The organism is Leisingera sp. JC11 (assembly GCF_040704725.1).
Lineage (GTDB): Bacteria > Pseudomonadota > Alphaproteobacteria > Rhodobacterales > Rhodobacteraceae > Leisingera.
On sequence record NZ_JBFCVS010000003.1, the window covers coordinates 54,811 to 277,099 of the forward strand.

A 222,289-nucleotide genomic window follows, 5' to 3' on the forward strand; every position below is an offset into this window, starting at 1 on the left:
CAGACGGCCGTCCTTGGCCTGGGCCAGGGCTTTCTCCATGATTTCCGGGGTGATGCCGGCAACCTTGATGTCCATCTGCAGCGACGTGATGCCGTTTTCGGTACCCGCCACTTTGAAGTCCATGTCGCCCAGGTGGTCTTCGTCACCCAGGATGTCGGTCAGGACCGCGTAGGAGCCGTCGTCCTCGAGGATCAGGCCCATCGCCACACCGGCAACCGGTGCTTTCAGCGGCACGCCCGCGTCCATCATCGACAACGAGCCGCCGCAGACGGATGCCATCGAAGAAGAGCCGTTCGATTCCGTGATCTCGGAAACAAGACGGATGGTGTAGGGGAAGTCGGTCGGAGCCGGCAGTACCGCCTGCAGCGCCCGCCAGGCCAGCTTGCCGTGGCCGATTTCACGGCGGCCCGGGGAGCCGACACGGCCCACTTCGCCAACCGAGTACGGCGGGAAGTTGTAGTGCAGCAGGAAGTTGGACTTGAAGTTGCCATGCAGCGCATCGATGAACTGCTCGTCGTCGCCGGTGCCCAACGTGGTCACGACCAGGCCCTGGGTCTCGCCGCGGGTGAACAGGGCGGAACCGTGGGTGCGCGGCAGCAGGCCGGTTTCGGCCACGATCGGGCGCACGGTGGTGGTGTCGCGGCCGTCGATGCGCTTGCCGCCTTTCACCACGTCGCCGCGCAGGATGCCGGCTTCCAGCTTTTTCATGGCAGAGCCGAGGTTGGCGTCTTCCAGCTGTTCCTCGCTCAGCGCTTCCTTGATCGCTTCACGGGCAGCGGCAACAGCGGCGGTGCGCTCCTGCTTGTCGGTGATCGCAAAGGCGGCGCGCATCTGCTCTTCACCGGCGGCCTTCACGGCCTCATACAGCTCGGAGTAATCCGGCGCCTGGAAGTCGAACGGTTCTTTTGCGGCTTCTTCGGCCAGCGAAATGATCAGGTCGATCACCGGCTGGATCTGCTCATGCGCGAAGTTCACCGCGCCCAGCATCTCGGCTTCGGACAGTTCGTAGGCTTCCGATTCCACCATCATCACGGCGTTCTTGGTGCCGGCCACAACCAGGTCCAGGCGCTGCTCGGGGTTGAGGCGCAGGTCCTGCATGTCGTCGACGGTCGGATTCAGCACGTATTCGCCATCGACATAACCGACGCGGGCGCCGGCAATCGGGCCCATGAAGGGCGCGCCGGAGATGGTCAGGGCCGCGGAAGCCGCGATCATTGCGACGATGTCCGGGTCGTTGACCAGGTCGTGGCTCAGCACGGTGCACATCACCAGTACTTCGTTCTTGAAGCCGGGGACGAACAGCGGGCGGATCGGACGGTCGATCAGACGCGCGGTGAGGGTTTCTTTTTCGGTCGGGCGCGCTTCGCGCTTGAAGAAGCCGCCGGGCACCTTGCCCGCAGCATAGTATTTTTCCTGGTAGTGCACGGTCAGCGGGAAGAAGTCCTGGCCGGGCTTCTGCTGACGGGCAAAGGTCACGTTGGCCATGACCGAGGTTTCGCCCAGGGTGGCAATCACGGAGCCATCAGCCTGGCGGGCAACCTTGCCGGTTTCCAGTGTGAGCGTCTCTTCGCCCCACTGCATCGATTTTTTGGTGACGTTAAACATCTAGCGTATCCTAATTGGGAGCACTCCCGGCCCTCCGGGTCTCCCGTTTGCGTGGCGGCCCCATTGCCGCCGGCCCCATCTATCTTTCTTTCGCGTGCCGGGGCCTTGGCACATCGTCTCAGACAGGCCCGCCCATACAGGAGTTTCAGGCAAAATGAAAGGGAAAGCGGCAGCGTGCTGTGCAGGGGGTGCAGGCGGGGAGCTGAGCCGCGCCTGTCCCGGGTCAGTTGGTGGTTTCCAGTCCCTCGGGGCGGCCCGCGATGGTGAAATGCAGACCGTCCGGGTCCAGGAACTCCGCCGCAAAACGTTTCACATCTTCCAGAGTGACGGCGTTGATGCGGTCATTGCGGGTTTCCACATAGCTGATCGGCAGATCATCCATCTGCATTCCCGCCAGGATCGAGGCGATACGGCTGTTGCCGTCAAACCGCAGCGGGTAGGCGCCGGTCAGGTAGGTCTGGGCATCCTTCAGCTCTTGCTCCGTCACGCCTTCCTCTGCCATCCGGCGCCATTCGCCACGGATAACCTCCACGGCCTCAGCCATCTTGCCGTTGGCCGAGGCCACGGACCCCATGTAGACCGCGGCCAGATCCCGCGGGACCAGATAGGAATAGACCCCGTAGGTCAGTCCGCGTTTTTCCCGGACTTCTGTCATCAGCCGGGTTTCGAAAGAGCCGCCGCCAAGGATCTGGTTCATCACATAAGCAGTGAAGAAATCCGGGTGCTCGCGCTCGATACCCCTTTGGCCGAACAGCGCCACCGATTGCGGGGTGTCGAAATCGACAACGGTCACCCCGCCCTCGATGCTCACCTGCGCCGGGCCGGGGATCGGTGCGCCTTTTTCCGGCAGCGCGCCCAGAAGATCGTCCAGCAACACGCCAAGCTCTTCGGCAGTTATGTCGCCAACGGCGCTTACATAGAGCCTGTCGCGGGCAAAAACGGCCTCGTAAGCATCAAAAATATCCTGGCGGCCAAGCGCGGCAACAGAGTCCAGCGTGCCTTTGCCGTCGCTGCCATAGGGGTGATCGCCATATGCCATTTCGGCAAATGCGAGGCCCGCAATATTATTCGGGTTCTTGGCATCCGACCGCAGACCGGCCAGCACCTGCGCCCGGACCCTGTCCAGCGCATCCTGGTCAAACCGCGGCTGCAGCAAGGTCTGACGCAGCAAATCCACGGCTTCTTCGCGGTTTTCTGTCAGGAAGCGGGCAGAGATGGACACCGAATCCTTGTCGGCGTCGTAGCTGAACTCCGCCGCCAGGGATTCCAAGGCCCGTGCATAGTCTTGCGCGCGGAGATCGCCGGAGCCCTCCTCCAGCAATCCTGTCATCAAATAGACCGCACCGCGCTTACCCGGCGCATCCAGCGAAGTGCCGCCGCGGAAGCTCAATTCGAGCGCAGAGAAGGGAATCGCATGATCCTCCACCAGCCACGCGGTGATGCCGCCGGGAGAGGTGACTTCCTGGATTTTGATTTCAGCCCAGGCCGGCAGCGCCAGGAACCAGGCGAGCAGCGCAGCGGTGACAAACCTCAGCAGGCTCATTGGGTCACCTCCTGGCTGCGCGTCATCCAGCCTGTAACCGATGTTTCCGGCCGCAGGACTTCACTTGCAGCAGCGATGATTTCATCTGCGGTGACCGATTGCAGGATCTTCGGCCAGTCCTGCACATCCTGCACCGTCAGCCCGATGCTCAGCGCCTGGCCATAGCGGTTGGCAATCCCGTTCACATTGTCCCGGTCATAAATCTCTGCGGCGCGCAGCTGCAGCTTGATCCGTTCCAGCTGGGCTTCGTCCACCCCTTCCTCAAGGAAACGGGCAATGGTGGCGTCCAGCGCCGCCTCCGCTTCTTCCATCCCGGTGCCCTCGGCGGGCACAATGAGCAGGGTAAAGGAGGTATCATCCATTGTGCCGCCGGAATAGAAGGCACCCGTGTAGACCGCGACCTGCTGGTCGAATTGCAGTGCATTTGCCAGATAAGAGGTGTTTCCGCCGCCCAGAAGCTTCGCCAGCAGGTAGAGCGCCGCGGCTTTCTGCTGGTCACCGCTATCCCGCTCCGGCGCCAGGTAGGAGCGCTGCACATAGGGTTGCGCGACGCGCGGGTCTTCGAAGGTAAGACGGCGGGCGGCGGTTTGCGGCGGTTCCTGGCTGCGGAAACGTTCCGGCAAATCGGGGTTGGCCGGGATCACGCCGTAATACTGTTCCGCCAGCGCCTTCACTTCGTCCGGCCGCACATCTCCGGACACCACCAGGATGGCGTTATTGGGCGCGTAATAGGTGCGGTAGAAGGACAGCGCGTCCTCCATGTCCAGGCTTTCCATCTCATGCCGCCAGCCGATTACCGGCTGGCCGTAGCGGTGATTAAGGTACTGCACCGCCTGCAGCTGCTCGCGGAACAGCGCCACGGGATCATTGTCGGTGCGCTGGTTGCGCTCTTCCAGAATGACCTCACGCTCGGTGGCGATGTCCTCCTCGCTGAGGCGGAGGTTGGTCATCCGGTCGCTTTCCATCTGCATCATCAGCTCCAGCCGGTCGGCGGCGACACGCTGGAAATAGGCGGTGTAGTCATAGCTGGTGAAGGCATTGTCCTGGCCGCCGTTGGCCCGGACCGTAGCGGACAGCTCGCCCGGCGCCAGCTTGTCGGTGCCCTTGAACAGCAGGTGTTCCAGGAAATGAGCAACCCCGGACTGGCCTGGCGGCTCATCCGCGGAGCCGGCCCGGTACCAGACCATCTGCTGCACCACAGGCGCGCGGTGGTCCTCGATCACCACCACATCCATGCCATTGTCCAGGGTAAACGCGGTCACTGCCTCATCCTCAGCCCGTACCGGGGCGGACAACGCAGCACTCAGCGCTGCGGCGGCCAATGTGATCCTTGGGATCATCTGGCATCCTCCAATTTCTGCACCGTAGCCCTTGCCCGGCAGGATGCGGTTACTGCTCTATTGTTCATTTTCTTCAATGCAGCCACAATTCGCCGCCCATTGCCAGCAGAAAGACTGCTGTCAACCTACGTCGCTGCTGGCGTCATGCAAGACCGGCTGGCAGAAAAGTGAGCGTTCAGGACTCTTCTTCAGGCGGCGAAGAAGGCGTGGCCGCGCCGGCCTTACGGAACTGTTCGCTGACGGCAAACGGGTCAATGCTCTGCTTGCGGTACAGCTGCTCGTAGCGGTCCACCGGCACGATCTTGATCCGGCCCAGATGGCGGTTGCGGTGGCGGAATTTTGCGTCCTCCGAGGCCAGCGTCTCGCGCACGCCCGGTTCGACACCATAACGGCTGGAGGCGGTGACCAGCGCCGCATCGCCCGACGGCACGCCTGCAGCGGGCACAAGCGCCCCCGGCTTACCGCCCAGTGCGGCTACCGCATCAGCCTGCGGGTTTGGATCGGTCAGGTTGCTGCCGCCAGGAGTCGGCGCCGGCAGCGAAGCATAGCTTTCAGGCGCGCTCAGCGGTTTGGAGGGCAGGATCAGAAACTCATCCGGACCGGACCCCGGCTTCTGCAGGACGCGCAGCCCTTTTTGCGCACAGCCGGACACTGCCAGCGCGCCAGCCAGAACGATCACTCCGAACGGGATCCGCATTGCCCCAAACTCCTGCCTGTTTCCCAGCGCTTGTAACGCAATTGCCTGGCGAGGTCTACGCAGGCTTTTTACGGCGCCCGTCAAAGAAGATTAGCCCGGCTGCGCCGGCAAAGATGAAGATATCGGCGACGTTGAACACAAACGGATTCTGGATTCCGCAGCAGGACGTGTTGAGGAAATCCAGTACATAGCCGTAGAGCAGCCGGTCCGCGACATTGCCAAGGGCCCCGCCGATCACCAGCCCGGCTGACAGCTGCATGCCTCTGGATTTGTCATGGCCCCGGTGGATCCAAACGGCCAGGGCAATGCAGATCACCACCGACAATCCGATCAGGATCCAGCGGGCGGCCTCGTCGCCGCCGCCGAACAGGCCGAAGTTGATGCCGGTATTCTCGCCGTAGCGGAAATTGAGGAACGGCGGCAGCACGTCGATCCGGTGGCGCTGGTCCAGCCCCATCCAGTGGATCACCAGGTATTTGCTGGCCTGATCCGCCAGGAAGGAGAGGGCCGCGGCCCAGATCATCCAACGTGCTGCCATGACTGTATCGCCCTCTTTAGTGGCGGAAGTGGCGCATGCCGGTGAAGACCATGGCGAGGCCTTTCTCGTTGGCCGCCTTGATCACCTCGTCATCGCGCATCGAGCCGCCCGGCTGGATCACGCAGGCGCCGCCTGCAGCGGCCGCTTCCAGCAGACCGTCCGCGAAGGGGAAGAAGGCGTCAGAGGCCACTGCGCAGCCCTTGGCAAGGCTTTCCTCCAAACCCAGTTCGGCGGCCATGCGGCCTGCCTTGGCAGCCGCCACGTTGGCGCTGTCCAGACGGCTCATCTGGCCGGCACCAACACCGACAGTTGCGTTGTCCTTCACATAAACGATTGCATTGGACTTGACGTGCTTGGCGACTTTCCAGGCAAACAGCAGGTCCTGCATCTGGGCATCGGACGGCGCCTTCTCGGTCACCACCTTCAGGTCGTCCATGCCGACATAGCCAACGTCCTTGTCCTGGACCAGCATACCGCCAGCCACCTGCTTGTAGGCCACGATCGGCTTGCGCGGATCCGGCAGGCCGTCGGTCAGCAGCAGGCGCAGGTTCTTCTTGGCGGCAAAGATTTCCTTGGCTTCATCAGACGCACCCGGAGCAATCACCACCTCGGTGAAGATCTCGGTGATCTTGGCGGCGGTTTCCGCGTCCAGCGGCTGGTTCAGCGCCACAATGCCGCCGAAGGCCGAAGTGCGGTCGCAGTCGAACGCCTTCTGATAGGCTTCGGCCAGGGTTGCGCCCTTGGCCACACCGCAGGGGTTGGCGTGCTTGATGATCGCAACTGCCGGGCTGTCCGCCGGGTCGAATTCCGCCACCAGCTCATAGGCAGCATCGGTGTCATTGATGTTGTTGTAGCTCAGTTCCTTGCCCTGCAGTTGAACTGCGGTGGCAACGCCAGGGCGGTTCGAACCATCGGTGTAGAAGGCTGCGGTCTGGTGGCTGTTCTCGCCATAACGCAGGGTCTGCTTCAGCTCGCCGGCAAAGGCGCGGCGCTTGGGCGCTTGCAAGTCCAGCTCGCCTGCCAGCCAGTTGGAAACTGCCGCGTCATAGGCCGCGGTGCGGGCATAGGCCTTCTGCGCCAGCTTGCGGCGGAAGCGCGGGCAGGTCGCGCCGTCGTGCTGATCCATGTCGCCCAGCAGTTTTTCATAATCCTCGACATCGACAACCACGTTGACAAAGGCGTGGTTCTTGGCCGCCGCGCGGATCATCGCCGGGCCGCCAATGTCGATGTTCTCGATGCAGGTATCGTAATCCGCGCCTTTGGCCACCGTGGCCTCGAACGGATAAAGGTTCACCACCAGCAGGTCGATGGCGCCGATGCCATGCTCGTTCATCGCGGCGACATGGGTGTCATTGTCGCGCAGTGCCAGCAGCCCGCCATGCACCATCGGATGCAGGGTCTTGACCCGGCCGTCCATCATTTCCGGAAAACCTGTCACTTCGGAGACGTCTTTGACCGTCAGGCCAGCATCACGAAGCGCCTTGGCGGAACCGCCGGTCGAAAGCAGCTCGACACCGCGCGCGGCCAGCGCCTGGCCCAGCTCGATCAGGCCGGTCTTGTCGGATACGGAAAGCAGCGCACGGCGTACGGGGTGAAGGTCGGTCATGGCAGGGCAGGTCCTTTTAAAGGCTCAGTCAAACGTCTCGGGTTCGTCCCGGTTCAGGTCTCGCACGGCAATGGCAGTCTCCTGCGCTTTGCTGAGCGTCCACCGGACGCGGGTGGCATATCCCATCGCCCGCCCGGATAAAACGATCTGCTTTGCCGCACGCGGCTTCAAGCGGGTCTTTTCCAGGAAAACGCTTGGCTCCAGCCGCAGCCGGCAGGCGCCGTCATGGCGGAACACCCAGATTTCCCCGCTCTTGAGCGCCATGGATACTGCTGCGCCGCCCAAGTCAAGGGTTGCATCCACCTCCGGGTGCAAATGCAAGCGGATATCGAAGCTGACTCCGCCATCCGGGTTGCTGCGGCTTACCTTGCCAAAGCGGGCCTTGGCCGGATCTTCAAGGGCCAGAAGCATGTCCTCTCCCGACAGGGCGCGGCCGTCAAAGGACAGATCAAGGGTGCGGGCATGGGTCAGGCCGAAATGCGCGGCATAACCGTTGTGGCCGCCCTGAAACCGGAAACCGTCTTCCAAGTCCATGATGTCCAAGGGCACGTCGTCCGGCGCCTCGATCAGCTCCTCATGACCGGTGGTCTTATGCGGCGCGGCCAGCCGGGCGCTGGAGTGGCCTTCGATGCACAGCGTGCTGTGCGACGGCGTCGCCCGCCCGGCGCGGCGCCATTCCACGCCGAAGGATTCGCCCGAACCGCAATTCACGATCAGCGGCCGGCGTCCCGAGGTCAGCTCAAACGCCAGCGTCGAGGCATGGCCGTTATAGGATGCTTTGCCCTCGGGCGGCGCCGAGGCATCCACGATCACCGAAGTGCGCCGTGCCGACAGCCGGGCAAAACCCATCGCCAGCCCGTCTGCATGACGCTCTGCCACATGGCTGGCGGCCAGCGCGTGGTCCAGGCGCCCCTCCAGTCCGCGGCCGCCGCCATGAAACCGTGCCAGCCCGCCGTCGCTGTGGCGCAGGGTGCGCAGGGTCGGCGCTATCCGTTCGATCGCGGCAATATGGGCAGCAGGCACCGTGCGGCCGGCCTCATGCAGGGCCGCGGCAGCCCAGGTCAGCAGGGTGAATACCTCCAGCAGCTCTTCCGGATTGCGGGTCGGCAGGCCGCCCTGATCGTCGATCTGAGACTCGCATTCCGCTGCCAGCGCCCTGACCGCCGGATCCGCCAGTTCCTCCCGCCCCTGCAAGGCAAGACCCGCATAGATCAGGCCGCACAGCGCCTCGAACCGCGGCAGGCCGGGCGCCGCCCCCTGCCAACGCTGCGACAGATACCAGGTCTGCTGCGCCAGAGAGCCATAGAACGCCTCGGTGTCTTCCTTTTCCTTGCCGCTCAGCAGGAACAGCGCGTGGTTAATCCAGCGGATCACCCGCCGCCCGGTCAAGTCCGGCAGCCAGGCCAAACCGCTGCCGCGTCCATGCTGCGCAATCCAGCCCCAAACCCATTTCTGCGCTTTCAAGCGGGCTTTAAAGTCGCCAACTGCCGCCAGATCGTCGAGCCAGGCAAACCCGTGCCTCTCCGCGTCAAAGGCCGTGTCCGGCGCGGCAACCTCCCACAGCCCGGTGTCAGGCGATTCGACCAGATAGCCGGCGAACAGCAGATTTCCCGCCACCAGCTGCCGCCCGCGGGCAAAACTGCCGATGGTGCGCGGCTCGGGCTGCGAAACAAAGCCGGTTGCCGCTGGCTGGCTGCGCGCCCGCCAGGCGTAATACCGGTTCAGCAGCCGGGTGCCGCGGCCTGCCATTCTGTCATAAGTGGACATGCTCTTTTGCCTCACGCCAAGTTTGCCAGGGCGTTTTGGCAAGAGCATAGCGCGGGGTTTGTATCAAGTCACCGGCGAATGCCAGTGACGTCCCAGGGTCACGCGGATTTGCGCAAAAGGGCCATGTAGAATCCGTCCATGCCACCGCGGTCCGGCCAGTAATCCGGGCGCAGGCGCACGCCGCCTTCCTCGGTGATCCACTGCGGATCAACACCAGGCAGTGCCAGCGCATCGCGGTCTGCCGCCATGTCCGGGAACATGTCCAGCGCATCCTCGACCTGGCATTCACCCTCGTCCGGCAGCAGCGAGCAGGTGCAGAACATCAGCCTTCCGCCGGGTTTCACCAGGCTCCAGGCGTGGGCCAGCATATGCGCCTGCAATTCGATCAGCGCCCCGAACTCGCTGCCGTCCTTGGCCTGCGGCAGGTCCGGGTGGCGGCGGATGGTGCCGGTGGCGGAACATGGCGCGTCCAGCAGCACCGCGTCATACTGGCCGGTCTGCTCCAGCGCATCGCCCACGATCAGCTCCGCCTGCAGCCCGGTGCGCTCTAGGTTTTCCCTGAGCCGCGCAACGCGGCCTTCCGAGACGTCCACGGCCGTCACCGTGGCACCCGCAGCAGCCATCTGCATGGTCTTGCCGCCCGGCGCGGCGCACAGCTCCAGCACCTGTTCACCGGGCTGGACATTCAGAATGCGGGCCGGAAGCGCGGCGGCGGCATCCTGCACCCACCAATCGCCGGCGGCATAACCCGGAAGCGCAGAAACCTGGCCGGCATTGGAAATCCGCACCGATCCGGTGGGCAGCATCTCACCGCCAAGCGCGCTCAGATCCGCATCCGGCTTGCCGGTGATATCCAGCGGCGCGCCGGCAAGATGCGCAGCCTCCATGCCCAGCATCGCCTCAGCCCCCCAAGCCTGCACCAGCGGCTTGCGCAGCCAGTTCGGCAAACGGGGCGTACGCAGCTTGGCCCATTCCGCCGGGCCTTCGTCAGCCACCTTGCGCAGAACGGCATTGACCAGCCCCTTGAGCTGACCATGACGGCGGTGCTTGGAGACAATCGCCACCATGGCATTGACCACCCCATGCGCGGCACCGCCCGAGCACAGCTCAACCGTCCCCAGCCGCAGCGCATTCATCACCAGCAGCGGCGGTAACTTTTTAAGGTGCTTTTTCAGCACCCTGTCGGCGCGTTCCAGGCTGCGCAGGGTTTCCGCGGCCAGCCGCTGCGCCCGGGCGCGGTCCTCCGGTGCCAGCTTATCCAGCGCGCCCGCGGCATAGCATTCCGCCAGCAGCCGCCCCTCTCCCAGCACCTGATCCAGCAGGTATACCGCAGTGCGGCGGGCGTGATTGGCATCGGACATCTGGCAACTCCTCAGGGCGCGGCTTGTTTGCGCGGGACAGGGGCGTATATCATGGGCGGAGCATAAAGGAACCCGCGATGAGCGACGATACCGCGACTGAACTGAAAGACCTGCCCCCCGCCGCCCTGCGCGCCCTGGCCGAGGCAGAAGAGCGCCGCAAGGCAGCCGAGGCGCAGGAGCCGCGCCCCAAGGAGCTGGGCGGCCGCGACGGCCCCGACCCCGCCCGCTATGGCGACTGGGAGAAAAAGGGCATCGCCATCGACTTCTAAGCAGCGGGAGCCTGAAACGTCATGATCCTGGAAATCCGCAGGTACACGCTGCATCCCGGAAAACGCGAAGAGTTCATCCGGTTTTTTGAAGCGGTGAACCGTCCTGCGCTGAAAGCGGCCGGCATGCTGGTCTTCGGCCCGATGCGCGATACCGAAGATCCGGACAAGGTTCACTGGATACGCGCTTTCCAGAACATGGAAGAACGCGAACGGATCAAGGAAGCTTTCTATGGCAGCCCGGTTTGGGCTGAAGAGGTTGAGCCAACCGTCATGCCCCTGATTGCGCATTTCGAGGCTTCGGTTGTCTCAACCACTGAAGGTTTTGAGGGGTTCAAGGGAACCCCGGAGCTGTAATCAAAGCCCCAGCACATCCACCATGTCATACTGGCCCGGCCCCTTGTCCTGGCCCCACAGCGCGGCTTTCAGCGCGCCGCGGGCAAAGATCGCCCGGTCGGTGGCCAGGTGGCGCAGCACGATCCGCTCTCCCGCTGCAGCAAACAGCACGTCATGCTCGCCCACGATATCGCCGCCGCGGATGGCGGTGAAGCCGATGTCGCCGCGTTTGCGGGCGCCGGTGATGCCGTCGCGGCCGGAGTCGCGCACATCCGCCAGTTTCACACCGCGGCCCTCGGCAGCGGCCTCGCCCAGCATCAGCGCCGTGCCGGAAGGTGCATCCACCTTGTGATGGTGATGCGCCTCGATCACCTCGATATCGAAATCCTCGTCCAGCGCGGCGGCAACCTTCTTGGTCAGCTGCACCAGCAGGTTCACACCCAGGCTCATATTGCCTGCACGCACAATAACCGCATGGCGCGAGGCTGGCTCCAGCTGAGCGATCTGCTCATCGGTCATGCCGGTGGTGCCGATCACATGCACCGCGCGGGCCTGCGCCGCAAGCTTGGAAAAGGCCAGCGTTGCCTCGGGCGCGGTGAAGTCGATCACCGCCTGGGCCTTGGAAAATGCCTCCAGCGCGTCGGCGGTCACGGTGACGCCAACCGGCTGGCCGCCCATCATCTCGCCAACGTCGCGGCCGACCCACGCGTGGCCCTCGCGCTCCACCGCGCCAACCAGTGTGGCCTTGTCGCTTTCCAGCACCGTCTTGATCAGCATCTGCCCCATACGGCCCGATGCGCCGGTAATCACTATCCCTGGTTTGTGAGTCATTGGCCCATTTCCTTGTTCAAGCTGGTTTTCTCCTACATCGCCGGGCAGCGCTTGGCAAAGCCTGCGATCCGGCATAGATCGGAACTATGGCAAAGAACAAATTCCACGATGGCCCCGGGCCCTCCCAGCGCCAGCTTCGCGTCGGCGAACTGATCCGCCGCTCGCTCTCCGAAGTGCTGGCACGCGGCGATGTGCATGACCCGGACCTGAACCGCATGTCGATCACCGTGGGCGAGGTACGCACCTCACCCGATCTGAAAATCGCCACGGCCTTTGTGCTGCCCCTGGGCGGCAAGGGGCAGGAGGACGTGCTGAAGCTCCTGGCCCGCAACAAGAGCGAACTGCGCCGGATGGTCGGCAAGAAGCTGGGTCTGAAGTTCACCCCTGATCTGCGCTTCCGCCTGGATGAGACCTTCGACCAGATGGACGAAACCCGCCGGATGCTGAGCCAGGACGCGGTGCGCCGCGACGTGGAAGAGTGATCCGCAGGGCCGCATTGCTGCTGACTGCGCTTTGGACCGGCCAGGCCGCCGGCGCGGTCGAATGCAGCGATGTCGCCTATGAGGGCAGCCGATACACGATCTGCGAGACCGACGCGGCCAAGGAGCAGCTGCAGCTGTTCCTGCGCGATGGTGACGGCCAGGTCTACGGCCATTTCTCAACCTTGGAAGAGGCGCTGGCAAAGGACGGCAAGACGCTGGCCTTTGCCACCAACGCCGGCATGTATCACAGCGACCGCTCGCCCGTCGGCCTCTACGCCGATGAAAACGGCGAGGAAATGCGCCTTGTGACCAACGCAGGCCCCGGCAACTTCGGATTGCTGCCGAACGGTGTGCTTTGCATCCGCGACGGCCGGGCGGATGTGTTTGAAACCCTGGCATTTGAACAGGATGCCCCTGCCTGCACCTATGCTACCCAGTCCGGTCCGATGCTGGTGATCGGCGGAGAGCTGCATCCGCGGTTCCTGCCGGATTCGGACAGCTACTACATCCGCAACGGAGTCGGCACCTCGGCGGATGGCAGCCGCGCGGTCTTTGCTATCTCGCGCAATGCGGTGACCTTCCATCAGTTCGGCAGCCTGTTCCGGGACTACCTGAAACTCCCCAATGCGCTGTATTTCGACGGCAATATCTCGCGCCTGCACGCGCCGCAGCTGGGACGCAGCGATGCCGGCTTCATGATGGGGCCGATCGTGGGTGTGGTCGAGAAGGTGCCGGCAGGCGGGTAAGACCCGCCTCAACCAGGACGTTTGCGCATCTGGCGCACCATAGGCACAGTATAAATCACCAGCGCAGCCCAGATCATCGGGAAGGCTATCATCCGGGCGCGGCCGAATTCTTCCCCGAACAGCAGCACCGCTGCCAGCATGATCATCGTCGGCGCGATGTACTGCAGGATTCCCATGGTCGACAGCCGCACCAGCTTGGCGCCATTGGCATAGACAATCAGCGGCACGGCGGTGACGACGCCGCAGCCCAAGAGCAGCGCGGTGTCCGGGAGAGAGGCGCCAATATTGCTGCTTCCTGTGAAGGTAAGGTAACCGAAGTACCCAAGCGCCGGCGGCAGAAGGATCAGCACTTCCAGCAGGAAGCCTTGGTTGGGGCCGATAGGAAGCGACTTCTTGAAGAAGGCATAGAAGCCCCAGGTCAGGGTGAGCCCGACCGCCACCCAAGGCACCCGGCCCGCTTCCAGCGTCAGCACCACCACCGCAGCAGCAGCCAGCGCAACGGCGGCCAATTGCGTCTTGCTGAGCGGTTCGCGAAGCAGGATCGCTCCGATCGCAATACTGAACAGCGGATTGATGTAATAGCCAAGCGCGGCGTCCAGCGCCCGGCCGGCCGCAATCGACCAGACATAGATGCCCCAGTTTACCGAAATCAGCGCCGCGGTGATGCAGGCCATGCCGAGCATCCGCGGGTTCTTCAGCGCCGCCCGCAATTCCTTGGTGCGGCGCAGCACGATCAGCAGCGCGCCCGCCACCGGCACCGACCAGATCACCCGGTGAGTGACGATCTCAGCCGCTGGAACATGCGACAGCGCCTTCATGTACAGCGGCAGGAACCCCCACAGCAGATAGGCGGTGACGGCAAAGGCCAGACCGCGGGGCGTATCCAGGTTTTCAGCGGGTTGCGGTGTCATGCGGCGCTCCTGTTCAGAGCGCACTTATGGCTGATTTTGAACCGGATGGAACTTTGTTTTCCGTGATACCGGGTATTCAGCTGCGTTATGGGCCGCAGCCCCCCTGCCCCAACAGAAAAAACGGCCCCGGAAACCGGAGCCGCAAGTCATTCGTATTGGGGGGGCGGTTACGCGTCAGGCTTCCAGCGAACGCCGCAGCATCTCCACGTCCTCGGCGATCTGGCCGTCGGTCAGCTTCAGCTCCTCGATGCGCTTCACACCGTGCATCACGGTGGTGTGGTCGCGCCCGCCGAAGCGGCGGCCGATCTCTGGCAGGGAGCGGCTGGTCAGCTGCTTGCACAGGTACATCGCCACCTGGCGCGGACGCGCGTAGGAGCGCAGCCGCTTGGGGCCGATGATGTCGGACATGCGGATGTTGTAGTACTCGGACACCTTGCGCTGGATTTCCTCGACGGTGATCTTGCGCTCCGAGGCGCGCAGCACGTCTGCCAGGCAGTCCTGGGTCAGGTCCATGTCGATCTCGCGGCCCACCAGCGAGGCAAAGGCGAACAGCCGGGTCAGGGCGCCTTCGAGCACGCGGACGTTGGTCGAGATCCGGTGCGCCAGGAACTCCAGCACGCCGTCTGCGATACGAAGGTCCGGGTAGGTCTCGCGCTGCTGCTGCACCTTGGTCTGCAGGATGCCCAGACGCAGTTCGTAGTCGGTCGGATGCAGGTCCACGACCAGGCCGCACTGCAGGCGGGATTTCACCCGGTCCTCCAGATCCTTGATCTCGCCCGGGGCGCGGTCGGCGGAGATGATGATTTGCTTGTTCTGGTCCACCAGCGCATTGAAGGTATGGAAGAATTCCTCCTGGGTGGAGTCCTTGCCGGCGATGAACTGAACGTCATCCACCATCAGCACGTCGACCGAGCGGAACAGGTGCTTGAAGTCCATCATCTTGCGCTCGCGCAGGGCCTGCACAAAGCGGTACATGAACTGTTCCGCCGACAGGTAAAGCACGTTCAGGGACGGGTTCTTTTCCTTCAGCTCCCAGGCGATGGCGTGCATCAGGTGGGTTTTACCCAGGCCCACGCCGCCATAAAGAACCAGCGGGTTGAAGGTGACAGGGCCGCCCTCGCCAACCCGGCGCGCAGCAGCGTGGGCCAGTTCATTCGGTTTGCCGACGACAAAGCTGTCAAAGGTAAAGCGCGGATCCAGCGGCGCCGCCTGCAGCGCTTCCAGAGTGTCCTTGCCAGAGGCGGAAGCAGCAGAAGCCGTAGGCGCGGTCATGACAGCCACATCGCCTTCAGCGCTGCCATAAGCCTCTGCAGCAGCTGCAGGCTCTGCCGGGCGGGCCGAACTGTTGGCGGCAACCCGGAATGCCAGGCGCTGCACTTGTTCCCCGGACATCGTCAGCTCATGCAGAATGAGATCTGCAAAGTTCTGGCTGACATAGTTGCCCATGAAATTGGTCGGCACCTTAAAGACAGCAACACCGCCATCCACCGCATCAAATTCCAAAGGTTCGATCCAGGTCGTGAAATTGTTCTGGCCGACCGTCTTCAACAGCCGGTTTCTGAGCTGTCCCCATTTTTCTTCTGTCATGCTGCGCCTCACGCATCCCCAAAAAGCAGCGGCCCATTTGCCGGGCCAATTCTATTCTTTCCCCCAACCACCCGGGGGGCACTCACGCACAGGTTTACCGCGTGCGGGCCAGCAGTGGCCGCATTACCCGAAGGCTAGACGTTCGACAGCACGGCAAAAACAGCCGCAAAAAGCGGCAGATTCGCCGTTACGAACATTATCGCACACAATTGAGACAAGGCTGCTGACCATAACCGATACAGCAGTGGATCCCGGCCAGATAAGCGCATCAAATGCGCCCCGTGCCGAGCAACCTGGCAATCTTGATGCCCGTCAAGATTGCCGCGAGCAGCCTGTCCCCCCAGCGAGTGAATCGCTGTAACAGTGGTAGCAATTTGAGGGGGGCAGCGGCAACGAAACTATGATGTTGACTCTGTCTTTGGCGGCAAAGAATCTCCGGCGCCCAGCGAGTCCGCACAAGGGTTTTCCAAAAAAACAAGGCGCTGCAATCTGCAGCGCCCTGACAACTTTTCAACGGCCCGTGAGCCTGCTCAGCAGAGCGAATCTCAGGCCAGCGCCTTCACGCGTGCGGACAGGCGCGAGATTTTCCGGGAAGCGGTGTTTTTGTGATACACACCCTTGGTGACGCCGCGCATCAGCTCAGGCTGAGCGGCGCGCAGAGCGGCAGTTGCTGCTTCTTTGTCGCCGGAAGCGATGGCTTCTTCAACTTTACGCAGGAAGGTACGGATGCGCGAACGACGGGCTTTGTTGACGGCAAAGCGCTTTTCGTTCTGACGTGCGCGCTTCTTGGCCTGGGGCGAATTTGCCATGGTGTCTGACCTTATCTTCGGGTTCTGTTTCTATCGGACGCAATGCCAGCCAAACCCGGGTCGGACCACCGGTGTGATTCTAGCCTGAGCGGGCTGCACGCGCATGTATGAGGGCGGCGTTTAGCTAACTCTGCACGGAAATGCAAGGGTGCCGGCCCGGAATGCGAAACGGCGGGCTGTGCGGCCCGCCGTTCCTTTGTCTTCTTAGGCAGCTCACTTGTCGCGGAACTGCGCCTCGCGCTTTTCCAGGAAGGCGGCCATGCCTTCTTTCTGGTCTTCGGTCGCAAACATCGAATGGAACACGCGGCGCTCGAACAGAATGCCCTCGCTCAGCGGCAGCTCATAAGAGCGGTTCACGGCTTCCTTGACCGCCATCGCGGTCAGCAGCGATTTCTCGGCGATCTTCTGGGCCGCTGCGGTGGCTTCCTCGATCAGCTTCTTGGCCGGCACCACGCGCGACACCAGGCCCGCGCGCTCAGCTTCCTCAGCGTTCATGAAACGGCCGGTCAGGTTCATGTCCATCGACTTGGACTTGCCCACATATCGGGTCAGCCGCTGGGTGCCGCCGATACCGGCCACAACGCCCAGGTTGATCTCCGGCTGGCCGAACTTGGCGGTTTCCGCGGCGATGATGAAATCGCACAGCATCGCCAGCTCGCAGCCGCCGCCCAGCGCATAGCCGGCAACCGCGGCAATAACCGGCTTGCGGATCGCCGAGATACGGTCGTTGGCATCGGCAAACAAATTGGTGGAAAACACCTCGGTAAAGCTCATCTCCGACATCTCCTTGATGTCGGCACCGGCGGCAAAGGCCTTTTCCGAGCCGGTCAGCACGATGCAGCGCACCTTGTCGCTGGCATCGGCCTCTTCCAGAGCATCGCAGAGCTCGCCAATGAGCTCCTTGTTGAGAGCGTTCATCGCCTCAGGGCGGTTCAGTTTTATGAGGCAAACGTGGTCCTGCACATCGACGTTGATCGTCTCGTAGGCCATGATTTCTCTTTCGGTTGTTCCGTTCAGATCCGAGTCCTTACCAAAAGGGTCCCTCTGATCAAGCTATCTTTGGCACTTTACACAGTAGAAGGTGGAGCGCCCCGACTGGGTGATTCTGGCAATTGACCCCGCGCAACCTTCCCGCCGGCAGGGTTCTCCCTCGCGTCCGTATGCATCAAAACTGTGCTGAAAATATCCAAGTTCACCAGAGGCTTGCCTGAAATCCTTGAGCGACGAGCCGCCCGCGCGGATGGCATCCTGCAGCACCTCGCGGATGATCGGCACCAGCGCCGCCACCCGATGCGCGGCAATCTGCCCGGCCTTGCGGCGTGGCGAAATTCCCGCACGGAACAGCGCTTCGCAGACGTAGATGTTACCAAGGCCCGCGATGATTCCCTGATCCAGTAATGCCGATTTCACCGGCGTGTTACGCCCCTTGAAGGCAGCCACCAGGTGATCTTCGTGGAAATCATTGCCCAGGGGCTCCGGCCCCAGCACTGCCAGCAGCTTGTGGGATTCGGCGGTGGCAGTCGCAAACAGATCCATCGCCCCGAACCGGCGCGGATCGTTGAATGTGATGCGGGCGCCATTGTCCATGTCCAAGACCACATGGTCATGCTTCTCCGCCTTTGGGTGCTCATGCACGAACTGCCCCAGCGGATCGCCCGACACCGTCATCCGCCCGGACATGCCGAGGTGAATGAGCAGAGTCTCATCTGTATCGAGATCGGCCAGAATGTATTTCGACCGCCGCCTGAGGGCATTGACCCGCGCGCCTCTCAGCCGCTCGGCCATCCGCTCCGGAAACGGCCAGCGCAGATCCGGGCGGTTCACTGCCGCCTTTGTGATCACCGCCCCCTCCATCGCAGGCGCCAAACCGCGTTTCACCGTCTCGACCTCGGGCAATTCTGGCATTACACCCCTCCTGAACCAACGGGCCGCATTGTGCCTGCCCCACAGCGCCTTATAACAAGGGCCAAACTCAGCAAACGGCAAGTGGCATGAGCAACACCAGCGACAACACCACCCATTTCGGGTTCGAAACCGTCCGCGAAGAGGAAAAGGCCGGCCGTGTGCAGGGGGTCTTCAACTCGGTCGCCTCGAAATACGACATCATGAACGATGTGATGAGCGTCGGCATCCACCGGGTCTGGAAGGACGCGATGATGGACTGGCTGGCTCCGCGCCCGGGCCAGCGGCTGCTGGATGTGGCCGGCGGCACCGGCGACATCTCTTTCCGCTTCCTGAAACGCGCAGGCCATGGCCACTCCACCGTGCTGGACCTCACCCGCCCGATGCTGGAGGAAGGCCGCAAGCGCGCCGAGGCCGAGCAGATGGCCGATAGCCTCGACTGGGTCACCGGCGACGCGATGAAGCTGCCGTTCAAGGACAACACCTTCGACGTCTACACCATCTCCTTCGGCATCCGGAACGTGACCCGCCCGCAAGAAGCGCTGAACGAGGCCTACCGGGTGCTGCGCCCCGGCGGGCGGCTGATGGTGCTGGAATTCTCGCAGCTGCCGAATGACGGGCTGCAGAAGCTGTATGACCTTTATTCCTTCAACGTGATCCCGCGGATGGGGCAGATGATTGCCGGCGATTACGACAGCTACCAGTATCTGGTGGAATCGATCCGCAACTTCCCCGATCAGGAGACCTTCCTGGGCATGGTCAAGCAGGCAGGGTTCGAGAATGCGAAATACCGCAACCTGTCGATGGGCATCGCCTGCCTGCATTCCGGCTGGAAGATCTGATCCATGCGCGGCCCCCATAATATCCTGCGCCTGATCCGAACAGGCGCCACTTTCGAGCGCACCGGCGCCATGCATTCTGTGCTGGAGGCGTTCGAGGCGCCCAAGCCCCTGCGCATGCTGGCCCGCACCCTGGGCTGGCCGTTCAAATGGCTGGGCTACAAGGGCGACCCCGCAATGCCGCCGGAAACCCGCGCGCTGAACGCGCTGGGGCCGGCCTATATCAAATTCGGCCAGGTGCTTTCGACCCGGCCGGACGTGGTGGGCAAGGATCTGGCCAACCAGCTGCGTGTGCTGCAGGACAAGCTGCCGCCGTTCTCCCGCGCCGCAGCGCTGGCCGAAGTGGAAAAGGAACTGGGCCGCCCGGTCTCCGAGATCTTCTCGGACTTCAGCGACCCGATCGCTGCCGCCTCTATTGCCCAGGTGCACCGGGCGACGCTGGCGGAAACCGGCGAAGAAGTGGCCGTCAAGGTGCTGCGCCCCGGCATCGAGCGCGCCTTCAACAAGGACGTCGACGCCTTCTATTTCGCGGCCCGCATCGTCGACCTGTTCGCCCCCGGCGCCCGCCGCCTGAAGCCGATGGATGTGATCGAGCATTTCGACGGCGTGGTGCAGGGGGAGCTGGACCTGCGGCTGGAAAGTGCTGCTGCCTCGGAGTTTGCCGCCAACACGGCCAAGGACGAAGGCTTCCAGCTGCCGGAAATCCGCTGGGCCTATTCCGCCCGCCGGGTGATGACAATGGGCTGGGCCGACGGCATCCCGCTCGGTGACAACGACGCGCTGGATGCAGCCGGGCACGACCGAAAGCTGCTGGCCAACCGGGTGCTGTCGCTGTTCCTGCGCCACGCGCTGCGCGACGGTTTCTTCCATGCCGACATGCACCAAGGCAACCTCAAGGTCGCCGCCAGCGGCGATATCATTGCCTATGATTTCGGCATCATGGGCCATATCGACGAATACACCCGCCGGGTCTATGCCGAGATCCTCTACGGCTTCATCAAACGCGACTACAAACGCGTGGCCGAGGTGCATTTCGAGGCCGGTTACGTGCCCGCCAACCGCGACGTAGATGAATTTGCCCGGGCCCTGCGTGCGGTGGGTGAGCCGATTTTCGGCATGGATGCCTCGCAGATTTCGATGGGCCGCCTGCTGAATTACCTGTTCGAGGTGACAGAACGCTTCGGGATGGAAACCCGTACTGAGCTGATCCTGCTGCAGCGCACCATGGTGGTGGTCGAGGGCGTTGCCCGCTCGCTGGATCCGCGGATCAATATCTGGGAAGCCGCCCGCCCGGTGGTCGAGGATTACATCAAGAAGTCCATCGGCCCTCGCGCTGTTGTCACTGACCTGCTGGACACCGCCAAGGTGATGGCGCGCTTTGGCCCGCGCCTGCCCGCGCTGGTCGAACAGGCGCTGATCGCCCAGGCCGCGCAAAACGGCGCGCGGCCGCGCGGCAACAGGGGCTGGCTGGCCCCTGCGGTTCTGGGTGCGGCCGGCGCCACCGGTGTCTTTGCTGTCATCGCCTTGCTGGCCTGAGAAAACACAAGCGTTTTCGAGTAATGCCCCGCATCCGAAGGAAGTGAGCTGGATCTGACACACCGCATCCTGCAGTGCCGGCCAGCCCGCGCAGGTCGCGGTGCTTTCTGCAAAAATCGCGCCCAAGATGTGTTATGCGCACGTTAGACACGTTGACCGAAAGTGGAAACACCAGCATGATGGCAGCGGAACCTCTAACAGGAAACCCGCTGAAATATCTGATTTTGCTGGATCATTGCGGGGCATTCCGGCAACCGCCAACACCGTGCCGTGACCGGGTACCTGTCGTAGGCCACCGCCGCAACAACGGAACCTGCTGATGAACAACCCGCGGAAAGTCCTGCTTGTCGAAAATGACGAATTCACCCGGTATATGATGCGTGAGATCATCGTGGCGCTTGGCGTTGAGGTTGGTATCGCCGAAGACGGTCAAGCCGGGATCGACATGCTCAGCAGCGCGCCAAACGAATACGGGCTGGTCTTGATGGATCTGCACATGCCGCGGATTTCAGGAATGGAAGCGGCGCGGCAAATCCGCGAAGCTCCGATGGATCCCCCCAGCAGCGTGCCGATTATCGCGGTAACGGCGGATGTCGCCTATCACAATGACGCAGTCGTCAAGGAACTGGGCATGAACGGCTTTGCCCCCAAACCGGTAACGCCGGGCCGGCTGCTGCAGCTGATCGACAGATTTTGCGCTGCCGCATAGACTGCACACACCCGGTGAAGGCAATGCCTTGTTCCTGCAGCATATTTCATGAGCACATTGCAATACGGTTGAAGACGAATGGAAGACATGGACCAGAAAATGAGCGCCACCCGACCCTCTGCTTCAGCCGAAAAAGATGGCATGCAGGCCGGCGCTGAAGGAAACGGTCTTCATGTCGTCGGCATCGCCGCCTCCGCCGGCGGCCTGGAGGCGCTCTCGAATCTGGCGCAGAACCTCCCGCCCTCGGCCAACGCAATTTATGTGATTGCGCAGCATATGTCGCCCACCCACAAGAGCGTGCTGACATCGCTGATCGCCCGCGAAACAAAGCTGCCGGTTCTGGAACTCGGGCGCGAGACCCGGCCGGAGGCCGGCACTATCTATGTAACGCCGCCGGATACCGACGTGGTGCTGGAAAGCGGCGTTTTGCGCCTGCGCAACCCTGCCGGCCACCCTGCTTCCCCCAAACCGTCAGCCGACCGCCTGTTCAAAAGCATTGCCGAAGAATGCGGCGAACGCTGCGTGGGCATCGTTCTGTCCGGAACCGGCAGCGATGGCAGCTATGGCGTGCAGGCCATCCGCGAATGCGGCGGTATCACCATTGCCCAGGACCCGGCCTCAGCAAAATACGACGGCATGCCGGCTTCCGCAATTGAAACCGGCTGCGTCGACCTCACGATGACCCCGGAGCAGATCGGCCAGCACTTCGAAAAGATCCTGACCCGCCCGCGCGATCTGGCACTGCTGAAGCCCGACACAGATGAGCCCAGCAAGCTGAGCGAGCTGTTTGCCATCCTGATGGCCCGAACCCAGGTGGATTTTGCCAATTACAAGGAAAACACCATCAACCGCCGGGTTGCCCGCCGGATGAACGCGCTGGGCATCGAGAGCTACGAGAACTATGTCGACTACTGCCGTTCGAACCTGAACGAGGTCGATGCGCTGCACCGGGATCTGCTGATATCCGTTACCCGTTTCTTCCGCGACCCGGAGCAATTCCGCAAACTGAACGACCAGCTCGAAAAGCAACTCGCGAACCGCGGCCCCGGCCCGATCCGAGTTTGGGTGGCCGGCTGCGCCACCGGCGAGGAAGCCTATTCCATTGCCATCCTGATCGCAGAATTGCTTGGCGGTCTCCACGCGCTGACCAAGAGCAACGTGCAGATTTTCGCCACGGACATCGACCAGAACGCCATCGAGGTCGCGCGCAAGGGCATTTACCCGGCCTCTGCGGTCCAGGATATTCCAGCCAGTTACCTGAATGAATATTTCATCCTCAGTGAAAACGACATTTCGGTCCGCCAGGAGCTGCGCAATGTAACGCTGTTCTCGCGGCATAATGTTTTCCAGGACCCGCCCTTCATCAACATCGATCTCATCACAATCCGCAACGTGCTGATCTACTTCAATCTGGCACTGCAGGAACGCGTGCTGACCCGGCTGCACTACTCCCTGTCCGCAGGCGGGCTGCTGTTTTTGGGAACTTCGGAAACCGTTGGCGAAATGGGCATCTATTTCGAGGCCCGCCAGGGCACAGACAAGATCTTCGGAAAACGCCGCGGAATTTCCAGGGAACTGACGATTTCCCCCACGTCAACAGGCGGTGCTTACATGCGGTCACTGGAAATGCGCAAGTCAGCAACCCAGTCCGCAGCAGAACAGTCGGATCAGGTCAGCCTGTCTCTGGCCCGGGCAGTAGCGCCTAATGGGCTGATCTGCACCCGCAATGGCGATATCATCGAAGTGCTGGGCGATATCAGCGTCTACAGCGAGATTCGGGCCGGTATGTCGACATCGCTGAACGTCAAAATGCTGATTGACCCGCTGCGCAGTGAAGCCTCAAGCCTGATCGCCGTCGCCATACGCAAGGAAGAGCGCCGCGACGGGCGATGGCACAACCTGTCTCTGCCCACCGGCAATCGCGTTCAGCTGCAAGCCTTCCCGTTCTTCAGCCACAAAGGCGGCGAACTGCATTGCCTGCTTGCTATCAATTCCAAGTTCGAGGAGCACAAAGAGCTCAACTTCGAAGATATCTCGGATCGCGATCAGCGCGAATATGTAGAACGCATGGAACTGGAGGTCCGAACCACCCAAGAGACGCTGCAGCAAACCATCGAGGAATTGCAGACGGCCAACGAGGAACTGCAGTCCACAAATGAGGAATTGCAGTCAAACAACGAAGAATTCCAGGCCACCAATGAGGAACTGGAAACCTCTCATGAAGAACTGCAATCCACCAACGAAGAGCTGCTGACCGTCAACGAGGAATTGCAGATCAGCTCAGCCGAGCGCCAGGCGCTGGCTTCCGAGCTGGAAGCGATGCTGGCGTCCTCCCCCTATGCGGTGGCGCTGGCCGACCAGGCGCTCATCATCCGGCGGCTGTCGCGCGTCGCGCAGGAGGTGTTCGGCACCGGCGAGCTGCCCCCGACCGGCCTTCACCTCAGCCAGTGCCATCTGCCTCCCGGTTTCCCGGCCCTGGCCCCAATCGCCAATACCGTGCTGCGGCTGCAGGAAACCCGGCGCATCCCGGTCCTGTCCGGAAGCGATTACTATACCCTGATCCTGTCGCCGGTTCTGGACCAGCATCAGAAACTGATCGGCATCTCCATCACCGTAACCCGGTTCGACAACGAGCCTTTCAGTGATGTCCTGAGGCTTGTCAGCAAAGTCACCAATGTCGGGTTCTGGACCCAGAACCTGCAAACAGATCAGGCTTATCTCTCTCCTGAAACCCATGCCATTCTCGGCATCGAGGACAGCGAAACCGGCCTCGACCTGGATCAGCTGCTGGCACGCGCCCACCCGGAGGACCGCTCGGTCCTGCGATCCCGGCTGGACGGCCTCTTCGAAGCCGGCGGTTCCTTTGAATTCGAAGCCCGTTTTTTCAGCGACGCCGGCAACACGCTCAACATCGCCGGGAGCCTGATGGTATTTCAGGATTCCCATGGCGAGAACATGCAGCTGATCGGTGTGTGCTGGGACAAGGCCAAATTCGACGAACGGGACCTGATGCTGGGGTGCAGCGCAGCGGTTCAGAACCATCTTTCCGTCGGCACTTTCTCTTTCGATGTGATGAACAATGTGCCGATCTGGAACAAACCAATGTTTGAGCTGCTGGGGTATGCCCAGGGCGTCGACGTGCCGTCGGTGGAAATGCTGCTGGAGCGTGTCCATCCCGAGGACCGGGATTTTGCCAAGGAAGGTCTGCAGGATGTGCTGACGATAGGCCAGCCCTTCCACTACCCGCTGCGGCTGCAGGGCAAAGATGGCAGGTACAACCGGGGCGAGCTGTTTGCCCAGGCCCGGCAGGACAAGGCAGGCCGCACAACCCATGTCTTCGGCGGCCTGCAACTCTACCGGAGCGGTCCGGAGTAGGGTACGCATGTTTGCCAGCGACAGCGTTTTCGGGTTCTGCGCGCGGATCAAGCTCTGCCTGCTGCCTCGCACACCCGGCAGCCTGTCCGCTGGCTCCAAGCAGGTGCACTCTGGTGGTCCCTTTGAAGCCTGAAGGAAACGGCCTGGACACAGAGCTCCTTGGGCGCACCTATCTGGCAGCTCCCTATGCGTCCTTCATCCTCGACTGGAACGGCCGCATTCAGGTCTGCAATCGCAGAGCTGAACGCAGCTTTGCACCAGGCAGCGGCCCGCTGCACGGAACCTGCATCAGCGGCCTGACCTTGCTGGAGCCTGAACGTGTGATCGCGCGGCTCCGGCAAGGGACGGCACAGGACACCACGGCCTTGCCCATGAGCGCCAGCATGCGATCATCGGCGGCACCGGAAACCGAATTCCGCGTCTCGCTGCTGAAATCTGATACCAAGGGCGAACGGCTGATCCTGCTGACACATGACCAGTTGCGGGTCACAGCGGATGCACTCCGGCACATGAACGAGCTGCGCAGCAGGCTGCGCGGCGAATTGCGCGACGCCAAGGATGCCAATCTGAAGCTGCAGGAAACTCTGCTTACGATGGAGGCCTTTGCCCAGGCAGCCTCTCATGACCTGCGCACGCCGCTCAGCACTCTTACCGGCGCCCTGCATTATTTTCTGAACACTACGCTGCCGGGTTGCCGGATACGGCCCGGCGATTCCTGCAGCACATGTCCCGGGCCACCAGCCAGATGGACCGGCTGACAACGGATTGCTGGAGCATTCGGTATCGACGTCCGCGAAGATCAATATTCAGGAAATATCTGCTCAGGACGCGGTATCAGAGGCCTGCGAAAGCCAGGCCCAGGACCTGCAGGCCTGCGGCGGCAAGGTTAATATCAGCGGCGCAGGTTTCAGATTGCATGCGGACCCGACCCTGCTGCACCTCGTCCTGAGCAATCTCCTGTCGAACGCGATCAAATACCGGCACCCCGCGCGGCCGCTGAAAATTGCCATCAGATTGGCGGGCGCAGGGCAGGACCAATGGGAGCTTTCAGTGTCTGACAATGGGACCGGGTTCGACCCGGAAGACCGGCTTCAGATACTTCAGCCCTTTCACCGTGCACACCGTGAAATCGAGGGCAATGGCATCGGGCTATCGACCTGCGCCGAGATTTGCCGCCGCCATAACTGGCAGCTCACAGCTGATGCGGAGCCTGGGAAAGGGGCTGTGTTTACCATTTCCTTCGGCTAAAGAGCTGCCTGGCTTAGCTTGCTGCCGCAGCGATACTCTGTCCGCTCACATAATCGACCATGCTCACAAGGTCAGGCAGGTTGACCGGCTTGTGCAGTACCCAGCGGATATTGCGGCTCAGGCCAAAAAGCTCCCCGCCTGTAAACAGGCGGCTGCCGGTGATATAGACCACCGGGATATCCGGGCGCATAAGGGCGGCATAATCGGCCACTGGCAAGGACATTTCCTCTCCGATTTTCAGATCAAGGATCAGAATGGCGGTTTCAATTTCGGAGAGCGCAGAAATCGCCTCGGAACAGCTGGCTACCGCGGTGACATCATAACCAGCGTCCTGCAAGGCCATTTGGAAGGTGAAACGGACACCCTGGTCATCTTCCAGAAGCAGGATTTTCGCTGACATTGCCCCCCCTTACAAACCCCGAAGACGTCCACTTCAGCGCCATTCCGGCACGAAACAGTTAATCACTGGCGATTCTTGCCATTTGAAAATTTCTACTTTAAATTGAATGATCTGTATATGAACGAAGCATAAAACGCCCGCAAAAGCCGGTTAATCCAAAGGTTCCGGCGGGACACGGGGCTCCGCATTTCGGGGCCCCGCGCCGCTTTCCGTCACATGCGTTCTATCGCCAGCGCGATGCCCTGGCCGCCGCCGATGCACATGGTGATCAGCCCCTTGGACCCTCCGGTGCGCTCCAGCTCATATAGCGTTTTCAAGGTGATAATGGCACCGGTTGCCCCCACCGGATGGCCCAGCGCAATTGCACCGCCATTGGGGTTCACCTTGGCGGGGTCAAGCCCGAGCTCCTTGTTCACCGCCAGCGCCTGCGAGGCAAAAGCCTCGTTCGACTCGATCACATCGAAATCCCCGGCAGACAGGCCGGTCTTCTCCAAAAGGTTGCGCACCGCAGGCACCGGGCCGATGCCCATCACCTCAGGCCGCACCCCGGCATGGGCATAGCCCAGAATCCGTGCCTTGGGCTTCAGCCCGGCCTTCTCTGCCGCAGCCGCCGTGGCCAGCACCATAGCCGCCGCACCGTCGTTGATTCCGCTGGCATTTCCAGCAGTTACCCGGCCGTCCTTCTGGAACACCGCCCTCAGCCCGGCCAGCGCCTCCGGGGTGGTGGGCTTGGGGTGCTCATCGACTTCAAAGGGCACCATGTCGCGTTTCACCTTCACCTCAACCGGGGTGATCTGGGACTTGAAATGGCCCGCCTCGATCGCCGCCGCGGCGCGGGTCTGGCTGGTGAGGGCAAACTCGTCCATCTGCTCGCGGGTGATGCCATGCTCATCAGCGACATTCTCGGCCGTCACCCCCATATGGCCGGTGCCGAACGGGCAGTTCAGCGCGCCCAGCATCATGTCGAGCGATTTCACATCACCCATCTTGGCGCCCCAGCGGCTCTGCTGGAGGATGTAGGGGCTTCGCGACATGTTCTCGGCGCCGCCGGCCAGCGCAAATTCCGCATCGCCCAGGGCAAGCGATTGATAAGCGGAGACAATCGCCTGCACGCCGGAGCCGCACAGCCGGTTCACGTTCATCGCCGGCACCACGTCCGGGACGCCTGCCTGCATCGCCGCAACCCGGCTCAGGTACATGTCACGGGGTTCGGTGTTGATGATGTGGCCGAACACCACATGGCCGATCTGGCCGCCCTCCACCCCGGAGCGTTCCAGCGCCGCCTTGGACACGGTGGCGGCCAGGTCGATCGGCGCGGTATTTGCCAGCGCGCCGCCAAAGGTGCCGATGGCGGTGCGGGCGCCGTCCAGGATCACGATGTCTGTCATTGGTCTTTCTCCTCAACTCCTGCGTTGGCGCCATTATGCGCCCCCAGCATGGACCTGTCTGCCGGGACGTGCCGTCATGGAAACGCGGCGTCACTCCCCGTGCACCCCTTGTACACCCCCTGTGCACCGCCGCGGCGCAGCATCCGCATTTTGCCGGATCAATTGACAAATGCCGCCCATCGGCGCAGAGAATCCGTCATGACGGAAAACACAGACGATATCCTGACCCTGCTGCCCGCCCGCCTGAAGGAGGCCCGCCGCGCCCAGGGCCTGAGCCTGGAGGCTGTTGCCAACCTGTCGGGCGTCAGCCGCTCGATGGTGAGCCAGATCGAACGCGGCGAAAGCTCCCCCACCATTGCGACGCTGTGGAACCTCACGCGCGCCTTGCAGGTGGATTTTGCGGGCCTGCTGGAAGCAGGCGATATGCAGGACCGGATCGCGGTACTGCGCGCCGCCGATGTGCCCAAGATCGAGAACATGGGTCAGGGCTGCCGCATCCGCATCCTGTCTCCGCCGGAGGAGGCCGGCGGGCACGAGGTCTATGACATCCGGTTCGACCAGGGCGGCGCGCTGATCAGCCAGCCCCACACCCGCGGTGCGATGGAGCAGCTGACGGTGCTGGAGGGTGAGATCGCTGTGGCGTCCGGCAACGCCAAGGACCAGCTGCAGGCCGGCGACACCGCGCGCTATGCCGCTGATGTCGCCCACTCGATCACCGCGCCGGAGGGGCCTGCACGGGTGTTTCTGATTGTGAAGAACGCGTAGTCCAAACCCGTCCCATCCCCGCTGGCAGGGCCCACCTGCCTTTTTCGGCAGGAAATCCACTCCTTGGGCCTTTTATGCACATTCCCCTTGAACGACTCGGGGGTCCGGCCCATATGTGGTCCGCTAACGTTATTCTTGTCGATCCACTGTCTCCCGTTCCGCGGCGTTATCAGTCTCTCGATCCAGACCGACTACGCCAGGCTGCCGCACTTCCGCGGGCAGCAAAAACTCTAGGAGACTACGGATATGGCCACCGGCACCGTAAAATGGTTCAACACCACCAAAGGCTACGGCTTCATCGCGCCCGAGGGCGGCAGCAAAGATGTGTTCGTGCACATTTCCGCTGTTGAGCGTTCCGGCCTGACCGGCCTCGCCGACAACCAGAAAGTCACCTTCGACATCGAGCCCGGCCGTGACGGCCGCGAGTCGGCGGTGAACCTGGAACTGGCATAAGCCAGACAGCTTTGCTGATTGGAAGCGCGGTCCCTGGAAGGGGGCCGCGTTTTCTTTTGGGCCGTCAGCCCTTGTTCTTCTCATCCCAGAGCTTCGGCTCCCACAGCTCCACCTTGTTGCCGTCGGGATCCATGACCCAGGCGAAGCGGCCGTTTTCATGGGACTCTGGCCCTTGCAGGATCGGGACGCCTGCCCCTGTCAGCCGGGCAATCATGCCGTCCATGTCATCGACCCGGTAGTTGATCATGAAGCCGGAGGTGCTGGGCGCGAACCAGGTGCCGTCCGGATCCGCAATGCCCCAGACGGTGAGGCCGCCATCCTCTGCCGTGTCCTCCTGCCAGTTCAGAACGGCGCCGCCGAAGTCCGTGAGCTCCAGCCCGAGGTGGTCGCGGTACCAGGCGGCCAGCGCCTTGGCGTCGCCGCGCGCCTTGATGAATACACCGCCGATTCCTGTGACCCTGGCCATCCCGTGCCCTCCCGGTTTCAGGGGCAGATAGCCCGGTTTGGCGGGATATCATCGGTCGCGTCCAGTTTCACGGATTTTTTTCCGCAATCCTGAAATCCTGTATTCCGGAAACGCATCCGCTATGATAGACACGCGACTCGAGACACCAAAGGAGCTTGCGCATGTCCACTGCTTTTCTGACCGACATCTCCAACACGCTGGCCCAGATCGAGGCCGAGGGGCTGTACAAGCGCGAGCGAATGATCACCTCCCCGCAGGGGGGCGAGATCACGGTTGGCGGCCGGGAGGTGATCAACCTGTGCGCCAACAACTATCTGGGTCTGGCCGACCACCCCGCCCTGATCAAAGCCGCCAAGGACGCGATGGAACCGAAAGGGTTCGGCATGGCCTCTGTCCGGTTCATCTGCGGCACCCAGGACATTCACCGGGAGCTGGAGCAGCGGCTGGCGAAGTTCCTCGGCAAGGATGACGCGATCCTGTTCGCAGCCTGTTTCGACGCCAACGGCGGGCTGTTCGAGCCGCTCTTGGGGCCGGAGGATGCGATCATCTCCGACAGTCTGAACCATGCATCGATCATCGACGGCATCCGGCTGTGCAAGGCCAAGCGCTACCGCTACCTGAACAGCGACATGAACGACCTGGAGGCCTGGCTGAAACAGGCCCGCGAGGATGGTGCGCGGCATATCATGATCGCCACTGACGGCGTGTTCTCGATGGACGGCTACCTGGCGAAGCTGCCGGAGATCCGGGCGCTGGCGGACAAATACGATGCCATCGTGATGGTGGATGACTGCCACGCCACCGGTTTCATGGGGGCGACGGGCGCCGGCACGCCGGAGCATTTCGGGGTGGACGTGGATATCGTCACCGGGACATTGGGCAAAGCACTGGGGGGGGCCATCGGCGGTTATATCGCCGGGCCGCAGCCAGTGATCGACCTGCTGCGGCAGCGGGCGCGGCCCTATCTGTTCTCCAATTCGCTGCCGCCATCGATTGTTGCTGCCGGGCTGGAGGCGATCCGGCTGGTTGAGGAAGGGGACGGCCTGCGGGCGCAGCTGTTCGAGAATGCGAAATACTGGCGCGCGGGGCTGGAAAAGCTAGGTTTTGACCTGCTGCCGGGTGAGCATCCGATCATCCCGGTGATGCTGGGCGAGGCGCAGCTGGCGCAGGATATGGCGGCGCGGCTGTTCGACGAGGGCGTTTATGTCTCCGGCTTCTTCTTCCCCGTCGTGCCGCGCGGCCAGGCGCGGATCCGCACCCAGATGAATGCGGCGCTGACGCGGGAGGAGCTGGACCGGGCGCTGGCGGCGTTCGGCAAGGTGGGCAAGGAACTGGGGGTGATCTGATGAGCCGTCCGAACACGATGAAGGCGCTGGAGAAGAGCCATCCGCAGGAAGGCCTGTGGATGGTGCAGGCACCGGTGCCGGAGATCGGCCCCGACGAGGTGCTGATCAAGGTCAGGAAGACCGGCATCTGCGGCACCGACATCCACATCTGGAACTGGGACGAATGGGCGTCGCATACCGTTCCGGTGCCGATGATCACCGGCCATGAGTTTGCGGGCGAGATCGTCGAGATTGGCCGCAATGTCACCGATCTGTCGGTGGGGCAGCGCTGCTCCGGCGAGGGGCATCTGATCCGGACCGACTCGCGCCAGTCCCGGGCCGGCAAGTTCCACCTGGACCCCGGCACCCGCGGCATCGGGGTGAATGAGCAGGGCGCATTCGCCCAGTACCTGAAGCTGCCGGCCTTCAACGTTGTGCCGCTGCCGGATGATATCCCGGATGAAATCGGCGCCATTCTGGATCCGCTGGGCAACGCGGTGCATACGGCGCTGAGCTTTGACCTCTTGGGGGAGGATGTTCTGATCACCGGCGCGGGCCCCATCGGCATCATGGCGGCGGCGGTGGCGAAACATGCCGGCGCCCGGCATGTGGTGATCACCGACATCAATGCGGACCGCCTGAAGCTGGCGGCGCATGTGGTGCCGGCGGTGCGCGCGGTGAACGTGGCCCAGGAGGACCTGCAGGATGTGGTGCGGGAGCTGGGCCTGAAACAGGGGTTTGACGTCGGGCTGGAGATGTCCGGCAGCCAGGCGGCCCTCGATCAGATGGTGGAGGCGCTGGTGATGGGCGGCAAGATTGCCCTGTTGGGCATTCCGCCGGGCAAATCGCCGGTCGACTGGTCGCGCATCGTGTTCAAGGCGATCACCATCAAGGGCGTCTACGGGCGCGAGATGTTCGAGACCTGGTACAAGATGATCGCGATGCTGCAGAACGGGCTGGATGTGAGCAGGGTGATCACCCACCGGTTCGGCGTCGATGACTTTGCCGAAGGGTTTGCGGCGATGAAATCAGGCTCCAGCGGAAAGGTGGTGCTGGACTGGACGTGATGACGGGTTGAGGGGGCTTTGCCCCCTCGCGCCTGCCGGCTGGGCTTCGCCCGTTCGGGTCTGAAATGATCCCCCGGATCATTTCCGGGACGACCCTCACCCCCAGAGTTTTTCCGGAAAGATGAATAGGCGGATCAGGGTTTCAGCGGCACCCTGCCCGCTTCCGTCAGCACCCAGCAGTCGCAGCCTTCGAACACCGCGGCAGTGAGCGGGCGGCCGTAGCCGGCGCCGCTGTCGAGGTTGATGCGGTTGACCCGGTGCTCGGGCCGTTTGCCCGGCGTGTGGCCATGCACCACCAGCCAGGGATGGGCGCGTTCGTCGTCGAGAAATTCGTGGCGGATCCAGATCAGGTCGTCCTCGCTTTGGCTCTCCAGTGGCAGGCCGGGGCGGATGCCTGCGTGGGCAAAGAGCAGATCGCCCTCCTGATGATAGGGTTTGAGGCCTGCCAGGAAATCGAGATGCGCCTGCGGGACTGCGGCGCGGGCGCGGGCGTGGGTCTGGTAGATGCGGTCGCCGTCCGCCATCTCCACCCCGTAGGACTGCAAGGTCTCGATGCCGCCGATCCGCTCGTGCAGCCAGTGGTAGCCGACCAGCAGCCGGGAATCGTTGCGCGGGTAGTCCTCGAGGAACATTGAGAACATGCGGTCGTGGTTGCCCTTGAGGCAGATCCAGTCGCGCCCTTCCGCCTGCCCCCGGGTGAGCCGCTCGATCACGCCGCGGCTGTCAGGGCCGCGGTCGGTGTAGTCGCCGAGAAAGACGATGCGGGCGCCCTCGCCGCCGTCAGCCTCGATCCGGGCCAGCGCCTCCTCCAGCATCTCCAGCTGGCCGTGAATGTCGCCGATGGCGTAGAGGGGGGCGGTCATGGCGGCTCCTTGCTGCGGGCTGTGGCGGATTGATGGCGCATTGCGGCGGCAGGCTCAACCCCGGGAAAACGCGGCAGATGGCTGGCAATCCGGCACCGGCGCCGCATTTTACTGGGCATGCCTCATGCAGGCAGTCAGAGCCGGGAGGGTTGGTCATGGAAGGAATTGCGCGGTGGTTCATGCTGGTGGCGGTGGTTTCGGCGCTTGGCGGCATGGTCTGGGGCATTCAGATGTCGGCAAGCCAGGACCACCTGCTGTCGCCGGCGCACGGGCATCTGAACCTGCTCGGCTGGGTCAGCTGTTCGATCTTTGCGTTTTACTACCACCTGACGCCCGCCGCAGCCGCCGGAGCGCTGCCGCGGCTGCATCTGGGCACGGCGCTGCTGTCCCTTCTGCTGCTGGTGCCGGGTATTCCGCTGGCCATTCAGGATCGCGGTGAGGTGCTGGCGCAGGCGGGGTCGGCGGCCGCCTTGCTGTCGATGCTGATTTTTGCCGCGATCGTTTTGCGGCACCGGCCGGAAAAGGCGCAATTCAAGGCCGTGTTCAAACCGGAAAAACGCCCCCGCACTGGACTGCAGGGGCGTTCGCTGGGAACTTTCAGATCCCTTAGGCGACGTCGAACTCCAGTGGCTTGATCTGGTTGAACAGGCCGGTTTCCGCCAGCTTGGCGCGGACCTCTGCCGGGACTTCGTCGTCCACATAGAGCAGCGCGATGGCTTCGCCGCCGGCCTCGGACCGGCCCAGGGTAAAGTTGGCGATGTTGACGCCATTGTCGCCCAGGGTGTGGCCCAGGGTGCCGATGATGCCGGGCACGTCCTCGTTGGTGGTGTAGAGCATATGCGCGCCCACATCCGCCTCGATGTTGATGCCCTTGATCTGGATGAACCGCGGCTTGCCGTCGGAGAACACGGTGCCCGCCACCGAGCGTTCGCGCTTGGAGGTCACCGCGGTCACCTTGATGTAGCCGTCAAAGGAGCCGGATTTGTCCTGGTTGGTGGTGGAGATCTGGACGCCGCGCTCCTTGGCGACAACCGGGGCGGAGACCAGGTTCACCTCCGGGTTGGAGCGCTTCATGATGCCGGCGATCACCGCGCAGTTGAGCGCGTCCAGGTTCATGCCTGCCGCGACACCGTCGTAGAGGATGTTGATCGCCCGCAGCGGCTCGTCGGTCATCTGGCCGACAAAAGAACCCAGGTGATCGGCCAGTTTGATCCAGGGGCCCATGACCTTGGCTTCCTCGGCGGTGACCGAAGGCATGTTGAGCGCGTTTTCGACAGCGCCGGTCAGCAGGTAGTTGGACATCTGCTCGGCCACCTGCAGGGCGACGTTTTCCTGCGCCTCGGTGGTGGCGGCGCCCAGGTGCGGGGTGCAGACCACATTGGGCAGGCCGAACAGGGCGTTTTCCTTGGCCGGTTCCACCGAGAACACGTCGAAGGCGGCGCCTGCCACATGGCCGGAGGTCAGCAGCTCCGCCAGTGCGGCCTCATCCACCAGGCCGCCGCGGGCGCAGTTGATGATGCGCACGCCCTTCTTGGTCTTCTCCAGGTTTTCCTTGGACAGGATATTGCGGGTCTGCTCGGTCAGCGGCACATGCAGGGTGATGAAGTCGGCGCGCGCCAGCAGCTCGTCCAGCTCCACCTTTTCGACGCCCATTTTGTCAGCCTTATCGGTGCTGAGGAAGGGATCGTAGGCGATCACTTTCATCTTCAGCCCGCGGGCGCGGTCGCAGACGATGCCGCCGATGTTGCCGGCCCCGATCACGCCCAGGGTCTTGGCAGTCAGCTCGGTGCCCATGAACTTGGATTTTTCCCACTTGCCGGCATGGGTGGAGGCAGAGGCCTCCGGCAGCTGGCGGGCGACCGCGAACATCATTGCGATGGCGTGTTCGGCAGTGGTGATCATATTGCCGAACGGGGTGTTCATCACAATGACGCCGCGCTTGGAGGCAGCTTCCTTGTCGATGTTGTCGGTGCCGATGCCGGCGCGGCCGATCACCTTGAGGTTTTCGGCGTTCTCCAGGATCTTTTCCGTCACCTTGGTGGCGGAGCGGATGGCGAGGCCATCATACTGGCCGATGATTTCCGCCAGTTTTTCCTTGTCCTTGCCCACGTCGGGCAGGAAGTCGACGTCAATGCCGCGGTCGCGGAAGATCTGGACGGCGGCCTCGGACAGCTTGTCGGAGATGAGAACTTTGGGAGCCATGTTTACGGTCCTTAGAATGTCTGTGCTGGGACGGCGGGCGTTGTCGCCCGCCCGAAAGGTTGCTCAGGCGGCTTCGGTCTGGGCCGCGATCTCGGCCTCGAAGGCCCATTTGATCCAGGGCATCAGCGCGGCCACGTCGGTGGTCTCGACAGTGCCGCCGCACCAGATGCGCAGGCCCGGAGGTGCGTCGCGGTAAGCGCCGATGTCATAGGCAACGCCTTCGTTTTCCAGCCGTTTGGCCACGGCCTTGGCAAAGGCGGCGCCGTCCTGGATGCGCTCGTCGGTGAACTTGAGGCAGACCGAGGTGTTGGAGCGGTATTCCGGCTGCTCGGCCAGGAAGGCGATCCAGGGGTTGTCCTGCACAAAGCTTTGCACTGCGGCCAGGTTGGCGTAGGCGCGTTCGCGCAGGCCTTCCATGCCGCCCACCGAACGCGCCCAGTCGAGCGCCAGCAGGTAGTCCTCTACCGCCAGCATCGAGGGCGTGTTGATGGTGGCGCCCTGGAAGATGCCGTCGATCAGCTTGCCGCCCTTGGTCAGGCGGAAGATCTTGGGCAGCGGCCAGGCGGGGGTGTAGCTTTCCAGCCGTTCCACCGCGCGGGGGCTGAGAATGATCATGCCGTGCGCCGCTTCGCCGCCCAGCACCTTCTGCCAAGAGAAGGTGGTCACATCCAGCTTGTCCCAGGGCAGGCGCTGCGCAAAGGCCGCCGAGGTGGCGTCGCAGATGGTCAGCCCCTCGCGGTCCGCCGGGATCCAGTCGCCGTTGGGGACGCGCACGCCGGAGGTGGTGCCGTTCCAGGTGAAGACGACGTCATTGGTGAAATCGACGGTGGAGAGGTCCACGATCCGGCCGTAGTCGGCTGTCTTGACGGTGGCATCCAGCTTCAGCTGCTTCACCGCGTCGGTGACCCAGCCGGAACCGAAGCTTTCCCAGGCCAGCATCTCGGTGCCGCGGGCGCCCAAGAGGTTCCACATCGCCATTTCCACCGCGCCGGTGTCGGAGGCAGGCACGATGCCGATCTTGTAATCGGCGGGGATGTTCAGGATTTCGCGGGTGCCTTCGATCGCTGCCTTCAGCTTCTCCTTGCCCACCGCAGCGCGGTGAGAGCGGCCCAGCGGCGCGCCTGCAAGTTTGCTCAGATCGAAGACGGGGGGTTTGGCGCAAGGCCCAGACGAAAAACGCGGATTGGCCGGCCGCGCGGCAGGTTGTTCAATAGCCATAAATGCTACCCTTCCAGATAAGCGCCCCTCGTTGGGGAGGGGTGTCCCGCCATCAGAGCTAGTGTGCTGCAGCGCGGCACGCAACTGGTATTTTGAGAAAATGCGGCTGTTCATCCATTTTTTGCGACACGTATTTCCACCATCGGAAACTTCATGCGAACACGTTTAAATTGTGTTACCCAGGAAATAATCGCCGCTGCATAGTTTGGAGGAAATTGGAATGATCCGTGCACTTATTTTACTGCTGGCCGTAGCCGGCATGTTTCTGTCCAGCCGGACGGCCCATGCGCAGAATTACCCCGCCTGTTTCAATGCCCAGAACTTACCGGTGACGTATCTGCCCGATATGTCGGTGCCGGACATCGCCATTGCCCGAACAGCACCGAACGGCATGCCCGTTGTTCTTTGGAATCCGCAGATAACCGGGTCCATGCACCCGTTCACGGTCGAATTCTTCTACTACCACGAATGCGCACACCATGCCCTCGCCCACCCGCTGGGCACCTACGGACCCGGCAGCGAGAAGGCTGCAGACTGCTGGGCCAAGCAAACGATGATCCAGACCGGAGCATTGACACCGCAGAAGTACCACGTGATCCGCCAGCAGCTTATTCAAGGGTCCAAACCCGGGATGGACTGGCCGAACGGAGCGGTGCGGGTCAGTTTCCTCGATAGCTGCTGATTGCCGCAGCCGGCTGGTTATCGGATTCCGGTCCTGCTAGGAGCAGCGTCAACCAAGGAGACGCCCCATGTATACTGCGACGCTGCTTTGCAACCCCGCCAACCCGGTACTGGAGCCTGCGCTGATCGAATCGCTGCGCAATGCCTGGGGCGGTGATGAGGCGGTCTGGCTGGCGCTGGGGGCAGCGGCCGAGTTTCCACTGAAGCAGATGCCGGATAACCGATGGGACGTCTGGGCGGATCTGCAGGGCATGGGCGTGGATCTGGTCATTCAGCCCAGCGCCGGGCGCAAGAAGAAGATGCTGCTGGCGGATATGGATTCGACCATGATCCAGCAGGAATGCATTGATGAGCTGGCCGAAGAGGCGGGCGTCGGCGCGCGGGTCAAGGACATCACCGCGCGGGCGATGAACGGCGAACTGGATTTCGAGGGCGCGCTGACCGAGCGAGTCTGGCTGCTGAAGGGGCTGCCGGAAACCGTGATCGGCAAGGTGCTGGAGGAGCGCATCACCCTGATGCCCGGCGGCAAGCAGCTGCTGGCGACGATGAAGGCGGAGGGCGCCTATGCGGCGCTGGTTTCGGGCGGGTTCACGGCCTTTACTGCGCGGGTGGCGGAAGAGCTGGGTTTCGACGAAAACCGCGCCAACACGCTGCTGGCGGAAGACGGCAGGCTGACCGGCGAGGCCGCCCGCCCGATCCTGGGGCGCGAAGCCAAGGTGGAGGCGCTGGAGCAGATCAGCGCCCGCTTGGGCATCGCAGAGGCGGATGTGATCGCGGTGGGCGACGGCGCCAATGACCTGGGTATGCTGAAGCGCGCAGGCGCGGGGGTCGCGCTGCATGCCAAGCCCTCGGTCGCGGCGGAATGCGATATCCGCATCAACCACGGTGACCTGACGGCACTGCTGTACATCCAGGGCTACGCCCAGGACGACTTCAAAGGCTGATCAACCGCATGCTGGAAGTGGGTTTTGAAACCCTGCTGCTGTTGCTGGCAGCGGGGTTTGCCGCCGGGTTCATCGACGCGATTGCCGGCGGCGGCGGGCTGATCACGGTTCCGGTTCTGCTGCTGGCCGGGGCCAATCCGGTCACTGCGCTGTCGACAAACAAGATACAAGGTTTGTTCGGCGCCGCCACGGCGGCGGCCACATATGCACGCGCCGGGCATGTTGACCTGAAGGCCCAGGTCGGGCCTGCGCTGATTGCCTTTGCGGCGGCAGTTGCGGGCGCGTTCCTGGTCGCCTACCTGCCCACTGAATGGATCCGGATGATCCTGCCGGTGCTGCTGATCGGGATCGCCATTTTCTTTGCGCTGAAGAAGGGGCTGGACGATCTGGACCGGCACCGCCGCCTGTCCCCGGCCCTGTTCACCGCCGCCATAATCCCCTTGTGCGGCGCCTATGACGGTTTGCTGGGGCCGGGGGCGGGCAGCTTCTACATGCTCGCCTTTGTGTCGCTGGCGGGCTACGGCATCCTGCGGGCCACCGCCCATACCAAACTGTTGAATTTCGCCTCTAATGCAGGGGGTCTGCTGGCGTTTTCCTTCTTTGCCACGCCCTGGTGGATCACTGGCTTGCTGATGGGCTGCGCCCAGATCGCAGGGGCGCGGGCAGGTGCGGGACTGGCCAAGGAGCAGGGGGCAAAGGTGATCAAGCCGCTGTTGGTGGTGACGTCTGTCTCGCTGGCGGCCAAGCTGCTGTGGGATATGCTGTGAGGGCCGGCGCCGGCCCCGCCCATACTTAACATTTTACTTAATTAACAATCATGCTAAAAATAGGCATGACACCGATTCTGAAATCCTTTGCCGCCCTGTCGGATGAGACCCGCCTGTCGATTGTGGATCAATTGATTGCACAAGGCGAACTGCCTGCCGGGGATCTGGCACCTGGCGCTGGCATTTCTGCCCCTGCCATTTCCCGCCATCTGAAAGTGCTGCGCGAGGCCGGTCTGGTGACGCAGCGGGCCGACGGCACCCGGCGGCTGTATTCCGCACGTCCCGAAGGGCTGCGGATGATTGCCGAATGGACCCAGTCCCGCCGCGCCTTCTGGGATGGCAGCCTGAAACGGCTGGAAGCGGCCCTGATGGAGGACGGCGCATGAGCGACCTGCAGCTGAAACGGATTTTCCCGGTCACCCCTGAAAAGCTGTTCGCGTGGGTGACCACACCGGACAAGCTGCTGAAATGGTGGGGGCCGGAAGGTGTCACCATCCCTGAGCATGACCTGAACCTGAGCCGCACCGGCCCCTGGTATTCGGTCATGCAGAACAGCGACGGTCAGCGGTTCCATGTTTCCGGCCAGGTGACTCATGTGGATGTGCCGAAATCCGTTGGCTTCACCTGGGCCTGGCACGAGGAGGACGGCAGCCGCGGCGCCGAGAGCCATGTGACCTTTACCATCGCAGCGGCCGGGGACGGCGCCCTGCTGCTGGTCGATCACCGCGACCTTGGCGACGACGGCATTGCTGCGCGCCATGAAGAAGGCTGGACCTCGACCCTGCGCAAGCTGGAGGCACAGCTGGGCGCAGCTTCCTGAACCGTATTTCACTGCAACCAAGGGAGAAGACCAATGCCACAGTTCATTTTTGCCTATCACGGCGGCAAGACTCCGGAGAGCGAGGAAGAGGGCGCCAAGGTCATGCAGGCCTGGAAGGACTGGATGGGGGCAATGGGGGACGCGCTGAAAGTGCCGGGCGCCCCGGTGGGCCTGTCCAAGACCGTCAGCGCCGGCGGGGTGGCGGACAATGGCGGCGCTAATCCGCTGTCGGGCTATTCGGTGGTGGAAGCGTCTGATCAGGACTCCGCCTGCGAGATGGCCAAGGGCTGCCCGATGGTGGCGGATGGCAGCGGTTCGGTTGAAGTGGCCGAGATCATCGATATGGAGATGTAACGCAAATGCCCCGGGATTGAGCCCGGGGCATTTTGTTTTCAGAACAGCAGCTCGGCAGCGGGGCGGATTGACCCGCACTCCAGCCCGCGGCGGCTGTAGAGCATCTTGTTCATGTATTTGCGGGTCTCCGGATGATCCGCTTCCAGCACGCCCAGGCTGACCATCAGCGCCGCAATCGCGCATTCGCTGGCGCGGGTGGTGCCATCGACAATCTTCAGCGCGACCCCCAGTTTCTGTTCCGGCAGGATGGCGATGAACACCGCCTCGGCCCCGGTCTTGATCGCTACCTTGCCGCCCATGGCGCGCATCAGGTTGGTGCAGCAGCGGGTTTCGCCCGCGACCAGCTCCGGATGCGCGGTCATGGCGGCAACCAGCTGCTGCGCCGCCTCGGAGGCGCGGTCGGAACGGTCCGCGGCGCTGGCAAACCAGGCCATCGACCGCGCCAGCCCGGTGACGGTGGTGGCAAAGTTCGGCGCCGAGCAGCCGTCGATGCCATAGCCGGGGCTGTCCTGGCCGGTGGTTTCCTCAAACGCCGCCAGGCAGGCCTGCTGCACCGGGTGGTCCATCTCGATGTACTCTGCGCCGCCCCCCAGGTACTGGTTCAGGGTCAGGAAGCCTGCGTGCTTGCCGGAGCAGTTGTTGTGCACCTGGCAGGGGCTGCTGTCGGTCTTGATCAGCTCGTTGCGGGCGGGAATATCGTCCGGCAGCTGCGGACCGCAGCGGAAATCATCATCATCCATGCCCAGCTGACCCAGCCAGGCGTTTACCCGGTCGGTATGGATATGCGCGCCGTTGTGGGAGGCGCAGGCCAGCGCCAGCTGTTCGGACGTGAGCCCGTAGCGTGCGGCGGCGCCTGAGGTGATCAGCGGCAGCGCCTGGATCATCTTGGCAGAGCTGCGCGGATAGATCACCGCGTCCGGATCGCCCCAGCTGCGCACCACCTGGCCGGAGGCGTCGCAAATGACGGCATGGCCCAGGTGCAGGCTTTCCAGCAGCGGGCCGCGCCAGACTTCGGCCATGGGCACTGGTTTCGGCATGATATCTCCCCTCATGTTTGCGTGCGGATTTCTGGGCGAAATCCCGCCAAAACGCACTTTCGCCCGTGGTGCTAGTTACGTTAGTGTGCTTGTGTAGCGCAAGCGAGGGGATCGGGACCAGACAGCGGATGAACGCTGCGGGCCCTTTGCTTGGTTTTGAGGTATGAAAGAACAGTCTTGGAGTCGGGACAAATGGCATTGAAACTCGCCCGCGTGGCTGCGGGCCTGTGTCTGGCAGCATTGGCAACAACCGCAACTGCTCAGGAAACGTCGAACAACCGGGTTGCGGCCAAGGTGGATTGGAGCGTTTTCGAAGGCAACGATCCGAACGAATGCTGGGGGGTTTCCGCGCCGAAGGAGACCGTGAACACCCGCGACGGCCGCGTCGTGGCGGTGCGCCGCAGCGAGATCCAGCTGTTTGTCACCTTCCGCAGCGGCGATGCGCCCAAGGGCGAGGTGAGCTTTACCGGCGGCTATCCGTTTGCGCCGGGCTCGACCGTGAACATGGCGATCGGCGATTCCGAGTTCGAGCTGTTCACCGAGGGCGAATGGGCCTGGCCGGCAACGCCTGCGGATGATGCCAAGATCGTCACCGCCATGAAGCGCGGTGCCGATGCGGTGCTGACCGCGCGTTCGGCCCGCGGCACCCAGACCAAGGACACCTTCTCGCTCCTGGGCTTCACCGCTGCGGTGGAAGACGCAGAGAAGCGCTGCAGCAAGTAACCCTCTGCATGTATGCGGAGCGACAAGACCCCGGCCCGCGCCGGGGTTTTCTTGTTTGAAAGCCGCGGGGCGCGTAGCATGGGAACAGGAGGTGCCTGCCATGCTGAACTCAGCCTTTCTCCCGATCCCCTGCCTTGCGGTTGTGCTGTTTGCTTTGCCCGCCCAAGCCAATCCGGCGCTGGAATGCGGCGAGGGCAGCCAAGAGGAGGTCGGCAGCTGCGTGGCCGAGGACGAGGAGGGAGTGGAAGCGGCGCTGTTCAACGCGCTGGAAGCAGCAATGGTCACGGCTGCCGAGCGCGACAACAACAGAGGCGGGACAGAGACAGAGGCTGCGCTGATGGCGAGCCAAACCGCCTGGGAAGCGTTTCGCGCCGCTCACTGCAGTTATATCGGGGCTGCGCATCCGGTGCCGGAAGACGCCGGCATTGCCACCCGGGCCTGCTGGACAACCCTGGGGCGGGAGCGGGTCGACGAGCTGGTGCGGATGAGCCAGTGACCGCCCGGCCGCCAATGCGAAACCTGATTTCCGCGGATTCCTTTTGATCTTCGGCTGAAATCCTATATAGAGCCGCATCCGCCCACCAGCACCGAGGCTTTTGCCATGACCGCCAGCGCGCCGATCACTCAGGATGTAATGACCCTGCCCCGCAAGGAGCCCGAGGGCGGCAAGATCAATCTTGTCGGCCTGACCCGCGAGCGGATGCGCGAACTGCTGATCGAGCACGGCACGCCGGAAAAGCAGGCCAAGATGCGGGTCGGTCAGATCTGGCAGTGGATCTACCAGTGGGGCAAGCGCGACTTTGCCGACATGACCAACCTGGCAAAAGCCTACCGCGCGCAGCTGGCGGAGACCTTTGAGATCCGCATCCCCGAGGTGGTGAGCAAGCAGGTGTCGACCGACGGCACCCGCAAGTATCTGGTGCGGATCAACGGCGGCCACGAGGTCGAGGTGGTCTATATCCCCGAGGATGACCGCGGCACCCTGTGCATCTCCTCCCAGGTGGGCTGCACCCTGACCTGCTCCTTCTGCCATACCGGCACCCAGAAACTGGTGCGCAATCTGACCCCGGCAGAGATTGTCGGCCAGGTGATGATGGCGCGCGACGATCTGGAGGAATGGCCGGTACCGGGTGCACCCAAGGAGGAAACCCGGCTGCTGTCCAACATCGTGCTGATGGGCATGGGCGAGCCGCTCTACAACTTCGACAACGTGCGCGACGCGATGAAGATCGCGATGGACCCGGAGGGCATCTCGCTCAGCCGCCGCCGGATCACGCTCTCCACTTCCGGCGTGGTGCCGGAGATTGCGCGGACAGCCGAGGAAATCGGCTGCCTGCTGGCAATTTCCTTCCATGCCACCACCAACGAGACCCGCGACGTGCTGGTGCCGATCAACAAGCGCTGGAACATCGACGAGCTGCTGCAAGCGCTGGCGGACTATCCCAAGGCGTCGAACTCGGAACGGATCACGTTTGAATACGTGATGCTGGACGGGGTGAACGACTCGGATGAGGACGCGCACCGGCTGATCGACCACATCAAGCGCTACAACATCCCGGCCAAGATCAACCTGATCCCGTTCAACGAATGGCCGGGCGCGCCCTATAAGCGCAGCTCCAACAATCGCATCCATGCCTTTGCCAATATCATCTACCAGGCCGGCTATGCCTCGCCGATCCGCAAGACACGCGGCGAGGACATCATGGCAGCCTGCGGCCAGCTGAAATCGGCCACCGAACGCGCCCGCAAGAGCCGCAAGCAGATTGAGGCCGAAGCCGGGATGAAATAACCCGGCTCCGGCCCCGCTGCGGCAGGGTCCCCGGCTGCCTTAACTGAAAATGAAATCGTCCGCGGTCAGCCCGCCGGTGTAGCCGGTGAGCTCAATATTGTAGTTGCCGTAGTAGCTGATCAGCGTGTTCCCATCCTGCTGGGAGATCGTGAGATCGCTGAAACTGTCCGCACCAGTCCCTTCGAATTTGATTCGATCGTTGCCGCGGCCGAAATCCCGGATGACGTCATTATCGTTGTAGTCGGCGGCCTTGAAGATGAAGATATCCGCGTGCCTGCCGCCATAGAGGATATCGGAACCGTCGCCGCCGACGAGGCGGTCGTGCCCGTCGCCGCCCTGAAGCACGTCATTGCCGCGCCCGCCGAACAGCCGGTCGTTGCCCGAACCGCCGCGAAGCACATCCCGTTCGCCATTCGCGCCGGAAAAGTCTGACCCGTTGATGCCGCCGACCAAGGTATCCGCGCCTGCACCGCCGCTCAGCGTGTCTCTGCCATTACTGCCGGTGACCCGGTCACTGCCGTTTCCGCCGGAAAGAAAGTCATCGGCCTCGCGCCCCTTGACCGTGTCATTGCCGCCATAGGCAAAGACTCTGGTATCCTGGCCTGTCGCCAAAACAAACTCGGACCGGCTGCTGGCCTTAATCACGACATCGCCTCCGGCATTGACGAAGGCGTTCCAATCCTCTGTCCCTGCTGCCCCGCCATATAGGTGCTGCAGCGCCTGGACATCCAAGGTGCCCAGTTCCGTGGCGTTGTAGCCGCCATAATTGTACGTCATGACGGTGTGGGCCTGATCGTCCAAATGGTCCGCCAGCGTATTTTCTCCGTCATGGGAATGTTCCAGCCCCACGGCGTGGCCGATTTCGTGCAGGATGGTTTCATACCCGTAGGTGCCCGGGGCCATGCTGCTGCCCTGGATTGCCAGGCTGCCTTGGCCGGTGGAATAGGCGCTGGCCCAAGCATAATTCGCCCAGCCGGCTGCTGTGCCGCCGTTGTAGCCGAATACATCAATCATCGCCGGGCCATCGGTTTCGACGAAAATCAGGCCTGAGACTTCTTCGAATTCCGCCAGCGCCTGGCGGAAGTAACTGCGCTGAGTGCTGTTGAAGGACCAGTAGCTGGTTGCGCCGTAAGGGTCATCAGCTGCATTGCCCAGATCCCCGTTGCTGACGAAGCTGTAGGTGACCACAGACTGGGTGCCGAGTCTTGCCTGGCTGTTCCAACGGTAATTGCTGCCCGAGGTATAGGCCAGCAGCGCCGTGTAGTCTGTAACTTCGGTCATGGGTAATCTCCACTGCTCCACCGCCGATAAGTTTTTGTTTGCAAATGTGGCCAAGTTTGGCCGGTTTCCGGGCGCAGGAGGCGCGAACACCAGAGAGTTTTCGGAAAATGGCAAATACCAGCGGGTGCACGGGCTGGCGGAACGCGGTTTTCTGCCGGAAATGCCGGGCCGTCTGCTATCAGATCACTTGGCTGCCCGCCTGTTGCTTGACGGGCACAGTAAGCGCCGTTGCTCAGGCTGCCGCATTCTTTCCCCAATCCGGCTCAAATTCCGCCGCTTGCGGCAAACAGTTTCCAGATTACGGACAATCAAAATTTCAGAAGGGAACGCAGATGGCTCCGATGGAACGAAAGACCGCCCCGATTGACCCCAGTGTTCTGGACCTGATCCGCAGTGAACGCCAAAAGGCGCTGAGCCCGCGGGAATGGCAATTCCGCCTGCGCGGCTACGGTTATGCAGTGAAAACCGTGGAAGGCACCCAGATCCTCACCCGGCTGACAACCGGAGATGAAGTGGGCAGACTGCCGCCGGAATTCGCCTGATCCCGGCAGCAGCAGTTCACGCTGCGTTCAGCGCTCGCGGCCTGGCAGGCTGTCGCGTGGCGGCGCGGGCTCCCAATTGTCAATGATCTGCACAGCTTCCTGCGCGGTATCGACCACGCGGAACAGGTCAAGATCCTGATCCGAGATGGTGCCCGCATCGGCCAGTGCCTCCCAGTTGATGATCCGGTCCCAGAACTCCTTGCCGAACAGAAGGAACGGCACCCGCTCCATCCGCCCGGTCTGAATAAGCGTCAGGCTTTCGAACAGCTCATCCAGGGTGCCGAAACCGCCCGGGAACACGGTGATCGCCCGCGCCCGCATCAGGAAATGCATCTTGCGGATCGCGAAGTAGTGGAAATTGAAGCTGAGGTCCGGGGTCACATAGCCGTTTGGCGCTTGCTCATGCGGCAGCACGATTGACAGGCCGATGGAATGGCCGCCGGCATCCTGCGCGCCGCGGTTGCCTGCCTCCATCACGCCGGGTCCGCCGCCGGTGACCACAACATTTTGACGGCCGCCGCTTTGCTTCGACTTTTCAGTCATCAGCCGGGCAAATTCGCGCGCTTCGTCATAGAAATGCGAAAGATCCGCCAGAGTCTGGGTGCGCGCCCTGTCCTTGTGCTTCGGATCCGGGATGCGGGCGCCGCCGAACATGACGATCGTGCTTTCGATGCCATGCTCGTTCAGCATCAGCTCCGGTTTCAGGAGTTCCAGCTGCAGCCGCACCGGGCGCAGCTCTTCCCGGTACATGAAATCCTGGTCGGCAAAGGCCAGACGATAGGCAGGTGACCGTGTTTGCGGCGTGGCGGGCACATGCTCTGCCCGGTTCCGGTCGGTATGGGCATCGCTGAAACGGCTGTGGCGGTCTTCGGTCATGGGCAATCCAGGTAAAAAATAACAGGACTTCCTTTGTAACCGTCCTTGGCTGTTAGCGCCAATCAAGAATGCATCAGAACGCGCCGTTCCGCTTGCCCCCGGACCCGGTGCGGCTAAGGTTCCGGCGCAGCAGGCAGGAGGGCAGCGCATGGACTGGCAGAGTGAAATCACCGCGGCGGCAGAGCGCATCCGCCCCCATGTGCAGCGCACTCCGGTGATGCAGACGCAGGGCTTCGGACTGGAGTTCCCTGTGGAGCTGAAGCTGGAGCACATGCAGCACACCGGAAGCTTCAAGGCCCGCGGCGCCTTCAACACGCTGCTGAGCCAGGAGGTGCCCGCAGCCGGTCTGGTCGCGGCCTCCGGCGGCAACCACGGTGCCGCGGCGGCCTATGCCGCGCATCAGCTGGGCCACAGGGCGAGGATCTATGTGCCGGAGATGGCCGGCCCCGCCAAGATTTCGCTGATCGAGCGCACCGGCGCCGATCTGCAGGTGGTGCCCGGCGCCTATGCCAACGCGCTGGAGCAGGCGCAGGCCTATGAGCAGGAAACCGGGGCCATGCAGGTTCACGCCTATGACGCCCCCGCCACCGTCGCCGGTCAGGGCACCTGCTTTGCCGAATGGCAGGCCCAGGGGCTGGAGGCTGATACCCTGCTGATTGCGGTGGGCGGCGGCGGGCTGATCGGCGGCGCACTGGCCTGGTTCCAAGGGGTTAGGAAAATCGTCGCGGTGGAGCCGGAAACCTCCTGCGCGCTGAATGCGGCGCTGGCGGCCAGGCAGCCGGTCGATGTTGAAGTCTCCGGCGTGGCAGCCAACGCTTTGGGCGCCAGACGCATCGGCAGCATCTGCTTTGAGCTGGCTGCGGCACAGGGCATCACCTCCCTGACCGTGCCGGACAGTGCCATCACGCGGGCCCAGACTGCACTCTGGCGTGAGCGGCGGATCCTGGTGGAGCCTGCAGGCGCCACCGCGCTGGCGGCGCTGATGTGCGGCGCCTACCGGCCGGAGCCGGGCGAACGCGTTGCGGTCCTGGTCTGCGGCGGCAACATCGCCCCGGATCCGCTGGGATAACCCTTGCGGGAAAGCGCAGGCGGCCCTATCGGAATAGCATGTCCGCAACTATCGCCGATACGATCTATCTGAGCTTGAGCGAGCGCATCATCACCGGCAGCCTGCCTGCCGGCGAGAAGCTGCGCCAGGACCATATCGCCCGCGAGTTCGAGGCCAGCCACGTGCCGGTGCGCGAAGCCCTGCTGCGGCTGGAGGCGCACGGTCTGGCAGTCTCTGAACCCCGCCGCGGCACCCGTGTCAGCGCCCTGAACCCAGCCGAGATCCGCGAGGTGATCGAAATGCGGGTTGCGCTGGAGGTACTGGCGCTGACCCACGCTTTCCCCCGGTTGACGCCAGAGGATGTCGAAGCTGCAGACGCCGCCCGCCTGGCCTGCGACGCGGCAGAGGACATGGCGGGCTGGGAACGGCTCAACCGCGCCTTTCACCACGTGATCCTGGCACCCTGCGCAATGCCCCGGCTGCTTGCGTCCATCGACGACCTACATATTGCCGCTGCACGCCACCTGTTTGCCAACTGGCAGCACCAATGGAACCGCCGCGTGGATGCGGACCATGCCGCCATCGTTCAGGCAATGGCCCGGCGCGATGCCGCCGGAGCCTGCGAGATTCTGCGCCGCCACCTGCGCCGGGTGCGCTGACGGCCTCAGGCAACGGGCAAAACGCCGTCAGGCGCGGCATTTTGGACGCAATCCGGACATGACCTGCGGGCGGTTTGCCGGTATGAAGCTGCGAATCTAACCGATGCCGGAGGAACACCCATGTCCAACGCCCAGCTGGAAGCAGCGATCGAAGCCGCCTGGGAGGCGCGCGACACCATCACCCCCGCCACCACCGGCGAGCAGCGTGAAGCCATCGAAGACACCCTGAACGCGCTCGACTCGGGCAAGCTGCGGGTGGCCGAGAAGCTGGAGAACGGCGACTGGCATGTGAACCAGTGGGCCAAGAAAGCGGTGCTGCTGGGCTTCCGCATCAAGGACATGGAAATCCACGAAGGCGGCCCGCAGGCCGGCGGCTGGTGGGACAAGGTCGACAGCAAGTTTGCCGGCTGGGGCGAAGCTGACTGGAAATCCGCAGGCTTCCGCGCAGTGCCGAACTGCGTCGTCCGCAAGTCCGCCTATATCGCGCCGGGCGCGGTGCTGATGCCCTCCTTCGTGAACCTCGGCGCTTATGTCGACGAAGGCACCATGGTCGACACCTGGGCCACCGTCGGCTCCTGCGCCCAGATCGGCAAAAACGTGCACCTGTCGGGCGGCGTCGGCATCGGCGGCGTGCTGGAACCGATGCAGGCCGGCCCCACCATCATCGAGGACAACTGCTTCATCGGCGCCCGTTCCGAGGTGGTCGAGGGCTGCATCGTGCGCGAAGGCTCGGTTCTGGGCATGGGCGTGTTCATCGGCAAGTCCACCAAGATCGTCGACCGCGAGACCGGCGAAGTGATGTACGGCGAAGTGCCGCCCTACTCGGTTGTTGTGGCAGGCTCGATGCCGTCGAAGAACAACATCAGCCTCTACTGCGCGGTGATCGTGAAGCGGGTGGACGAAAAGACCCGCTCCAAGACCGGCATCAACGAGCTGCTGCGCGACTGATCCGCACGGCAACACCAGCCCATTGAACGCGCCCTGCACGGGCGCGTTTTTTGTTGGGCTGCTGCCTCTCCTGAGTAAAACCCTTGCCGCAAAATAAACATGGCGCTAATGGTATTACATCTACACATAAGAGAGTCAGATGCAGACCATATTTGCCCAGCGCGCCCGCCTGCCCCAGGGTTGGGTTGAGAACCTCCGGCTGACGGTTGTTAACGGCCGGATTTCTTCCATCGAAACCGGGACCGGACCAAAGCCTGAGGACGCACGGGTGGACGTGCTGCTGCCGTCGCTGGGCAACCTGCACTCCCACAGCTTCCAGCGCGCCATGGCCGGGATGACCGAATACCGCGCGGCCGGCAAGGACAGCTTCTGGACCTGGCGCGAGCTGATGTACCGCTTCATGGATCGCATCACGCCTGAGCAGTACGAGGCCATCGCCGCGCTGGTGTTCATGGAGATGCTGGAAGCCGGTTATGCCTCGGTGGGAGAGTTCCACTATGTCCACCACCAGCCGGGCGGCGCGCACTTTGTCTCTGTGACGGAGCTCAGCGAACGGGTGTTTGCCGCTGCCAGCCAGACCGGCATCGGTCTCACTCATCTGCCGGTGCTGTATACTTATGGCGGGGCTGGAAAACAGGCTCTGAATGGGGGGCAACAGCGGTTTGGCAATTCGGTTGCGGAATTCTCAGAGCTCGTCACCCGCGCCCGGGACATTGCCGCACGGGACGTGCCCGAGGATGCAAGCGTCGGCATCGCGCCGCATTCGCTGCGCGCCACCTGCCCCGAGGATCTGGCGGAAGTGCTGCGGATCCAAGACGGGCTGCCGGTGCATATCCATATCGCCGAACAGCCCAAGGAAGTGGCGGATATCAGCGATTGGCTGGGTGCGCGGCCTGTTGAATGGCTGCTGCATAACATGCCTGTGGATAGCAACTGGTGCCTGATCCACGCCACCCATATGACCAGCTCCGAAACCGTCGGCATGGCCCGCTCCGGCGCAGTCGCCGGCCTCTGCCCGATCACCGAAGCCAACCTGGGCGACGGGCCGTTCAACGGGGTGGAATACCTGACGCATGACGGTGCTTTCGGGGTCGGATCCGACTCTAACGTGCGGATTTCGCTGCCGGAGGAGTTGCGCACGCTGGAGTATTCTCAGCGCCTGCGCGACCTGGCCCGCAACGTGCTAGTGCCCGGCGAGGGCTCGGTCGGCGAGACACTGTACCTGGGCGCGGCCAAAGGCGGGGCGCAGGCCCTGGGCCGCGATGCCGGGCGGATCGAGGATGGCGCGCTGGCGGACCTGGTGGCGATTGACAGCGGCGTGCCAGCCCTGTGTGCACTGAAGCCGGAGCAGATGCTGGACGGCCTCTGCTTTGCCGCAGGCGATGACACTGTGACCGACGTTTGGAGCGCTGGCCGCCATGTGGTGCAGCAGGGCCGGCATATCGCACGGGACAGCGTGGTTGCAGGCTACAAGACCGCGGTCAAAGAGCTGCTGAACAGCCTCTAAACAGGCAAAAACCGCACTTGGATAGCAGCGCCGCCGCCGGTGATCACCGCGCCGACGGCGCTTTCTGTCACGATCCCTTCTCCTGGGCCGAGACGAATTGAGCCTGCCATGTCCAGGCCGCCGGAGACGACGAACAGCAATTGCCGGCCCTCAGCATCCGGAACCGTGCCGTCTGCCAGTATCCTGGGTTCTGCCGTCACCCGTGCCGGGTCATAAATCACGTTGAACGCCCTGCAGGGCCCGTCTCGCAAGCGGCAGTTCAATTCCACTCCGCCATCAAAGCTTAACGGCTCCAGCGGCCGGGCCTCCAGCCGCATGCTTTCATTTGACAGGGTGTGGCCTGCGCCTTCGACCACGCAATGGATGCGGGCGAGGCCGGGAAAGGCGGAAAACGGGCCGCTCCGGGCAATATCCGCCAGACTGAGGCGCCAGACCATCCGGCCGTCTGCTTCGTGCACGGCCAGCTCGCGGGTCACGCCGCCGCCGTTTCTCCAGGGCACTGCCTGGGCGGTGAGAGCAGAGATGCGCATCGTGGTATCCTTAAGATCAATCATTAAGCCTGGACATAAAGCCCGATAGTAAAAGACCGCAAGGCTTCCGTTTCCCGCTCATCCGGCCCGCGCCGCCCGCGCTATTTGATTGACCATCCCCCTGCCCCGGCGCTATGGCGGCGGCATGGAAAAGAAGAAACCCTCCCGTCAGCAAGTCTATACCCTGCTTGTCCAGATCGGCCGCAAGGACGGCGACGGCCTGCCCGACGGCGCCACGGGCGCGGCGCTGATGATCTATGCCTCGGGCATTGACGAAGCAGAGGCGGTGCGGGAAACCGTGGCGATCCTCAAACAGGCCGACACCGCGCCGCTGGATGTCACTGGATACGGCACGCTGGAAGAGCGCGAGGCCGAAGGCCATGAAATCGGTGACGAGGAGCGCGATCTGATGCAGCGGGCGCTGGAAGAGAATGCGGTGATTGTCGCGCAGATGACACCGTTCTTCGACGGCGAAGAACCGGTATTTCACTGAGGGCCGGCGTCATTTCTGGCTGCCGAACCACTTGCGGTAGAGGGCGTCATAGCTGCCGTCCTCCTGCATCGTCAGCAGCGCCTGGTTGACCTCTTCCACCAGCGGTGAACCAGCCGGAAACACCAGCCCGTAGTTTTCCCGCAGAAACGGCTGGCCGATGGTCTGGCCGAATTTGTGCCCGCCCTGCTGCTCGTAGAAGTTCAGCACCGGCGCGTCGAAGACCACCGCCTTGATTTCAGACGCCTCGAACGCAGCAAGCATCTCCTCCAGCCCGGAGAAGGCTGCGTAGTCGATCTCGCGACGGTCCAGGAAACCGGCTGCGGTTGAGCCGCCGATGGTGCCGACCGATCTGCCATAAAGATCATTCACCGAATTCACGGAACCGCTGATCGCCTCCACCGTCATCACCGCAGTGATCTTGGCGACGAAGATCGATACGATAAACAGCGACGAGACAACCAGCACCACGCCGAACATCCGGCCGATGGGCGTGCGCGGCACCCGTTCCTCGAAACCGCCGTTCACAACCAGGTTCAGCGCCCACCAGAATGAGGGAAACCAGGCCTCGTTAAGGGGGCGGTCGAAATAGGGCTGGGCGCGGCGTTCAAAGGTCCACATCATCATGCCGCCGCCGAACAGCAGCAGAAAGGCGATGCCGATGGCCGCGGCCAGGTCCCAGGACAGCAGCGCCCGCAGAAGCGACGGCTCGCGAATGTCATCGGCCTGCACCATGATCTGCAGCCCGCTTTCAAAGATCGGATGGCTGAAGTCCATCTGAATCTCGCGCGAGGCGGTGATCGAGATATTGGCGGCGGCCAGGTCTGCCTCGCCGCTGCGGACACCTTCCAGCATGTCCGCAAAACTGCCGGTGCGGTTGATGCGGTATTCCCAATCCAGACGCTCTGCCAGGATCTTGAACAGTTCCAGTGAGAACCCGGTGTCGCGCCCTTCTTCCAGCATTGAGAACGGCGGCCGGGTGACAGTATTGACCGTCAGCACCTGCGCCGGCAGCATTTGCCCCCAAAGCAGAAAGAGGACAGCAGGAATCAGGCGGAGATACGACACGGAAACGCTCGGGTTGGCCTCTGAAAGGGTTTCAACGTCCTTAGGCGGATCGCGGTTTTCACGCAAGCGCCTTGGCTGTGGAAGCCGAAAATGCGGTTGCATCTGTGTCAGGCCGCCCGCCGTGCAGCCGGCTCGGCAGCACTGGCGGACCTGCTGCGGCGGGTGTGCGGCCCGTGAGCCTAATGTTAGCGCCCCGCAGCTGCGGCGCTTCTCCTCCCGGGGTTTTCTGCCTGGGGTGTGATGAAATCAAAACTCCGCGCTTCTCGTCAGGCACTTCTCAGCTCCATCCAAAACCGCTGCTTTAAAGCCGCATTTGCGGCAGCCCCAGTGAATTGCGCCGCGTCCTAATCCGCGCTAGGCCTGTGCCAACCGGAACCTGAGGAGCCCGCCGATGCCGCATACCGATCCCGCCCGCCTGACCGCCGATCTGATCCGCTGCCCGTCGGTCACGCCGGAAGAAGGCGGCGCGCTGGTGCTGCTGGAAAAACTGCTGAGCGAGGCTGGTTTCACCTGCACCCGAACCGACCGCGGCGAAGTCTCCAACCTGTTTGCCCGCTGGGGCGCCAAGGGCCACGCCAGAACCTTCGGCTTCAACGGCCACACCGATGTTGTGCCGCTGGGGGATGAGGCCGCCTGGACCATGCCGCCCTTTGGTGCGGAGGAGCAGGACGGCTTCATGTACGGGCGCGGCGCCACCGATATGAAATCGGGGGTTGCGGCCTTTGCCGCGGCTGCCGTGGACTTCGTGCGGGACACACCGCCGGACGGGGCCATCATTCTGACCATCACCGGCGACGAGGAAGGCGACGCAGTGGACGGCACCACAGCGCTGCTGGACTATATGGACCGGGAGGGTGAGCAGATGTCGGTTTGCCTGGTGGGCGAGCCGACCTGCCCCAATGAGATGGGCGAAATGATCAAGATCGGCCGCCGCGGCTCAATGACGGCATGGTTCACGGTGACCGGCGTGCAGGGACATTCAGCATATCCCCACCGCGCCAATAATCCGCTGAACGCAATGGCGCGGCTGATGGACCGGCTGGCGAGCCATGAGCTGGACCAGGGGACCGAGCATTTCGATGCATCCACCCTGGCCGTTGTCACCATCGATACCGGAAACGCAGCAACCAACGTGATCCCGGCTCAGGCCACCTCTGCCGTCAACATCCGCTTCAACGACACCCATTCCGGCGCCAGCCTGACGGATTGGCTGCAGGGCGAGGCGGACAAAGTGGCCGCGGAATTTGACGTGAAGATCGGTATGAAGGTGAAAATCTCCGGCGAGAGTTTCATCACCCCGCCGGGGCCGCTGTCTGATCTGGTGTCAGCAGCAGTTGAAGCAGAGACCGGCCGCAAGCCGGAGCTGTCGACAACGGGCGGTACATCGGATGCGCGTTTCGTGAAAAACCACTGCCCGGTGGTGGAGTTCGGCCTGGTGGGCAAGACGATGCATCAGGTGGACGAACGGGTCGAGGTCGCTCAGATCCACCAGCTGAAAGCCATCTATTCCCGCATTCTGCAGGACTATTTCGCATGAGCCTGAACATTTCGCTCACCAAGGATTTGGAGACCTGCTTAGCCTTGCGCCACCGGGTGTTTGTCGAGGAACAAGGCGTGCCGCTGGAGGAGGAACAGGATGCGCTGGACGCCACTGCCACCCATCTTCTGGCGTTACAGGACGGTGTCCCTGTGGGCACGGCACGGATTGTGTTCAAAGGTGATACCGCCAAGATCGGCCGGGTTTGCGTGCTGCCCTCCACCCGCGGCACCGGGCTGGGTGCCAAGCTGATCGAGGCGGCCGTGGGAACAGCGCAGGCCATCCCCGGCATTGCCAGGGCGAAATTGGGCGCACAGCTGCACGCCGTCGGGTTTTACGAGAAGCTCGGCTTCACCGCCTTTGGCCCGGTCTATGACGATGCGGGTATCGACCACCGGGACATGGTACGCGATTTCACGTGAAACGCACCCTGATCATCATGGTCAAGGAACCGCGCCCGGGCCGGGTCAAAACCCGGCTGGGACGGGATATCGGTGTGATCCCCGCCACCTGGTGGTTCCGGCATCAGTCCGCCCGGCTAATCCGGTCCCTGCGGGACCCGCGCTGGCAGATTGTGCTGGCTGTCGCGCCGGACAATGCGATGAGTTCCAAATACTGGCCAGCGGACCTGGCACGCCTGCCTCAGGGCAATGGCGATCTTGGAGAGCGGATGAAACGGATGCTTCAATCCGTGACCGGTCCAGCCTGCCTCATCGGCGCCGACATCCCCGGTATCACCCGGGCCCATATCGCCCGCGCCTTTGCAGCTCTTGGCGATCACGATGCGGTGTTCGGGCCGGCAGAGGACGGCGGCTATTGGCTGGTCGGCGCCAAACATCCCTCCCGCCTGCCGCTGGACATGTTCGAGAACGTCCGCTGGTCAACTGAACACGCCCTTGCCGACACGCTGCAAACCCTGCCCGGCTGGCGCATAGCGCTGACCGATACCCTGCGGGATGTCGACACTGCCGCGGATCTGCCGCGGCGCTAGCGCTTCGCTTTTCATCATGACGCCGCTCTCGCGCCATGCTACGCGGGAAGTATGAGCCGTATTCCCTCCAAGGCCGAAATCCTCGACTGGATCTCCGCCAACCCGACCCATACCTCCAAGCGCGACATCGCCAAGGCCTTTGGCATCAAGGGCGCCGACCGCATCGACCTCAAGCGCATCCTCAAGGAGCTGGAGGCCGAAGGGCATTTGCAGAAGCGCAAGAAGACCTACCGCGACCCGGACCAGCTGCCGCCGGTGACAGTGCTGCAGGTCAAGGCGCCGAACGAGGATGGCGACCTGTACGGGCGGCCGCTCGAGTGGCATGGCGAGGGCGTGGAACCCATCATCCTGATCCTGACCAAGTCTTCGGACCCGGCACTGGGAGAGGGCGACAAGATCCTGGTGAAGCTGCAGATGGTCCCGGATCAGGATCACAATTACGAGGCGCGCCTGATCCGCCGGATCGGAACAAACCCCAAGCGGGTGCTGGGCATCTTCCGCAAAGGATCCGAGGGCGGGCGGATCGTGCCGATCGACAAGGCCGCGTCGAATGAGTGGACGGTGGCGCCGGACGCGGTGAACGGCGCCCGCGATGGCGAACTGGTCGAAGCCGAACAGGCCGGCCCCAAGGGCCGCATGGGCCTGCCGCGCGCCCGTATCGTGGAGCGGCTGGGCGACCCGACGGCGCCCAAAGCGGTGTCGCTGATCGCCATTCACCAGCACGGCATTCCCGACCATTTCCCCGATCCTGTGATGGCAGAGGCCGATGCCGCCAAGCCGGTGGGCCTGAAGGGCCGCGAGGACCTGCGCGAACTGCCGCTGGTCACCATTGATCCGGCAGACGCGCGCGACCATGACGACGCCTGTTATGCCCACGCCGACGATGATCCCAAAAACCCGGGCGGTCATGTGATCTGGGTGGCAATTGCCGATGTCGCCGCCTATGTGCGCCCCGGCTCGGCGCTGGACCGCGAGGCGAAGAAGCGCGGCAACTCCAGCTATTTCCCCGACCGCGTGGTGCCGATGCTGCCGGACCGGCTGTCGGGTGACCTGTGCAGCCTGCACGAGGGTGTGCCGCGGGCCTGTATCGCGGTGCGGATGCAGGTGGATGCAGAAGGCAACAAGATTGCCCACACATTCGTGCGCGGCCTGATGCAGTCCGTGGCATCGCTCAATTACGCCGAGGTCCAGGAGGCGCAGGACGGCAATCCGAACGACAAGACCGCGCCGCTGCTGGATGATGTGATCAAGCCGCTTTTTGCCGCATATAAGGCTCTAACAAGGGCGAGAGCCGCGCGGGAGCCGCTGGATCTGGACCTGCCCGAGCGCAAGATCGTGCTGGATGACGACGGCCATGTCACTTCGGTCGCCTTCCGCGACCGGCTGGACGCGCATAAGCTGATCGAGGAGTTCATGATCCTCGCCAATGTCTCTGCGGCTGAAACGCTGATCAAGAAGCGTTCGCCCTTGCTGTTCCGGGTGCATGAAGAGCCGGCGCAGGAGAAGCTGGAAGCGCTGCGGGAAACCGCGCAGGCAGCGGGCCTCAGCCTTGCCAAGGGGCAGGTGCTGCAGACCCGGCATCTGAATGCGCTCTTGAACCAGGCCGCTGGGACAGACGATGCAGAACTGATCAACATCTCCACCCTGCGCTCAATGCAGCAGGCCTATTACAACCCGGAGAACTTCGGGCATTTCGGACTGGCGCTCAGGAACTACGCGCATTTCACCTCGCCGATCCGCCGTTATGCCGACCTGATCGTGCACCGGTCGCTGATCTCCTCGCACGGCTGGGGGGATGACGGGCTGGATGAGGCCCAGATCGAGCGGCTGGAAGATACAGCCACCCATATCTCGGATACCGAGCGGCGCTCGATGATTGCGGAGCGGGACACAACGGACCGTTACCTGGCCTCCTATCTCAGCGAACGGGTCGGTAATGAGTTCGAAGGCCGGATCAGCGGCATTGCCCGCTTCGGCGCCTTTGTGAAGCTGGACGAAACCGGCGCCGACGGGCTGGTTCCCGTGAGGTCCATCGGGCGGGAGTTCTTCCATTTCGATGCCCAGGCCGGGACGCTGACCGGGGCGGACACCGGCATGACCCTGACCATCGGACAGCGGGTGACGGTGCGGCTGACCCAAGCCGCACCTGTCACCGGCGGGCTGGAGCTGGAGCTGCTGGCGCTGGACGAAGTGCCGATGCCCGCTGGCGGAGGCCCGCGCGGCCGCCGCAGCCCGGCTGGCCGGACAGTGAAACGCAAGGCAGCTAAATCCAAGCACAAGGCCGCCAAAGTGAAGCGCAAAGTGGAGCGCAAGCGGCGCAAATAGAGTCTGTCGCGATAGGGCAGACCTGATCGAGCCTACGCCGGGATATCCAGCGGTGCGCGGATCTTGTAAGTAAGCGCCCGTTTGATAAGCCAGCCATGGCGGAGCGGCTCCACATCCTGCGGGTCGTTGAACAGCACCGCACGGGTGCCTTCGAACCGGTCCCAGGCCGGGAAGGCCGCGGCAAACTCCGGGATCAGGCGGCTTTGGCACTGCACAAAGAGCGCAAAGCGCGCGCCCTTCGGCACCCCCAGCCGGATGGTGGAACCCGTCTTGGTCTCAGGCGTGACGTAGGCAGGCTGACCCCAGCGCAGAACTTCCTCCACCCGCCCGGCTTCCGGTGTTTCAGCGGCGGTATCAAAAATCAGCTGCCGGAACCGCAGCAGCCCTTCCCGCGCCAGCGGGTCAGAGACCGCAAAGGCGGCCTCGACCTCCGGGGTGGCAAAGGCAGGTTTCATGGCAGGGGCACCGTTTCGAAGACACGGCTCAGATAAGCACACAGAATCTTGTCATCACGCAAGCGTTTGCTGACCACCGAACCATCAGAGGTGTGCAGCATGGAGATCAGAAACGGCGCAACGCTCAAATCCGCTGATGTGATCCGTTCCCCCATCAGGAACGCGCGTTCACTGGCAAGCGCGGCGATGGGTTCCAGGTCCTGCTCCAGCCGGTGCATCCGCTCCGCTTCGGTAAAACGGGCGACGCCCTGCCAGTGGAGCCCGGCCTGGATTTCCCTCCTGACCGGGGCGCTGATCTCATCGCGCATGGGTTCGGGAACCGGCTGAAAGATCTGATCCCGAACTTCGGGCCAGACCGCATCGTCATTCCAGCGCATCTGCAGCAAGTGCAGGCCAAGGTGGTATTCCGCCAGCCGGACCCAGGCGCGGGCGTGGGCGCGAGCTGCAGAATCCTGATCTGCGTCAAAATCGGCACCCTGCCCTTCCAGCCAGTCGCGGATGCAGTCGCTGTCGGCGATCCGGCCGTCCGGGGTTTCCAGGACCGGCAGCTTCCGGTGCGGCATTTCGGTGGGATCCAGCATGTCGCTGCGCTGCCAGGGCTGGCCGGACAGCTCCAGCATCATTGCGGATTTGATGCAGAAGGGACTCATGCTGAACAAACCAAAACCGGTGGGGTATGTGAGGAGGGAAAGCATGCCTGAAATCCTGTTCGTTGCGTTTACAGGCCTTTCTCTAAACCTCTCTGATGACAATTAGTGTCACTAGAGCATAGGATGATCAGGCATGTCCCGAACCCACCGCCTCTTTCAGCTGATGCAGGCCCTGCGCCTGGGGCCCGGCCCGCATACTGCGGCACGGCTGGGGGAGGAACTGGGCGTGTCGGCCCGCAGTATCCACCGCGATATCGCCACCCTGCGCGAGATGGGGGCGGTGATCGACGGCGAGGCGGGATACGGCTTTACCCTGATCGAGGATAATGCGCTGCCGCCGATGGGCTTCCGCGACACCGAGCTGGAGGCGCTGGTGCTGGGCCTGCGCGAGGTGGAACTGATCGGCGACCCGGAGCTGGCCACTGCAGCCTCTGAAGCCCTGCGCAAGCTGCAGGCGCGGCTGCCGCCGAGGCAGGCGCACCGGCTGCGCCATGCGGTGCTGGCGCCCTACCGGTTCGAACACCCGATACCGCCCGCGATTTCCGCACAGGACCTGCGGCAGGCGACCTGGGACGAGGTCGAGGTACGCTTCGGCTACACTGACGGGTACGGCGCAATGACCGAGCGACAGGTGAAACCACTGAGCGTGGTTTATTTTGACCGCTCGACCGTGCTGATCGCCTGGTGCTGCCTGCGCAACGCCGTGCGGGTGTTCCGGCTGGACCGGATGCGCGGGCTGGAGGTGACGGAGCAGAGCTTCCGGCCGCACCGGGTGCCCATGCTGCGGGACGCCCTGGAACAGATGCGCCAGGAGCACCGGCAAGAGCACCGGCAGGCGGCCCCCCGCACATGATCTGACTGGCCTCTTTACCCGGACCGCACTGCCGTTAGACTGGAACTGAGCAGTGAATAACGAGGTGCATCATGCGCAAATGGGTTGCGGTATCGCTGGTGGCAGGCAGTGCGATGGCGGCAGAGGCCGCACCGGACAACTCCCAGAGGCCCGCTGGACGGCCCGAGTCCACCAGTCAAGAGGGGCAAGGCGAAAGCTATCAGCTGGCTTCGGCGACATCCTTGAGGCCAGTAGCAAGGCCGGTTTCGATTCAGGGGGCCGCGGTGGAACAGGCAGCGGCTGAGGTGAATTTCAGCGGCTGGATCTCAGCGTTCAAGGATCGCGCAATGGCGCAGGGGATCAGCGCCTCTGTGCTGGACAGTGCATTTCACGGGGTGAGCTACGATCCCGAAGTGATCCGGCGCGACCGCAACCAATCGGAGTTTACCAAGACGATCTGGGATTACCTGGACAGCGCCGCCTCGGAGCTGCGTGTGAAGAACGGCAAGGCGGCGCTGCGCAACCAGCAGGCACGTCTGGATCAGATCGAAGCCGAATACGGTGTCGAGAAAGAGATCGTGGTCGCGATCTGGGGGCTGGAAAGCAGCTTTGGCACCTTCCGCGGCAAGATGGATGTGATCCGCTCCCTGGCGACGCTGGCTTTTGACGGGCGGCGCGGCGCATTCTTTGAGGGGCAGCTGGTTGCCGCGCTGAAGATCCTGCAGGCGGGTGATGTCGCCGCCCGCAAGATGACCGGCAGCTGGGCCGGGGCAATGGGGCATACGCAGTTCATTCCGACATCATACCTGGACTACGCGGTGGATTTCACAGGCGACGGCAAGCGGGATATCTGGTCGGACAACCCGGCTGATGCGCTGGCGTCTACTGCCGCGTATCTGAAGCAGTTCGGCTGGGTGAAAGGTCAGCCTTGGGGGGTGGAAGTGGCCCTGCCCAAGGGGTTTGATTACACCCTGGCTGATCGCGACATCGAGAAATCGCCGGCAGAATGGGCAGCGCTCGGCATCAAGGGGCTGGATGGACGTGCGGTGAAGGATCATGGGCCTGCCTCAATCCTGCTGCCTGCGGGCAGCGAGGGCGCGGCCTTCATGATATTCAAAAACTTCGCTGTGCTGGAACGCTACAACACAGCGGATGCCTATGTGATCGGGGTCGGGCATCTGGCGGACCGGATCAAGGGCGGTTCGCCGATCAAGGCGAATTGGCCGCGCGGTGACCGGGCGCTGACGTTGTCCGAACGGGAGGAGATGCAAGAGCGGTTGACCAGCGCCGGGTTCGACACCGACGGTATCGACGGCAAGATCGGGCCCAAAACTATCGGGGCGGTGCGCGCCTATCAGGTGGCAAACGGACTGACACCGGATGGCTATGCTTCCTTACGGCTGCTGCAGCGGCTGCGGTAACACGAGCTGGAAGAGGCCAGCCCCCTCTTGGCCCGATGAACAAGAAAAAGGCCCCACAGCGCGGGGCCTTTCTGTTTCCGGCAGTGGTGGCGCGGATTAACTGGGAGACATCCCGCGCAGGCGCTCGGAGCGGCGGCGCAGCATTTCGACCGTGGCCAGCAGCATGATGGAGATTGCAACCAGGATCGTCGCCACCGCCAGGATGGTCGGCGAGATCTGCTCGCGCAGGCCGATGAACATCTGCCAGGGCAGCGTTTTCTGCCCGGCCGAGCCGACAAACAGCACCACAACCACTTCGTCGAAGGACGTGATGAAGGCAAACAGACCACCCGAGATCACCCCCGGCAGGATCAGCGGCATCTGCACCCGGAAGAAGGTGGTCACCGGATCAGCGCCCATGTTGGCCGCGGCGCGGGTCAGCGAGCGGTCAAAGCCCACCAGCGTCGCCGTCACCGTGATGATCACGAAGGGGATGCCGAGAGCGGCATGCGCCAGAACCACGCCGATGTAGGTCCCCTGCAGGCCGATGCGGCTGTAGAAGAAGTACATGCCGGCCGCGGAGATGATCAGGGGCACGATCATCGGCGAGATCAGGATCGCCATGATCGCCCGGCGGAACGGCACATGCGGCTGGCTGAGGCCGATGGCGGCCAGCGTGCCGAAGGTGACCGAGACGATAGTAGCCATCGGCGCGATCTTGAGCGAGTTCCACATCGCAGACTGCCAGGAGTCATTGTTGAAGAAATCGCGGTAGTGCTTCAGCGAATAGCCTTCCGGATCCAGCCGCAGCATTTCCGGCGTGAAGGTGAAGAAGTCCTGCGCATTGAAGCTGAGCGGGATAATCACCACGATCGGTGCGATCAGGAAGAAGAAGACCAGACCGCAGATCACCCGGAAAGTGTAGTGCCAGGTGCGCTGGCCAACGGTCGCATAAGGAGGAAGTGCGCTCATATCGGTTATCCCAGCTTAACGTTGTCGATGCCGACGACCTTGTCGTAGACCCAGTAGAGGAGCAGGACGACCGCCAGAAGGATTGCACCCAGCGCCGCACCCAGGCCCCAGTTGCCGGAGGTCGAGATGTGGTAGGCAATCAGGTTGGAGATGAAGGTGCCTTTGGTGCCGCCGACCAGGGCCGGGGTGATGTAGTAGCCCACAGCCAGGATGAAGACGAGGATCGAGCCTGCGCCGATGCCCGGCACGGTTTGCGGGAAATAGACCCGCCAGAACGCCGTCCAGTCGGTTGCCCCCAGCGATTTGGCAGCGCGCAGGTAGGACGGGTTGATGGTCTGCATGACCGAGTACATCGGCAGGATCATGAACGGCAGCAGAATGTGAGTCATTGCGATAATGGTGCCGAGCTCATTGTTGATAAGCACCAGCCGGTTGGCATCATCCACAATGCCGATCCAGACCAGCGTATCGTTGATCACGCCCTGCTGCTGCAGCAGAATTTTCCAGGCGGAGGTCCGCACCAGGAGAGAGGTCCAGAATGGCAGCAGCACCAGGATCAGCAGCAGATTCGCCTTCCGAGCCGGCAGGTTGGCCAGAATCCACGCCACAGGGTAGCCCAGCAGGATGCAGCTGAAGGTGATGATCAGGGACATCCGCATGGTGCGGATCAGCATGGTGTTGTAGATCCGCTCGTTCTCGGGCCGGATTTCCGGGCCTTCCGCGCCCAGCTGCATATCGACGGCGTTCAGGAAGTAGCCGGAAGTTACGGAGCCGGAATAGGTCTTGATGGTGCGCCACAGCTCAATGTCGCCCCAGCCGTCGTCGATGTCGATCAGCTTTTCACGGAACGGCCCGTCTGCAGCGAGATCCCATTTGCTCACCTTGCGGCCCGACTTGCGGAACACAGACGACAGGCCTGGGTTTTCATAGTTCAGGCGCTTGGCGACCTTGGTGTGGGTTTTCTCCCTGGCTGCGATCTGGAGATCAGCGGCCATGGCGGCAAACACTGCCTCCTCAGGCAGCTGCCCCGACGCAGGATCCCAGTCCGCCAGCGCTTCGACCGTTTGGGGCAGTGTGTCCTGGACGATCCGGTTCTCCACCGAGCGGAACAGCATGTCAGCCACCGGCAGGATGAAGGTCACAAGGATGAACAGCAGGAGCGGTGCAATCAGCATCAGGGCGCGCAGTTTCTGCATGCGCAGCGCCCGCGCCAGGCTCCGCTTCAGCGGTGTGCCGTCCGCAGCCAGCACTGGGCCGGATTGGCTTATGTCAGTCATGGGGTTCCCCGTCGGGTCTTTTATCTTGTGGGGCGGGGGCCTGCACTCAGGCGGCCCCCGCCAGGCCTTTCGCGTCAAGGAAAGGTCAGATTACTTGGCCAGCCATGCCTGGAACTTGGCGTCCAGATCATCGCGGTTGTCTGCCCACCATTCGTAGTCATAGACATGCACGTTGCCGGCGTTGGCCGGATCGGTCGGCATGTGCGGTGCCATCTCGATGCCCAGTTCGGCATGCTTGCCAACCAGCGGCGCCGAGGAGGCACGTGCCGGGCCGTAGGAAATATAGGCGGCCTGGTCTGCCAGACGCTGGGTGTCGGTGGCGAACTTCAGGAAGTCCATCACACGGGCCTTGCGGTCCGCAGGCAGGCCTGCCGGAACAACCCAGCCGTCGAGGTCAAAGGACTGCATGTCCCAGAGCATGCCGATCGGCTGGCCCTGTTCGGCGATTGCGGAGAACAGGCGGCCGTTGAAGGTCGAGCCCATCACCACTTCGCCGTCTGCCAGCAGCTGCGGTGTTTCCGCGCCTGCGGTCCACCAGACCACCTGGTCCTTGATGGTGTCGAGCTTGGCCAGAGCTTGCGCCACACCTTCGTCGGTGCCCAGCACGTCGTAGATCTCATCCTTGGCCACGCCGTCGCAGTAGAGTGCCCACTCCATGTTGTCGATCGGACGCTTCTGCAGCGAGCGCTTGCCCGGGTATTTCTCGGTGTCGAAGATCGCGCAAACCGAGTCCGGCTGGTCGATCAGGTCGGTGCGGTAGCCGAAGGTGGTCGAGTAAACGATCTGCGGCACAAAACAGTCGCTGACGATCAGGTCGCCGAAATCTTCGGAGGCCGAAGTTCCATCGGGTGCGGCAGCCAGATCTTCATCATGGTTGATTTCTTCCGCCAGGCCTTCGTCGCAAAGACGCATGGAGTCGGACGCCACAACGTCGACCAGATCCCAGGTCACGTTGCCGGCTTCGTTCATGGCACGGATCTTGGCCACGGCCTCAGCCGAGCTTTCGTCCCAAACAACTTTCACGTCGGGGTTGGCGGCCAGATAGGGCTCAACATAGGCCTTGTGCTGGCTGGTCTGATAGGCACCGCCCCAGGACACCAGAGTCAGCTCATTGGCCATTTCCTCGGCAAAGGCCGAAGGGGCGCAAAGGGCGGTGGTCATCGCCAGTGCAGACAGTTTGCTGAGTTTCATAGAGAGTCTCTCCTTGTTGAAATTCACAGATGTGAGATTCCCCCCGGTCGTTCTTCTGCCGGGGGTTCGACGCGCGCGGATCAGGCGTCCAGCGCGCGGCAGTCTTCCGGCAGCCAGCCGATTTCGATCTGCTGACCGGGCTGAAGACGGACCTGGTCCGGGGCGTTCCGGGTCTTGATGATGAACTCATCGTTGCCGGCCACCCGCAGACGGGTGCGGAAGATGTCGCCCATGTAGATGAACTCCAGCACTTCCGCCTTGAGCGTATGAACCCCTGCCTGCAGGCGGTCCTTGTTGTATTCCACCCGTTCGGGGCGGATCGACACGCGGGTGCGCTCGCCGGGCTTCGAGACGTTGACCGGTTTACAGTCGATCAGCTCGCCATCGTCCAGCTGCACCAGCGCGATACCGTTGTTGATTTCCTTGACAGTGCCTTCCAGCGTGTTGTTTTCGCCGATGAATTGAGCCACAAAGCTGTTTTCCGGGCTTTCATAGAGCTGGTCCGGCGGCGCGATCTGCTGGATGCGGCCGTCGTCAAACACCGCAACGCGGTCCGACATAGTCAGCGCCTCGGTCTGGTCGTGGGTCACATAAACCACGGTGATCCCCAGACGGTGGGCCAGATGGGTGATCTCGAACTGCATCTTCTCGCGCAGCTGCTTGTCGAGCGCGCCGAGCGGTTCGTCCATCAGAACCAGCTCGGGTTCGAACACCAGCGCGCGGGCCAAGGCGATCCGCTGCTGCTGGCCGCCCGAAAGCTGCGCCGGGCGGCGGCCGCCGAAGGCGCCCATTTCCACCATGTCCAGCGCCCGCTTCACCTTTTCCTCGCGCTCGGATTTGCCCATCTTGCGGACTTCCAGCGGGAAGGAGAGGTTTTCCGCAATCGTCATGTGCGGAAACAGCGCGTAGTTCTGGAACACCATGCCGATGCCGCGCTTGTGCGGCGGAATGTTGTTGATCGATGTCCCGTCCAGGCGGATATCGCCGTGGGTCGCGGTTTCGAAACCAGCCAGCATCATCAGACAGGTGGTTTTCCCGGACCCTGACGGGCCAAGCATGGTCAGAAATTCACCTTTGGGCATGGTGAGGTTGAGATCTTTGACAACGAGATTTTCGCCATCATAGCTCTTTTGGACACGTTCGAATTCAACGAACGCATCGACGTTTGACGCATCAGCCAAAGCAGGCTCCCCGTAGTTTGTCATTCCGGCAGATTTGCTCTGCACTTATTTGAAGTTAATCACACCAACGCTATCAAGCGCTAGATATGAAAAAAATATTCTTTCACCGTTGAGCTTACGAAATTCATACTTCGGACTTCATCCAGCGGAATAGAATACCCTAGCGGAACCCTAGTCCCGTTCCGCACCCTTTGATCGGACTTTTTGCGACGCCCTTATGACACTTTGCGCCCCGAAATGAGAATTTCCGGTCAAAAACCGACTCTTTCACCCCCAGAACCGAAGAAAAAAGCCCGGCAATATTATTGCCGGGCCTTACTGAGTCGCCCTATTGCAGGACAGGGAAATGGCATCAAGCGCTGTGCAGCAGGTCCTGTTTTTTCAGTTCCGCGTAGCACTCATCCAGCGACTTCACGGCACGTTCGATCAGCACGTCGATCTGCTCCGGCGTGATCACCAGCGGCGGCGAGATGATCATCCGGTCGCCGACATGACGCATCACCAGATTGTTGGCAAAACAGCGCTCGCGGCAAATGTAGCCGACGGTGCCTGCATCAGATGCAAACGCGGCGCGGGTTTCCTTGTTCGGAGTCAGCGCAATCGAGCCCATCATGCCGACGATCTTGGCCTCGCCCACCAGCGGGTGATCGGTCAGCGCCTCCCATTTCTTTTTCAGATACGGGGCCGCCACATCGCGCACATGACCCAGGATGTTCTCCTCCTCCAGGATGCGCAGGTTCTCCAGCGCCACAGCCGCCGCCACCGGGTGGCCGGAGTAGGTGTAACCGTGGTTAAACTCGTCGCTCGCAATCACCGAAGCAATCTCATCGCTGACAATCGAGCCGCCGATCGGCGCGTAGCCGGAGCTGAGGCCCTTGGCAATGGTCATGATGTCGGGGCGGATATTCAGTGTTTCGCTGCCGAACCAGTTGCCGGTGCGCCCGAAGCCGCAGATCACCTCGTCCGCGATCAGCAGGATTTCATACTTGTCGCAGATGCGCTGGATTTCCGGCCAGTAGCTGTCCGGCGCCACGATCACGCCGCCGGCACCCTGCACCGGCTCGGCGATGAAGGCCGCCACGCGGTCCTCGCCCAGCTCCAGGATCGCCTCTTCCAGCTCGCGCGCGCACTGCAGGCCGAAGTCCTCCGGCGGCATGTCGCCGCCTTCGGCCCACCAGTTGGGCTGATTGATATGGTGGATATCCGGGATCGGCATGCCGCCCTGGGCGTGCATGCCGCTCATGCCCCCCAGGGAGCCGCTGCCGACAGAAGAGCCGTGATAGGCATTCTTGCGGCTGATGATGACGGATTTCGACGGCTTGCCCTTCAGCGCCCAGTAATGGCGCACCATTCGGATGTTGGTGTCATTGGCCTCGGAACCGGAGCCGGCAAAGAACACATTGTTCAGGTCGCCCGGCGCCAGCTCGGCGATCTTGGCAGCCAGCGCGATGGCCGGCACATGTGTGGTCTGGAAGAAGGTATTGTAATAGGGCAGCTCGCGCATCTGGCGGGCGGCCACTTCGGCCAATTCCTCGCGGCCATAGCCGATATTCACGCACCACAGGCCCGCCATTGCATCAAGGATCTGATGGCCTTCGCTGTCGGTCAGATGCACGCCGTCGGCGCGGGTGATGATACGCGCGCCCTTCTGCGACAGCTCGCCATTGGCGGTGAACGGATGCATGTGGTGGGCGGCGTCCAGCGCCTGCAGCTCGGCCGTCGGCATGTGGTTGGTGATCACGGTCATGAGACTCGCTCCTGAGAATAACTGATTGGCACCAGAATATGATCAAATTCCCAGGTGTCAATCGAATCAGTTAGCGGCCCGCAGACCCTGAACCACATGCTCCATGCCCTCAAAGACGTCCCGCTCCATCGCCAAAGCGGCCATTTCCGGATCCTGCCGCCGCAGCGCATCGAGGATGTCCTTGTGCCGGTCCGGAAAGCTCTGGGTGCCAAGCCGACCGCTGACCACCCGCAGCGAGGGCCCAAAGCGCAGCCACAGACGGTCGGCAATGTCGCTCAGAATCGGCGCATTGGCGTGGGAGTAAAGCGCAGTGTGGAAGCTGTAGTTCTGCACCAGATAGCCTGCGACATCACCGGTGGCGATCGCCTTGTCCAGCGCGTTGTCAATGGCCACCAGCTCCTCTATATCCGCCGCGCCAATCTGTAGCGTGGCCCGGCGAGCAAGCTCACACTCTATTGTTTTTCTTGCGAAAATCAACTCTTCCAGATCCTGGGGGCCCAGCAAGGGAACCGATACCCTGCGGTTGCCCTGGAACATCAGCGCCCCATCGGAAATCAGCCGCCGGATCGCCTCGCGCACCGGCGTCATGCCGGCCTCCAGCGTCTCGACCAGACCTTGGATTGTCACCGCCTGCCCGGGCACCAGTTCGCCGAACAAAATCTGCGCTCTCAGCTTCTGGTAAACGATCTCATGCGCGGGCAGTTTCGCCGGGCTTTCCTGCGCCGCTGCGGGGGGCGAAGTGGTCTCTGTCACCTGGGGGTTTCCTCCTCGATTTTGGCCAGCTTGCACCATCCTGAGCCAAGTGAAAACATAAAGAGTATTGCCGAACGCGGCAAAACTTGATCAAATCTATTTACAGCCGGACCCCGAAGCCGGCACGCACAGGGAGAAATTCATGACACTTAAAACGATGACCATGACCGCCGTCGTTGCCCTTGGCACGGCAGCCGCCGCCTCGGCGGAAGAGGTGCGCGTCTACAACTGGTCGGACTATATCGACGAAGGCCTGCTGGAGAAGTTCGAAAAGGAAACCGGCATCGACCTGATCTATGACGTCTTCGACAGCAACGAGGTTCTGGAGACCAAGATGCTGGCAGGCGGCTCGGGCTATGATGTGGTGGTGCCGACCGGCTCCTTCATGGCGCGCCAGATCCAGGCCGGCGCCTTCCAGAAGCTGGACCCGTCGAAGCTGCCGAACAAAGGGAATATGTGGGACGCGATCGAGGAGCGCACCGCGAAGTATGACCCCGGCAATGAATACTCCATCAACTACATGTGGGGCACCACCGGCATCGGCGTGAACGTTGCCAAGGTGAAAGAAGTTCTGGGCGAGGATGCCCCGATCGACTCGCTGGAGCTGGTGTTCAACCCGGCCAATATGGAAAAGCTTGCGAGCTGCGGCGTGCACTTCCTCGACGCCCCCGATGAGATGATTCCCGCCGCGCTCAAATACATCGGCGAAGACCCCAACAGCATGGATGCCGATGTTGTTCAAAAGGCTGAACCGGTGCTGATGGGCGTGCGCCCCTACATCACCAAGTTCCACAGCTCCGAGTATATCAACGCCTTGGCCAATGGCGATATTTGCGTGGCCTTCGGCTGGTCCGGTGACATTCTGCAGGCGCGCGACCGTGCGGCCGAAGCGGGCAACGACGTCGAGATCGAATACAACGCGCCCAAGGAAGGCGCGCTGATGTGGTTCGACCAGATGACCATTCCTGTCGATGCCCCGAACCCGGAAGGTGCCCATAAATTCCTGAATTTCATCATGGATCCGGAAAACATGGCGGCCGCGTCCAACTATGTCTACTACGCCAACGGCAACAAGGCCTCGCAGGAATTCCTGGAAGAGGATGTGATCGGCGATCCCGCGATCTATCCCAACGAAGAGACCGTCAAGAACCTGTACATCAAGGAAGGCTACCCGCCGAAAGTACAGCGCACCGCCACCCGCATGTGGACTAAGATCAAGTCCGGCACCTGATCAGCCGTGCCTGACTTGCGGGGCGCAATGCCGCCCCGCTCCTCCCAACGCGCCTGGGTGCTCCACGCGCGGCCATCCCAAACATCCCCGCGACACTTCGCAGAAGAGGCCCGGCTTGACTGCTTCCGTATTCGAACCCTGGAACGATCCTGAGGCTAAGCCCCTGATCCACTTTCAGAACGTCACCAAGCGCTATGGCGAATTCACTGCCATCGACAACCTGACCATCGACATCTACGAGCGGGAGTTTTACGCGCTTCTGGGCCCGTCAGGCTGCGGAAAGACCACGCTTATGCGGATGCTGGCCGGGTTCGAGACCCCGACAGAAGGCAAGATATTCCTGGCCGGGCAGGACATTGCCCCCGTACCTCCGAACAAACGCGCCGTGAACATGATGTTCCAGTCCTACGCGTTGTTCCCGCATCTTTCGATCTGGGAAAATATCGCCTTTGGCCTGAAGCGCGAAAAAATGCCCAAGCACGACATCAACGACCGCGTTGAGGAGATGCTGCGTCTGACCCGGTTGGAGAAGTTCGCCCGCCGCAAGCCGCACCAGATTTCCGGCGGCCAGCGCCAGCGCGTTGCCCTGGCCCGTTCGCTCGCGAAACACCCGAAGCTGCTGCTGCTCGACGAACCGCTGGGTGCGCTGGACAAGAAACTGCGCCAGGACACTCAGTTCGAACTGATGGACATTCAGGAGAAGACCGGCACCACCTTTGTGATTGTGACCCACGATCAGGAAGAGGCGATGACCGTGGCTTCACGGGTCGCGGTGATGGATCACGGCAAAATCATCCAGGTGGCGACGCCAGACCGGATCTATGAAAACCCGAATTCCGTCTATGTGGCGGATTTCATCGGCGACGTGAACCTGATCGAAGGCACTGCCAAGCTCAATGGCAGCGAAGCTTACGCCATGTCCTGGCACGAAGGCCACGCGCCCCTGACGGTGAAGTCGCCAGTTGCATTCTCCGAAGGGCAAAAATGCCATTTGGCAATCCGGCCCGAGAAGGTCTCGATCAGCGCCGAAAAACCGGCAGACGCGGACAATGCCGTTCAGGGCCGCATTTTGGATATCGCCTACCTCGGCAATATTTCCACCTACCACGTAGAGTTGCCCACCGGCGCGGTGATCAAGGCACAGACCGCCAACACCCGCCGCATCGCCCGCCGGGCCTTCACTTGGGAAGACACTGTCTGGCTGTCCTGGACCGCCACGGCAGGCGTTCTGCTGGCAGACTGATGCGCCGTTTTGTCCTGATTGCCATCCCCTATGTCTGGCTTCTGGCACTGTTCCTAGTGCCCTTTGCCATTGTTTTGAAGATCTCCTTGTCGGACGCGGCGATTGCCCGCCCGCCCTATTTCCCGCAATTCGACTGGGCCGAAGGGATCGCTGCCTTCGTTGCGGAATTGGACTTCGAGAACTTCGTCTGGCTGACCGAAGATGACCTTTACTGGAAGGCCTATCTCAGCTCAGTGAAAATCGCGGTCATCTCGACCTTCTTCACCCTGCTGGTCGGCTATCCGATCGCCTATGGCATGGCGCGCGCGCCGGAAGAATGGCGCCCGACCCTGATGATGCTGGTGATCCTGCCGTTCTGGACCTCTTTCCTGATCCGCGTTTATGCGTGGATGGGGATCCTGTCGAACGAGGGCTTTCTCAACCAGTTCCTGATGTGGATCGGGGTGATCTCCGAGCCGCTGACCATCCTCAACACCAATTCCGCGGTTTATATCGGCATCGTCTACACCTACCTGCCGTTCATGATCCTGCCGGTCTATTCGGCACTGGAACGGCTGGACGGCTCGCTGATCGAGGCTGCCGAGGACCTTGGGTGCTCGCGCCTGACGGCCTTTTGGCTGGTAACCGTGCCGCTCTCCAAGACCGGCATCATCGCCGGCAGCTTCCTGGTCTTCATCCCGGTACTGGGCGAATTCGTGATCCCGTCGCTGCTGGGCGGATCCGACACGCTGATGATCGGCAAGGTGCTGTGGGAGGAGTTCTTCTCCAACCGCGACTGGCCGGTGGCATCCGCGGTGGCGGTGGTTCTGCTGCTGCTCCTGGTGATCCCGATCGTGCTGTTCCAGCGCAACCAGCAGAAACAGCAGGAGGCAGAGCAATGAACCGTATGAGCTGGTTTAACGCCGTATCGCTGACCCTCGGGTTCGCCTTCCTTTACATTCCGATGGTGATCCTGGTGATCTTCAGCTTCAACGAAAGCAAGCTGGTCACCGTCTGGGCCGGGTTCTCGACCAAGTGGTACGGCGAGCTGCTGCAGAACGAGGCGTTCCTGAATGCCGCCTGGGTGACCATCAAGGTGGCCGTGTTCTCCTCCACCATGGCGACCGTGCTGGGCACTATTGCCGCCTATGTGCTGGTGCGCGGCGGGCGGTTCATGGGGCGGACGCTGTTTTCCGGCATGATCTATGCGCCGCTGGTGATGCCCGAGGTGATCACTGGCTTGTCGCTGCTCCTGTTGTTCATCGGCATCGGCCTGGATCGCGGCGTGTTCACCATCGTGCTGGCGCATACCACCTTCTCCATGTGCTATGTCTCGGTGGTGGTGTCCTCCCGGCTGGTGACATTCGACCGCTCGCTGGAGGAAGCTGCGCTGGATCTGGGCTGTTCCGCGTCTGAGGCGTTCCGGCTGGTGACCCTGCCGATCATTGCGCCCGCGGTGATTTCCGGCTGGCTCCTGGCCTTTACCCTGTCGCTCGATGACCTGGTGATTGCATCCTTCACCTCCGGCCCCTCAGCCACCACCCTGCCGATCAAGATCTTCTCGGCCGTGCGCCTGGGCGTCAGCCCGGAAATCAACGCGCTGTCGACGATCATGATCTCGATCGTCACCGTGGGTGTCATCACCGCCTCGCTGGTGACCAAGCATCAGGTGGCCCGCCAGAAGCGCGAGGAGCAGGCTGCGGTGCGCACCTGATGCGCCGGATCTTCTCCGGCTATGCCTATGGTCCCAGCCCGCGCAACAATTGCTGGTGGGACGAGACCGTCCCCGCGCCTGATTGGCCCGTTCTTGAAGGGGAAGCCGTTTCCGATGTTGCGATCATCGGCGGCGGCTTCACCGGCGTTTCCGCAGCCCTGCACCTGGCCGAAAGCGGTGTTTCCGTTGCATTGCTGGAGGCGGAAACACCCGGCTGGGGCGCTTCGGGGCGAAACGGCGGGTTTTGCTGCCTGGGCGGCTCTAAACTCTCGGGCAGCGCAATGCGCAGGTTTTTCGGCAAACCCGCCGCTGATGCCTACGCCGCCAGCGAAGAAGCGGCGGTGGACCTTGTGCGGGAACTGCTGGGGACGCATGGCATCGAGGCCGACACCCACTCGCGTGGAGAAACGCAGTTGGCGCACAGCAAAAATGCTGCGCGCCGACTGTCCGCACAGGCGGCGGAAATGCAAAAGGCTGGCGAAGCGCCGGAGTTCCTATCACGCGGCCAGCTTGCGGAACATGGGCTGAACGGCGATTTCCATGCCGCATTGACCACACCTTCGGGCTTTGCGCTGAACCCGCGCAAATACTTGTTTGGCCTGGCTTCGGCGGCACGGAATGCAGGAGCCGCACTGTTCCAGAACAGCCCGGCGCTTTCTATAACGCGGACGGGCGCCGGCTATGAAATAGAGACGAACAAAGGGATCTTGCGGGCATCCAAGGTTGTCATTGCCACTAATGGCTATTCCTCGGAAGACCTGCCGGGATGGCTGGCGGGACGCTACATGCCCGCGCAATCCACCGTCATGGTGACCCGCCCCCTGACGGAAAACGACCTGCAGGCGCAGGGCTGGTTTTCGCATCAGATGGCCTATGATACCCGCAATCTGCTGCACTATTTCCGTCTGATGCCGGACCGGCGCTTCCTGTTTGGCATGCGCGGCGGGCTGCTGGCCTCGCCCCGGGCCGAGGCCGGCATCCGGCGCAAGCTGCGGCAGGATTTCGAAGCCATGTTCCCGGAATGGCGGAATGTGGAAACCACCCATTGCTGGTCCGGCATGGTCTGCCTGTCGCGCAACTTGGTGCCCTTTATAGGGGCAGTACCGGATCACCCCGGAATGTACGCCGGACTGTGCTATCATGGCAACGGCGTCGCAATGGGCAGCTTTGCCGGGCGGATCCTCAGCGATCTGGTGCAAGGACGAAAACCAGAGCTGCCTTATTCCCCCGTCGTGCAAAAAATGCCGCGCTTTCCCTTTGGCAGCGCCCGCAGGGTGCTGATGCCGCCGGCCTATGCGGTTTTGGGCCTGATGGACTGAAGCGCTTCACACTCCAATTCATAGGCTTGCAGGTCCTTTTCCCCGCCCCGTTCGGCCCGCCACAGGCAATAAGCCGCCATGCGCCAGTGGAACCAGGGCTTCAGCGCCAGGGTCCGGCCTGCAATCCGCGGGTCAGGATAGGCCTGTAGAAAACTGTCTTCTTCCGCCTTAGTCAGCGGCGCGCCCCGGTACATCAGTTGCATCGCTGGCGAGAGGAACAGCGACAGGTCCTCTGCAGGGTCGCCAATCTGCGGGCATTGCCAATCGATCAGTGTCAGGGTGCCATCATGCGCCAGAAGGTTGCCAGGCACCGGATCGCCATGGATGAGCAGCGGCTGGGGCAATGGGGGAACCCGGCCCAAAGGGCGCAGGGCAGCCAAATGCCCGCTGCCCTTGCAATTCCGCAGAATCTCCAAGGTCTGCTCCTCAAGTGCCGCACTGCCGTTCACACCACCCGGAAGCCCGGGTGGTGGCGCGACATCATGCAGACGCCCCAGAAGCCGCGCCACATGACCGGTGTCTTCCTGCCAGGGGCTGCCGTTGACATGGGCATAGCCCAGCCACTTCCGGCCCTCGAAAGTTCCAGTCTGCACCAGCGGCGGCACCATGCCGGTACCAGACAATGCCGCCAGGATCGCGCCTTCCCGCGCCGGGTCATTGGCAAACAGCGGGTTGGCCCCATCTTCGGCGTAGAGCTTGATCACCAGCCCGCCCGCCCGCCAAACGTGATTTGACCGCCCGCCGGCCAGACGCCGGGGGGCGGGCACATGCAGCCCGGTAGCGGACAAATGCGCAAAGAAGCGGACTTCGAAATGGTCAGGCAGCTGTTGCAGGGCGGTCTCCGGTGTCATGCCGCCCTGTTCTTAGACAGTTTTTGAGCCTGCGGATACAGCCGGATTAGCCCGCAGGGTCGCGCAGCGCGCTGACCGACGAGGCCAGAACCACCGAGCCACCCTCGGTAATCAGCCCCACGTCACCACCCTGCATCCGGGTCTCGTTCACCTTGAAATAGACTTCTGCGTACTCCTGCAGCAGCAGGTCGTCGCCTTTCCGGCTCTCTACGGCAAAGGTGTATTCGCCCGCCTCCAGCGGATTGCCGTCATCGTCCAGCCCGTTCCACTCATAGGGCTCAGCCGAGACCGGCAAAGAAACGCGCTGCACTTCGGTGCCGTTTGCGTTCTTCACAACCAATGTCACCGAATCCGCGGCAGCAGCCGGGTTAGGTGCAATGGTGACCGTATTGCTGCCGTCGAAATAACCCGGTGCAACAGCCCGCGCCTCCATCCCGACCCAGCCCGACAGAGCTGCCATATTGGCCAGACCCAGCTGCGATTGCAGTCCTTCCAGCAGCGTGTTGCTTTTAGTCTGCTGCTCCACCATCGAGAACTGCGCAAGTTGCGCCGCATATTCGGTCGAATCAAGGGGCTCCAGAGGATCCTGATTTGTCGCCTGCGCCGTCAGCATTTTCACGAAGGTCTCAAAATCCGACGACAGCCCGGAAGTTTGCTGAGAGGCCGCCGGCAGCGGGTTGGATTGTGCCGCTGGGCTGGCCGCGGAGGTAACTGCTGTTGTCATGTAATCAGACCCTCATATCCACGCCGGCGGTTCCGAGCCGGAGATTTTGTGTTGCTTGTTCCCCGGCAGTCTCAGGGCCGGGCTGCGATTTCGCCATGCCGCCAACCTGTCCGGATCCGTCCTCAGCTCCATCCTCAGAGCCGCTGCCGGTCTGGCCGCCGCTGAACTCGAACGAGATGTCCTCATAGCCCATGCGGCGGAATTCCTCGGCCAGTTCATTGATATGACGACGCATCAGGTCTCCGGTTTCAGGGCGCTCTGTCTGAATGATCATCGTGATGCCGGTTTCGCTGGTCACCACGCGCATTTTGACATGCCCCAGCTCCTGCGGGTTCAGGCTCACCTCGACTTTCTGTTCACCCTTGGCTGCAAAAGCTTCTGCAATCTGGGCCGCGATCAGCCGCGGCATTTCCGGCCGGTGCGCCGTCTGCGTGCCGAAAGAAGCTTCGGTTAAAAGCTGGCTCAGCCCCGGGGCTTCGCCGGACAGGCCAAACATCTGGAACGGCAGTTCAGCCTCTCCGGCTGCTTCTGTCAGACCACCCGCCAGCAGAGGCTGAAACATCGCCGCGGCCTGCTGTGCTGTCTTGGCCGCTGCTGCGGTTCGAATATCCCCGGCCTGGAACACACCTGAACCAGATTTTTCCGCAGCAGGGGCTTCGGCCGGAGCATCCTCCGAAATCTTTAGGCTAACGGGACTGAGTTCCGCGTTGCGCGTCGAATCCCGCGACCCCGGCAGTCCGGTTGCAAGCGCCTGTACTGTGCCTTGTGCGCCAGCCGCAACGGCGCGAGCGACGCCTTCAGGCTGCCGGGCGGCCACTTGCTCGACCGCCTCGTCATTTGGGAAACCGGAAACAGCTTTGCCCGCTTCAGAGCTCTTCATGCTCTGATTTTCTGACACACTATCTTTGGCACCTGGGGCCGCTTGCCCTGCGTTCGCCATCCGGGGACGGCCGCCAGCATCTGCGACCTGCCTGATGGCATCTGCGGTTTCCCGCGTTGCTGCCGTCTTGCCTGAAACAGTGTCCTCTTCAATTCGCGCTGGACTCCCTGCCGGGTGTTGATCGTTGCTGCCCGCGGGTTCGGCAGCCTGACCGACGGCAGCTCCGGAGGCTAAGGTTTCTTTCGGCGCGCTACTAAGCAGGCTGCCCCTGGAGGAGCCGCCTTCCGCCGCCAGGTTGCCGCCGTCCAAAGCTGCATTTTGTGCTGCGGTCCGCCCCTCGCTGCCAGGCAGTGCCGCAGCCTGGGAAGCTCTCTCCTGCTCTCTGGCACCTGCTGAACTTTTGCTGCGCCCGTCATTAATTGCATCAACGCCGTCAGGCGTTTGCCCGGCGCGGCCGCTTGCACCATCACCTCGTGTTTCCGTCCGTGCTTCGCCCCCGGCCTCCACATGTGCTTCGGCTTCTGATCCGGTATCGCCGGAATCCCTGATTTCAGCCGCAAGCTGAACCAGCGCAGACGTGTCGGCTTCTGTCTCAGCTTCACCTTCAGGCAATGCGGTCTCTTCAGTAGTGCCGCCCTCACCGGATGCGTTTCCGCTCTCGCCTGCACTCTTTGAAGGACGTCCCGAATCCCCTGCTTCTGCTTCAGATGCTGCGGATTCGCCGGTCGCCGAGGCAGCATTCCGGGGCACTGCCCCACGCCCTTCTTCGGCGGTCACGTAATCCGAAAACTCATTGGAATTGTTTGATTTATTTGACACCGACGCAGGAGCAGCCGGTGCTTTTCCGCCAGCGGCAGGCTCAATACCAAGGATCGGATTCATCATCATGTTCTGTTCCAGACATTCTATCTCGACCCGGACAGGCTTAGCCCAAAGCGGTTACGGCAATTTTAACCGGTTGCAGCGCAATCTCTGAAAATCGATGGAATTCGAGAACCAACCGGAGAACCGGACATGTCAGATATTTTGCCAATCCCGCTTCAGACCGCGTCTGCAGCCACCCCGGTGCGGCCCGCAAGCAGCGACCCGTTGCGAGAGGCCGCGATTGAGCTGGAAGCCTCTTTTCTTGCAGAAATGCTGAAATCGGCCGGCCTCGGCGAATCCAGTGAGGTTTTCGGCGGCGGTGCCGGCGAAGAGCAATTCTCCAGTTTTCTCATCCGAGAACAAGCCAACCAGATCGCCCGCTCCGGCGGCATCGGCCTGGCCGAATCACTTTACCACGCATTGAAGGAGACCCAAGGTGAGTAACCCGGAACCGCAGCTGCTCATAGATGAGCTGGACCATATCCTTGACCAAGAACGCTCTGCCCTGATGGCAGGCGACCTCGGCAAGCTGGAAGATCTTCTGGCCAAAAAAGAGAAAACCATCGGCAAGCTGAACTCCGTATCCGAACTGGAACGCGAGTCACTGGAACAGGTGCAGACCAAGCTGTCCCGCAACCAGGATCTTCTGGACAGCGCCATGGAAGGAATCCGGTCAGTGGCTGCAAGGATGGCCGAATTGCGCCGAATCCGCAAAGGGTTGGACGTCTATGACCAGTCCGGGCGCAGAACCCGCTACGGCACCCGCAGCGGCGCCAAGCTGGAAAAGCGGGCGTGAAAGCAATTTGGGAAAAATTCTAAGAATCCAAATCCGGTCATTAGCACTCCCTTAGCAACTCCTGCGCCAAAGTCGCCTTGCACCTGATGAAGGGTGGCGCGGAAGCCGGACGGCGGAACGCACAGTCAGAAAGACGTCACACAGCGCCCCGGAGGGGCAAGTAATTCAGGGGCCAAAGCGCCCCGCAGCTAAAGGAAAAAGCTATGACCAGCATTCTGACCAACAACGGCGCAATGGTTGCTCTGCAGACCCTCAAGTCCGTGAACAACAATCTGGAAGAAACCCAGAACCAGATCTCGACCGGCAAAGAGGTCGGCATGGCGAAGGACAACTCCGCTGTCTGGGCCATCTCCAAGACCATGGAATCCGACATCCAGGCTTACGAAGCGGTGGGCGACGCCCTGAACTTCGGCGAAGCAACCGTGGCTGTTGCCTCCTCCGGTATGGAGCAGATCGTTGAAACCCTGAAGGAAATGCGTGAACTGGCGGTTGCCGGCGTTTCGCAGAACGTTGACCACGCCAAGATCGAGGCTGACCTGGCCAAGAAGAAAGAGCAGATCGAATCGATCATCGACTCGGCCAGCTTCAACGGCGCCAACCTGCTGGATACCGCCGTGACGTCGCAGCTGGACGTTCTTGGCGGCCTCAGCGCATCGAGCGATGTGATCACCGTTTCGGCAATCGACACCGGCGCGTCGCTGGACACCACCAGCATCACCGCGCTGGACTCGACCAACGCGGCCACCGTTCTGGGCGAAGTCGAAGCTATGCTGACCTTCGCAGTCGACAGCGCCGCGCAGCTGGGTGCCGACAGCAACCGCCTGTCCGACCAGAACGACTTTGTGTCGAAACTGACCGACTCGCTGAAATCCGGTGTCAGCACCATGACCGACACCAACATGGAAGAAGCGTCGGCCCGGCTGAAGGCATTGCAGACCCAGCAGCAGCTGGCCGTGCAATCGCTCTCGATCGCAAACCAGGCGCCGCAGACCCTGCAGCAGCTGTTCCGTTAACAGCCTGATCCGGGGCGCTGATGGCGCCCCGGTCTTCCCTTCTCAGAGAACCTGAAGAACAATACGTTAGGAAAACACGTGAATGCCCTTCTGAAGGCGAAGAGTGCCTATTCGGCGGCAAAGACCCCGACCCGGACAGCAAAGAATTTCGAGTATGAAGTGATTGCCCGCATCACCCGCAGGATGATCACGGCAACGCAAAAAGGCCGCGACGGGTTCAATGAACTTGCAGCAGCGCTGAATGACAACCGGAAGCTCTGGTCCATTTTCACTGTCGACATCGCTTCGAAAGGCAATCCCCTGCCGGATGATCTCAAGCAGAACCTGTTCGAACTGGGAGAATTCACGAGACAACACACCACCAAAGTGCTTCAGCGCAAGGCCGATGTCCGGCCGCTGGTGGAAATCAACACGGCCATCATGCGTGGCCTCCGCAGCGGAGCATCCTGATATGAGCGGACTTGTCCTGAAACTTGCCCCCAAGGAGCGTGTCCTTGTGAATGGCGCGGTGATTGAAAACGGCGACCGCCGCAGCCGCCTGTCCATTGTCACACCGGACGCCAACATCCTGCGTTTGCGCGACGCAATTCATCCGGAGGAAGCCAATACGCCGGTGCGCCGCGTGTGCTATGCAGCACAGCTGATCCTGTCGGGTGACGCAGATCCCGAAGAAGAACGCCTGCCGATGCTGCGCCGGATTGAGGAACTGAGCCAGGTATTCACCGACCCGGACAGCCGGTCATCCATTGCTGAGGCAACCGATGCCCTGATCAGCAACAACCATTACCGTTGCCTGAAAGCGCTGCGCACATTGCTGCCGCGCGAAGACCGGCTGTTTGCCGTACGGCCGTCCTGATCATTTGCCCGCCTGGCCTGCCGAGGCCAGAGCGGGCTGAAAATACCGTACGCTTCCTGAAAACAGCGATCGTACTGCCCTTCCCGAATGGGGCGCCGCCAGAATACCTTTTTGTACTCAGCCGGCATCCAAACGCCACTATTGGTTAGCCTCGCATTCGCACGCCGCCCTCCGTGCAAGGATGCCTTCCTGGAAAAACATTCAGGAAAGTGTCAGTCCAGCCGATCCGCTGTTTGTAGCCGGGGTGCCAGCTGCTCTGCTCGGAGCGCTAAGGCCTCTGAAACAAAGCCGGCGGGGCGTGTCTTCCCCCGGGATTCAGCAACAGGCTGTCAGCTCGTGATCGCATATCAGCTGCAGCTTCCCGGCAGTTTCCACCATCAGGCAAGCGCGGCTGATTTTGCCAAAGATAGCCGGAGCAAATTTCAGTTCCTGGCCGGGAGCGCATTTTCGGATTCGAACTTCATCTCAGCAACTGCCAGACATGCGCTGCTCGATTTTCTGCACAGCAAAAAATTCACTCAAGGAAGAGCTGAGGCCTGCCAGTTGCTGATGGCACCGCAGCTGGTGCAACTCCCCGAGCGATAGAACGGCGATCAGAATTGACCGGTTAGGTGCAGGCCACTTTGACCGGCTAGTCCGTTCGGATCGGCAGTTTTCACCCGGATAACAATCCAGGCAATCAGCCCCTGCGGCTGGACATCAGAAACTTGCAATTTCGCCAGCCCCCGTGGCCAGTGGCCACGGGGACTGATCTGCATCCGGCCGGCTAATTCTCAGCGGCCAGCCTTTGCGCGGCGCAGCAGCAGCAATAGACGGTTGAAACTGCTGGTGATTCCTTCCGGATCCTCGCGGCCAAAGAAAGCATCCAATTCCGGCCACAGTTTAACAGCCTGATCCAGCACCGCATCATTGCCTTCTGCATATAGCCCGGCCCGGATCATCACCTCCGACTGTTCGTAGGCGCCGAGATACTTTCGAACATCCTTAATCGCCTCGTTTTCGTCAGCGGTGGCAGCGGCGGGCAGGCTGCGCGACACCGAACGTGAGACGTCGATCGCCGGAAACCGCCCGCGCTCGGCAATTTCGCGGTTCAGCACAATATGCCCATCCAGAACACCGCGCAGAATATCCGCAATCGGTTCATCCATATCCGACCCGGCGACAAGAACGCTGAATACGGCTGTAATGTCGCCCTGCCCTTTGCCACCAGGCCCTGCCCGTTCACAAAGGCCGGTAATCAGCGGAGTGACTGAAGGCGGGTAGCCGCGCAGTGCAGGCGCCTCGCCGGAGGCTGCGGAAATTTCCCGGTGCGCCTCGGCAAAACGGGTGACCGAGTCGGCCAGAAAGAGCACGTTTTTGCCTTGGTCGCGGAAGTGCTCCGCCACCGTCATAGCCGCCCAGGCACAGCGGCGGCGCACCAGTGCGGACTGGTCGGACGTCGCGGCCACCACAACAGCACGGCGCATGCCTTCAGGGCCCAGAACTTGTTCGACAAAGTGATTCACCTCGCGCCCGCGCTCGCCGATCAGGGCCATCACCACCACATCCGCTTCCATGCTTTTGGCCAGTTTCGCCAGAAGCGAGGATTTCCCGACCCCGGAACCTGCAAAAAGGCCAACCCGCTGCCCCTGAACAATCGGGAGAATCGTATTCAGAACCGCTTGGCCCGTGGCCAGGCGTTCCCCCATGGAGCGGCGGCCTGCAGCCTTGGGCGGCGGTGCCATCAGGTCGCGCGGTGAATTGCCCGGAAGCAGCGGACGGCCATCCAGCGGTTCTCCGAAGGGGTCTATAAGCCGGCCGATCCAATGGTCGCTTGGGGAGAACTCAGGTGACGGGTGCAGCAGAACCGGATCCCCGATCGCAGCCCCATCCGGCGCCCGATCAGGCAGCATACTGATATTGCTTCCATTTATCTTCAGAACTTCGCCATGCAACGTATCCTGCGGACCGCGGCGCAACACCAGCCTGTCGCCGATCCGCGCCGCCGCTGCCAGACCGCTGATTTCGATTTCCCCGCCCGAGATCCCTGTCACCCTGCCTACCTGGGTTATCAGGCGCTTGCCGGCAATTTGACGGGTCAGTGCTTGCATCTCTGCTTTCATCGCAGCGGCCTCCCTTGGTGTCCTGAAAACAATTTCTAAAGGAATCGGGGTTAAGCCTTGATTGAAATCGATCAAGGGAGAAGCCCTGGTGTTCACAGAATTGAACGTATTCAGAATCGCCTATTCTATGGCGACCCATGCCGGCAAACGCCAGGCACTGGTTTCCCAGAATATCGCCAATGCCGATACGCCCGGGTACCACGCCAAAGACATCAAACCCTTCAAAGAAGTCTTTGCCGCCGGCGCCCGCCCGGCCAGCATGATCGCGTCCCGCGGCAGCCATTTGAACGGCACTGCAGGCAGCGGCATGGACTGGGCGGTCACCTCCACAGACGCAGGCAGCGACCCCAATGACAATTCAGTTTCTGTCGAGACGGAACTGCTGAAAGGGGTGGAAGTCGCAAGGCAGCACAAACGCGCCATGGCGATCTACAAATCCTCCATGAACATCCTGCGCACCAGCCTGGGCAAGAACTGAGGAGGATGAGCGATGAGTGAATTTTCCAGAGCCCTTTCGGTCACTGCCAGCGGCCTCAAGGCCCAGGCCTCGCGGCTGCGGCACGTGTCCGAGAACATTTCCAACGCCGACACCCCGGGCTACCGCCGCAAAACCGTGCCATTTGAAGCCGTGCGCGAGCTGCAAACGGACGTGGAGCATGTGCGCACCGGCAAGGTCACCCTGGACCGGCGGGACCTGGAGGAGGTCTATGACCCCTCCCATCCGCTGGCGGATGAAAGCGGGCATTATGAGGGTTCGAATGTCGATCTGATGATCGAGATCGCCGATGCCCGCGAAGCACAGCGCAGCTACGAGGCCAACCTGAAAATGTTCGAGCAGACCCGCTCGATGTCGGCCTCCTTGATGGACCTTTTGAGACGATAACTGAAATTTTTGGAGATCCAGAATGGATATTCGCAGTCTTTCCGCCGCCAGCGGCTATGCCGCCGCCCGGCCCGCCACCAAAGTCGACCCCAATCATGACGCCGTTGGCGCTGGGGCAGGCGCACGTCTGAAAGAAAGCTTCGAGAGCTTCGCAGCAACCCTTCAGGGCAGCGAGCAGGTGTCGGTGCAGGCGATGACCTCACAAGCGGACCCGCATGCCCTGGTGCAGGCGCTCGCGCAGACAGAACTTGCGGTCGAGACCGCTGTCACCGTACGCAACAAGGTGGTCGAGGCCTACCAGGAAATCCTGAGGATGCCGGTCTGAGCCATGATGAGCGAAAGCCTCTTCTATGACACCCTGCGCCAGGCCATGTGGGCCGCGGTCACCATGTCGACCCCGATCCTGATTGTCGCCTTGGTCGTCGGCCTCTCCATCGGCCTGTTCCAGGCGCTGACCTCGGTGCAGGAAATGACCCTGACCTTCGTGCCCAAGCTGGCAGCGATCATAGTCGTGTTCTGGATGACCATGGGCTTCATGACACAAACGCTGGTGGCCTTTTTCAATGGCCACGTCGTTCCGATGATTGCTGGAGGCGCATAATGGAAACAGCAGGCTACGCCACGCTTTCCCGCCAGTCGGGGCTGATGCGCGAAATGCGTGTCATTGCAAACAACATCGCTAACTCCGCTACCACCGGCTACCGCCAGGAGGGGCTGATTTTCTCGGAGTTCGTGCAATCCTCCCCGGGGCAGCAATCGCTGTCGATGTCGCGTGCGAACATCTTCAACACCTCCATGGAGCAGGGCCAGCTCACCAATACCGGCGGATCCTTCGATTTCGCCGTAGAGGGCGACGGTTTTTTCATGGTTGAAACGCCTCAGGGCGAGCGCCTGACCCGCTCTGGTGCTTTCTCCCCCAACGCGGCCGGCGATCTTGTCACAATGGATGGCTACCGGGTGCTGGACGCTGGCCGCGCACCGGTCTTCGTGCCGCCGGATGCCGGCAAGATCGAAGTAGGTGCAGACGGCTCCATCAGCGCTAACGGGCGGCTGCTGGGGCAGCTGGGACTGTTCAAGCCGATGGAAAGCCACACACTGGTCCGCGAAGACGGTGTGATGTTCCGCGTCAACGGGGAAATCGAAGAGTCTCTCGACTCGAAGGTCCTGCAAGGCTTCCTCGAAGGCTCCAACGTGAACGCGATATCCGAGGTGACCCGGATGATCGAAGTGCAGCGCGCCTATGAAATGGGCCAGAGCTTCCTGCAATCGGAAGACGAGCGCATCCGCAATGCCATCAAGAACTTGATCAAGACCTAGGAGAATCCAGATGCGTGCCCTGAAGATCGCCGCGACCGGCATGAGCGCCCAGCAGCTGCGGGTGGAGACCATCTCCAACAACCTCGCGAACATGAACACCACCGCCTACAACGCGCGGCGCGCCGAATTTGCCGACCTGCACTATCAGCAGATTTCCCGGGCCGGATCGGTGAACGCCTCGGATGGCACGGTGCTGCCCACTGGCGTGCAAGTGGGCCTTGGCGTCCGCCCGGCTGCGGTATCGGTTCACCTTGCGCAAGGCGCGCTGCAGCAGACCAACAACGACCTGGATGTCGCGATCGACGGCAAGGGTTACCTGGAAGTGACCCTGCCCTCCGGTCAGAGCGCTTATACCCGCGACGGTGCGCTGAAACGCACGGCAGAGGGGTTGATCGTGACCTCCGACGGGTTTGCGGTTTCTCCCGAAATCACCATCCCTGACGATGCCACCAGCATCTCGATCAATGCCGAAGGTGAAGTCTACGGCTATTTCAGCGAGACCACCGAAGGCCAGCTCCTGGGTCAGCTTTCCCTGGCAAGCTTCACCAACCCCAAAGGGCTTGAGGCAATTGGAAGCAACCTGTTCACCGAAACCGAAGCCTCCGGCACCGCTGCCGTTTCCACAGCGGGCGAGGATGGGCTGGGCACTTTCCGCCAGGGCTATCTGGAGGCCAGCTCAGTTGATGCAGTGCGTGAAGTCACCGAACTTATCGAAGCCCAGCGCGGCTATGAAATGAATGCCAAGGTCATCTCAGCTGTCGACCAGATGATGAGCGCAACCACACAGGTGCGCTGATGAAAACCGCTCTTGCCATCCTGACAGCCGCCACTCTCTGTGCCCCGCCTTCCTGGGCAGATTATCTGGTTCCGACTCGAACGCTCCGTGCCAAGGCGATAGTAAATGCCGAAGACCTAGCGATGAAAAAGGGGGAAATCCTAGGCGCGCTGTCGGAACCTTCGGAGGTTATCGGCATGGAAGCTCGGGTTGCTCTTTATGCTGGCAGGCCCCTGCGCCCAGGCGATATCGGCCCGCCCGCCATCGTTGAACGCAACGACTTGGTGACACTTATTTTCCGCCAAGGCGGACTGTCCATCGCTGCCGAAGGCCGTGCTTTGGGCCGCGGTGCCGCCGGCGAGCCTGTCAGGGTCATGAACCTTTCTTCCCGCACAACCGTCACTGGCCGGATCACCAACGACGGCTCCGTAGAGGTAAACTGATGTCTAAGAAATTTTCACCCGTCAAACCGCTGCTGTTCGGATTTGCCCTGCTGGGGGCCTGCGGCCGGATGGATCACCTGGGCAAGGCGCCTTCCTTCACCCCGGCCAATGAAACGCCTGAGCATGTTGCCATGCTCTACCAAGGCCTGCCGGCACAGACCCAGACCCGGCGCACCGTCGATGGTTCCTCTCTGTGGAGCGGCTCTCAGCAGTCTTTGCTCGGCGACCGCCGTGCTATCAAGCGCGGCGACATCCTGACAGTTGTGATCGAAATCGACGAGGAAGCGGAAATTTCGAATGACACCCAGCGGTCGCGCTCGGGCTCCGAAAGCCTGAACATGCCGCAACTGCTGGGCCTGCCGCAACGGCTGGACCGGAAGCTTCCGGAAGGCGCCTCGTCAGCGGATGCCGTTGAAATTGGCAGCTCCAGCGCTTCCGGCGGCAAGGGTTCTGTCAAGCGCAGTGAAAAACTGGAGCTGCGGGTCGCGGCAACGGTTGTCGACGTGCTGCCAAACGGGGTGCTGGCGATCAGCGGCACCCAGGAGCTGCGTGTGAATTTCGAACTGCGCGAGCTTCTGGTCACCGGCTATGTCCGGCCTCAGGATATCAGCCGCCAGAACGAAATCACCTATGACAAGATCGCCTCTGCCCGGGTGTCCTATGGCGGCCGCGGTCAGATTACCGATGTGCAGCAGCCCCGCTACGGCCAGCAGCTGCTTGATGTTGTCCTGCCGTTCTGAGGATTGCCATGCTGTCGAAACTCCTGCCAGTCTTACTGCTGATCCTGGGAACCGGAGGCGGCATCGGCGCCGGCATTTTGCTGGCGCCCGCGCCCGAGGAAAACCACGCCGCTGCGGAAGCATCCCATGCCCCCGCAGCGGCCATTGAGGAACCCGCTGAAGAAAGCGAAGAAGACCTGCGCGAATACATCAAGATCAACAACCAGTTTGTGGTGCCGGTTGTCGATCGTGACCAGCTGACGTCCCTAGTAGTCATTTCTCTCAGCCTGGAAACCGCAAAAGGCATCAGCGACAAGGTACACGCCTATGAGCCCAAGCTGCGCGATGTCTTCCTGCAAGTGCTGTTCGATCATGCGAACATGGGCGGCTTCCGCGGGGCCTTCACCCGTTCGGATGTTCTGGAGCCGCTGCGCACTGCCTTGCGGGAAGCAGCGCAGAAGCATGTTGGGAAAGGCATCTATGACGTGCTGATTATGGAGATTTCCCGGCAGGACGTCTGACTTGCCAGGAGTATTGCCAACGCAAAAGCCGGTCCCGCGGGACCGGCTTTGTTTTGCCTGAGGTGATAGGCCCTAGCCGTCCAGAAGCCTGTCCATCAGCGCCTTGGCCTGCGCGGCCTTATGCCGTTTGCGCTCAGCAGCAGCCATAGTTTCAACTGCGTGCTTGCGCCCGAATGCCTTGCGCAGCTGGTCCATCATCCGCAGTTTTTGCGCCGTAGCCTTAGCCAGATCCATGTTCAGCTGGCGCCGCGTGCGGGTATGCCAGCCCTGCCAAAGGAGATCCGCCCCCAAGGCTTTCATCGCGTGATCGCCATTTGCCTGTTCCCGGGTCGCCTGGACCTGCTCATTGAGCCTGGCGAGCTGGCCGCGCAGTTCCGCTTCACGCGCAAGTGCCGGCTGAACCTTAGCGTGCTCCTGCATGTACTGCGCGGCGGTCACTGCCGCCATTTGGTCGAGCATCTTTTGCTTCATGTGATTTTCCCTTTGGCGCGTTTGCGCATTTCCTCGGCAAAGCGAATTGCCGCCGCTACCGGCGCATAATGTTCTTCCAGAATCTCGTCGCCGATTTCGATCGTGGCGTGCAAAGCACGGGCGGTGGGCGGGTCGCTGTGGATCGGAACGGCGTTTTCGTTGGCCACGCGCCGGATTGCTGCTGCCACTTCATCAACCCCCTTGGCGACACAAACCGGCGCAGCGCCCTTCTCGCGGCTCCATTTCAAGGCAACCGCGTAGTGGGTCGGGTTGACGATCACCACATCTGCATTGGGCACTTCGGCCATCATCTGGCCCATTGCAATTTCCTGGCCGCGCTGGCGCCGTTTGCCCTTCATGTGCGGATCGCCTTCGGCATCCTTCATTTCGTCCTGGATTTCCTTGCGCGACATCATGTTCTTGCGGCGGTGTTCAGCATGCTGGAACACCGCATCCACAATGCCGATGGCCAAGGCTATGACCAGCGCCAGAAACAGAAACTCCAGCGCCAGTTGCGACAGCATCAGCACAACCGATTGCGGCCCGGTGCCGGAGGATGAAATCATGTCCGGCAGCCGGTGGCTCAGGTAGACACCCAGGCAGACGGAGTAGAGGGTCAGCTTCAGGAAGCTTTTCAGGAACTCGAACAGGCCGGACCGGCCAAATTTGTTTTTGGCGTTGGAAATGATCGAAATGCGCGACAGTTTCGGCTCCAGCTTGCTGGGCGCAAAAACCAGGGCGCGCTGACCGACAATTGACAGCAGAACAAGGGCAAAAGGCACCATGAACCACGGCAGAATGGGCCTCAGCACGCTGCCGGCAAATCCTCCAACAGGGGCAGCAGCGGATCCGCTATCAAAGAACAGCTGAGCCAGCCGGTCCGGCTGATCCAGAAACGCCATCAGAGCAGTGCCGGTCCCCTCAACGCTGCTGCTGCCGGCCGCATAGAATGCTACAATCAGACCCAGGTAGGCTGCCGCCACGGACAGGTCCGTGGACTTGGCAACTTCACCCTTCTCACGGGCCTTGCGGAGCTTCTGCTCCGTTGGCTCAAATGACTTGTCGGAGTCGTCATCCTGGCCGCTCATGGCATTCCGCCTCCGGGATTGGACAGAAAGGCCATCAGCGCACGGGACCAGACGTCCAGAATCATCGGGCTGCCAACCATCAGGATGAACAACCCGAAGAAAGTAATGACCGGCGCACCGACCATGGCGACCATCAGCTGCGGCATTGCCCGGTTAATCACCCCGAGCGCCAGATTGTAAATTACCGCCGTGAGAACAAAAGGGGCTGCCAGAGTGAAGGCCAGGGAGAAGCTCTCCGATACCCGGAACACTCCCCATTCCGTCAGCCCGGCCGCAGCTGGAAACTGTCCGGCAGGAAACATCTGATAGGATCCGATCAGAAGCTCAGCGACCCGCACATGCAACCCCAGCATAACCGCCAGGGTCACGCCGGAGATCATCAGAACGGCCCCAAGCGCGGGCATCGGCTCGGCCCCGATACCACCCAGAACCTGCGACAAGGATGTGCTTTGCGCCGCCATCGCCCCGGCGGTTTGCAGCGCCAGAACAAATATCCGTGCGCCAATGCCCAGCGCCAGACCGATGATGGCTTCGGTTACCGCAAACCGGGCATACCCCATGACCCCGTTTGGTTCGGGAAAGGGCGGCAGCGCGGGGGCCACCACAAAGGTAAAAGCAACTGCGATCGCCAGCTTGACACGGGTCGGCACGTACAGCTCGCCCATTGCGGGCAGCACCGAAACCATCGCCGAAACCCGCAGGAAAACGATAGCTGCGTGCCAGAATCCTGCCCCCAGCAGCAGTACCAGCTCTGGTGGCAGAAAGTTCAGGTTCATGCCTGGACCATCCCGACCAAGGCCGGCCGCGCCTCAAGGCCGATTTCCTCGAACGACAGGACCGGATTGGTGATGCCGCGCGATTTCAGAATCGTTTTCAAATACCGGCGGCGGCGGGTGGACGTCACCACAGCGGCAAAAACCCCCTGATCGGTGACCGTGCCCAGCTTGTCGCTCAACCCGTCGGCAAGCCGGTTGAACAGATCAGGCGGCAGGGCGATATCCAAACCTGCGCCTTGCGCATCTACCTGGTAGGTGGAGAACTTGTCCTCCCATTCCGGTGCCAGCTGGATCAGCGGGATAGTACCGTCCTCGCGCTTCATTTCCGCCACCAGCTGGAAGCCCAGACGCTGGCGCACGTGCTCGCAGATCAGTTCCGGCTGGGTGGTGTGCATCCGCGCCTCGGCAATCGACTCGAGAATTAGCGGCATATTCCGGATCGACACCCGCTCCTCCAGCAGCAGCCGCAAAACGGCGTGCAGGGTGTCCATCGGCACCTTGTCCGGCACCAGCGCGTCCAGCAGTTTGCGGTTTGCTTCAGCCCTGAAGCCATCGGACAGCTGGGTCATCTCGTCCAGCAAGCGGCGCAAAGACTTGAGGGTCAGCAGGCGGGAGAAGTTTTGCTTGATGATCTCCAACAGATGGGTCGCCAGGATTTCCGGCGGAGAGACCACAGTCGCGCCGGCGAGCGCGGCCTGTTCCTGCGACTTGGCAGAGATCCAGCGCGCCGGGGCCCCGTAAACCGGCTCAGTCACGTCGGTGCCGGGCGGAAGTGCATCATGATTGTCAGGCATAAGAGCCAGAACCATGTCCGGATGCAGCGTGCCGCGGACCTGTTCAACGCCCTGCACCTTGATCACATAGGTGCCCCTGTCCAGTTCATGCTGATCGGTCAGCCGGATTTCCGGCAGGATCAGGCCGAATGTGGTGGCGATATGCGACCGCATGTTGGCAATCCGGGCGTCCAGCCCGGTGCCTGCGTCCAGAACCATGCTCACCAGGTCCGGCGAGAATTCCAAGTGCAGATCATCCAGGTCCAGAATATCGCCCAGCGGCCGCGATGCAGAGGGATCAGAGGCTTCTTCGATCTTTTCCTCTATCTCAGCTTCCGCATCATCCTTCTTTTTCTTGGCCATCCGGAAGGCAATAAAACCCAGCACGCCGCCGCCTGTCACAAAGGGCAGGAACGGCAGGCCCGGAACCAGTGCAAACATGACCATCAGGACCGCAACGGTAATAAGCGCGGCCGGATGGCGGCCGAACTGATCGAACAGGGCGATATCCGTGGAACCGGTGGTGCCGCCCCGGGCCAGAAGCAGCGCCGCCGCAATGGAAATGATCACAGACGGGATCTGCGACACCAGACCGTCACCGACGGTCAGGATGGCATAGGTCTCAAACGCGTTGCCAACCGGCATGCCGTGGACCAGAACGCCCATGATCAGCCCCATCACCAGATTCAGCAGGGTGATCAGCAGACCGGCAACAGCATCGCCCTTGACGAACTTCGAGGCACCGTCCAGCGAGCCGAAGAACGTGGTTTCCTGCTGGTCGCGTTCCCGGCGCTCCTTGGCGGTCTGGTGATCGATTGCGCCCGCAGACATGTCGGCGTCGATCGCCAGCTGTTTGCCAGGCATCCCATCCAGGGCAAAGCGGGCACCGACTTCCGCCATCCGCGCCGCGCCCTTGGTGATCACCATGAAGTTGACGATCAGCAGAACGCCGAACACCACAAGGCCAAGGAAAACGCTTCCGCCCATGACAAACTGGGCGAAACCTTCGATCACGTTGCCCGCCGCATCGGTCCCGGTATGCCCCTGACCAATGATCAGCTTGGTTGAGGACACGTTGAGCGACAATCGCAGCATCAGCGAAGCCAGCAGGATCGTCGGAAAGGACGAGAAATCCAAAGGCCGTTCGATGAATAGCGTGATGGTGAAAATCAGGATGGCCAGCGCAAAGGAGGCGGCCAGGCCGACATCCAGCACCCAGGCCGGCATCGGCAGGATCATCATCACGATGATCGCCATCAACGCCAGCGCCAGGAGAACCGTCGGGCTGAAGAGTTGTTCTGTCGTCAGCTTAGGCACAAGTCACACCCCGAAATTTGTTCAAAATAGACCGGATGAGAGCAAGGTTTCGCGCTTTGGCAGGCAGTTTGAACGGCATTGTCGAAACCACCGATATGCTGTCTCTGCGCACGCAGAATACGGTCCCGGCAGGCTGCCAGCCGCAATTGACGCGCGGCAAATTCAGCCCCGGCGGCAAGCCGGCCGTGACGCAAAATTGCTGTAAGAGAGATTTCGTCCGCGTGCGCACCAAAGCGGCGGCTCCGCACCCTGAGCCTTCTGCGCGCAGAATCAGCCCATGCGGGCTATTTTTTTTGTCGTTGTCCGGCATTCTGCCCGTTCCAATTCAGGATTCACCCGCTTGTCACGTTACTGGCGGCTGGTTGACAAAGTGTTATCAGAATGGGCAACGGCCGCCTCTGGAGGAGGCGGCCTGCAAGGCACCTGAATTCTCTCAGGTCACTGATCTTCTTCAGAGTTCTGCAGACCGGTTCCGATCTGGTTCAGCAGGTCCGCAATACTGCCGCGCGTGCCCTCGCTGCTTTCGACCAGGGCTCTTGCGTGGGCCAGCGGCGCCAGGCCCTCGGGGTCTTCGGCTGTCTTCCCAATGTGCGTAGTAACTGAAGCAACATGCCCAAAGCGCACATCGGCATCTATCCCATTGGCTTCGATTGCACCGAGGTTTTCGGAATGCCAGAAGCCGCGGGCGGCTGCGCCGGTTTCCTCTTCGGCCAGCAAATACTCGCTGGCCCGTCCGTATTCACCGTTATGCCACAACGCTTGCGCCCGCATCCGGTTAGCGTCTGAACCTTCCAAACCCATCAATTCAACAAGCGCCCGGTGCGGTTTATCCAGCCCCAATGCGGCTTCTGCCATCAACAGTCGGCGGGTCTCATTTTCCGGCTCCAGCGCAAGCTTGGTCAGGAGATCCTGCGCCTGCTGGGCAAAGCCCAATTCCAGCAGCCGGCGTGCCACCTGTACAGCCACCGGTGCCGCCTCAGCCGGAGTGGCCTGCTTGGAAAAAACAAGGGAGTACTGCAGAAACGTCACATCGTCGGCACGTTCCGTCATAAGCAGCATCAGCGGCTCCAACGCTGCCGCCCGCGCATTCGGCCCGTCCCTTTCAGTCACGTTCTCCAGCTCTTTGAACGCATCATGGAACTGCCCCATCAGCGCCAGCGAGGAAACCAGAGAATGGCGCAGCTCCGCGCCGAGCGCCGTTTCGCGGTTTTCCAGCTCATACGACGCGATCAAGTCCGGCACGTCAGGCGAAAGCGCTTTCCGCTCCTTCACACTCAGCGCAACCAGGTCGATCAGCGCTGCAGGCGCATTGCCCGTCCTTTCAGCCACTTCGCTGGTCAGTTCCTCCGCCATCGCCTCAGTGTCGCCTTCCAGCTCAGCAATTGCTGCTTCGGCCAAGTTGATCTCGGGAACCTCCTCAACTCCGGTCCTGTCCACGGCCCGCAGCACGGCCTCGGCGACGTGATGGTTGCCTGTTTCAGCAAACATCTTGCTTACCCGCGGCCCCAGATGCACCCGAAGATGGACCGGCAACTTGGAAAATGCCTGCTGAATGGCATCGCTGTTGGCGCTTTTCTTGATCGCGCCATCCGCCAAGGCGCCCCACAAGGCGCTGTCGCTGTCACAGCCCTGCTGGCCCGCAAGCACATGATTGACCGGCAAGCCCGTGCCATCCATCAGCATCGCCATAGTTTCCAGCAAGGCCGCTTCAGGACTTTGCTGCTGCTCAGGCGGCAGCATGGTCATGATCGAGCGCGCCTCAGCCCCGAAGCTGAAGTACAGGTAAAGCTTGGCAAGCGCATGGACGCTTGCCGGGTTCACATCGTCAAATTCCCGGACCAGGGCGCTGCGCAGCGGCGCCAGCTGGTCGGCAAAGGGGCTTTCATTACCCCAAGTCTGGATGGCGACCTCCCCGCTCCGGAGGCAATGGGACGCCTCGCTGCTGTCATCGGCCAGGGCAGCAATCAGCCCGGTTTCACGGTCAATCGCCGAGGTCACAGAAATATGGTCGAGCGGATTGAGCGGCCGGTCGGCCCCGCTAAGCGGATCCAGTCCAACAGATGTGTCTGCAGCCGGAAGCCCGTCTGCCACTTTGTTCAGCAGGCCTTGATTGGCCGCCCGGCCGATCTGCTGCAGCAGCCGCTGTTCAGATTCGCTAACCGCGGCGGCACGTTCGGATTCCTCCAAGTCGAGCAGCACGGCGGTCTCAAGTTTCCCGACGGGTGCCTCTTCAGTCACGGCCTCTGCGCCGGCTTCACCTGCTGTTTCAGCAGGATGATGGCTGCCGTCAATCGGCAGTGTTAGCTCTTTCAGCTGTGCCGCAGATTCTTCCGCAACAGCAGCAGGTTCTGTGCCAGCCGGTACGGCTGGTTTCTGCGGCAGAACTGCTTGCGCGTTGTCACTTTGTCCGGCAACAGCCGCCGCCAATTCAAGCGCCAGACGCGCATCTGCTGCAGCCGGCTGGGAAAACCCGAACCTGTAGCCGGACTGCGGTGCCGGCGTGGTAAGCGGCAGAACGCTTGCGGCAAATTTCAGCTGCGGTTTTTGCTCCGGCTTTCCGCCGTCGCGGATGTCGATCACCAGGTAACCGTCCTTCTGGACGTACGATGTAACGTTGCAATCGCAACCCAGTTGCAGCCGCAAGGGCTGGCCCGGGGCGGTCTGCCCCAATGATTGCAGCCTTGTGCGGGGGATCAGTCGGAACACCCGGGAGGTGTCGAAAACAGCTTCAGGCGCATCAATATTCACCGTTGCCGTCATGCCGCTTTGGGTCAGCGACCAGTCCGCTCCGTTGGGCAGCCGCATCACCAGGCGCGTGAACCCCTTGTGCTCGCCAGAGCGGGTCACGATCGTCTGCGCCTGTGCAGTGCCTGCCGTCAGAAGAACGGCTGCGGTGGCAAATACTCGCCAGATCATGCTGCGTCCTGTTTCACCGATTTGAGAGCTTCTTCCAGTTCCGAGAAGCCGGGGCGGAAATGCGAGGGCGTATTCTGGCGTCCGACTTCAATGCAGATCGCTGCGGCGTGGTTGTGCAGATTGGCCACGAGCACCTCGCGGATCAGCTGGTAAAAGTGGGAATCTTCTTCCACCACAGCCTTTACCTTGCCCGCGAAGGGCGCAACCAGGCCGTAGGACAGGAACACCCCAAGGAACGTGCCCACCAGAGCGCCGCCGATCAGTTTGCCCAGAACTTCAGGCGGCTGATCGATGGAGCCCATAGTCTTGATCACCCCGAGAACCGCAGCAACAATCCCCAGCGCGGGCAGGCCGTCGGCCATCGTTTGCAACGCGTGGCTGGAGTGCAGCGCGTGATGCAAATTGGCCTCCATCCGCTTCTCCAGGACCTCTTCGACCTGATGCGGATCGTCATAATTCATCGAGGCTGAGCGCATGGTGTCGCAGATCAGGTTCACCGCTTCCTTGTCGCCCAGGATCTTGGGGTATTTGTTGAAGACTGAGGAGTTTTCCGGATCCTCTATATGCTGTTCCACCTCCACCGGATTGGCCCGGGCAATGCGAATCAGCGCAAACAGCAGACAAAGAAGGTCGCGGTAATCATCAGGCTTCCACTTGGGGCCTTTGAACACCTTGCCGATGTCCTTGAGCGTGTGTTTGACACCGCCCATATCGTTGGCAATCAGGAAGGCCCCGACAGCAGCGCCGCCGATCATCATCATCTCAAACGGCAGCGACTTCAGGATGATCGCCATCTTGCCGCCGGCCAGAAGGTATCCGCCGAACACCATGGCAAAGATCACCACAATGCCTACAATCCCGATCATAGGTCCACTCCGAATTCCGTTGGTTTTTATAAGATTAGGCGAGTCTTCCTAAGGAAAGACTAAGGGGGGCGCCCAAGTTACTCCTTGGGCACGGATCCGTTGCGGCCGGCCAGAACTACGCTGATGGTATAAGCTGCCTCGGGGCTGAGACCCGCCATTATACCTGCTGCGGCCTCAGGCTGCATCCGGGCCAGGAAACCCGCTGCAAAGCCGGGATCCATTTCCTCGAACAGCGCGGCAGCCTCCTTGGGCTTCATCTGCTCGTAAACTGTTGTAAGGCGGGTAACATCCGCTTCCGTGGCGCCGTCCGCCAGCGCGAGGGTCGCGCGCAGATTCGCTTCAGCCTGCTCCAATGCGGCCAATTTCTTGTCGATCGCCTGATCTGCGATCTCCAGCGCCTTCATCCGGTCTTCGATTTCCGCCTCACGGGAGGCCAAGACCTGTTCCCGTTCCTGGAACGCGGCCAGCATTGTTTGCAGCTCCGCAGAAGTCGGCATTGCGTCACGCTGCGGCTCTCCGTTGTGCGCAGGTTCTTCCTGGCCGGTTTCCTGCAGGCTTGCCACCTCGCGGGCGATTGCCGGGCCGGCCTCAAGCCCTAGCCGCACCGCTCCCGATCCCATCAGCAGCAGCGCCAGCATTGTCAGGGCACCGCTGCGCCGGAAACGCCTGGCTTTCTTTGCCTTCTTTGCCGTCTTCGCCATCATGCCACCCGGTTCTGGCTGCGATTGTGGCGCACAAACATCAAACCCGAAGACTTGGGCTCTTCCTGAGTCTCCGCTGCAGGCTGCGGCGCTGCCTCATATGCGGCGGCCATCGCCTCGTCCTCGGCCGCAGGGGCGGCCGGTGCCGGCGTTGCGGCAGCCTCGGGAATGTCATGCATGGAAGCCATCATCAGCTCCAACCGCTGGGCCACCGTTTCGGCCCGGCCCGTCAGCTGCTGCAGCGCCTTGCTGGAGCCATCGGACACCTGCTGTGCCGATTTCAGCGACTTGTTCAAGTCATCCACCTGTGCAGACAGAACGGCAACCGCACCGCCCACCCCTTTTTCCAGGTCATTGAACCGCTTCAGCCGGCGCGACAGCACCAGACAATAGAATCCGGCGCCCAGCGCTCCGGCTGCAAGCAGGATATCAGCAATAATGTCCATCCTGTCCTCCTAGTTCAGTACGAAATCCATGATCAGCAGATCACGCACCCGGCCCTGGCCGGTGGCGATATTGATCCGCCGCAGCATTTGCGCCCTCAGTTTCGGCAGCGCCATCGGATCAGACAGATCCTCTAGCTCCAGTGCTCTCAGGTAGCTGTTCAGGACATCGACAACCCGCGGGAGGACTTTTTCGACCTCAGCCTGATGTGCCAGGCCGACCTCAAGTTGCGCACGGAACCGCAAATGCTTCAAACCGCTGGCTTTGCGCAGGGTAATCACAATCGGGTCCATTTCGATAAAGGCAAGATTGGCGATATCCTCCGCCGTCTCACCCGTGTCCACGCCTTCTGGCGCCACTTCGGCCGCGTGCACCGGTTCTGGTGCCGCTTTCTGACCAAAGGGAAGAAGGCCTGACTGAACGGCAAAGAATCCGCCGCCTGCGCCCGCCAGTGCCAGCACTGCCCCAATAATGAGGGGCAGTTTGCCTTTCTTGGCCAGGGCTTGTGCTTCGATATCTACTGCAGCGTCTGTCATGGCTATCCCTAAAACGTCGTGCAGCATCTTCATAACCTGCGAGGGACTAACCGAATGTTAAGGCCGATCCCTCAAAACGGTTGCATGCCGGAGAGAACGCCGGTGCGACGGAGGTTAATGTGCAGCAGATCAAGAATGTCTGGGCAGAAATGGACATGCGGAAGCGTCTGATTGCCGTGGGGGCCACGGTGATCATGATTCTCAGCGTCATCGCGATGTCCCATGTGGCAAGCAAGCCAACAATGACACTGCTCTATGCCGGGCTGGAAAGCGGTTCGGCCGGAGATGTGGTACGGGCGCTGGAGCAGCGCGGCACCCAGTTCGAGGTGCGCGGCGGCTCTATTTATGTGCCCTCCACCCAGCGAGACGAATTGCGGATGACGCTGGCCAGCGAAGGCCTGCCCGCAAATGGCGGCAAAGGTTATGAACTGCTCGATTCGCTCAGCGGGTTCGGGACCACCTCGCAGATGTTCGATGCCGCCTATTGGCGCGCCAAGGAAGGCGAACTGGCCCGCACAATCGTCGCCAGCCCGCATGTGAGCCAGGCACGGGTGCATATCGCCAACACCGGATCGAATCCCTTCCAGCGAACTGTTGAGCCGACTGCGTCCGTATCAATTGTGCCGATGGGTTCGCCGATCACCCCCGCCCAGGCCAACGCCATCCGTTTCCTGGTTTCTTCTGCCGTTACCGGCCTGGCCGTGGACAACGTGGCCGTGATCGACGCCAATGGCGCCCTGATCGGTTCGACAGACGCGACCGCAGCTGCGGGCGCTGGCACAGATGACCGCTCGCAGACGATTCGCGAGCGGGTTCTGCGGCTGGTTGAGGCCCGCGTCGGCCAGGGCAATGCCGTTGTCGAAGTAAGCGTGGAAACCGTCACCGATACCGAATCGATCCGTGAGAAACTGGTGGACCCGAAGAGCCGTGTCGCGGTCAGCACCGATGTCGAAGAACGCGCAGATTCCTCCACCAACCAGTCCGGCGAAGTCACAGTTGCCTCAAATATTCCCGATGGCGACGCCGCTTCAGGCCAGGGGTCGAAAGCCAACACCAGCGCGACCCGGGAGCGGATCAACTACGAGATCTCGGAGACCGAAAAAGAAATTCTGCGCGGACCCGGTGCGATCAAACGCCTGACTGTCGCAGTTCTGATTAACGGCACCGCCGTGACCAATGACGCGGGCGAGACCATTTTCCAGCCCCGGCCGGATGAAGAACTGGCCGCAATGCGGGAGCTGATCTCCGCAGCAGTCGGGTTCGATGCAGACCGCGGCGACGTAATCACGCTCAAGTCGATGGAACTGCCGGCCGTGGAACCCCAAGGCGTTGTGGCCACCTCATCCTTCATGGACAATCTGAACTTCGACGCAATGTCGCTGGTTCAGATCGCGGCACTCGCCATTGTCAGCCTGATCCTGGGCCTGTTTGTGGTGCGCCCGATCCTGTCGAACCAAGCCGCCCCTGCCAATGCCTTGGCCGCACCGGGCCCGTCTCCGGATGCGCTGCCTGGTCTGCCCGGGATGGGCGGCGACGGCTTCATGACGGCCCCGGACCTGGGAGCAGGCCTGGCCCTGGATGGTGAAATTGAAAACAGCGAAACCGGCCAGTTCGAGCCGTTGGGCGGCCTGCCGGAGATGGGCACCGGCGACATGATGGGGGCCATCGGACTGCCGGCTATGGGCGGCGGCATGGATGATCCCGTCGACCGCCTGCGCAGCCTCATCGGCGAACGGCAGGAGGAAACGGTCCAGATTCTGCGCGGCTGGCTGGAAGAGAATAAGGAGCAGGCCTGATGACAATTGCACATTTGCTTGAAGACTTCGGAATGAAGACGCCGGTGGAACCTACTCTGCCCGCAATTCCCGAGGAGCTCATTGAAGAGCAGCGGCTGGCTTCCTTCGAAAACGGCTACAGCGCAGGCTGGGACGACGCGGTGGCCGCCAAGGATCAGGAAAACACCCGGATTTCCGCTGAGCTTGCCAGCTCGCTGGAAGACCTCAGTTTTACTTATCAAGAAGCCCAGAGCCAGCTGCTTGATTCGCTGGATCCGATGTTCAAGGTGCTGACCAGTGCGGTGCTGCCGGATGCAATGGCTGCTTCCTTCGGGCATCACATTGTCGACCAGCTTGCGGGCATGGCCAAGGGGCAGGCCGATCAGCCGATGCAGATCGTGGTCTCCCCCGGCGAAGGTGCTGCCGTGCGCAGTCTGCTGCCGGAGAAATTCTCTGTGCCGGTAACGGTGCGGGAAGACAGCATGCTGTCGCCCGGTCAAGCCTACCTGAGCGTCGGCAGCGCCGAGTGCGAAATCAACTGTGATGCCCTGCTCGAATCGATCCAGGACTCGATTGAGGCCTTTACCTATCACGCCAATGAGGACAGCCATTATGGATGACGCGGCCGATCTGAACATGAAACCCGCCGACGCAAGCAACCCTTTCGTTTCGGTTCCCGTCGAGGTGGTGGTCTCGGTCGGCAAGGCCAGGCCGCTGATCCGCGACCTGGTCAGCCTCGGTGAAAACGCCATCCTGACATTGGACAAGCGGGTGGAAGACCCGGTTGACCTCTATGTCGGCGACCGGCTGGTTGCCCGCGGCCAATTGGAAGAGCTGGAAGGCGATCAGGCAGGCCAGCTGGCCGTGCGCCTGACGGAAATTGCCGATCTGCAAAGCGGTTTGGGATGACACAGAAGACATTTGTGCGGGCGGCTCTGGTCGCAGTGCTCCTGCTGGCCTTGCCGCACACCGCCCTGGCTCAAGAACTGAGCCTCTCACTGGCAGACGGGCAGTCTATATCCGCCCGCTCGATCCAGCTGATCCTGCTGATTACCGTGCTCAGCCTGGCCCCCGGCCTGCTGATCATGATCACCTGTTTTCCGTTCCTGGTGACCGTTCTGTCGATCCTGCGCCAGGGCATCGGCCTGCAGCAGGCACCGCCAAACATGCTGATCATCAGCCTGGCACTGTTTCTGACCTATTTCGTGATGGAACCGGTCTTCACAGAGGCCTGGGCGACCGGGATCAATCCGCTGCTGGAAGAGCAGCTGGAGCCGGGTGAGGCCATTACCCGCAGCCTGGAGCCGTTCCGGGCCTTCATGGCCAACCGGCTGGACCCGGACACATTCTATGCAATTGCAGATCTCAGGCCGGAAACACAGGGCCTGGACCCGGTGCCCGAGGCGCCCCTGTCAGCGCTGGTGCCCAGCTTCCTGCTGTCGGAAATTGCCCGTGCCTTTCAGATCGGCTTTCTGGTGTTTCTGCCCTTCCTGGTGATTGACCTCGTCGTGGCCGCAATCCTGATGTCGATGGGGATGATGATGGTCCCCCCAGCCATCGTTTCCCTGCCGTTCAAGCTGGCGTTCTTTGTTGTCGCCGACGGCTGGAGCCTGATCGCAACCGCACTGGTGCGCAGCTACTACCCCTGACGCTCCCAAACCAAGCGGACCACGCCGGGCACATGCAGTGCCCGGTTTTTTTCGTGAGGCGAAGTTTCTGAATAAGAAATCTTGCCTAACACCCGTCAGCAATCCGCCTGCCGGTCGTCCCGATTTCCACTTGCCGCCTGGGCCTGCAAGCAAGAGCGCCGCAGTAGCTCCGGCGTATTGCCGAGAGCCTCAAGCAAATTCGTAGTTCAGGCTCTCCGCTCCGTTGCCATGTGCCCCGCTCAATTCCCTGCCGGAAGTGCCCGGGATCGGCGTCGGCAAACACCATTTCCGGCCCGGCCGGCCGGCCAGCCAAGGCTGCATGCCGCATCATTTGACAGAGAAAACCCGGCCATTGGATGCAATGGCCGGGCAGTTTTCAGGATTTTGCCTTGGTTCAGCGCACTACAAACTCCGCGTGCAGTGCTCCGGCCGCCTTCAGGCTCTTGAGGATGTCGATCATGTCCCGCGGCGACACACCCAGGGCGTTCAATCCCGCCACAACTTCGGACAATGAGGTTGTCTCCGGAACTTCCGCCAGCTGAATGCCTTCCTCTTCCTCGATGGCAGCGCCGGTGCGCGGCACAACAACCGTCTCGCCGTCGGAGAAGGGATTCGGCTGCACCACCAGCGGGGTCTCTTCGATCCGCAAGGTCAGGTTGCCCTGGGCCACGGCCACGCGGGAGATCCGCACATCGCTGCCCATCACAATCGTGCCGGAACGCTGATCCACCACCACGCGCGCCTTGCGCTGAGGCTCAACCAGGATGTTTTCGATCCGCCCCACCGCATGGGCGGTTGAGCGGGTATTGGTGCGGCGGATATCCACTTCAACCGTGCCGGAATCCCGCATCAGGGCAACGTTGCCGCCGAACTCGGCGTTGATTGCCCGTTCGATCCGCCCGGCCGTGGTGAAATCCGGCTCCCGCAGCGCCAGCCGCATGGAATTTAGCGAAGCCAGATCGAAGTCGATCTCCCGTTCAACCCGGGCTCCCGACGGGATCACCCCGGCAGTCGGCACCCCTTGGGTAACGACCGCGGCTTCGCCTTCGGCCACAGCACCGCCGGCCAGGATCGTGCCTTGGGCAACCGCATAGATTTGTCCGTCAGCTGCATTCAGCGGCGTCATGATCAGGGTGCCGCCCAGCAGGCTCTTGGAATCGCCGATGGCGGAAACTGTAACGTCAATGGTGCTGCCAACCCGCGCAAACGGCGGCAGCGTCGCGGTCACAAAGACCGCGGCGACATTCTTCGGCCGGAATTGCTCGCCGGTCACGTTGACGCCGAGACGCTCAAGGATGTTGGACATGATCTCTTCGGTAAAGGGCGAATTGCGCAGCCCGTCACCGGTGCCATCGAGACCGACAACCAGGCCGTAGCCGACCAGGTCATTGCCGCGTACGCCATCAAACTCGACCAGATCCTTGAGGCGGATAGCATTGGCCTGCGCCACTGCAGGCAACAGAAACAGGCACGCGATAAGGAGACGAAGAATTCTGATCATGAGATGTACTTCAGCAGGGAAAGCTGCGAGCTGCGCGCGGTAACGGTGTAGAGGCCTTCAAGCTGTGTCTGCGCTTCCTGCAGCCGGGTGTAGGTTTCATACGGGTCAGCGGACACAAGGTTGTTCTTGACGACGCTCAGGCTGGTTTTCGAGGCTTCGTTACGGGTGTTGATTGCATCCAGACGCCCTTCGATAAAGCCGACATCGGCCTGCACCTTGATCAGCCGGTCTTCGCTTTCGGTCAGCTCGCTGCTGGCCTCGATGACCAGGTCGATCTTCACGTCTTCGCTCAGGCCAAGGCTGGGCTCGTCCGCCAGCGCCGTGATGACGTAGCTTTGCAGCGCGTGCTTGAGGCTGGGATCATTGGCCTGGATACCCAGGGAGACTTGCTCGCCCTCACCCACCGTTACCGGCTGCAGAGCTGTGGCAGAGCCCTGGTACATAACCGCATCAAAGCCGGCCGGGTCGTCAAACCAGTCCTTGACCGCCTGAATGATGTCATTGCTTGTCGTCAGCCCTGACACTTCCGTCAAAACGGCACTCATCAGCGCGCCGGCGTTATTGAGCGGCTTTGTATCCGTTGCGGTTCCGGCAAATATTGTGCGGCCGCCAACGGACGTGTTCATCAGATTGATGGCACTGGAAATCCGCTGCTTAGCCTGGCTGCCGAACTGCTCTGCGTTGTATTCATCCATCGCCGGCGACAGCGTCAGAATATCATTGCGCATCGCCTGCACCTGGCTTTGCACCTTATCAAGGCTGCCCTGAATGGTGGTGGCAAACAGCTTAACTTCGCTATTGGTGACCATATAGCTGTCAAGCCGGTTCAGATTGCTCTCCAGATCCGCCAGGTAGGTAAAATCTCCACCCAGCCGTTCGGATAGATTGGCGGTTTTGCCAGTGGCGAATTCCTCGGAAAGCGTGGTGACGTTTTCCTTCAGATCCGCATTGCGGCTGCGGAGGAAGAGGTGCTGCGCCATATCGCCGTAAGAATTAATAATCATGCGTCAGATCCTCAAAAGTGTTTCCATAAGCTCGTCGACAACAGAGATGACCCGAGCGTTGGCAGCGTAGTATTTCTCTACCAGCATCAGGTTCTGCAGCTCGGCGTCGGTATCGACCCCGAGTGCCAGCTCGGCCTGGCTCAGCTCATTGAAGCTGGTGGCAGCAAAGGTGGAACCGCGTGCAGCGGTTTCGTTGTCCTGCGCAAAGCGCGACAACAGATTTGCGCTTAGGGTGCTCGCGGTCAGATCCGACGTCCCCAGCCCGACCGAAGACACCGTGCGTGTGGCGTTCAAGGCATCCGAATAGCCCTGCAGCAGGCTCGAGTCGCCTGGGTCGCCAGGTGCCGCGGCATACAGCCCGTCGCGGAACCGCCACGTCTCCGCGCTGCCGGTCAGGGACACCAGGCCGTTCAATTCGATCCGGTTGGAAATGCCCACGGTGTTCGCGGCATCAAAGAAACCGCCGCCGTCGGTGAAGATACCGGCGTCGGTCACCCCGATGGTGCCATCCAGCGCCGGGTCCTGAAACCGCTCGATCAGATCCCTGGCCATCGCGTCCAGGTCTTCCTGGGCTTCCACAGCGGTCACGTCGCGGATCTCGAATTGCGCAGTCAGCGTGCCGCCCCGCAACGGCCCGTTCGGGCCGGTGTCGATCACCCTGCCGTTGACCTCAAGCCCGGACAGCATGCCATTGCCAAGCGTCATGTGCGGCATGATATCCCGCGAGGGGTTGAAACTCAGCTCGGACGCCTTGCCGTCGAGCAGCATCACCCCGCCGGTGGAATACAGCGTCACCTGTCCGTTGTCGCGCCGGACCACATTGACCGGAATGATTTCGTTCACCTGGTCGATCAGCTGATCGCGCTGGTCATGCATGGAAACGGCATCCATGCCGCCAGCTTCCACCACCATGATGCGGGCATTCAGCTTTTCGATTTCCTTCAAGGCCTGGTTCACGGTGTCGACCTGGCTGTTGATCGCGCTGTCAGCGTTAATCCTCAGATCGCGCAGCCCTTCAGCCGTACGGGAAATTGAATCCGCCAGGGTTTCCGCCTTTACCGAAAGATCATTGAGGCGGGGCTGCGAATCCGGGCGCGAGACAACCTCGATCAAGGAGGATTCGAACTCCGACAGCTGCGAAGCCAGCGACATCTCGTCATCCACGGTGCCAACCAGGTCCGACATCCGGCTAAAGAAGTCAGCCTGAACCTTGGCCGCACCGAAATCAGCTTCGGCAACTCTGCGATTGGAAATCACCACCGGATCGTTCAGGCGCTGAACATTACCTACCCGGACGCCGGGAGCACCAGTACCCGGGCTGTTCAGGTCCAGAACCCGGCGCGTATACCCTGGCGTCAGGGCATTGGCGAGGTTCTCGGAAACGATCTGCGAGGACCGGCTGGCCGCAGACAGGCCGCTCATCGCGCTGTTAAGGGCGGAGTAGATAGACATTTATCAGCCTGCTTTCATGAAGCCTGTGTCAGGTGGCCATCAAGCGCGTTAGCGCTTGATGTTCGTGGTTTCCTGCAGCATCTCGTCGACTGTCTGGATGACCTTGGCGTTGGACGAATAGGCACGCTGGGTTTTGATCATGTCGGTCAATTCAGTCGCCACGTCGACGGCTGATTCCTCTTGGGCATAACCCAGGATCTCACCGGTTGGGCCACTGCCTGCGTCCCACAAGTAGAACGCACCGGAGTCATCCGTCGGCTTGTAAGTTTGCGAGTCCAGAGACTGCATGCCGTTCAGGTTGGACACATCCGCCAGCGGGACTTTGTAGATGACCTTGGTGTCGCCGGAGTCATACTTGGCAATGACTTCCCCGGATTCGTTGATTTCAACCGACACGAAGGAGCCGACCGCGGTGCCGTCCTTCACGGTCGTGCCCGGAACGAACTCATCGCCCAGCTGGCTCATCCCGTTCTGCTCGCCGATGACGCCGATGTTGATCTCGACCGGGCCGCTGGCAGTGGTGATGGTGACCGAGCCGGCCGTGGCGTCATAGGCGCCGCCGGTCACGGTGGCCACGCTTTGCAGCGTGCCGGCAGTGGAGGCACTGTCGTCAAAGGTCAGGGTGTACTCGCCGATCACCGTTGCACCGGTTGCCGAATCGACGATCTGCATCGTCCATTCATTGGTGCCGGTTGTTGCAGGCGCCACTGCGACCGTCGGCGTGTAGGTGATCGCCAGCTCCTCCGACCGGCCCATATTGTCAAAATACTGGACAACATGCTCCACCGGGTCGCCGCTTGCGCCCGGATCAGTTTCGGAGGCAGGCAGGTTTGCGGTCAGACTGATCTCGGTTGTTGGCTCCGCCGACAGGCGGTTCAGGTCGATGCGGACCGGCTCAAGGGAAGCGCTGGTGTCACGCGCAACATCAGGCACGGTGCCATCCGCCAGCGCTGGGAAACCCATCAGAACCAGACCGGATTCCGTTGAGAGATAGCCATTCGAATCGGTGCGGAAAGACCCGGTTGAGGACAAAAGCATCGTCGGGCTGCCGCCTGCTTCCACCTCGGTGATCGAGGCTACAGGCAGCATACCGCGGCCGCGCACCGCGAGGTCGGTTGCGTTGTTGGTCGAGACCAGCGGCCCGCGCTCGTCAATCAGGCGGACATTGGTGGTGCGCACGCCGCCCGCCGAATAGGTGCCGCCGGAGCCGGACAAGACCATGGAATGGAAGTCGGTCTGCACCCGCTTGTAGCCGCGGGTCGCGGAGTTGGCGATGTTGTCGGAAATGGAAGCCAACCGGCTGGCGTTGGCGCTCAATCCTGAAACGCCCGCGTTCAGCGACGAAGAAATGGTCATAGCACGCCTTTCTGCTGCATCTAATCATTCTGGATGCAACAGTTAGCGCAGCAGCGATTAACGGGCGGCTAACGAGCCGCTTACGGAAGGAAACAGGGCCTCCGCAAGCGGCAGAATCTCTTCTTTACAGCGATTTATTCCCGCAAAAGGATGATTTCGATCCGGTCGTTACGGGCCGCCATCGGGTTGCTGACGGCCAGTTTGCGGTCGGCATGTCCCGTCACCCGGTCAATTCGGGCCGCCGCCAGCCCGCCCGATTCGAGCAGCTTGCGGGTTTCATCGGCCCGGTCATGGGAGAGCTCCCATACCGGATTCTTCGCCAGCACAACAGGATGCGACCGGATGTGGCCGCCGACAGCGATGTTGTTGGTCACACTTTCGGACACACGGGCAATCATCCTGACCAGGTCCCGGAACAAGGCCGTCGGATTTGCCTGCCCCTCTTTGAACAGCGGTGTGTTCTCAGTGGCGAACAGCTCGATGATAAGCCCTTCGTCGGTGACACGGGTCACGATGTGGCGGGCCATCGCGGTAGAGACCATGCTTTCGCCGCCGCGCCCGGAAAGCTGCTCCTCAATGGCGCGGAACTTATCGTCGTCCTGTTCCCGCTTGTAGTCGGACTCAACTCCGGTATCACCCTGCGCTTTTTGGGCGTCTGCCGGATTGATGTCCGTCGCCCCGGTTCCGGATTGCGGCTTGATTTCCTCGGTGAACATGCTGTCCCCCTGAAAGGCACCATTGCCGCCGCCGGAAATCCGGCTGAGGGGAATCGACGGCGAGAAATAATCCGCCAGCCCCTTACGTTGTTTTTCCGTCGTCGCGTTCAGCAGCCACATCAGCATAAAGAAGGCCATCATCGCGGTCACGAAGTCGGCATATGCCACCTTCCATGCGCCGCCGTGGTGACCCTCGCCACCACTGACTTTTTTCTTCTTGATGATAATGGGCGCCACATTGCTCTGTGCGCTCATGTCCACCACCACTATTTTCACCCATCTCCGGGATAGCAGGCGGCCCGTTAAACTGACCTTAACAGTTAAATTTGCCGGCAGTTCGCTTCCGTTGCCGGAAGCTCGGCTCTTGGCGGCACCAATCTAAAACCTGCATCTTAAAGGTCCCTTATCTCGACTTCGAGAAAACTTATCGAAGGTTGATCAAGAGCAACATGGAGCGGCGGTGCCCCGGCTAGTTTCTGGCCAACACGGCAAATGGGACACTGAAAGGAGAACATCATGCTGACCCGCAGAGCCGCACTGATGGGAGCAGCCGGCGTAGCAGCGCTGCCTGTACTTGCCAAAGCCGCCAAGGCCGAAAGCACCACAGTTCACGAGGCCGCCGCACCGGTGGACCTGTCCAGCCTGCAGCGCATCAAGCGCGAGCTGGTCGCCCCGCCTTTCGTGCATGAGCACGAGCAAGTGGCGCCCGGCGAACCCCGTATCGTCGAATTCGAGATGAAGATCGTCGAGAAAGAGATCGAGGTCGACCAAGGCGCTTACCTGCAGGGCATGACCTTTGACGGCTCCATCCCGGGCCCGATGATGGTGGTGCATGAGGGCGACTATGTCGAACTCACGCTGATCAACCCGCCGGAAAACATGCTGCAGCACAATATCGACTTCCACGCGGCAACCGGTGCCTTGGGCGGCGGCGCACTGACCCTGGTGAATCCGGGCGAAAAAACGGTGCTGCGCTTCAAGGCCACCCGCCCCGGCACCTTTGTCTACCACTGCGCCCCGGGCGGCCCCATGATTCCGTGGCACGTCGCCTCGGGCATGGCCGGCACCATCATGGTGCTGCCGCGCGAAGGGCTGTCGGACCACAACGGCAATCCGGTGAAATACGACCGCGTCTACTATATTGGCGAGAACGAATTCTACATTCCGAAGGACGAAAACGGCGACTACATCCGCTATGAGGACGTCGGCGAAAGCTACCCCGATACGCTGGAAGTCATGAACGGGCTGATCCCCAGCCACGTGGTCTTCAACGGCGCGGTCGGCGCGCTGACCGGTGAAAACGCCATGAAAGCGAAACAGGGCGAGAAAGTGCTGTTTGTTCACAGCCAGGCCAATCGCGACAGCCGCCCGCACCTGATCGGCGGCCACGGCGACCTGGTCTGGGAAGCCGGCAAGTTCAACAACGTGCCGGACCGCGATCTGGAAACCTGGTTCATCCGCGGCGGCTCCGCCGGGGCGGCGCTCTATGAGTTCCTGCAGCCGGGTGTCTATGCCTACGTGAACCACAACCTGATCGAGGCGGTGAACCTCGGCGCAACTGCCCACGTGGTGGTCGAAGGCGAGTGGAACAACGACCTGATGGAACAGGTGGTCGCCCCGACCGAATACTCCGGCTCCTGATCTTCGGCCGGATGCGAAACTGGACAGGGCGGCCGCAGCACGCAGCCGCCCGTTTTTGCCTTGAAGGGACGCTGACATGAAAGCTGAGCTGATCGCCGCCGGGCTTGCCGCCGCAATTGGTGTTCCGGGCCTTTGGTTTTCGACGGTCAAGGACCCGGCCCCGCTGACCGAAACCGTTGTCATCGCCGCAGATACAATCGCCTACCGCCCGATCGGAAACTTTCACCGCAACGGCAAAAGCGTGGTGCCTCCGGAACAGCAGCGGCCTGTTGCGGCATTTGAAATCATGAAACATCAGGTCTCAGGCGCGGAATATGCGGCCTGCGTAGCAGCGGGCGCCTGCAAGGAAGCGGGCAGCACCACGGCAGAGGGCAGTCAGCCGCAAACCCATGTCAGCTGGCACGACGCAACCGCTTATGCCCAATGGTACTCCAAGCAGACAGGCCATAGCTGGCGGTTGCCGGACGAAGCCGAATGGCAGCTCGCTGCGGCCGAAATCTTTGGCGACGAGGCGGTCGAAACCGATAGCGGCGACCCGGCCCAGCGCTGGCTGCGCCAATATGCACGCGGCGTCACGCTGCGCGGCTTGCCGGGACCGGCACAGGACCCGAAAAGCGAGCCGGGCGCCAACAGCAACGGCCTCACAGGCCTTGGCGGCAATATCTGGGAATGGACCGGCGGCTGCATGCAAAACGGTGAGGTCAGTAAGGACGGCAGCCTCAAACTTGGCGATCCCTACTGCAGCGCCCGCATCACAGGCGGCCGCCACCGGGCAGTGGTGATCGACTTCATCCGAGATGCCAGCGTCGGCGGCTGCGCCGTCGGGCTGCCGCCGGATTACCTGGGATTCCGGCTGGTGAGGGACGGCTGAAAGATCCAGGGCCGGGGTACTCCCGCGCCCGCAGATGCCCCGGCTGCGCCGGCGCCCCTTGGCGGCCCTGGGCCCGGCAGCTGCGCTGCCTGTTCTGCCGAAAACCCGTTGAAAGGCAGGCCGCGCCGTGACTCGCCGGCAAACGCAGCCCTTGACCCCGCACCGGCAAGCGGCGTGCTCATTGAGGAAAGCCGCGCTGTGCGTCAGCACAGCGCCACGCACAACTGTGAAGGGCCTCCGGCAGGAGGCCCCGGAACAGGCGGGAGCGCCCCACCGCCAAGTTAGGAGGCCCGGCTGTAGCGCACCCCCTCAGGCACATGGGCGTCAAAGCAACTGGCAATGATCCGTGTCAGCGGGCGGCCTTCGGGCAGGATCTCCAGAGCTTCATCATCCAAGTGCACCAGGTCACCAAAGCGTGCCGCGATCTGAGCCAGTTCTGCATCCAGGCTTGCCGCCAGATCTCCAAAGCGCTGCAACAGCTCCGCCCGGTCCAGCCGGAATTCGCACATCAGCATCTCGATAGCACGGCCGCGCAGCAGGTCGTCCTGGCTCATCACATGGCCGCGCGCACCGGTCAGCTGCCCCGCCTCGACCCGCTGCACATAGGCAGGCGTTGCCGCCGCGTTCTGAATGTAGCCGCCGGAAAAGCGGGAGATCGAGGACGCACCGAACCCGATCAGCGTCGGGCAGGTATCGTCCGTATAGCCCTGGAAGTTCCGGCGCAGGTGGCCGGTGCGGGCCGCAACCTCCAGCCCGTCGCCGGGTTTGGCGAAATGGTCGATGCCGATTGCCGCAAACCCGGCCTCAGCAAATTTCTCCGCCGCCAGCCCGGCCAGATGATAGCGCGCCAGATCGTCGGGCAGCGTCTCCTCCTTGATCAGCTTCTGCCGTTTGGCCACCCAAGGCACGTGCGCGTAACCGAACAGCGCCAGCCGGTCGGGGTTAAGGCTCAGCACCTTCTCCACCGTATCCGCCATCCGCGCCTGCGTCTGATGCGGCAGCCCATAGACCAGATCGGCATTCAACGAATTGATCCCCGCCGCGCGCAGGTCCTCGACACAGGCCTTGGTCACCTCGAACGGCTGCGCCCGGCCGATTGCCTGCTGCACCAGCGGATCGAAGTCCTGGATGCCGATGCTGGCGCGGTTCATGCCTTCCGCGGCCAGCGCAGCGATCTTGTCCCGGTCAACCATGGTCGGGTCGATCTCCACCGAGAACTCCCAGTCCTCCGTATGCGGGAACACCGCCTTCACCGCCTGCGCCAGCCGGTGGATCAGATGCGGCGGCAGGATGGTCGGGGTGCCGCCGCCCCAATGCATCCGCCCCATCCGCAAGCCCTTGGGCAAGAGCGGCGCCACCAGTTTGAGCTCCTGCTCCAGCGTGCCGATGTAACTCTCCACCGGGCTCAGCGTCTGGGTGCCTTGCGTGCGGCAGGCGCAGAACCAGCACAGCCGCTCGCAGAACGGGATGTGCAAGTACACGGAGACCGGCACATCCGGATCCAGCGCCTGCAGCTCGCGGGCCTGCTCCGCAGCACCAACAGCTGCAGAAAACACCGGCGCGGTCGGATAAGAGGTGTAGCGGGGCACCCGGCTGTCGAACAGCCCAAGGGCTTGGAGGCGGTCAATCTGTTTCATGACTTTCCTATGCCCCTTTTACGAATCCGCCACTTTGCGCAGGATCAAACCGAAACCCGGAATTCCGCATAGGCAAATTCCTGGATTCTGCCGTCAACGCACTGGTTTCACTTGGGAAAACGATCGGCAGGCAAAATTTCCGGAAATCTGGCAAAGTCGCACATTTTCCGTTTGACGCTGCCTGCGACTCCGCTTATACGCCCGTCTCACGACACCTGCCCAGGTGGCGGAATTGGTAGACGCGCTAGCTTCAGGTGCTAGTGTCCGTATGGACGTGGAGGTTCGAGTCCTCTCCTGGGCACCATTTCCCAATCAAAGACAAACTATTTCCCATTCCGAACTGATATGCGGAAGCGTTTGTTTTTCTTTGCTTACCGCACCCGTCACAACCGGTACACGTAACGTTATTACCGCACTCCAGGCGAAGCAGTAAGATCCGGGCTTTCAGCAATTCGGCAATAGTGGTTTAAGCACACAGAGTTTCTGCCCAAGGTTGTTTTGATAGTTTGGCGTTTTCCCGCACTCCTAAAGAGCCAAAAGGAAAATTTTTCATGTGTTTAGATTGCATTGAACGTGCTGCAGCCGAAGGCCAAGACAACTTTAACTCCGCCAGTATTGTCGAAATTTCGGACGCTGGGCATGGAACCTGGACATCCTACCGCATGTCTCCTGGCGACACGTTCCAAGGAAATCTCACTTATGCTGGCGACCGGGATTGGGTCGCTGTTACCTTTAATGCCGGAGAAACATATTCCATCGACCTGAACGGCAACGCCAGCGGCGGCGGAACACTCAGCGACCCTTACCTGCGGCTGCACTCCTCGAACGGAACCCAGATCCGTTTTAATGACGACAGCGGACCAGGCCTGGACTCCTCGATGAAGTTTACCGCAACCAGTTCCGGTACTTATTACATCAATGCCGGCGCATACGCCGACGATGGAACCGGCAGCTACACGCTGTCAGTTGACAAAGTTGAACCGGCTTCGCCCTGGGAAATGGCCCGCTACCTCACGCACGGTTTCTGGGAAGACCGGGGGCAGACCGCCAGAAGCTTCGACACCTCCGAAGACAACACGATCACCGTCAATCTTGACGGCTTGACAGCGGACGGCAAAAGACTGGCCCGCTGGGCTTTCGACGCCTGGGAGATGGTTGCCGGCATCGAGTTCTCCGAAACCAGCGGTAGCGCAGACATCACGTTCACCGACGACGGGTCGAGTGCAACTGCATATGCGGACTCCGAAGTGACAAATGGCGTGATCACCTCGTCAACGGTGAATGTCTCGCTCCCCTGGCTGAACACATTCGGCACCAGCATCGATAGCTATTCGTTCCAGACATATGTCCACGAAATCGGCCATGCCCTGGGTCTGGGCCATCAGGGGAACTACAACGGCAGCGCAACCTATGGCACCGACGAGGAGTTCACCAACGACAGCTGGCAGATGTCGGTGATGTCCTACTTCAGCCAGACCGAGAACGGCAGCACCAACGCAAGCGGGGCTTATCTGCTCACGCCGATGATGGCTGACATCATCGCTATTCAGAACCTCTACGGCACACCGGACGGCAGCGGTGCAACCGCCGGAAACACGGTTTGGGGTCCGGGCAGCAGCCTGACCGGTGTGCTGGACGACTATTTCGGACCGCAGAACAGCTTCGAGGGCAACGCCGTCGCCTTCACAATCTACGACCAGGGCGGCATTGATACCCTGGATATCAGGAGCCATGAGGGAAACAGCCGGGTGGATCTGCGCCCGGGCCAGTTCTCCAGCAGTGACGGGCTGACCGGCAATATCGGCATAGCGCGCGGCACCGTTGTAGAGAACGTTTTCTCCGGATCTGGAAACGACAGAATAACCGGCAATGGGGTATCCAATGAAATCCGCACAAGTGGCGGCAATGATACTGCCGACGGCGGCAACGGAAACGACACCATTTTTGGCGGCGGTGGTCACGACAACCTGATCGGTTCAAATGGCAACGACAGGCTGGTTGGCGGCATTGGAAATGACCGGTTGTCCGGTGACAATGGCAACGACAGGCTCGAAGGCCAGGACGGCAATGACAGGCTCATGGGCGGCGGTGGCGCCGACAGGCTCTTTGGCGGAGGCGGCGTTGACCAGCTGATTGGCAGCGGCGGGCAGGACCGGCTGTTCGGCGGTGGCGGGCGGGACCAGTTGGTCGGCGGCGCCGGTAATGATGTGATGACCGGCGGCAACAGCCATGACGTGTTCATCTTCACTGACGGCCACGGTCATGACCGGATCCGCGATTTTTCAACCAGCCTGTACTCCGAGCGCATCGACCTCAGCGGAGTTTCCGCAGTCAACAACTTCAGCGATGTCGAAGACCAGGCTGTTCAAACCAGACAGGGTGTAAGAATCACAACGGATGACGACAGCTCAATCCTGCTATTGAACGTTGAGCTGAACAGCCTTGGAGCAGATGACTTTATTTTTTGATGGCCGTTAGCTGACAACCCTGCGCAGAACCAGCGCGCAGGGTACTTGGTTTCAGGAATTTTTAGCACCCGGTCCCTTCTTATGGCGCGGTTGAGTTTGGCGGGCAAAGCGCCTATCTCCTCACCAGACCCTGCCGCCGCGATCATAATCAAAAGGGACTTTCAGTGGCCAATCACCTGTACAAGAACGACCTGCCGGACGGGCTGGACCTCGGACCCGTTGTCGCCATCGATTGCGAAACCATGGGGCTCAATCCGCACCGCGACCGGCTCTGCGTGATCCAGATGTCGGGCGGCGACGGCAATGCCCATATCGTGCAGGTAGAGAAGGGCCAGACCGAGGCCCCCAACTTGTGCCGGATGCTGGAAGATCCCAACGTGCTGAAACTCTTCCATTTCGGCCGCTTCGACATCGCGGCAATGCACCACGCCTTTGGCGCCCTGGCCGCGCCGGTTTACTGCACCAAGATCGCCAGCCGCCTGGTGCGCACCTATACCGACCGCCACGGCCTCAAGAACCTGACCCAGGAGCTGATTGGCATCGACATCTCCAAGCAGCAGCAGATGAGCGACTGGGGAGCAGAAGAACTGACCGAGGCGCAGCTCGACTACGCGGCCTCGGACGTTCTGCACCTGCACAAGCTGCGCGAAGCGCTGGACAAACGGCTGGCCCGCGAAGGCCGCACTGAAATGGCCCAGGCCTGTTTCGATTTCCTCCCCACGCGCGCCAAGCTGGACCTTGCCGGCTGGCCCGAAACGGACATCTTTGCCCACTCATGACCGATACAGAAAAATTCCTCGTCACCGCACGGCAGGTGATTACCGATGAGGCCAAGGCGCTGAACTCCCTGGCCGAAAGCCTGGACGAGCGCTTTGCCGAAGCGGTGCAGCTGATCCTTGGTGCCAAGGGCCGCATCATCGTCAGCGGCATCGGCAAGTCCGGCCACATCGGGCACAAGATTGCGGCGACTCTGGCCTCCACCGGCACGCCTGCCTATTTCGTGCACCCGGCCGAGGCCAGCCACGGGGACCTGGGGATGCTGTCAGACGGCGACGTGGTGCTGGCGATCTCCAACTCTGGCGAGGCGCCGGAACTGGCCAACCTGCTGGCCTTCACCCGCCGGTTCGGAATTCCGCTGATCGGGCTGTCCAGCAAGATGGACAGCACCCTGATGAAGCAAGCGGATGTCCATCTGCAGATCCCCTCGATGGGCGAGGCCTGCGGCTTTGGCATGGTGCCTTCCATTTCCACCACGCTGACCCTGGCGATGGGCGACGCGCTGGCCATTGCGCTGATGAAGCACCGCGATTTCCGCCCGGAAAACTTCCGCGACTTCCACCCGGGCGGCAAGCTCGGCGCCCAGCTCAGCAAGGTGCGCGACCTGATGCACGCAGATGACGCGCTGCCGCTGGTGTCCGAGACCACCCCGATGGCAGACGCCCTGATCGAAATCAGCCAGAAAGGATTTGGCGTGGCCGGCGTTGCTGCCGCCGATGGTTCGCTGGCAGGCATCATCACCGACGGCGACCTGCGGCGCCACATGGACGGACTGCTGGACAAGACCGCGGCCGAGGTGATGACCACCGGCCCCGCCACCATCGCCCCCGGCGCCATGGCGCAGGAGGCCGTCGCGGTGATGAACCAGCGCAAGATCACCTGCCTGTTCGTGGTCGATCCGGACAACGGCCAAAAGGCCGAAGGCCTTCTCCACATCCACGACTGCCTGCGCGCAGGACTGGGCTGACACGGGGACCTGGGAGCATAGCATGGACAGCCATTCCAGAGCCGTCGCCTACCTCAAGGTGCTGCTGCCACTGGCAGCCCTGGTCTTGCTGTCGACCCTGTTTCTGATCTCCCGCGGCGTGAACACCGATGCGGTGATCCCCTTTGCGCAAAGGGATATCGAGGACCGGATGAAAGGCCAGCAGGTCACCGCGCCGTTCTTTTCCGGCACCACCGCACAGGGCGACGAGATCATGGTCACCGCGGCACTGGCCCGCCCCGGCGGCGAAGGCGCTCCGGCGGTTGCCAGCGACCTCTCGGCAGAGTTCCGGCTGGCTGAGGGCGGCAGGATTACCCTTGCCTCCGAAACCGGTGCCATCCACCCCGGCCAGGACATGGCGCGCTTTACCGGCCATGTGACCATCACCTCCGCGGATGGACTTGTTGTCGAGACCGAAGAGCTGAACACCGCTCTCAGCGGGCTTGAGGCCAGCAGCCCCGGCCCGGTGCGCGCAACCGGCGCAATCGGCAAGCTGACCGCAGGTAACATGCAGATCAGTGCAAAAACCGAAGGCGGTCCGGTCCATATGCTGTTCAAAAACGGGGTGAAGCTGCTATATGAACCTCAGCAACCGGAAAGATAACCTGTGTCCTATTTGCGCGCATTGATTTTCTGCCTGCCGCTCGCGGTGTTTCCTGGCCTCGCAATGGCACAAACGGCCTCCGTTGCCTTTGGCGCGGTCAAGGCCGACCCCAGCCAGCCGGTTGAGGTGACTGCCGACAATCTGGCCGTCAACCAGACCGATGGCTCCGCTGAATTCACCGGCAATGTCCTGATCGTGCAAGGCATCATGCGGCTCTCTGCCGACAAGGTTCTGGTGATCTACAAGACGGCAGGCGAAAGCGGCGGCAAGGCCGGCATCGAACGGCTGGAAGCGACCGGCAACGTGCTGCTGGTCAGCGGCCCGGATGCCGCCGAGGCTCAGCGCGCCGAATACACCATCGACCGCGGCACCATCGTGATGACCGGCAATGTGCTGCTGAACCAGGAGAACGGCACCCTGGCTTCGAACCGGCTGGAGGTGAATCTCACCTCGGGCACCGCCCGCATGGCCGGCCGGGTGAAAACCATCCTCAATGCGAACGGCGGCAGCAACTGATGGCGAAACCGGATCTGACTGTCACCGAGGGCTCCTCCGGGCTGCGCATCGAACGGCTGCGCAAATCCTACCGCAAGAAGGTGGTGATCCGGGACGTTTCCATGTCCCTGAACCGCGGCGAGGTGGTGGCGCTGCTCGGCCCCAACGGCTCTGGCAAGACCACCAGTTTCTATGCCATTGCCGGGCTGGTGTTCCCCGAAGCGGGCACCGTCAGCATTGACGGCCAGAACGTCACCGGCCTGCCGATGTACCGCCGCGCGCGGCTCGGCATCGGCTATCTGCCGCAGGAGATGTCGATTTTCCGCGGGCTGTCGGTGGAGGACAACATCTCCGCCGTGCTGGATATCTCGCAAAAGCACGAGCACAAGCGCCGCGAACGGCTGGAGGAACTGCTGTCGGATTTCTCGATCGAGCACCTGCGCCGCGCCCCTGCGCTGGCGCTCTCGGGCGGTGAACGCCGCCGGGTGGAAATCGCCCGCTGCCTGGCTGCCGACCCCAAATACCTGCTGCTCGACGAACCCTTTGCCGGGGTTGACCCGATCTCAGTCGGCGACATCCGCCATCTGGTTGCCGACCTCAAGAAACGCGGCATCGGGGTGCTGATCACCGACCACAACGTGCGCGAAACGCTGGAGATCGTCGACCGTGCCTATATCCTGCATGACGGTCAGGTTCTGATGTCCGGCAGCCCCGGGGAAGTGGTGGAAAACGAGAACGTCCGCCGCGTCTACCTGGGTGATAACTTCCGCATTTCCTGACCCCCTGCGCGCCTTCCGCCGGCTGCAACAAACCGCCGGAGACCCCAGTTTCTTTTTCCGGTTATCCATTGACTCTCCCGCTGTCTTGCCGTCGAATTGACCTATGGCATACGCGCAGTCCGATGCAGTCCGAACAAAAGCCTTGGCGACAAGGCCCGGACGGATGCAACCGGACCGCTGGCCTGCCCCCCGGTTCCGGACCTGACGTGACACTGCCAAGGATTTGCCTTGGCGGCGGGCCCGGCCGCAATAATTTGTGAAGGAGATCACATGCGTTACAAAATCAGCGGCAAACAGATCGACATCGGCGAAGCTCTGCAGGTTCATGTGCAGAACGAGCTCGGTTCGGCCGTTCAGAAATACGCCGAACGGCCCACCGACGCGACTGTGGTCTTTTCCCGTTCGGCGCATGAATATGTGTGTGAAGCCACTGTCCATCTGTCGACCGGGCTGAGTGCCCAGGCCAAGGCGCACGAAACCGAGATCTACGCCGCCTTCGACGCCTGCTGCGAAAAGATGGAAAAGCAGCTGCGCCGTTACAAGCGCCGCCTGAAGGATCACCACAAGGACCGCAGCGAGCCGGTTGAACATCTTGGCGCCAACTCGTATATCCTCGCCTCTGAGGAAGCGGATTCCGAGCCGGACTCGCTGCAGCCGATCATCGTCGCCGAAATGGAGACCCGTATCCCCTCCCTGTCTGTCGGGGAAGCGGTGATGCAGATGGAGCTGGCGGGCGCCCCGGTGCTGGTTTTCCGCAACGAAGGCAAAGACGGATTGAATGTGGTCTACCGCCGCGACGACGGCAATATCGGCTGGATCGATCCGTAAACACACCTAAGGCATCGGCGCCCCCCAAGGGGCGCCGGAACGGAGCAGACACATGCAGATTTCCAGCATCCTCAAGCCAGAGGCCGTCCGGGTAATCGGAGCGGTCTCGAGCAAGAAGCGCTTGTTCCAGGAGATTGCAGAGGTCGCTCAGGCCGCATACGGCCTGGATGCCCAGCCCACACTCGAAGCGCTGCTGGACCGTGAAAGCCTCGGTCCCACTGGTGTCGGCCACGGCGTGGCTCTTCCGCATGCCCGGCTCGACACCATCAGCGAGGTCTGCGGCACATTCCTGATCCTGGAAAAACCACTGGATTTCGGCGCGGTTGACCGTCAGCCGGTGGACATCGCATTTGCCCTGTTTGCCCCCGAAGACGCCGGTGTCGAACACCTGAAGGCGCTGGCGCTGGTGTCGCGCACTCTGCGGGAGCAGAGCTTCTGCACCAAGCTGCGTGCCAATCACGATCCGGCCACGCTCTACACCATCCTGACCGAAGGCCAGTCCGTCCAGGCGGCCTGAGGCACGGGCATCGGCGATGCTGCGGCCCCGGCACGCAACAGCGGCCGCAGGGCATGTGTTCTGGAAAACCGGCACCGCCGCTGTTCCAAGCCCGCGCCGCACCCCGTGCGGCGCCCGGCCCAAGGCGTTCAGACCGCTGAACATCCAGCGGGCGCGGGAGCGCTGAGTTTGCAGCGGGAACGGAAGGGTCAGCCCTGCCGCCAGGGCCCGAATCCAAAGGCCAGGTAGTCACGCTGGTAGACTGAGGCGATCAGCGCCCCCAGCTCCGCATCATAGATATCCGCCAGCGCAAAGGGTGTCTCGGGATCCGCTTCCGGCACTGCGCCCGGCTCCATCCGGCCCAGCTTGCGGGCCAGCGCGGGCAAGTCCTCGCCCATTTCATCCTCGCGGATCAGCAGATCCGGCGGGCCAAGCTCGGCAAACCCGGCCAGCGCCTGGCTCTGCGTGGCCCATTCCGCATCCAGCCGGACCGAGGTCTGCCCCGCCAGGCTGGCCCGGACAAACTCCAGAAATCCCGCAAACGCCTCCCGGTGCTGCGCCCGGGAATAGCCCGCATCCGGTCCCTCCTCCGGCAGCGGCAGGCCGAACTGGCGCCGCAGCGTGTTGCGGATCTGACGGTAGCTGCCCTCGCCCGCATTCAGGATCCGGCGGCAGAACACTGCGTGCGCCCGCGCCGCCGGGTGGCGCAGGACGCTAAAGCTGCGGAACCCCTTGTTGCCGCGCTTCCACTGGCGCAGCTGCTTCTGGTTCATCCCCTGGATCAACCCTTCCGGCGCCACACGGTCCAGTCCGGCCATCCATTGCACCACCTCCAACTCCGGCCCGCCCTTCAGCGGCAGATACAGCAGCGGCGTTGCCACCCCGGCCACATAACCCGGCACCGCCGGGCCGCGCCGCGGCTCGAAGTTCGGCGTCCGGGTCAGGTTGAACCGGTCCAGGCCCGCCAGCGCCTCCTGCATCTCGTCCGGGTTGGCCACCTTGGCCAGCACCGGCGCCGGGTTCTGCCGCTTGAGGCTTCCGTCCAGCGCCTCCAGCTGCTGGGAGACGCCCAGCCAGCGGGCCAGCCCGTTCATCACCTCAACGCTCTGCAGATCCTCGTAAGCCACATAAAACGCGGTCTGCCCCAGCGCCTGCAGCCGGTTCAGCAGGGTGATCTGGAAGTCCTGCAAAGCCCCGACATGGGCGGCGAACTCCGCCGCATCAAACCGCGCCTTGGCATCCTTGCGCCGCTTCACATTGGTCAGTTTCCACTGGCCGGTTTCCTTGGCGATTTTCCAGGACACATAGCTGTCGAGCGGATTGCGGGTCAGGATGATCTTGGCGCAGCGCGGATCCTCCAGCATCAGGTCCAGCACCCGCGGGTCATGGTCGTGGAAATAGCGGAAGCCGCCAAGCATGTTCGGTTCCGCCTTGATCTTCTGAATCAGCCGCTCAGGATCCGCTTCCCGCATCGACCTGGTCACCCCCAGGATATCCGTGCTGTTCGGATAGCCGATGAAATGCGGGTTGAAGGCCTCGCCATGGCAGGTCAGCCCGTCAAAGGCATTCAGGTTGGTCTCCAGGAAATTGGAGCCGGTCCGCATTTCTGCAAAGACGGCAAAGTAATCAAAGGAAGAGGAAGACATCAGGGATTATCGCACCAGATAGGGTTTACGCAGCGGCTTGGACGGGCTGGCAGGGCTTTGCCCGGCCGGGAAATCCCCCATCAGATAGGGATGCATGCCCTGGTTCTTCAGATTCTGCAGGAACTGCCCGAAGCCTTCAAGATCCGTCATCCTGGGTGCTTCGCCCAGGTGCCGCGCAGCCAGCGGGCCGATCTCGTCGATGATGGTCTGCAAGGGCTCCATCGGCGCTTCCACAAATTCCGCCATGGTCCAGATCCGCACCCGTGCCTTGGTCCATTGCGAACGCAGGATCTGCAACTGCTCGGCCTCGCGCTGCTGCAGCCTGGCAGCTTCCTGGCGCAGCTCCGCAAAACCGCGGCTGGACTTGAACAGCGGGATCGCCCAGGCGCCGCTGATCACTGAAACCTGGGCATTGTTGTCCCGCGCCACCAGCCAGTTCACGGCCTGATTGTCCCGCGGCCCGAACTGAAAACACTGGCGCTCACCGCGGGTGTTCCAGATCAGGCTGGTCAGAAAGCTCTCCGGGTTATAGTCGCGCACCTTGGCGCTGCCATTCAGGCAGCCGTTCACCTGGCTCTGATTTTCGCAGAACTCAGCCCCCTCCGGCGCAAAGATATGGCCGTGCACCCGGGCGCCGGTTGTGCGGGCCAGCCAGGGTTCGAAATCCTCAAACAGCTCGGTGAAACCCTGCAGCACCGAATAGGGGCTGGCAGTGACCCCGTTCCCGGCCCCATGGCCGGGAAACCGGCTTTGCATGTAGAGGCCCGGCCGCCCGCGGGTGCGCCGCTCCACCGCCTTGGCAAAAATCCTGTCGATCTTGCCGGGGTTCGGCTCGGTCCGTTTCATTGCGCCGGCCGGATCAGCCAGGAAGGCCTGATAGAGCCGCTCCGCATGCGGCCAGATCTTGCGGGCGACAAAGCAGTCGGACCGGCGCAGGAGCTGCAGATGGTCGTCGTAGAAAATATGCGGCTTGCCCTGAAAATCGAACTTGCTCAGCGTCAGGGAGCGGCTCTCGATATTGCTGGAATACAGCCGCACCAAGGTTTGGAAGTAGCTTTCATCCGGGATCCACACTTTGCGGAAATAGGCATCGTAAACCGGACGCTCCGGATCCTGCAGGATCGCCGACAGGGTCTTGCGGGTCAGGCACCACCACTGGCTGCCCATATGCGGCACCAGCCCGGCAGGGATCCGCCGCTTGATGCGCAGCTTGCGCTGCAGGTCCACGTAGCGGTCGAACAGGTAACGGTGCCGCTTCCACGAAAACGGAAAGCGCAGCGTGAAACGCTCGTGGCTGAGGCCGCCGACAATCCAGGGCACATCCGCGGTGGTGGCGCTTTCGATGAAATCGGTATTCGGGCGCACGGCCAGGTAGCCGGCCAGTTCCTGCACCGGCCTCAGCGGCAGGCAGGAGCCCGAGGCCAGATAGACATGGCGCACGTCCGGAAACTCCGCCAGCATCACCTCCGACGCCGATTGCGAGGCGGCGACAATGCCCCAGGTGCCCCATTCGCAGCGGTGGCGGGCGGAAAACCGCACCAGCGGGTTGCCCTCCAGCGACTGGCGGAAGCGGGTGAACCTCTCGCGGCTGACATTGCGGTCCACATGCAGCACCACCGGGCAGCCGCTGGCGGTCCAGTGGCGCACCACCTGGGCCGCCCGCTCCAGCGCCGTATGCACCAGCATGACAACCCCGACCGTGCTCATGCCCAGTTCCCCTTGGACATCAGACCCAGGATCTCAAGCTGGCGCCAGTTGATGTATTTCTCGCTCCACTTGCACCACAGCTCCGGCTGCTCCGCCAGCTTGGCGGCATAGGCCTTGTACTCCGCAGACCCGCCGTAGTGCTGGCCGCGCACCAGCTCCTCCTCGGCCTTGGCGGTGAAGGTATCCAGGAACTTGGTGTGCAGCAGCGCGCCGCTGGCCTTTTCGCCGCCATCGGTTTCATAGACCTGGTTCAGCCCGCGCGGCAGCAGCGCATGGGTGGAGCTGGCAAAGGCGTAGCGGCGGTGCCATTTGACCAGCGGGATCTTGTTCAGCGCCGGCGCTTTCTTGGGCTGATCGGCAAAAAACACCCGCGCCCGCGGGCCGCCCTGGATCCACAGGTTGCCGTACTCGGGGTTGCGGCTGATGGTGTAATTGCCGCTGTCGAACCAATGGGCGATCTCCAGCGGGTTCTGCCCGGCCTGATACGGCACTTCGCTGATCCGGCCCTTGGGATAGACATCCAGCAGCATCGCCGAGAAGCTGCGGATCGCCGAATTGTCCAGCCAGTCGGTCAGCGCCCGGATCGGCCGCGTGTCGCAGAACGGGTAGATAAAGAACTCATCCGGATCGACCACCAGCACCCAGTGGTCATGCGCGTATTTTCGCTTCAGGTAGTTCATCCAGTCGATGCCAAAGCCCGCGCGCTTGTAGCTCGCCGTGGTGTGCCACAACGAGACATCCGCCATCCCGCGCAGATAATCCGCGGTGCCGTCGGTGGAGCCATTGTCCACGAACAGGAAATGGTTGATGCCCATGCCGCGGTAGTACTGCAGGAAATACGGCAGCCGGATCTGCTCGTTGCGCATGGTGCAGACCAGAAGGATATCCCCGGGGCGGATGGCGCGGGTGTTGTCCTGAACGGGCGACAGCTCACCGGATTTGCGCACCGCGCGCACAAGCCGCCGCTTGCGCCGCAACCGCATCCGGTAAGAATCCCAAAGCCCCACGATTACTCCAAACCACTGTCCCAGGAGCGCCCCGCCCGGCCAGTCCGCCAAGGACCTGTTCCGGGCTTCCGCGCAATATGTCACGCGCACAGTCTATTAACAATGGATTTAGAAACAGTTACGCGGGCGTACGGCGCCCCTGCAACAGTCAGCAGGACCTCGCCCCGGCGTCACCAGCCCAGCGGCGTCATCAGCCCCAGTGCCGCCAGCTGCTCCGGGCCGCGGTACCGCACAGACCCGGCATGCCACAAATCCGGTGCTTCGATGATCCGGTCGTAGTAGCCCCCGAACAGCTGCGGCGTGTGAAAATGCTGCTGCCGCTGCTTTTCGGTTGCCGATTTGGAAACAATTTCGGGCAAAAACTTCGTGTGCAGCAGCACCCCGGACGGCGCCGCACCGCCCGGCCCGTCATACAGCCCGTTCAGCCGCCGCGGCAGCAGCGAATGGGTTGAATTGACGTAGGCATAGCGCCGGCTCCAGCGGACCAGCGGCAGCTTGTTCAGCGTCGGCGACCGCTCCGGCTCCTGCGGGAAAAACACGCGCGCACGCACGCCGCCCTGCACCCAAAGATTGCCCATCGGCTGCTGCCGCACCGAGCGGTATGGCCCGGCATCGAACCACTCCAGCACTTCGCACGGATCCTGTCCCGGCACATAGCTCTGCGCCCCCAGCGGTCCCTTGGGATACAGATCCAGCATCAGCGCGCCAAAGCCGTCGCGCCCCTCCTGCTCCAGCCGCTGCGTCAGGGCGCCAAGCCCGTGATCCTCCATGCCGGAATATACCAGCAGCTCATCCGCATCCACGGTCAGGCACCAGCGCCCGTGGCCGTACCGGATCAGCAGCCAGCCCAGCCAATCGAGGCCAAACCGCGTGTCCCGGTAGCTGCCTTCAGTGCGCCACACGGAGACGTCCGGCTGCTCCGCCAGCAGCTCTGCACTGCCGTCATCGCTAGAGTTGTCCACCACCAGGAAATGCGCGGCCCCCAGCCGCCGGTAGTGCTCCAGGAAATAGGGCAGCCGGGTGATCTCGTTGCGCAGAACGGTAAACACCAGAACGCCGTCCCCGGGGATCTGCCGGGTACGATCCGCCAGTTTCTGCATCTGGCGGCGCGCGCGCAGGGCCCGCCACAGCATCCGCCGCCGCTTCCACCGCATCCGGTAGGCCCCAGTGAGGCCTAGCGGCGGCAGATCTGGGGCGGCGGGCCTGGTCATTGTCAGCGCTCGTAGTGGCCTGTCTTGTGCCATTTCCAGGCGTCAGCGATCATGGTTTCCAGGCTGGACCGGCGCGGCTCCCAGCCCAGATCGGTGACCGCGCGGGTGGAGCCCGACACCAGCTTGGTGCAGTCGCCGGCCCTGCGCGGGCCCGTGGTGCAGGGCACTTTCTGCCCGGTCACGGCTTCCGCCTTGTCCATTACCTCGCGCACCGAGAAGCCCGAGCCGGTGCCCAGGTTGAACACTTGGCTGCCGTTGCCGTCTTCCAGCCACTTCAGGCCCAGAACATGCGCATCCACCAGGTCGCAGACATGCACATAATCGCGGATGCAGGTGCCGTCCGGGGTGTCGTAGTCGGTGCCGAAAATGGTCAGCGCATCCCGCTTTCCCGCAACCGCATCCAGCACCAGCGGCACCAGATGGGTCTCAGGGCGGTGAAACTCACCGACTTCTGCCTCAGGGTCGGCACCCGCCACATTGAAGTAGCGGAAGATCACCGAACGCAGACCGTGCGCGGCGCCGAAATCCTTGAGGATATCCTCCACCGCCCGCTTGGACGCGCCATAGGCATTCAGCGGCAGCTGCGGGGTGTTTTCGTCCAGTACCACATTGTCGTGCTCGCCGTAGGTGGCACAGGTCGACGAAAACACGAAGTTCAGGCAACCCGCCGCCACCGCGGCCTCGATCAGGTTCAGCGACCCGCCGGTGTTGTTGGCCCAGTAGCGGCCCGGCTCGCTCATCGCCTCGCCCACCTGGCTGAGGGCAGCGAAGTGCATCACCGCGGCCGGCTGGTATTTGGCAAACACCTCATCCAGCCGCGCGCGGTCGTTCAGGTCGCCCTGCTCAAAGGGGCCGAATTTCACCGCGTCCTGCCAGCCGGTCACCAGGTTGTCATAGGTTATTGGAGTATAACCCGCTGCCTTCAGCGCTTTGCAGGCGTGCGAGCCGATGTATCCGGCACCGCCGGTCACAAGGATATTGGTCACTGTCTCTGCCCCATGCTGGGCCGCCCCCGGGAAGGGCGGCCAGTTGGTCACTGCGCGGCCTTGCCGACCTGCGCAATCTCGGTGATGTAGCTCATAAGGTCATCCCGCAGCTCATCCCGCGCCAGCGCAAAGGCCACGGTGGCCTGCAGGAAACCCGCCTTGGAGCCGCAATCGAACCGCTGCCCGTTGAAACGGTAGCCGTAAACCGGCACGTCCTGGGCAATATCCTCGGCAATCGCATCGGTCAGCTGGATCTCGCCGCCTGCGCCCTGCTTCATTTTGTTGAGGTTCTTCAGAACCGACGGCGCCAGGATATAACGGCCGATCACCGCCAGATTCGACGGCGCCTCTTCGGCTTTCGGCTTTTCCACCATGCCGTTGGCGGAAACCACCTGGCCCATGTCGTCCTTCACGTCGAGCACACCGTAAGACGAGGTCTTTTCCCGCGGGACCTCCATCGCGGCAACCATGTTGCCGCCGGTTTCCTCATAGGCCTCGACCATCTGCTGCAGGCAGGGTTTTTCCGCCGCGATCACGTCATCCGGCAGGATCACCGCAAAGGGCTCATTGGCGATCAGGCGCCGAGCGCACCAGACAGCATGGCCCAGGCCAAGCGCCTTGTGCTGCCGGATATAGGCAATGGCGCCGGATTCCATGTCGGTGCTCTTGAGGATCTCCAGCAGATCATCCTTGCCCTTCTTGCGCAGCTCCTGCTCCAGAACCGGCGAATGATCAAAATAGTCCTCCAGCGCGCCCTTGCCGCGCGAGGTGACGAAGATGAACTCCTTGATCCCGGCGGCACGCGCCTCGTCGATCGCATATTGCACCAGCGGCCGGTCGACCAGGGTCATGATCTCCTTCGGGACGGATTTAGTTGCCGGCAGGAACCGTGTCCCCAATCCGGCTACGGGAAAAATCGCCTTGGTTACTTTTTTACGCATGTTGTTCTCTCTGCACTCAAATTCCGGGCTGGACGCTGACACTGCGCAAAGCGCAGCAAAACTGGCCTGCACTATACCCGGCTATCTCCAAAAAAATGTAAAGCAACTGCCCGCTGCCCCCTGCTGCCGGACTTCGGCAGCACCGCTTTTCTTCTATCACTCATTACCATAATCAACTCACTCGTGACCCATCTTCTTCATCATGGCTTCCAGCCGCGGCACGTCTTCCGGGTTGTTCAGCTCCCAGAATTCGCGCCCGCGCGCCTCCACCTCAACACACAGTACCTTGCGGCCGTTCTCCAGGAAGCGCAGCTGCTCCAGCCCTTCAAGCTGTTCCAGCGGCCCTGTATCCCAATCAGGATACGCTGCCAAGGCGTCAGGGCGGTAGGCATAGACGCCGACATGGTGAAAGACCGGCGTGTTTTCGCCATCCCCATAGGTATGCCCGCAATAGGGCACCACCTCCTTGGAGAAATAGAGCGCACTATGGTCGGCGGCAAATACCGCCGTGGTGCCGCCGACGCGGCCCGCCTTGCGGTCCGCCAGCAGGCTGTTCAGCGTCTCGCCATTGCAGCGCAGCACCGGCGTTGCCAACCCCATGCCGGGCGCCGCCCGGAGCCCCGCCACCAGATCCTCGACGAACCAGTGCGGGGTCAGCGGCGCATCCCCCTGCAAATTCACCACGATCTCATAGCCGCCGCCCAGCGCCGCATGCGCCTCGGCGCAGCGCTCGGTGCCATTGGCGCAGGTCTCCGAGGTCATAACCACCTCGGCCCCGAACGCCTCCGCTGCCTGTTTGATGCGATCGTCATCCGTCGCCACAACCACCCGGTCCACGCCCTGAACCGAGCAGGCCGCCCGCCAGGAGCGCTCCACCAGCGAGCGTTTTTCACCGGTGGCCCCGGTCAGCGGCACCAGCGGCTTGCCAGGGTAACGGGTCGAGGCATAGCGGGCGGGAATGACGATCAGGACAGACATCAGGCTTCCTTCAGCTCCACGGCCGGAGCATAGGCGATAAAGAACGGGTTCGCGTAGCCTTCCTTACCGTATTTCAGCGGGGAATGATCGTCAAAACGCACGACCTTGCCGCCAGCGCCCGCGAGCACCGCATGACCCGCGGCGGTGTCCCACTCCATGGTGCGGCCGACACGCGGGTAGATATCCGCTTCGCCGGTCGCCACCAGGCAGAACTTCAGCGAGGAACCCGCGCTCTTGCTGTCTTTCACGCTGTATTTGTTGATGTAGTCATCAGTGGCCTGATCGCGGTGCGATTTCGATGCCACCACCATCAGCGCGGAATTGTCGCTGTCGGCCACCCGGATCGGGCGGGTCTCGCCGATGGTTTCGGGATCGAAGGCGCCGGTTTCCTCAACCGCGCTGCCATCGGCCAGGGTAAAGAACATCCGCTGCCGCGCCGGCGCATAAACCACGCCGCGGGTCGGCACGCCCTTTTCCACCAGCGCGATGTTGACGGTGAAATCGCCGCGGCGGTGGATGAACTCCTTGGTGCCGTCCAGCGGATCGACGATCAGGAAGGTGTCGCCGCGCTCCTTGTGCGAGGCTGCCTGCTCCTCGGTGACCAGCATCATATCCGGGAAGGCCGCCCGCAGGCCGGCAGAGATCAGCGCATCCGCGGCTTCATCCGCTGCGGTCACCGGGCTGTCATCGGATTTCACCTTCACGTCGAAATCGTCGGAATTGTAGATCTCCATGATCTTCGCACCGGCTTGGATGGCCAGGCGGCGGATCACGGGCACCAGGTCGTCATAGGTCACTTGGATCTCCCCAACACGGGTTTAATTGAAAATTTGCCTCCCGCCCCTTATGATGCGCGGACAGCAGAACGGCAAGCAGCCGCATCAGATAAGGGCAGAGAACACAGGTCTCATGTTTCAGCAGCGCACGCAGCAATCCTGGTTGTCCGGATTTCTCTCCCTGAGCGAAGTGGTGTTCCATTCCGCCGTGCGCAGCGTCCGTTCCAAGCACAACAACGCCTTCATCGCTCTCGGCCTGAACCTGATGCAGACAATTCTGTTCGTGGCTGCCTTCTATGTGATGTTTGCGGTTCTGGGGCTGCGCGGTTCGGCCATCCGCGGCGATTTCCTGCTTTATGTGATGTCCGGCGTTTACCTGTTCATGGTGCACACCAAGACCGTCAGTGCCGTTGCCGGCGCCGAAGGCCCCAGCAGCCCGATGATGCAGCATGCCCCGATGAACACGATGGTGGCCCTGCTGTCTGCCGCCATCGGCGCGCTCTATATACAGGTTCTGTCGCTGATCATCATCCTGTTTGCTTACCACGTTGCCTACACGCCCGTGCATATCGAGGAACCCATTCCCGCCTTCGGCATGGTGCTGCTGGCCTGGATCACCGGGTTCGGCGTGGGGCTTGTCTTCCTGGTGCTGAAGCCCTGGGCGCCCAGTTTTGTCAGCATCCTGATGATGATCTACCAGCGGGCCAACATGATTGCCTCGGGCAAGATGTTCCTGGCCAACACGCTGCCCAGCTTCATGCTGGCGATGTTCGACTGGAACCCACTGTTTCATTGTATAGACCAGGCCCGGGGCTTCGTGTTCATCAACTACAACCCGCATTTCAGCTCCTGGCAATACGCCGCCTGGATTGCGCTGGTGCTGATCGTGATTGGCCTGATGGGTGAGTTTTACACCCGCCGCCATGTCTCCCTCAGCTGGAATGCGCGGCGGTGAGAACGTGCCTTGCAACTGCACTGCTCTGGCTGGCCTCCTTGACCCTGCCGGCCGCGGCACAGGAGTTTCCTGCGCTTCACAGCGTCACCGGTGTTGCGGCGGATGACGTGCTGAACATCCGCAGCGCCCCTGCCGCCAGCGCTGAAATTATCGCCGCTCTGGCGCCGGATCAGACCGGAGTGGAGGTGGTGCAGGCCGACGCCAGCGGCAAATGGGGCCTGGTGAACACCGGCGAGCGCTCAGGCTGGGCCGCCCTGCGGTATCTCGCCCGCGAACCCCGGGACGACTGGCGCAGCCATCAGAGTCAGGCTTTGGAGTGCTTCGGCACCGAACCCTTCTGGGCCCTCACCCTGGATCAGGCGCCAAACCTGAAAACGCTGGACGGGCCGGACATCCCCTTCACGCTGCTGGCGCGCAAGCCGGCAACCGGCCACATCGGCAAATCCGGCTTTCACGCAGTCAGCTGGGCTGACAGCACATTGTCCAGCCCCGAGCCGATGAGCCTCTCCGGAACCCTCACCGCGCAGCACTGCTCCGACGGCATGTCGGACAGAACCTACGGCATATCGATCGACCTGCTGCGGCTGCGCGGCGCAGGCGGGCTGGACGTCCTGACCGGCTGCTGCTCACTTATTCCCTAAGCGTCCGGCCCAAGACTTTTACTCAAAAGTCTTGGCAAAAGTTTTCCGTAAAACTTTTGCGCCCCGCCAGCGTCACGTCACCACCCTGAGCGTCAGGTTGATCCGCCCGCCCTTGGGCAGCAGCCGCGAGGACTTGAACCGGATCCGGTCCACCCCGTGATAGGTCAGCCGCGCCTCGCCGCCCATCACCACCGCATCGCCCGAGCTCAGCCAGACCGATTCCGTCTTGCCGCCGCGGGTCCGGTTGCCGATCCGGAACAACCCGTCATCCCCCAGGGAGATCGACACCACGGGATAGGAGAAATCCGCTTCGTCCTTGTCCTGATGCAGCCCCATCCGCGCACCCTCGCCGTAGTAGTTCAGCAGGCAGCATTCCGGCTGCCGCTCCAGACCGGTCAGCTCCGCCCAGACCGCCAGCACCTCCGCCGGGATCGCAGGCCACGCGCGCCCCGCGGGGTGCGCCTCCGCATAGCGGTAGCCCTTGGCATCCGAATACCAGCCGAACTGCCCGGCCGAGGTCATCCGCACCGACATCTGCCCGCCGCCGGGCACCTTGGGCGAAAACAAGGGCGCCGCCTTCAGCACCGGCCGCAACGCCTCGATCAGCGCCGCCTGCCGGGCCGCATCCAGATACCCCTTATGAACCTCGAATCCGCGCACCCGCAGCAGGGTCATTGCCGTTCATCCATCCTTAACCAAGCCCCTTGCAAAAAAGCGCATTGATTCACGCCTCCGGGCGTGCCTGAGCGCTTGCAGGGCCGTTTTCACGTCCCTATATACGCCGGGACGCGGCAAGGTGCAGACCAAACCGCAAAACAATCGGGGCCGGGATGCCGCAACGGGTTCAGGCCTCGGGTAATCGCCTTGAGTAGTAATAAGGGATCGAAAAATGAGCAAAGTTATCGGCATCGACCTGGGTACCACCAACTCCTGCGTGGCCATCATGGACGGCTCCCAGCCCCGCGTGATCGAAAACGCCGAGGGCGCGCGCACCACCCCGTCGATCGTTGCCTTCACCGACGACGAGCGCCTGGTCGGCCAGCCGGCCAAACGCCAGGCCGTCACCAACCCCGACAACACCGTGTTCGGCGTCAAGCGCCTGATCGGCCGCCGGTTCGACGACCCGGCCGTCGCCAAAGACAAGAAGATGGTGCCGTTCTCCATCGTCAACGGCGGCAACGGCGACGCATGGGTCGAAGCCAAGGGTGAGAAATACTCCCCGTCGCAGATATCCGCCTTCACCCTGGGCAAGATGAAGGAAACCGCGGAATCCTACCTGGGCGAGGAAGTCACCCAGGCGGTGATCACCGTGCCCGCCTACTTCAACGACGCCCAGCGTCAGGCCACCAAAGACGCCGGCAAGATCGCCGGCCTCGAAGTGCTGCGCATCATCAACGAGCCGACCGCGGCTGCGCTGGCCTACGGCCTCGACAAGGAAGACACCCAGACCATCGCCGTCTATGACCTCGGCGGCGGCACCTTCGACGTCACCATCCTGGAAATCGACGACGGCCTGTTCGAAGTGAAGTCGACCAACGGCGACACCTTCCTGGGCGGCGAAGACTTCGACATGCGCATCGTCAACTACCTGGCGGATGAGTTCAAAAAGGAAAACGGCGTCGACCTGTCCAAGGACAAGATGGCCCTGCAGCGCCTGAAAGAGGCCGCTGAAAAAGCCAAGATCGAGCTGTCCTCCACCTCGCAGACCGAGATCAACCAGCCGTTCATCTCGATGGACCCGTCCTCGGGCCAGCCTCTGCACATGGTGATGAAGCTGACCCGCGCCAAGCTGGAAAGCCTGGTCTCCGACCTGATCAAACGTTCGATGGACCCCTGCAAAGCGGCCCTCAAGGACGCAGGCCTGTCCGCTTCCGACGTGGACGAGGTGGTTCTGGTCGGCGGCATGACCCGGATGCCGAAAGTCATCGAAGAGGTCTCCAAGTTCTTTGGCAAGGAGCCGCACAAGGGCGTGAACCCGGATGAAGTGGTTGCCATGGGCGCCGCCATCCAGGCCGGCGTTCTGCAGGGCGACGTCAAGGACGTGGTGCTGCTCGACGTGACCCCGCTGTCGCTGGGCATCGAGACCCTGGGCGGCGTGTTCACCCGCCTGATCGACCGCAACACCACCATCCCGACCAAGAAGTCCCAGGTGTTCTCGACCGCGGAAGACAACCAGAACGCCGTGACCATCCGCGTGTTCCAGGGCGAGCGTGAAATGGCCGCCGACAACAAGATGCTGGGCCAGTTCAACCTCGAGGAAATCCCGCCGGCGCCGCGCGGCATGCCGCAGATCGAAGTGACCTTCGACATCGACGCCAACGGCATCGTGTCGGTCGGCGCCAAGGACAAGGCGACCGGCAAGGAACAGCAGATCACCATCCAGGCCTCCGGCGGCCTGTCCGACGACGACATCGAAAAGATGGTCAAGGACGCCGAAGCCAACGCCGAGGCGGACAAGGAACGCCGCGAGCTGGTGGAAGCCAAGAACCAGGCAGAATCGCTGATCCACTCGACCGAGAAATCGGTGGAAGAGCATGGCGACAAGGTCGACCCGTCCACCATCGAGGTGATCGAGCTGGCCGTGGCCGCGCTGAAGGACGATCTGGAAAACGAGAAATCGACCGCCGAGAAGATCAAATCCGGCATCCAGAACGTGACCGAAGCCGCCATGAAGCTGGGCGAGGCGATCTACAAGGCGCAAGCTGAAGAAGGCGGCGACGACGAACCGGCAGCCGCTGACGAATCCGCAGGCCCCGGCGACGACGACATCGTTGACGCTGAATTCGAAGACCTGGACGACGACAAGCGCTAACGCCTGACCACTCAGGCCAAGGCGGGCCGGTCCGACCCCGGACCGGCCCATTTTCGTTGAGGCAGATGGGGTAACCGATGTCAAAACGTGACTATTACGACGTTCTGGGCGTGGCCAAAGGCGCCAGCGCAGACGAAATCAAAAAAGGCTTCCGCAAGAAAGCCAAGGAACTGCACCCCGACCGGAACAAGGACAATCCGGACGCCGAGGCGCAGTTCAAGGAAGCCAACGAGGCTTATGACGTCCTGAAGGACGCCGACAAGAAGGCGGCCTACGACCGCTTTGGCCATGCCGCCTTTGAAAACGGCATGGGCGGCGGTGGCCCGCGCAGCGGCGGCCAGGGCTTCGGCGGCGGCGATTTCTCCTCCGCCTTCTCCGATGTGTTCGACGACCTGTTCGGCGATTTCATGGGCGGCCAGCGCGGCGGCGCCGGCGGCCGCCAGCGGGCATCGCGCGGCGCCGACCTGCGCTACAACCTGCGCGTCTCGCTCGAGGACGCCTTTGGCGGGTTGCACAAGACCATCAAGGTCCCGGCCTCGGTCTCCTGCACCGCCTGCGAGGGCACCGGCGCCGAAGGCGGCGTCGAGCCCACCACCTGCCCGACCTGCTCCGGCATGGGCAAGGTCCGCGCGCAGCAGGGTTTCTTCACCGTTGAACGCACCTGCCCGACCTGCTCGGGCCTGGGCCAGATCATCAAGAACCCGTGCAAGTCCTGCCACGGCCACGGCCGGGTGGAAAAGGACCGCTCGCTGTCGGTGAACATCCCGGCAGGCGTGGAAACCGGCACCCGCATCCGCCTGGCAGGCGAAGGCGAAGCCGGCCTGCGCGGCGGCCCGCCGGGCGATCTCTACATCTTTGTCGAGGTCTCGCCGCACAAGCTGTTTGAGCGCGACGGCAACAACCTCTACTGCCGGGTGCCGGTCAGCATGGCCAAGGCGGCGCTTGGCGGCTCCATCGAGGTGCCGACCATCGACGGCGGCCGCGGCCGCGTGCAGATCCCCGAGGGCAGCCAGTCCGGCCGCCAGATGCGCCTGCGCGGCAAAGGCATGCCGGCGCTGCGCGGCGGCGCCACCGGCGACATGTTCATCGAACTGGCGGTGGAAACCCCGATGAACCTCACCGCCCGCCAGAAGGAGCTTCTGCGCGAGTTCGAGGACATCTCCGAGGAAAACACCAACCCCGAATCCCGCAGCTTCTTCTCTTCGGTGAAAAGCTTCTGGGATGGCATGAAGGGGTGAACAAGCTCGCCGGAACGCTCCGGGGGAGCGTTTCGCTTGCGAACGGACGGAGCCCCGGCCACCAGCCGCAAACGACACCACAGAAAGCGCCCCCAATCCGGGGCGCTTTTCTTTTGCGCATCCTTTACGCAACCGCCAGCCCATACGCCCCACGCCGCACCGCAGCGGTGCACAGGGGGTGCACGCCTGTCACCCCCCAGCTGCCGCCCTGCCGCCGCCCTCGCACGGCACGCATTAACACTTCCTCAACCATGATGGCGGCACCATGGCGCCATGGCACAGGATCCCGCCTTCGAGGACGTCTCCCTGCCGCTGTTCCCCGGCAGCGAGGAGGCCCCTGCGGCCCCGCTCTCCCCTGGCCGCCTGCCCTCCTACATCAAGGACCACCGCGCCCGCCTGCGCGAGCGTTTCATGGCCGGCGGCGCCGCGGCGATGCCGGATTACGAACTGCTGGAACTGGTCCTGTTCCGCTCCATCCCGCGCCGGGACGTGAAACCGCTGGCGCGCCAACTGCTTGATACCTTTGGGGACTTCAACCGCGTGGTGACCGCTCCCCCGGAACGGCTGGCGCAAGTGAAGGGTATCGGCGACGCGGTCATCACCGACCTCAAGGTGCTGGAGGCCGCCGCCCACCGCATGGCCCGCGCCCGGGTGATGCGGCGCCAGGTGATCTCCGGCTGGGACGCGCTGCTGGACTATTGCCACACCACCATGGCCCACCGCGAAGCCGAACAGTTCCGCATCCTCTTCCTGGACCGCAAGAACGTCCTGATCGCCGACGAGGAACAGGCCCGCGGCACCGTCGACCACGTCCCGGTCTACCCCCGCGAGGTCGCCAAACGCGCCCTGGAACTCAACGCCAGCGCCTTGATTATAGTGCATAATCACCCGTCCGGAGACCCCACCCCGTCGGACAGCGATATCGGCATGACGGACCAGATCCGGGCCGCCCTCAGCGCCTTGGGAATCACCCTGCACGACCATCTGATTATCGGAAAATCCGCCGAACTCAGCTTCCGCGCCCAGGGCTACCTGTAGCGGTTTCGCGTCTCATCATCAGCGGTTTTGGGAGGAAGTGGTGAGCCGTGCAGGATTCGAACCTGCGACCCACTGATTAAAAGTCAGTTGCTCTACCAACTGAGCTAACGGCCCACTTCTTCGTCGCGGTCTAAGTGTTTTTCCCAGAAGGTTCAAGCACTTATTTCGCTTTGGTCCGGCGCGGCGGTGTGTGTCACGCTGTCCCGATAGGCGGCGTATCTAGGGCCAGTGCGGCGGGGGGTCAACCCCTTTTTTCAACTTTTCTCACCGAAGGCTGGATTCATCTCCGCGCCGGGTCTATATGCCCGCCATGAGCACCTCGGCAGACATAAAAATCCCCTTCATGAAGATGCACGGGCTGGGCAACGACTTTGTTGTTGTCGACGCGCGCGCGCAGGACATTGCCATCACCCCGGCGATGGCCAAGGGAATCGCCCACCGCCAGTTCGGCGTCGGCTTTGATCAGCTGACGGTGATCTCGAACGGCAAGGGCGACGCGCATCTGACCTTCTACAATGCCGACGGCTCCACCTCTGCAGCTTGCGGCAATGCCACCCGCTGCATTGCCCGCCACCTGATCTTGGAAACCGGAAAATCCGAACTGCACCTGACCACCGACCGCGGCGACCTCTATGCCCGCGACGCCGGCAACGGGCTCACCTCCGTCAACATGGGCGCGCCGCAGCTGGACTGGCAGGACATTCCCTTGGCCGAGGAAACGGACACGCTGGAGCTGCCGATCGAGGGCGGCCCCACTGCCACCGGAATGGGCAACCCTCACTGCACCTTCTTTGTCGAGGACGCAGAGGTCATTCCGCTGGAAGAATTCGGCCAGCGTTATGAGCACCACCCGCTGTACCCGCAGCGAACCAACGTGCAGGTTGCCCAGGTGACCGGGCCCGACCGCATCCGCATGCGCGTGTGGGAGCGCGGTGTGGGCGTGACACTGGCCTCCGGCTCCTCCTCCTGCGCTACGGCCGTTGCAGCCGCACGGCGCGGGCTGACGGGCCGCAAGGTGCAGATCGATCTGGACGGCGGCACCCTGTGGATCGACTGGGCCGAGGACGGCGTCTGGATGACCGGCCCGACCATGCATGTGTTCGACGGCACCTTCACCCGCGAATTCCTGGAGAGCCTGGCATGAGCGTGCCCAAGTTCACCACCCTGGGCTGCCGCCTGAACGCCTATGAGACCGAGGCGATGAAGGAGCTGAGTCAGCAGGCGGGCCTGGAGAACGCCGTGGTGGTCAACACCTGCGCGGTGACAGCCGAGGCCGTGCGCAAGGCGCGCCAAGAGATCCGCAAGCTGCGCCGCGAAAACCCGGAGGCACCGATCATCGTCACCGGCTGCGCGGCCCAGACGGAGCCGGAAACCTTCGCCGCGATGGAAGAGGTCACCCGCGTCATCGGCAACACTGAAAAGATGCAGCCGGAGACCTGGCAGCAGATCGCCAAGGGGCCGGATTTCATCGGCACCACGGAAAAGGTCCAGGTCGACGACATCATGTCGGTGACGGAGACCGCAGGCCACCTGATCGACGGTTTCGGCACCCGCAGCCGCGCCTATGTGCAGGTCCAGAACGGCTGCGACCACCGCTGCACCTTCTGCATCATTCCTTACGGCCGCGGCAACTCCCGCTCGGTCCCTGCCGGCGTGGTGATCGACCAGATCAAGCGGCTGGTGGACAGGGGCTACAACGAGGTGGTTCTGACCGGTGTGGACCTGACCTCCTGGGGCGCCGATCTGCCCGCACAGCCCCGCCTGGGCGACCTGGTGATGCGGATCCTGAAACTGGTGCCGGACCTGCCGCGGCTGCGCATCTCCTCCATAGATTCGATCGAGGCGGACGAGAACCTGATGCAGGCGATCGCCACCGAGCCGCGGCTGATGCCGCATCTGCACTTGTCGCTGCAGCACGGCGACGACCTGATTCTGAAACGCATGGCCCGGCGCCACCTGCGCGACGACGCAATCGCGTTTTGCGAGGAGGCCCGCCGCCTGCGCCCCGAAATGACCTTCGGCGCCGACATCATCGCGGGCTTCCCGACCGAATCCGACGCCCATTTCGAGAACTCGCTGAAGCTGGTCACCGACTGCGATCTGACCTGGCTGCATGTCTTCCCTTATTCCAAGCGCGAGGGCACCCCGGCTGCAAAGATCCCGAACCAGGTGAACGGCAACGTGATCAAGGAGCGCGCCGCCCGCCTGCGCGCGGCCGGCGATGCCCAGGTTGAACGCCACCTGGCAGAGCAGATCGGCAAGACCCACCGCATCCTGATGGAAAACCCGCATATGGGCCGCACCGAGCAGTTCACAGAGGTGACCTTTGCTGCGCCACAGGACGAAGGCCGGATCGTAACTGCTGCTATCACCGGTGTGGCAGGCAGCCAGCTGGTGGCTTGAGCCTGCGAGGAATTGCTTTCCTCGCCTTTAGCCGCTAATTCTCACAGCAAGGTCCCGGATACCTGCCGCTCGCGGCCTCAGGCCATGGTGAAATCCGGACAAGGTATATCCTGACGCCTGGGTGCACGCCCGGACAGCAATGCGAGCCCTGTCTGCAACGGCATTTGCACCCTTTTCGCGAAAGGTACATCCATGCAGACAAACTCTGTCCTTCCAAGCGTGCCGCAGCTCAAGGCCGAGGCGCGGCTGCTGCGCAAGCATTCCAAGGCTCAGGGCCTGCCCATCAGCCACAGCACGGCCCTGGAGCGTATCGCCCAGTATTACGGTTTCCGCGACTGGAACACGCTGCACGCCCGTGCCTCCAACGCGCCGGAATTGCAGGTGGGGATGCGGGTCGAGGGGCGCTATCTGGGCCAGCCCTTCACAGGCTATGTGCACGGGCTGGCCGCCTGCGGCAGCAATGGCCACCGGCGGATCACGTTGCAGTTCGATACGCCGGTGGACGTGGTCCAGTTCGACAGCTTCTCGTCCTGGCGCCACCGGGTGTCCGCGGTCATCAACGCGGACGACCGCTCGCCGCAGAAGACCTCCAACGGCCTGCCGCATCTGACCGTCAGCCCGCTGGCGTAGGTTGCCGGGCCGCGCCCTCATGCAACGAAAAACCCCCGCAAGAAGCTCTTGCGGGGGTTTCTTGTTTCAGCGCTGTGTCAGCCGCCAGGGATCAGTGCTTGCCCTTGTGCGGCGCCCACAGGCGCTTGTTGGTCAGGTACAGCATCACCGACAGCAGGGTCAGGAACAGCACGCCGACAAAACCGGCCTGCTTGCGGGCCATCATCTTGGGCTCCGCGGTCCACATCAGGAAGGCCGCGACGTCCTGCGACATGGCTTCCACGTCGTTGGCGTGACCGTCGGCAAATTCCACCTGCTCATCCGACAGCGGCGGCGCCATCGAGATCCAGCCGCCCGGGAAGGCGGTGTTCTCATAGAAGGTGGTGCCTGCTTCTTCCTTGGTCTCACCGGTGTAGCCGGCCAGCAGCGAGGCGATGTATTCGGCACCGCCCATGCCTTTGAACAGCTGGTTCAGACCCAGGCCGTAGGGGCCGTGGAAGCCCGCGCGCGCCTTGGCCATCATGCTGAGGTCCGGGGCGCCGGCGTTGTTGTTCTCCGGGAAGTGGTCGACCGGCTTGGCCGGGCGGTCCTCATCCAGTTCCGGATCGTAGACGCTGAAGTTGTCAGCCGCGTAGGCGCGCACCTGATCTTCCGGCATCTGCGGGCCGCCCTCGTCGGACAGGGTGCGGATCGGCACCAGCTTCAGCCCGTGGCAGGCTGCGCAGACTTCGGTGTAGATCTGCAGGCCGCGCTGCAGCTGGTTGCGGTCGTAGGTGCCGAAGGGACCCTCAAAGGAGAAGTCGTAATCTTCGACATGGCCCGCCCCGCCTGCTGCGTAAGACGCAGCAGGGATCATGGCCAGAGCGAAGGCGGCACCGGTTGCCAGTTTCTTGAACATTGCTAGGTGTTCCTTCTTCTTACTCGGCAGGAGTGGCGTCTGCAGAAGACTTCTTGCCGTAGTGGGCGTCGAAATCCTCTTCGATGGTGGCAGGCTGAGCCAGCGGCTTCTCGATCACGCCCAGCAGCGGCAGGATCACGAAGAAGTAGCCGAACCAGTAGGCCGATGCGATCAGCGAGAACGATGCATAGGGCTCTTCCGCCGGCATCGCACCCAGCCACATCAGGGCAAAGAAGTCGACGATCAGCAGCGCGAACCACCATTTGAACATCGGACGGTAACGGCCCGAACGCACGTTGGAGGTGTCCAGCCAGGGCGCCAGCGCCATGGCCAGGATCGCGCCGAACATGGCGATCACGCCGAAGAACTTCGCGTCGATGATGCCGCCGGTGATGAAGGAGGCGAACTGCACCACCCAGACCTCGGAGGTGAAGGCGCGCAGGATCGCGTAGAACGGCAGGAAGTACCATTCCGGAACGATGTGCGCGGGCGTCACCAGCGGGTTAGCTTCGATGTAGTTGTCCGGGTGGCCCAGGTAGTTCGGCATGAAGCCGACGATGGCCCAGAAGATCACCAGCACAACGGCCAGGCCCAGGAAGTCCTTGATCACGAAGTACGGCCAGAACGGCAGGGTGTCTTTCTTGGCTTCTTCCTTGGAGCCGCGGCGCACGTCAACACCGGTGGGGTTGTTGTTGCCGGTGGTGTGGAAGGCCCAGATGTGCACGATCACCAGCGCTGCGATCACGAAAGGCAGCAGGTAGTGCAGCGAGAAGAAGCGGTTCAGGGTGGCGTTGTCCACCGCCGGTCCGCCCAGCAGCCAGGTCTGGATCGCTTCGCCGATGAACGGGATCGCGCCGAACAGGCCGGTGATCACGGTTGCACCCCAGAAGGACATCTGGCCCCAGGGCAGCACGTAGCCCATGAAAGCGGTGCCCATCATCAGCAGGTAGATCAGCATGCCGACGATCCAGGTGATCTCGCGGGGCGCCTTGTAGGAGCCGTAGTACAGGCCGCGGAAGATGTGGATGTAGACGGCAACAAAGAACAGCGAGGCGCCGTTCATGTGCAGGTAGCGCAGCATGTGGCCGCCGTTCACGTTGCGCATGATATGCTCAACGGATGCAAAGGCCATGTCGACATGCGGGGTGTAGTGCATCACCAGGACGATGCCGGTGACGATTTGCAGCGCCAGGCAGAAGGCCAGGACAATGCCCCAGATCCACCACCAGTTCAGGTTCTTGGGGGTGGGGATCATGATGGTGTCATAGATCAGGCCGACGATGGGCAGGCGGCTGTGCAGCCACTTCTCTGCGCCTGTCTTCGGCTCGTAATGGTCGTGCGGAATACCGGACATGAGCGCGTTTCCTTATCCCAGCTTGATGGTGTTGGCGTCGGTGAACTCAGCCACCGGCACGTGCAGGTTCTCCGGCGCCGGGCCTTTGCGGATGCGGCCTGCGGTGTCGTAGTGCGAGCCGTGGCAGGGGCAGAACCAGCCGTTGAACTCGCCGGCGCCGTCGCCCAGCGGCACACAGCCCAGGTGGGTGCAGACACCCATCATCACCAGCCATTCGCCGGCGTCGTCCATGGTGCGGTTGGCGTCCGCTGCGTCGGTGCCCGGCTTGTTCGGGTTTTCCGACCGCGGGTCGATCAGCTCGGACAGCTCCACGGCACGGGCCTCGTCGATCTCTTCCTGGGTGCGGCGGCGGATGAACACCGGCTTGCCCAGGAACATGACCGAGATCTGCGTGCCAACTTCCACGCCGCTGACATCGACCAGGATCGAGGACAGCGCTTTCACGTCGGCGGAGGGGTTCATCTGGTTGACCAGGGGCCATACGGCGGCACCCGCGGTCACTGCCCCGGCGCCGGCAGTGGCGTAGTAGAGGAAATCTCTCCGGGTTCCTTCGTGGTCTTCTGCGTGGGACACGAGGTTTTCTCCAATTCCAGCGCCCGTTTAGGGCAAACATGCGCATGCACCGCGATTGCTCGCAGTGACTCAGGCGCGTGTCTAGCGGGGAGAGAGCCGTTCGTCCAGCGGTCATGGGCGCGCAGAAAGCCGCAGACGGCAATTCTGTCACGCCTGTGTGACAGTGCCGCACCCATATCGGCGCGGCACATGCAGGTTTCAAGGGGCCGCGCTCAGGCCGCGGGCGGTTTTGTCGCCTGCATCGCGGGGCGCGATTCGAATTCGGCAAACCAGTCTGCCAGCGCCTCGTTGCCCTGGCGCCAGTTTGTTTCCGGGTGCCGGAAGTCCACATAGGCCAGCGCACAGGCCACTGCGATCTGGCCGATGTCCAGCGGCCCCTGCAGATGGCTCATCCAGCGGGCATTGAGCGCCGCGCAGCCGCCCAGCACCTTGCTGCGCTGTGCGTCCAGCCAGCTGTCCCACTGTTTTTCCTCGGGACGCAGCCGTTTTTCGTAGGACATCAGCACCGCCGCATCCATGATCCCGTCGGCGGTGGCCTCCAGCACCATGCTGTCCCAGCCGCCATACAGCCTGCCGCCCGCGCGCTCATCCAAATAAGCGCAGATCACCCGGCTGTCATAGAGCGTTGGCCCGTCGTTGCGCTCCAGCGCCGGGATCTTGGCCAGCGGGTTGCTGGATTTCACATCCGGGCTGGGGTTCAGGGGGGTGGTGGTTACGTCCAGAATCTCGACATCGTCCACCTGCCCGGTTTCATGCAGCAGCACCACAACCTTGCGGGCAAAGGGGGACGCTTGGGAATAAGTGAGCCTCATGGGAAATCCTCTCCTGTTTGGCCGCAGCCTACTGCAAGCCGGGCTGAGGGGAAGGGGCAATCATCGCATGTGGTATGCTGACCGCCTGTAAACAGTGTCAGGAGGGACGCCAATGATCATGCGGATATTCCAGGTTGTGATCCGGCCCGGCAAGGAAGCCGAGTTCAGCAGGTTCTTTCATGAAACCGCGATTCCGCTGATGAAGGGCACAGACGGCATCGTTTCGGTGCTGCCCGGCGCACCGCGAGCCGAAACCCCGCGGGAGTTCAGCTTTGTGATGGTGTGGAAGGATCTGGCCTCGCTCAAGGCGTTTGTAGGCGAGGATTACACCAGCCCGCATATCGACCCGGCCGAGGCCGAACTGGTCGAGTCGCGCACCATCAAGCACTACGACCTGGTTGAGTCCTGACGCATCAGCGCCGCCAGTTCCCCCAGCTCCGCGCCTATACCGCCGGCAATCATCTCTGCGGCTCCGGCGCGCGCGGAATCCGTTTTGTTCTGGCTCAGCTTCCAGGTGCCATCGACGCCCGTGATCCGCATCCGGGCGGGCACGATCATCCGCATCATCCGGGCCAGCGCCCCGGCATCCATCTTGCCGGTGGTCCAGGGCGGCTTCGGGGCCAGCCGCGCCTCGTAAAACGCCGCCTGCCGGTCCAGCAGATCGCGCAGTTCCTCATCCGGGCGCAGCTCCAGTTCCCCGGTCAGATGCACCGCGACATAATTCCAGGTCGGCACCTGGTCCGGCACCCCGTACCAGTCCGGCGAGACATAGCCGTCGGGGCCGGTCACCGCGAGCTTCGCCTGCCGCATCGCCCTCAGCGCCCGCACGATGGGATTGGAGCGCACCAGATGCAGGTCCGCCCATTTCCCGTCCTGCGATATCAGGAACGGCACATGGCTGATCAGCGGTGCCTCCTCCGCGGACACAGCCAGCACGCCAAAGGCGCGTTCCCGTGCAAACGCGAGGTTCTGCGCGGTATCAGCGTCGTGAAAAACCGGATTGGGGTGCATGGCAGTCTCCTTCATCGACACTCTTGAAAATCTGCCCGCCTGTTGGCAAGGTCCGTTTCGTTCTCAGGGCGGGGCGGAATTCCCCACCGGCGGTAAGCGGGCCCATCCCGTAAGCCCGCGAGCGGCTTCCGGATTTCGGAAGTGTCAGCAGATCTGGTGCGACTCCAGAGCCGACGGTCACAGTCCGGATGGAAGAGAACGTGCAGAAGGGCGGCGCCAGGCGTGCGCCCGTCTGCTCGTGATCGCCTTGGGTGACGTGTCAGAAGCACAAGGAGATTACGAAATGACACACACCCGCTATGCCTTCATCAAGGCGCAATGGCATGCAGATATTGTCGACCAGGCGCTGGAGGGTTTTCTGCAGCTGATCCCCGCCGAACAGGTTGACGTGTTCGACGTGCCCGGCGCCTTTGAAATGCCCCTGCTGGCGCAGGAGCTGGCCAAGACCGGAAAATACGCCGCCGTGGCCTGCGCCGCGCTGGTCGTGGATGGCGGCATCTACCGGCATGATTTCGTGGCCCAGGCGGTGGTCGACGGTCTGATGCGCGCCGGCATGGACACCGGGGTGCCGGTACTGTCGGTCTCGCTGACCCCGCACCATTTTCAGGAAACCGATCATCACGTGGCCATCTACCGCGAGCATTTCGTCAAGAAAGGCTACGAAGCTGCCAGCGCGGCCCTGATGATTACAAAAACGCGGGAAACGGCACTGGCCGCCTAACCTAAATACGCCTTCAAGGCAGGCGGCGGGTTGTCCAGCAGCTCCGCCGTCTGCTGCGGCGGGTGCGCCTTGCCCTCCGCCACCAGCACCACCTGGTCCGCAATCCGGCGGGCATCATTCGGGTCATGGCTGACCATCAGAACCGTTGCCCCGTTTTCACGGGCAAGCTCCGCCACCAGGTCCAGCATCTCAGCCTTCAGCGCCGGGCCAAGCGCGGCAAAGGGTTCATCCAGCAGCAGGATATCGCGCCCCTGCACCAGCACCCGCGCCAGCGCCACCCGGCTCTGCTGGCCGCCAGACAGCGCCGCGGGCTTGCGCCCGCCCATGCCGCCAAGACCGACCCGCTCCAGCGCCGCCTCTACCTGGCGCCACTCCGTCTGGCTCAGCCGCAGATTTGCGTGCAGCCCCAAGCCGACATTCTGCGCCACGGTCAGATGCGGAAACAGGTTGCCGTCCTGAAACAGCATTGCCACCGGCCGCTTACCCGGCGGCCTGTGCGTCAGGTCCGACCCGTTCCACGATATCCGCCCGCGGGTGACCGGCAGAAAACCGGCAACCGCCTCCACCAGCGTGGATTTCCCGGCACCGGACGGGCCGATCACCGCCACGCAGGCGCCGGGGCTGATCTCCAGATCCGCCTCCACCGCGTAATCGCCGTTCATGATCCGGCAGGTCTCAAGCCTCAGCATGCCAGCGCCCTCCGCGGTCCAATATCCAGAATGCCCCCATCGACAACATCAGCAAGAGCAGCGCTGCACCTGCCGCCGCCTCCATCCGGTAAGCCCCCATCAAACGGTAGATCTGCAGCGGCAAGGTTGCGAAATCCGGATCGGCAAACAGCGCCACCACACCCAGATCGCCCATTGACAAGGCCGCCGCCAAACCCGCGGCAAATCCCGTCTGCGCCCGCATCCGCGGCAGGTAAACCCGGCGGACAAAAGCCCAGCCCTGCATGTCCAGTGACAGCGACAACCGGCCATAGCGCCCAAGCACCTCCCGCGCCCGCGGCACCAGAATACGCATGGCAAAAGGCAGCGCCATCACCGCATTGACCAGCGCCGTCACCGGCAGCGCCAGCGCAAAGGGATCTGCGACGGGATAGATTAGGATGAACAGCCCGGTGCCGATCACCAGCGGCGAGGCCGCAAGCCCCAGAATACCGGACAGTTCGGTCAAGCCGTTCCGCCCCGCCGCCCCGGCGGCGGCCATCGGCAAGGCCAGCAGCAGCAGGATCGCGGTGCTGAGCGCCGCCACCAGAATGGAATTGCCAGCGGCCTGCCAGACACTGCCTTTCAGGGCTGTCAGCCCCGGCAGACCGGCCAGCACAATCGCCGTCAGCGGCAGCAGCAGAAAGACAGCGGACAGGATAATCCAGAACCCGTCCAGGCCGCGCGCCAAGGCGCTTTGCCCGTCCCAGCGACGCACCGCACGGTCAAGGCCGGCGCCAAATCCCTCTCCCGCCGACACCCGCAGAGCCACCAGCGCGGCAGCGCCGGTCAGCAGCAGTTGCATGCCCGACAGCAGCGCCGCTCGGCCCAGGTCGAAATCGAACCGGAACGCCTGATAGATCGCGAGTTCTATGGTCGTCGCCCGGGGACCGCCGCCCAGGGTCAGCGCCACCGCAAAGCTCGACAGGCAAATGGCAAAAACAACCGCCAGCGCGCCCGGCGCCACCCGCCGCAGCATCGGCCCTTCCAGCAGCCGCCACATCGCCAGCGGCCCGGCGTCCAGCTGCGCCGCCACGCGGAAGCGCTCGGCGGGGATCTCCTGCCAGCCCTGCAGGATCAGCCGGGTTGCCAGCGGCAGGTTGAAGAAGACATGCGCCAGCACTACCCCGTGCAGCCCGTAGACCTGAACAGGCTCTAACCCGAGGAAAATCAGCCCCTGGCTCAGCCATCCAGCCCGGCCGAAGACGGCCAGAAGACCCAGAATGGCAACAATGACAGGCAGGATGAAGGGCGCGCCCAAGAGCGCAATCATCAGGCTCCGCCCCGGAAACCGCCGCCGCGCCAGCGCGCGGGCGACGGGGATGGCAAGGCCAACGCTCAAGAGCGCCGACAGGCTCGCCTGGGTCAGCGTGAACCGCAGCGCGGCCCAGTCGCTGGCGGCAAACCCGCTGCCCGCCTTAGCCCTGAGGGCAACAGCCCCAAGGGTTCCCAATATCAGCGCAGCCACCAGAAGGGCCGCGCTGATACCGGGAAAGGCGCTTACTGGCTGAGCGCGTCCAGCCATTCGCCCAGCGCCGCATCGCGCACCTCTGCCGCCTCCGTCTCGCTCAGCAGCAGCGATTTCTCCGGTGCGATCAGGGTGTCAAACCCTTCGGGCAGACCGCCCTCGGGTGTCACCGCCGGATACATCCAGTTGGTGGTCGGGATAATCGACTGGAACGCATCCGACACCATGAAGGCCAGGAACTGGTCCGCCAGCTCCGGCTGGTCGGTATTTGCCAGTTTGCCGGCAACCTCCACCTGCATGTAATGCCCCTCGTCAAACGCCGCCGCCGCCTTGGAACCGTCTTCCTCGGCAATCAGATGGTAGGCGGGCGAGGTGGTGTAGGAGAGCACCATGTCGGCCTCGCCTTCCAGGAACATGCCATAGGCCTCGGACCAGCCCTTGGTCACGGTGACGACATTGTCAGAGAGGCCCTTCCAGATTTCCGGCGCCTCATCGCCATAGGCGGCCTTGACCCACAGCAGCAGGCCCAGCCCGGGGGTCGAGGAGCGCGGGTCCTGAATCACGATCTTCTTGTCGCTGGCGGCCAGCGCCTTGAAATCCGCAGGCGCCGCGGCATCGGCGTTATGAACAAAGGCAAAGTAGCCCCAGTCATAGGGCACAAAGGTCGCGTCGTTCCACTCCACCGGCAGCGCATAGTCGGCGCTGACCGAATGCTCCGCAAACAGGCCGGTTTCCTTGGCCGCCGCGGTCAGGTTGGTGTCGAGGCCCAGAACGACGTCGGCGTCCGAGCGTTCGCCCTCCAGCTTGACCCGCGCCAGCAGCGCCGCGCCATCGCCCGCGCCGACCAGTTTCAGGTCGCAGCCGCAGACCTCCTCAAACGCCTTTTCCACCGCCGGGCCGGGGCCCCAGTCGGAAACAAAGCTGTCATAGGTGTAAACGGTGAGTTCGGGCGTATCGGCAAAGGCTGCCGAGGCGCCAAGCAGTCCCGCTGCAAATGCAAGATGTTTCATGCCATCCTCCTTTGCGGCTTTGGGCAAGGGTGGAGGCTGTCCAGTACCTTCCCTCCGCCGGTGTGATCCGGTTCAGGTTCAACGGGTGTCATCTCAGCGCTGCCGCGCACCCCGAGGTGGCGCGGACATTAGGCCCGGGGCGCGGCAATGACAAGCCAAAGCCCCGCCAGGACCTACGGTTCAAGCAAACTGGACCGCCCGCAACCAGGATCTCCTGTTCTTCTGGCTGAAGATATCCCGGGGGAGCCACCCCAGGCGGCGGGGGCAGCGCCCCCCGTGCCCTTTGCCGCAGAGGAATCCGCTTGAGGCACAGGCCCCTGCCCGCTAAGCACAGCGCAAAGGAGACCGCGCGCATGTCGATGAACAGCTTTGGACACCTCTTCCGCGTCACCACCTGGGGCGAAAGCCACGGGCCTGCGCTTGGCGCCACCGTCGACGGCTGCCCGCCGAACGTGCCGCTGGAGCCGGAAATGCTGCAGCAATGGCTCGACAAGCGCCGTCCCGGCCAGAACAAGAACACCACCCAGCGCAACGAGCCGGATGCGGTGAAAATCCTGTCCGGGGTGTTCGACGGCATGTCCACCGGCACCCCAATCCAGCTGATGATCGAGAACACCGACCAGCGGTCCAAGGATTACGGCGAGATCTCCCAGACCTTCCGTCCGGGCCACGCCGACATCACCTATTTCCAGAAATACGGCAACCGCGACTACCGCGGCGGCGGCCGCTCTTCGGCGCGCGAAACCGCGGCGCGGGTGGCCGCGGGCGGTGTTGCACGTGAAGCAATCAAGGCGCTGGTGCCGGGGCTGGAGATCAAGGGCTACATGACCCAAATGGGCGAGCTGGAGATCGACCGCAGCCGGTTCGACTGGGATGCGATCGAACAGAATGATTTCTGGATCCCCGATGCCGGCGCGGTGCAGGAGTGGGAAGACTATCTGCAAGGCCTGCGCAAGGCGCATGACTCGGTCGGCGCCGTGGTTGAGGTAGTTGCCCGCAATGTCCCCGCAGGCATCGGCGCACCGGTCTATGGTAAGCTCGACACCGATCTGGCCGCTGCGATGATGTCGATCAACGCCGTGAAAGGCGTCGAGATCGGCGAAGGCATGAACGCCGCGCGCCTCAAGGGCTCGGAAAACGCCGATGAGATTTTCATGGGCGAAAACGGGCCGGAGTATTCCTCCAACCACGCCGGCGGCATCCTCGGCGGCATCTCTACTGGTCAGGATGTGGTGGTGCGTTTTGCGGTCAAGCCGACCTCCTCGATCCTCACCCCGCGCAAGTCGATCCGCAAGGATGGCTCTGCCACCGAGGTGATCACCAAGGGCCGCCACGACCCCTGCGTCGGCATCCGCGCGGTGCCGGTGGCGGAGGCGATGATGGCCTGCGTCATTCTGGACCACCTGTTGCTGCACCGCGGCCAGATCGGAGAAAATCAGGGCCAGATCGGCTGAGGATCAGGCTCTAACAAAGGAGTTTGCCCGGAAATGGTTCGGGCAGATCCTTTCAGTCGGCGCCCTCAATCATGCTCACTTGCGCATTGACTGTGGTCGCCCAGCGCGGTCAGCACCTTGCAGCAGCCGCCGTTGCCGCCGTCACACAAGTGGCTGATCCGCTCCAGCTCGTCGGCCAGGCGCTCCAGCCGGGCGATCCGCGCGCGCACGTTTTGCAGCTGGCTGCGGGCAATCCGGTCGGCTTCGGCGCAGTCATCGCCCAAGTGGCCGTCGAGGCCCATCAGTGATTTGATGTCCTCCAGCGGAAAGCCGAGATCCCGGGCGTGTTTGATGAAGCCCAGCGCGTCCATGCCGTCCTGCCCGTAGCGGCGTTGGTTGCCGGCATTGCGGCCCGGCTGCGGCAGCAGGCCGATTTCCTCGTAATAGCGGATGGTCGGCACCTTCACGCCGGTGGCCTTGGACAGCTGGCCGATGGAAAACATGCGCAAACCCTCTTGATGCTCTAGTGACTAGAGGCCCTACATTGATCCCGAATCAGGAATGAGGACAAGAGCAATGGCAGGCTGCTGCAATCAGGAAGCCCGGTTTGACGGGGTATCGGCGGACTACAAACGCAGGCTTTGGCTGGTGATCGCCATCAACGCCGGCATGTTCGCGGTGGAAATGGGTGCGGGCCAGCTGTCCGGCAGCCAGGCGCTGAAGGCCGATGCCTTGGATTTTCTGGGCGACGCTCTGACCTATGGCATCTCGCTGGCGGTGATCGGCGCCACCCTGCGCACCCGGGCGCTGGCGGCGCTCGGCAAGGGCATCAGCCTGTTGCTCATGGGGCTCTGGGTATTCGGCTCCACGGTTTACCAAGTGTTTTACGTCGGCGTGCCGCAGGCCCATATCATGGGGGTGATCGGTTTCATGGCGCTGGCGGCCAACCTGATCTCGGTGCTGCTGCTGGCGCGCTACAAGGACGGCGACGCCAATGTCCGCTCGGTCTGGCTGTGTTCGCGTAATGACGCCATCGGCAATGTGGCGGTGATGATTGCGGCTCTTGGCGTCTGGGGCACGGCGACCGGCTGGCCCGACCTGATCGTGGCCGGGATCATGGCTGGGCTGTTTCTGAACTCCGCCTTCCAGATCCTGGTGCAGGCCGTGCGGGAATGGCGCGAGGAAGAGGCGCACGCGGCGGTGCATTGATCCTAATCGCCTGTGCCGCTTACGGCACAGGCAGCGCCCTTTATCTCTTACGAAAACAGCTTTGCGTATTCCTCGCGCAGGGCTTTTTTCTGCACCTTGCCCATTGTGTTGCGCGGCAAGGCCTCCAGCAGGATGATCTCCTTGGGCTGCTTGAACTTGGCAAGCTGGCCGGAGAGCGCCGTCTTGATCGCCTCAGCACTGGTGCCCTCGCCCTCCGGCACCACCACGGCCACCACGCCCTCGCCAAAATCCGGGTGCGGCACGCCGATCACCGCGCTTTCCAGCACGCCGGGCAGGTCGTCGATCAGGCTCTCGACCTCCTTGGGGTAGACATTGAAACCGCCGGTGATGATCAGGTCCTTCTCGCGCCCGACGATGGTGACATAGCCATCGGCGTCGATCTTCGCCATGTCGCCGGTGATGAACCAGCCGTCCGGCCGCAGCTCCTCGGCCGTCTTCTCCGGCATCTGCCAGTAACCCTGGAACACATTGGCCCCGCGCACCTCCAGCACGCCGATCTCTCCGGCCGGCATCTCCGCCCCGTCCAGCATCACCCGCGCCTCAACGCCCGGCAGCGGGAAGCCGACGGTGCCGGCCCGGCGCTCGCCGTCATAGGGGTTCGACGTGCTCATATTGGTCTCGGTCATCCCGTAGCGCTCCAGAATGCGGTGACCGGTGCGGGCCTCCCACTGCTCGTGGGTATCCACCAGCAAGGGCGCGGAGCCGGAAATGAACAGGCGCATGTTTGCAGCACGCTCCGGCGTCAGCCGCGCATCCGCCAGCAGGCGGGTGTAGAACGTCGGCACCCCCATCAGCGCTGTGGCCGACGGCATCGCCTCCAGGATCGCATCCGCATCGAACCCCGGCAGGAGCACCACCTGGGCGCCTGCAAACAACGCCACATTGGTCGCCACAAACAGCCCGTGGGTGTGGAAGATCGGCAGCGCGTGGATCAGCACGTCGTCCTTGGTGAACCGCCAGTAGTCCCGCAGGGTCAGCGAGTTGGAGGCCAGATTGTCATGGCTCAGCATCGCGCCCTTGGAGCGGCCGGTGGTGCCGGAGGTGTAAAGGATCGCTGCCAGATCCTCTGCCTGCCGCGACACGGGTTCAAACCCGTCCTGAGCCTCCGCCAGATCGCGCAAGGACCCCTGTCCGGCAGCATCCAGCGTCAGCACCTGCGCCGCGCCCGCAATCGCGGTGATCTCTTCCAGCCGCGCCGGGTCGCAGACCACCACCCGCGGAGAGGCGTCGCCCACGAAATAGGCGACCTCCGGCCCGGTGTAGGCAGTGTTCAAGGGCAGGAAAATGCCGCCGGCCATGACGGTGCCAAGGTACAGCTCAATCGCCTGAATGGTTTTCTGGACCTGCACCGCCACCCGGTCACCCGGCTGCACGCCCTGGGCGGCCAACGCCGCCGCCATCCGCTCCGCGCCGGCAAACAGCGCGCCGAATGTGATGCTGCTGCCGCCCGGAAGCCTGGCAAAAACATCCTCCTCGCGCCCCAGCGAGGACTCACGCAGCTGGCGGATCAGGTGGTTGGCGTCATACATCGGCGGCTCCTTCTTCTGGCGGCGCCATTTGCGCGCCTTGACCCGCCGAAATCAAGCCATTGATCTTTGCGGCGCTTGGGCGCAGGGTCGCGCCATGGCAGAATCCTTAACATCGCATCGGCCTGTGCTGGCGGTCCTGCTGAAAGTGACCGCGATTGCGCTGTTCACCGCGCTGTCCGGGATCATCAAGGCCACCTCAGAGACCGTGCCGGCAGGCGAGGCGGTGTTCTTCCGCTCCTTCTTTGCGATTCCGGTGATCGTCGCCTGGCTGGCGGCGCGCGGCCAGCTGCGCCAGGGGCTGATCACCAGGAAACCGATGTTTCACGTGTGGCGCGGCCTGGTCGGCACATCGGCGATGGGGATGACCTTCATGGGGCTGGCGCTGCTGCCGCTGCCGGAGGTCACCGCCATCGGCTATGCCACCCCGATCTTCACCCTGATCCTGGCGGCGCTGTTCCTGGGCGAGACCATCCGGCTGGTACGCATCAGCGCCGTCGCCATCGGCCTCCTGGGCGTGCTGATCATGATCTGGCCCCGCCTGGGCGGCGATTTGGGCGATGGCGCCCTGCTGGGGGTGCTGCTGGTGGTCGGCGCCACGGTGGCCCGCGGCTTTGTGCAGATCCACATCCGCCGCATGGTGCAATCGGAGCATACCGCGGCCATCGTGTTCTATTTCTCGCTGACTGCCTCGGGACTCGCACTGCTGACCGCGCCTTTCGGCTGGGTGATGCCGGATGCGCAAACCGCGGCGCTGCTGGTCAGCGCCGGGCTGGTCGGCGGGGTGGCGCAGATCCTGGTCACCTCCTCCTACCGGTTTGCGCCGGCCTCAATGCTGGCGCCTTATGACTACGCCTCGATGATCTTTGCCATCGTGATCGGCTATGTCTGGTTCGATGAATGGCCGACGCTGGTGATGCTGGCCGGTGCGGCACTGGTGATTGCCGGCAATGTGCTGGTGATCTGGCGCGAGCACCGGCTGGGCCTGCGGCGCGGCAAGGCCAAGCCGCTGATCGACCCGAAGGGCGGATAGCAGGCTCTAACAAGGGCTAGTAGCAAGAATTGAGCCTGCACCCCGCACCGGCCGGTTCAGATCGCGCGGGTCAGCCCCCCGTCGACACGGATGTTCTGCCCGGTGGTATAACCCGCATCATCCGAGGCCAGATAGGCCACCAGCGCTGAGATCTCGCGAGCTGTGCCATAACGGCCCATCGGGATCCGCGCCTTGCGGTCTTCAGTCTCCGGCAGGCTGTCGATGAAACCCGGCAGCACGTTGTTCATCCGCACGCCCCGGGCCGCGAATTTGTCGGCAAACAGCTTGGTGAAGCTCGCCAGCCCGGCCCGGAACACGCCGGAGGTCGGGAACAGCGGATCCGGTTCAAACACCGCAAAGGTGGAGATGTTGATGATCGACCCCTTGCCCTGCGCCGCCATAATCGGCGCCACCAGCCGCGACGGGCGGATGACGTTCATCAGGTAGTATTCCATCCCCAGATGCCAGTCATCGTCGCTGATCTCCATGATATCACCCTTGGGCCCGTGGCCCGCGGAATTGACCAGCACATCGATGCGGCCCCAGCGGTCCATCGCCTTGTCCACCAAAGCCCGAAGATCGCTTTGCTCCAGGTTGGAACCCGTGTGGCCCACCCCTCCCAGCTCCTGCGCCAGGGCCTCGCCCTTGCCGGAGGAGGAGAGGATCGCGACCTCATAGCCCTGCGAATGAAGATGGCGGGCGGCATCTGCGCCCATGCCGCTGCCGGCGGCGGTGAAGAGAGCAACTTTGGTCATATCCATACTCCTTTGCCTGCCCCCAAGATGGCTGCTCAGGCCGCGCTTGACCAATCATGTCTCATCGCGCCAGACTGTAGAAAAACTATTGGCTGAAACTTGATGCGCCTGCCCAACCTCAACGCCCTGCGGATGTTCGATGCCGCTGCCCGCCACCTGAATTTCGGCCGCGCGGCGGAGGAGCTGCACCTGACTCAAGGAGCCGTGGCGCAGCAGGTACGGCGGCTGGAGGCGGATCTGGGCCACAAGTTGTTCCACCGCCATGCCCGCGGGCTGACGCTGACCGACACCGGGCGCAGCTATCACGCGCCGGTGCAACAGGCCCTGGCGCTGATCCGCGAAGCGACCGACAAGCTGGCCCCTGCGGTTCAGCGGGTGACTCTGTCGGTACCGCCCTCCTTTGCCTCAAAATGGCTGGTGCCCCGGCTGCCGGAGTTCGAGGCGCGGCACCCCGGCATCGACCTGCGAGTGGTCGCAGAGGAAAACCTGACGGATTTCAAGCGCGACGGCATCGACATCGCCATCCGCCAGGGCACCAAACCGCAGGAAAGCAGCCTGAACTCCGCGCTCCTGTCGCTGGTGGATCTGGTGGCGGTGGCACGTCAGGATTCGGCTCTAACCAAGGAAGATTCTCCGGAACTGGCGGATCTTGCCCGTCACACGCTGATCCAGGACGGGCACCGGCACTGGGACCTGCTGCTGCGGCAGGAGGGGATCAGCGCCGCGGGCCGGGTCCTGCAATTCAACCAGACCGCGCTGGCGATGGATGCGGCGCTGAACGGCCAGGGCATTGCCCTGGTGCCGCGCATTTTCCTGGGCAGCCAGCCGCTGAAGGTGCTGTGGCAGGCGCCGCGGCTTGGCGACCAGGGGTTCTACGTGCTGTGGCCCAGCGCACAGGGCCGGGCCAAGACAGTGGTGGACTGGCTGCTGCGCCAGTAGGGTTCAGGCAGAGGCGGCCTCGGACTGTTCCGGCGCGCTGAGAGAGATCACCGCAACCACAGCGGCCCCGTTCAGCCAGTAGAAGGCCGCATCCAGCCCGGCGAAACCCAACAGGAAAGGCGCCGCCAGAAAGGCGAGGCCGACAATCAGATCGACGGCCAGATGCAGCTTGTAGGGCAGCACCCGGATCAGGCCGAGGTGGTGGTCGGTCAGCACCGTCAGCACAAAGGCGGCGATGCCGGTGGCCACCGACAGCCACAGCGCCAGCGGGGTGCTTTCGCCGAGGCCCAGCAGGAACGGAAGCCCCATCAGGGCGATGGCCACCGGGTAGTCGAGATAGGCGTGGATGGTGCGGGTCACAAAGCGGAGGGGCATGGGTCAGGTCCTTGTTACTGAGGTCTCTAAGCCGCAATTGCGGCTCTGACCCCAAGCTGCCCCATCAAGGCCGGACGATGAACTTCAGGAACGCCCGAATGTTTTGCAGATCGTACAGATGGCTGGAAGTCTAGCAAGTCAGGCAGCGCTGTGCTGCTGCCGGTAGGCCGCCGGGGACATGCCAACCTGCTTGCGGAACACACGCGAAAACGCCGCCTCGGAGGCATAGCCGGCAATCTCAGCCGCATCCGCAACGTTCAGGCCCTGCTCCGCCAGCCCCTGGCAGGCGATCTGCATCCGCCAGCTGGTCAGGTACTGCATCGGCGTCACTGCCATCTTGGCGGTGAACTCCTGCGCAAAGGCGGTGCGCGACATGCCGGCCTCCCGCGCCAGGCCCTCCACACTCCACTCCTGCGCCGGCGCCTGGTGAAACGCGCTCAGCGCGCGGGAAAGACGCGGGTCGGCAAACCCCGCCAGCGCCGACCCGCTAGGGCTCTGATGCTCCAGATAGGCGCGGATCGCCTGGGCAAACAGCACCTCGGACAGTTTCAGCGCAATCAGGTCGCCGCCGATACGGGCGCCCTGCACCTCTGAGCCGATCATCCGCAGCGTGGCCTCGATCCAGGCGCCGGCTTCCTCGCCGTAATTCTCGATCACGATATAGGGCGGCAGCCGGTCGATCAGCATATGCCCGGCGCCGCGCCGCCCCGGCATGGCGGCAAAGGAGAAATGGCCGCAGATCAGCTGGGTGTCCCGGTCCTCTTCGGCGCCGCCGTAAACCAGCACCCCGCCGCCGTCATAGCCGGCATCCTGCAGCACCTGCTCCAGCGGCAGCGCCTCCAGCGGCTGCACCTCGTTGCACAGCAGCATATGCGCCGCGCCATGCGGGATCAGCACCAGGTCGCCCTGCTTCAGCCGCAGGGTCTCTCCACTTGCGGGCACATGCACCTTCAGTTCGCCGCGCTGCACGAAGTGGAACCGCGCCACATTCTCAAACGGCGGCACCTGGATTCCGAACGGCGGGGTGAATGAGGTGCGGAAATAGAGTGTTCCCTTCAGGGACAGCCGGGTGAGAATATCGCTGAGCAGATCCAACATATCCTGAATGTTAGACGGCAGGCATCCCGCGTCCATGGCGCCGGACGATCTGCAAGGAAATGTGAACGCTCAGGCAGCTGGACCCGGAGACCTCAGGACACCCTGACCGGGTGGCGTCAATCGCTGATATCCGGCCGGTCCTTGCTGCCGCGGCTGCTCATCAGGCGGCTCATCGAGAGGATTGCCGCAGCCCCCGCGGCCAGCAGTACCGCATGAACATAATAGCCCAGCCCGGACGCCATGCCGACTCCGCCGGCCACCCACAGGCTGGCCGCGGTTGCCATGCCGCCGACCCGCTCGTCGCCCTGAATAATCGCACCGGCGCCCAGAAAACCGATCGCGCCGACAAGCCCCTGCATGATGCGGGTCGGGTCGGCCCCCATTTCAAGGCTCAGCGCCTCCATCGACATCTCCATGGTGACCAGCGTAAAGCCCGCCGCCCCAAGCGAGACAATCATGTAAGTCCGCATGCCCACCTTGCGGTGCCGCAGCTCCCTATCCAGACCCAGCAGCGCCCCGGCAGCCACGGCGCAGATCAGCCGCAGCCCCAGTTCCAGATAACTCACATAGGAAATGCTCAGGTCCATCGTGTTCCTGCTCCTCCTTGGCGGGCAGCAGCACGCAGCATGCCCCGGAATGACTTTTCAGCAATATGCCCGACTATGGCACACTGCTGAAAAAATTGCAGGAAATCGGCATCGGCGGCCAGATGCTGCCGCAATCAGGCCGCCGAGAATACAGCCGCAAAGCAAAACCCCCGCACGATGGCGGGGGTTTTCATCTGGTGGCGGCCGGGCGCTTATGCGCGGACCAGCTTCTCGTAGTCTTCGGCGATCTCGCGGGTCAGGGCGCCGACTTCAAACTTGTAGGGGCCGATCTCGCCCACCGGGGTGACCTCGGCAGCGGTGCCGGTCAGCCAGCACTGCTCGAAGCCTTCCATCTCTTCCGGCTTGATGTGGCGCTCATGCACGGTGATGCCCTTGTCCTTCAGCATCTGGATCACGGTCTGCCGGGTCAGCCCGTTGAGGAAGCAGTCCGGCAGCGGCGTGTGCACTTCGCCGTCCTTCACGAAGAAGACGTTGGCGCCGGTCGCCTCGGCCACATAGCCGCGGTAATCCATGAACAGCGCATCCGAGCAGCCCTTGGCCTCCGCCTTGTGCTTGGAAATGGTGCAGATCATGTAGAGGCCCGCCGCCTTGGCGTGGACCGGAATGGTTTCCGGGCTCGGGCGCTTCCATTCGGCGATGTCGAGCTTGGCGCCCTTCATCTTGGCGTCGCCGTAATAGGCGCCCCAGCCCCAGACGGCGACGGCCATCCGCACCGGGTTGCGGGCCGAGGCAACACCCATGTCCTCGCCTGCTCCGCGCCACACCAGCGCCCGCACATAGGCGTCCTGCAGGCCGGAGGCTTTCAGCGCCTCTTCCTTGGCCGCCTCGATCTGGTCGACGGTGTAGGGCATCGGCATGTCCAGCGCCTCGGCCGAGGCGATCAGCCGCTCGGAATGCTCGCGGCTCTTGAAGATCTTGCCGTTATAGGCGCGCTCGCCCTCGAAGACGGAGGAGGCATAATGCATCGCATGGGTCAGGATATGCACCTTGGCATCCCGCCAGTCGACCAGCTCCCCATCCATCCAGATCACACCGTCGCGATCGTCGTAACCAGCCATGCCGCACCCTCCTGAATTCTGCGGTGATTTTCATTTGTTGCGCAAGTTAAGGCCGGAGCGGACATAATCTTGCGCCAAAGCTGCGATTCGATACATCTTCACCCTTGGAATGTCAACAACACTGACATAAACTGACCGCAAGACAGACGAGGGGGCACCACATGCCTGAGGGCCGGACAGGGCAGGGATATGGCAGCGAAAGCCTGCTGTTTCTGACAGATGAGCAGCTGCGCCAGGGGATCGAGGCAATGTTCTTTGCCTACCGCGGCTTTACCGCCGATCCGGACCGGATCCTGGCCGAAATGTCCTATGGCCGGGCGCATCACCGGGCGATCCACTTCATCAACCGCTCGCCGGGCACCACGGTGAACAATCTGCTCAGCATCCTCGGCGTCACCAAGCAATCGCTGAACCGGGTGCTGCGCACGCTCATTGGCGACGGGCTGGTGATCTCCAAGGTGGGGGAACTCGATAAACGCGAACGCCACCTCTACCTGACCGACCAGGGCGCAGCGCTGGAGGCGACGCTGTCGGACGCCCAGCGCGCCCGGATGCGCGCCGCCTATAAGGACGCAGGCCCCGAGGCCGTGCAGGGCTTCAAGACGGTGCTTGAGGCGATGATGGACGCGGACATGCGCCGCGCCTACGCCAAGCTGCGGGACTGATAAGGCATGAGCATGCACGACGCCCATCTGCTGATCGTCGATGACGACGAGCGCATCCGCGGCCTCTTGAAGAAATTCCTGATGCGCTCAGGTTTTCTGGTGACCGCTGCGCGCGATGCCGCCCATGCGCGCCGGGTGCTGGCGGGGCTGGATTTCGACCTTATAGTCATGGATGTGATGATGCCGGGCGAGGACGGCATTTCGCTGACCCGCTCTTTGCGCGAAACCATGGCCACCCCGATCCTGCTGCTGACCGCCAAGGGCGAGACCGAGGACCGGATCGCGGGGTTCGAGGCCGGGGCGGATGACTACCTGCCCAAACCCTTCGAGCCCAAGGAGCTGCTGCTGCGCGTCAACGCGATCCTGCGGCGGATGCCGGACACAGTGGCGCAGGAGGCCGCGCCCAAGGTGCTGCACCTGGGCGCCATCCGCTATGACATCGAGCGCGGCGAGATGTGGCAGGGCGACGAGCTGATCCGCCTCACCGGCACCGAGAGCCAGCTGATGAAGATCTTCTCGGCCCAGCCCGGCGAGCCGGTCTCCCGCACCAAGCTGGTCGAGGATCTGGGCCGCGACCGCGGCCAAGCGCAGGAGCGCGCGGTGGACGTGCAGATCACCCGGCTGCGCCGCAAGATCGAGCCGAACCCGAAACAGCCGCAATACCTGCAAACGGTGCGCGGCGCGGGCTATATGCTGGCGCCGGACTAAGTTCGTCCCGCTATCTTCCTGCCCGAAGTCTCCGCGGCAGTGCCCTCATCCGTTCCGGCCGCGCCGGTGCACAGGGGGTGCACACGTGGTGCACGCATGGCACCCCCGGTTTTCCCTTGCAGCCAGACACCGCCCGCTCCTAGTGTCGCGCCAAGTCCCGCAGCCGGAGGAACGCGCCCATGACCACCGCCCTGCTCACCCACGCGGATTGCCTGAACCACGTCACCCCCGAAGGCCACCCCGAACGGGTCGCCCGGCTGGAGCACATCCTGCACGCGCTGGAGTCCTTGGATCTGAAGCGGGTGACGGCCCCGATGGCGGCTGAAGACGACATCCTGCGCATCCACCCCGTCTCCTACCTGTCGGACCTGCGCAAAGCCTCCCCGGCAGAGGGCTGGGCGCAGATCGACGGCGACACCTTCCTGTCCCCCGGCTCGCTGGACGCCGCCTTCCGGGCGGCCGGTGCGGTGGTGCGCGGTGTCGACATGGTGCTGGGCGGCGAGGTGCAGAACGCCTTTGCGGCGGTGCGCCCGCCGGGGCATCACGCGGAAACGGATACCGCCATGGGTTTCTGCCTGTTCGGCAATGCCGCGCTGGCCGCAAAACATGCGCTGGACCACCACGGGCTCAGCCGCGTCGCGGTGGTGGATTTCGACGTGCACCACGGCAACGGCACCCAGGATCTGCTGTGGGACGAACCGCGCGCGCTGGTAGTGACCAGCCAGCAGATGCCGCTCTGGCCCGGCTCCGGCCGCCCGGATGAAGACGGCGCTCACGGCCAGATCCTCAACATGCCGCTGCCGCCGGGATCGGGCCGGGCAGAGATGCAGGCGGCCTATGAAACCCAGGCATTCCCGCGCCTCAGAGACTTCAAGCCGGAGCTGATCATCGTCTCCGCGGGTTTCGACGCCCATCAGGACGACCCGCTGGCCAGCCTCAACTGGGCCACCGCGGATTTCGCCTGGATCACCGCCGAACTGTGCAAACTTGCCAGCGAACTTTGCGGGGGCCGTATCGTCTCGACTTTGGAAGGCGGATATGATCTGAACGCGCTGGCCGCGGCAACCCGCGCGCATGTGGAAGAATTGATGAAGGCACCGGCATGACTGAGACCCCCGTAGACCAGATGAGCTTTGAACAGGCGATGCGCGAGCTGGAAGGCGTGGTGGACCAGCTGGAGCGCGGCGACGTGGCGCTGGATGCTTCCATCGCTCTGTACGAACGCGGCGCCGCTCTGAAGAAACGCTGCGAGGATGAGCTGAAACGCGCGGAGGAAAAGGTCGCCGCGATCACCCTGGACGCCAACGGCACCCCCAAGGGCACCCAGCCGCTGGACGCCGGCTGAACCATGACCGTGGCAGACACCCGGACGCGCCCCTTTGCGGAGGCGCTGAAAGACGCGCAAGGCCAAATCACCGCGCATATGGAGATGCGGCTGGCGGGCAGCGACGAGCTGCACGCCGCGATGCGTTACGCCATCACCGGCGGCAAGATGCTGCGCGGCTTCCTGGTGCTGGAGAGCGCCCGCCTGCACGGCGTCCCGCAAGACGCCGCAATCGAGGCGGCGCTGGCGATTGAATGCATCCACGCCTACTCATTGGTGCATGACGACCTGCCCTGCATGGACGACGACGACCTGCGCCGAGGCCAGCCCACCGTGCACCGGAAATGGGACGAGGCGATGGCGGTTCTGGCGGGCGACAGCCTGCAGACCTTTGCCTTTGAACTTCTGGCAAGCCCGAAGGTTGGCGCCCACGCGCTGGAGCTGATCCGCGGGCTGGCGCAGTCCTCCGGCAAGGACGGCATGGTGTCGGGCCAGATGCTGGATATTGCGGCAGAAACCGCAGACGCGCCGTTGACGCTGGAGCAGATCACCAAACTGCAAGGCCGCAAGACCGGCTGCCTGATCGAATGGTCCGCCACCGCCGGCGCGGTGCTGGCAGGCGGTGACCCGGCGCCGCTGCTGCAATACGCACGGGCCCTTGGCCTTGCCTTCCAGATCGCCGACGACATCTTGGATGTGGAAGGCGATGCCGCCAAGGTCGGCAAAGCGGTGCGCAAGGACGCCGATGCCGGCAAGGCGACCTTTGTCTCGCTCTTGGGGCTGGCAGAGGCAAAAGCCCGCGCACAGTCGCTTTGCGAAGAAGCTTGCGCCGCGCTGTCACCCTATGGTGACGACGCCGCAACCTTGAAGGAAGCCGCGCGTTTCGTTATTGCGCGCGACAGCTAACCCCGCGCCACGCCGCTAAAAGGCGCAGCCCAAGGAGACACCATGTCCGACCGGCCCAAGACCCCGCTTCTGGACCAGATCACGCGCCCTGCGGATCTGAAGGGGCTGACGGATGCGCAGCTGGTGCAGGTGGCCCATGAGCTGCGGCAGGAAACCATTTCCGCGGTTTCCGTCACCGGCGGCCATCTGGGCGCAGGCCTCGGCGTGGTGGAGCTGACCACCGCCCTGCACGCAGTCTTTGACACGCCGCGCGACAAGGTGATCTGGGACGTCTCCCACCAGTGCTACCCGCACAAGATCCTGACCGGCCGCCGCGACCGTATCCGCACCCTGCGGATGAAGGACGGCCTCAGCGGTTTCACCAAACGCTCCGAGTCGCCCTATGACCCCTTCGGCGCCGCCCACAGCTCCACCTCGATCAGCGCCGCGCTTGGCTTTGCCGTGGCGCGTGACCTGGGCGGCGTGATCCCCGAGGGCAACGGCGACGCCATCGCGGTGATCGGCGACGGCTCGATGTCGGCAGGCATGGCCTTTGAGGCGATGAACAACGCAGGCCACCTGGGCAAGCGCCTGTTCGTGATCCTGAACGACAATGAAATGTCGATCGCCCCGCCCGTGGGGGCGCTGTCCTCCTACCTGTCCCGCCTTTACGCAGGCGAGCCGTTCCAGGAGCTGAAGGCCGCCGCCAAGGGCGCCGTCTCGCTGCTGCCTGAACCCTTCCGCGAGGGCGCCAAACGCGCCAAGGACATGCTCAAGGGCATGGCGGTCGGCGGCACCATGTTCGAAGCACTCGGCTTCTCCTACCTCGGCCCGATTGACGGCCACGACATGGACCAGCTGCTGCCCGTCCTGCGCACGGTCAAGGCCCGCGCCACCGGCCCGATCCTGATCCACGTGCTGACCAAAAAGGGCAAGGGCTACGGCCCCGCCGAGCGCGCCCGCGACAAGGGCCACGCCACTGCCAAGTTCGACATGGTGACCGGCGAGCAGAAAAAGGCGCCCTCCAACGCGCCCTCCTACACCTCGGTCTTCGGCAATGAGCTGGTGAAGCACGCAGCCAAGGACGACAAGATCTGCGCCGTCACTGCGGCGATGCCCGATGGCACCGGCCTCAGCCTGATGGCCGAGCGCTACCCCTCGCGCTGCTTCGACGTCGGGATTGCCGAACAGCATGGCGTCACCTTTGCCGCGGCTCTGGCGGCCGGCGGCATGAAGCCGTTTTGCGCGATGTATTCCACCTTCCTGCAGCGCGGCTATGACCAGGTGGTGCACGACGTGGCGATCCAGCGCCTGCCCGTGCGCTTTGCCATCGACCGCGCCGGGCTGGTCGGTGCCGACGGCGCAACCCACGCCGGCAGCTTCGACATCGGCTTCATGTCCAACCTGCCCGGCATGGTGGTGATGGCCGCGGCGGACGAGGCGGAGCTGGTTCACATGGTCGCCACCGCGGCCGCCCATAACGACGGCCCCATCGCCTTCCGCTATCCCCGCGGAGAGGGCGAAGGCGTCGAGATGCCGGAAACTCCAGAAGTTCTGGAAATCGGCAAGGGCCGGATGATCCAACAGGGCAAGCGCGTGGCGCTCCTGTCCTTCGGCACCCGCCTGGGCGAGGTCCGCAAAGCTGCCGAGGCACTCTCCGCCAAGGGCATCACGCCGACCATCGCCGACGCCCGTTTTGCCAAGCCGCTGGACCGCGATCTGATCCTTCAGCTGGCCGCGGATCACGAGGCGCTGATCACCATCGAGGAAGGCGCGGTGGGCGGCTTCGGCTCCCATGTGGCGCAGCTGCTGGCAGAGGAAGGCGTGTTCGACAGCGGCCTCAAGTACCGCTCGATGGTGCTGCCCGACACTTTCATTGACCAGGCCAGCCCGGCAGATATGTACGAGACCGCAGCCATGAACGCGCCGCAGATCGAAGCCAAAGTTCTGGAGGTGCTGGGTGTGGCGACGATTGGCGAGAAGCGGGCCTGACTTGGTCCAACACAAGGCCGAAGCCTGCCTGGGTAGGCGCTAATGCGCCTGCCGGGGGGCAGGCAGGCGCAGGCCGGGCCGCAAGCGTCCCGGCCATTTTTTTCACACCCCCGGCGGTTCCGCCGGCGGCACAAAGCTCTCCATATCCTCGGCCTCCAGCACCGCCCGCAACCCTTCGCGGTAGGTCGGGTAGAGCAGCTCCACTCCCAGCTCATCCTTGATGCGGCGGTTCCGCACCCTCTTGTTCTCGCCGTAAAAGCTGCGCGCCATCGGTGTCATGCCGGCCTCGTCAAAGGGCACCTCGGCCGGCATTGGCAGGCCCAGAAGTTCCGCGGCGTGGCCCAGCACATCCTGCGGCGGCGCCGGATCGTCATCGCAGACGTTGTAAATGGCGCCCGGACGCGGCTGCGCGATGGAGGCGGCCAGCACCTGGGCGATGTCGTCCACATGGATGCGGGAAAACACCTGCCCCGGCTTGATGATCCGCCGCGCCTTGCCCGCCATCAGCTTGGCAAAGGGGCCGCGGCCGGGCCCGTAAATGCCGGCCAGCCGGAAGATATGCAGCGGCAGGCCGGGGACGGCCTGCCATTGCGCCTCGGCCAGGGCGCGCCAGTCGCCGCGCTGGCTGGAAGGGGTGACCGGCGTGTCCTCATCCACCCAGGCGCCGTCGTGGTGGCCGTAAACGGCTGTGGTCGACAGGTAGCCCACCCACTCCAGATCAGGGGCAGCGGCGATCTTATCGCCCATCGCTGCCAGAACAGGGTCGCCTTCTGCATCAGGCCCGATCGAGTTCAGCACATGCGTCACCCCGTCCAGCGGCACCTCCTGCCCGGGCCAGGTGAACATCTCCACACCGTCGGCTTCAACCGGTTCCCGCGAGGTGCCGATGACCCGCCAGCCCTGCGCCAGCAGGCGCGGTGCAAGTGCCCGGGCGGTATAGCCAAATCCAAGACAAAGCAGCGTTTTTCTCATGGCACCTAGATGCGTTGGCGGCAGCCCGGGCGCAAGGGTTGATTCGAATCTCCCGCGCGGCTTTGATGGCCCGATGAAAAAGCATGCACCCGGATTGTCCGCTGCCTATGCGCTGAGCACGCCTGAGGAGTCACGGCAGCTTTATGCGGACTGGGCCGGCACATACGATCAGGATTTCGCCGCCGGGCAGGATTACCTGCTGCCCGGATCGACGGCCAGGGCTTTTGCAGCTGCCGGAGGAACAGGCCCGGTGCTGGATGCAGGCGCAGGAACCGGGCTGTGCGGCCAGGCCCTGCGGGCGCTTGGGGTTGAGCCTGTGGACGCCACCGACATCAGTGCCGCCATGCTGGCCGAGGCGCTGCGCAAGGACGCCTACCGCGACGTGATCGAGGCCGACCTGCTGGAGGGCATCCCGGTGCCGCGCAACTCTTACCGCGGGGTGGTGTCTTCGGGCACTTTTACCCACGGCCACCTCGGCCCCGAAGTCCTGCCCGCCCTGCTGCGGGTGGCGGCGCCCGGCGCCTGGTTTTCCCTGTCGGTGAATGCCAGGTTCTATGAAAAAGCAGGCTTTGCCGGGGCCTTCGACCGGCTGCTGCGCGGGCAATGGATCAGGAGCCTGACCCTGCCCGAGGTGCGGATCTACGGTCCGCGCGCCACAGGGGCGCACAAGGACGACACCGCGCTGGTTGCTCTATTCCGGAAGGTCTAGGCCCGTTTGTTCTTTCCGGGTCAAGGAGTGAGCAAGCTGCCTGGAAACGCTCCGGGGGAGCGTTTCGCTTGTGAACGGGCGGAGCCCTGCAGGCCGCCATGCGCCAGCATGGGCGCAGCTCCTTGAGGCGGAAAGAACGGGGAACACACTCGGACAGGCTGCTTGAGGAGCAGACCCGCTCCTCAAGAGCTTCTCAGCGATGAGAACCGGAAACAGAATGATCCGGGGGATCATTCGAGGTTCGAACGGGCGGCGCCCAAAACGCCGCGCAAAGCGCGGCGCCGGGCCCAACTGTGCAGGGGCATCTTCAGATGTCCCGCAGCAGGCGGGAGCTTTGCGTCAGCGCCCTTTCCAGACCGGATCGCGTTTCTCGGCAAAGGCGCGGGCGCCTTCCAGGTTGTCCTCGGAGCCGTAGAGCACATCCACCGTCTTGAGCTGGCGCTGGGTGATGCGGTTCATCGCATCCTGGAACTTGCTGTCCTCGGCGTCGCGCACGATCTCCTTGATCGCCGCATAAACCAGCGGCGGGCCGGAGGCGAGCAGCCTTGCCAGCTCCCAAGCGCGGTCCATCAGCTGATCCGCAGGAACGATCTCATTGACCAGGCCCCAGCGGTTGGCCTCTTCCGCATCAAACCAGCGCCCGGTCAGCAGCAGTTCCATGGCGATGTGATAGGGGATGCGTTTGGGCAGCTTCACACTGGCCGCGTCCGCCACGGTGCCGGAGCGGATCTCCGGCAGCGCAAAGGAGGCATGGTCTGCAGCAATGATCATGTCCGCCGACAGCGCCAGCTCCAGACCGCCGCCGCAGGCGATGCCGTTCACGGCGGCGATCACCGGCTTGTTCATATCGCGCAGCTCCTGCAGCCCGCCGAAGCCGCCGACGCCATAATCGCCGTCCACCGCGTCGCCGTCAGCCGCGGCCTTCAGGTCCCAGCCGGGGCAAAAGAACTTCTCGCCGCCGCCGGTCAGGATCGCCACCCGCAGTTCCGGATCATCGCGGAAGCCGCGGAACACTTCGCCCATCACCCGGCTGGTGGCCAGATCGATTGCGTTGGCCTTGGGCCGGTCCAGCGTCACTTCCAGAATGGCGCCGTCACGGCGGGTTTTCACAGGGCTGTTCTCAGGGCTGTCGCTCATCTCATCTCCTCCTGGCATCTGGCATGCCGTTCTGTTCCCGGGCCGCAGCCCTAGTATTTCCGGCGCATCAGCGCATCCGCTGCAACCGCATCCGAAGGCGTGCAGAGCAGCGGGTTGATCTCGATCTCTTCCAGCCCCAGCGCGTTTTCCATCACATAGGCCTCCACCGCGCGGATCGCGCGCAGGATCGCCTCGCGGTCCGCAGCCGGGGCGCCGCGATAGCCATCCAGCAGCTTCGCCATGCGCAGAGACTTCAGTGCGGCTTCGATTTCCGCGTCCGAAGCAGGCAGCAGGAAGGAGGCGCTGTCCTCCATCAGTTCGGTCAGGGTGCCGCCCGCCGCCAGCGTCATGACAAAGCCATGCGCCGGGTCCTTGACCACGCCGATCAGCAGCTCTGCGACCGCGCCGGTGACCATTTCCTCAACCAGAAAGCGTGAGGCCGGCATGTTGAAGGCGGCGTCGCTCACCTCCTGCCCGGAGTTCAGGTTCAGCGCCACGGCGCCGGCTTCGGTCTTGTGCGCGACGCCCTCGCCCTTCAGCACCACCGGGAAGCCGACATCCACCGCCACCGCCCGGGCATTGGTGGCCGAGGCCGCCCGTTTCGACCGCGGAACACGCAGACCGTAACTTGCCAATTGCCACTTAGCCTCGGCCTCCGGCACCAGGTCAGGGTCCACAACCGGGGTCGGCAGCAACAGCGGCGCAGGGGCTTCCGGCAGCGGCAGGCTGGCAGCCTCGCAAGCGGCAATCGCTTCGCTGAGGCCGCAGAAAGGCACGACGCCGGCCTCCATCAGCCGCGCGGCAACATCTTCTGGTAGGAGCTCCGGCAGGGTTGCCACCAAGCCCACATTCGAATTGGTTCTATGTGACGAACCAATTGCTGCGAGGATCGCGCACTCCCAGTCCGACGCGTCGCAGCGCTCCTCGCGCGGGAAATCCACGATCAGCATGGTCATCGCCAGCTGCGGATCCATCATTGCGGCAAAGGCCGTGGTCATCGCCTCGGCGTCGCGCCAGATATAGGTGTGGTAGTCGAGCGGATTCGCCAGCGCCACCATCGGGCCCAGCGCCGCGCGCAGATCCGTCTTCTGACGCTCGTTCAGGGGCGGGAACTCCACGTTCCGCGCGTGCCCGGTGTCTGCGGCCAGGCTTGCCTCCCCGCCGGAGCAGCTGATGGTTGCGATGCGGTTCGAAGGCAGGCGCCCCGTCACATGCAGCAGCTTCAGCGTCTCCAGGAAGGACGGCAGGTCATCCAGACGCGGAATGCCAAGGCGTGAGAGCAAAGCCCCGGCCCCCGCGTCGCCGCCTGCAAGCGAGGCGGTATGAGAAACAGTTGCGGCCTGGGCTTCGGCCGATCTGCCAACCTTCAAGGCGATGATCGGTTTGCCCAGCGCGCGGGCCCGGGCGGCCAGCGCCTCAAACGCGCGCAGATCGCCAAAGCCCTCGATGTGCAGGCCCAGCGCGGTGACGCGGTCGTCCTCCAGCAGCGCCTCGCCGATGGCGGCAATGCCGGATTGCGCCTGGTTGCCCGCGGTGACCACATAGGCCACCGGCAACCCGCGCTTCTGCATGGTCAGGTTGATCGCGATGTTGGAGCTTTGGGTGACCAGCGCCACACCCTTCTCTGCCCGCTGACCGCCATGCTGGTCCGGCCACAGCAGTGCGCCGTCCAGATAGTTGATGAAGCCATAGCAGTTGGGGCCGAGGAAGGGCATGTCGCCCGCCGCGTCCAGCAGCTGCGCCTGCAGGCCCGCGCCTTCGGCATCCTCAGCGGCAGCCTCCAGGAACCCTGAGGCAAAGCACACCGCCCCGCCGGCGCCGCGCGCTGACAGCGCCCGCACCACCTCGATGGTGATGAAACGGTTCACCCCGATGAAGGCCGCATCCGGCGCGTCCGGCAGGCTGTCCACGTCCTTGAAGGCAGGCAGGCCCGCGACCTCGTCTGCCTTGGGATGGACGGGCCAGATTGTGCCCTCGAACCCCATCTTCTGGCATTGCTCGATCACCAGGCGGCACCATGCGCCGCCGCCGATCACAGCAATGGTTTTCGGGCGGAAAAGCCTGTTTAGAGACTGCATTTGATCTTATTCACCGGTCTTGCCGCGGTCCAGATGGCCGAGGTCTTGTTCAGGGTTGATCCGGTCGCGCACGCGGGTTTTCAGCTCTTTCACATCAGGAAAGCCGCCGTCCCGTTTGCGTTCCCAGACCAGCTCCTTATCAACATGGATCTCAAAGATCCCGCCCGAATCTCCGGGAACCAGTGTCACCCCGCCCAATTGGTCCTGGAAGGTCTGCAGCAGCTCCTGCGCCATCCAGCCCGCCCGCAGCAGCCAGTTGCAGCCGGTGCAGTAGGTAATGGTAACAACGGGTTTCCCGGTTTGGGTCATGGATCAGCCTCCGACGGCGCGCAGCATCTCGCGGCTGATGATGTGCCGCTGGATTTCACTGGTGCCTTCCCAGATACGCTCGACCCGCGCGTCGCGCCAGATGCGTTCCAGCGGCAGCTCGTCCATCAGGCCCATGCCGCCGTGGATCTGGATCGCCTCATCGGCGACAAAGGCCAGCATCTCGGTTGCCTTCAGCTTGGCCATCGACATGTCGCTCTCGGTGACGGTGCCCTGGTCGAACTTCCAGCCGGCTTCCCAGGTCAGCAGGTTCGCCGCCTTCAGCTCCAGCGCCATGTCGGCCAGCTTGAAGGAGATGCCCTGGAACTTGCCGATTTGCTGGCCGAACTGCTTGCGCTCGGCGGCATATTCGATCGAGTGCTGCAGCGCCCGTTCGGCGCGGCCCAGGCAGGTGGCGGCCACCTGCAGGCGGGTGGCGCCCAGCCAGGTGTTGGCAACCTCGAACCCCTTGTCGACCTCGCCCAGGATGGCCGAGGACGGCAGGCGGCAGTCGTCGAATTCCAGCACCGCATTGGTGTAGCCGCGGTGGCTGACGTTGCCGTAGCCGTCGCGCACCTCGAAACCCGGCGTGCCCTTGTCGACAAAGAAGGCGGTGATCTTCTTCTTCGGCCCGCGCGGGGTGTCCTCCACCCCGGTTGCCATGAAGCAGATCGCGAAATCGGCGATGTCGGCATGGCTGATGAAATGCTTGGTGCCGTTCAGGATCCAGTCATCGCCGTCCTGGCGCGCAGTCGCCTTCATGCCGCGCAGGTCCGATCCCGCATCCGGCTCGGTCATCGCCAGGCAGTCCCATTTCTCGCCCTTCATGCAAGGGAACAGATACTTTTCCTTCTGCTCCTCAGTACCCGCCAGCAGGATGTTCGACGGGCGCGCAACACCGGTCCAGTGCAGCGCATAATTGGCGCGGCCCAGCTCCTTTTCATACATCAGCCAGGTCAGGGTATCGAGGCCGGCGCCGCCCACTTCCTCGGGCATGTTGGCGGCATAAAGCCCTGCTTCCATCGCCTTTTTCTGCACATCGCGGATCACATCCATATCCAGATGGCCGGTGCGCTCGATCTCCGCTTCATGCGGATACAGCTCCTTTTCCACAAAGGCGCGGGTGGTTTCGACAATCATCGACTGTTCTTCGGTCATCCCGAACTGCATGGCGGTCTTCCTCTGCAAATCTGTTGCTCACCAGATTACGCCGCTTGCGGGCACCTATCGTGCAAGGATAGACAGAATCATGCGAAGTTGGACAAAAGATACCGCTGCAGTGCAGCAATTTGATGTGCTGCTGTTTGATGCGTTTTCCGCCCATTGCCTGGCCAACACGGTGGAGCCGCTGCGCGCTGCCAATACTTTTGCCGGGCGGCAGGTCTATGCCTGGCGGTTCCTGACCTTGGACGGCGGCCCAGCTGTATCGTCATCGGGCATGGAAGTGCGGGCGCATGGGAAGCTGGGTGATTGCAGCGGCGATCTGCTGATTGCGATGCCGTCCTATGACTTCCTGCGCCATGCCACCGTGACCACCGCCCGGGCGCTGAAGTCCGCCGCGCGGCGCTACAAGGTGCTGGCGGGATTCGACACAGGCGCCTGGCTGCTGGCGCAGGCCGGTCTGCTGGACGGGCGGCGGGCAACGATCCACTGGGAGGAGCTCAGCCGCTTTGCCGAGGCCTTCCCTGATGTGCAGGCGGAACGCGCCCGCCAGGTGTGGGACGGCGACCGCATCACCTGCACCGGTGCGCTCGCGGCCTTTGACACCATGATGGAGCTGATCGGTGAGCAGCACGGGGCAGCGCTGCGGCTGGAGGTGGCGACGCTGTTCATGGCGCCGGAAGCAACCGAGACACAGGACCCGATCCTGGTGCGCGGCAAATCGGTGGCCCGCGCGGTGGCGGTGATGCAGGCCAATCTGGAGGCGCCCTTGCCGATCGCCGCAGTAGCCAGAAAGGCAGGCCGCAGCCAGAAGGATCTGGAGGCGCGGATGAAGAACGAGCTCGGCGCGACACCGCAGGCTGTTTACCGGCGGCTGCGGCTGATACAGGCCAGAAAGCTCGTGTTGGAGACTGTTTTGAGCGTCTCCGAGATTGCCCTGCGCTGCGGCTATGACGACCCGAGCGCGCTGACCCGGGCTTTCAAGGCGGAGTTTGGTGTAACGCCCAGAACTTTGCGCAGCGGTGGGCAAATTGCCCACCCTACGTAGGGTGGGCGGTTCCGCCCACCGCCACTGAAGCTCAGACCTGCTTGGCCGCCATCCACTGGTTCAGCCGCCACAGGCCCCAAGCCAGCGGGATCGCCGCCAGACCGCCGATCACATAGGCCAGCGGCTCATCGGCAAAAGACTCGAACATCTGCGTGTAGGCGTGGATCGCGGCAAAGGTCAGCGCCGCGTTGAACAGCCCGCGCTGGTGACGCTGCGCCGCCCAGAAGATCACCGCCGCCAGCACAGCTGCCCACAATACAGAATAGACGTTCTCAGAGATGAACAGCGCACTGTCGCGGAAGGCATCGCGCGCGGCGGAGTAGCTCTCCCAGTCCTCATAACCGTCGCTGTAACGTCCCGGCCCCCAGACGGTCTCGCCGACAACATCGCCCCACAGCGAGCCAACCAAAGCGCAGAGGTTTGCCACCACGAATCCGAGGATCGCCAGAATGCGCAGGTGCCGGGCGTCGCGCTCTGCCAGCCGGGCCGCACCCCAGACGCACAGCACGATCAGCAGCACCATTTGCAGGATCGTCAGCGTCGATTCCGGCGAATAGAACACATAGGCCGCATGGAAATAGCTGGTGCCGGTCTCCAGCATCTGCGCAAAGGGCGCAATCGCCAAAGCGGTGACAAAACGCACGTCCACTTGCCAGCCGGCCAGGGCCAGCGCTGCCGCATAGTAAAGCAGCGCTAGATTCCGCAGCGGCGAGCCGATGCCGTATTGCTGCAGCAGCAGCTCGATTCCTGCCAGATGCATCGCCAGCCCCATCAGCAGGATTGCCCCCAGCACAAAGCCCGCGGACCAGGCCCCGTGCCGCCAGCGCCAGGTGCAGATCAGCGCCACCAGCGCACCGGCGGGCAGCATCACCCAGCCGGCGATGTCCTCGTATTTGTCGACCAGCTCGATCCCGGCGCCGCCCATCAGCATGCCCGCACCGATCAGGGTGGCGGAATTGCCGAACATCCGCAGCATCTCGCCGCCGCGGGCCAGCACCGCCAGCCCGCCGCCCAGCATCAGGACGCCGGTGACCGCCACCGCGAGCGGATCCGCCAGCCAGAAAATGAAGCCGGCGGTGGCCGCGATGATCCCGAAGCACAGGATCGCATTCACCGCCAGCGACACCATCACCTCGCGCGATCGCGCCTCGATGGTGCGGGCCTGATCCGGGGTCAGCACCCCCTCGTCGACCAGGGCGGTTGTATCGGCAATGGCGTGCATCAGCGGTCCCTCACGGCATCCAAAAGGTTCCGCCCAGCATGGACCGGCCTTCGCCAGGGCGAAAGGGGAGGAATTCCCGCAGGTTACCCCTTGGGCCTGCTCGGCACCCAGGCATAGCCGTTTTCACACAGGATATAGGCCTCGCGCAGGCCATGCGGCTTGTCCGTCGGCGCTTGCAGAACGGTGACCCCCGCCGTTTCTGCCCGTTCGACGGCAGCATCCGGGTCAGTATCATACAGGCGGATTTCGATCCCGGCCCCGCGCGGCGAATTTTCCGGCAGCAGCCCCAGCAGCGGATTTTCCGCATAGGTGCCGTCGCTGTGCAGCTGGAACACCTGACCGCCATAGGTGACGATGGCAAAATCCTGCGTCACCTGATGGCCCTTCATGGCAAAAACAGTCTCTAAAAAGGCAATCTCTGCCGGAACATCCCGCACCAGCAGATTGAGACCGATGCCGCGCAGGGAGCGGCCGAAACTGTCCGCATCTGTTGTGTTATAATCCATACCCGCAGTCTTGCCCGGACGCCTCCTCGCGGCAATGCCAAATGCGTCAGCCTTCGGCGCCTTTCCTCCGCTACCGTGAAGCTTTGATGGCAATGCAAGCAATCCGCTTGCCTTCCCGCCCGCAATCGGAACAATTGGATTATGTCAGATAACATTTTCCCGAGCTGGCCCGACACCGCCCCGCAATTGATCGACGTAGCAGCCGGCCGCGCGCCGGCCGATACGGTGATCCGCCAGGGCATCTGGGTCAACGTCCACACCCGCGAGCAGCTGCCGGATCATGATATTGCGATCAAGGCGGGCCGCATCGCCTATGTCGGGCCGGATGCCTCCTATTGCACCGGGCCGGAGACGCAGATCATCGAGGCGAACGGCCGCTACATGATCCCCGGCCTGTGCGACGCGCATATGCATGTCGAAAGCGGCATGCTGACGCCCGCGGAATTTGCCCGTGCGGTCATCCCGCATGGCACCACCTCGATGTTCACCGACCCGCATGAGATCGCCAATGTGCTGGGTCTGGACGGCGTGCGCTATATGCATGACGAGGCGCTGATGCAGCCGGTCAACATCTTCACCCAGATGCCCAGCTGCGCGCCCTCGGCGCCGGGGCTGGAGACCACCGGCTATGAAATCTCTGCCGAAGACGTCGCTGAGGCGATGAACTGGCCCGGCATCATCGGCCTGGGGGAAATGATGAACTTCCCCGGCGTCGCCAACGCCGACCCCAAGATGCTGGCCGAAATCGCCGCCACCCAGCGCGCAGGAAAAACCGTGGGCGGCCATTACGCCTCCCCCGACCTTGGCCCGGATTTCGCCGCCTATGTGGCCGGCGGCCCGGCGGATGACCACGAAGGCACCTGCGAGGCCGACGCCATCGCACGCGTGCGGCAGGGGATGCGGTCGATGATGCGGCTGGGCTCCGCCTGGTATGACGTCGAAAGCCAGATCACCGCGGTGACGGAGAAGGGCCTGGATCCGCGCAACTTCATCCTGTGCACCGATGACTGCCACTCCGGCACGCTGGTCAATGACGGCCACATGAACCGGGTGGTGCGCCACGCGATTGCCTGCGGCTGCGATCCGGTGATCGCGCTGCAGATGGCGACGATAAACACCGCCGCCCATTTCGGGCTGGAGCGGGAGATCGGCTCCATCACCCCCGGCCGCCGCGCTGATGTGATCCTCACTTCCAGCCTGACGGAGCTGCCGATCGAGGTGGTGGTTGCCCGCGGCCGGATCGTGGCGGAATCAGGCTCTATCAAGGTCGACTGCCCGCATTACGACTGGCCCGCCAGCGCCCGCGGCACCGTGCACCTGGGCCATGAGCTGACGGCGCAGGATTTCGAACTCACCGCCCCGGAAGGCGCCAACGCCGTCACTGCCAATGTGATCGGCGTGGTCGAAAACCAGGCCCCGACCAAGGCGCTGCGCGCGGAGCTGCCGGTGGCCGACGGGCTGGTCGAAGGCAGCGGCGATGTCTGCCAGATCGCCCTGGTCGAGCGCCACCGTGCCACCGGCGGCGTTACCAATGCCTTTGTCTCCGGCTTCGGCTACACCGGCAAGATGGCGATGGCCTCCACCGTGGCGCATGACAGCCACCACATGATCGTGGTCGGCACCGACCGCGAACAAATGGCGCTGGCGGCCAACCGGCTGGCGCAGGTGGGCGGCGGCATCACGATTTACCGGGACGGGCAGGAACTGGCGCTGATCGAGCTGCCGATTGCCGGCCTGATGTCCGACAGCCCCGCCACCGAGGTCGCCGCCAAGGCGCAGGTGATGGTGGAGGCCATGCAGGCCTGCGGCTGCAGCCTCAACAACGCCTACATGCAGCACTCGCTGCTGGCCTTGGTGGTGATCCCGGAACTGAGGATCTCCGATCTTGGCCTTGTCGACGTGCGCACATTCCAGAAAATCCCGGTAATCGAGCCCATCCAATGATAACAACAAAACACCCCGGCCATCCGCCTGACGAAAGCTTCAACGACGCAACCGAGGCCGTGGACCGGCTGGAACTGCTCTACAATCAGGCCACCGGTTTCCTGTGCGACGAGTTCATCCGCGCGATGGCGGACGGCGCGCCGGACAACCAGCGCATCCGCGCCTATTACCCGGAGATCCGCTTCTCCACCCTGACCTTTGCCCAGGTGGACAGCCGCCTCAGCTTCGGCCATGTTTCCGCGCCCGGCACCTATGCCACCACGGTGACGCGGCCGGACCTGTTCCGCAACTACCTGATCCAGCAGATCACCCTGCTGATCCGCAATCACGGCCAGCCGGTGACCATCGGCGTCTCCGGCACCCCGATCCCGGTGCATTTCGCGGTCGCCTCGCGCCCGGATCTGACCGTGCCGCAGGACGGCGCCGCGGGTTTCACCCTGCGTGACGTGTTCGACGTGCCGGATCTGTCGACCACCAACGACGACATCGTCAACGGCACCTATCAGCCCGCCAATGGCATCGGCCCGCTGTCGCTGTTCACCGCCCAGCGCATCGACTACTCGCTGGCACGGCTCAGCCATTACACCGCCACCAGCGCCGAGCACTTCCAGAACCACGTTCTGTTCACCAACTACCAGTTCTATGTAGCGGAGTTCGAGGCCTACGCCCGCGCCCAGCTGGCCGACCCGGACAGCGGCTACACCAGCTTTGTCAGCACCGGCGATCACGAAATCACCGATCCCGCCGCTGTGATCCCGGCGGCCGGAAAGCTGCCGCAGATGCCCACCTACCACCTGAAACGGGAAGACGGGAACGGCGTCACTCTGGTCAACATCGGGGTTGGGCCTTCCAACGCCAAGACCGCCACCGACCACATCGCGGTGCTGCGCCCGCATGCCTGGCTGATGGTCGGCCACTGCGCGGGGCTGCGGAACACCCAGGCGCTGGGGGACTTTGTGCTGGCGCATGGCTACCTGCGCGAGGACCATGTGCTGGACGACGACCTGCCGATCTGGACTCCGATCCCCGCGCTGGCGGAAATCCAGGTCGCTCTGGAGGAGGCGGTCGCCGAGGTCACCGAATACGAAGGCTTCGACCTCAAGCGGATCATGCGCACCGGCACTGTCGCCACCATCGACAACCGCAACTGGGAACTGCGCGACCAATCCGGCCCGGTGCAGCGCCTGTCGCAGTCCCGCGCCATTGCGCTGGATATGGAAAGCGCCACCATCGCCGCCAACGGCTACCGCTTCAGGGTGCCCTACGGCACGCTGCTGTGTGTTTCCGATAAGCCGCTGCATGGTGAGCTGAAGCTGCCGGGCATGGCGTCGGACTTTTACCGGACCCAGGTTGCGCGCCATCTGCAAATCGGCATAAGAGCTATGGAACGCCTGCGCGGCATGCCCTTGGAGCGCCTGCACAGCCGGAAATTGCGCTCGTTCGACGAAACAGCCTTCCTGTAGGGCGGTTTTTTGCAGTTTTCCTAGAAAAAATGCCCATTTTTGCCTGCGCTAAGCACACAAGAAGTTGTGTTATCATACAACATAACGATAATGTCACGCGATGAGGCCCCACAGTTCGGGCAGTTTAAGGAGACGAAGAATGTCCAAACCGATGACCAAAACCCAGCTTGTTGCCGCTCTGGCAGAGGAAATGGGCAGCGACAAAAAAGTCGCAGGTTCCGCACTGGAAGCGGTCTGCTCGCTGATCACCCGCGAAGTGTCGGGCGGCGGTGCCGTGACCCTGCCGGGCGTCGGCAAAATCTACTGCCGCGAGCGCCCCGAGCGCGAAGTGCGCAACCCGGCCACCGGTGAGAAGTTCACCAAAGAAGCCGACAAGGTCGTGAAAATGACCATCGCCAAAGCGCTGAAAGACAGCGTGAACGGCTGATACCGGATCCGATCCGGACGGTTACAGGGCTGCCCCTCGCGGGCGGCCCTTTTCATTTGCCGGCGCTGCGCGGGTCAACAGTTCGCCCGCCGCCGCAGCGATGCTGCTTGCCAATGCACCGCATCAGGCGCACCCTGCCTGCAAGCCGGGAGGAGGGCCGCCGCATGAGTGATGTGAACCTGATACTGATCCTGGGGGCTGCGCTGCTGGCCGGCGCCAGCCCCGGCCCTGCCACCCTGACCATCGCCGGCACCGCCATGCAGCGCGGCCGCGCCGCCGGGCTGGCACTGGCGGCCGGAGTCAGCAGCGGCTCGCTGATCTGGTCGGTCTCTGCCGCATTTGGCTTGGGCGCGGTGATGCTCGCAAATGCCTGGATGTTCGAGGCGGTCCGCTATTCCGGCGCCGCCTACCTGATGTTTCTGGCGGTTCGCTCCGCCCTCTCTGCCCTGCGCTCCGGCGCGCCGGAACTGCGCCCCTCTGCAGCGCCCTCGCTGCGCGCCGCCTATACCAAGGGGCTGGCGCTGCATCTGACCAACCCCAAGGCGATCCTGTTCTTCGGCTCGCTCTACGCCATCGGCATCCCGCCTGGCACCGAGCCCTCGGCCCTGCTGGTGGTGATCGCCGCCATCGCGGTGCAAAGCACGCTGATCTTCCACGGCTACGCCATCCTGTTCTCCAGCGCCGCCGCCAGCCGCATCTACATCCGCCTGCGCCGCGGGTTCGAGGCGGTGTTTGCCGCCGCCTTTGGCGCCGCCAGCTGGCAGATCTTTGCAGCCCGCCTCAGCTGACAGGGCTTGAATAACGGGGCTTGATCCCGCCGCCCGCTTCCCCGACAGTCCGCCGCAGCAGAAAGGGTTGGGACAATGGACGCACGCGCAATTGCCATGGGGCTTGCCTTTGCCCTGATGTGGTCCTCGGCCTTCACCTCGGCCCGGATCATCGTGCAGGACGCCTCGCCGCTGTTTTCCCTCGCTGTGCGGTTCCTGATCTCCGGTCTGATCGGCGTCGCCATCGCCCGCGCCATGGGCCAGACCTGGCGGCTGACGCCCGGCCAGTGGCGCGCCACGGTGATCTTCGGCCTCTGCCAGAACGCGCTCTATCTCGGCCTCAACTTCGTCGCCATGCAATGGATCGAGGCCTCCTTGGCCGCCATCATCGCCTCCACCATGCCGCTGCTGGTGGCGCTGGCCGGCTGGATGCTGTTCGGCGAGCGGCTGCGCCCCCTCGGCTACGCCGGGCTGCTGGCGGGCATCCTGGGCGTCGCCCTGATCATGGGCACCCGCCTCAGCGCCGGAGTGGACCTGATGGGGGTTTTTCTCTGCGTGATCGGCGTGCTGGCGCTCACCGCCGCCACCCTCGCCCTGCGCGGCGCCACATCCGGCGGCAATTTCATGATGGTGGTGGGGCTGCAGATGCTGATCGGCTCCGCCATCCTGTTTGCGGCCGCGCCAATCACAGAAGACATCTTTGTGAACCCCACCTGGCGGCTGGCGGCGGCCTTCACCTACACCACCATCGTGCCGGGCCTGATGGCCACCTTCATCTGGGTGCTGCTGCTGAACCGCATCGGTGCGGTGCGCGCCGCCACGTTCCACTTCCTGAACCCGGTGTTCGGCGTCGCCGTTGCCAGCGTGCTGCTGGGCGAGAAACTCGGGCCCCTCGACGTGCTGGGCGTTGCCATCGTCACCGGCGGCATTCTCGCCGTTCAGCTTTCCCGCCAGCCCGCGCATCCGAAACCGGGGTTCTCCCGCGCGGCAAAGCCGGGCTGACACCCGTCCCTGCCCCGTGGGCCCGGCGCCGCGGGCGCGGCGCAGGCCCGTTGCAAGTGCTTGCGTTTCCGCCGTAACCTGATCCGCAATGACACAAGCAGGAGGACGCGGCATGAGCGCGCAACTATCCCAGGTGCTGGACGCCATCGACGCCGCCAACGCCAAGGACCCCAACTTGGAGGACGGCCAGCCTGCCGCGCTGCTCTACGGCCAGCGGATGAGCGCGGAGCAGGAACGCCTGTTCCCGGATGCCGCCGAGGTCCTGCAGATCGCCGCCCGCGGCCAGCATGTGGAGCGCTGGAAACTCGCCCGCGAGTCTTTCCCCGAAGGCCGCGCCGGCTACCTCGCCTGGCGCAAGGCCGAGGCAGAGCACCACGCCGAGGTGGTCACCGCCCTGATGCAGGAGGCAGGCTACGGCGCAGAGGATGTGGACGCCGCCGCAAAGATGCTCCGCAAGGAGGGCATCAAGCGCGACGACCAGGTGCAGGCGCTGGAGGACATCATCTGCTTTGTCTTCCTGAAATGGTACTTTGAGCCCTTCGCCGCCAAACACCCGGCGGACAAGGTCCAGCGCATCGTCGAGAAAACCGCCCGCAAGATGTCGGCCGAGGCCCGCGCCCGGGTGCTGAGCGAGTTCACCCTGCCCGCGGAGCTGGCCGGGGCCTTCGCCGCCTAGGGCAGGTAAGCCTCGACAGCGTCCACGATCCGGCCGGAACCCGGTTTCACCGCTGATCCCCAGGTGCCCGCGACAGAGCCGTCCGGCGCAACCAGCACCTTGTTGAAATTCCAGCCCGGCTCGAAACCGGTTTCCGCCCGCACCGCCTGGTAAAACGGATGCGCGCCGGGGCCGGTGACCCGGGTGATATCCGTCATCGGCAGGGTCAGCCCGTAGTTCACGGCGCAGAATTCCTTCACCTCTTCCGCACTTGCCAGCTCCTGATTGAAATCATCCGAGGGCACCGCCAGCACCACCAGTCCCCGCGCCTGGTATGTGTCATGGAGCTTCTGCAGCCCGGCATACTGGCCTGTAAAGCCGCACATTGACGCCGTGTTCACCACCAGCACAGGCCGGCCGCGGAAATCCTCCAGCCGGATCTCGCCGCCGTCGATGGACGCAAAGCTGCCGCCCACCGGTGCGGCACTTGCAGCGGCGCCTGCCAGCAAAGCCGCCGCCAGGGAAAGGAGAAACCGCATAACCAAATCCTTATTCCAGTTCCCGCCACCGCAATCATACCCGGAATACCGCCATCACGCAGGCCATTCTGCCGGACAGCACACGGCTTTGCGAGCCGCTTGTAACAGGGCTTTGCATTTGCGCCTCCAGACCCCATCTTCTGCAGCAACGCGAACAGGCGGGAGGACACCATGACCAAATACTTCAAGAACCCGGACGCCGTTGCCGCCCTCTCCGAGGAAGAGTTCTATGTGACCCAGAATGCGGGCACCGAACGCCCCGGCACCGGCAAGCTGCTTTATAACAAGGAGCCGGGCATCTATGTCGACATCGTCTCGGGCGAGCCGCTGTTTGCCTCCTCCGACAAGTACGAATCCGGCTGCGGCTGGCCCAGCTTCACCAAGCCGATCGAATCCGCGCACATCCAGGAGCTGGAGGACCGCTCCCTCGGCATGATCCGCACCGAGGTCCGCTCCACCCATGGCGACAGCCACCTGGGCCATGTGTTCCCGGACGGGCCGCTGGACCGCGGCGGCCTGCGCTATTGCATCAACTCCGCCTCCCTGCGGTTTGTGCATCTGGACGACATGGAGGCCGAGGGCTATGGCGCCTACATCAACCAAGTGGAGGTCGTGAAATGAGCACCACCGAACGCGCCGTCCTGGCAGGCGGCTGTTTCTGGGGCATGCAGGAACTGATCCGCAAGCGCCCCGGCGTCATCAGCACCCGCGTCGGCTATACCGGCGGCGACGTGCCCAACGCCACCTACCGGAACCACGGCACCCATGCCGAAGGGATCGAGATCATTTTCGACCCCGCAGTGACGTCTTACCGCGAGATGCTGGAGTTCTTCTTCCAGATCCACGACCCGACCACCCTGAACCGCCAGGGCAATGATCTGGGGATGAGCTACCGCTCGGCAATCTACTACACGGACGAGACCCAGAAGGCCGTGGCCGAGGACACCATCGCCGATGTCAACGCTTCCGGCCTCTGGCCCGGCCAGGTGGTGACGGAAGTCGAACCCGCGGGTGACTTCTGGGAGGCAGAGCCCGAGCATCAGGACTACCTTCAGCGGCTGCCAACTGGCTACACTTGCCATTTCGCACGCCCCGACTGGGTGCTGCCGAAACGCGGCGCTGCTGCAGAATAGGCTCTAACACAGCGCTTTCAGCCCCGCCGCACTCCGGCGGGGCTTTTTGCTGCGGTGTCCCTCGCGCTGATGCCTAGGCGTGCGCCACCCGCGGCCGCCCGCTGGCTTCCACCGTCAGCGTGCCTTCGACAAACACCTCCCGCGACTCTACCTGCGCGGTGCGGATATCCCGCTCCACATGCACGTGGATGTCCTCGGCGCCGGCCTCTTCCGCCGCGCCGCGGGCCTCACCCGCCAGCGCCGCCTCCAGCGCAGCCAGCGCCTCGTCTGAAGCCTGGTAATCCACCGGCCCGCTCTCCAGATGCACCCGGTATTTGCCTTCGGACGGAGAGGTCACGGTGCCGCTGCGCCGCATGGTGACCCGGCCCACCACAGCACCGATGGCGTTGGCCACGCCGGCGTGCTCCGGCAGGATCATGTTGCAATGCAGCCGCTCCCCCACCGCGGGGTAATAGCCGGGGGCAGAGGCGCCAAGCCCCACCACATCCACATTCATCGACGCATCCAGCGCCAGCAGCCCGCGGTGTTTCGCCAGCCCCTTTTGCAGCAGCACGTGCCGTGCCAGCTGATCCGCAGGCAGGCCGAAATCCTCAGCCTCTTCGGCAAAGGCAGACTCCAGCAAGGTCAAAGCGGTCTGTTCGGTCAGCTGATCGATGATCATCTGCGCCAGTGTCTCTGCATCCTTGGCCACCATGTCGCCGCTGCCGACCCTGCGGCGGGCAAACAGCGTCAGCGCCTTTTCCGCCGCCTCCCGGTCCCAGGCCTCGACCCGGCCCAGCACATGGCTGGCATCCGAGGGCGTCACGCCGCTGACCTGCACCAGCCCGCGGTCCACCAGCCGGCCCAGCGAGCCATGCTCCATCCGGGTGCGCAGGATCTGGCCCAAGGGGTGGACCTGCATCCCGATCCGCGCCAGCAGCCCGGCCTCACGCTCGCTCAGGCCCGCCACCGGTACCCCCGGCACCGCCCGCACAAAGCGTCCGTCAAACTCGCCCACCGTGGAATTGCGCAGCTGTTCGTCCAGCGCCGCATGCACCACCTCCGGCGCGTCGGTGGCAATCAGCGAGACCGGCACCACCCGCCGCGGCCCCAGGGTCAGCCCGCCGGCTAGCCCGCTGGTGTTCAAATGCACCTGGCTGTCGCCGCCCAGGCCGGTGGTGCGCATCGCAACCGCCTCCACCATGGTCCGGAACGCCCCGACCCGGGCGCCGGCGGGATCAATCGCCGGCTTGCCGTCCTTAATCAGCGCCACATCCGTTGTTGTGCCGCCAATGTCGCTGACCAGCGCATGCTCCACACCGGTCATCCAGCGCGCGCCGACGATGGAGGCCGCCGGACCGGACAGGATGGTCTCAATCGGCCGCTCCCGCGCCTGCTCGCCGCTCATCAGCGCACCGTCGCCGCGCACCACCATCATCGGCGCCTCGATCCCCAGATCGCGCAGCGTGTCCTGCGCCCGCCCGATCAGCCGGTCGATCATCCCGATGAGGCGGGCATTCAGCACCGCCGTCACCGCGCGCTTGGGTCCGTTCAGCTTGGCCGACAGCTGGTGCGAGCAGGTGGCCGGCGCACCGGTCATCTCGTGAATGATCCGCGCCGCATCCATCTCATGCGCCGGGTTGCGGGTGGCAAAGACACTGGCAACCGCAAAACCCGTCACCCCCTGGCCTTCGGTGCGCAGGAACATCTCCAGCGCTTCCGTGTCCAGGGGCGCCGCCTCGCTGCCCGCGTGGGTGTGGCCGCCGGCAATCACCAGCGCTGGATCGCCTTTCAAAGCATCCCGCAGCCCGTGCCGGTCCAGATCATCCTCTTTAAAGCCGATATAGATCAGCGCCACCCGTCCGCCCTGCCCCTCAACCAGCGCATTGGTGGCCAGCGTGGTCGACAGCGCGGCCAGCGACACGTCCTGCGGCTGCACCCCGGACTGCTCCAGCACCGCCCGGATCGCGCCGCCAACACCAATCGCCAGATCCTGGCGCGTGGTCAGCGACTTGGCCGAGGCGATCACCTCCTTCTCGTCGCGGATCAGCACCGCATCGGTATAGGTTCCGCCCGTGTCCACTCCCAGCAGCAACGCCATGCCCAGCCCTCTCAAACTCTGTTCGCCGGACCGGGTGTAACGCCTATTTGCGGCCCGTCCATCCTGTTTGCGTCATGAAAGCCGTTGAACCGCCCAGCGCGCCGCATCCGCCACCGCCGGATCCGGATCCTCCGCCAGCCCGCGCGCCACTTCCCGCAGGTCCGGCAGGCCGGAATTGCCAATCGCATAGAGCACATTGCGCACAAAACGGTCGCGCCCGATGCGCTTGATCGGCGAGCCGGAGAACTTCTCCCGGAACGCAGCGTCATCCAGCACCGCAAGCTCCGCCAGCTTCGGCGCCTTCAGCTCCTCGCGCGCAGCATAGCGCATGTCGCTGGCCGCCACCGCGAACTTGTTCCACGGGCAGGCCGCCAGGCAGTCGTCGCAGCCGTAGATCCGGTTGCCCAGCTTCCCGCGCAGCTCTTCGTCTACCGGCCCCTTGTGCTCAATAGTCAGGTAAGAAATGCAGCGCCGCGCATCGACCTGATAGGGCGCGGGGAAGGCATCGGTCGGGCAGCTGTCCAGACAGGCCCGGCAGGACCCGCAGCGGTCCGGCTCAGCCCTGTCCGCAGGCAGATCCAAAGTGGTGAAAACAGAGCCTAAAAAGGCCCAATTGCCCCAATCCCGGCTCACCAGGTTGCTGTGCTTACCTTGCCAGCCCAGTCCGGCTGCCTGTCCCAGCGCCTTCTCCGGCACCGGCGCAGTGTCGACAAAAACCTTGACCTCGCAGTCCTCCCCGGCCTCCGCGATCAGCCAGCGCGCCAGCCGCTTCAGCCGCTTCTTGACCAGGTCGTGGTAGTCCTTGTTGCGGGCATATACCGACACCGCGCCGCGGTCCGCCTGCCCCACCACCGCCATCGGGTCCTCCTCAGGCGTATAGCTTTCGGCCAGCATGATCACCGACCGTGCCTCCGGCCACAACTGCGCCGGATCACCGCGCCAATGGGTGCGCTCAGCCATCCAGCCCATCTGACCGTGGTAACCCGCATCCAGGAACGCCTGCAGCCGCCCCGGCACCTGCGGCACATCCCAGGGCCGGCAGATCCGGCAGGAGACGAATCCCTCCGCCAGCGCCTGCGCCACCAGTCTGTCCTTGATGCCGGATCCGTCTTTCATCTTTGCCCAAATACTCCGGGGGAGCGGCCCAGCGGGCCGCGGGGGCAGCGCCCCTCACCCCGGTTGATATCAGAAATCCAGGTCGGTGTAATGCGGCGGCGGCCGGAACCCCGGCACCTGATCCGCCAGGATCGACCGGAACGCGGGCCGCGACTTGATCTTGGCGTACCAGTCCTTGACCACCGCCGAGCGGTTCCAGTCCACGTCCGAGATGTAGTCCAGAGACGACAGATGCGCCGCCGCGGCAAAATCCGCCAGCGTCATCATGTCCCCCGCCAGCCAGCGCCGGTGGTCCAGCAGCCAGGCCATGTAGTCCAGATGGTACTTGATCGCCTTGGCGCCGGCCTTGACGTTGCGGCTGTCGGGATAGCCCTCTCCGGTGATCTTCTTGTTCACCCGCTCATACAGCAGTTTCGACGTCACCTCGTGGTGGAACTTGTCATCGAACCAGCTCACCAGGCGGCGCACCTCATAGCGGCCTTCGGCATCCTTCGGCATCAGCGCCGGCTCGGGGCGGGTTTCCTCCAGGTATTCGCAGATCGCCGCGCTTTCGGCCATCATCTGGCCGTCCAGCCGGATCACCGGCACCTTGGCGGCCGGGTTGCGGCGCAGGAAATCCGGATCCTGCTCCCAATAGCGCTCCTCGACCAGCTCAACCTCGATCTTCTTTTCCGCCAGCGACAACCGCACCTTGCGGCAATAGGGGGACAGGGGAACGTGGTACAGGCGCGCCATGGCTACAGGGGGTCTCCAGAAAACTTACAACGGTTGTTTCAGCAATGCCTTGGGCAGCAGAAAGATTCAATCCTCGAAACAATCCGCCCGCCCGTCTGCGCGAATGGTGGCCGCCCCGTCCTGAATCTGCCGTGCCCGGCGCTGCACAAAGTTTGACGGCTTGCGGGCCGACCGCTCCTTGGGATTGGGCAGCACCGCGGCAATCAGTGCGGCCTGCCGGGCGCTCAGCTCATCCGGCCCCACCCCGAAATACTTGCGCGCCGCAGCTTCGGCGCCAAACACGCCCTCATCCATTTCGGCCACGTTCAGATAGACTTCCAGGATGCGCCGCTTGCTCCAGACGATCTCCACCGCCGGGGTCAGCAGCGTCTCCAGCACCTTGCGCGGCCAGCTGCGGCCCTGCCACAGGAACACGTTCTTCACCACCTGCTGCGAAATGGTCGAGCCGCCGCGGCTGCCGCCTGCCTCGATGGCGGCCTGGATGGCGCGGGCGTCAAATCCCCAATGGCGGCAGAACTGCGCATCCTCGGCGGCTACGACAGATCGCGCCAGCTCGGGCGAGATCTCTTCCAGCGGCACCCACATCCGGTCCACCTCGCCCAGACGGCGCTGCTCGGCCCAGATAGTGTGGGTGATCGGCGGATTCACCACGGAATAGAGCAGGACAAGCAGCAGGAACACTGCCGCAACTGCCAGCACCGCACGCAATGCCCAGCGCCGCAGCCAGCGAACGGGCTGGACCTTCAGCCTTGCCGCCTTCTTGCCGCCTTTTGATTTCTTCTTTTTTGCAACTGCCTTCGCCATGACTCTCTATAGGCCAGCATGCCCCCGGTAACCAACCGCCAAAAAGAAAACCCCGCAAGCTATTGCCTGCGGGGTTCCGCTTTCCGTCTCTAACCCGTTTTATTCCGCCGGAACAGCTGCCTGCTCCTGCATCACCGGATGCGGCAGCTTGTCCAGCATCTCCTTCGGGCAGACCTGCAGGAAGTTCGCCTTCTCGACGTCCCAGTGCTGCAGGATCTCCGCGGCCTTGCGGCTGCCGGTTTCATCCAGGTGGCGGGCAATCAGGCCCTTCAGCTCGGCTTCCCAATGGGCCACGGTGACCTGGCAGGTGACCAGGGATTCCATGTTCATCAGGCTCTCGGCCTTGCCCTCAGGATCATAGAGATAGGCCATGCCGCCGGTCATGCCCGCGCCGAAGTTGGCACCGATCGAACCCAGGATCACCGCAACGCCGCCGGTCATGTATTCGCAGCCATTGGAGCCGCAGCCCTCGATCACCACCTTGGCGCCGGAGTTGCGGACTGCGAAACGCTCGCCCGCGCGGCCGGCCGCAAACAGGTGGCCGTCGGTGGCGCCGTACAGCACGGTGTTGCCGATGATGGTGTTTTCGCTCGCCACCAGCGGGCTCACCTGCGGCGGGCGCACCACGATGATGCCGCCCGACAGGCCCTTGCCGACATAGTCGTTGGCATCGCCCGACACTTCCAGCTTCAGCCCCGGCGCCGCAAAGGCGCCCAGCGCCTGGCCGGCAGAGCCCTGCAGCTTCACCGTCAGGTGATCCGGCTGGAAGGAGTTCCGCATGCCGAAGTTGCGCACGATGTGGCTGGAGGTGCGGGTGCCCACGGTGCGGTGGGTGTTCTGCACCGCATAGGACAGCTGCATCTTCTCGCCGTCCTGCAGGAAGCGGGCGGCATCGCGCACGATTTCCGCGTCCAGCGTGTCCGGCACCGCGTTGCGCTCGCGCTCACGGTCATAGACGATATTGGCAGAGCCATCGACGGTGATCAGCAGCGGGTTCAGGTCCAGGTCGTCCAGATGCGCAGAGCCGCGCGACACCTGCGCCAGCAGGTCGGCCCGGCCGATCACCTCATCCAGGCTGCGGGCGCCGATGGAGGCCAGGATCTCTCGCACTTCCTGAGCGTAGAAGGTGATCAGGTTCACCACCTTGTCCGCACTGCCGGTGAATTTGGCGCGCAGGGATTCGTCCTGGGTGCAGACGCCCACCGGGCAGGTGTTCGACTGGCACTGGCGCACCATGATGCAGCCCATCGCGATCAGCGCGGCGGTGCCGATGCCGTATTCCTCGGCGCCCAGCATCGCTGCCATCACGATGTCACGCCCGGTGCGCAGGCCGCCGTCGGTGCGCAGCGTCACCCGGTCGCGCAGGTTGTTCATCGCCAGCACCTGATGCGCTTCGGTCAGGCCCATCTCCCACGGCAGGCCCGCGTATTTGATCGAGGTCGCAGGCGACGCCCCGGTGCCGCCGTTGTGGCCCGAGATCAGGATGATGTCGGCCTTCGCCTTGGCCACGCCGGCCGCGATGGTGCCGACGCCGGAGGACGCCACCAGTTTCACCGTCACCTTGCAGCGCGGGTTGATCTGCTTCAGGTCGTAGATCAGCTGCGCCAGATCCTCGATCGAATAGATGTCGTGGTGCGGCGGCGGCGAGATCAGGGTCACGCCCTTGGTCGAGTGGCGCAGGCGGGCAATCAGGTCGGTGACCTTCATCCCCGGCAACTGGCCGCCCTCGCCGGGCTTGGCGCCCTGGGCCACCTTGATCTCCAGCTCTTCGCACTGGTTCAGGTATTCCGCGGTCACGCCAAAGCGGCCCGACGCTACCTGCTTGATCTTCGCAGACGGGTTGTCGCCGTTCGGCTCCGGCACGAAGTGTGCCGGATCCTCGCCGCCCTCGCCGGAATCCGACTTGGCGCCGATCCGGTTCATCGCCACGTTCAGCGTCTTGTGCGCCTCGGGCGACAGTGCGCCCAGCGACATGCCCGGGGTCACGAACCGCTTGCGGATCGAGGTGATCGATTCCACTTCCTCGATCGGCACCGCCTTGCCCAGCGGCTTGATCTGCAAGAGGTCGCGCAGGTGGATCGGCGGGTTCGATTGCATCTTCGCCGAATACTGCTTCCACAGCTCATACGACGCGCGGTTGCAGGCCATCTGCATCATATGCATGGAGGTCGCTTCCCACGCATGGGTCTCGCCCGACTTGCGCGCCTTGTAGAAACCGCCGATCGGCAGGATGCCTTCCGGCGCCTTCCAGGCCTTGGCGTGGATTTCCTCCGCCTTGGTCTGGATGCCGGTCACACCGATGCCGGAGATGCGCGAGGTCATGCCCGGGAAATACTCGGCGCACATGGCGCGGGACAGACCAACGGCCTCGAAGTTCAGACCGCCGCGGTAGGAGGACACAACCGAGATCCCCATCTTGGCCATGATCTTCAACAGACCCTGGTCGATGGCTTCGCGGTAACGCGCGACGTTTTCGGTCAGGCTGCCGTCCAGCAGCCCGCGCTCGATACGGTCGGCCAGCGAATCCTCAGCCAGATAGGCGTTCACAACGGTGGCGCCGCAGCCGATCAGCACTGCAAAATAATGCGGGTCGATACATTCCGCGGACCGCACGTTCAGCGAGCAGAAGGTGCGCAGCCCCTTGCGGGTCAGATGCGAATGCACGGCAGAGGTGGCCAGGATCATCGGCACCGCCACCTTGTCGGCATTCGAATACTGGTCGGTCAGCACGATATGGCCGGCGCCGGAACGCACCGCCTCCTCGGCCTCGGCCCGGATCCGCGCCAGCGCCGCATTGAGCGAGCCGCGGCCCGGTTCGAAGGTACAGTCGATCTCTGCCAGCGGCGCGTTGAACTGCTCCACCAGCTTGTCCCACTGGGCGTTGCCGACAAACGGGCTCTCCAGCACGATGATCTCGGTCTGGCTGCTGTCCTCGTCCAGCACGTTCTTCAGGTTGCCGAAGCGGGTCTTCAGCGACATCACCCGGAATTCGCGCAAGCTGTCGATCGGCGGGTTGGTCACCTGGGAGAAGTTCTGGCGGAAGAAGTGGCTCAGCGGGCGGTACATCTTGGACAGAACCGCAGACGGGGTGTCATCGCCCATCGAGGCCAGCGATTCCTTGCCGTCCTCGGCCATCGGCGCCAGGATCTGCTCCAGCTCCTCGATGGAATAGCCGGCAGCAACCTGGCGGCGGCGCAGTTCTTCACCGCTGAACAGCGGCTGTTCGGTCACCTGGGCCAGAGTCGCGTCCAGATCGTTGATCCGCTTGACCCAGTCGCCGAACGGCAGCGCGCGCGCCAGCTTGTCCTTGATCTCGGTGTCGCGGAACAGCTTGCCCTTCTCCATGTCCACGGCCAGCATCTGGCCCGGGCCCAGCGCGCCCTTCTCGACCACGGTGGCCTCATCAACCGGCACCATGCCCGCCTCGGAACCGGCAATCACCAGCCCGTCGCCGGTCACCACATAGCGCATCGGGCGCAGGCCGTTGCGGTCCAGGCCCGCGCAGACCCAGCGGCCGTCGGTCATCGCCAGCGCCGCCGGGCCGTCCCAGGGCTCCATCACCGAGTTGCAGTAGGAATACATGTCGCGCCAGGCCTGCGGCAGCTCCACCGCCTGCTTGGACCAGCTTTCCGGCACCAGCATGGTTTTCGCCATCGGCGCCGAACGGCCTGCGCGCACCAGAACCTCGAACACCCCGTCCAGCGCGGCGGAGTCGGAGGCACCGCCCGGCACGATCGGCTTGATGTCCTCGGCATAGTCGCCAAAGGTCGCGCTAGCCATGCGGATCTCATGGCTCTTCATCCAGTTCAGGTTGCCCTTCAGCGTGTTGATCTCGCCGTTGTGCGCCAGCATGCGGAACGGCTGCGCCAGCCACCACTGCGGGAAGGTGTTGGTGGAATAGCGCTGGTGATAGATCGCAAAGGCGGACTCAAAGCGCTCATCCATCAGGTCCGGGTAGAACACCGCCACCTGCTCAGCCAGCATCATCCCCTTGTAGATGATCGAACGGCAGGACAGCGACGCGATGTACAGGCCCGAGATCGCCGCGGCATTGGCGGCCTTCTCGACGCGGCGGCGGATCACATAAAGCTCGCGCTCAAAGGTTTCCTCGTCCACGCCCTTGGCGTTGGAAATCAGGATCTGCTCGATCTCGGGGCGGGTCGCATTGGCCTTTTCACCCAGGCAGGTCACATCCACCGGCACATGGCGCCAGCCGTAGATGGAATAGCCCATGCGCAGAACTTCGGTCTCGACGATGGTCCGGCAGCGCTCCTGGGCGCCGAAATCGGTGCGCGGCAGGAACACCTGGCCCACCGCCATCAGCTCATCCTGGCGCGGCTCGTGGCCGGTGCGGCGGATCTGGTCATAGAAGAACGGAACCGGGATCTGCACATGGATGCCCGCGCCGTCGCCGGTCTTGCCGTCGGCATCCACCGCGCCGCGGTGCCAGATCGCCTTCAGCGCGTCGATGCCGGCCTCAACCACCTTGCGGCTTTTCTTGCCGTCAACCGAAACCACCAGGCCCACGCCGCAGGAGGAATGCTCTTCCTCCTCGGAATAGAGACCATTTTCGGCCATCCACTTGCGCTTGGCTTCCTCGGCCTTGACCCATGCGGCATCAAATTTGGTCATGACGTTCTCCGATTAACTGATGGCGCAGCGTGCAGCTGCGGCCGGTTGACTGTGCAGATCCAGGGCGCGTTCGCCCCAGGCGCGGGGCACCGCGCGGATCCGTTGCATAAGGGTTTTCACCCGGTCCTGATCGTCCTGCCAGACGGCGCCGATCACAGGGTAAAGAACGCCCGCTTCGCGCAGCGGGTCGATGACATCGTGGCTGTCGCGGTCAGCCAGGTAATGATGAATGCCGGGCCCCTTCGGGAAGGCCTGCCAATGCAGCGCATCCTCAGGATTGCTGCGGCCGTGCAGCAGCGTGTATTGCACCTGCCCGCCCATCGCCTGCTCCAGCGCAGGGCGGCTGAAATCCGTGATCCGGCTGCGCGCCTCGATCCAGCGGCGGTCGGCCGGGAATGTCTCCGGGCGAGGGCAGTACTGCGGCGCCAGCGCCAGGGCGCGGCCGGCGCCCAGCTCCGCGGCAAAGGACAGCGCCCCGTAGCCGCCCATCGACACCCCGACCGTCATCAGGCGGCGCAGGCCGTGCTGCCGGACATAGCCGGAAACAGCCCGCAGGATTGCAGCCGCAATCCCCCCGCCCTGAAACCAGCCCTGGCGGCGGTCCGTGACAAAGATGCAATGCCGCGCGCCGCCGTCCGAGGCGCTGGCGGCAAACTCCAGCAGCCCGCGCTTGGCGGCGTTGGCGTGATAGCTGGTGAACACGATCATGCCGCCGTCCCCGCGCCCTTCCAGCGCACGGATCTCCAGCGCCGCATCCGCGTGGAGGCGGCGCGATCTCAGGTGGAACATCGCCTGGCGGAGGGATTTGCGGATCATCAGCGGCATGGCGGTCAAGTCAGCAGCGGGCCGGGCGGGCCTCAGGCCTCTCCTTCAGCGGTTTCGGCAAACATGGCGCGGCACTCGTCGCCGGTCATCCGCCGGTGGGCGCCGGCAAAGGCATAGCCCGCAGGCTTCTCGTCGATGAAGAATTCCAGCTTCAGCTCGGTGCCGCCTGCGTTCTCAAACAGGCCCGCCGACATCTGCGTCTGGCCGTGCATCTTGCCCGGCGCGGTCATCCGGTACCACAGCACCGATCCGCACTCGCCGCAAAAGGCGCGCTCGGCCCACTGCGAGGACTGATAGGTCCGCACCGGACCCAGCGCGGCGTAACCGGTGTCGGCCTGAAAGCTCAGGAACGGGCCGCTGGCCCAGCGCTGGCACATGTCGCAATGGCAGGCAGTCACGGACGCCTGAACCGGCGTCGCGGTGACGCTAACCGCGCCGCACATGCACTGTCCCTGCAATTCGCTCATGTCCATTGTCCTTTTGCTGGCTGGGTCAGCAATGCTGACCTTGGCGCTGCTCTGTTGCGGCCCGCCGGTGCACAGGGGGTGCACAGGCGGTGTACGGGGGGTGCCGGGTTATTCCGCGGCCACCGCGGCCTTGCTGTTGAACTTTTCGATGATCGCTTCGGCGCAGTCGCGGCCGTCCTTGATCGCCCAGACCACCAGCGAGGCGCCGCGCACGATGTCGCCCACCGCATAGACGCCGTCCAGCTCGGTGGCGCCGGATTTGAACGCCGCCTTGACGGTGCCCCAGCGGGTCACCGGCAGCTCCGGCTGGTTCCACAGGGTGGGCAGTTCCTCCGGCTCAAAGCCCAGGGCCTTAATGACCAGATCGGCCTCTTCCACGTAGTCCGCGCCTTCGATCACCTCCGGTGCCTGACGGCCCGAGGAGTCCGGCTGGCCCAGGCGCATCTTCTGCACCATCACGCCAGCGACCTTGCCGCCCTCGTCGGTGAAGCCCTTGGGCGCCGACAGCCACTCGAAGATCACGCCTTCTTCCTCGGCGTTCTGGGTCTCGCGCTGGGAGCCCGGCATGTTGGCGCGGTCGCGGCGGTACAGGCATTTGACGCTGGTCGCGCCCTGGCGGATCGAGGTGCGCACGCAGTCCATCGCGGTGTCGCCGCCGCCGATCACCACAACCTTCTTGCCCTCAGCGTTCAGGTCGCCGTTGTCGAACTCCGCAACCGCGTCGCCAAAGCTCTTCTTGTTCGAAGCGCACAGGAAGTCGATCGCCTTGACGATGCCTTCGGAGCCGCTGCCCGGCATCGCCAGATCACGGGATTTATAAACGCCGGTGGCAATGATCACCGCGTCATGCTTGCCGCGGATCTCCTCGAAGGAGATGTCCTCGCCCACGTTGCAGTTCAGCACGAAGGTCACGCCGCCGTCAGCCAGCAGCTTGTTGCGGCGCTCGACCACGTCCTTTTCCAGCTTGAAGCTGGGGATGCCGTACATCAGCAGACCGCCGGCCCGGTCATAGCGGTCATAGACGGTGACCTGGATACCGGCCTTGCGCAGCATGTCCGCCGCCGCCAGGCCGCCGGGGCCTGCGCCGATGATGCCGACGCTCTCGCTGCGCTCGGCCAGTGGTGCCGCCGGTTTGACCCAGCCGTTTTCCCAGGCGGTGTCGGTGATGTATTTTTCGACCGAGCCGATGGTCACGGTGCCATGGCCCGACTGCTCGATCACGCAGTTGCCTTCGCACAGGCGGTCCTGCGGGCAGATGCGGCCGCAGATCTCCGGGAAGGTGTTGGTGGCCTGCGAGGTGGCATAAGCCTCTTCCAGGCGGCCGGTTGCGGTCAGGCGCAGCCAGTCGGGGATGTTGTTGTGCAGCGGGCAGTGGCTCTGGCAGTACGGCACACCGCACTGGCTGCAGCGGCTGGCCTGCTCCTCTGCCTTGGCAGCAGCGTACTCCGCGTAAATCTCATTGAAGTCTTCCTTGCGTACACTCGCGTCACGCTTTTGAGGCATGTCGCGTTCGATCTGCACAAATTTCAGCATCGGTTGCTTGGCCACGGGCTGGACTCCATCGTTTGTCTGGCTGCGCAGGCACCCTTGCAGGTACTGATACGCTTTTATGTCAACTATGCTGACCTATTTTGCCAGCGCTTTATTCCTGATACCGTGTTTCGGGAAAATGTACAGAATTTTTAGGTCCATATCGGACCTTAATATCCGCTTTCCAAACCAGAGGCGGGATTTATACAGAGTCGCGATAGTTTACGGCCCATCCACGGCCAGCGAAGGACGATTTCAGCATGCCGCTTTTCCAGCTGATCCTAGTTGCGTTGATCCAAGGCATCACCGAATTCCTGCCTGTTTCCTCCTCCGGCCACCTGATTCTGCTGCCGGGCCTCACGGGTCTTGAGGACCAGGGGCAGGTGATCGACGTCGCCGTGCATGTCGGCACCCTGGCTGCGGTGATGATCTACTTCTGGAGCGACGTGCGTGACGGGCTGATCGGCCTGCCCCGCGCCTTGACAGGACGTGTGGACACACCCGGCGCGCGGCTCGCCATGGGGCTGATCGTGGCCACCATTCCCACCGTCCTGTTCGGCGCAGCACTGCATTTCACCGGTCTCAGCGATGCGCTGCGGTCGATCACCGTGATCGGCTGGACCATGCTTGGCTTCGGGCTGGTGCTGTATTGGGCCGACCAGAAGGGCGCCGCTGTGAAACAAGCCGGCGACTGGGGCCTGCGGGATGCGCTGATCATGGGGATGTGGCAAATGCTGGCCCTGATCCCGGGCACTTCGCGCTCCGGCATCACCATCACCGGCGCGCGGCAGTTGGGATATACCCGCGAGGACGGCGCCCGCATTGCCATGCTGATGTCGATCCCGACCATTATCGCCTCGGGCGTGCTGCTGGGAACCGAAGTGGCGCTGGAAGCCAACACGGCGCTGATGCGCGATGCCGGCATTGCCGCCGTTCTGGCCCTGGTCTCGGCACTGGCGGCGCTCAGCCTGATGATGCGGCTGCTGCGCTCCGTCAGCTTCACGCCCTATGTGATCTACCGGGTGATCCTGGGCATCGTGCTGCTGACCATCGCCTACGGCAGCTGATCCGCAAACGAAAAGCGCGGGGCAATCCCCGCGCTCCTAAATCCCTAAATCCGGAAAAGTGTTCCGCAGATCAGGTGCCGTTGCGCAGATTGCGGGCAGAGCCGGTCATCTCGTCATACTGGCCGGAGGGGCGGAACTTCCACAGGTAGTCCGGCAGCACCGAGCCGACGGTCACCGGGTCGATGCCCAGATCCGCAAACCCCTTGGCGCCATCCGCAACCACGTTGTCCGACCGCAGGCTTTTCAGCTGATCGCGGGTCAGCATCTTGTTCTCGATCAGCTGGAAGCTGACGAACTGCAGCACATCAAAGCCGAAGGCCACCAGTTTCGCCGCAAAACCCGGCAGCGAGATGATGACGCGGCGGCGGTGGATCACCTTCAGCATCTGCTCCATCAGCGCGCGGAAGGTTTTCACCTCCGGGCCGCCCAGCTCGTAAACGCCGCCTTCAGCCTCGCCCTGCGCGCCCTTGACCGCAGCCTTGGCCACATCATCCACGAACACCGGCTGGAACTGGGTGCCGCCCGCAGCAATCGGCAGGAAGGGCGACAGGCGGGTCATGCCTGCGAAACGGTTGAAGAAGCCGTCTTCAGCCCCGAAGATCACCGAGGGGCGCAGGATCACTGCACCCGGGAAATGCTGCTGCACGGCAGCTTCGCCGGCAGCCTTGGTGCGGGAATATTCGCTGGCGGCATCCGCATCGGCGCCAATGGCCGAGATATGCACAAGATTGGCGACGCCCTGCTGCGACGCGATGCGCGCGATCCGGCCTGCGCCCTCTGCATGGATGGCACCAAAGGTGTTCTTGCCCAGCTCGTTCAGCACGCCGACACAGTTCACCACTGCATCTGCCCCCTGCATCACAGATGCGACCGACATGTCATCACGGACGTTGCAGAACACCGGCTCCACCTGGCCCGGAACGCCGTAAGGCTTCACATGCATGGCTTCATTGGGACGGCGCACGGCGACCCGCACCCGCCAGCCATCCTTGGCCATGCGCCGCGCGATGTAGCGGCCCACGAAACCGGATCCGCCATAGATCGTGACCAGTTTGGACATCTTTTGGCTCCTGAACTTAGCTGCCCCTATGCCTTAGCGCCGCAAGAGGCGCCGAACAAGGCGCAAATGGCCGCTGCAACGGCTCAACCGGCCTGCCTGCATCAGTTTTTTGGCCCCTGCGGCCACGACCTGGAAGTCCAGGGCGGAAAATCCTGAAGAATCCGTTTGACGCCCCCCGGCAAGCTGCTTATACGCCCGTCTCACGACACCTGCCCAGGTGGCGGAATTGGTAGACGCGCTAGCTTCAGGTGCTAGTGTCCGTATGGACGTGGAGGTTCGAGTCCTCTCCTGGGCACCATTCCCCAAAAAATAATTGAACACTGCCAGCGCGGGACATCTGTGCTTGCGGGGAGCGTGCTGCTTCAGCCGTTCAAAAAGAAAAACGGCAGGACGCGCCTGCCGTTCTCAAAAAACCTTCTGCTGATCTGCAGCCGGTGTCAGTTCACCTCTTTGACCGTGTCCTGCACGTCCCCGCCGGCTTCCTCCGCGGGGTCCACAATCTCCGCATCCTCCACCGGCTCCGCGGACTTGTCCTCAAGCGCGCCGGTGATCAGCGGCAGCATGTGGGCCGCTGCCTGGCTGGCCACCTCCGGCGTTTCCGGGCGCTTCCAGGACAGGGTGTCGAAGCTGGTGCAATGCTCGCAGACCGGTGCCCATTCCGCATGGATGTGGTTGCAGCTGTCGCAGACCCACTGGGGTCCGCGCGGCGCGGTCAGCGCCCTAGCCAGCCAGCCCTGCACCACCTTGTCGCTGGCGCCTTCGCCGCGCTCGATTGCGGCCATCAGCGTCAGCGCGCGGGCATCCGGCGCCCGTTTTGCCAGGTCATTCAGCCAGCGGCGGGCTTCGGGGAAGTCTTCGGCAACGATGTTGAGCTCCGCCATCACCAGCCGGGTTTCGTCATTCAGCGGCTTGATACGCGCCAGCTGGTCGAACCGTTTGACGCGCTCGGCGGCGGTTTCCTCCGGTTCGATTTCGGCAAAGGCATGGGCCAGATCCGGATGCGGCTGGCTTTCCCAGGTCTTTTTCAGCAGCCGGACCGCCGGACGCTTCTTGCCCTTGGCGATATAGGCGCGGGCCGCCATTGCGGCGGCGGGAACCAGGTCCGGCGACAGGCGGTTCGCCTCGATCGCCTGCTCCTGCTGCTCGACCGTCGCGCCTTCCTCCAGAATGCCCTTGGAGGCCGACAGCGCCAGCACCGCATCGCGGCGTTTGTACACATCGCGCGGCAGGGTGCCGGTCTTGAGCTTGGTCGACAGCGTCTTGCGCGCGCCGGCCCAATCTTCGGCCTGGGCCTGCAGGCGCAACAGGGTGTCCTGCACTTCCTCATGCTTGGGCCGCAGCGCCAGCGCCTTCTCGGCCAGCTGGCGGGCGGTGTCGGTGTCGCCTTCGGAAAGCTTCTGTTTCATGATGCCGCGCACCCCGACAAAACGGGTCGGCTGGTTCGACAGCAGGCGTTTGTAGGCCTCGGCGGCCTTGTGGGTATCGCCGCTCATTTCTGCCGCCTGCGCCACCAGCAGATCTGTCAGCTCCTTCTTCTGCAGGTATTTCTCTGCCCGCGCCGCCTTTGCCAGCGCCAGCCGCCCCTCGCCGGAGGCCAGCGCCATCAGCCCGTCGGACAGCGCCTGATAGCCTTTGCGCTCGCGGCCCTTGTCCCAATAGCGCGACAGGGCGGTTTCATCGCCGTTCAGGAAATGCAGGGTGGCAACCAGCAGCGACAGCAGCTTGAGGAACAGCCAGACACCCACAACCAGCACGCCCAGGGCAATGACCGATTGCAGCGCGCTCAGCGTGTATTCGGTGCCGGCAACGGTGATCTGCATCCCGCCGGCGGTTTCCATCAGCAGGCGGCCCCCGAAAGCCAGAAGCGCGACGATTGCGACAAATACGAGGATCTTCAACAACGACCAGAGCATGGCGGCTTCCTTATTTGGCTTGCAGGCTTTGGGCCAGTTCAGCGGCCGCCGTCACGGCAGCCACCCGCGCATTTGCCGCGGCTTCCCAATTGGACAGGGCAGCACGGGCCGTTTCGGGCAATGCGGTCACTTCATTCAGCGCATCCTGCAGCTTGCCTGCGGCCACTGCGGCCTCGGCACGGGACAGAACCGCATCCGGGCCGTCCCCTTCCTGCGGAGTCACGGAACGGGCACCCAAATGCCGGTTCACGTAGTCCAGCAGGCCGCCGCTGCCCTTGGTTTCTTCGCGGGCTGCGGCCAGCGCCTCCCGCGCCGCCGGGGCAAAGCTGTCGCGCAAGGAGGAGATGGTGGCAACACCGCTGTCTGCCGGGCCGGACAGGGCCGCGGGCACGTCCACACCAAGGTTCGAAAGCTCCTGCACATTGGCGGCATAGCTGTTGCCGCTGTCCAGGGCCGACCGCAGCTGCGCCAGCTGGGTCTGGGCGCTGGCCACCCTTGCGGCCTCTGCGCTGGCGGCATCCATCGCCTGGGCCTCGGCCAGCATCTGCTCGACTTCAGCGCGCTGCGCGGCAAGGCTGTCCTGCAGCTTGGCCAGTTCGGTTTCAAACGCGGCCACAGCCTCGGGCGAGGCGCCTTCCGGCGGCCGGGTTTCCAGCGCGGAGATTCGGGCGGCCAGTGCGTCCAGATCCGCCCGCAAAGCCGCATCCGGAGCAGGTGCGTTCTTCAGCGGCTCAATTTCTGCCGTCAGGGTGTCAATGCGCGAGGCCAGCGGTGCAAGGTCGGGCGCCTGAGTGGCCTCAACCTGCTGTTTCAGTTCGGCAAGGGCCGCCTCCAGTTCTGTCTGGCCGGTCTCAAGCGCGGTCAGATCAACGCCGCCGCGCATGGACGCAGGCAGGACACTGTCGAGCCAGCCGCCCTGGCCGGCCACAAAGCCGATCACCGCAGCCACGGCACCGCCCAGAACCGCAGCGCCGAAACCGCCGCGCTTTTCGACCACGCGTTCAATTTCGTGGGGCGCTTCCGCTGCGGCAAGCGGCTCAACCGAAGCCTCTTCCCGCTCCGCAGCGGTGTCCTGGCCGAAGGGCGAAATCTCGGTCTCGGTCTCGGTCTCGGTCTCGGTCTCGGTCTCGGTCTCGGTCTCGGTCTCGGTCTCGGTCTCGGTCTCGGCCTCGGTCTCGGTCTCGGTCTCGGTCTCGGTCTCGGTCTCGGTCGCGGTCTCGGTCTCGGTCTCGGTCTCGGTCTCGGTCTCGGTCTCGGTCTCGGTCTCGGTCTCGGTCTCGGTCTCGGTCTCGGTCTCGGTCTCGGAAACCGGCGACCTTACATCCTCAGAGGAGTCAACAGTTTCGGCACTGGTTTCATCCGCCGCATCCCGTTCAGAGGTCTCTGCAGCATCCTCAACCGGCTTGGTTTCACCGGGGCCGGGCTCAATCACGTCTTCCGGATTTTTCTTGTCAGCCACGCCGGCCTCCCCCTCGATTCCTAAAAATTCATTCCTGCGAACCTGCTGGACCCTACTCCGCGCGTTCCTCGCCCTCAAGCCGGGACAGCTGCGCTGCGGCATCAAGGACAGCCGCGGCCATGGCCGGTGCATCCGGCGCCTTACTTACGCGCAACTCCTTGCAATTCAAGCCATTCAGCGGTTCTGCAACTGCCTCGCTAAGCGCAATCAGATGCAAATGCGAGGCATCCCCGCAGAGATTGGCAAAATGGCGCGCAGTCCTGGGTGAAAATAGCGGCACGATCACGTCATTTTGCGCAGCAAGCACGGCTTGCGCCTCCTCCGTCAGCGGCAGAAGCACCTGATCATACACGATTTGCTCTTCACAGGGGAGGCCGCCATCTGTCAGCCGCTGCGCGATCGCCCCCCGCGCATGGGCACCGCGCAGATGCAAGAGCGGCGCGTCCGGGCGCTTTTGCAGCAGCGCTGCCGTCAGCTCATCGGCACATTGCCCCAGAAACTCAGCCTGCCATCCCATTTCTGCCGCAGCCTGTGCCGTGCGCTCCCCGACGCAGTAGGCAGGCAGCCGCACTAGGGTTTCACGTGAAGCGGCTTCGGCGCCGTTGGCTGAGGTGAAAATCACTCCCTTGACGCCGCGCATTTCAATCTGTGCCTGCACCTGCTGAATTTCCATCAGCGGGGTATAAATCACCCGAATTCCGGCCAGCGCCGCCGCAGGCAGCCCAGCAACGAAACGCTCTGCCGCTTTCAGCGGTCGTGTGATCAGCAACGGCACCATCACAGGGCTCCCGGGATTGTTTGCAACCCGCTTCGGTGGTAGCCCCGGCAGCAGTTTGATGCAACGGTAAGGCTATGACGAAGACCCTGACAATTCTGGGGCTGGAGAGCAGCTGCGACGACACCGCCGCCGCCGTGGTGCGGCAGGCTGCGGATGCGCGGCCCGAGGTTCTGTCCTCGGTTGTCTTCGGCCAGACCGAGCTGCACAGCGCCTTTGGCGGCGTGGTGCCGGAAATTGCGGCGCGCGCCCATGCCGAAAAGCTGGACATCTGCGTGCGCGATGCGCTGGCAGAGGCCGGGCTGAGCCTGAAGGACATGGATGCGGTTGCGGTGACTGCCGGCCCGGGGCTGATCGGCGGGGTGATGTCCGGCGTGATGTGCGCCAAGGGGATTGCTGCGGCGACCGGCCTGCCGCTGATCGGGGTAAACCATCTGGCAGGCCACGCGCTGACCCCGCGGCTGACGGACGGGACGGCCTATCCCTATCTGATGCTGCTGGTTTCCGGCGGCCACTGCCAGTACTTGCTGGTACGCGGGCCGGAGGATTTCACCCGTCTGGGCGGCACCATCGACGACGCGCCGGGCGAGGCCTTTGACAAGACCGCCCGCTTGCTGGGGCTGCCGCAACCGGGCGGGCCGTCGGTGCAGGCTGAGGCGGAACAGGGTGATCCCAAGCGGTTCCGCTTCCCGCGGCCCTTGCTGGACCGGCCGGACTGCAACCTGTCATTCTCGGGGCTGAAGACTGCGCTGATGCGGATGCGGGATCAGATCGCAGCAGAGAAGGGCGGCCTTACCCGTCAGGACCGCGCCGACCTGTGTGCGGGGTTTCAGGCTGCTGTGGTCGATACCCTGGCGGAAAAAACCCGCCGTGCGATCCGCCTGTACCTGGAGGAACGACCGGAGCAGCCGGCCATCGCCGTGGCCGGCGGTGTGGCGGCAAATACAGCCATCCGGGCCGCGCTGGAGACGGTCTGCGCAGAAGCAGGCGCTGCCTTTACCGCCCCGCCGCTGCGGCTGTGCACGGACAATGCGGCGATGATCGCCTATGCCGGGCTGGAGCGGTTCAAGGCGGGTGCGCGTGACGGGCTGGATCTCACCGCCCGCCCCCGCTGGCCGCTGGACAAGAGCAGCCCTGCATTGATCGGATCCGGCCGCAAGGGAGCCAAAGCATGAGCATTTCGGTACTGGGATCCGGCGCCTTTGGCACCGCCTTGGCGATCTCGCTGGCTGGAAAGGGCCCGGTGACCCTGTGGGCCCGCAATCCGATGAAGGCCCAGGCGATGCAGGACAGCCGCCGCAACGGCACCCGTCTGCCCGGTGTGGCGCTGCCAGAGAACCTCACCGTTACTGCGGATATTGCCCAGGCCAGCCAGTCCGAAGTTCAGCTTCTGGCGGTGCCGATGCAGACGCTCCGCAGTGTTCTGGAGGAGTACAAGGAACACGTGGCAGGAAAAACACTTGTTGCCTGCTGCAAGGGGATTGAGCTGGAGAGCGGGCTTGGCCCGGTGGCCGTCATCCGCGAAGTTCTGCCGGAAGCGCAGGCCGCACTGCTGACCGGGCCGAGCTTTGCCGCTGACATTGCCCGCGGGTTGCCAACCGCGCTGACGCTGGCTTGCGGTGATGCGGATTTGGGCAAGAAGCTGCAGGAAGAGCTGACAACGACCAATCTGCGCCTGTACCGCACAACCGACACCATCGGGGCGGAAATCGGCGGCGCCTTGAAGAACGTGATGGCAATTGCCTGCGGAGCCGTGATTGGCGCCGGGCTCGGCGACAGCGCCCGAGCGGCGCTGATGACCCGGGGCTACGCGGAGATGCAGCGCATGGCTCTGGCTTGCGGTGCCAAGGCTGAAACGCTGGCTGGTCTTTCCGGCTTTGGCGACCTGGCTCTGACCTGCACCTCGGACCTGTCCCGCAACTACCGGCTGGGGCTTGCCATCGGCCGGGAAGAGGAATTCGACCCCAGCATCACTGTTGAGGGCGCTGCCACGGCACGGGCGGTTGCGGAGCAGGCGCAGCGGATGGGTCTGGATATGCCGGTCACGCTCACGGTAACCAATTTGGTAGATCAGCGCTTGACGATCGGCGAGGCAGCGGCACATTTGCTTAAAAGACCGTTAAAAGAGGAATAAAATGCTCATCGCATTGATCGCCCGCGACAAACCCGGCCATTTGCAGACCCGGCTGGACAACCGTGACGCCCATCTGGCCTATATCAACGACACCGGCGCCGTGGCCCAAGCCGGCCCGCTCCTGGATCAGGATGGCAATATGGCCGGCTCTCTGGTTATTCTGGACGTCGAAGACATGGCAGCGGGTGAAGCCTGGGCAGCAAATGACCCCTACAACAAGGCCGGCCTGTTTGAAGCTGTCGAATTGATCACCTGGAAAAAGGTCATCGGCTGATGCGTTACTGGCTGTTCAAATCCGAACCCTCCACCTGGAGCTGGGATGACCAGGTTGCCAAAGGGGATGCGGGGGAGGAATGGGACGGCGTGCGCAACTACCAGGCGCGCAACTTCATGCGCGAGATGAAGATTGGCGACCGCGGCTTTTTCTATCATTCGCAGAAAGAGAAATCCGTGGTCGGCGTCGTTGAGGTCTGCGCCGAGTCGCATCCCGACAGCACCACCGAAGACGACCGCTGGGAGTGCGTCGACATCAAGGCGGTGCGCCCCTTCGCCAAGCCGGTGAGCCTGGATCAGATCAAGGCCGACCCGCGGCTCGAGGAGATGGTTCTGGTGAAGAATTCCCGCCTGTCCGTCCAGCCGGTGAGCGAGGCAGAATGGGCCGCTATTTGCGCCTTGGGGGAGACAGATCCCAGCTGATCTGCCAATCTGCTCTCAAGTGGTTGAAACCATTGAGGAGAGCATCATGGAATTCTTAAGTGTGCTGGCAGCGGCCGCGGCAGCATTTGCGCTTGGGGCCGGGTACTACGGCGCCCTGGCCAAGCCCTGGGTCGAGGCATCTGGCGTCGAGTGCGACGAGACCGGAAAACCGAAGGGCGGACAAAATCCGATGATCTTTGCAATGGCCTTTGTGCTGCAGCTGATCGTCGTTGGCATGATGCGCCATGTGTTCAGCCTGTCAGGCATCGATTCCCCAGGCGCAGGTCTGGTCGGCGGCGTCGGCATCGGCCTGTTCTTCATCAGCCCCTGGATCGCACTGAACAACATGTACGGAATGCGGCCGGTGAAACTGACGCTGATTGATGGCGGCTATGCGACGCTGGCCTGCGCGGCGGCCGGACTGGTGCTGACGCTGTTTTGAACTGACACGGATCTGAAATGAAAAAGGGAAGGACCTGAGGACAATCAGGACCTTCCCTTCCACCCCGCGTGCTCCACTATCCACCACACGCGTATGAAAATCTGGTTCCTGGCCGTCCTGGCCGGTTTCTTAGGTATAGGCCGCCCAGCGCCGATTCCGCAAAGCAATTACCCGGACAATGCGAGCTAAATCGGAACAGATGGATCGGCGGCTTTCTCCTTAGCTAAGGACCAAAATGCCGGCAGCTGCTTGCCTCTTGACAGTCCATCCTAATATTTAACAATATTGTTAAATATCATCTACCAGCCAGGAGGACCGTTCCATGCCTGTTAGTTTTCCCAATGAAAGCGTGGCCTACCGCACGGCCCGTAATGAACTGCTCAAGGCCGAGCTCGCGCTGCGGGCACAAACTGAAGACGTTGCGGCCCGGCGCCGGGCCCTGCCGCCGGGCGGACTGATAGGAGACGATTATGTATTCCGCAGCACCTGCGGCACCTCGGTGTCCCTGCAAGACCTGTTTTGCGGTCACAGCACCCTTGCCATCTATTCACTGATGTACGGGCCGGACGCCAAGGCGGCCTGCCCGATGTGTTCGGCATTTCTGGACGGCTGGCGCGGGCAGATCGCCCATACGCAGGCGCGCATGGGATTTGCAGTGGTCGCGCAATCCTCACCTGAACGGCTGGCAGCACTGCAGGAAGCAAAAGGCTGGCAGGACCTGCCGCTCTATTCGGCTGAAGGCACCACCTACCAGCGGGATTATCTTGCTGAAAACGGCAGCGGCGCCCAGTTGCCAATGCTGCACGTCTTCAGAAGAACCGCAGACACAATCCGGCATTTTTGGGGTTCGGAGATGTTTTTTGAGCCCAGCCCATGGCAACCGCGCCATATCGATGCGCTATGGCCCATGTGGAACCTGTTCGACCTGACGCCCGAGGGCAGAGGAGACCACATGCCGAACCAAGACTGACCCGCTGCCCGCAACAAAAAGCGCCGCCGGATTGCTCCGGCGGCGCTTCATTAGTTTGAAACGCATCCGCTTAGTAGCGGTAGTGCTCCGGCTTGAACGGGCCTTCCGGCTTGACGCCGATGTAGGCGGCCTGTTCGGCGCTCAGCTGGGTCAGCTTGACGCCGATACGGCCCAGGTGCAGCCGGGCGACTTTCTCGTCCAGGTGCTTGGGCAGGATGTAGACGTCGTTTTCGTAGTGATCGCCGCGGGTCCACAGTTCGATCTGGGCCAGCACCTGGTTGGTGAAGGAAGCCGACATCACAAAGGACGGGTGGCCGGTGGCGTTGCCAAGGTTCAGCAGGCGGCCTTCGGACAGCAGGATGATGCGGTTGCCCGAGGGCATCTCGATCATGTCCACCTGTTCCTTGATGTTGGTCCATTTGTGGTTGCGCAGGCTGGCGACCTGGATCTCGTTGTCGAAGTGGCCGATGTTGCCGACAATCGCCATGTCCTTCATCTCGCGCATGTGCTCGATACGGATCACGTCCTTGTTGCCGGTGGTGGTGATGAAGATATCGGCGGAGGACACGACGTCCTCCAGCAGCACCACTTCAAAACCGTCCATCGCAGCCTGCAGGGCGCAGATCGGGTCGGCCTCGGTGATTTTCACGCGCGCGCCGGCACCGCGCAGCGACGCAGCGGAGCCCTTGCCCACGTCGCCATAACCGCAGACCACGGCGACCTTGCCGGCCATCATGGTGTCGGTGGCGCGGCGGATACCGTCGACCAGCGATTCCTTGCAGCCGTACTTGTTGTCAAACTTCGACTTGGTGACCGAGTCGTTCACGTTGATCGCCGGGAACGGCAGCTGGCCGTTCTTCTGCAGGTCATACAGACGGTGGACACCGGTGGTGGTTTCCTCGGATACGCCCAGGATCGCATCGCGGGTCTTGGTGAACCAGCCCGGGGAGGCTTCCATGCGCTTCATGATCTGCGCCTTGATGACCGCTTCCTCTTCGGACTGCAGCACCGGGATGATGTCCTCGCCCGCTTCGGCGCGGGCGCCCAGAAGCACATAAAGGGTGGCGTCGCCGCCATCATCCAGGATCAGGTTCGCGCCCTCGGGGAACATGAAGGATTTGTCGAGGTAATCCCAATGCTCTTCCAGGGTCTGGCCCTTGATCGCAAAGACCGGGATCCCGGCTTCCGCAATTGCCGCGGCGGCGTGGTCCTGGGTCGAGAAGATGTTGCAGGAGGCCCAGCGTACATCCGCGCCCAGTGCCACCAGCGTTTCAATCAGAACCGCGGTCTGGATGGTCATGTGCAGCGAGCCGACGATGCGCGCGCCCTTCAGCGGTTTGCTTTCGCCATATTCCTCGCGCAGCGCCATCAGGCCCGGCATTTCGGTTTCGGCGATGTCCAGCTCTTTGCGGCCAAAGCCTGCCAGCGCGATGTCCTTGACGATATAATCCCCGGCCATAGTCTGCTCCATTCCGGTTACGAGTACACTTGCAGCAGGGCCTAGCACTGCATTTGTTGATATTCAACGAAGATACCCGCAACCGGAGCCGGATGGCTCAGGCTTTTCATCAAGTGTCAGGCTGTAGGGGAAGCCCGTCAGGCAGCCAGTATCAGCTTGGCGTGCCCGGGTCCGGCGCTTTTTCCGCAATGTGGAAGAAGGAGGATCCGGTTGCGACAACGCAGCTGATCCCGTTTGCATGTGTAACGAGAACCGTAAAGGTGCCGGTTTCATCCGACGACCAGACCTCTATCACTGTCGCTTCGGGGCGGCTTTTCTGCAATCCGCCGGCCGTCAGCCGTTCGGAATATCCGCTTTCCAGCTTCTGCGTCATGACCTCGCGGTCGCCGCAGCTGGCGGCCAGGGCTGGTGGCGCTGTCGCTGCCATGCCGAACAACAGGGAAAGACCAAGTAAACGCTTGAACATGACAAACTCCTTTCTGTTGCGTGTCACGTCGCAAAGGGGTTTGCCGCGGGGAGGGGGCGGTGCCCCTTGTGTACTTATAATATTGGTTCGGGACGCACCTTTTTCAAACTCACAGGGCGTAAACTGCCCGTTTTCATCCGTGTTCGCGCAAACACTCAAACGATGGCAAGCATTGCCCGGGCAACGCGCAGAAGGTAGTCAGAGGGTGAATAGAGCGACAGGAATCCCCATGCCCGCCAAACCCGCCCGCGCCTGGCAGCGAATGCTGTCCGGCCGCCGCCTGGATCTGCTGGATCCGACTCCCGTGGATATCGAGATCGAGGATATTGCCCACGGACTGGCCTTTGTGGCGCGCTGGAACGGACAGACGATGGGGGATTTTGCCTATTCGGTGGCAGAGCATTCGCTGCTGGTCGAGGACATCTTTACCCGGATGCAGCCCAAGGCGCCGGTCAAATGGCGGCTGGCGGCGCTGCTGCACGATGCGCCGGAATATGTGATCGGCGACATGATATCCCCTGTGAAGGCCGCGGTGGGTCCGGGCTACGGCGATCTGGATCAGCGGCTGACAGCGGCCATCCACTTGCGTTTCGGGCTGCCGGCGGCGCTGCCCAAAACGGTCAAGGCGCAGATCAAGCGGGCGGACAAGGTCAGCGCCTGGATGGAAGCGGTGCAGATCGCGGGGTTTTCAGAGAAAGAGGCAAGCAGGTTCTTTGGCCGTCCGAATGCAGAGATTGCCGATGGCCTGCACATCCGTCTGCGCCCGCCGGTCGAAGTGCGGCAGGATTTCATTGCCCGGCACCAGGCGCTTTTGCAGCAGATGTGACGCTGGGCAGACCTTGCGACGAGTTCTGCCCGGCCAGGACCGCTGCCCTGCCGTTGGTTCCAATCGTTATCCTGCTGCCTGTCCTGCGTATAAAGGATAACAAGGTAAGGATGGCGGCGCCGCCAAGGGGCGGAGGCGGGACGAGAGGGTCACTCCCGCACGCGAAACGTCGTCTGTGCGTGCCCGTGCCAATGGGCCCTGTTCCTGGATGCCGGGGGTGTCAGGCCCGGCGGTGACCGCGATCAGTTGGGACTATGCCGCACGCTGCTTAAGATCCCGTGAGACCAGCGTACGCAGGGTGCGCAACACCCTGTAGGGTGGGTGATTTCGCCCACCGCTTACGGCAATTTGCAACCTTGGGATGGTGGGCAGATTGCCCACCCTACGGGTGCGGCCAGACTTGAAACGCTCAGCGCGGGCTGCGCTTGGCCAGGATCCGCTGAAGGGTGCGGCGGTGCATGTTCAGCCGGCGGGCGGTTTCCGAGACATTGCGGTCGCAAAGCTCATAGATCCGCTGGATATGCTCCCAGCGCACCCGGTCGGCGCTCATCGGGTTTTCCGGCGGCGGCGGCAGCTCATCACCGCTGGACAGCAGCGCATTCATGATGTCGGTGGCATCTGCCGGCTTGGACAGGTAATCGGTTGCGCCGATCTTCACCGCTGCAACGGCGGTGGCGATGGCGCCATAGCCGGTCAGCACCACGACCCGGCTGTCCGGGCGTTTTTCGCGCAGCACTTCCACCACGTCCAGGCCGTTGCCATCCTCCAGCCGCAGATCAACCACTGCATAGGCAGGCGGGCGGGCGGTTGCGATGGCGCTGCCAGCGGCGACGGATCCCGCGGTCTCCACCTCAAAGCCGCGTTTCTCCATTGCCTTCGCCAGACGCCGCAGAAACGGCTCGTCATCATCGACCAGCAGCAGTGTCTTGTCGGGTCCAATATCCTGCAGAGCAGTTTCGGCCATGCCCGGTCCTCCGCGCAGTTTTATCTATTGACGCAAGAATATGTCCGGGCAGGGGAAAAGGTCAAACAGCTATCCTGCTTCAGATTTTCCCGACGAAACAGGCGGTCTTGTCGGCCATCTGCTCTGCCGATTCATCGCGGCGGAAGAACTCCACAAACCCTTCTTCCGGCAGCACCAGGTAAGAGAAGGTGGAATGGTCGACCAGGTAGTAGTCCTCGTCGCCCTCGTTCTTCTTGAAATAGGTCTTGTAGGCCATGCTGGCGGCCTTCACCTGCTCCAGCGAGCCGGTCAGCCCGATCATCTTCTCATGCAGGTTGGCGGCGAAATCACCAACGGCTTCAGGGGTATCGCGGTCCGGGTCGATGGAAATGAACACAGGCGTCACGCTGATGCCGCGCTCTGCCAGAACGTCGATGGCATCCGCATTGCGGGCTGCATCCATCGGGCAGACATCCGGGCAGAAGGTGTAGCCGAAATAGACAATCGAAGGTTCGGTGATCACGTCCTTGTCGGTGACCGTTTCCCCCTTGGCATTGACCAGTTCGAACGGCCCGCCGATGGTGTCCGCCCCGCCTGCGATCTGGCTGCTCCGGCACTGCGCGAATTTGTCACCCCCGTTGCCCCCGCGGGTCAGGAACCAGGCACCGCCCACCAGGGCGGCGACAAAAGCAGCAGCTAAAAGAGCATAGACGCGGGTCATGGGATCACACTTTTCGTCAAGGAAGGGTTGTTGATCGTTTGCGGCGCCAGACCTATCAAGAATTGCAGCCGATGCAACTGGTGCACGGCGTCACATCTGCGGGAGCACCGGATCCGAATGAGCGATCGCCTTTTCAAGCTGCCGAGCAGCCACGATCACAGCCATTGGGTCCGGTTGCGGACGCTGATCCTGCTGCGCTGGGTCGCCATTGCCGGCCAGATCACGGCCATTGCGGTGGCGCAGCACCGGTTTAACCTGCAGCTGGAATTGGGCCTTTGCTACCTGGCCATCGGTATTTCCGCGGCTGGCAACCTGATTGCCATCTTCGCCTTTCCGGAAAACAAGCGCCTCAGCGAGTTCGAAAACTTCCTGATGGTGCTGTTCGACCTGCTGCAGCTTGCCTTTCTCGTCTATCTGACCGGCGGGTTGAACAATCCTTTTGCCCTGCTCGTGTTGGGACCTGTAACGATTTCCGCTGCGGTGATGGGCCTGCGCTCCACCCTGATCATCGGCGCGACAGCCATCATCTTGGTCACCCTGATGGCAGAGTTCCACCTGCCGCTGCGGACCGAGCAGGGGTTCATCCTGCGGATCCCGGATGTGTTCATCTTCGGCAACTGGATTGCCATCGTCATCGCCATCCTGTTCATCGGCGCCTATTCCTTCCGGGTCAGCAACGAAATGCGGCTGATGTCCGATGCGCTGAGCGCAACCCAGCTGGCGTTGTCCCGTGAACAGAAGCTGACCGATCTGGGCGGCGTGGTGGCAGCGGCAGCGCATGAGCTTGGCACACCGCTGGCCACCATCAAGCTGACCAGCGCCGAGCTGATCGAGGAACTGGACGACCGCCCCGACCTGCGCGAGGATGCCGCGCTGATCCGCGAACAGGCCGACCGCTGCCGGGACATCCTGCGCAGCATGGGCCGGGCCGGTAAAGACGACCTGCACCTGCGCCAGGCGCCGTTTTCCACGCTGGTAACAGAAGCTGCAGAGCCGCATATGCACCGGGGCAAGGCGGTTCTTTATCACGAGGAACCGTTGGAAGGCGGCGATTACCAGCAGCCCACAGTGCTGCGCAAGCCGGAGATCATCCACGGGCTGCGCAACCTGGTCCAGAATGCGGTCGATTTTTCCCAATCCACGGTCTGGATCGATGCTGCCTGGGACAATGAGCGGATCGTCCTGCGGATCAGCGACGACGGACAGGGGTTTCCGCCGCATCTTCTGGGCCGTATCGGCGACCCGTTTGTGCGCCGCCGCCGGGGCGAAAAGGAAATGAAGCAGCGCCCGGAGTATGAAGGCATGGGTCTGGGCCTGTTCATCGCAAAGACCCTGCTGCAGCGCACCGGCGCGCAGCTGAGGTTTGCCAACGGCTCAGACCCCCACCAGACCCTGATTCCCGGCATTGAGCGGCAAGGCGCCATCGTCGAGGTTGCCTGGCCGCGCAGGGAAATCGACGCCATGGCCGCAGGAGGCCCTGTTACCGGTAAAAATTTACCTTTAGAAATTTAACTATTCACTTTTGGGAAACCAATTAAACTTCATTTAACCATTTTTGGGGAACCATGCGGCTAAACGAGAGCTGAACTAGGCAGGAAGACATGCAGGATTTCGCATCGATCGAATGGTTTGTACTGGCCGCACTTTGCGCTGCCACAGCTGCCGCCGCAGTCTGGTGGCTGTCGCCTTCGCCCCGCCGCAACGGCATGGAGCATGACCTGCTGGCCGCCGACGGCCGCACCGACGCCGTGTTTCTGTTTGACGACAGCAGCCTGATCGGCTGGTCCTCCGGCGCCCGCAAGTTCATCGGCGACCAGGCGGAGAACTTCGACTGGAGCATGCTGCGCGACCAGCTGGCCCGCAGCTACCCCGGCCTGCCGCAATCGCCGGGCTTTCTCAAGGATGTGGGGCCGCTGGTGCTGTCCGGCACCGCCGCTGCCGAAAGCCGTGAGGCGCATTGCGAATGGATCGATGGTGTGACCCGCGTTCAGCTGCGCCGCAGCACCTTGGAAGAACAGAACAAATCCCTGGATCAGGAGCTGACCACCCTGCGCGCTGCCGTGCACCAGGCGCCTTATCCCGTCTGGCTGCAGTCGGAGGAAGGCAATGTCACATGGTCCAACCTCGCCTATGATAACCTGAGCCAGAAGATCCGCGGCCGCAGCGCAGATTTTGCTGACCCCCTGTTCACCGATCTCCACGACCCGATGACCAGCGGCAAACCGGAGCGGATCCATATTCCGCTGCCGGACAGCGGCAAGAAGCTGTGGTACAACGTCTCGACCACCGAAACCGAGGCCGGCTGGCTGTGCCATGCGGTGGACGTGAATGCGGTGGTGGACGCCGAGGTCGCCCAGCGCAACTTTGTGCAGACGCTGGCCAAGACCTTTGCCCAGCTGTCGATCGGCCTTGCAATCTTTGACCGCAACCGACAACTGGTGCTGTTTAACCCGGTCCTGATCGACCTGACCGCGCTGCCTGCGAATTTCCTCAGCTCGCGGCCCAACCTGCTGACCTTCTTCGACCGGCTGCGCGACCAGCGGATGATGCCGGAACCCAAGAGCTATTCCAGCTGGCGCCACCAGATGGCCGACCTTCTGGAAGCTGCTGCCGAGGGCCGGTACCAGGAAACCTGGTCGCTGCCGTCGGGCTCTGTCTACAAGGTGTCGGGCCGGCCGCATCCGGATGGCGCCATCGCCTTCCTGTTCGAGGATATCACCGCCGAGGTCACCCTTACCCGCCAATTCCGCTCTGAGCTGGAGATGGGCCAGTCGATCCTGGACCAGATGGACGAGGCCATTGCGGTTTTCGCAAATGACGGCAGCATGAGCTTTTCCAACAGCGCGTATGACACGCTTTGGCAGATGGATCCGGACTCCAGCTTTGCCAAAGTGTCGATCATGGACGCCAGCCGGATCTGGCAGGACACTTGCGCTCCGACCCCGGTCTGGGGTGAGATCCGCGACTTCGTGGCAGGCTGCGAAGGGCGCGAGGCCTGGTGGTCCAGCGTCAAGCTGCGCGACGGCACAGGAATGATCTGCAAGGTTTCCGCGATCCAGAACGGCGCCACAATGGTCAGCTTCCGGAAACCGGAAACCGCCGCCCTGCCGGCAAGCCAGGAACGCTTCGCCGCCAACACGCAAGGCTGACCCTGGAAACCGGCTTGCAGCAGCACCGCGGCGGCGCCATTGTACCGCCATGACCACGACCTCCGCGGCGTTCACGCTGAATTCACCTGAGGAAACGGCCGAGCTGGCCGCCCGTATCGCCGGAGCCCTGCGCCCCGGCGATTGCCTGTTGCTGGAAGGCGTCATTGGTGCCGGGAAAACCCATTTCGCCCGCCATCTGATCCAATCTTTGATGGATGAGCCCGAAGATGTGCCCTCGCCCACGTTCACATTGGTGCAGACCTATGATGTGCCGGCAGGTGAACTGTGGCACACAGACCTCTACCGCCTGTCCTCCCTGGATGAGCTGGAGGAACTGGGCCTGACAGAGGCCTTTGACAGTGCGATCTGCCTGGTCGAGTGGCCCGACCGGCTGGCCGAACTGACACCGGCACATGCCTTGCACCTGGCACTGGCGCTGGACCCCGAACATGAAGACCGCCGCCATCTGGCGCTCCGCTGGAGCGACCCGAAATGGCAGCCCCTGATGGAGCGCATCTGCGCATGACCGACCGCAAGACCCTTTGCGAAACCTTCCTGTCCGCAACACCTTATGCCGGCTGGCAGCGCGGCCCGCTGGCCGGGGATGCCTCCAACCGCCGTTATGAGCGGCTGACCGGTGACAGCGGCGAAACCGTGGTGCTGATGGACGCCCCGCCGGAGAAGGGCGAGGACGTCCGTCCGTTCATCCGAGTCGCCGGCTATCTGCGGGACCAGGGCCTTAGCGCCCCGGAAATCCTGGCCCACGACGTGGAGCAAGGCTTCCTGCTGCTGGAGGATCTGGGCGACGACCTTTATGCCCGGGTCATCCTGCGCGAACCTGCGCTGGAAAAAGAGCTCTATGAAGCGGCGACCGATGCGCTGGTGGCGTTGCACCAGGCGCCGATGCCGGATCTGGAGCCCTATGGCCCGCGGATGATGGCGGAAATGTCCGGGCTAGCGCTGTCGAAATACCGCGCCGGCGTCCTCGGCAGTCACGATTCCAATTTGCAGGCGCGCTTCGAGGATCAGTTCGAAGACATTCTGCGCGAAACCGTCAAAGGCGACCCGGTTCTGGTCCAGCGCGACTACCACGCCGAGAACCTGTTGTGGCTGCCTGACCGCGAGGGCGTCGCCCGCGTTGGCCTGCTGGATTTCCAGGACGCCCGCGCCGGCCACCCGGCCTATGATCTCGTGTCACTGCTGCAGGACGCCCGCCGCGACGTGCCCGCCGGCATCGAAATGCAGATGATAGACCGCTATATCGCAGCAGCCGGCATTGATGAGTCCGGCTTCCGCACCGCCTATACCGTCCTGGGTGTGCAGCGGAACCTGCGTATTCTCGGCGTCTTTGCCCGGCTCAGCATGGATTACGGCAAACCCCATTACGTGGATCTTATCCCGCGGGTCTGGGACCATTTCATCCGCGGGCTGGAGCACCCGGCGCTGGCCCGGGTGGCAGCTCTGCTGCGCGAGAGCCTGCCGGCCCCCACCCCGGAAAATCTGGACAAGCTGAGGCCCTGATGCAGCGCTCCCCCGATGCCGTCATGCTGTTTGCCGCCGGTTTTGGCACCCGGATGCGGGAGCTGACCCGCGACAAGCCGAAACCGATGATCGAAGTGGCGGGCCGCCCGCTGATCGCACACGCGCTGGAGCTCGTGCGCGAAGCAGGACCGGCACGCATTGCGGCCAACCTGCACTACAAGCCGGAGCCTCTGAAGACCTTCTTAGAGCCTGAAAACGTGCTTCTCAGCCTTGAGACGCCGGACATTCTCGACACCGGCGGCGGGCTGCGCCATGCCCTGCCGCTGCTGGGGGACGGCCCGGTCTTCACCGTGAACACCGACGCCATCTGGAAAGGCCCGAACCCGCTGCAACTGGCGCAGGAGGCCTGGGATCCGGAGCGCATGGATGCGCTGCTGGTCTGCGTGCCGCTGGACCGGGCTGTCGGCCGCACCGGCGGCGGAGATTTCTCGGCGGACGCCGAAGGGCGCATCAGCCGCGGCGGCGATCTGGTCTACGGCGGGGTTCAGATTCTGAAAACGGAGGGGCTGCACCAGGTTGAGGACAAGGTTTTCTCCCTGAACGTGCTCTGGAACCAGATGGCCGCAGCGAACCGGCTGTTTGCGCTGGAATATCCCGGCCGCTGGTGCGATGTGGGCCATCCCGAGGGGATCACATTGGCCGAGGATCTGATAGCCGCAGATGATGTTTAACCCATCCGCCAAGCCGCGCCTGTTTGCCGTGCCCTGCGGCGTCGATTTCCCCCGTGCGCTGGTCGAGGGCTTGCGCAGCCGCAGCCAGGGCCTGCCGCCGGAGGCGCTGGCCCGGGCGGAGCTGATCGTCAACACCTCCCGCATGGCCCGCCGGGTGCGCAGCCTGTTTGATGCCGGCCCAGCCATGCTGCTGCCGCGGATGCTGCTGCTGACCGACCTGGCCCAGCGCGCCACGCTGGACGGCCTGCCGCCCGCCCTGCCCCCTTTGCGGCGCCGGCTGGAGCTGTCACAGCTGATTGCGAAACTGCTGGACGCCCAGCCCGATCTCGCCTCCCGCGCCTCGCTCTATGACCTGTCCGACAGCCTGGCGGCGCTGATCGACGAGATGCAGGGCGAAGGTGTCAGCACAGATACAATCCGCGCGCTTGATGTCTCCGACATGTCCGGCCACTGGGCCCGGGCGCAGGCCTTCATCGGTATCGCGGACGAGTTCACCGGCCTGCATGAGGGCGCGATGGATGCCCAGGCGCGGCAGCGCCAAGTGGTGCTGAACCTGATTGACCAATGGCAGGAAAGCCCGCCGCAGCATCCGGTGATCCTGGCCGGCTCCACCGGCTCGCGCGGGACCACGCTGATGCTGATGCAGGCCATCGCGCGGCTGCCGCAAGGGGCTGTGGTGCTGCCCGGCTTCGACTTTGACCAGCCGGAGCAGGTCTGGTCCGGGCTGGATGATCCGCTGATTTCGGAGGATCACCCGCAGTACCGGTTTCACAAGTTGATGAAGGATCTGGAGCTGTCGCCGGGCGACGTGCAGCCCTGGACAGAGACCCCGCCGGTCTCTCCAGAACGCAACCGGCTGGTCTCGCTGGCCTTGCGCCCTGCCCCGGTCACCGACGCCTGGATGAGCGAAGGCCCGCTGCTGACCGGTTTGGACACCGCCACCGATAACGTCACCCTGATTGAGGCCCCGAGTCCTCGCGCCGAGGCGCTGGCCATCGCGCTGCGCCTGCGGCAGGCGGCAGAGGACGGGCAGACCGCGGCGCTGATCACCCCGGACCGGATGCTGACCCGCCAGGTCTCTGCCGCGCTGGACCGCTGGGACATCCTGCCCGATGACTCGGCCGGCCAGCCGCTGCAGCTGTCGCCCCCAGGCCGCTTCCTGCGCCATGTGGCGGGGCTGTTCTGCAAACCGCTGGCCTGTGACAGTCTGCTGACCCTGCTGAAGCACCCGCTGACCCATGACGGTGCCGATCGCGGCAATCACCTGCGCCAGACCCGCGAGCTGGAATTGTCGCTCCGCCGAAATGGCCCGCCCTTCCCGGATGCCGCGGCCTTTGCCGGGTTTGAAAGAGGCCGTGAGCTGACACCTGGCTGGACGGAGTGGCTGGCAGCCTGTTTCGCGGATCAGGAGATTGCCGGCACCCTGCCCCTGACCGGCTGGGTCCAGCGTTTGCGCGACCTGGCCGAACGCATTGCTGCGGGCAGCCAAGCCGATGGCGCAGGTACCCTTTGGGACAAGAAGGCCGGCCAGGCCGCACTCGCCTGCATCGAAAACCTGGAGGCCGAAGCGCCTTATGGCGGCGACATGACCGCCCGTGACTTCTCCGACCTGCTGGGCGCTCTGCTGAGCCAGGGCGAGGTCCGAGACCGCGATGCGCCTTATGGCTCGATCATGATCTGGGGCACGCTGGAGGCGCGTGTGCAGGGCGCCGATCTGGTGATCCTCGGCGGCCTGAATGAAGGAAGCTGGCCCGAGGCCGCCAGCCCTGATCCCTGGCTGAACCGCCAGCTGCGCAATAAGGCGGGCCTTCTGCTGCCTGAACGCCGCATCGGTCTGTCGGCGCATGATTTCCAGCAGGCCATCGCCGCGCCCGCGGTCTGGCTGACCCGTGCCGAACGCTCGGAAGAAGCCGACACCGTGCCGTCGCGCTGGCTGAACCGGCTGACCAATCTGCTGTCGGGCCTGCCGGAACAGGGTGGCCGGGACGCGCTGGACGCTATGCGTGCTAGGGGCGGCCAATGGCTCGGCTGGGCGGAGGCGCTGGAGGAGCCGGCGCCGATTCCGCAATATCCCCGCCCGTCCCCCTGCCCGCCGGTGGCAGCCCGCCCGCGGCGGCTGACGATCACCGAAATTCCACGCCTGATCCGCGACCCCTATGCGATCTACGCCAAACATGTGCTGCGCTTGAGGCCGCTCAACCCGCTGGTGCAGGAGCCCGACGCCCTGCTGCGCGGAATCGTGGTGCATGAGGTGTTCGAGCATTTCATCAAGGAAGCCCAGACGGACCCGAGCCTGCTGAGCGCCGGCCAGCTTATCGAAAAGACCCGCGAGCTGCTGGAGACCCATGTGCCCTGGCCTGTTGCCCGCATCCTGTGGCACAGCCGCATCCGCAGGATTGCCGGCGACTTTGTGCTGGCCGAACAGGAGCGCCAATCCCGCGCCAAGCCGGTTGCCTTTGAAGCCAAGGGCAGCGCCCGGCTGGATCCGCTGGATTTCACCATCGCCTGCCGCGCCGACCGGATCGACATGGACGACCGTGGCTTCCTGCATCTCTACGACTACAAGACCGGCACGCCGCCCAGCGAGTCGCAGCAGAAGAAATTCGAAAAACAGCTGCTGATCGAGGCTGCAATGGCCGAGGAAGGCGCCTTTGACGACCTCGGCCCGGCGGAAGTGGCGCGTGCGCTGTTCATAGGATTGGGCAGTAAACTGAACGAAGTGCGCGCACCGCTGGAGGATGAGCCGCCCGCCAAGGTCTGGGATGAGTTGCGTACGCTGATCGGAGCCTATTTCGAGCCTAACCAAGGCTATTCCAGCCGGCGCATGGTGCACCGCGACGACATCGCCGGCGATTATGACCACCTCGCGCGTTACGGCGAATGGGACCGCAGCGCCGAACCGCAGCCGGAGGATCTGGCATGACCATCCGCGACGCCGCCTCCGAGGCGCAGTTCCGCGCTGCACGCCCCGATGCCTCCACATGGCTGGCCGCCAACGCGGGTTCCGGTAAGACCAAGGTGCTGACCGACAGGGTGGCACGGCTGCTTCTGAAGGGGGTTCAGCCGCAGCATATCCTGTGCCTCACCTACACCAAGGCCGCCGCCAGCGAGATGCAGAACCGGCTGTTCAAGCGGCTGGGGGAATGGGCGATGCTGGGGGATGCGGCGCTGATCGCAGCCCTGACCGAGCTGGGGGAGGTCAACACCGCAGCCGGCGATCTGGCCAAGGCGCGCACCCTGTTTGCCCGCGCCATTGAGACGCCCGGCGGATTGAAGATCCAGACCATCCACTCCTTCTGTTCCTCGCTGCTGCGCCGTTTCCCGCTGGAGGCCGGCGTCAGCCCGCAGTTTTCCGAGATGGACGACCGCGCGGGCCAGCTGCTGCGGGCGGAAATCATGGAGGATCTTGCCCAAGGCGCCGAGGCGCCGCTGGTGGATGCCCTGGCGCGCCATGTCAGCGACAGCGATTTTGAGACCCTCACGTCCGCCATCTGCCAGCGCCGCGCTGATTTCGGCGAGCCGCTGGACTGGAACGGGCTGCTGGACCTGTTCGGGCTGCCCCAAGGCTTTGACGAGACCGCGCTGGAGGCACTGGTGTTCCTGGGCGGAGAGGAAGAGCTGCTGCAGCGAACCTGCGACATGCTGGGGCAGGGCGGTACAACCGATCAGAGGGCAGCGGCCAAGCTCGCCGGCATCACCAAGCCCACGCTCGCCGATCTGAGCACGCTCGAAAGCGTGTTTCTGACCAGTGCCGGCGCCAAGGAACCGTTCACCGCCAAAATAGACAAGTTCCCGACCAAGAAACTGCGCGAATCCCACCTGTCCCTGATGGATCAGCTGGAACCGCTGATGCGGCGGGTGGAAGATGCGCGCGCCAAGCGCCTCGCCCTTACCGCCGCGCGCAAGAGCCACGACCTGCACCGCTTTGCCGCCGCCTTCCTGCCGGAATACGAGCGCCGCAAACAGCTGCGCGGCTGGCTCGACTTCGACGACCTGATCCTCAAGGCCCGGCAACTGCTGAACGATCCGGGTGTCGCGGCCTGGGTGCTCTACCGGCTGGATGGCGGCATCGACCACATCCTGGTGGACGAGGCGCAGGACACCAGCCCGGTGCAATGGGACGTGATTGAGAAGCTGGCACAGGAATTCACCGCCGGCGAGGGCGCGCGCTCGGACGTGGAGCGCACCATCTTTGTGGTCGGCGACAAGAAGCAGTCGATTTATTCGTTCCAGGGCGCGGACCCGGACGCTTTTGACCGGATGCAGCAGGAGTTTGGCAACCGGCTGGCGGAAACCGGGGCAGGGCTGCAGGATGCCTCGCTCGATTTCTCCTTCCGGTCCTCCGCCGCAATCCTGAAACTGGTCGATCTGGTGTTCAAGGACAGCCCGCGCGCCGGTTTCCGCAAGGACGCGCTGCACCGGGCCTTCAAGTCCGATCTGCCGGGCAGGGTGGACCTGTGGCCAGTGGTGGAAAAGGTGGAGGATGATGAAGATCCTGACTGGACCAGCCCCGTCGACCGCCCCAGCAGCCGCCATCACACGGTGATTCTGGCCGAAAGGATTGCCGGGTCGATCAAGCAAATGATCGACACTGGCGCCACCATCCCAGAGGACGGCCCGGAACGCGGCACATTCCAGCGCCGTCCGGTGCAGGCCGGCGATTTCCTGATCCTGGTGCAGCGCAGGTCCGATCTGTTCTCGGAGATCATCCGCGCCTGCAAAAAGGCCGAGCTGCCCATCGCCGGCGCCGACCGGCTCAAGGTGGGCGCGGAACTGGCGGTCAAGGACATTGCCGCGCTGCTGCGCTTCCTGGCGCTGCCGGAAGACTCATTGTCTTTGGCAGAGGCTCTGAAGTCGCCGCTTTTCGGCTGGAACGAGCAGATGCTATTCGATCTCGCGCACAGGCGGAAAGCGATGTACCTGTGGCCCGCGCTGCGTGACCGGGCAGGGGAGTTCCCGGACACCATGGCAGTGCTGGATGACCTGCGCGCCAATGCCGATTTCCTGCGCCCCTATGACCTGATCGAACGGATTTTGACCCGCCACGGCGGCCGTCAGAAACTGCTGGGCCGGCTGGGACCGGAAGCGGAGGACGGCATCAACGCGCTGCTCTCACAGGCGCTGGCCTATGAACGCACCGATGTGCCCAGCCTCACCGGGTTTCTGGTCTGGATGCAGACCGACGACCTGGAAATCAAACGCCAGATGGGCGCGGCCGGCAACATGATCCGGGTGATGTCTGTGCATGGGTCCAAAGGGCTGGAGGCACCGATCGTGATCCTGCCGGACACTGCCAAACGGCAAGCGCCGCGGGATGCGGAAATCATGCTGGCCGATGGCACGCCGGTCTGGAAACTGCCCAAGGACCAGATGCCGCCCGCGATGCTGGCGGCCCGTGAAGCCGCGCAGGAGAAACTGCAAAACGAACGGCTGCGGCTGTTGTATGTGGCTCTGACCCGGGCGGAAAAATGGCTGATTGTCGCTGCCGCCGGCGAGGTGGGCGAGCAGGGCGACAGCTGGTACCGGCTGGCGGAACAGGCCATGCGCGAGGGCGGTGCAACGGAATTCGTCTGCCCGGGCGGAGCAGGTTTGCGCCTGCAGCATGGGGAGTGGGACGGGCTGCCGCTGGTCGAGCCCCCTGTTTCGCAAATTGAGAAACACTGCCTGCCGGAAGTCTTTGACAGGCCTGCCAGAGCCTATGAGGCACCGGCGCCGGCGCTCAGCCCCTCTGACCTGGGCGGAGCCAAGGCTTTGGCGGGTGATCTGGGCCTGGACGAGGATGCAGCCAAAGCCCGCGGCAGCCGTCTGCATCTGCTACTGGAGCACCTGCCGGGCCGGCCCGAAGGCATGTGGCCGCAGCTTGCCGGCAACCTGCTGCAGGATGCTGAAGATGCAGCGGAACTGCTTGCCGAGGCTTCTGATGTTCTGAAAACCGCCGGCTTGTCCCACGTTTTCGCCCCGGAAACCCTGGCAGAAGTTCCCATAACCGCAGATCTGAACGGAGACCGTCTGCATGGCATCATCGACCGCCTGATTGTCACACCGGACAGGGTGCTGGCGGTCGACTTCAAATCCAATGCCACGGTGCCTGCAACACCTGAACAATGCCCCGAAGGGCTTCTTCGCCAGATGGGGGCCTATGCTCATGCGCTCGCCCAAATCTACCCCGGCCGCACCATCGAAACCGCATTGCTCTGGACCCGCAACGCCACGCTAATGCCGCTTCCGCACGAACTTGTGACAGCTGCGCTGATGCGGCGTCTGGAACCTTGACGATCCGTTAAGCCGTACCTAGGTTCCAACTCCAGTTGCCACACACTCATGGAGACATGCATATGTCCACCGTAGCCGTCACCGACGCCACTTTCGACGCCGAAGTCAAGAACTCCGAGATCCCCGTTGTGGTGGATTTCTGGGCAGAGTGGTGCGGTCCCTGTAAACAGATCGGCCCGGCTCTGGAAGAGCTGGCCGCGGAATTCGGCGGCAAGGTGAAAATCGCCAAGGTCGACGTTGACAGCAACCCGAACTCTGCCGCCGCCATGGGCGTGCGCGGTATCCCGGCGCTGTTCATCTTCAAGGACGGCCAGGTGATCTCCAACCGTGCCGGCGCCGCCCCCAAGGCCGCGCTGCAGAGCTGGATCGAAGAGTCGATCTGAGCCTGATCAAGATTGGAAAATAAAGGGCTGTCCCGCCGGGACAGCCCTTTTTCTATCAGCGCACTGGCTCATCCGACGGTCTCAAACTGGCTCTTTCCATTGTTGCCCTGGACTGCAACGGTCCAGACTGGATCACATTCAGGAGGCAGAATGACCAAGACAAGAGTTCTGGTGGAATTCGGCATGGGCACGTCGCTTAGGCGCGAAGACTACACCGAAGCCGCCTGCCGCGCGATCAAGGACGCGCTGTGGCACAATTCCGTCAATGTGGCGGAACTTTTTGATTTCCATAAGGAAGACATGATCATCGAAGCAGAAATCGGGGTCCAGAAGCCGGAAGCGGTGGACAGGGATGCGCTGCTGGAAATCTTTCCCTACGGCCAGCCCAGCGTCCGGGTTACGGAAGGCGGGCTCGACATTGCCAAGCCCCAGGGCGGGCGCACGGTGATCGCCAACGCGGCCATAACCGTGTCTTTTGACATGGAGGCAGCTGAATGACCGGCAAACGCATCATCCTGGAAATGGGCACCGGCAACGACCTCTATGGCCAGGATTACACCAAGGCCGCCCGCCGCGCGGTGCAGGACGCACTGCATCACTCCTCGATCACCCTGTTTGCCAAGCTCGGGATCGATCACAGCGAAATGCGCGTGGAGGTGACCATCGGTGTTCAGCAGCCAAAGGCAGTGGATTGCGAACTGGTGGCAAAGGATTTGCCGCGGGGCAGGGCCAGCGTGCGCGCCGTCAAGGGCGGGCTGGATGTGGAGGATGCAGAAGCCGGCACCCGCCATGTAGTGGCAACCGCTGCGATCGAGGTCTGGCTGCCGGATCAGGCAGGCAAGTATGAAATCGCCACCCCGAAATGAACAAAGCCGCCCATATCAGGGCGGCTCATTCAAAGTCTTCGATCATTTCAGATCTCAGATCTTGGCGATGTCAGCACGGCTCAGGCCGATATCGTCCAGCTGTGCGTCGGTCAGCCGGGACAGAGACTTGCGGGTCTCGCGGGATTCATACCACTCAACGATGGAGCTTTTCACGCTGGTCATAACGTCGACCACGCGGAGAACGGTGACTGCTCCGAGCGGCGCATGAATGTTTGCGGTCGTCATTTGCGCATATCCTTCTAAGAAACAGCCGACCCTGTGCCGGTTGTGAGCCCCATGTAGGATGCGCGGCTGAGTCCCGCAATTGCCGGTTCAACAGCCCCGCCTTGCGCTTTCTGCATAGCAGCAAAAAGCCCTGCAGCCGGTGCAGCACGCGGGATCCGGCCCTGTCCCTTGTGCCGGCGTGGGGATGGTTCCATATAGGGGGCAACTTAACGGAGGCATTTATGGCAGACGATCAATTCCCCGGCTGGCACGGCACCACCATCATAGGCGTCAAAAAGGGCGGGCAGGTGGTCATCGCCGGCGACGGCCAGGTGTCGCTGGGGCAGACAGTGATCAAGGGCACCGCCCGTAAGGTGCGCCGCCTGTCGCCAGGCGGGTTTGACGTGGTGGCGGGTTTTGCCGGCTCGACCGCGGATGCGTTCACCCTGCTGGAACGGCTGGAAGCCAAGCTGGAGGCCACCCCCGGCCAGCTGGCCCGCGCCAGTGTCGAACTGGCCAAGGACTGGCGCACCGACAAATATCTGCAGAAGCTGGAGGCAATGCTGATCGTCACCGACGGCACCGACATGCTCGTGATCACCGGCGCCGGCGATGTGCTGGAGCCTGAACATGACGTGGCTGCCATCGGCTCCGGCGGCAATTTCGCCCTGGCTGCCGCCCGCGGCATGATGGACAGCGATAAATCCGCGGAATCTGTGGCCCGCGACGCCATGGCCATCGCCGCCGATATCTGCGTCTACACCAACGGAAACCTGACCGTCGAAACCATCGGCGGCTAAGAATTTTCCTCAAAATTCTTAGCAAAACTTTTTTGTCAAAAGTTTTGCCCCGGAAAGGACTGACATGACCGATCTGACCCCCCGCGAAATCGTCTCGGAACTGGACCGTTTCATCATCGGCCAGAAGGAAGCCAAGCGCGCCGTGGCCGTGGCGCTGCGCAGCCGCTGGCGGCGCAAGCAGCTGGACGACGATCTGCGCGACGAGGTATACCCCAAGAACATCCTGATGATCGGCCCCACCGGCGTCGGCAAGACCGAGATCTCCCGCCGCCTGGCCAAGCTGGCCCGCGCGCCTTTTATCAAGGTGGAAGCCACCAAATTCACCGAAGTCGGCTATGTCGGCCGGGACGTTGAGCAAATCATCCGCGATCTGGTGGACAGCGCCATTGCCCAGACCCGCGAGTACATGCGCGAGGACGTGAAGGCCAACGCCCATAAGGCGGCCGAGGACCGGGTTGTGGAGGCCATCGCCGGCAGTGATGCCCGCGAAGCCACCCGCGAGATGTTCCGCAAGAAGCTGAAGGCGGGGGAGCTCGACGACACCGTAATCGAACTGGATGTTGCCGACACTTCGAACCCGATGGGCATGTTCGAAATTCCCGGCCAGCCCGGCGGCGGCAACATGGGGATGCTGAACCTTGGCGACCTGTTCGGCAAGGCGATGGGCGGCCGCACCACCCGCAAGAAAATGACCGTCGCCGAAAGCTATGAGGTGCTGATCGGCGAAGAGGCCGACAAGCTGTTGGATGACGAAACCGTCACCCGGACCGCGCTGGAATCCGTTGAGCAGAACGGCATCGTCTTCCTCGATGAGATCGACAAGGTCTGCGCGCGCCAGGAAACGCGAGGCGGCGATGTCAGCCGCGAGGGCGTGCAGCGCGACCTGCTGCCGCTGATCGAGGGCACCACTGTCAGCACCAAGCACGGGCCGGTCAAGACCGACCATGTCCTGTTCATCGCCTCCGGCGCCTTCCACATCGCCAAGCCTTCGGACCTCCTGCCGGAGCTGCAGGGCCGCCTGCCGATCCGGGTGAACCTGCGGGCGCTCACCGAAAACGACTTTGTCCGGATCCTGACCGAGACCGACAACGCGCTGACGCGGCAGTACACCGCACTGATGGGCACTGAGGAAGTTGAAGTGAGTTTCACGGAGGACGGGATTGCGGCGCTGGCCAAGATTGCCGCCGAGGTGAACCAGACGGTGGAAAACATCGGTGCGAGGCGGCTCTACACCGTGATGGAACGGGTGTTTGAGGAGCTGTCTTTCACTGCGCCTGACCGCTCGGGTGAGGCCGTCACCGTGGATGCGGCGTTTGTGAAAAAGAACCTGGGCGAGCTTGGACGCTCTGCGGATGTCAGCCGTTACGTTCTGTAATCCGCCATCACGGGGTGCAGCCTCTGGACTTTGGCGGCAGGTGCATTAGCCTGCCGCCAGTTCATTGAGGTGGGACGACATGCAAGGGCTGCGCCTGATCTGCGGTATGATGCTGATGTTTCTGGCGGCCTGTACCGACAGATCTTATTCCCCCACTGTTCCCGCAGCCCTGAACGTCGGCACTCCCAAGACTGTGTTTGCCGCCACCAACCGCGATCAGCTGCCGGATGGCACCTTTGGCGGCGAACGGGCGGATGGATTCAGCCTGCTTGAACTCACCGTTTCGATACCACCGCAACACACGCCAGGGTCCTTGAAATTCGGCTACAGGAACCCGGATCCCGTCACCGAATTCACCATGGCAGGGCGGAAGAAATTCGAAAGCGAAGCCGCCTTTGGCGCCCGGTTTCGTCAGGAGCTGGCTAAGTTCCCGCCGAAGGAACGCGATGTCACTGTTTTTGTGCATGGCTTCAACTCCACCCAGGCCGAGACCGCATTCCGGGCGGCCCAGCTGACCCATGACATTGACGTCCCCGGCGCGACCGTCATCTATTCCTGGCCCAGCAAGGGGCGGCCGCTGGGCTATGCCTATGATGGCGACAGTGTGCTGTTTGCACGTGACGGGCTGGAGCAGCTGCTGCGCAAGTTGCGTGTCTCCCATGCAGGCCGGGTGGTTGTGGTGGCACACTCCATGGGCGGACTGCTGACGATGGAGACGCTGCGCCAGATTGAGATCAAGACTCCGGGTTGGACAGCCCGGAACCTGGGCGGTGTCGTGCTGATGTCGCCGGATCTGGACATCGATGTGTTCAAAACCCAGATGCACCGGTTCAAACAGGTGCCGCAGCCCTTCCTGATCTTCGTTTCACGCAAGGACAACGTCCTGACGCTGTCGCAACGCCTGCGCGGGCTGGAAGGGCGCGAGCGGCTCGGCAATCTGGATAATATCGAAGAGCTCAGCAGCCTGCCGGTCGAAATCATCGACACCACCGCATTTGCCGACGAAGCGGAGTCACAACATTTTGTCGCAGCAAGCTCGCCGGCGCTTCTGGCCCTGCTGAACGGCGCACGGCAAACCGCGGACACATTTGCCGACGATCCGGAGCGTTTGCGGAGCATTCTCCCAGGTCAGATCGTTATTCGGGAGAATGCCATCAAGGTCGCGCTATCGGGCAGGCCTGCGGACAACCGGTAACGGGCCGGCCCTCAGCGGTTGCGCCGCAGGTAGACGTAATAGGCGCCGCCGCCGCCGTGGCTGATATGGGCCGGCGTCACCTGCAGCACCGCCTGGGCCAATGGCGGCAGCGCCAGCCACTGCGGCACCTTGTGGCGCAGCACCCCGCGCGGCACCGGCATTGGTCCTGGTTCGTCCCGGTCCTTGCCCTTGCCCGTCACTACCAGCACCAGCCGTTTGCCGGATGCCTGCGCAGACAGGATAAAGCGCGTCAGGGCAGGATGCGCGGTGTCGATCCGCATGCCATGCAGGTCCAGCTTGCCTTCCGGCCTGATCTTTCCGCGTTTCATCCGGCGGAAAGCCTTTTCGTCCATCTGCAGGGGATCGCTGGCAAGGCTGCGGGCAATTGAGGGTTTCAGATCGTGTTTCACCGGCTTGGGTTTGGCGTGACTGCCAACCTCAAACGCAGCAACACGTGGCTCAGGCTGCTTGACCGGTTTGGGTTTTGGCATCGGCGGGGCAGGCGGCGAGGAATGCGCACCCGGATGCAGCCGCTCCGTATGCTTCACGACCTTGTGCCAGAGGTCGATCTCCTCTCCTGTCAGTTTCCGCCGTGCCATTCACAGATCTTCCGGCAGCATTGCATAGGCCCGCTGGATCGGCAGCAAAACCACCATCCGGCCCGGGTCTTTCATCGTGCCGGCTGTCTCGCCGGCCTCGTCGCCTGTGCCGACAAAGATGTCAGCCCGCTGCGCGCCCTTGATGGCAGAGCCTGTGTCCTGCGCAACCATCAGCCGGCGGAGCGGCATGTGGCCGTCCTTTTCCACCCATACCGGTGCACCCAGCGGCGTGTAGGCAGGATCGGCGGCAATCGTGCGCATCGGTGTGACCGAACGGTTCATCGCGCCAAGCGGCCCCTTGGAGGCCGCCACTTTGCGCACCTCGCGGAAAAACACATAGGACGGGTTGTGAAACAGCAGTTCCTTACCGTCCGCCGGGTTGCGCCGCACCCAGGATTTGATCACCTGGGCGCTGACCTGGTGGGCATTGTAGACACCGCGGCGCACCAGTTCCTTGCCGATCGATTTATAGGGATGGCCGTTGGCCCCGCCGTAGCCGACGCGGATTGTCGAACCGTCCGGCAGCCGGATCCGGCCCGAACCCTGGATTTGCAGAAAGAACAGCTCCACCGGATCATCAACCCAGGCGATCTCCAGCCCGCGGCCCTGCATCACACCGGTGGTAAGTATGTCCCGCCTCGGCAGCCAAAGATCAGCACCGCGCGCCTCCGGCGGCATTTTGTAAACCGGATAGCGGAATCGGCCCGTGGGATAGCGTGAACCGCTCAGCTCCGGCTCGAAATAACCGGTGAACAGGGCAGGGTTGCCATCCTCGATCAGAACAGGGCGGAAAAACAGTTCAAAAAAGGCCCGCGCGCCTTCCGGCGGCTGGGACCGCGCGGCGTTGCACAGGGCCGCCCAGTCGGGGTCCTTGAGGTCCCGGCAGGTCCCCAGAAAGACCTTTAAGGCGGCCGCGTGGTCATCCTGTGCCCAGCCATCCAGCTGGGCAAAGTCCAGAATGCTGGACACGGTTTCGGATTGCGCCCCGGAGGCGGTCATCGCGGCACCTGCAATTGCAGCTGCCCCAAGTACCCCCCGAAGCGCCGCAATCATGCGTCCGTCGCAACAAGCTGCCAGTTGGGATCGTCGCTGCCCATGGTGCGGGCAAAGACCCAAGTGTCTTTCTGGCGCTTAACAGCCTTGGGGTCACCTTCCACAATGTCACCGCCGCGGTCACGCACGA

226 protein-coding genes, 3 tRNA genes, 1 pseudogene and 2 riboswitches (2 of these 232 running past the window's edge) are annotated in these 222,289 nt (G+C 63.2%); of the genes and pseudogenes, 124 read left to right on the forward strand and 106 right to left on the reverse strand.

All coding sequences use genetic code 11. The annotated features are described in order from the left end of the window. The 8 genes from pnp to AB1A62_RS04005 form a co-directional block, all read right to left on the reverse strand. A protein-coding gene (gene pnp / locus AB1A62_RS03970; protein ID WP_366660091.1) for a polyribonucleotide nucleotidyltransferase crosses the window boundary here: on the reverse strand, positions 1-1,605 show its 5' portion. Its footprint begins 540 nt before the window's first position; the window shows 1,605 of its 2,145 coding nt (coding positions 1-1,605); the start codon lies at positions 1,603-1,605; its stop codon lies off the left edge, out of view. Between the two features lie 223 nt (positions 1,606-1,828). Then, entirely contained in the window at positions 1,829-3,148 is a 1,320-nt protein-coding gene (locus AB1A62_RS03975) for a pitrilysin family protein (protein ID WP_366660093.1), read from the reverse strand. Next, entirely contained in the window at positions 3,145-4,488 is a 1,344-nt protein-coding gene (locus AB1A62_RS03980; protein ID WP_366660095.1) for a pitrilysin family protein, read from the reverse strand. The genes AB1A62_RS03975 and AB1A62_RS03980 overlap by 4 nt, the downstream gene beginning before the upstream one ends. 175 nt (positions 4,489-4,663) lie before the next feature. After that, on the reverse strand, positions 4,664-5,185 hold the full coding sequence (locus AB1A62_RS03985) for a DUF3035 domain-containing protein (RefSeq protein WP_366660097.1): 522 nt from the start codon (positions 5,183-5,185) through the stop codon (positions 4,664-4,666). A gap of 55 nt (positions 5,186-5,240) precedes the next feature. Then, positions 5,241-5,723 carry a signal peptidase II gene (gene lspA / locus AB1A62_RS03990; protein WP_366660099.1) on the reverse strand — a complete coding sequence of 161 codons (483 nt, stop codon included), beginning with the start codon at positions 5,721-5,723 and terminating at the stop codon, positions 5,241-5,243. Between the two features lie 16 nt (positions 5,724-5,739). Next, a complete protein-coding gene (gene purH, locus AB1A62_RS03995; RefSeq protein WP_366660101.1) occupies positions 5,740-7,329 on the reverse strand; it encodes a bifunctional phosphoribosylaminoimidazolecarboxamide formyltransferase/IMP cyclohydrolase in 1,590 nt (529 codons plus the stop codon). A 24-nt stretch (positions 7,330-7,353) separates the two neighbouring features. Further along, on the reverse strand, positions 7,354-9,096 hold the full coding sequence (locus AB1A62_RS04000) for a heparinase II/III family protein (protein ID WP_366660102.1): 1,743 nt from the start codon (positions 9,094-9,096) through the stop codon (positions 7,354-7,356). 98 nt (positions 9,097-9,194) lie between these two features. Next, entirely contained in the window at positions 9,195-10,457 is a 1,263-nt protein-coding gene (locus AB1A62_RS04005) for an RsmB/NOP family class I SAM-dependent RNA methyltransferase (RefSeq protein ID WP_366660103.1), read from the reverse strand. Positions 10,458-10,534: 77 nt separating this feature from the next. Here AB1A62_RS04005 and AB1A62_RS04010 point away from each other — a divergent pair, with 77 nt between their 5' ends. Continuing rightward, on the forward strand, positions 10,535-10,726 hold the full coding sequence (locus AB1A62_RS04010; RefSeq protein WP_366660104.1) for a DUF1674 domain-containing protein: 192 nt from the start codon (positions 10,535-10,537) through the stop codon (positions 10,724-10,726). A 21-nt stretch (positions 10,727-10,747) separates the two neighbouring features. Further along, entirely contained in the window at positions 10,748-11,080 is a 333-nt protein-coding gene (locus AB1A62_RS04015; protein ID WP_366660106.1) for an NIPSNAP family protein, read from the forward strand. On the opposite strand, the gene dapB is transcribed toward AB1A62_RS04015, so the two are convergent. Next, complete coding sequence (dapB, locus tag AB1A62_RS04020; protein WP_366660107.1) at positions 11,081-11,890, reverse strand: 4-hydroxy-tetrahydrodipicolinate reductase; 810 nt, start codon at positions 11,888-11,890, stop codon at positions 11,081-11,083. An 86-nt stretch (positions 11,891-11,976) separates the two neighbouring features. Between dapB and rbfA the strand changes: the two genes are divergently transcribed. Continuing rightward, positions 11,977-12,372: a 30S ribosome-binding factor RbfA gene (gene rbfA, locus AB1A62_RS04025; RefSeq protein WP_019295139.1), complete on the forward strand. Its 396-nt coding sequence runs from the start codon at positions 11,977-11,979 to the stop codon at positions 12,370-12,372. After that, on the forward strand, positions 12,369-13,118 hold the full coding sequence (locus tag AB1A62_RS04030; protein WP_366660109.1) for a phosphodiester glycosidase family protein: 750 nt from the start codon (positions 12,369-12,371) through the stop codon (positions 13,116-13,118). Before rbfA ends, AB1A62_RS04030 begins: the two co-directional genes overlap by 4 nt. 8 nt (positions 13,119-13,126) lie before the next feature. Here AB1A62_RS04030 and rarD read toward each other — a convergent pair whose 3' ends face one another. From rarD to mutM, 5 genes are all read right to left on the reverse strand, one after another. After that, the gene (rarD, locus tag AB1A62_RS04035) at positions 13,127-14,029 is read right to left on the reverse strand and encodes an EamA family transporter RarD (protein WP_366660110.1); all 903 of its coding nucleotides are present in this window, start codon (positions 14,027-14,029) and stop codon (positions 13,127-13,129) included. Positions 14,030-14,203: 174 nt separating this feature from the next. Next, positions 14,204-15,616, reverse strand: coding sequence for a chromosomal replication initiator protein DnaA (gene dnaA / locus AB1A62_RS04040; RefSeq protein ID WP_366660112.1), 1,413 nt, complete (start codon positions 15,614-15,616; stop codon positions 14,204-14,206). Positions 15,617-16,161: 545 nt separating this feature from the next. Continuing rightward, complete coding sequence (gene rpsT / locus AB1A62_RS04045; protein ID WP_019295144.1) at positions 16,162-16,425, reverse strand: 30S ribosomal protein S20; 264 nt, start codon at positions 16,423-16,425, stop codon at positions 16,162-16,164. Between the two features lie 213 nt (positions 16,426-16,638). Continuing rightward, on the reverse strand, positions 16,639-17,415 hold the full coding sequence (locus tag AB1A62_RS04050) for an enoyl-CoA hydratase (RefSeq protein ID WP_174146863.1): 777 nt from the start codon (positions 17,413-17,415) through the stop codon (positions 16,639-16,641). A gap of 63 nt (positions 17,416-17,478) precedes the next feature. Continuing rightward, positions 17,479-18,330: a bifunctional DNA-formamidopyrimidine glycosylase/DNA-(apurinic or apyrimidinic site) lyase gene (gene mutM / locus AB1A62_RS04055; protein ID WP_366660113.1), complete on the reverse strand. Its 852-nt coding sequence runs from the start codon at positions 18,328-18,330 to the stop codon at positions 17,479-17,481. 86 nt (positions 18,331-18,416) lie between these two features. Here mutM and ubiE point away from each other — a divergent pair, with 86 nt between their 5' ends. The 6 genes from ubiE (at position 18,417) to AB1A62_RS04085 (ending at position 26,034) form a co-directional block, all read left to right on the forward strand. Continuing rightward, on the forward strand, positions 18,417-19,169 hold the full coding sequence (ubiE, locus tag AB1A62_RS04060; protein WP_039184344.1) for a bifunctional demethylmenaquinone methyltransferase/2-methoxy-6-polyprenyl-1,4-benzoquinol methylase UbiE: 753 nt from the start codon (positions 18,417-18,419) through the stop codon (positions 19,167-19,169). 3 nt (positions 19,170-19,172) lie between these two features. Next, positions 19,173-20,702, forward strand: a complete 1,530-nt coding sequence (gene ubiB, locus AB1A62_RS04065) for a 2-polyprenylphenol 6-hydroxylase (RefSeq protein ID WP_366660115.1) — start codon at positions 19,173-19,175, stop codon at positions 20,700-20,702. Positions 20,703-21,021: 319 nt separating this feature from the next. After that, positions 21,022-21,411 carry a response regulator gene (locus tag AB1A62_RS04070; protein ID WP_366660117.1) on the forward strand — a complete coding sequence of 130 codons (390 nt, stop codon included), beginning with the start codon at positions 21,022-21,024 and terminating at the stop codon, positions 21,409-21,411. A gap of 78 nt (positions 21,412-21,489) precedes the next feature. Further along, positions 21,490-24,786 (forward strand): chemotaxis protein CheB, encoded by a 3,297-nt coding sequence (locus AB1A62_RS04075; RefSeq protein ID WP_366660119.1) that lies wholly within the window; start codon positions 21,490-21,492, stop codon positions 24,784-24,786. Between the two features lie 113 nt (positions 24,787-24,899). Beyond that, a complete protein-coding gene (locus AB1A62_RS04080; RefSeq protein ID WP_366660120.1) occupies positions 24,900-25,544 on the forward strand; it encodes a hypothetical protein in 645 nt (214 codons plus the stop codon). A gap of 7 nt (positions 25,545-25,551) precedes the next feature. Next, positions 25,552-26,034 (forward strand): ATP-binding protein, encoded by a 483-nt coding sequence (locus AB1A62_RS04085; protein ID WP_366660122.1) that lies wholly within the window; start codon positions 25,552-25,554, stop codon positions 26,032-26,034. A 13-nt stretch (positions 26,035-26,047) separates the two neighbouring features. Here AB1A62_RS04085 and AB1A62_RS04090 read toward each other — a convergent pair whose 3' ends face one another. After that, entirely contained in the window at positions 26,048-26,434 is a 387-nt protein-coding gene (locus tag AB1A62_RS04090; RefSeq protein WP_366660124.1) for a response regulator, read from the reverse strand. Between the two features lie 212 nt (positions 26,435-26,646). Further along, entirely contained in the window at positions 26,647-27,822 is a 1,176-nt protein-coding gene (locus tag AB1A62_RS04095; protein ID WP_366660125.1) for an acetyl-CoA C-acyltransferase family protein, read from the reverse strand. 198 nt (positions 27,823-28,020) lie between these two features. Between AB1A62_RS04095 and AB1A62_RS04100 the strand changes: the two genes are divergently transcribed. Beyond that, complete coding sequence (locus AB1A62_RS04100) at positions 28,021-28,587, forward strand: XRE family transcriptional regulator (protein WP_366660127.1); 567 nt, start codon at positions 28,021-28,023, stop codon at positions 28,585-28,587. 246 nt (positions 28,588-28,833) lie between these two features. Continuing rightward, on the forward strand, positions 28,834-29,040 hold the full coding sequence (locus AB1A62_RS04105; protein WP_039184356.1) for a cold-shock protein: 207 nt from the start codon (positions 28,834-28,836) through the stop codon (positions 29,038-29,040). A 64-nt stretch (positions 29,041-29,104) separates the two neighbouring features. Here AB1A62_RS04105 and AB1A62_RS04110 read toward each other — a convergent pair whose 3' ends face one another. Then, positions 29,105-29,506: a VOC family protein gene (locus AB1A62_RS04110; RefSeq protein WP_366660129.1), complete on the reverse strand. Its 402-nt coding sequence runs from the start codon at positions 29,504-29,506 to the stop codon at positions 29,105-29,107. 161 nt (positions 29,507-29,667) lie between these two features. On the opposite strand from AB1A62_RS04110, the gene AB1A62_RS04115 reads away from it, so the two are divergent. Beyond that, complete coding sequence (locus tag AB1A62_RS04115) at positions 29,668-30,852, forward strand: glycine C-acetyltransferase (protein ID WP_366660131.1); 1,185 nt, start codon at positions 29,668-29,670, stop codon at positions 30,850-30,852. A 17-nt stretch (positions 30,853-30,869) separates the two neighbouring features. Beyond that, entirely contained in the window at positions 30,870-31,898 is a 1,029-nt protein-coding gene (tdh, locus tag AB1A62_RS04120; RefSeq protein ID WP_366660527.1) for an L-threonine 3-dehydrogenase, read from the forward strand. A gap of 134 nt (positions 31,899-32,032) precedes the next feature. On the opposite strand, the gene AB1A62_RS04125 is transcribed toward tdh, so the two are convergent. Then, complete coding sequence (locus tag AB1A62_RS04125; RefSeq protein WP_366660132.1) at positions 32,033-32,761, reverse strand: metallophosphoesterase family protein; 729 nt, start codon at positions 32,759-32,761, stop codon at positions 32,033-32,035. Positions 32,762-32,838: 77 nt separating this feature from the next. On the opposite strand from AB1A62_RS04125, the gene AB1A62_RS04130 reads away from it, so the two are divergent. Beyond that, complete coding sequence (locus AB1A62_RS04130) at positions 32,839-33,396, forward strand: hypothetical protein (RefSeq protein WP_366660133.1); 558 nt, start codon at positions 32,839-32,841, stop codon at positions 33,394-33,396. Here AB1A62_RS04130 and serA read toward each other — a convergent pair. Next, positions 33,368-34,963 (reverse strand): phosphoglycerate dehydrogenase, encoded by a 1,596-nt coding sequence (serA, locus tag AB1A62_RS04135; RefSeq protein WP_366660135.1) that lies wholly within the window; start codon positions 34,961-34,963, stop codon positions 33,368-33,370. The two genes, AB1A62_RS04130 and serA, sit on opposite strands and share 29 nt — an antisense overlap. A 63-nt stretch (positions 34,964-35,026) precedes the next feature. After that, a complete protein-coding gene (locus AB1A62_RS04140; RefSeq protein WP_366660136.1) occupies positions 35,027-36,181 on the reverse strand; it encodes a phosphoserine transaminase in 1,155 nt (384 codons plus the stop codon). Between the two features lie 220 nt (positions 36,182-36,401). Here AB1A62_RS04140 and AB1A62_RS04145 point away from each other — a divergent pair, with 220 nt between their 5' ends. From AB1A62_RS04145 to AB1A62_RS04170, 6 genes are all read left to right on the forward strand, one after another. Further along, positions 36,402-36,863 carry a hypothetical protein gene (locus tag AB1A62_RS04145; protein WP_366660137.1) on the forward strand — a complete coding sequence of 154 codons (462 nt, stop codon included), beginning with the start codon at positions 36,402-36,404 and terminating at the stop codon, positions 36,861-36,863. 67 nt (positions 36,864-36,930) lie between these two features. Further along, complete coding sequence (gene serB / locus AB1A62_RS04150; RefSeq protein WP_366660139.1) at positions 36,931-37,806, forward strand: phosphoserine phosphatase SerB; 876 nt, start codon at positions 36,931-36,933, stop codon at positions 37,804-37,806. 8 nt (positions 37,807-37,814) lie between these two features. Then, on the forward strand, positions 37,815-38,573 hold the full coding sequence (locus AB1A62_RS04155; protein WP_366660141.1) for a TSUP family transporter: 759 nt from the start codon (positions 37,815-37,817) through the stop codon (positions 38,571-38,573). A 65-nt stretch (positions 38,574-38,638) separates the two neighbouring features. Beyond that, positions 38,639-38,959 (forward strand): metalloregulator ArsR/SmtB family transcription factor, encoded by a 321-nt coding sequence (locus AB1A62_RS04160; RefSeq protein ID WP_366660143.1) that lies wholly within the window; start codon positions 38,639-38,641, stop codon positions 38,957-38,959. Further along, on the forward strand, positions 38,956-39,393 hold the full coding sequence (locus AB1A62_RS04165; RefSeq protein WP_366660145.1) for an SRPBCC domain-containing protein: 438 nt from the start codon (positions 38,956-38,958) through the stop codon (positions 39,391-39,393). The genes AB1A62_RS04160 and AB1A62_RS04165 overlap by 4 nt, the downstream gene beginning before the upstream one ends. 33 nt (positions 39,394-39,426) lie before the next feature. Then, complete coding sequence (locus AB1A62_RS04170) at positions 39,427-39,747, forward strand: YciI family protein (RefSeq protein WP_366660146.1); 321 nt, start codon at positions 39,427-39,429, stop codon at positions 39,745-39,747. 38 nt (positions 39,748-39,785) lie between these two features. On the opposite strand, the gene AB1A62_RS04175 is transcribed toward AB1A62_RS04170, so the two are convergent. Further along, positions 39,786-40,784 (reverse strand): asparaginase, encoded by a 999-nt coding sequence (locus AB1A62_RS04175; protein ID WP_366660148.1) that lies wholly within the window; start codon positions 40,782-40,784, stop codon positions 39,786-39,788. A gap of 192 nt (positions 40,785-40,976) precedes the next feature. Between AB1A62_RS04175 and AB1A62_RS04180 the strand changes: the two genes are divergently transcribed. The 3 genes from AB1A62_RS04180 to rlmN all read left to right on the forward strand — a co-directional run bounded on the left by AB1A62_RS04180 (position 40,977) and on the right by rlmN (position 43,296). After that, a complete protein-coding gene (locus tag AB1A62_RS04180) occupies positions 40,977-41,507 on the forward strand; it encodes an invasion associated locus B family protein (RefSeq protein ID WP_366660149.1) in 531 nt (176 codons plus the stop codon). A 100-nt stretch (positions 41,508-41,607) separates the two neighbouring features. Continuing rightward, on the forward strand, positions 41,608-42,003 hold the full coding sequence (locus AB1A62_RS04185) for a lysozyme inhibitor LprI family protein (protein WP_366660150.1): 396 nt from the start codon (positions 41,608-41,610) through the stop codon (positions 42,001-42,003). A 105-nt stretch (positions 42,004-42,108) separates the two neighbouring features. After that, positions 42,109-43,296 carry a 23S rRNA (adenine(2503)-C(2))-methyltransferase RlmN gene (gene rlmN / locus AB1A62_RS04190; protein WP_366660151.1) on the forward strand — a complete coding sequence of 396 codons (1,188 nt, stop codon included), beginning with the start codon at positions 42,109-42,111 and terminating at the stop codon, positions 43,294-43,296. A gap of 39 nt (positions 43,297-43,335) precedes the next feature. Here rlmN and AB1A62_RS04195 read toward each other — a convergent pair whose 3' ends face one another. Continuing rightward, positions 43,336-44,577, reverse strand: coding sequence for a reprolysin-like metallopeptidase (locus AB1A62_RS04195; protein ID WP_366660153.1), 1,242 nt, complete (start codon positions 44,575-44,577; stop codon positions 43,336-43,338). On the opposite strand from AB1A62_RS04195, the gene AB1A62_RS04200 reads away from it, so the two are divergent. Together AB1A62_RS04200 and AB1A62_RS04205 are read left to right on the forward strand one after the other, a co-directional pair. After that, the gene (locus tag AB1A62_RS04200) at positions 44,576-44,944 is read left to right on the forward strand and encodes a hypothetical protein (protein ID WP_366660155.1); all 369 of its coding nucleotides are present in this window, start codon (positions 44,576-44,578) and stop codon (positions 44,942-44,944) included. The two genes, AB1A62_RS04195 and AB1A62_RS04200, sit on opposite strands and share 2 nt — an antisense overlap. Then, positions 44,910-45,119 carry a hypothetical protein gene (locus AB1A62_RS04205; RefSeq protein WP_222477152.1) on the forward strand — a complete coding sequence of 70 codons (210 nt, stop codon included), beginning with the start codon at positions 44,910-44,912 and terminating at the stop codon, positions 45,117-45,119. The genes AB1A62_RS04200 and AB1A62_RS04205 overlap by 35 nt, the downstream gene beginning before the upstream one ends. Positions 45,120-45,146: 27 nt before the next feature. On the opposite strand, the gene AB1A62_RS04210 is transcribed toward AB1A62_RS04205, so the two are convergent. After that, entirely contained in the window at positions 45,147-45,995 is an 849-nt protein-coding gene (locus tag AB1A62_RS04210; protein WP_366660157.1) for a TIGR00730 family Rossman fold protein, read from the reverse strand. A gap of 148 nt (positions 45,996-46,143) precedes the next feature. Here AB1A62_RS04210 and AB1A62_RS04215 point away from each other — a divergent pair, with 148 nt between their 5' ends. The 4 genes from AB1A62_RS04215 to AB1A62_RS04230 all read left to right on the forward strand — a co-directional run bounded on the left by AB1A62_RS04215 (position 46,144) and on the right by AB1A62_RS04230 (position 50,157). Next, positions 46,144-47,064: a threonine/serine dehydratase gene (locus AB1A62_RS04215; RefSeq protein ID WP_366660158.1), complete on the forward strand. Its 921-nt coding sequence runs from the start codon at positions 46,144-46,146 to the stop codon at positions 47,062-47,064. Positions 47,065-47,102: 38 nt separating this feature from the next. Further along, positions 47,103-47,702: a GntR family transcriptional regulator gene (locus tag AB1A62_RS04220; protein WP_366660159.1), complete on the forward strand. Its 600-nt coding sequence runs from the start codon at positions 47,103-47,105 to the stop codon at positions 47,700-47,702. 120 nt (positions 47,703-47,822) lie between these two features. Then, a complete protein-coding gene (dapD, locus tag AB1A62_RS04225; RefSeq protein WP_366660161.1) occupies positions 47,823-48,650 on the forward strand; it encodes a 2,3,4,5-tetrahydropyridine-2,6-dicarboxylate N-succinyltransferase in 828 nt (275 codons plus the stop codon). A gap of 139 nt (positions 48,651-48,789) precedes the next feature. Beyond that, on the forward strand, positions 48,790-50,157 hold the full coding sequence (locus tag AB1A62_RS04230) for a formimidoylglutamate deiminase (protein WP_366660162.1): 1,368 nt from the start codon (positions 48,790-48,792) through the stop codon (positions 50,155-50,157). Here AB1A62_RS04230 and AB1A62_RS04235 read toward each other — a convergent pair. Continuing rightward, a complete protein-coding gene (locus AB1A62_RS04235; RefSeq protein WP_366660163.1) occupies positions 50,154-50,687 on the reverse strand; it encodes a HutD family protein in 534 nt (177 codons plus the stop codon). The two genes, AB1A62_RS04230 and AB1A62_RS04235, sit on opposite strands and share 4 nt — an antisense overlap. Before the next feature lie 145 nt (positions 50,688-50,832). On the opposite strand from AB1A62_RS04235, the gene AB1A62_RS04240 reads away from it, so the two are divergent. Continuing rightward, positions 50,833-51,180 carry a hypothetical protein gene (locus tag AB1A62_RS04240; RefSeq protein WP_260016840.1) on the forward strand — a complete coding sequence of 116 codons (348 nt, stop codon included), beginning with the start codon at positions 50,833-50,835 and terminating at the stop codon, positions 51,178-51,180. A 9-nt stretch (positions 51,181-51,189) separates the two neighbouring features. On the opposite strand, the gene AB1A62_RS04245 is transcribed toward AB1A62_RS04240, so the two are convergent. Next, entirely contained in the window at positions 51,190-52,194 is a 1,005-nt protein-coding gene (locus AB1A62_RS04245; RefSeq protein WP_366660165.1) for a transporter substrate-binding domain-containing protein, read from the reverse strand. Positions 52,195-52,636: 442 nt separating this feature from the next. On the opposite strand from AB1A62_RS04245, the gene dapE reads away from it, so the two are divergent. From dapE to rnr, 4 genes are read left to right on the forward strand one after another with little or no spacing between them, the layout of a single operon-like run. Continuing rightward, complete coding sequence (gene dapE, locus AB1A62_RS04250; protein WP_366660167.1) at positions 52,637-53,782, forward strand: succinyl-diaminopimelate desuccinylase; 1,146 nt, start codon at positions 52,637-52,639, stop codon at positions 53,780-53,782. Next, positions 53,779-54,204, forward strand: coding sequence for a GNAT family N-acetyltransferase (locus tag AB1A62_RS04255; RefSeq protein ID WP_366660168.1), 426 nt, complete (start codon positions 53,779-53,781; stop codon positions 54,202-54,204). The genes dapE and AB1A62_RS04255 overlap by 4 nt, the downstream gene beginning before the upstream one ends. Continuing rightward, a complete protein-coding gene (locus tag AB1A62_RS04260; RefSeq protein WP_366660170.1) occupies positions 54,201-54,773 on the forward strand; it encodes a TIGR04282 family arsenosugar biosynthesis glycosyltransferase in 573 nt (190 codons plus the stop codon). Before AB1A62_RS04255 ends, AB1A62_RS04260 begins: the two co-directional genes overlap by 4 nt. 51 nt (positions 54,774-54,824) lie before the next feature. Further along, positions 54,825-57,098: a ribonuclease R gene (gene rnr, locus AB1A62_RS04265; protein ID WP_366660171.1), complete on the forward strand. Its 2,274-nt coding sequence runs from the start codon at positions 54,825-54,827 to the stop codon at positions 57,096-57,098. Between the two features lie 32 nt (positions 57,099-57,130). On the opposite strand, the gene AB1A62_RS04270 is transcribed toward rnr, so the two are convergent. Together AB1A62_RS04270 and AB1A62_RS04275 are read right to left on the reverse strand one after the other, a co-directional pair. Further along, the gene (locus tag AB1A62_RS04270) at positions 57,131-57,553 is read right to left on the reverse strand and encodes a DUF1801 domain-containing protein (protein ID WP_366660172.1); all 423 of its coding nucleotides are present in this window, start codon (positions 57,551-57,553) and stop codon (positions 57,131-57,133) included. Further along, entirely contained in the window at positions 57,550-58,203 is a 654-nt protein-coding gene (locus AB1A62_RS04275) for a glutathione S-transferase family protein (protein ID WP_366660173.1), read from the reverse strand. Before AB1A62_RS04275 ends, AB1A62_RS04270 begins: the two co-directional genes overlap by 4 nt. A gap of 133 nt (positions 58,204-58,336) precedes the next feature. On the opposite strand from AB1A62_RS04275, the gene AB1A62_RS04280 reads away from it, so the two are divergent. Both AB1A62_RS04280 and AB1A62_RS04285 read left to right on the forward strand, forming a co-directional pair. Further along, on the forward strand, positions 58,337-59,056 hold the full coding sequence (locus AB1A62_RS04280) for a YafY family protein (RefSeq protein ID WP_366660174.1): 720 nt from the start codon (positions 58,337-58,339) through the stop codon (positions 59,054-59,056). Between the two features lie 71 nt (positions 59,057-59,127). After that, positions 59,128-60,456 (forward strand): lytic murein transglycosylase, encoded by a 1,329-nt coding sequence (locus tag AB1A62_RS04285; protein ID WP_366660175.1) that lies wholly within the window; start codon positions 59,128-59,130, stop codon positions 60,454-60,456. Positions 60,457-60,552: 96 nt separating this feature from the next. Here the strand turns inward: AB1A62_RS04285 and AB1A62_RS04290 are convergent. The 6 genes and pseudogenes from AB1A62_RS04290 to AB1A62_RS04315 form a co-directional block, all read right to left on the reverse strand. Continuing rightward, positions 60,553-61,398 (reverse strand): annotated as a pseudogene (locus tag AB1A62_RS04290) (ABC transporter permease); the annotation flags it as partial. Between the two features lie 14 nt (positions 61,399-61,412). Beyond that, positions 61,413-62,684 (reverse strand): ABC transporter permease, encoded by a 1,272-nt coding sequence (locus AB1A62_RS04295; RefSeq protein WP_366660176.1) that lies wholly within the window; start codon positions 62,682-62,684, stop codon positions 61,413-61,415. 90 nt (positions 62,685-62,774) lie between these two features. After that, on the reverse strand, positions 62,775-63,875 hold the full coding sequence (locus AB1A62_RS04300; protein ID WP_366660177.1) for an extracellular solute-binding protein: 1,101 nt from the start codon (positions 63,873-63,875) through the stop codon (positions 62,775-62,777). An 80-nt stretch (positions 63,876-63,955) separates the two neighbouring features. Continuing rightward, positions 63,956-65,056 carry an ABC transporter ATP-binding protein gene (locus AB1A62_RS04305; protein WP_366660528.1) on the reverse strand — a complete coding sequence of 367 codons (1,101 nt, stop codon included), beginning with the start codon at positions 65,054-65,056 and terminating at the stop codon, positions 63,956-63,958. A gap of 352 nt (positions 65,057-65,408) precedes the next feature. Next, positions 65,409-66,803 (reverse strand): aspartate aminotransferase family protein, encoded by a 1,395-nt coding sequence (locus AB1A62_RS04310; RefSeq protein ID WP_366660178.1) that lies wholly within the window; start codon positions 66,801-66,803, stop codon positions 65,409-65,411. Between the two features lie 66 nt (positions 66,804-66,869). After that, complete coding sequence (locus AB1A62_RS04315) at positions 66,870-67,556, reverse strand: GntR family transcriptional regulator (protein ID WP_366660180.1); 687 nt, start codon at positions 67,554-67,556, stop codon at positions 66,870-66,872. 142 nt (positions 67,557-67,698) lie between these two features. On the opposite strand from AB1A62_RS04315, the gene AB1A62_RS04320 reads away from it, so the two are divergent. The 5 genes from AB1A62_RS04320 (at position 67,699) to AB1A62_RS04340 (ending at position 73,042) form a co-directional block, all read left to right on the forward strand. Beyond that, entirely contained in the window at positions 67,699-68,787 is a 1,089-nt protein-coding gene (locus tag AB1A62_RS04320; RefSeq protein ID WP_366660182.1) for a polyamine ABC transporter substrate-binding protein, read from the forward strand. Positions 68,788-68,902: 115 nt separating this feature from the next. After that, positions 68,903-70,030 carry an ABC transporter ATP-binding protein gene (locus tag AB1A62_RS04325; protein ID WP_366660184.1) on the forward strand — a complete coding sequence of 376 codons (1,128 nt, stop codon included), beginning with the start codon at positions 68,903-68,905 and terminating at the stop codon, positions 70,028-70,030. Continuing rightward, positions 70,030-70,911, forward strand: a complete 882-nt coding sequence (locus AB1A62_RS04330) for an ABC transporter permease subunit (RefSeq protein ID WP_366660185.1) — start codon at positions 70,030-70,032, stop codon at positions 70,909-70,911. Before AB1A62_RS04325 ends, AB1A62_RS04330 begins: the two co-directional genes overlap by 1 nt. Beyond that, a complete protein-coding gene (locus AB1A62_RS04335) occupies positions 70,908-71,723 on the forward strand; it encodes an ABC transporter permease (RefSeq protein WP_222477088.1) in 816 nt (271 codons plus the stop codon). Before AB1A62_RS04330 ends, AB1A62_RS04335 begins: the two co-directional genes overlap by 4 nt. After that, the gene (locus AB1A62_RS04340; RefSeq protein WP_366660187.1) at positions 71,723-73,042 is read left to right on the forward strand and encodes an FAD-dependent oxidoreductase; all 1,320 of its coding nucleotides are present in this window, start codon (positions 71,723-71,725) and stop codon (positions 73,040-73,042) included. Before AB1A62_RS04335 ends, AB1A62_RS04340 begins: the two co-directional genes overlap by 1 nt. On the opposite strand, the gene AB1A62_RS04345 is transcribed toward AB1A62_RS04340, so the two are convergent. From AB1A62_RS04345 to AB1A62_RS04355, 3 genes are read right to left on the reverse strand one after another with little or no spacing between them, the layout of a single operon-like run. Continuing rightward, complete coding sequence (locus tag AB1A62_RS04345; RefSeq protein ID WP_366660188.1) at positions 73,015-73,893, reverse strand: aminoglycoside phosphotransferase family protein; 879 nt, start codon at positions 73,891-73,893, stop codon at positions 73,015-73,017. The genes AB1A62_RS04340 and AB1A62_RS04345 overlap by 28 nt on opposite strands. 46 nt (positions 73,894-73,939) lie before the next feature. After that, positions 73,940-74,617, reverse strand: a complete 678-nt coding sequence (locus tag AB1A62_RS04350; protein WP_366660190.1) for a flagellar hook capping FlgD N-terminal domain-containing protein — start codon at positions 74,615-74,617, stop codon at positions 73,940-73,942. A gap of 4 nt (positions 74,618-74,621) precedes the next feature. Beyond that, on the reverse strand, positions 74,622-76,385 hold the full coding sequence (locus AB1A62_RS04355; RefSeq protein WP_366660191.1) for a flagellar hook-length control protein FliK: 1,764 nt from the start codon (positions 76,383-76,385) through the stop codon (positions 74,622-74,624). A 126-nt stretch (positions 76,386-76,511) separates the two neighbouring features. On the opposite strand from AB1A62_RS04355, the gene AB1A62_RS04360 reads away from it, so the two are divergent. The 6 genes from AB1A62_RS04360 to AB1A62_RS04385 all read left to right on the forward strand — a co-directional run bounded on the left by AB1A62_RS04360 (position 76,512) and on the right by AB1A62_RS04385 (position 79,611). Beyond that, entirely contained in the window at positions 76,512-76,805 is a 294-nt protein-coding gene (locus AB1A62_RS04360) for a rod-binding protein (RefSeq protein WP_366660193.1), read from the forward strand. Further along, positions 76,798-77,157, forward strand: a complete 360-nt coding sequence (locus tag AB1A62_RS04365) for a flagellar biosynthesis protein FlgN (protein WP_366660195.1) — start codon at positions 76,798-76,800, stop codon at positions 77,155-77,157. The genes AB1A62_RS04360 and AB1A62_RS04365 overlap by 8 nt, the downstream gene beginning before the upstream one ends. Before the next feature lie 203 nt (positions 77,158-77,360). Continuing rightward, entirely contained in the window at positions 77,361-78,170 is an 810-nt protein-coding gene (locus tag AB1A62_RS04370) for a flagellin (RefSeq protein ID WP_366660196.1), read from the forward strand. A 78-nt stretch (positions 78,171-78,248) separates the two neighbouring features. Beyond that, positions 78,249-78,620: a flagellar biosynthesis regulator FlaF gene (flaF, locus tag AB1A62_RS04375; protein ID WP_366660198.1), complete on the forward strand. Its 372-nt coding sequence runs from the start codon at positions 78,249-78,251 to the stop codon at positions 78,618-78,620. Between the two features lies 1 nt (position 78,621). Further along, positions 78,622-79,026, forward strand: a complete 405-nt coding sequence (flbT, locus tag AB1A62_RS04380; protein ID WP_019295212.1) for a flagellar biosynthesis repressor FlbT — start codon at positions 78,622-78,624, stop codon at positions 79,024-79,026. Positions 79,027-79,362: 336 nt separating this feature from the next. Then, positions 79,363-79,611 carry a hypothetical protein gene (locus tag AB1A62_RS04385; RefSeq protein ID WP_366660200.1) on the forward strand — a complete coding sequence of 83 codons (249 nt, stop codon included), beginning with the start codon at positions 79,363-79,365 and terminating at the stop codon, positions 79,609-79,611. A gap of 188 nt (positions 79,612-79,799) precedes the next feature. Here AB1A62_RS04385 and AB1A62_RS04390 read toward each other — a convergent pair whose 3' ends face one another. Beyond that, on the reverse strand, positions 79,800-81,128 hold the full coding sequence (locus AB1A62_RS04390) for a FliI/YscN family ATPase (protein ID WP_366660529.1): 1,329 nt from the start codon (positions 81,126-81,128) through the stop codon (positions 79,800-79,802). Positions 81,129-81,216: 88 nt separating this feature from the next. Between AB1A62_RS04390 and AB1A62_RS04395 the strand changes: the two genes are divergently transcribed. The 9 genes from AB1A62_RS04395 to AB1A62_RS04435 are packed head-to-tail and all read left to right on the forward strand — an operon-like array spanning position 81,217 to position 85,786. Continuing rightward, on the forward strand, positions 81,217-81,606 hold the full coding sequence (locus AB1A62_RS04395; RefSeq protein ID WP_366660530.1) for a FlgB family protein: 390 nt from the start codon (positions 81,217-81,219) through the stop codon (positions 81,604-81,606). Between the two features lie 12 nt (positions 81,607-81,618). After that, positions 81,619-82,011, forward strand: coding sequence for a flagellar basal body rod protein FlgC (flgC, locus tag AB1A62_RS04400; protein ID WP_019295215.1), 393 nt, complete (start codon positions 81,619-81,621; stop codon positions 82,009-82,011). 22 nt (positions 82,012-82,033) lie between these two features. Continuing rightward, positions 82,034-82,336, forward strand: a complete 303-nt coding sequence (fliE, locus tag AB1A62_RS04405; protein WP_366660202.1) for a flagellar hook-basal body complex protein FliE — start codon at positions 82,034-82,036, stop codon at positions 82,334-82,336. Positions 82,337-82,339: 3 nt separating this feature from the next. After that, a complete protein-coding gene (locus AB1A62_RS04410) occupies positions 82,340-82,612 on the forward strand; it encodes a flagellar biosynthetic protein FliQ (RefSeq protein WP_366660204.1) in 273 nt (90 codons plus the stop codon). Next, entirely contained in the window at positions 82,612-83,328 is a 717-nt protein-coding gene (locus tag AB1A62_RS04415) for a flagellar hook-basal body complex protein (RefSeq protein WP_366660205.1), read from the forward strand. The genes AB1A62_RS04410 and AB1A62_RS04415 overlap by 1 nt, the downstream gene beginning before the upstream one ends. A gap of 10 nt (positions 83,329-83,338) precedes the next feature. Then, on the forward strand, positions 83,339-84,124 hold the full coding sequence (gene flgG / locus AB1A62_RS04420; RefSeq protein WP_366660206.1) for a flagellar basal-body rod protein FlgG: 786 nt from the start codon (positions 83,339-83,341) through the stop codon (positions 84,122-84,124). Further along, the gene (flgA, locus tag AB1A62_RS04425) at positions 84,124-84,546 is read left to right on the forward strand and encodes a flagellar basal body P-ring formation chaperone FlgA (RefSeq protein ID WP_366660208.1); all 423 of its coding nucleotides are present in this window, start codon (positions 84,124-84,126) and stop codon (positions 84,544-84,546) included. Before flgG ends, flgA begins: the two co-directional genes overlap by 1 nt. Then, the gene (flgH, locus tag AB1A62_RS04430) at positions 84,546-85,286 is read left to right on the forward strand and encodes a flagellar basal body L-ring protein FlgH (RefSeq protein WP_366660210.1); all 741 of its coding nucleotides are present in this window, start codon (positions 84,546-84,548) and stop codon (positions 85,284-85,286) included. Before flgA ends, flgH begins: the two co-directional genes overlap by 1 nt. 8 nt (positions 85,287-85,294) lie before the next feature. Further along, complete coding sequence (locus tag AB1A62_RS04435; protein ID WP_366660212.1) at positions 85,295-85,786, forward strand: flagellar basal body-associated FliL family protein; 492 nt, start codon at positions 85,295-85,297, stop codon at positions 85,784-85,786. A gap of 72 nt (positions 85,787-85,858) precedes the next feature. Here the strand turns inward: AB1A62_RS04435 and AB1A62_RS04440 are convergent, their stop codons facing one another. The 10 genes from AB1A62_RS04440 to AB1A62_RS04485 all read right to left on the reverse strand — a co-directional run bounded on the left by AB1A62_RS04440 (position 85,859) and on the right by AB1A62_RS04485 (position 95,674). Next, positions 85,859-86,257 (reverse strand): hypothetical protein, encoded by a 399-nt coding sequence (locus tag AB1A62_RS04440; RefSeq protein WP_366660213.1) that lies wholly within the window; start codon positions 86,255-86,257, stop codon positions 85,859-85,861. Continuing rightward, on the reverse strand, positions 86,254-87,345 hold the full coding sequence (locus AB1A62_RS04445) for a flagellar type III secretion system protein FlhB (protein ID WP_366660215.1): 1,092 nt from the start codon (positions 87,343-87,345) through the stop codon (positions 86,254-86,256). The genes AB1A62_RS04440 and AB1A62_RS04445 overlap by 4 nt, the downstream gene beginning before the upstream one ends. Next, on the reverse strand, positions 87,342-88,121 hold the full coding sequence (locus AB1A62_RS04450) for a flagellar biosynthetic protein FliR (protein WP_366660217.1): 780 nt from the start codon (positions 88,119-88,121) through the stop codon (positions 87,342-87,344). Before AB1A62_RS04450 ends, AB1A62_RS04445 begins: the two co-directional genes overlap by 4 nt. Further along, entirely contained in the window at positions 88,118-90,211 is a 2,094-nt protein-coding gene (flhA, locus tag AB1A62_RS04455; RefSeq protein WP_366660218.1) for a flagellar biosynthesis protein FlhA, read from the reverse strand. The genes AB1A62_RS04450 and flhA overlap by 4 nt, the downstream gene beginning before the upstream one ends. Next, a complete protein-coding gene (locus tag AB1A62_RS04460; protein WP_366660220.1) occupies positions 90,204-90,521 on the reverse strand; it encodes a hypothetical protein in 318 nt (105 codons plus the stop codon). The genes flhA and AB1A62_RS04460 overlap by 8 nt, the downstream gene beginning before the upstream one ends. A gap of 128 nt (positions 90,522-90,649) precedes the next feature. Beyond that, positions 90,650-93,127: a hypothetical protein gene (locus tag AB1A62_RS04465; protein ID WP_366660222.1), complete on the reverse strand. Its 2,478-nt coding sequence runs from the start codon at positions 93,125-93,127 to the stop codon at positions 90,650-90,652. Then, entirely contained in the window at positions 93,124-93,993 is an 870-nt protein-coding gene (gene motA, locus AB1A62_RS04470; protein WP_039184425.1) for a flagellar motor stator protein MotA, read from the reverse strand. The genes AB1A62_RS04465 and motA overlap by 4 nt, the downstream gene beginning before the upstream one ends. 77 nt (positions 93,994-94,070) lie before the next feature. Further along, positions 94,071-94,694, reverse strand: a complete 624-nt coding sequence (locus tag AB1A62_RS04475) for a hypothetical protein (RefSeq protein WP_366660531.1) — start codon at positions 94,692-94,694, stop codon at positions 94,071-94,073. Further along, the gene (locus AB1A62_RS04480) at positions 94,694-95,140 is read right to left on the reverse strand and encodes a hypothetical protein (protein WP_366660224.1); all 447 of its coding nucleotides are present in this window, start codon (positions 95,138-95,140) and stop codon (positions 94,694-94,696) included. The genes AB1A62_RS04475 and AB1A62_RS04480 overlap by 1 nt, the downstream gene beginning before the upstream one ends. Positions 95,141-95,149: 9 nt before the next feature. After that, positions 95,150-95,674, reverse strand: coding sequence for a flagellar basal body-associated FliL family protein (locus tag AB1A62_RS04485; protein ID WP_366660532.1), 525 nt, complete (start codon positions 95,672-95,674; stop codon positions 95,150-95,152). Between the two features lie 119 nt (positions 95,675-95,793). On the opposite strand from AB1A62_RS04485, the gene fliF reads away from it, so the two are divergent. From fliF to fliP, 4 genes are read left to right on the forward strand one after another with little or no spacing between them, the layout of a single operon-like run. Next, positions 95,794-97,470 (forward strand): flagellar basal-body MS-ring/collar protein FliF, encoded by a 1,677-nt coding sequence (gene fliF, locus AB1A62_RS04490; RefSeq protein ID WP_366660226.1) that lies wholly within the window; start codon positions 95,794-95,796, stop codon positions 97,468-97,470. Beyond that, positions 97,470-98,069: an ABC transporter ATP-binding protein gene (locus tag AB1A62_RS04495; RefSeq protein ID WP_366660227.1), complete on the forward strand. Its 600-nt coding sequence runs from the start codon at positions 97,470-97,472 to the stop codon at positions 98,067-98,069. The genes fliF and AB1A62_RS04495 overlap by 1 nt, the downstream gene beginning before the upstream one ends. Next, the gene (locus AB1A62_RS04500; protein ID WP_366660228.1) at positions 98,062-98,358 is read left to right on the forward strand and encodes a FliM/FliN family flagellar motor C-terminal domain-containing protein; all 297 of its coding nucleotides are present in this window, start codon (positions 98,062-98,064) and stop codon (positions 98,356-98,358) included. The genes AB1A62_RS04495 and AB1A62_RS04500 overlap by 8 nt, the downstream gene beginning before the upstream one ends. After that, complete coding sequence (gene fliP / locus AB1A62_RS04505; protein ID WP_366660230.1) at positions 98,355-99,098, forward strand: flagellar type III secretion system pore protein FliP; 744 nt, start codon at positions 98,355-98,357, stop codon at positions 99,096-99,098. The genes AB1A62_RS04500 and fliP overlap by 4 nt, the downstream gene beginning before the upstream one ends. A 394-nt stretch (positions 99,099-99,492) precedes the next feature. Here fliP and AB1A62_RS04510 read toward each other — a convergent pair whose 3' ends face one another. The 5 genes from AB1A62_RS04510 to AB1A62_RS04530 form a co-directional block, all read right to left on the reverse strand. After that, positions 99,493-100,599: a flagellar basal body P-ring protein FlgI gene (locus AB1A62_RS04510; RefSeq protein WP_366660232.1), complete on the reverse strand. Its 1,107-nt coding sequence runs from the start codon at positions 100,597-100,599 to the stop codon at positions 99,493-99,495. Continuing rightward, a complete protein-coding gene (locus AB1A62_RS04515; protein WP_366660234.1) occupies positions 100,596-101,603 on the reverse strand; it encodes a flagellin in 1,008 nt (335 codons plus the stop codon). The genes AB1A62_RS04510 and AB1A62_RS04515 overlap by 4 nt, the downstream gene beginning before the upstream one ends. A gap of 3 nt (positions 101,604-101,606) precedes the next feature. Beyond that, positions 101,607-103,055: a flagellar hook-associated protein FlgK gene (gene flgK / locus AB1A62_RS04520; RefSeq protein WP_366660235.1), complete on the reverse strand. Its 1,449-nt coding sequence runs from the start codon at positions 103,053-103,055 to the stop codon at positions 101,607-101,609. 48 nt (positions 103,056-103,103) lie between these two features. After that, positions 103,104-104,411 carry a flagellar hook-basal body complex protein gene (locus AB1A62_RS04525; RefSeq protein ID WP_366660237.1) on the reverse strand — a complete coding sequence of 436 codons (1,308 nt, stop codon included), beginning with the start codon at positions 104,409-104,411 and terminating at the stop codon, positions 103,104-103,106. A 134-nt stretch (positions 104,412-104,545) separates the two neighbouring features. Further along, positions 104,546-105,382 (reverse strand): flagellar motor protein MotB, encoded by an 837-nt coding sequence (locus tag AB1A62_RS04530; RefSeq protein WP_366660239.1) that lies wholly within the window; start codon positions 105,380-105,382, stop codon positions 104,546-104,548. Between the two features lie 261 nt (positions 105,383-105,643). Here AB1A62_RS04530 and nirK point away from each other — a divergent pair, with 261 nt between their 5' ends. Both nirK and AB1A62_RS04540 read left to right on the forward strand, forming a co-directional pair. Continuing rightward, complete coding sequence (nirK, locus tag AB1A62_RS04535; protein WP_260016791.1) at positions 105,644-106,768, forward strand: copper-containing nitrite reductase; 1,125 nt, start codon at positions 105,644-105,646, stop codon at positions 106,766-106,768. A 76-nt stretch (positions 106,769-106,844) separates the two neighbouring features. After that, complete coding sequence (locus AB1A62_RS04540; protein WP_366660241.1) at positions 106,845-107,639, forward strand: SUMF1/EgtB/PvdO family nonheme iron enzyme; 795 nt, start codon at positions 106,845-106,847, stop codon at positions 107,637-107,639. Between the two features lie 281 nt (positions 107,640-107,920). Here AB1A62_RS04540 and hemN read toward each other — a convergent pair whose 3' ends face one another. Further along, the gene (gene hemN / locus AB1A62_RS04545) at positions 107,921-109,276 is read right to left on the reverse strand and encodes an oxygen-independent coproporphyrinogen III oxidase (RefSeq protein WP_366660242.1); all 1,356 of its coding nucleotides are present in this window, start codon (positions 109,274-109,276) and stop codon (positions 107,921-107,923) included. A gap of 217 nt (positions 109,277-109,493) precedes the next feature. Here hemN and AB1A62_RS04550 point away from each other — a divergent pair. From AB1A62_RS04550 to AB1A62_RS04590, 9 genes are all read left to right on the forward strand, one after another. Next, positions 109,494-109,580: transfer RNA gene (locus AB1A62_RS04550), tRNA-Leu, on the forward strand. A 202-nt stretch (positions 109,581-109,782) separates the two neighbouring features. Continuing rightward, positions 109,783-111,744 carry a M10 family metallopeptidase C-terminal domain-containing protein gene (locus tag AB1A62_RS04555; protein ID WP_366660244.1) on the forward strand — a complete coding sequence of 654 codons (1,962 nt, stop codon included), beginning with the start codon at positions 109,783-109,785 and terminating at the stop codon, positions 111,742-111,744. Positions 111,745-111,908: 164 nt separating this feature from the next. Then, entirely contained in the window at positions 111,909-112,523 is a 615-nt protein-coding gene (locus AB1A62_RS04560; RefSeq protein WP_366660245.1) for a ribonuclease D, read from the forward strand. Then, complete coding sequence (locus AB1A62_RS04565; protein WP_366660246.1) at positions 112,520-113,488, forward strand: KpsF/GutQ family sugar-phosphate isomerase; 969 nt, start codon at positions 112,520-112,522, stop codon at positions 113,486-113,488. The genes AB1A62_RS04560 and AB1A62_RS04565 overlap by 4 nt, the downstream gene beginning before the upstream one ends. Positions 113,489-113,510: 22 nt before the next feature. Beyond that, a complete protein-coding gene (gene lptC / locus AB1A62_RS04570; protein WP_366660248.1) occupies positions 113,511-114,110 on the forward strand; it encodes an LPS export ABC transporter periplasmic protein LptC in 600 nt (199 codons plus the stop codon). Positions 114,111-114,173: 63 nt separating this feature from the next. Beyond that, on the forward strand, positions 114,174-114,626 hold the full coding sequence (locus AB1A62_RS04575) for an LptA/OstA family protein (protein ID WP_366660249.1): 453 nt from the start codon (positions 114,174-114,176) through the stop codon (positions 114,624-114,626). Continuing rightward, positions 114,626-115,384 (forward strand): LPS export ABC transporter ATP-binding protein, encoded by a 759-nt coding sequence (gene lptB / locus AB1A62_RS04580; protein WP_222503767.1) that lies wholly within the window; start codon positions 114,626-114,628, stop codon positions 115,382-115,384. The genes AB1A62_RS04575 and lptB overlap by 1 nt, the downstream gene beginning before the upstream one ends. 270 nt (positions 115,385-115,654) lie before the next feature. Beyond that, positions 115,655-116,212, forward strand: a complete 558-nt coding sequence (raiA, locus tag AB1A62_RS04585; RefSeq protein ID WP_366660251.1) for a ribosome-associated translation inhibitor RaiA — start codon at positions 115,655-115,657, stop codon at positions 116,210-116,212. 52 nt (positions 116,213-116,264) lie between these two features. Then, the gene (locus tag AB1A62_RS04590; protein WP_366660253.1) at positions 116,265-116,729 is read left to right on the forward strand and encodes a PTS sugar transporter subunit IIA; all 465 of its coding nucleotides are present in this window, start codon (positions 116,265-116,267) and stop codon (positions 116,727-116,729) included. A 188-nt stretch (positions 116,730-116,917) separates the two neighbouring features. On the opposite strand, the gene AB1A62_RS04595 is transcribed toward AB1A62_RS04590, so the two are convergent. The 8 genes from AB1A62_RS04595 to cysQ all read right to left on the reverse strand — a co-directional run bounded on the left by AB1A62_RS04595 (position 116,918) and on the right by cysQ (position 125,981). Next, positions 116,918-118,312, reverse strand: coding sequence for a sulfotransferase family 2 domain-containing protein (locus tag AB1A62_RS04595; RefSeq protein ID WP_366660254.1), 1,395 nt, complete (start codon positions 118,310-118,312; stop codon positions 116,918-116,920). Between the two features lie 48 nt (positions 118,313-118,360). Continuing rightward, on the reverse strand, positions 118,361-120,061 hold the full coding sequence (locus tag AB1A62_RS04600) for a beta-1,6-N-acetylglucosaminyltransferase (RefSeq protein ID WP_366660255.1): 1,701 nt from the start codon (positions 120,059-120,061) through the stop codon (positions 118,361-118,363). After that, positions 120,058-121,044, reverse strand: coding sequence for a glycosyltransferase family 2 protein (locus tag AB1A62_RS04605; protein WP_366660533.1), 987 nt, complete (start codon positions 121,042-121,044; stop codon positions 120,058-120,060). The genes AB1A62_RS04600 and AB1A62_RS04605 overlap by 4 nt, the downstream gene beginning before the upstream one ends. 194 nt (positions 121,045-121,238) lie before the next feature. Further along, on the reverse strand, positions 121,239-122,279 hold the full coding sequence (locus AB1A62_RS04610) for a glycosyltransferase family 2 protein (RefSeq protein WP_366660257.1): 1,041 nt from the start codon (positions 122,277-122,279) through the stop codon (positions 121,239-121,241). A 2-nt stretch (positions 122,280-122,281) separates the two neighbouring features. Then, on the reverse strand, positions 122,282-123,265 hold the full coding sequence (galE, locus tag AB1A62_RS04615) for a UDP-glucose 4-epimerase GalE (RefSeq protein WP_366660258.1): 984 nt from the start codon (positions 123,263-123,265) through the stop codon (positions 122,282-122,284). 47 nt (positions 123,266-123,312) lie between these two features. Further along, entirely contained in the window at positions 123,313-124,206 is an 894-nt protein-coding gene (gene galU, locus AB1A62_RS04620; protein WP_366660260.1) for a UTP--glucose-1-phosphate uridylyltransferase GalU, read from the reverse strand. A 177-nt stretch (positions 124,207-124,383) separates the two neighbouring features. After that, positions 124,384-125,184: a manno-octulosonate cytidylyltransferase gene (locus AB1A62_RS04625; RefSeq protein WP_366660261.1), complete on the reverse strand. Its 801-nt coding sequence runs from the start codon at positions 125,182-125,184 to the stop codon at positions 124,384-124,386. Beyond that, a complete protein-coding gene (cysQ, locus tag AB1A62_RS04630) occupies positions 125,184-125,981 on the reverse strand; it encodes a 3'(2'),5'-bisphosphate nucleotidase CysQ (protein ID WP_366660263.1) in 798 nt (265 codons plus the stop codon). The genes AB1A62_RS04625 and cysQ overlap by 1 nt, the downstream gene beginning before the upstream one ends. Before the next feature lie 112 nt (positions 125,982-126,093). On the opposite strand from cysQ, the gene AB1A62_RS04635 reads away from it, so the two are divergent. Continuing rightward, positions 126,094-126,915: an ABC transporter permease gene (locus tag AB1A62_RS04635; RefSeq protein WP_366660534.1), complete on the forward strand. Its 822-nt coding sequence runs from the start codon at positions 126,094-126,096 to the stop codon at positions 126,913-126,915. A 38-nt stretch (positions 126,916-126,953) separates the two neighbouring features. Beyond that, on the forward strand, positions 126,954-127,556 hold the full coding sequence (locus AB1A62_RS04640; protein WP_366660265.1) for an SH3 domain-containing protein: 603 nt from the start codon (positions 126,954-126,956) through the stop codon (positions 127,554-127,556). Positions 127,557-127,628: 72 nt separating this feature from the next. On the opposite strand, the gene AB1A62_RS04645 is transcribed toward AB1A62_RS04640, so the two are convergent. Beyond that, positions 127,629-128,231: an alpha-ketoglutarate-dependent dioxygenase AlkB gene (locus AB1A62_RS04645; protein WP_366660266.1), complete on the reverse strand. Its 603-nt coding sequence runs from the start codon at positions 128,229-128,231 to the stop codon at positions 127,629-127,631. 214 nt (positions 128,232-128,445) lie between these two features. Here AB1A62_RS04645 and dnaK point away from each other — a divergent pair, with 214 nt between their 5' ends. From dnaK to radC, 3 genes are all read left to right on the forward strand, one after another. Continuing rightward, positions 128,446-130,368, forward strand: coding sequence for a molecular chaperone DnaK (dnaK, locus tag AB1A62_RS04650; RefSeq protein WP_366660268.1), 1,923 nt, complete (start codon positions 128,446-128,448; stop codon positions 130,366-130,368). Positions 130,369-130,445: 77 nt separating this feature from the next. Beyond that, positions 130,446-131,606 carry a molecular chaperone DnaJ gene (gene dnaJ, locus AB1A62_RS04655; protein WP_366660270.1) on the forward strand — a complete coding sequence of 387 codons (1,161 nt, stop codon included), beginning with the start codon at positions 130,446-130,448 and terminating at the stop codon, positions 131,604-131,606. Positions 131,607-131,879: 273 nt separating this feature from the next. Continuing rightward, positions 131,880-132,644 (forward strand): DNA repair protein RadC, encoded by a 765-nt coding sequence (gene radC / locus AB1A62_RS04660; RefSeq protein WP_366660271.1) that lies wholly within the window; start codon positions 131,880-131,882, stop codon positions 132,642-132,644. Between the two features lie 38 nt (positions 132,645-132,682). Here radC and AB1A62_RS04665 read toward each other — a convergent pair. Beyond that, positions 132,683-132,758, reverse strand: a tRNA-Lys gene (locus AB1A62_RS04665). Between the two features lie 187 nt (positions 132,759-132,945). On the opposite strand from AB1A62_RS04665, the gene dapF reads away from it, so the two are divergent. The 3 genes from dapF (at position 132,946) to AB1A62_RS04680 (ending at position 135,677) form a co-directional block, all read left to right on the forward strand. Then, positions 132,946-133,788 carry a diaminopimelate epimerase gene (dapF, locus tag AB1A62_RS04670; protein WP_366660273.1) on the forward strand — a complete coding sequence of 281 codons (843 nt, stop codon included), beginning with the start codon at positions 132,946-132,948 and terminating at the stop codon, positions 133,786-133,788. Next, positions 133,785-135,047, forward strand: a complete 1,263-nt coding sequence (gene mtaB / locus AB1A62_RS04675) for a tRNA (N(6)-L-threonylcarbamoyladenosine(37)-C(2))-methylthiotransferase MtaB (RefSeq protein ID WP_366660275.1) — start codon at positions 133,785-133,787, stop codon at positions 135,045-135,047. The genes dapF and mtaB overlap by 4 nt, the downstream gene beginning before the upstream one ends. 192 nt (positions 135,048-135,239) lie before the next feature. Further along, positions 135,240-135,677, forward strand: coding sequence for a glyoxalase superfamily protein (locus tag AB1A62_RS04680; RefSeq protein ID WP_366660276.1), 438 nt, complete (start codon positions 135,240-135,242; stop codon positions 135,675-135,677). 91 nt (positions 135,678-135,768) lie between these two features. Here AB1A62_RS04680 and AB1A62_RS04685 read toward each other — a convergent pair whose 3' ends face one another. The 4 genes from AB1A62_RS04685 to AB1A62_RS04700 all read right to left on the reverse strand — a co-directional run bounded on the left by AB1A62_RS04685 (position 135,769) and on the right by AB1A62_RS04700 (position 139,293). Then, positions 135,769-136,554 (reverse strand): cytochrome c1, encoded by a 786-nt coding sequence (locus AB1A62_RS04685; RefSeq protein WP_222508580.1) that lies wholly within the window; start codon positions 136,552-136,554, stop codon positions 135,769-135,771. 19 nt (positions 136,555-136,573) lie between these two features. Further along, on the reverse strand, positions 136,574-137,908 hold the full coding sequence (gene petB, locus AB1A62_RS04690; RefSeq protein WP_366660277.1) for a cytochrome b: 1,335 nt from the start codon (positions 137,906-137,908) through the stop codon (positions 136,574-136,576). A gap of 12 nt (positions 137,909-137,920) precedes the next feature. Continuing rightward, on the reverse strand, positions 137,921-138,481 hold the full coding sequence (gene petA / locus AB1A62_RS04695) for a ubiquinol-cytochrome c reductase iron-sulfur subunit (RefSeq protein ID WP_366660279.1): 561 nt from the start codon (positions 138,479-138,481) through the stop codon (positions 137,921-137,923). Positions 138,482-138,693: 212 nt separating this feature from the next. Beyond that, entirely contained in the window at positions 138,694-139,293 is a 600-nt protein-coding gene (locus AB1A62_RS04700) for a glutathione S-transferase (protein WP_366660280.1), read from the reverse strand. Between the two features lie 112 nt (positions 139,294-139,405). On the opposite strand from AB1A62_RS04700, the gene AB1A62_RS04705 reads away from it, so the two are divergent. Beyond that, on the forward strand, positions 139,406-139,702 hold the full coding sequence (locus AB1A62_RS04705) for a hypothetical protein (protein ID WP_366660281.1): 297 nt from the start codon (positions 139,406-139,408) through the stop codon (positions 139,700-139,702). Here the strand turns inward: AB1A62_RS04705 and AB1A62_RS04710 are convergent. After that, on the reverse strand, positions 139,681-140,304 hold the full coding sequence (locus tag AB1A62_RS04710; RefSeq protein ID WP_366660535.1) for an FMN-binding negative transcriptional regulator: 624 nt from the start codon (positions 140,302-140,304) through the stop codon (positions 139,681-139,683). The genes AB1A62_RS04705 and AB1A62_RS04710 overlap by 22 nt on opposite strands. Positions 140,305-140,359: 55 nt before the next feature. Further along, positions 140,360-140,508: riboswitch (FMN riboswitch) on the forward strand. 79 nt (positions 140,509-140,587) lie between these two features. Here AB1A62_RS04710 and AB1A62_RS04715 point away from each other — a divergent pair. After that, positions 140,588-141,025 (forward strand): 6,7-dimethyl-8-ribityllumazine synthase, encoded by a 438-nt coding sequence (locus tag AB1A62_RS04715; RefSeq protein WP_366660283.1) that lies wholly within the window; start codon positions 140,588-140,590, stop codon positions 141,023-141,025. On the opposite strand, the gene AB1A62_RS04720 is transcribed toward AB1A62_RS04715, so the two are convergent. Genes AB1A62_RS04720 through thiB form a run of 3 tightly spaced genes read right to left on the reverse strand, consistent with a single transcriptional unit; the run spans position 141,022 to position 144,210 of the window. Beyond that, entirely contained in the window at positions 141,022-141,714 is a 693-nt protein-coding gene (locus AB1A62_RS04720; protein WP_366660285.1) for an ATP-binding cassette domain-containing protein, read from the reverse strand. The two genes, AB1A62_RS04715 and AB1A62_RS04720, sit on opposite strands and share 4 nt — an antisense overlap. Beyond that, positions 141,701-143,257 (reverse strand): thiamine/thiamine pyrophosphate ABC transporter permease ThiP, encoded by a 1,557-nt coding sequence (locus tag AB1A62_RS04725; protein ID WP_366660286.1) that lies wholly within the window; start codon positions 143,255-143,257, stop codon positions 141,701-141,703. The genes AB1A62_RS04720 and AB1A62_RS04725 overlap by 14 nt, the downstream gene beginning before the upstream one ends. Continuing rightward, positions 143,233-144,210, reverse strand: a complete 978-nt coding sequence (gene thiB / locus AB1A62_RS04730; RefSeq protein ID WP_366660287.1) for a thiamine ABC transporter substrate binding subunit — start codon at positions 144,208-144,210, stop codon at positions 143,233-143,235. Before thiB ends, AB1A62_RS04725 begins: the two co-directional genes overlap by 25 nt. A gap of 32 nt (positions 144,211-144,242) precedes the next feature. Further along, positions 144,243-144,334, reverse strand: a riboswitch (TPP riboswitch). A 229-nt stretch (positions 144,335-144,563) separates the two neighbouring features. Here thiB and aroC point away from each other — a divergent pair. Continuing rightward, positions 144,564-145,664: a chorismate synthase gene (gene aroC, locus AB1A62_RS04735; RefSeq protein WP_366660289.1), complete on the forward strand. Its 1,101-nt coding sequence runs from the start codon at positions 144,564-144,566 to the stop codon at positions 145,662-145,664. Between the two features lie 65 nt (positions 145,665-145,729). On the opposite strand, the gene AB1A62_RS04740 is transcribed toward aroC, so the two are convergent. Beyond that, the gene (locus AB1A62_RS04740; protein ID WP_366660291.1) at positions 145,730-146,146 is read right to left on the reverse strand and encodes a helix-turn-helix domain-containing protein; all 417 of its coding nucleotides are present in this window, start codon (positions 146,144-146,146) and stop codon (positions 145,730-145,732) included. Positions 146,147-146,219: 73 nt separating this feature from the next. Here AB1A62_RS04740 and AB1A62_RS04745 point away from each other — a divergent pair, with 73 nt between their 5' ends. Continuing rightward, positions 146,220-146,852, forward strand: a complete 633-nt coding sequence (locus AB1A62_RS04745; protein WP_366660293.1) for a cation transporter — start codon at positions 146,220-146,222, stop codon at positions 146,850-146,852. Between the two features lie 47 nt (positions 146,853-146,899). On the opposite strand, the gene AB1A62_RS04750 is transcribed toward AB1A62_RS04745, so the two are convergent. Continuing rightward, complete coding sequence (locus tag AB1A62_RS04750) at positions 146,900-148,402, reverse strand: malonyl-CoA synthase (RefSeq protein WP_366660294.1); 1,503 nt, start codon at positions 148,400-148,402, stop codon at positions 146,900-146,902. Positions 148,403-148,496: 94 nt separating this feature from the next. Here AB1A62_RS04750 and AB1A62_RS04755 point away from each other — a divergent pair, with 94 nt between their 5' ends. After that, a complete protein-coding gene (locus AB1A62_RS04755; RefSeq protein ID WP_366660296.1) occupies positions 148,497-149,432 on the forward strand; it encodes a DMT family transporter in 936 nt (311 codons plus the stop codon). Positions 149,433-149,488: 56 nt separating this feature from the next. Here the strand turns inward: AB1A62_RS04755 and AB1A62_RS04760 are convergent, their stop codons facing one another. Next, positions 149,489-150,193, reverse strand: a complete 705-nt coding sequence (locus AB1A62_RS04760; RefSeq protein ID WP_366660298.1) for an SDR family oxidoreductase — start codon at positions 150,191-150,193, stop codon at positions 149,489-149,491. Positions 150,194-150,289: 96 nt separating this feature from the next. On the opposite strand from AB1A62_RS04760, the gene AB1A62_RS04765 reads away from it, so the two are divergent. Beyond that, entirely contained in the window at positions 150,290-151,126 is an 837-nt protein-coding gene (locus tag AB1A62_RS04765) for a LysR substrate-binding domain-containing protein (protein WP_366660299.1), read from the forward strand. A 3-nt stretch (positions 151,127-151,129) separates the two neighbouring features. On the opposite strand, the gene AB1A62_RS04770 is transcribed toward AB1A62_RS04765, so the two are convergent. The 4 genes from AB1A62_RS04770 to AB1A62_RS04785 form a co-directional block, all read right to left on the reverse strand. Next, on the reverse strand, positions 151,130-151,501 hold the full coding sequence (locus AB1A62_RS04770) for a hypothetical protein (protein WP_366660301.1): 372 nt from the start codon (positions 151,499-151,501) through the stop codon (positions 151,130-151,132). A 138-nt stretch (positions 151,502-151,639) separates the two neighbouring features. Beyond that, positions 151,640-152,599 carry an AraC family transcriptional regulator gene (locus tag AB1A62_RS04775; RefSeq protein WP_366660303.1) on the reverse strand — a complete coding sequence of 320 codons (960 nt, stop codon included), beginning with the start codon at positions 152,597-152,599 and terminating at the stop codon, positions 151,640-151,642. A 116-nt stretch (positions 152,600-152,715) separates the two neighbouring features. Continuing rightward, on the reverse strand, positions 152,716-153,186 hold the full coding sequence (locus AB1A62_RS04780) for an MgtC/SapB family protein (protein WP_366660304.1): 471 nt from the start codon (positions 153,184-153,186) through the stop codon (positions 152,716-152,718). Between the two features lie 212 nt (positions 153,187-153,398). After that, positions 153,399-154,265: a branched-chain amino acid aminotransferase gene (locus tag AB1A62_RS04785; protein WP_174145153.1), complete on the reverse strand. Its 867-nt coding sequence runs from the start codon at positions 154,263-154,265 to the stop codon at positions 153,399-153,401. Positions 154,266-154,426: 161 nt separating this feature from the next. Here AB1A62_RS04785 and AB1A62_RS04790 point away from each other — a divergent pair, with 161 nt between their 5' ends. From AB1A62_RS04790 to dxs, 6 genes are all read left to right on the forward strand, one after another. After that, a complete protein-coding gene (locus AB1A62_RS04790) occupies positions 154,427-154,930 on the forward strand; it encodes a MarR family transcriptional regulator (RefSeq protein ID WP_366660305.1) in 504 nt (167 codons plus the stop codon). Between the two features lie 6 nt (positions 154,931-154,936). Beyond that, entirely contained in the window at positions 154,937-155,638 is a 702-nt protein-coding gene (locus tag AB1A62_RS04795) for a response regulator (RefSeq protein WP_366660306.1), read from the forward strand. 179 nt (positions 155,639-155,817) lie between these two features. Continuing rightward, positions 155,818-156,744: a histone deacetylase family protein gene (locus AB1A62_RS04800; RefSeq protein WP_366660308.1), complete on the forward strand. Its 927-nt coding sequence runs from the start codon at positions 155,818-155,820 to the stop codon at positions 156,742-156,744. Then, positions 156,741-156,983, forward strand: a complete 243-nt coding sequence (locus tag AB1A62_RS04805) for an exodeoxyribonuclease VII small subunit (protein WP_019297546.1) — start codon at positions 156,741-156,743, stop codon at positions 156,981-156,983. The genes AB1A62_RS04800 and AB1A62_RS04805 overlap by 4 nt, the downstream gene beginning before the upstream one ends. A gap of 3 nt (positions 156,984-156,986) precedes the next feature. Beyond that, positions 156,987-157,868: a polyprenyl synthetase family protein gene (locus AB1A62_RS04810; protein WP_366660310.1), complete on the forward strand. Its 882-nt coding sequence runs from the start codon at positions 156,987-156,989 to the stop codon at positions 157,866-157,868. 42 nt (positions 157,869-157,910) lie between these two features. Beyond that, the gene (dxs, locus tag AB1A62_RS04815) at positions 157,911-159,839 is read left to right on the forward strand and encodes a 1-deoxy-D-xylulose-5-phosphate synthase (RefSeq protein WP_366660312.1); all 1,929 of its coding nucleotides are present in this window, start codon (positions 157,911-157,913) and stop codon (positions 159,837-159,839) included. A 102-nt stretch (positions 159,840-159,941) separates the two neighbouring features. Here the strand turns inward: dxs and AB1A62_RS04820 are convergent, their stop codons facing one another. Continuing rightward, entirely contained in the window at positions 159,942-160,811 is an 870-nt protein-coding gene (locus AB1A62_RS04820) for an SDR family oxidoreductase (RefSeq protein WP_366660314.1), read from the reverse strand. Between the two features lie 73 nt (positions 160,812-160,884). Between AB1A62_RS04820 and AB1A62_RS04825 the strand changes: the two genes are divergently transcribed. Further along, positions 160,885-161,520: a class I SAM-dependent methyltransferase gene (locus AB1A62_RS04825; protein ID WP_366660315.1), complete on the forward strand. Its 636-nt coding sequence runs from the start codon at positions 160,885-160,887 to the stop codon at positions 161,518-161,520. 339 nt (positions 161,521-161,859) lie between these two features. Here the strand turns inward: AB1A62_RS04825 and AB1A62_RS04830 are convergent, their stop codons facing one another. The 4 genes from AB1A62_RS04830 to AB1A62_RS04845 are packed head-to-tail and all read right to left on the reverse strand — an operon-like array spanning position 161,860 to position 166,211. Further along, positions 161,860-162,657: a carnitinyl-CoA dehydratase gene (locus AB1A62_RS04830; protein ID WP_366660317.1), complete on the reverse strand. Its 798-nt coding sequence runs from the start codon at positions 162,655-162,657 to the stop codon at positions 161,860-161,862. A gap of 50 nt (positions 162,658-162,707) precedes the next feature. Next, positions 162,708-164,735, reverse strand: coding sequence for an acetate--CoA ligase family protein (locus AB1A62_RS04835; protein ID WP_366660319.1), 2,028 nt, complete (start codon positions 164,733-164,735; stop codon positions 162,708-162,710). A 6-nt stretch (positions 164,736-164,741) separates the two neighbouring features. Then, entirely contained in the window at positions 164,742-165,044 is a 303-nt protein-coding gene (locus AB1A62_RS04840) for a SelT/SelW/SelH family protein (protein WP_366660321.1), read from the reverse strand. A gap of 3 nt (positions 165,045-165,047) precedes the next feature. Then, positions 165,048-166,211 carry an acyl-CoA dehydrogenase family protein gene (locus AB1A62_RS04845; protein WP_366660323.1) on the reverse strand — a complete coding sequence of 388 codons (1,164 nt, stop codon included), beginning with the start codon at positions 166,209-166,211 and terminating at the stop codon, positions 165,048-165,050. 79 nt (positions 166,212-166,290) lie between these two features. Between AB1A62_RS04845 and AB1A62_RS04850 the strand changes: the two genes are divergently transcribed. Beyond that, positions 166,291-167,250, forward strand: coding sequence for a GlxA family transcriptional regulator (locus AB1A62_RS04850; protein ID WP_366660325.1), 960 nt, complete (start codon positions 166,291-166,293; stop codon positions 167,248-167,250). A 31-nt stretch (positions 167,251-167,281) separates the two neighbouring features. Here AB1A62_RS04850 and AB1A62_RS04855 read toward each other — a convergent pair whose 3' ends face one another. After that, positions 167,282-168,472, reverse strand: a complete 1,191-nt coding sequence (locus AB1A62_RS04855; RefSeq protein ID WP_366660326.1) for a hypothetical protein — start codon at positions 168,470-168,472, stop codon at positions 167,282-167,284. 83 nt (positions 168,473-168,555) lie between these two features. Further along, a complete protein-coding gene (locus tag AB1A62_RS04860) occupies positions 168,556-168,978 on the reverse strand; it encodes a VOC family protein (protein ID WP_366660328.1) in 423 nt (140 codons plus the stop codon). 141 nt (positions 168,979-169,119) lie between these two features. Here AB1A62_RS04860 and ade point away from each other — a divergent pair, with 141 nt between their 5' ends. The 6 genes from ade (at position 169,120) to AB1A62_RS04890 (ending at position 175,257) form a co-directional block, all read left to right on the forward strand. Next, positions 169,120-170,922, forward strand: coding sequence for an adenine deaminase (ade, locus tag AB1A62_RS04865; protein ID WP_366660330.1), 1,803 nt, complete (start codon positions 169,120-169,122; stop codon positions 170,920-170,922). Beyond that, the gene (locus tag AB1A62_RS04870; protein WP_366660332.1) at positions 170,919-172,385 is read left to right on the forward strand and encodes an AMP nucleosidase; all 1,467 of its coding nucleotides are present in this window, start codon (positions 170,919-170,921) and stop codon (positions 172,383-172,385) included. Before ade ends, AB1A62_RS04870 begins: the two co-directional genes overlap by 4 nt. A gap of 139 nt (positions 172,386-172,524) precedes the next feature. Then, positions 172,525-172,812: an HU family DNA-binding protein gene (locus AB1A62_RS04875; protein WP_019297532.1), complete on the forward strand. Its 288-nt coding sequence runs from the start codon at positions 172,525-172,527 to the stop codon at positions 172,810-172,812. Positions 172,813-172,976: 164 nt separating this feature from the next. Continuing rightward, positions 172,977-173,600 carry a LysE family transporter gene (locus AB1A62_RS04880; RefSeq protein ID WP_366660334.1) on the forward strand — a complete coding sequence of 208 codons (624 nt, stop codon included), beginning with the start codon at positions 172,977-172,979 and terminating at the stop codon, positions 173,598-173,600. A 75-nt stretch (positions 173,601-173,675) separates the two neighbouring features. After that, positions 173,676-174,581 carry a DMT family transporter gene (locus AB1A62_RS04885; RefSeq protein WP_366660335.1) on the forward strand — a complete coding sequence of 302 codons (906 nt, stop codon included), beginning with the start codon at positions 173,676-173,678 and terminating at the stop codon, positions 174,579-174,581. A gap of 112 nt (positions 174,582-174,693) precedes the next feature. Continuing rightward, on the forward strand, positions 174,694-175,257 hold the full coding sequence (locus AB1A62_RS04890; RefSeq protein WP_366660337.1) for a DUF4202 domain-containing protein: 564 nt from the start codon (positions 174,694-174,696) through the stop codon (positions 175,255-175,257). Here AB1A62_RS04890 and AB1A62_RS04895 read toward each other — a convergent pair. Then, complete coding sequence (locus AB1A62_RS04895) at positions 175,254-175,775, reverse strand: glutathione peroxidase (RefSeq protein WP_366660338.1); 522 nt, start codon at positions 175,773-175,775, stop codon at positions 175,254-175,256. The two genes, AB1A62_RS04890 and AB1A62_RS04895, sit on opposite strands and share 4 nt — an antisense overlap. Positions 175,776-175,946: 171 nt before the next feature. Here AB1A62_RS04895 and msrB point away from each other — a divergent pair, with 171 nt between their 5' ends. Both msrB and msrA read left to right on the forward strand, forming a co-directional pair. Beyond that, positions 175,947-176,396, forward strand: coding sequence for a peptide-methionine (R)-S-oxide reductase MsrB (gene msrB / locus AB1A62_RS04900; protein ID WP_366660339.1), 450 nt, complete (start codon positions 175,947-175,949; stop codon positions 176,394-176,396). Further along, positions 176,393-176,908: a peptide-methionine (S)-S-oxide reductase MsrA gene (gene msrA, locus AB1A62_RS04905; protein WP_366660340.1), complete on the forward strand. Its 516-nt coding sequence runs from the start codon at positions 176,393-176,395 to the stop codon at positions 176,906-176,908. The genes msrB and msrA overlap by 4 nt, the downstream gene beginning before the upstream one ends. Positions 176,909-176,981: 73 nt before the next feature. Here msrA and AB1A62_RS04910 read toward each other — a convergent pair whose 3' ends face one another. From AB1A62_RS04910 to AB1A62_RS04945, 8 genes are all read right to left on the reverse strand, one after another. Next, entirely contained in the window at positions 176,982-178,988 is a 2,007-nt protein-coding gene (locus AB1A62_RS04910; protein ID WP_366660342.1) for a hydantoinase/oxoprolinase family protein, read from the reverse strand. 72 nt (positions 178,989-179,060) lie between these two features. Then, positions 179,061-180,104 carry a tRNA epoxyqueuosine(34) reductase QueG gene (gene queG / locus AB1A62_RS04915; protein ID WP_366660343.1) on the reverse strand — a complete coding sequence of 348 codons (1,044 nt, stop codon included), beginning with the start codon at positions 180,102-180,104 and terminating at the stop codon, positions 179,061-179,063. A gap of 69 nt (positions 180,105-180,173) precedes the next feature. Continuing rightward, entirely contained in the window at positions 180,174-180,839 is a 666-nt protein-coding gene (locus tag AB1A62_RS04920; RefSeq protein ID WP_366660345.1) for a glutathione S-transferase family protein, read from the reverse strand. 66 nt (positions 180,840-180,905) lie between these two features. Further along, positions 180,906-181,643, reverse strand: a complete 738-nt coding sequence (gene mtgA / locus AB1A62_RS04925; protein ID WP_366660346.1) for a monofunctional biosynthetic peptidoglycan transglycosylase — start codon at positions 181,641-181,643, stop codon at positions 180,906-180,908. 99 nt (positions 181,644-181,742) lie between these two features. Next, entirely contained in the window at positions 181,743-186,275 is a 4,533-nt protein-coding gene (gltB, locus tag AB1A62_RS04930) for a glutamate synthase large subunit (RefSeq protein ID WP_366660348.1), read from the reverse strand. Positions 186,276-186,287: 12 nt separating this feature from the next. Beyond that, a complete protein-coding gene (locus AB1A62_RS04935; protein WP_366660349.1) occupies positions 186,288-187,091 on the reverse strand; it encodes a hypothetical protein in 804 nt (267 codons plus the stop codon). A gap of 41 nt (positions 187,092-187,132) precedes the next feature. After that, a complete protein-coding gene (locus tag AB1A62_RS04940; RefSeq protein WP_366660350.1) occupies positions 187,133-187,567 on the reverse strand; it encodes a GFA family protein in 435 nt (144 codons plus the stop codon). A 108-nt stretch (positions 187,568-187,675) separates the two neighbouring features. Further along, positions 187,676-189,115: an NAD(P)-dependent oxidoreductase gene (locus tag AB1A62_RS04945; RefSeq protein ID WP_366660352.1), complete on the reverse strand. Its 1,440-nt coding sequence runs from the start codon at positions 189,113-189,115 to the stop codon at positions 187,676-187,678. 242 nt (positions 189,116-189,357) lie between these two features. Between AB1A62_RS04945 and AB1A62_RS04950 the strand changes: the two genes are divergently transcribed. Next, positions 189,358-190,164: an undecaprenyl-diphosphate phosphatase gene (locus AB1A62_RS04950; protein ID WP_366660354.1), complete on the forward strand. Its 807-nt coding sequence runs from the start codon at positions 189,358-189,360 to the stop codon at positions 190,162-190,164. 70 nt (positions 190,165-190,234) lie between these two features. Here AB1A62_RS04950 and AB1A62_RS04955 read toward each other — a convergent pair whose 3' ends face one another. Then, positions 190,235-191,224 carry a complex I NDUFA9 subunit family protein gene (locus AB1A62_RS04955; protein ID WP_366660356.1) on the reverse strand — a complete coding sequence of 330 codons (990 nt, stop codon included), beginning with the start codon at positions 191,222-191,224 and terminating at the stop codon, positions 190,235-190,237. A 211-nt stretch (positions 191,225-191,435) separates the two neighbouring features. On the opposite strand from AB1A62_RS04955, the gene AB1A62_RS04960 reads away from it, so the two are divergent. Then, positions 191,436-191,522, forward strand: a tRNA-Leu gene (locus AB1A62_RS04960). A 139-nt stretch (positions 191,523-191,661) separates the two neighbouring features. Here the strand turns inward: AB1A62_RS04960 and AB1A62_RS04965 are convergent. Genes AB1A62_RS04965 through AB1A62_RS04975 form a run of 3 tightly spaced genes read right to left on the reverse strand, consistent with a single transcriptional unit; the run spans position 191,662 to position 195,374 of the window. Then, positions 191,662-193,137: a heme biosynthesis HemY N-terminal domain-containing protein gene (locus tag AB1A62_RS04965; RefSeq protein WP_366660357.1), complete on the reverse strand. Its 1,476-nt coding sequence runs from the start codon at positions 193,135-193,137 to the stop codon at positions 191,662-191,664. A 10-nt stretch (positions 193,138-193,147) separates the two neighbouring features. Continuing rightward, a complete protein-coding gene (locus AB1A62_RS04970) occupies positions 193,148-194,596 on the reverse strand; it encodes a hypothetical protein (protein ID WP_366660359.1) in 1,449 nt (482 codons plus the stop codon). Between the two features lie 52 nt (positions 194,597-194,648). Beyond that, complete coding sequence (locus AB1A62_RS04975) at positions 194,649-195,374, reverse strand: uroporphyrinogen-III synthase (protein ID WP_366660361.1); 726 nt, start codon at positions 195,372-195,374, stop codon at positions 194,649-194,651. Between the two features lie 74 nt (positions 195,375-195,448). Here AB1A62_RS04975 and tsaD point away from each other — a divergent pair, with 74 nt between their 5' ends. The 6 genes from tsaD (at position 195,449) to AB1A62_RS05005 (ending at position 199,613) form a co-directional block, all read left to right on the forward strand. After that, positions 195,449-196,546, forward strand: a complete 1,098-nt coding sequence (tsaD, locus tag AB1A62_RS04980) for a tRNA (adenosine(37)-N6)-threonylcarbamoyltransferase complex transferase subunit TsaD (protein WP_366660362.1) — start codon at positions 195,449-195,451, stop codon at positions 196,544-196,546. After that, positions 196,543-197,505, forward strand: coding sequence for an NAD(P)H-dependent glycerol-3-phosphate dehydrogenase (locus AB1A62_RS04985; RefSeq protein ID WP_366660364.1), 963 nt, complete (start codon positions 196,543-196,545; stop codon positions 197,503-197,505). Before tsaD ends, AB1A62_RS04985 begins: the two co-directional genes overlap by 4 nt. Position 197,506: 1 nt before the next feature. Beyond that, positions 197,507-197,779, forward strand: a complete 273-nt coding sequence (locus AB1A62_RS04990; RefSeq protein ID WP_019295350.1) for a YciI family protein — start codon at positions 197,507-197,509, stop codon at positions 197,777-197,779. After that, a complete protein-coding gene (locus AB1A62_RS04995) occupies positions 197,779-198,201 on the forward strand; it encodes an EVE domain-containing protein (RefSeq protein WP_366660366.1) in 423 nt (140 codons plus the stop codon). The genes AB1A62_RS04990 and AB1A62_RS04995 overlap by 1 nt, the downstream gene beginning before the upstream one ends. Positions 198,202-198,247: 46 nt before the next feature. Then, positions 198,248-198,643: a DUF1761 domain-containing protein gene (locus AB1A62_RS05000; protein WP_366660368.1), complete on the forward strand. Its 396-nt coding sequence runs from the start codon at positions 198,248-198,250 to the stop codon at positions 198,641-198,643. 322 nt (positions 198,644-198,965) lie between these two features. Next, positions 198,966-199,613 (forward strand): DUF899 family protein, encoded by a 648-nt coding sequence (locus AB1A62_RS05005; protein WP_366660370.1) that lies wholly within the window; start codon positions 198,966-198,968, stop codon positions 199,611-199,613. Positions 199,614-199,683: 70 nt separating this feature from the next. Here AB1A62_RS05005 and ahcY read toward each other — a convergent pair whose 3' ends face one another. Both ahcY and AB1A62_RS05015 read right to left on the reverse strand, forming a co-directional pair. Continuing rightward, positions 199,684-201,072, reverse strand: a complete 1,389-nt coding sequence (gene ahcY / locus AB1A62_RS05010; protein WP_366660371.1) for an adenosylhomocysteinase — start codon at positions 201,070-201,072, stop codon at positions 199,684-199,686. A gap of 151 nt (positions 201,073-201,223) precedes the next feature. Beyond that, a complete protein-coding gene (locus AB1A62_RS05015) occupies positions 201,224-201,538 on the reverse strand; it encodes a hypothetical protein (protein ID WP_019295345.1) in 315 nt (104 codons plus the stop codon). A gap of 229 nt (positions 201,539-201,767) precedes the next feature. Between AB1A62_RS05015 and AB1A62_RS05020 the strand changes: the two genes are divergently transcribed. Further along, the gene (locus tag AB1A62_RS05020) at positions 201,768-202,364 is read left to right on the forward strand and encodes an HD family hydrolase (protein ID WP_366660374.1); all 597 of its coding nucleotides are present in this window, start codon (positions 201,768-201,770) and stop codon (positions 202,362-202,364) included. Positions 202,365-202,773: 409 nt separating this feature from the next. Here the strand turns inward: AB1A62_RS05020 and AB1A62_RS05025 are convergent, their stop codons facing one another. Next, positions 202,774-203,328, reverse strand: a complete 555-nt coding sequence (locus tag AB1A62_RS05025; RefSeq protein ID WP_366660376.1) for an ActR/PrrA/RegA family redox response regulator transcription factor — start codon at positions 203,326-203,328, stop codon at positions 202,774-202,776. A 79-nt stretch (positions 203,329-203,407) separates the two neighbouring features. Beyond that, the gene (locus tag AB1A62_RS05030; RefSeq protein ID WP_366660378.1) at positions 203,408-204,028 is read right to left on the reverse strand and encodes an SCO family protein; all 621 of its coding nucleotides are present in this window, start codon (positions 204,026-204,028) and stop codon (positions 203,408-203,410) included. A gap of 117 nt (positions 204,029-204,145) precedes the next feature. Here AB1A62_RS05030 and regB point away from each other — a divergent pair, with 117 nt between their 5' ends. From regB to AB1A62_RS05080, 10 genes are all read left to right on the forward strand, one after another. Beyond that, entirely contained in the window at positions 204,146-205,540 is a 1,395-nt protein-coding gene (regB, locus tag AB1A62_RS05035; RefSeq protein WP_366660380.1) for a sensor histidine kinase RegB, read from the forward strand. 89 nt (positions 205,541-205,629) lie between these two features. Beyond that, positions 205,630-207,177, forward strand: coding sequence for a PAS-domain containing protein (locus AB1A62_RS05040; protein WP_366660381.1), 1,548 nt, complete (start codon positions 205,630-205,632; stop codon positions 207,175-207,177). 49 nt (positions 207,178-207,226) lie between these two features. After that, positions 207,227-207,703, forward strand: coding sequence for a tRNA (adenosine(37)-N6)-threonylcarbamoyltransferase complex ATPase subunit type 1 TsaE (gene tsaE / locus AB1A62_RS05045; protein WP_366660383.1), 477 nt, complete (start codon positions 207,227-207,229; stop codon positions 207,701-207,703). Next, complete coding sequence (locus AB1A62_RS05050) at positions 207,700-208,698, forward strand: phosphotransferase (RefSeq protein ID WP_366660536.1); 999 nt, start codon at positions 207,700-207,702, stop codon at positions 208,696-208,698. Before tsaE ends, AB1A62_RS05050 begins: the two co-directional genes overlap by 4 nt. After that, positions 208,698-209,390: a nucleotidyltransferase family protein gene (locus tag AB1A62_RS05055; RefSeq protein ID WP_366660384.1), complete on the forward strand. Its 693-nt coding sequence runs from the start codon at positions 208,698-208,700 to the stop codon at positions 209,388-209,390. Before AB1A62_RS05050 ends, AB1A62_RS05055 begins: the two co-directional genes overlap by 1 nt. Continuing rightward, positions 209,383-212,313: a double-strand break repair protein AddB gene (gene addB / locus AB1A62_RS05060; protein ID WP_366660537.1), complete on the forward strand. Its 2,931-nt coding sequence runs from the start codon at positions 209,383-209,385 to the stop codon at positions 212,311-212,313. Before AB1A62_RS05055 ends, addB begins: the two co-directional genes overlap by 8 nt. Further along, positions 212,310-215,663: a double-strand break repair helicase AddA gene (addA, locus tag AB1A62_RS05065; RefSeq protein WP_366660385.1), complete on the forward strand. Its 3,354-nt coding sequence runs from the start codon at positions 212,310-212,312 to the stop codon at positions 215,661-215,663. The genes addB and addA overlap by 4 nt, the downstream gene beginning before the upstream one ends. Positions 215,664-215,725: 62 nt before the next feature. Further along, the gene (trxA, locus tag AB1A62_RS05070) at positions 215,726-216,046 is read left to right on the forward strand and encodes a thioredoxin (protein ID WP_366660387.1); all 321 of its coding nucleotides are present in this window, start codon (positions 215,726-215,728) and stop codon (positions 216,044-216,046) included. Between the two features lie 150 nt (positions 216,047-216,196). After that, entirely contained in the window at positions 216,197-216,544 is a 348-nt protein-coding gene (locus tag AB1A62_RS05075) for a Lin0512 family protein (RefSeq protein WP_366660388.1), read from the forward strand. Beyond that, positions 216,541-216,912, forward strand: coding sequence for a Lin0512 family protein (locus AB1A62_RS05080; RefSeq protein WP_366660389.1), 372 nt, complete (start codon positions 216,541-216,543; stop codon positions 216,910-216,912). The genes AB1A62_RS05075 and AB1A62_RS05080 overlap by 4 nt, the downstream gene beginning before the upstream one ends. Positions 216,913-216,966: 54 nt before the next feature. Here AB1A62_RS05080 and AB1A62_RS05085 read toward each other — a convergent pair whose 3' ends face one another. After that, positions 216,967-217,158, reverse strand: coding sequence for a DUF1127 domain-containing protein (locus AB1A62_RS05085; RefSeq protein WP_366660391.1), 192 nt, complete (start codon positions 217,156-217,158; stop codon positions 216,967-216,969). Positions 217,159-217,379: 221 nt separating this feature from the next. Between AB1A62_RS05085 and hslV the strand changes: the two genes are divergently transcribed. The 3 genes from hslV to AB1A62_RS05100 all read left to right on the forward strand — a co-directional run bounded on the left by hslV (position 217,380) and on the right by AB1A62_RS05100 (position 220,507). After that, positions 217,380-217,937: an ATP-dependent protease subunit HslV gene (gene hslV / locus AB1A62_RS05090; protein ID WP_366660393.1), complete on the forward strand. Its 558-nt coding sequence runs from the start codon at positions 217,380-217,382 to the stop codon at positions 217,935-217,937. 64 nt (positions 217,938-218,001) lie between these two features. Continuing rightward, complete coding sequence (hslU, locus tag AB1A62_RS05095) at positions 218,002-219,312, forward strand: ATP-dependent protease ATPase subunit HslU (RefSeq protein ID WP_366660395.1); 1,311 nt, start codon at positions 218,002-218,004, stop codon at positions 219,310-219,312. 79 nt (positions 219,313-219,391) lie between these two features. Further along, positions 219,392-220,507, forward strand: coding sequence for an alpha/beta fold hydrolase (locus AB1A62_RS05100; protein WP_366660397.1), 1,116 nt, complete (start codon positions 219,392-219,394; stop codon positions 220,505-220,507). 11 nt (positions 220,508-220,518) lie between these two features. Here the strand turns inward: AB1A62_RS05100 and AB1A62_RS05105 are convergent, their stop codons facing one another. The 3 genes in view from AB1A62_RS05105 to AB1A62_RS05115 are tightly spaced (each overlapping or abutting the next) and all read right to left on the reverse strand, a layout consistent with a single transcriptional unit that may run on beyond the window. Then, positions 220,519-221,106 (reverse strand): Smr/MutS family protein, encoded by a 588-nt coding sequence (locus tag AB1A62_RS05105; RefSeq protein WP_366660399.1) that lies wholly within the window; start codon positions 221,104-221,106, stop codon positions 220,519-220,521. After that, the gene (locus AB1A62_RS05110) at positions 221,107-222,159 is read right to left on the reverse strand and encodes a murein transglycosylase A (RefSeq protein WP_366660401.1); all 1,053 of its coding nucleotides are present in this window, start codon (positions 222,157-222,159) and stop codon (positions 221,107-221,109) included. Further along, positions 222,156-222,289, reverse strand: partial view of a Tim44/TimA family putative adaptor protein gene (locus AB1A62_RS05115; RefSeq protein ID WP_366660403.1) — the final stretch only. 523 nt of this gene lie beyond the right edge of the window; the window shows 134 of its 657 coding nt (coding positions 524-657); its start codon lies beyond the right edge, outside the window; it ends in the stop codon at positions 222,156-222,158. Before AB1A62_RS05115 ends, AB1A62_RS05110 begins: the two co-directional genes overlap by 4 nt.

Coding starts and splice junctions, on each gene's coding strand:
- AB1A62_RS03975 (WP_366660093.1), bottom strand. CDS start 3,148: ATGAGCCTGCTGAGGTTTGTCACCGCTGCGCTGCTCGCCTGGTTCCTG.
- AB1A62_RS03980 (WP_366660095.1), bottom strand. CDS start 4,488: ATGATCCCAAGGATCACATTGGCCGCCGCAGCGCTGAGTGCTGCGTTG.
- AB1A62_RS03985 (WP_366660097.1), bottom strand. CDS start 5,185: ATGCGGATCCCGTTCGGAGTGATCGTTCTGGCTGGCGCGCTGGCAGTG.
- lspA (WP_366660099.1), bottom strand. CDS start 5,723: ATGGCAGCACGTTGGATGATCTGGGCCGCGGCCCTCTCCTTCCTGGCG.
- purH (WP_366660101.1), bottom strand. CDS start 7,329: ATGACCGACCTTCACCCCGTACGCCGTGCGCTGCTTTCCGTATCCGAC.
- AB1A62_RS04000 (WP_366660102.1), bottom strand. CDS start 9,096: ATGTCCACTTATGACAGAATGGCAGGCCGCGGCACCCGGCTGCTGAAC.
- AB1A62_RS04005 (WP_366660103.1), bottom strand. CDS start 10,457: ATGTCCGATGCCAATCACGCCCGCCGCACTGCGGTATACCTGCTGGAT.
- AB1A62_RS04010 (WP_366660104.1), top strand. CDS start 10,535: ATGAGCGACGATACCGCGACTGAACTGAAAGACCTGCCCCCCGCCGCC.
- AB1A62_RS04015 (WP_366660106.1), top strand. CDS start 10,748: ATGATCCTGGAAATCCGCAGGTACACGCTGCATCCCGGAAAACGCGAA.
- dapB (WP_366660107.1), bottom strand. CDS start 11,890: ATGACTCACAAACCAGGGATAGTGATTACCGGCGCATCGGGCCGTATG.
- rbfA (WP_019295139.1), top strand. CDS start 11,977: ATGGCAAAGAACAAATTCCACGATGGCCCCGGGCCCTCCCAGCGCCAG.
- rarD (WP_366660110.1), bottom strand. CDS start 14,029: ATGACACCGCAACCCGCTGAAAACCTGGATACGCCCCGCGGTCTGGCC.
- dnaA (WP_366660112.1), bottom strand. CDS start 15,616: ATGACAGAAGAAAAATGGGGACAGCTCAGAAACCGGCTGTTGAAGACG.
- rpsT (WP_019295144.1), bottom strand. CDS start 16,425: ATGGCAAATTCGCCCCAGGCCAAGAAGCGCGCACGTCAGAACGAAAAG.
- AB1A62_RS04050 (WP_174146863.1), bottom strand. CDS start 17,415: ATGGCCTACGAGACGATCAACGTCGATGTGCAGGACCACGTTTGCCTC.
- mutM (WP_366660113.1), bottom strand. CDS start 18,330: ATGCCAGAATTGCCCGAGGTCGAGACGGTGAAACGCGGTTTGGCGCCT.
- ubiE (WP_039184344.1), top strand. CDS start 18,417: ATGAGCAACACCAGCGACAACACCACCCATTTCGGGTTCGAAACCGTC.
- ubiB (WP_366660115.1), top strand. CDS start 19,173: ATGCGCGGCCCCCATAATATCCTGCGCCTGATCCGAACAGGCGCCACT.
- AB1A62_RS04070 (WP_366660117.1), top strand. CDS start 21,022: ATGAACAACCCGCGGAAAGTCCTGCTTGTCGAAAATGACGAATTCACC.
- AB1A62_RS04075 (WP_366660119.1), top strand. CDS start 21,490: ATGGAAGACATGGACCAGAAAATGAGCGCCACCCGACCCTCTGCTTCA.
- AB1A62_RS04090 (WP_366660124.1), bottom strand. CDS start 26,434: ATGTCAGCGAAAATCCTGCTTCTGGAAGATGACCAGGGTGTCCGTTTC.
- AB1A62_RS04095 (WP_366660125.1), bottom strand. CDS start 27,822: ATGACAGACATCGTGATCCTGGACGGCGCCCGCACCGCCATCGGCACC.
- AB1A62_RS04100 (WP_366660127.1), top strand. CDS start 28,021: ATGACGGAAAACACAGACGATATCCTGACCCTGCTGCCCGCCCGCCTG.
- AB1A62_RS04105 (WP_039184356.1), top strand. CDS start 28,834: ATGGCCACCGGCACCGTAAAATGGTTCAACACCACCAAAGGCTACGGC.
- AB1A62_RS04110 (WP_366660129.1), bottom strand. CDS start 29,506: ATGGCCAGGGTCACAGGAATCGGCGGTGTATTCATCAAGGCGCGCGGC.
- AB1A62_RS04115 (WP_366660131.1), top strand. CDS start 29,668: ATGTCCACTGCTTTTCTGACCGACATCTCCAACACGCTGGCCCAGATC.
- tdh (WP_366660527.1), top strand. CDS start 30,870: ATGAAGGCGCTGGAGAAGAGCCATCCGCAGGAAGGCCTGTGGATGGTG.
- AB1A62_RS04125 (WP_366660132.1), bottom strand. CDS start 32,761: ATGACCGCCCCCCTCTACGCCATCGGCGACATTCACGGCCAGCTGGAG.
- AB1A62_RS04130 (WP_366660133.1), top strand. CDS start 32,839: ATGGCTGGCAATCCGGCACCGGCGCCGCATTTTACTGGGCATGCCTCA.
- serA (WP_366660135.1), bottom strand. CDS start 34,963: ATGGCTCCCAAAGTTCTCATCTCCGACAAGCTGTCCGAGGCCGCCGTC.
- AB1A62_RS04140 (WP_366660136.1), bottom strand. CDS start 36,181: ATGGCTATTGAACAACCTGCCGCGCGGCCGGCCAATCCGCGTTTTTCG.
- AB1A62_RS04145 (WP_366660137.1), top strand. CDS start 36,402: ATGATCCGTGCACTTATTTTACTGCTGGCCGTAGCCGGCATGTTTCTG.
- serB (WP_366660139.1), top strand. CDS start 36,931: ATGTATACTGCGACGCTGCTTTGCAACCCCGCCAACCCGGTACTGGAG.
- AB1A62_RS04155 (WP_366660141.1), top strand. CDS start 37,815: ATGCTGGAAGTGGGTTTTGAAACCCTGCTGCTGTTGCTGGCAGCGGGG.
- AB1A62_RS04160 (WP_366660143.1), top strand. CDS start 38,639: ATGACACCGATTCTGAAATCCTTTGCCGCCCTGTCGGATGAGACCCGC.
- AB1A62_RS04165 (WP_366660145.1), top strand. CDS start 38,956: ATGAGCGACCTGCAGCTGAAACGGATTTTCCCGGTCACCCCTGAAAAG.
- AB1A62_RS04170 (WP_366660146.1), top strand. CDS start 39,427: ATGCCACAGTTCATTTTTGCCTATCACGGCGGCAAGACTCCGGAGAGC.
- AB1A62_RS04175 (WP_366660148.1), bottom strand. CDS start 40,784: ATGCCGAAACCAGTGCCCATGGCCGAAGTCTGGCGCGGCCCGCTGCTG.
- AB1A62_RS04180 (WP_366660149.1), top strand. CDS start 40,977: ATGGCATTGAAACTCGCCCGCGTGGCTGCGGGCCTGTGTCTGGCAGCA.
- AB1A62_RS04185 (WP_366660150.1), top strand. CDS start 41,608: ATGCTGAACTCAGCCTTTCTCCCGATCCCCTGCCTTGCGGTTGTGCTG.
- rlmN (WP_366660151.1), top strand. CDS start 42,109: ATGACCGCCAGCGCGCCGATCACTCAGGATGTAATGACCCTGCCCCGC.
- AB1A62_RS04200 (WP_366660155.1), top strand. CDS start 44,576: ATGGGTAATCTCCACTGCTCCACCGCCGATAAGTTTTTGTTTGCAAAT.
- AB1A62_RS04195 (WP_366660153.1), bottom strand. CDS start 44,577: ATGACCGAAGTTACAGACTACACGGCGCTGCTGGCCTATACCTCGGGC.
- AB1A62_RS04205 (WP_222477152.1), top strand. CDS start 44,910: ATGGCTCCGATGGAACGAAAGACCGCCCCGATTGACCCCAGTGTTCTG.
- AB1A62_RS04210 (WP_366660157.1), bottom strand. CDS start 45,995: ATGACCGAAGACCGCCACAGCCGTTTCAGCGATGCCCATACCGACCGG.
- AB1A62_RS04215 (WP_366660158.1), top strand. CDS start 46,144: ATGGACTGGCAGAGTGAAATCACCGCGGCGGCAGAGCGCATCCGCCCC.
- AB1A62_RS04220 (WP_366660159.1), top strand. CDS start 47,103: ATGTCCGCAACTATCGCCGATACGATCTATCTGAGCTTGAGCGAGCGC.
- dapD (WP_366660161.1), top strand. CDS start 47,823: ATGTCCAACGCCCAGCTGGAAGCAGCGATCGAAGCCGCCTGGGAGGCG.
- AB1A62_RS04230 (WP_366660162.1), top strand. CDS start 48,790: ATGCAGACCATATTTGCCCAGCGCGCCCGCCTGCCCCAGGGTTGGGTT.
- AB1A62_RS04235 (WP_366660163.1), bottom strand. CDS start 50,687: ATGCGCATCTCTGCTCTCACCGCCCAGGCAGTGCCCTGGAGAAACGGC.
- AB1A62_RS04240 (WP_260016840.1), top strand. CDS start 50,833: ATGGAAAAGAAGAAACCCTCCCGTCAGCAAGTCTATACCCTGCTTGTC.
- AB1A62_RS04245 (WP_366660165.1), bottom strand. CDS start 52,194: ATGCTGCCGGCGCAGGTGCTGACGGTCAATACTGTCACCCGGCCGCCG.
- dapE (WP_366660167.1), top strand. CDS start 52,637: ATGCCGCATACCGATCCCGCCCGCCTGACCGCCGATCTGATCCGCTGC.
- AB1A62_RS04255 (WP_366660168.1), top strand. CDS start 53,779: ATGAGCCTGAACATTTCGCTCACCAAGGATTTGGAGACCTGCTTAGCC.
- rnr (WP_366660171.1), top strand. CDS start 54,825: ATGAGCCGTATTCCCTCCAAGGCCGAAATCCTCGACTGGATCTCCGCC.
- AB1A62_RS04270 (WP_366660172.1), bottom strand. CDS start 57,553: ATGAAACCTGCCTTTGCCACCCCGGAGGTCGAGGCCGCCTTTGCGGTC.
- AB1A62_RS04275 (WP_366660173.1), bottom strand. CDS start 58,203: ATGAGTCCCTTCTGCATCAAATCCGCAATGATGCTGGAGCTGTCCGGC.
- AB1A62_RS04280 (WP_366660174.1), top strand. CDS start 58,337: ATGTCCCGAACCCACCGCCTCTTTCAGCTGATGCAGGCCCTGCGCCTG.
- AB1A62_RS04285 (WP_366660175.1), top strand. CDS start 59,128: ATGCGCAAATGGGTTGCGGTATCGCTGGTGGCAGGCAGTGCGATGGCG.
- AB1A62_RS04295 (WP_366660176.1), bottom strand. CDS start 62,684: ATGACTGACATAAGCCAATCCGGCCCAGTGCTGGCTGCGGACGGCACA.
- AB1A62_RS04300 (WP_366660177.1), bottom strand. CDS start 63,875: ATGAAACTCAGCAAACTGTCTGCACTGGCGATGACCACCGCCCTTTGC.
- AB1A62_RS04310 (WP_366660178.1), bottom strand. CDS start 66,803: ATGACCGTGATCACCAACCACATGCCGACGGCCGAGCTGCAGGCGCTG.
- AB1A62_RS04320 (WP_366660182.1), top strand. CDS start 67,699: ATGACACTTAAAACGATGACCATGACCGCCGTCGTTGCCCTTGGCACG.
- AB1A62_RS04330 (WP_366660185.1), top strand. CDS start 70,030: ATGCGCCGTTTTGTCCTGATTGCCATCCCCTATGTCTGGCTTCTGGCA.
- AB1A62_RS04335 (WP_222477088.1), top strand. CDS start 70,908: ATGAACCGTATGAGCTGGTTTAACGCCGTATCGCTGACCCTCGGGTTC.
- AB1A62_RS04340 (WP_366660187.1), top strand. CDS start 71,723: ATGCGCCGGATCTTCTCCGGCTATGCCTATGGTCCCAGCCCGCGCAAC.
- AB1A62_RS04345 (WP_366660188.1), bottom strand. CDS start 73,893: ATGACACCGGAGACCGCCCTGCAACAGCTGCCTGACCATTTCGAAGTC.
- AB1A62_RS04350 (WP_366660190.1), bottom strand. CDS start 74,617: ATGACAACAGCAGTTACCTCCGCGGCCAGCCCAGCGGCACAATCCAAC.
- AB1A62_RS04355 (WP_366660191.1), bottom strand. CDS start 76,385: ATGATGATGAATCCGATCCTTGGTATTGAGCCTGCCGCTGGCGGAAAA.
- AB1A62_RS04360 (WP_366660193.1), top strand. CDS start 76,512: ATGTCAGATATTTTGCCAATCCCGCTTCAGACCGCGTCTGCAGCCACC.
- AB1A62_RS04370 (WP_366660196.1), top strand. CDS start 77,361: ATGACCAGCATTCTGACCAACAACGGCGCAATGGTTGCTCTGCAGACC.
- flbT (WP_019295212.1), top strand. CDS start 78,622: ATGAGCGGACTTGTCCTGAAACTTGCCCCCAAGGAGCGTGTCCTTGTG.
- AB1A62_RS04390 (WP_366660529.1), bottom strand. CDS start 81,128: ATGAAAGCAGAGATGCAAGCACTGACCCGTCAAATTGCCGGCAAGCGC.
- flgC (WP_019295215.1), top strand. CDS start 81,619: ATGAGTGAATTTTCCAGAGCCCTTTCGGTCACTGCCAGCGGCCTCAAG.
- fliE (WP_366660202.1), top strand. CDS start 82,034: ATGGATATTCGCAGTCTTTCCGCCGCCAGCGGCTATGCCGCCGCCCGG.
- AB1A62_RS04410 (WP_366660204.1), top strand. CDS start 82,340: ATGATGAGCGAAAGCCTCTTCTATGACACCCTGCGCCAGGCCATGTGG.
- AB1A62_RS04415 (WP_366660205.1), top strand. CDS start 82,612: ATGGAAACAGCAGGCTACGCCACGCTTTCCCGCCAGTCGGGGCTGATG.
- flgG (WP_366660206.1), top strand. CDS start 83,339: ATGCGTGCCCTGAAGATCGCCGCGACCGGCATGAGCGCCCAGCAGCTG.
- flgA (WP_366660208.1), top strand. CDS start 84,124: ATGAAAACCGCTCTTGCCATCCTGACAGCCGCCACTCTCTGTGCCCCG.
- flgH (WP_366660210.1), top strand. CDS start 84,546: ATGTCTAAGAAATTTTCACCCGTCAAACCGCTGCTGTTCGGATTTGCC.
- AB1A62_RS04435 (WP_366660212.1), top strand. CDS start 85,295: ATGCTGTCGAAACTCCTGCCAGTCTTACTGCTGATCCTGGGAACCGGA.
- AB1A62_RS04440 (WP_366660213.1), bottom strand. CDS start 86,257: ATGAAGCAAAAGATGCTCGACCAAATGGCGGCAGTGACCGCCGCGCAG.
- AB1A62_RS04445 (WP_366660215.1), bottom strand. CDS start 87,345: ATGAGCGGCCAGGATGACGACTCCGACAAGTCATTTGAGCCAACGGAG.
- AB1A62_RS04450 (WP_366660217.1), bottom strand. CDS start 88,121: ATGAACCTGAACTTTCTGCCACCAGAGCTGGTACTGCTGCTGGGGGCA.
- AB1A62_RS04460 (WP_366660220.1), bottom strand. CDS start 90,521: ATGCCGGACAACGACAAAAAAAATAGCCCGCATGGGCTGATTCTGCGC.
- AB1A62_RS04465 (WP_366660222.1), bottom strand. CDS start 93,127: ATGATCTGGCGAGTATTTGCCACCGCAGCCGTTCTTCTGACGGCAGGC.
- motA (WP_039184425.1), bottom strand. CDS start 93,993: ATGATCGGGATTGTAGGCATTGTGGTGATCTTTGCCATGGTGTTCGGC.
- AB1A62_RS04475 (WP_366660531.1), bottom strand. CDS start 94,694: ATGGCGAAGACGGCAAAGAAGGCAAAGAAAGCCAGGCGTTTCCGGCGC.
- AB1A62_RS04480 (WP_366660224.1), bottom strand. CDS start 95,140: ATGGACATTATTGCTGATATCCTGCTTGCAGCCGGAGCGCTGGGCGCC.
- AB1A62_RS04485 (WP_366660532.1), bottom strand. CDS start 95,674: ATGACAGACGCTGCAGTAGATATCGAAGCACAAGCCCTGGCCAAGAAA.
- AB1A62_RS04495 (WP_366660227.1), top strand. CDS start 97,470: ATGACAATTGCACATTTGCTTGAAGACTTCGGAATGAAGACGCCGGTG.
- AB1A62_RS04500 (WP_366660228.1), top strand. CDS start 98,062: ATGGATGACGCGGCCGATCTGAACATGAAACCCGCCGACGCAAGCAAC.
- fliP (WP_366660230.1), top strand. CDS start 98,355: ATGACACAGAAGACATTTGTGCGGGCGGCTCTGGTCGCAGTGCTCCTG.
- AB1A62_RS04510 (WP_366660232.1), bottom strand. CDS start 100,599: ATGATCAGAATTCTTCGTCTCCTTATCGCGTGCCTGTTTCTGTTGCCT.
- AB1A62_RS04515 (WP_366660234.1), bottom strand. CDS start 101,603: ATGATTATTAATTCTTACGGCGATATGGCGCAGCACCTCTTCCTCCGC.
- flgK (WP_366660235.1), bottom strand. CDS start 103,055: ATGTCTATCTACTCCGCCCTTAACAGCGCGATGAGCGGCCTGTCTGCG.
- AB1A62_RS04525 (WP_366660237.1), bottom strand. CDS start 104,411: ATGACCATTTCTTCGTCGCTGAACGCGGGCGTTTCAGGATTGAGCGCC.
- AB1A62_RS04530 (WP_366660239.1), bottom strand. CDS start 105,382: ATGAGCGCACAGAGCAATGTGGCGCCCATTATCATCAAGAAGAAAAAA.
- nirK (WP_260016791.1), top strand. CDS start 105,644: ATGCTGACCCGCAGAGCCGCACTGATGGGAGCAGCCGGCGTAGCAGCG.
- AB1A62_RS04540 (WP_366660241.1), top strand. CDS start 106,845: ATGAAAGCTGAGCTGATCGCCGCCGGGCTTGCCGCCGCAATTGGTGTT.
- hemN (WP_366660242.1), bottom strand. CDS start 109,276: ATGAAACAGATTGACCGCCTCCAAGCCCTTGGGCTGTTCGACAGCCGG.
- AB1A62_RS04565 (WP_366660246.1), top strand. CDS start 112,520: ATGACCGATACAGAAAAATTCCTCGTCACCGCACGGCAGGTGATTACC.
- lptC (WP_366660248.1), top strand. CDS start 113,511: ATGGACAGCCATTCCAGAGCCGTCGCCTACCTCAAGGTGCTGCTGCCA.
- AB1A62_RS04575 (WP_366660249.1), top strand. CDS start 114,174: ATGGCACAAACGGCCTCCGTTGCCTTTGGCGCGGTCAAGGCCGACCCC.
- lptB (WP_222503767.1), top strand. CDS start 114,626: ATGGCGAAACCGGATCTGACTGTCACCGAGGGCTCCTCCGGGCTGCGC.
- raiA (WP_366660251.1), top strand. CDS start 115,655: ATGCGTTACAAAATCAGCGGCAAACAGATCGACATCGGCGAAGCTCTG.
- AB1A62_RS04590 (WP_366660253.1), top strand. CDS start 116,265: ATGCAGATTTCCAGCATCCTCAAGCCAGAGGCCGTCCGGGTAATCGGA.
- AB1A62_RS04595 (WP_366660254.1), bottom strand. CDS start 118,312: ATGCGGACCGGCTCCAATTTCCTGGAGACCAACCTGAATGCCTTTGAC.
- AB1A62_RS04600 (WP_366660255.1), bottom strand. CDS start 120,061: ATGAGCACGGTCGGGGTTGTCATGCTGGTGCATACGGCGCTGGAGCGG.
- AB1A62_RS04605 (WP_366660533.1), bottom strand. CDS start 121,044: ATGCGGTTGCGGCGCAAGCGGCGGCTTGTGCGCGCGGTGCGCAAATCC.
- AB1A62_RS04610 (WP_366660257.1), bottom strand. CDS start 122,279: ATGACCAGGCCCGCCGCCCCAGATCTGCCGCCGCTAGGCCTCACTGGG.
- galU (WP_366660260.1), bottom strand. CDS start 124,206: ATGCGTAAAAAAGTAACCAAGGCGATTTTTCCCGTAGCCGGATTGGGG.
- AB1A62_RS04625 (WP_366660261.1), bottom strand. CDS start 125,184: ATGTCTGTCCTGATCGTCATTCCCGCCCGCTATGCCTCGACCCGTTAC.
- AB1A62_RS04635 (WP_366660534.1), top strand. CDS start 126,094: ATGTTTCAGCAGCGCACGCAGCAATCCTGGTTGTCCGGATTTCTCTCC.
- AB1A62_RS04645 (WP_366660266.1), bottom strand. CDS start 128,231: ATGACCCTGCTGCGGGTGCGCGGATTCGAGGTTCATAAGGGGTATCTG.
- dnaK (WP_366660268.1), top strand. CDS start 128,446: ATGAGCAAAGTTATCGGCATCGACCTGGGTACCACCAACTCCTGCGTG.
- dnaJ (WP_366660270.1), top strand. CDS start 130,446: ATGTCAAAACGTGACTATTACGACGTTCTGGGCGTGGCCAAAGGCGCC.
- radC (WP_366660271.1), top strand. CDS start 131,880: ATGGCACAGGATCCCGCCTTCGAGGACGTCTCCCTGCCGCTGTTCCCC.
- dapF (WP_366660273.1), top strand. CDS start 132,946: ATGCCCGCCATGAGCACCTCGGCAGACATAAAAATCCCCTTCATGAAG.
- mtaB (WP_366660275.1), top strand. CDS start 133,785: ATGAGCGTGCCCAAGTTCACCACCCTGGGCTGCCGCCTGAACGCCTAT.
- AB1A62_RS04680 (WP_366660276.1), top strand. CDS start 135,240: ATGCAGACAAACTCTGTCCTTCCAAGCGTGCCGCAGCTCAAGGCCGAG.
- AB1A62_RS04685 (WP_222508580.1), bottom strand. CDS start 136,554: ATGTTCAAGAAACTGGCAACCGGTGCCGCCTTCGCTCTGGCCATGATC.
- petB (WP_366660277.1), bottom strand. CDS start 137,908: ATGTCCGGTATTCCGCACGACCATTACGAGCCGAAGACAGGCGCAGAG.
- AB1A62_RS04700 (WP_366660280.1), bottom strand. CDS start 139,293: ATGAGGCTCACTTATTCCCAAGCGTCCCCCTTTGCCCGCAAGGTTGTG.
- AB1A62_RS04705 (WP_366660281.1), top strand. CDS start 139,406: ATGATCATGCGGATATTCCAGGTTGTGATCCGGCCCGGCAAGGAAGCC.
- AB1A62_RS04710 (WP_366660535.1), bottom strand. CDS start 140,304: ATGCACCCCAATCCGGTTTTTCACGACGCTGATACCGCGCAGAACCTC.
- AB1A62_RS04715 (WP_366660283.1), top strand. CDS start 140,588: ATGACACACACCCGCTATGCCTTCATCAAGGCGCAATGGCATGCAGAT.
- AB1A62_RS04720 (WP_366660285.1), bottom strand. CDS start 141,714: ATGCTGAGGCTTGAGACCTGCCGGATCATGAACGGCGATTACGCGGTG.
- AB1A62_RS04725 (WP_366660286.1), bottom strand. CDS start 143,257: ATGGCTGGACGCGCTCAGCCAGTAAGCGCCTTTCCCGGTATCAGCGCG.
- thiB (WP_366660287.1), bottom strand. CDS start 144,210: ATGAAACATCTTGCATTTGCAGCGGGACTGCTTGGCGCCTCGGCAGCC.
- aroC (WP_366660289.1), top strand. CDS start 144,564: ATGTCGATGAACAGCTTTGGACACCTCTTCCGCGTCACCACCTGGGGC.
- AB1A62_RS04740 (WP_366660291.1), bottom strand. CDS start 146,146: ATGTTTTCCATCGGCCAGCTGTCCAAGGCCACCGGCGTGAAGGTGCCG.
- AB1A62_RS04745 (WP_366660293.1), top strand. CDS start 146,220: ATGGCAGGCTGCTGCAATCAGGAAGCCCGGTTTGACGGGGTATCGGCG.
- AB1A62_RS04750 (WP_366660294.1), bottom strand. CDS start 148,402: ATGTATGACGCCAACCACCTGATCCGCCAGCTGCGTGAGTCCTCGCTG.
- AB1A62_RS04755 (WP_366660296.1), top strand. CDS start 148,497: ATGGCAGAATCCTTAACATCGCATCGGCCTGTGCTGGCGGTCCTGCTG.
- AB1A62_RS04760 (WP_366660298.1), bottom strand. CDS start 150,193: ATGGATATGACCAAAGTTGCTCTCTTCACCGCCGCCGGCAGCGGCATG.
- AB1A62_RS04765 (WP_366660299.1), top strand. CDS start 150,290: ATGCGCCTGCCCAACCTCAACGCCCTGCGGATGTTCGATGCCGCTGCC.
- AB1A62_RS04770 (WP_366660301.1), bottom strand. CDS start 151,501: ATGCCCCTCCGCTTTGTGACCCGCACCATCCACGCCTATCTCGACTAC.
- AB1A62_RS04775 (WP_366660303.1), bottom strand. CDS start 152,599: ATGTTGGATCTGCTCAGCGATATTCTCACCCGGCTGTCCCTGAAGGGA.
- AB1A62_RS04780 (WP_366660304.1), bottom strand. CDS start 153,186: ATGGACCTGAGCATTTCCTATGTGAGTTATCTGGAACTGGGGCTGCGG.
- AB1A62_RS04785 (WP_174145153.1), bottom strand. CDS start 154,265: ATGGCTGGTTACGACGATCGCGACGGTGTGATCTGGATGGATGGGGAG.
- AB1A62_RS04790 (WP_366660305.1), top strand. CDS start 154,427: ATGCCTGAGGGCCGGACAGGGCAGGGATATGGCAGCGAAAGCCTGCTG.
- AB1A62_RS04795 (WP_366660306.1), top strand. CDS start 154,937: ATGAGCATGCACGACGCCCATCTGCTGATCGTCGATGACGACGAGCGC.
- AB1A62_RS04800 (WP_366660308.1), top strand. CDS start 155,818: ATGACCACCGCCCTGCTCACCCACGCGGATTGCCTGAACCACGTCACC.
- AB1A62_RS04805 (WP_019297546.1), top strand. CDS start 156,741: ATGACTGAGACCCCCGTAGACCAGATGAGCTTTGAACAGGCGATGCGC.
- AB1A62_RS04810 (WP_366660310.1), top strand. CDS start 156,987: ATGACCGTGGCAGACACCCGGACGCGCCCCTTTGCGGAGGCGCTGAAA.
- dxs (WP_366660312.1), top strand. CDS start 157,911: ATGTCCGACCGGCCCAAGACCCCGCTTCTGGACCAGATCACGCGCCCT.
- AB1A62_RS04820 (WP_366660314.1), bottom strand. CDS start 160,811: ATGAGAAAAACGCTGCTTTGTCTTGGATTTGGCTATACCGCCCGGGCA.
- AB1A62_RS04825 (WP_366660315.1), top strand. CDS start 160,885: ATGAAAAAGCATGCACCCGGATTGTCCGCTGCCTATGCGCTGAGCACG.
- AB1A62_RS04830 (WP_366660317.1), bottom strand. CDS start 162,657: ATGAGCGACAGCCCTGAGAACAGCCCTGTGAAAACCCGCCGTGACGGC.
- AB1A62_RS04835 (WP_366660319.1), bottom strand. CDS start 164,735: ATGCAGTCTCTAAACAGGCTTTTCCGCCCGAAAACCATTGCTGTGATC.
- AB1A62_RS04840 (WP_366660321.1), bottom strand. CDS start 165,044: ATGACCCAAACCGGGAAACCCGTTGTTACCATTACCTACTGCACCGGC.
- AB1A62_RS04845 (WP_366660323.1), bottom strand. CDS start 166,211: ATGCAGTTCGGGATGACCGAAGAACAGTCGATGATTGTCGAAACCACC.
- AB1A62_RS04850 (WP_366660325.1), top strand. CDS start 166,291: ATGCGAAGTTGGACAAAAGATACCGCTGCAGTGCAGCAATTTGATGTG.
- AB1A62_RS04855 (WP_366660326.1), bottom strand. CDS start 168,472: ATGCACGCCATTGCCGATACAACCGCCCTGGTCGACGAGGGGGTGCTG.
- AB1A62_RS04860 (WP_366660328.1), bottom strand. CDS start 168,978: ATGGATTATAACACAACAGATGCGGACAGTTTCGGCCGCTCCCTGCGC.
- ade (WP_366660330.1), top strand. CDS start 169,120: ATGTCAGATAACATTTTCCCGAGCTGGCCCGACACCGCCCCGCAATTG.
- AB1A62_RS04870 (WP_366660332.1), top strand. CDS start 170,919: ATGATAACAACAAAACACCCCGGCCATCCGCCTGACGAAAGCTTCAAC.
- AB1A62_RS04875 (WP_019297532.1), top strand. CDS start 172,525: ATGTCCAAACCGATGACCAAAACCCAGCTTGTTGCCGCTCTGGCAGAG.
- AB1A62_RS04880 (WP_366660334.1), top strand. CDS start 172,977: ATGAGTGATGTGAACCTGATACTGATCCTGGGGGCTGCGCTGCTGGCC.
- AB1A62_RS04885 (WP_366660335.1), top strand. CDS start 173,676: ATGGACGCACGCGCAATTGCCATGGGGCTTGCCTTTGCCCTGATGTGG.
- AB1A62_RS04890 (WP_366660337.1), top strand. CDS start 174,694: ATGAGCGCGCAACTATCCCAGGTGCTGGACGCCATCGACGCCGCCAAC.
- AB1A62_RS04895 (WP_366660338.1), bottom strand. CDS start 175,775: ATGCGGTTTCTCCTTTCCCTGGCGGCGGCTTTGCTGGCAGGCGCCGCT.
- msrB (WP_366660339.1), top strand. CDS start 175,947: ATGACCAAATACTTCAAGAACCCGGACGCCGTTGCCGCCCTCTCCGAG.
- msrA (WP_366660340.1), top strand. CDS start 176,393: ATGAGCACCACCGAACGCGCCGTCCTGGCAGGCGGCTGTTTCTGGGGC.
- AB1A62_RS04910 (WP_366660342.1), bottom strand. CDS start 178,988: ATGGCGTTGCTGCTGGGAGTGGACACGGGCGGAACCTATACCGATGCG.
- queG (WP_366660343.1), bottom strand. CDS start 180,104: ATGAAAGACGGATCCGGCATCAAGGACAGACTGGTGGCGCAGGCGCTG.
- AB1A62_RS04920 (WP_366660345.1), bottom strand. CDS start 180,839: ATGGCGCGCCTGTACCACGTTCCCCTGTCCCCCTATTGCCGCAAGGTG.
- mtgA (WP_366660346.1), bottom strand. CDS start 181,643: ATGGCGAAGGCAGTTGCAAAAAAGAAGAAATCAAAAGGCGGCAAGAAG.
- gltB (WP_366660348.1), bottom strand. CDS start 186,275: ATGACCAAATTTGATGCCGCATGGGTCAAGGCCGAGGAAGCCAAGCGC.
- AB1A62_RS04935 (WP_366660349.1), bottom strand. CDS start 187,091: ATGATCCGCAAATCCCTCCGCCAGGCGATGTTCCACCTGAGATCGCGC.
- AB1A62_RS04940 (WP_366660350.1), bottom strand. CDS start 187,567: ATGAGCGAATTGCAGGGACAGTGCATGTGCGGCGCGGTTAGCGTCACC.
- AB1A62_RS04950 (WP_366660354.1), top strand. CDS start 189,358: ATGCCGCTTTTCCAGCTGATCCTAGTTGCGTTGATCCAAGGCATCACC.
- AB1A62_RS04955 (WP_366660356.1), bottom strand. CDS start 191,224: ATGTCCAAACTGGTCACGATCTATGGCGGATCCGGTTTCGTGGGCCGC.
- AB1A62_RS04965 (WP_366660357.1), bottom strand. CDS start 193,137: ATGCTCTGGTCGTTGTTGAAGATCCTCGTATTTGTCGCAATCGTCGCG.
- AB1A62_RS04975 (WP_366660361.1), bottom strand. CDS start 195,374: ATGGTGCCGTTGCTGATCACACGACCGCTGAAAGCGGCAGAGCGTTTC.
- tsaD (WP_366660362.1), top strand. CDS start 195,449: ATGACGAAGACCCTGACAATTCTGGGGCTGGAGAGCAGCTGCGACGAC.
- AB1A62_RS04985 (WP_366660364.1), top strand. CDS start 196,543: ATGAGCATTTCGGTACTGGGATCCGGCGCCTTTGGCACCGCCTTGGCG.
- AB1A62_RS04990 (WP_019295350.1), top strand. CDS start 197,507: ATGCTCATCGCATTGATCGCCCGCGACAAACCCGGCCATTTGCAGACC.
- AB1A62_RS04995 (WP_366660366.1), top strand. CDS start 197,779: ATGCGTTACTGGCTGTTCAAATCCGAACCCTCCACCTGGAGCTGGGAT.
- AB1A62_RS05000 (WP_366660368.1), top strand. CDS start 198,248: ATGGAATTCTTAAGTGTGCTGGCAGCGGCCGCGGCAGCATTTGCGCTT.
- AB1A62_RS05005 (WP_366660370.1), top strand. CDS start 198,966: ATGCCTGTTAGTTTTCCCAATGAAAGCGTGGCCTACCGCACGGCCCGT.
- ahcY (WP_366660371.1), bottom strand. CDS start 201,072: ATGGCCGGGGATTATATCGTCAAGGACATCGCGCTGGCAGGCTTTGGC.
- AB1A62_RS05015 (WP_019295345.1), bottom strand. CDS start 201,538: ATGTTCAAGCGTTTACTTGGTCTTTCCCTGTTGTTCGGCATGGCAGCG.
- AB1A62_RS05020 (WP_366660374.1), top strand. CDS start 201,768: ATGCCCGCCAAACCCGCCCGCGCCTGGCAGCGAATGCTGTCCGGCCGC.
- AB1A62_RS05025 (WP_366660376.1), bottom strand. CDS start 203,328: ATGGCCGAAACTGCTCTGCAGGATATTGGACCCGACAAGACACTGCTG.
- AB1A62_RS05030 (WP_366660378.1), bottom strand. CDS start 204,028: ATGACCCGCGTCTATGCTCTTTTAGCTGCTGCTTTTGTCGCCGCCCTG.
- regB (WP_366660380.1), top strand. CDS start 204,146: ATGAGCGATCGCCTTTTCAAGCTGCCGAGCAGCCACGATCACAGCCAT.
- AB1A62_RS05040 (WP_366660381.1), top strand. CDS start 205,630: ATGCAGGATTTCGCATCGATCGAATGGTTTGTACTGGCCGCACTTTGC.
- tsaE (WP_366660383.1), top strand. CDS start 207,227: ATGACCACGACCTCCGCGGCGTTCACGCTGAATTCACCTGAGGAAACG.
- AB1A62_RS05050 (WP_366660536.1), top strand. CDS start 207,700: ATGACCGACCGCAAGACCCTTTGCGAAACCTTCCTGTCCGCAACACCT.
- AB1A62_RS05055 (WP_366660384.1), top strand. CDS start 208,698: ATGCAGCGCTCCCCCGATGCCGTCATGCTGTTTGCCGCCGGTTTTGGC.
- addB (WP_366660537.1), top strand. CDS start 209,383: ATGTTTAACCCATCCGCCAAGCCGCGCCTGTTTGCCGTGCCCTGCGGC.
- addA (WP_366660385.1), top strand. CDS start 212,310: ATGACCATCCGCGACGCCGCCTCCGAGGCGCAGTTCCGCGCTGCACGC.
- trxA (WP_366660387.1), top strand. CDS start 215,726: ATGTCCACCGTAGCCGTCACCGACGCCACTTTCGACGCCGAAGTCAAG.
- AB1A62_RS05075 (WP_366660388.1), top strand. CDS start 216,197: ATGACCAAGACAAGAGTTCTGGTGGAATTCGGCATGGGCACGTCGCTT.
- AB1A62_RS05080 (WP_366660389.1), top strand. CDS start 216,541: ATGACCGGCAAACGCATCATCCTGGAAATGGGCACCGGCAACGACCTC.
- AB1A62_RS05085 (WP_366660391.1), bottom strand. CDS start 217,158: ATGACGACCGCAAACATTCATGCGCCGCTCGGAGCAGTCACCGTTCTC.
- hslV (WP_366660393.1), top strand. CDS start 217,380: ATGGCAGACGATCAATTCCCCGGCTGGCACGGCACCACCATCATAGGC.
- hslU (WP_366660395.1), top strand. CDS start 218,002: ATGACCGATCTGACCCCCCGCGAAATCGTCTCGGAACTGGACCGTTTC.
- AB1A62_RS05100 (WP_366660397.1), top strand. CDS start 219,392: ATGCAAGGGCTGCGCCTGATCTGCGGTATGATGCTGATGTTTCTGGCG.
- AB1A62_RS05105 (WP_366660399.1), bottom strand. CDS start 221,106: ATGGCACGGCGGAAACTGACAGGAGAGGAGATCGACCTCTGGCACAAG.
- AB1A62_RS05110 (WP_366660401.1), bottom strand. CDS start 222,159: ATGATTGCGGCGCTTCGGGGGGTACTTGGGGCAGCTGCAATTGCAGGT.